Annotated in this window: 212 protein-coding genes, 1 tRNA gene and 1 riboswitch (1 of these 214 cut by a window edge); of the genes, 127 read left to right on the top strand and 86 right to left on the bottom strand. The window is 73.5% G+C overall.

The window, feature by feature from the left end:
• Window positions 1-183: 183 nt before the first annotated feature.
• From rpsF to rplI, 4 genes are all read left to right on the top strand, one after another.
• The gene (gene rpsF, locus ACZLKG_RS00640; RefSeq protein WP_463647549.1) at window positions 184-474 is read left to right on the top strand and encodes a 30S ribosomal protein S6; all 291 of its coding nucleotides are present in this window, start codon (window positions 184-186) and stop codon (window positions 472-474) included.
• Window positions 475-504: 30 nt separating this feature from the next.
• On the top strand, window positions 505-1080 hold the full coding sequence (locus tag ACZLKG_RS00645; protein ID WP_463647550.1) for a single-stranded DNA-binding protein: 576 nt from the start codon (window positions 505-507) through the stop codon (window positions 1078-1080).
• Window positions 1081-1202: 122 nt separating this feature from the next.
• Window positions 1203-1439, top strand: a complete 237-nt coding sequence (gene rpsR, locus ACZLKG_RS00650; protein ID WP_425707274.1) for a 30S ribosomal protein S18 — start codon at window positions 1203-1205, stop codon at window positions 1437-1439.
• Between the two features lie 14 nt (window positions 1440-1453).
• A complete protein-coding gene (gene rplI / locus ACZLKG_RS00655; RefSeq protein WP_425707275.1) occupies window positions 1454-1906 on the top strand; it encodes a 50S ribosomal protein L9 in 453 nt (150 codons plus the stop codon).
• A gap of 453 nt (window positions 1907-2359) precedes the next feature.
• On the opposite strand, the gene ACZLKG_RS00660 is transcribed toward rplI, so the two are convergent.
• Window positions 2360-3526 carry an MFS transporter gene (locus ACZLKG_RS00660; protein WP_463647551.1) on the bottom strand — a complete coding sequence of 389 codons (1167 nt, stop codon included), beginning with the start codon at window positions 3524-3526 and terminating at the stop codon, window positions 2360-2362.
• Window positions 3527-3676: 150 nt separating this feature from the next.
• Here ACZLKG_RS00660 and ACZLKG_RS00665 point away from each other — a divergent pair, with 150 nt between their 5' ends.
• The 26 genes from ACZLKG_RS00665 (at window position 3677) to ACZLKG_RS00790 (ending at window position 29475) form a co-directional block, all read left to right on the top strand.
• Window positions 3677-4681 carry an NAD(P)-dependent oxidoreductase gene (locus tag ACZLKG_RS00665; RefSeq protein ID WP_463647552.1) on the top strand — a complete coding sequence of 335 codons (1005 nt, stop codon included), beginning with the start codon at window positions 3677-3679 and terminating at the stop codon, window positions 4679-4681.
• 64 nt (window positions 4682-4745) lie between these two features.
• Window positions 4746-6224 carry an aldehyde dehydrogenase family protein gene (locus tag ACZLKG_RS00670; protein WP_463647553.1) on the top strand — a complete coding sequence of 493 codons (1479 nt, stop codon included), beginning with the start codon at window positions 4746-4748 and terminating at the stop codon, window positions 6222-6224.
• 141 nt (window positions 6225-6365) lie between these two features.
• Entirely contained in the window at window positions 6366-6818 is a 453-nt protein-coding gene (locus tag ACZLKG_RS00675; protein WP_463647554.1) for a universal stress protein, read from the top strand.
• Between the two features lie 119 nt (window positions 6819-6937).
• Complete coding sequence (locus ACZLKG_RS00680; protein WP_463647555.1) at window positions 6938-8173, top strand: MFS transporter; 1236 nt, start codon at window positions 6938-6940, stop codon at window positions 8171-8173.
• Window positions 8174-8354: 181 nt separating this feature from the next.
• Window positions 8355-8612, top strand: coding sequence for a hypothetical protein (locus ACZLKG_RS00685; protein WP_463647556.1), 258 nt, complete (start codon window positions 8355-8357; stop codon window positions 8610-8612).
• A complete protein-coding gene (locus ACZLKG_RS00690) occupies window positions 8609-9457 on the top strand; it encodes a DODA-type extradiol aromatic ring-opening family dioxygenase (protein WP_463647557.1) in 849 nt (282 codons plus the stop codon). Before ACZLKG_RS00685 ends, ACZLKG_RS00690 begins: the two co-directional genes overlap by 4 nt.
• Before the next feature lie 64 nt (window positions 9458-9521).
• Window positions 9522-10562, top strand: a complete 1041-nt coding sequence (locus ACZLKG_RS00695) for a dihydrodipicolinate synthase family protein (protein ID WP_463647558.1) — start codon at window positions 9522-9524, stop codon at window positions 10560-10562.
• Window positions 10563-10570: 8 nt separating this feature from the next.
• Window positions 10571-11902 (top strand): aromatic ring-hydroxylating oxygenase subunit alpha, encoded by a 1332-nt coding sequence (locus tag ACZLKG_RS00700; protein WP_463647559.1) that lies wholly within the window; start codon window positions 10571-10573, stop codon window positions 11900-11902.
• Window positions 11899-12432 carry an aromatic-ring-hydroxylating dioxygenase subunit beta gene (locus ACZLKG_RS00705; protein WP_463647560.1) on the top strand — a complete coding sequence of 178 codons (534 nt, stop codon included), beginning with the start codon at window positions 11899-11901 and terminating at the stop codon, window positions 12430-12432. Before ACZLKG_RS00700 ends, ACZLKG_RS00705 begins: the two co-directional genes overlap by 4 nt.
• 13 nt (window positions 12433-12445) lie before the next feature.
• Window positions 12446-12724: a dihydrodiol dehydrogenase gene (locus ACZLKG_RS00710; protein WP_463647561.1), complete on the top strand. Its 279-nt coding sequence runs from the start codon at window positions 12446-12448 to the stop codon at window positions 12722-12724.
• Complete coding sequence (locus ACZLKG_RS00715; RefSeq protein ID WP_463647562.1) at window positions 12721-13500, top strand: SDR family NAD(P)-dependent oxidoreductase; 780 nt, start codon at window positions 12721-12723, stop codon at window positions 13498-13500. Before ACZLKG_RS00710 ends, ACZLKG_RS00715 begins: the two co-directional genes overlap by 4 nt.
• Window positions 13500-15155, top strand: a complete 1656-nt coding sequence (locus ACZLKG_RS00720) for a thiamine pyrophosphate-binding protein (RefSeq protein WP_463647563.1) — start codon at window positions 13500-13502, stop codon at window positions 15153-15155. Before ACZLKG_RS00715 ends, ACZLKG_RS00720 begins: the two co-directional genes overlap by 1 nt.
• Before the next feature lie 36 nt (window positions 15156-15191).
• On the top strand, window positions 15192-16079 hold the full coding sequence (locus tag ACZLKG_RS00725; protein ID WP_463647564.1) for an amidohydrolase family protein: 888 nt from the start codon (window positions 15192-15194) through the stop codon (window positions 16077-16079).
• Window positions 16080-16209: 130 nt separating this feature from the next.
• The gene (gene dctP, locus ACZLKG_RS00730) at window positions 16210-17271 is read left to right on the top strand and encodes a TRAP transporter substrate-binding protein DctP (RefSeq protein ID WP_463647565.1); all 1062 of its coding nucleotides are present in this window, start codon (window positions 16210-16212) and stop codon (window positions 17269-17271) included.
• A 103-nt stretch (window positions 17272-17374) separates the two neighbouring features.
• Window positions 17375-18454, top strand: a complete 1080-nt coding sequence (locus ACZLKG_RS00735) for a TRAP transporter substrate-binding protein (RefSeq protein WP_463647566.1) — start codon at window positions 17375-17377, stop codon at window positions 18452-18454.
• A 3-nt stretch (window positions 18455-18457) separates the two neighbouring features.
• Entirely contained in the window at window positions 18458-18964 is a 507-nt protein-coding gene (locus tag ACZLKG_RS00740) for a TRAP transporter small permease (protein WP_463647567.1), read from the top strand.
• Window positions 18965-19016: 52 nt separating this feature from the next.
• Window positions 19017-20309 carry a TRAP transporter large permease gene (locus ACZLKG_RS00745; protein ID WP_463647568.1) on the top strand — a complete coding sequence of 431 codons (1293 nt, stop codon included), beginning with the start codon at window positions 19017-19019 and terminating at the stop codon, window positions 20307-20309.
• Window positions 20310-20427: 118 nt separating this feature from the next.
• Complete coding sequence (locus tag ACZLKG_RS00750; protein WP_463647569.1) at window positions 20428-21219, top strand: crotonase/enoyl-CoA hydratase family protein; 792 nt, start codon at window positions 20428-20430, stop codon at window positions 21217-21219.
• The gene (locus tag ACZLKG_RS00755) at window positions 21216-22133 is read left to right on the top strand and encodes a 3-hydroxyacyl-CoA dehydrogenase NAD-binding domain-containing protein (RefSeq protein WP_463647570.1); all 918 of its coding nucleotides are present in this window, start codon (window positions 21216-21218) and stop codon (window positions 22131-22133) included. Before ACZLKG_RS00750 ends, ACZLKG_RS00755 begins: the two co-directional genes overlap by 4 nt.
• An 18-nt stretch (window positions 22134-22151) precedes the next feature.
• Window positions 22152-23702, top strand: a complete 1551-nt coding sequence (menE, locus tag ACZLKG_RS00760) for an o-succinylbenzoate--CoA ligase (protein WP_463647571.1) — start codon at window positions 22152-22154, stop codon at window positions 23700-23702.
• A gap of 195 nt (window positions 23703-23897) precedes the next feature.
• Window positions 23898-24476 (top strand): amino acid synthesis family protein, encoded by a 579-nt coding sequence (locus ACZLKG_RS00765; protein ID WP_463647572.1) that lies wholly within the window; start codon window positions 23898-23900, stop codon window positions 24474-24476.
• Window positions 24473-25672 (top strand): amidohydrolase family protein, encoded by a 1200-nt coding sequence (locus ACZLKG_RS00770; RefSeq protein WP_463647573.1) that lies wholly within the window; start codon window positions 24473-24475, stop codon window positions 25670-25672. The genes ACZLKG_RS00765 and ACZLKG_RS00770 overlap by 4 nt, the downstream gene beginning before the upstream one ends.
• Before the next feature lie 25 nt (window positions 25673-25697).
• Window positions 25698-25901: a ferredoxin gene (locus tag ACZLKG_RS00775; protein WP_463647574.1), complete on the top strand. Its 204-nt coding sequence runs from the start codon at window positions 25698-25700 to the stop codon at window positions 25899-25901.
• 1 nt (window position 25902) lies between these two features.
• The gene (locus ACZLKG_RS00780; RefSeq protein ID WP_463647575.1) at window positions 25903-27096 is read left to right on the top strand and encodes an NAD(P)/FAD-dependent oxidoreductase; all 1194 of its coding nucleotides are present in this window, start codon (window positions 25903-25905) and stop codon (window positions 27094-27096) included.
• Between the two features lie 46 nt (window positions 27097-27142).
• Window positions 27143-28279, top strand: a complete 1137-nt coding sequence (locus ACZLKG_RS00785) for an alpha/beta hydrolase family protein (RefSeq protein WP_463647576.1) — start codon at window positions 27143-27145, stop codon at window positions 28277-28279.
• A 161-nt stretch (window positions 28280-28440) separates the two neighbouring features.
• On the top strand, window positions 28441-29475 hold the full coding sequence (locus ACZLKG_RS00790) for a LuxR C-terminal-related transcriptional regulator (protein ID WP_463647577.1): 1035 nt from the start codon (window positions 28441-28443) through the stop codon (window positions 29473-29475).
• A 39-nt stretch (window positions 29476-29514) separates the two neighbouring features.
• On the opposite strand, the gene ACZLKG_RS00795 is transcribed toward ACZLKG_RS00790, so the two are convergent.
• Both ACZLKG_RS00795 and ACZLKG_RS00800 read right to left on the bottom strand, forming a co-directional pair.
• Window positions 29515-30642 (bottom strand): MFS transporter, encoded by a 1128-nt coding sequence (locus ACZLKG_RS00795; RefSeq protein ID WP_463647578.1) that lies wholly within the window; start codon window positions 30640-30642, stop codon window positions 29515-29517.
• A 2-nt stretch (window positions 30643-30644) separates the two neighbouring features.
• Window positions 30645-32006 carry an MATE family efflux transporter gene (locus tag ACZLKG_RS00800; RefSeq protein ID WP_463647579.1) on the bottom strand — a complete coding sequence of 454 codons (1362 nt, stop codon included), beginning with the start codon at window positions 32004-32006 and terminating at the stop codon, window positions 30645-30647.
• 356 nt (window positions 32007-32362) lie between these two features.
• Between ACZLKG_RS00800 and dnaB the strand changes: the two genes are divergently transcribed.
• Window positions 32363-33751, top strand: a complete 1389-nt coding sequence (gene dnaB / locus ACZLKG_RS00805; protein ID WP_463648064.1) for a replicative DNA helicase — start codon at window positions 32363-32365, stop codon at window positions 33749-33751.
• Window positions 33752-33883: 132 nt separating this feature from the next.
• Window positions 33884-34831 carry a mechanosensitive ion channel family protein gene (locus ACZLKG_RS00810; RefSeq protein WP_463647580.1) on the top strand — a complete coding sequence of 316 codons (948 nt, stop codon included), beginning with the start codon at window positions 33884-33886 and terminating at the stop codon, window positions 34829-34831.
• A gap of 16 nt (window positions 34832-34847) precedes the next feature.
• On the opposite strand, the gene ACZLKG_RS00815 is transcribed toward ACZLKG_RS00810, so the two are convergent.
• Together ACZLKG_RS00815 and ACZLKG_RS00820 are read right to left on the bottom strand one after the other, a co-directional pair.
• On the bottom strand, window positions 34848-35726 hold the full coding sequence (locus tag ACZLKG_RS00815) for an ABC transporter permease (RefSeq protein WP_463647581.1): 879 nt from the start codon (window positions 35724-35726) through the stop codon (window positions 34848-34850).
• Entirely contained in the window at window positions 35723-36679 is a 957-nt protein-coding gene (locus tag ACZLKG_RS00820; protein ID WP_463647582.1) for an ATP-binding cassette domain-containing protein, read from the bottom strand. Before ACZLKG_RS00820 ends, ACZLKG_RS00815 begins: the two co-directional genes overlap by 4 nt.
• Before the next feature lie 91 nt (window positions 36680-36770).
• On the opposite strand from ACZLKG_RS00820, the gene ACZLKG_RS00825 reads away from it, so the two are divergent.
• From ACZLKG_RS00825 to ACZLKG_RS00850, 6 genes are all read left to right on the top strand, one after another.
• Window positions 36771-37514, top strand: coding sequence for a TetR/AcrR family transcriptional regulator (locus ACZLKG_RS00825; RefSeq protein WP_463647584.1), 744 nt, complete (start codon window positions 36771-36773; stop codon window positions 37512-37514).
• 96 nt (window positions 37515-37610) lie between these two features.
• Window positions 37611-38642 (top strand): GNAT family N-acetyltransferase, encoded by a 1032-nt coding sequence (locus ACZLKG_RS00830; RefSeq protein WP_463647585.1) that lies wholly within the window; start codon window positions 37611-37613, stop codon window positions 38640-38642.
• Between the two features lie 144 nt (window positions 38643-38786).
• Complete coding sequence (locus ACZLKG_RS00835; RefSeq protein ID WP_463647586.1) at window positions 38787-40310, top strand: FAD-linked oxidase C-terminal domain-containing protein; 1524 nt, start codon at window positions 38787-38789, stop codon at window positions 40308-40310.
• Entirely contained in the window at window positions 40310-41593 is a 1284-nt protein-coding gene (locus tag ACZLKG_RS00840) for an FAD-binding oxidoreductase (protein WP_463647587.1), read from the top strand. Before ACZLKG_RS00835 ends, ACZLKG_RS00840 begins: the two co-directional genes overlap by 1 nt.
• 26 nt (window positions 41594-41619) lie before the next feature.
• Window positions 41620-43053 (top strand): glycolate oxidase subunit GlcF, encoded by a 1434-nt coding sequence (gene glcF, locus ACZLKG_RS00845; RefSeq protein ID WP_463648065.1) that lies wholly within the window; start codon window positions 41620-41622, stop codon window positions 43051-43053.
• 181 nt (window positions 43054-43234) lie between these two features.
• Window positions 43235-45052: an L-lactate permease gene (locus ACZLKG_RS00850; protein ID WP_463647588.1), complete on the top strand. Its 1818-nt coding sequence runs from the start codon at window positions 43235-43237 to the stop codon at window positions 45050-45052.
• A 36-nt stretch (window positions 45053-45088) separates the two neighbouring features.
• Here ACZLKG_RS00850 and ACZLKG_RS00855 read toward each other — a convergent pair whose 3' ends face one another.
• The gene (locus ACZLKG_RS00855; RefSeq protein WP_463647589.1) at window positions 45089-45781 is read right to left on the bottom strand and encodes a hypothetical protein; all 693 of its coding nucleotides are present in this window, start codon (window positions 45779-45781) and stop codon (window positions 45089-45091) included.
• Window positions 45782-46205: 424 nt separating this feature from the next.
• Here ACZLKG_RS00855 and ACZLKG_RS00860 point away from each other — a divergent pair, with 424 nt between their 5' ends.
• The 4 genes from ACZLKG_RS00860 to ACZLKG_RS00875 are packed head-to-tail and all read left to right on the top strand — an operon-like array spanning window position 46206 to window position 50869.
• Window positions 46206-47684, top strand: coding sequence for a uracil-xanthine permease family protein (locus ACZLKG_RS00860; RefSeq protein ID WP_463647590.1), 1479 nt, complete (start codon window positions 46206-46208; stop codon window positions 47682-47684).
• A complete protein-coding gene (locus ACZLKG_RS00865) occupies window positions 47681-49087 on the top strand; it encodes an amidohydrolase family protein (protein WP_463647591.1) in 1407 nt (468 codons plus the stop codon). The genes ACZLKG_RS00860 and ACZLKG_RS00865 overlap by 4 nt, the downstream gene beginning before the upstream one ends.
• Window positions 49084-49788: a sulfite exporter TauE/SafE family protein gene (locus ACZLKG_RS00870; RefSeq protein ID WP_425707293.1), complete on the top strand. Its 705-nt coding sequence runs from the start codon at window positions 49084-49086 to the stop codon at window positions 49786-49788. The genes ACZLKG_RS00865 and ACZLKG_RS00870 overlap by 4 nt, the downstream gene beginning before the upstream one ends.
• A 43-nt stretch (window positions 49789-49831) precedes the next feature.
• Window positions 49832-50869, top strand: coding sequence for a LacI family DNA-binding transcriptional regulator (locus ACZLKG_RS00875; RefSeq protein ID WP_463647592.1), 1038 nt, complete (start codon window positions 49832-49834; stop codon window positions 50867-50869).
• Here ACZLKG_RS00875 and ACZLKG_RS00880 read toward each other — a convergent pair.
• The 3 genes from ACZLKG_RS00880 to ACZLKG_RS00890 form a co-directional block, all read right to left on the bottom strand.
• On the bottom strand, window positions 50866-52449 hold the full coding sequence (locus tag ACZLKG_RS00880) for a hypothetical protein (protein WP_463647593.1): 1584 nt from the start codon (window positions 52447-52449) through the stop codon (window positions 50866-50868). The genes ACZLKG_RS00875 and ACZLKG_RS00880 overlap by 4 nt on opposite strands.
• Window positions 52450-52634: 185 nt before the next feature.
• Window positions 52635-53486, bottom strand: coding sequence for an alpha/beta fold hydrolase (locus ACZLKG_RS00885; protein ID WP_425707296.1), 852 nt, complete (start codon window positions 53484-53486; stop codon window positions 52635-52637).
• The gene (locus tag ACZLKG_RS00890) at window positions 53483-54259 is read right to left on the bottom strand and encodes a DUF899 family protein (protein WP_425707297.1); all 777 of its coding nucleotides are present in this window, start codon (window positions 54257-54259) and stop codon (window positions 53483-53485) included. The genes ACZLKG_RS00885 and ACZLKG_RS00890 overlap by 4 nt, the downstream gene beginning before the upstream one ends.
• A 61-nt stretch (window positions 54260-54320) precedes the next feature.
• Here ACZLKG_RS00890 and ACZLKG_RS00895 point away from each other — a divergent pair, with 61 nt between their 5' ends.
• Complete coding sequence (locus ACZLKG_RS00895) at window positions 54321-54974, top strand: winged helix-turn-helix transcriptional regulator (protein ID WP_425707298.1); 654 nt, start codon at window positions 54321-54323, stop codon at window positions 54972-54974.
• A 156-nt stretch (window positions 54975-55130) separates the two neighbouring features.
• A complete protein-coding gene (locus ACZLKG_RS00900; RefSeq protein ID WP_425707299.1) occupies window positions 55131-56195 on the top strand; it encodes a hypothetical protein in 1065 nt (354 codons plus the stop codon).
• A gap of 45 nt (window positions 56196-56240) precedes the next feature.
• Here the strand turns inward: ACZLKG_RS00900 and ACZLKG_RS00905 are convergent, their stop codons facing one another.
• Window positions 56241-57104: a GNAT family N-acetyltransferase gene (locus ACZLKG_RS00905; protein WP_425707300.1), complete on the bottom strand. Its 864-nt coding sequence runs from the start codon at window positions 57102-57104 to the stop codon at window positions 56241-56243.
• Window positions 57105-57605: 501 nt separating this feature from the next.
• On the opposite strand from ACZLKG_RS00905, the gene ACZLKG_RS00910 reads away from it, so the two are divergent.
• Window positions 57606-57809 carry a ribbon-helix-helix protein, CopG family gene (locus tag ACZLKG_RS00910; protein WP_463647594.1) on the top strand — a complete coding sequence of 68 codons (204 nt, stop codon included), beginning with the start codon at window positions 57606-57608 and terminating at the stop codon, window positions 57807-57809.
• A complete protein-coding gene (locus tag ACZLKG_RS00915) occupies window positions 57806-58183 on the top strand; it encodes a type II toxin-antitoxin system death-on-curing family toxin (RefSeq protein WP_463647595.1) in 378 nt (125 codons plus the stop codon). Before ACZLKG_RS00910 ends, ACZLKG_RS00915 begins: the two co-directional genes overlap by 4 nt.
• A 408-nt stretch (window positions 58184-58591) precedes the next feature.
• Here the strand turns inward: ACZLKG_RS00915 and ACZLKG_RS00920 are convergent, their stop codons facing one another.
• Both ACZLKG_RS00920 and ACZLKG_RS00925 read right to left on the bottom strand, forming a co-directional pair.
• Entirely contained in the window at window positions 58592-59776 is a 1185-nt protein-coding gene (locus tag ACZLKG_RS00920) for a sigma-70 family RNA polymerase sigma factor (protein WP_463647596.1), read from the bottom strand.
• A gap of 10 nt (window positions 59777-59786) precedes the next feature.
• The gene (locus ACZLKG_RS00925; RefSeq protein WP_425707304.1) at window positions 59787-60380 is read right to left on the bottom strand and encodes a maleylpyruvate isomerase family mycothiol-dependent enzyme; all 594 of its coding nucleotides are present in this window, start codon (window positions 60378-60380) and stop codon (window positions 59787-59789) included.
• A gap of 190 nt (window positions 60381-60570) precedes the next feature.
• On the opposite strand from ACZLKG_RS00925, the gene ACZLKG_RS00930 reads away from it, so the two are divergent.
• Window positions 60571-61578, top strand: a complete 1008-nt coding sequence (locus tag ACZLKG_RS00930; protein ID WP_425707305.1) for an MsnO8 family LLM class oxidoreductase — start codon at window positions 60571-60573, stop codon at window positions 61576-61578.
• A 97-nt stretch (window positions 61579-61675) separates the two neighbouring features.
• Here ACZLKG_RS00930 and ACZLKG_RS00935 read toward each other — a convergent pair whose 3' ends face one another.
• The 3 genes from ACZLKG_RS00935 to ACZLKG_RS00945 are packed head-to-tail and all read right to left on the bottom strand — an operon-like array spanning window position 61676 to window position 64493.
• On the bottom strand, window positions 61676-62632 hold the full coding sequence (locus ACZLKG_RS00935) for an ABC transporter permease (RefSeq protein ID WP_425707306.1): 957 nt from the start codon (window positions 62630-62632) through the stop codon (window positions 61676-61678).
• Window positions 62629-63609 (bottom strand): ABC transporter ATP-binding protein, encoded by a 981-nt coding sequence (locus ACZLKG_RS00940; RefSeq protein ID WP_425707307.1) that lies wholly within the window; start codon window positions 63607-63609, stop codon window positions 62629-62631. Before ACZLKG_RS00940 ends, ACZLKG_RS00935 begins: the two co-directional genes overlap by 4 nt.
• Complete coding sequence (locus ACZLKG_RS00945) at window positions 63606-64493, bottom strand: alpha/beta hydrolase (protein ID WP_425707308.1); 888 nt, start codon at window positions 64491-64493, stop codon at window positions 63606-63608. Before ACZLKG_RS00945 ends, ACZLKG_RS00940 begins: the two co-directional genes overlap by 4 nt.
• Window positions 64494-64754: 261 nt before the next feature.
• Between ACZLKG_RS00945 and ACZLKG_RS00950 the strand changes: the two genes are divergently transcribed.
• From ACZLKG_RS00950 to ACZLKG_RS00960, 3 genes are all read left to right on the top strand, one after another.
• Window positions 64755-66296 (top strand): serine hydrolase, encoded by a 1542-nt coding sequence (locus ACZLKG_RS00950; protein ID WP_463647598.1) that lies wholly within the window; start codon window positions 64755-64757, stop codon window positions 66294-66296.
• 66 nt (window positions 66297-66362) lie between these two features.
• On the top strand, window positions 66363-66638 hold the full coding sequence (locus ACZLKG_RS00955; protein ID WP_463647599.1) for a type II toxin-antitoxin system VapB family antitoxin: 276 nt from the start codon (window positions 66363-66365) through the stop codon (window positions 66636-66638).
• A complete protein-coding gene (locus tag ACZLKG_RS00960; RefSeq protein WP_463647600.1) occupies window positions 66635-67021 on the top strand; it encodes a type II toxin-antitoxin system VapC family toxin in 387 nt (128 codons plus the stop codon). The genes ACZLKG_RS00955 and ACZLKG_RS00960 overlap by 4 nt, the downstream gene beginning before the upstream one ends.
• A 44-nt stretch (window positions 67022-67065) precedes the next feature.
• Here the strand turns inward: ACZLKG_RS00960 and ACZLKG_RS00965 are convergent, their stop codons facing one another.
• On the bottom strand, window positions 67066-68247 hold the full coding sequence (locus tag ACZLKG_RS00965; protein WP_463647601.1) for a serine hydrolase domain-containing protein: 1182 nt from the start codon (window positions 68245-68247) through the stop codon (window positions 67066-67068).
• 756 nt (window positions 68248-69003) lie between these two features.
• Here ACZLKG_RS00965 and ACZLKG_RS00970 point away from each other — a divergent pair.
• The 5 genes from ACZLKG_RS00970 to ACZLKG_RS00990 all read left to right on the top strand — a co-directional run bounded on the left by ACZLKG_RS00970 (window position 69004) and on the right by ACZLKG_RS00990 (window position 72118).
• On the top strand, window positions 69004-69849 hold the full coding sequence (locus tag ACZLKG_RS00970) for an FUSC family protein (RefSeq protein WP_463647602.1): 846 nt from the start codon (window positions 69004-69006) through the stop codon (window positions 69847-69849).
• Window positions 69850-69945: 96 nt separating this feature from the next.
• Window positions 69946-70290, top strand: coding sequence for an ArsR/SmtB family transcription factor (locus ACZLKG_RS00975; protein ID WP_463648066.1), 345 nt, complete (start codon window positions 69946-69948; stop codon window positions 70288-70290).
• Window position 70291: 1 nt separating this feature from the next.
• On the top strand, window positions 70292-70780 hold the full coding sequence (locus ACZLKG_RS00980; RefSeq protein ID WP_425707314.1) for an SRPBCC family protein: 489 nt from the start codon (window positions 70292-70294) through the stop codon (window positions 70778-70780).
• 109 nt (window positions 70781-70889) lie between these two features.
• Window positions 70890-71489: a hypothetical protein gene (locus tag ACZLKG_RS00985; RefSeq protein WP_425707315.1), complete on the top strand. Its 600-nt coding sequence runs from the start codon at window positions 70890-70892 to the stop codon at window positions 71487-71489.
• Window positions 71490-71533: 44 nt separating this feature from the next.
• A complete protein-coding gene (locus ACZLKG_RS00990; RefSeq protein WP_463647603.1) occupies window positions 71534-72118 on the top strand; it encodes a dihydrofolate reductase family protein in 585 nt (194 codons plus the stop codon).
• Window positions 72119-72183: 65 nt separating this feature from the next.
• On the opposite strand, the gene ACZLKG_RS00995 is transcribed toward ACZLKG_RS00990, so the two are convergent.
• Window positions 72184-72714 carry a MarR family winged helix-turn-helix transcriptional regulator gene (locus ACZLKG_RS00995; protein WP_463647604.1) on the bottom strand — a complete coding sequence of 177 codons (531 nt, stop codon included), beginning with the start codon at window positions 72712-72714 and terminating at the stop codon, window positions 72184-72186.
• Between the two features lie 225 nt (window positions 72715-72939).
• On the opposite strand from ACZLKG_RS00995, the gene ACZLKG_RS01000 reads away from it, so the two are divergent.
• From ACZLKG_RS01000 to ACZLKG_RS01010, 3 genes are all read left to right on the top strand, one after another.
• The gene (locus tag ACZLKG_RS01000) at window positions 72940-73278 is read left to right on the top strand and encodes a hypothetical protein (protein ID WP_425707318.1); all 339 of its coding nucleotides are present in this window, start codon (window positions 72940-72942) and stop codon (window positions 73276-73278) included.
• Window positions 73279-73394: 116 nt separating this feature from the next.
• On the top strand, window positions 73395-74090 hold the full coding sequence (locus ACZLKG_RS01005; RefSeq protein ID WP_463647605.1) for a DsbA family oxidoreductase: 696 nt from the start codon (window positions 73395-73397) through the stop codon (window positions 74088-74090).
• Window positions 74087-74266 carry a hypothetical protein gene (locus ACZLKG_RS01010; protein ID WP_425707320.1) on the top strand — a complete coding sequence of 60 codons (180 nt, stop codon included), beginning with the start codon at window positions 74087-74089 and terminating at the stop codon, window positions 74264-74266. The genes ACZLKG_RS01005 and ACZLKG_RS01010 overlap by 4 nt, the downstream gene beginning before the upstream one ends.
• Before the next feature lie 3 nt (window positions 74267-74269).
• Here the strand turns inward: ACZLKG_RS01010 and ACZLKG_RS01015 are convergent, their stop codons facing one another.
• From ACZLKG_RS01015 to ACZLKG_RS01025, 3 genes are read right to left on the bottom strand one after another with little or no spacing between them, the layout of a single operon-like run.
• Entirely contained in the window at window positions 74270-74998 is a 729-nt protein-coding gene (locus ACZLKG_RS01015; protein WP_425707321.1) for a hypothetical protein, read from the bottom strand.
• Between the two features lie 56 nt (window positions 74999-75054).
• Complete coding sequence (locus tag ACZLKG_RS01020) at window positions 75055-76128, bottom strand: hypothetical protein (protein ID WP_463647606.1); 1074 nt, start codon at window positions 76126-76128, stop codon at window positions 75055-75057.
• Complete coding sequence (locus tag ACZLKG_RS01025; protein ID WP_463647607.1) at window positions 76125-76748, bottom strand: CDP-alcohol phosphatidyltransferase family protein; 624 nt, start codon at window positions 76746-76748, stop codon at window positions 76125-76127. The genes ACZLKG_RS01020 and ACZLKG_RS01025 overlap by 4 nt, the downstream gene beginning before the upstream one ends.
• A gap of 74 nt (window positions 76749-76822) precedes the next feature.
• Between ACZLKG_RS01025 and ACZLKG_RS01030 the strand changes: the two genes are divergently transcribed.
• A complete protein-coding gene (locus tag ACZLKG_RS01030) occupies window positions 76823-77536 on the top strand; it encodes a GNAT family N-acetyltransferase (protein ID WP_463647608.1) in 714 nt (237 codons plus the stop codon).
• Between the two features lie 49 nt (window positions 77537-77585).
• Here ACZLKG_RS01030 and ACZLKG_RS01035 read toward each other — a convergent pair whose 3' ends face one another.
• Window positions 77586-79121, bottom strand: coding sequence for a DHA2 family efflux MFS transporter permease subunit (locus ACZLKG_RS01035; RefSeq protein WP_463647609.1), 1536 nt, complete (start codon window positions 79119-79121; stop codon window positions 77586-77588).
• 120 nt (window positions 79122-79241) lie between these two features.
• On the opposite strand from ACZLKG_RS01035, the gene ACZLKG_RS01040 reads away from it, so the two are divergent.
• The 4 genes from ACZLKG_RS01040 (at window position 79242) to ACZLKG_RS01055 (ending at window position 81617) form a co-directional block, all read left to right on the top strand.
• Window positions 79242-80291, top strand: a complete 1050-nt coding sequence (locus ACZLKG_RS01040; RefSeq protein ID WP_463647610.1) for a pirin family protein — start codon at window positions 79242-79244, stop codon at window positions 80289-80291.
• Window positions 80288-80833: a carboxymuconolactone decarboxylase family protein gene (locus tag ACZLKG_RS01045; protein ID WP_463647611.1), complete on the top strand. Its 546-nt coding sequence runs from the start codon at window positions 80288-80290 to the stop codon at window positions 80831-80833. Before ACZLKG_RS01040 ends, ACZLKG_RS01045 begins: the two co-directional genes overlap by 4 nt.
• Window positions 80830-81168, top strand: a complete 339-nt coding sequence (locus ACZLKG_RS01050) for a GNAT family N-acetyltransferase (protein WP_463647612.1) — start codon at window positions 80830-80832, stop codon at window positions 81166-81168. The genes ACZLKG_RS01045 and ACZLKG_RS01050 overlap by 4 nt, the downstream gene beginning before the upstream one ends.
• Before the next feature lie 89 nt (window positions 81169-81257).
• A complete protein-coding gene (locus ACZLKG_RS01055; RefSeq protein ID WP_463647613.1) occupies window positions 81258-81617 on the top strand; it encodes a GNAT family N-acetyltransferase in 360 nt (119 codons plus the stop codon).
• Between the two features lie 38 nt (window positions 81618-81655).
• On the opposite strand, the gene ACZLKG_RS01060 is transcribed toward ACZLKG_RS01055, so the two are convergent.
• The 4 genes from ACZLKG_RS01060 to ectA all read right to left on the bottom strand — a co-directional run bounded on the left by ACZLKG_RS01060 (window position 81656) and on the right by ectA (window position 85010).
• The gene (locus tag ACZLKG_RS01060; RefSeq protein WP_463647614.1) at window positions 81656-82450 is read right to left on the bottom strand and encodes a methyltransferase domain-containing protein; all 795 of its coding nucleotides are present in this window, start codon (window positions 82448-82450) and stop codon (window positions 81656-81658) included.
• 168 nt (window positions 82451-82618) lie between these two features.
• On the bottom strand, window positions 82619-83014 hold the full coding sequence (locus ACZLKG_RS01065) for an ectoine synthase (protein ID WP_463647615.1): 396 nt from the start codon (window positions 83012-83014) through the stop codon (window positions 82619-82621).
• 54 nt (window positions 83015-83068) lie between these two features.
• The gene (gene ectB, locus ACZLKG_RS01070) at window positions 83069-84325 is read right to left on the bottom strand and encodes a diaminobutyrate--2-oxoglutarate transaminase (RefSeq protein WP_463647616.1); all 1257 of its coding nucleotides are present in this window, start codon (window positions 84323-84325) and stop codon (window positions 83069-83071) included.
• 157 nt (window positions 84326-84482) lie between these two features.
• On the bottom strand, window positions 84483-85010 hold the full coding sequence (gene ectA / locus ACZLKG_RS01075) for a diaminobutyrate acetyltransferase (protein ID WP_463647617.1): 528 nt from the start codon (window positions 85008-85010) through the stop codon (window positions 84483-84485).
• Between the two features lie 126 nt (window positions 85011-85136).
• On the opposite strand from ectA, the gene ACZLKG_RS01080 reads away from it, so the two are divergent.
• Together ACZLKG_RS01080 and ACZLKG_RS01085 are read left to right on the top strand one after the other, a co-directional pair.
• Window positions 85137-85625 (top strand): DUF2975 domain-containing protein, encoded by a 489-nt coding sequence (locus ACZLKG_RS01080; protein ID WP_463647618.1) that lies wholly within the window; start codon window positions 85137-85139, stop codon window positions 85623-85625.
• Entirely contained in the window at window positions 85625-85840 is a 216-nt protein-coding gene (locus ACZLKG_RS01085) for a helix-turn-helix domain-containing protein (RefSeq protein ID WP_463647619.1), read from the top strand. The genes ACZLKG_RS01080 and ACZLKG_RS01085 overlap by 1 nt, the downstream gene beginning before the upstream one ends.
• Window positions 85841-85852: 12 nt before the next feature.
• On the opposite strand, the gene ACZLKG_RS01090 is transcribed toward ACZLKG_RS01085, so the two are convergent.
• The gene (locus ACZLKG_RS01090; protein WP_463647620.1) at window positions 85853-86860 is read right to left on the bottom strand and encodes an aldo/keto reductase family protein; all 1008 of its coding nucleotides are present in this window, start codon (window positions 86858-86860) and stop codon (window positions 85853-85855) included.
• Between the two features lie 59 nt (window positions 86861-86919).
• Between ACZLKG_RS01090 and ACZLKG_RS01095 the strand changes: the two genes are divergently transcribed.
• On the top strand, window positions 86920-87615 hold the full coding sequence (locus ACZLKG_RS01095; RefSeq protein WP_463647621.1) for an SRPBCC family protein: 696 nt from the start codon (window positions 86920-86922) through the stop codon (window positions 87613-87615).
• Between the two features lie 54 nt (window positions 87616-87669).
• Here ACZLKG_RS01095 and ACZLKG_RS01100 read toward each other — a convergent pair whose 3' ends face one another.
• The 6 genes from ACZLKG_RS01100 to ACZLKG_RS01125 form a co-directional block, all read right to left on the bottom strand.
• Window positions 87670-88188, bottom strand: coding sequence for a ferritin (locus ACZLKG_RS01100; protein ID WP_463647622.1), 519 nt, complete (start codon window positions 88186-88188; stop codon window positions 87670-87672).
• Window positions 88189-88249: 61 nt separating this feature from the next.
• Complete coding sequence (locus ACZLKG_RS01105; protein ID WP_463647623.1) at window positions 88250-88786, bottom strand: DUF6328 family protein; 537 nt, start codon at window positions 88784-88786, stop codon at window positions 88250-88252.
• Between the two features lie 61 nt (window positions 88787-88847).
• A complete protein-coding gene (locus ACZLKG_RS01110) occupies window positions 88848-89750 on the bottom strand; it encodes an HAD-IIA family hydrolase (RefSeq protein ID WP_463647624.1) in 903 nt (300 codons plus the stop codon).
• 103 nt (window positions 89751-89853) lie between these two features.
• The gene (locus tag ACZLKG_RS01115) at window positions 89854-90258 is read right to left on the bottom strand and encodes a thiol-disulfide oxidoreductase DCC family protein (protein ID WP_463647625.1); all 405 of its coding nucleotides are present in this window, start codon (window positions 90256-90258) and stop codon (window positions 89854-89856) included.
• A 123-nt stretch (window positions 90259-90381) separates the two neighbouring features.
• Window positions 90382-91170, bottom strand: a complete 789-nt coding sequence (locus ACZLKG_RS01120; protein WP_463647626.1) for a cyclase family protein — start codon at window positions 91168-91170, stop codon at window positions 90382-90384.
• A gap of 103 nt (window positions 91171-91273) precedes the next feature.
• Window positions 91274-91672 (bottom strand): RidA family protein, encoded by a 399-nt coding sequence (locus tag ACZLKG_RS01125; RefSeq protein WP_425707343.1) that lies wholly within the window; start codon window positions 91670-91672, stop codon window positions 91274-91276.
• Window positions 91673-91961: 289 nt separating this feature from the next.
• Between ACZLKG_RS01125 and ACZLKG_RS01130 the strand changes: the two genes are divergently transcribed.
• Window positions 91962-93620 carry a thiamine pyrophosphate-binding protein gene (locus ACZLKG_RS01130; protein ID WP_463648067.1) on the top strand — a complete coding sequence of 553 codons (1659 nt, stop codon included), beginning with the start codon at window positions 91962-91964 and terminating at the stop codon, window positions 93618-93620.
• 39 nt (window positions 93621-93659) lie between these two features.
• Entirely contained in the window at window positions 93660-94463 is an 804-nt protein-coding gene (locus ACZLKG_RS01135) for a sulfite exporter TauE/SafE family protein (RefSeq protein ID WP_425707345.1), read from the top strand.
• A gap of 170 nt (window positions 94464-94633) precedes the next feature.
• On the opposite strand, the gene ACZLKG_RS01140 is transcribed toward ACZLKG_RS01135, so the two are convergent.
• The 4 genes from ACZLKG_RS01140 to ACZLKG_RS01155 all read right to left on the bottom strand — a co-directional run bounded on the left by ACZLKG_RS01140 (window position 94634) and on the right by ACZLKG_RS01155 (window position 99798).
• Complete coding sequence (locus ACZLKG_RS01140) at window positions 94634-96466, bottom strand: BCCT family transporter (RefSeq protein WP_425707346.1); 1833 nt, start codon at window positions 96464-96466, stop codon at window positions 94634-94636.
• 231 nt (window positions 96467-96697) lie between these two features.
• On the bottom strand, window positions 96698-97543 hold the full coding sequence (locus ACZLKG_RS01145) for an IclR family transcriptional regulator domain-containing protein (protein WP_463647627.1): 846 nt from the start codon (window positions 97541-97543) through the stop codon (window positions 96698-96700).
• A 111-nt stretch (window positions 97544-97654) separates the two neighbouring features.
• Window positions 97655-98608, bottom strand: a complete 954-nt coding sequence (locus ACZLKG_RS01150; protein ID WP_463647628.1) for an ABC transporter substrate-binding protein — start codon at window positions 98606-98608, stop codon at window positions 97655-97657.
• The gene (locus ACZLKG_RS01155; protein ID WP_463647629.1) at window positions 98605-99798 is read right to left on the bottom strand and encodes an FAD-dependent monooxygenase; all 1194 of its coding nucleotides are present in this window, start codon (window positions 99796-99798) and stop codon (window positions 98605-98607) included. The genes ACZLKG_RS01150 and ACZLKG_RS01155 overlap by 4 nt, the downstream gene beginning before the upstream one ends.
• Window positions 99799-99916: 118 nt before the next feature.
• Between ACZLKG_RS01155 and ACZLKG_RS01160 the strand changes: the two genes are divergently transcribed.
• The 5 genes from ACZLKG_RS01160 to ACZLKG_RS01180 all read left to right on the top strand — a co-directional run bounded on the left by ACZLKG_RS01160 (window position 99917) and on the right by ACZLKG_RS01180 (window position 104460).
• Window positions 99917-100804 (top strand): IclR family transcriptional regulator, encoded by an 888-nt coding sequence (locus ACZLKG_RS01160; protein ID WP_463647630.1) that lies wholly within the window; start codon window positions 99917-99919, stop codon window positions 100802-100804.
• 108 nt (window positions 100805-100912) lie between these two features.
• Window positions 100913-102127 (top strand): 4-hydroxybenzoate 3-monooxygenase, encoded by a 1215-nt coding sequence (locus ACZLKG_RS01165; protein ID WP_463647631.1) that lies wholly within the window; start codon window positions 100913-100915, stop codon window positions 102125-102127.
• Between the two features lie 53 nt (window positions 102128-102180).
• Entirely contained in the window at window positions 102181-103011 is an 831-nt protein-coding gene (pcaH, locus tag ACZLKG_RS01170) for a protocatechuate 3,4-dioxygenase subunit beta (protein ID WP_425707352.1), read from the top strand.
• On the top strand, window positions 103001-103657 hold the full coding sequence (gene pcaG, locus ACZLKG_RS01175; protein WP_463647632.1) for a protocatechuate 3,4-dioxygenase subunit alpha: 657 nt from the start codon (window positions 103001-103003) through the stop codon (window positions 103655-103657). The genes pcaH and pcaG overlap by 11 nt, the downstream gene beginning before the upstream one ends.
• The gene (locus ACZLKG_RS01180) at window positions 103654-104460 is read left to right on the top strand and encodes an alpha/beta fold hydrolase (protein ID WP_463647633.1); all 807 of its coding nucleotides are present in this window, start codon (window positions 103654-103656) and stop codon (window positions 104458-104460) included. The genes pcaG and ACZLKG_RS01180 overlap by 4 nt, the downstream gene beginning before the upstream one ends.
• An 86-nt stretch (window positions 104461-104546) precedes the next feature.
• Here the strand turns inward: ACZLKG_RS01180 and ACZLKG_RS01185 are convergent, their stop codons facing one another.
• Window positions 104547-105761: an FAD-dependent monooxygenase gene (locus ACZLKG_RS01185; protein WP_463647634.1), complete on the bottom strand. Its 1215-nt coding sequence runs from the start codon at window positions 105759-105761 to the stop codon at window positions 104547-104549.
• A gap of 143 nt (window positions 105762-105904) precedes the next feature.
• Here ACZLKG_RS01185 and ACZLKG_RS01190 point away from each other — a divergent pair, with 143 nt between their 5' ends.
• Window positions 105905-106684, top strand: coding sequence for an IclR family transcriptional regulator (locus ACZLKG_RS01190; protein WP_463647635.1), 780 nt, complete (start codon window positions 105905-105907; stop codon window positions 106682-106684).
• A gap of 78 nt (window positions 106685-106762) precedes the next feature.
• Here ACZLKG_RS01190 and ACZLKG_RS01195 read toward each other — a convergent pair whose 3' ends face one another.
• From ACZLKG_RS01195 to ACZLKG_RS01205, 3 genes are read right to left on the bottom strand one after another with little or no spacing between them, the layout of a single operon-like run.
• Complete coding sequence (locus tag ACZLKG_RS01195; protein WP_463647636.1) at window positions 106763-107992, bottom strand: acetyl-CoA C-acyltransferase; 1230 nt, start codon at window positions 107990-107992, stop codon at window positions 106763-106765.
• Entirely contained in the window at window positions 107989-108645 is a 657-nt protein-coding gene (locus tag ACZLKG_RS01200) for a 3-oxoacid CoA-transferase subunit B (RefSeq protein WP_463647637.1), read from the bottom strand. The genes ACZLKG_RS01195 and ACZLKG_RS01200 overlap by 4 nt, the downstream gene beginning before the upstream one ends.
• 5 nt (window positions 108646-108650) lie before the next feature.
• Window positions 108651-109466 (bottom strand): CoA transferase subunit A, encoded by an 816-nt coding sequence (locus ACZLKG_RS01205; protein WP_463647638.1) that lies wholly within the window; start codon window positions 109464-109466, stop codon window positions 108651-108653.
• A gap of 288 nt (window positions 109467-109754) precedes the next feature.
• Between ACZLKG_RS01205 and ACZLKG_RS01210 the strand changes: the two genes are divergently transcribed.
• The 7 genes from ACZLKG_RS01210 (at window position 109755) to ACZLKG_RS01240 (ending at window position 120156) form a co-directional block, all read left to right on the top strand.
• Window positions 109755-110630 (top strand): fumarylacetoacetate hydrolase family protein, encoded by an 876-nt coding sequence (locus ACZLKG_RS01210; RefSeq protein ID WP_463647639.1) that lies wholly within the window; start codon window positions 109755-109757, stop codon window positions 110628-110630.
• A 102-nt stretch (window positions 110631-110732) separates the two neighbouring features.
• Window positions 110733-111563 carry a VOC family protein gene (locus tag ACZLKG_RS01215; protein WP_463647640.1) on the top strand — a complete coding sequence of 277 codons (831 nt, stop codon included), beginning with the start codon at window positions 110733-110735 and terminating at the stop codon, window positions 111561-111563.
• Between the two features lie 262 nt (window positions 111564-111825).
• Window positions 111826-113385, top strand: coding sequence for a DEAD/DEAH box helicase (locus ACZLKG_RS01220; RefSeq protein ID WP_463647641.1), 1560 nt, complete (start codon window positions 111826-111828; stop codon window positions 113383-113385).
• A gap of 347 nt (window positions 113386-113732) precedes the next feature.
• The gene (locus ACZLKG_RS01225) at window positions 113733-115154 is read left to right on the top strand and encodes a hypothetical protein (protein ID WP_463647642.1); all 1422 of its coding nucleotides are present in this window, start codon (window positions 113733-113735) and stop codon (window positions 115152-115154) included.
• Between the two features lie 197 nt (window positions 115155-115351).
• The gene (locus ACZLKG_RS01230; protein ID WP_463647643.1) at window positions 115352-118036 is read left to right on the top strand and encodes an alpha-amylase family glycosyl hydrolase; all 2685 of its coding nucleotides are present in this window, start codon (window positions 115352-115354) and stop codon (window positions 118034-118036) included.
• Window positions 118037-118144: 108 nt separating this feature from the next.
• Window positions 118145-118708 (top strand): L-2-amino-thiazoline-4-carboxylic acid hydrolase, encoded by a 564-nt coding sequence (locus ACZLKG_RS01235; protein ID WP_425707382.1) that lies wholly within the window; start codon window positions 118145-118147, stop codon window positions 118706-118708.
• Complete coding sequence (locus tag ACZLKG_RS01240; RefSeq protein WP_425707383.1) at window positions 118705-120156, top strand: Zn-dependent hydrolase; 1452 nt, start codon at window positions 118705-118707, stop codon at window positions 120154-120156. Before ACZLKG_RS01235 ends, ACZLKG_RS01240 begins: the two co-directional genes overlap by 4 nt.
• 124 nt (window positions 120157-120280) lie before the next feature.
• Here ACZLKG_RS01240 and ACZLKG_RS01245 read toward each other — a convergent pair whose 3' ends face one another.
• The gene (locus tag ACZLKG_RS01245) at window positions 120281-120673 is read right to left on the bottom strand and encodes an ectoine synthase (protein ID WP_463647644.1); all 393 of its coding nucleotides are present in this window, start codon (window positions 120671-120673) and stop codon (window positions 120281-120283) included.
• Between the two features lie 242 nt (window positions 120674-120915).
• Between ACZLKG_RS01245 and ACZLKG_RS01250 the strand changes: the two genes are divergently transcribed.
• The 3 genes from ACZLKG_RS01250 (at window position 120916) to ACZLKG_RS01260 (ending at window position 124375) form a co-directional block, all read left to right on the top strand.
• The gene (locus ACZLKG_RS01250) at window positions 120916-122331 is read left to right on the top strand and encodes an Nramp family divalent metal transporter (RefSeq protein WP_463647645.1); all 1416 of its coding nucleotides are present in this window, start codon (window positions 120916-120918) and stop codon (window positions 122329-122331) included.
• A gap of 31 nt (window positions 122332-122362) precedes the next feature.
• A complete protein-coding gene (locus ACZLKG_RS01255) occupies window positions 122363-122998 on the top strand; it encodes an HdeD family acid-resistance protein (RefSeq protein WP_463647646.1) in 636 nt (211 codons plus the stop codon).
• Window positions 122999-123148: 150 nt separating this feature from the next.
• Window positions 123149-124375: an MFS transporter gene (locus ACZLKG_RS01260; RefSeq protein ID WP_463647647.1), complete on the top strand. Its 1227-nt coding sequence runs from the start codon at window positions 123149-123151 to the stop codon at window positions 124373-124375.
• A gap of 40 nt (window positions 124376-124415) precedes the next feature.
• On the opposite strand, the gene ACZLKG_RS01265 is transcribed toward ACZLKG_RS01260, so the two are convergent.
• Entirely contained in the window at window positions 124416-127805 is a 3390-nt protein-coding gene (locus ACZLKG_RS01265; protein WP_463647648.1) for an SNF2-related protein, read from the bottom strand.
• A gap of 268 nt (window positions 127806-128073) precedes the next feature.
• Here ACZLKG_RS01265 and ACZLKG_RS01270 point away from each other — a divergent pair, with 268 nt between their 5' ends.
• Window positions 128074-128292 carry a hypothetical protein gene (locus ACZLKG_RS01270; protein WP_425707389.1) on the top strand — a complete coding sequence of 73 codons (219 nt, stop codon included), beginning with the start codon at window positions 128074-128076 and terminating at the stop codon, window positions 128290-128292.
• Between the two features lie 114 nt (window positions 128293-128406).
• Here the strand turns inward: ACZLKG_RS01270 and ACZLKG_RS01275 are convergent, their stop codons facing one another.
• The 3 genes from ACZLKG_RS01275 to ACZLKG_RS01285 all read right to left on the bottom strand — a co-directional run bounded on the left by ACZLKG_RS01275 (window position 128407) and on the right by ACZLKG_RS01285 (window position 131976).
• Window positions 128407-129210, bottom strand: coding sequence for a hydroxymethylpyrimidine/phosphomethylpyrimidine kinase (locus ACZLKG_RS01275; RefSeq protein ID WP_425707390.1), 804 nt, complete (start codon window positions 129208-129210; stop codon window positions 128407-128409).
• A gap of 230 nt (window positions 129211-129440) precedes the next feature.
• Window positions 129441-130289 carry an aldo/keto reductase gene (locus ACZLKG_RS01280; protein WP_463647649.1) on the bottom strand — a complete coding sequence of 283 codons (849 nt, stop codon included), beginning with the start codon at window positions 130287-130289 and terminating at the stop codon, window positions 129441-129443.
• A 94-nt stretch (window positions 130290-130383) separates the two neighbouring features.
• Window positions 130384-131976, bottom strand: coding sequence for an AI-2E family transporter (locus ACZLKG_RS01285; protein ID WP_463647650.1), 1593 nt, complete (start codon window positions 131974-131976; stop codon window positions 130384-130386).
• A 122-nt stretch (window positions 131977-132098) separates the two neighbouring features.
• Between ACZLKG_RS01285 and ACZLKG_RS01290 the strand changes: the two genes are divergently transcribed.
• Window positions 132099-133484, top strand: a complete 1386-nt coding sequence (locus tag ACZLKG_RS01290) for a UTP--glucose-1-phosphate uridylyltransferase (protein WP_425707393.1) — start codon at window positions 132099-132101, stop codon at window positions 133482-133484.
• A gap of 198 nt (window positions 133485-133682) precedes the next feature.
• Here ACZLKG_RS01290 and ACZLKG_RS01295 read toward each other — a convergent pair whose 3' ends face one another.
• A complete protein-coding gene (locus tag ACZLKG_RS01295) occupies window positions 133683-133952 on the bottom strand; it encodes a WhiB family transcriptional regulator (protein ID WP_425707394.1) in 270 nt (89 codons plus the stop codon).
• 190 nt (window positions 133953-134142) lie between these two features.
• On the opposite strand from ACZLKG_RS01295, the gene ACZLKG_RS01300 reads away from it, so the two are divergent.
• Complete coding sequence (locus ACZLKG_RS01300) at window positions 134143-134790, top strand: hypothetical protein (protein WP_463647651.1); 648 nt, start codon at window positions 134143-134145, stop codon at window positions 134788-134790.
• A 3-nt stretch (window positions 134791-134793) separates the two neighbouring features.
• On the opposite strand, the gene ACZLKG_RS01305 is transcribed toward ACZLKG_RS01300, so the two are convergent.
• Entirely contained in the window at window positions 134794-136287 is a 1494-nt protein-coding gene (locus tag ACZLKG_RS01305) for a gluconokinase (protein ID WP_463647652.1), read from the bottom strand.
• 186 nt (window positions 136288-136473) lie between these two features.
• Here ACZLKG_RS01305 and ACZLKG_RS01310 point away from each other — a divergent pair, with 186 nt between their 5' ends.
• Complete coding sequence (locus ACZLKG_RS01310; protein ID WP_463647653.1) at window positions 136474-137238, top strand: dihydrofolate reductase family protein; 765 nt, start codon at window positions 136474-136476, stop codon at window positions 137236-137238.
• A 21-nt stretch (window positions 137239-137259) separates the two neighbouring features.
• On the opposite strand, the gene ACZLKG_RS01315 is transcribed toward ACZLKG_RS01310, so the two are convergent.
• Together ACZLKG_RS01315 and ACZLKG_RS01320 are read right to left on the bottom strand one after the other, a co-directional pair.
• Window positions 137260-138093, bottom strand: a complete 834-nt coding sequence (locus ACZLKG_RS01315) for an SDR family NAD(P)-dependent oxidoreductase (protein WP_463647654.1) — start codon at window positions 138091-138093, stop codon at window positions 137260-137262.
• A 23-nt stretch (window positions 138094-138116) separates the two neighbouring features.
• A complete protein-coding gene (locus tag ACZLKG_RS01320) occupies window positions 138117-138731 on the bottom strand; it encodes a 1-acyl-sn-glycerol-3-phosphate acyltransferase (RefSeq protein ID WP_463647655.1) in 615 nt (204 codons plus the stop codon).
• 61 nt (window positions 138732-138792) lie between these two features.
• On the opposite strand from ACZLKG_RS01320, the gene ACZLKG_RS01325 reads away from it, so the two are divergent.
• Window positions 138793-139431: a CYTH domain-containing protein gene (locus ACZLKG_RS01325; RefSeq protein WP_425707400.1), complete on the top strand. Its 639-nt coding sequence runs from the start codon at window positions 138793-138795 to the stop codon at window positions 139429-139431.
• 43 nt (window positions 139432-139474) lie between these two features.
• Here the strand turns inward: ACZLKG_RS01325 and ACZLKG_RS01330 are convergent, their stop codons facing one another.
• The 3 genes from ACZLKG_RS01330 to ACZLKG_RS01340 all read right to left on the bottom strand — a co-directional run bounded on the left by ACZLKG_RS01330 (window position 139475) and on the right by ACZLKG_RS01340 (window position 143001).
• Window positions 139475-140536, bottom strand: a complete 1062-nt coding sequence (locus ACZLKG_RS01330; RefSeq protein WP_463647656.1) for a zinc-binding dehydrogenase — start codon at window positions 140534-140536, stop codon at window positions 139475-139477.
• 42 nt (window positions 140537-140578) lie between these two features.
• Window positions 140579-142276 (bottom strand): patatin-like phospholipase family protein, encoded by a 1698-nt coding sequence (locus ACZLKG_RS01335; RefSeq protein ID WP_463647657.1) that lies wholly within the window; start codon window positions 142274-142276, stop codon window positions 140579-140581.
• 140 nt (window positions 142277-142416) lie between these two features.
• Complete coding sequence (locus ACZLKG_RS01340) at window positions 142417-143001, bottom strand: TetR/AcrR family transcriptional regulator (RefSeq protein ID WP_463647658.1); 585 nt, start codon at window positions 142999-143001, stop codon at window positions 142417-142419.
• 144 nt (window positions 143002-143145) lie between these two features.
• On the opposite strand from ACZLKG_RS01340, the gene ACZLKG_RS01345 reads away from it, so the two are divergent.
• Window positions 143146-145806, top strand: coding sequence for an MMPL family transporter (locus ACZLKG_RS01345; RefSeq protein ID WP_463647659.1), 2661 nt, complete (start codon window positions 143146-143148; stop codon window positions 145804-145806).
• A 15-nt stretch (window positions 145807-145821) separates the two neighbouring features.
• On the opposite strand, the gene ACZLKG_RS01350 is transcribed toward ACZLKG_RS01345, so the two are convergent.
• The 11 genes from ACZLKG_RS01350 to ACZLKG_RS01400 all read right to left on the bottom strand — a co-directional run bounded on the left by ACZLKG_RS01350 (window position 145822) and on the right by ACZLKG_RS01400 (window position 162191).
• Window positions 145822-146718, bottom strand: a complete 897-nt coding sequence (locus tag ACZLKG_RS01350) for a DUF4037 domain-containing protein (RefSeq protein ID WP_425707405.1) — start codon at window positions 146716-146718, stop codon at window positions 145822-145824.
• Window positions 146715-147974, bottom strand: a complete 1260-nt coding sequence (gene ilvA / locus ACZLKG_RS01355) for a threonine ammonia-lyase IlvA (RefSeq protein ID WP_425707406.1) — start codon at window positions 147972-147974, stop codon at window positions 146715-146717. The genes ACZLKG_RS01350 and ilvA overlap by 4 nt, the downstream gene beginning before the upstream one ends.
• A gap of 139 nt (window positions 147975-148113) precedes the next feature.
• On the bottom strand, window positions 148114-148950 hold the full coding sequence (locus ACZLKG_RS01360) for a copper resistance CopC family protein (RefSeq protein WP_463647660.1): 837 nt from the start codon (window positions 148948-148950) through the stop codon (window positions 148114-148116).
• A 90-nt stretch (window positions 148951-149040) separates the two neighbouring features.
• Window positions 149041-150519, bottom strand: a complete 1479-nt coding sequence (locus ACZLKG_RS01365; protein ID WP_463647661.1) for a DUF2079 domain-containing protein — start codon at window positions 150517-150519, stop codon at window positions 149041-149043.
• A 152-nt stretch (window positions 150520-150671) separates the two neighbouring features.
• Window positions 150672-153596 (bottom strand): lysylphosphatidylglycerol synthase transmembrane domain-containing protein, encoded by a 2925-nt coding sequence (locus tag ACZLKG_RS01370; RefSeq protein WP_425707409.1) that lies wholly within the window; start codon window positions 153594-153596, stop codon window positions 150672-150674.
• 46 nt (window positions 153597-153642) lie between these two features.
• The gene (locus tag ACZLKG_RS01375) at window positions 153643-155085 is read right to left on the bottom strand and encodes an SPFH domain-containing protein (protein WP_463647662.1); all 1443 of its coding nucleotides are present in this window, start codon (window positions 155083-155085) and stop codon (window positions 153643-153645) included.
• The gene (locus ACZLKG_RS01380; protein ID WP_463647663.1) at window positions 155078-156976 is read right to left on the bottom strand and encodes an SPFH domain-containing protein; all 1899 of its coding nucleotides are present in this window, start codon (window positions 156974-156976) and stop codon (window positions 155078-155080) included. Before ACZLKG_RS01380 ends, ACZLKG_RS01375 begins: the two co-directional genes overlap by 8 nt.
• 255 nt (window positions 156977-157231) lie before the next feature.
• Window positions 157232-159766 carry a heavy metal translocating P-type ATPase gene (locus ACZLKG_RS01385; protein ID WP_463647664.1) on the bottom strand — a complete coding sequence of 845 codons (2535 nt, stop codon included), beginning with the start codon at window positions 159764-159766 and terminating at the stop codon, window positions 157232-157234.
• A 191-nt stretch (window positions 159767-159957) separates the two neighbouring features.
• A complete protein-coding gene (locus ACZLKG_RS01390) occupies window positions 159958-160182 on the bottom strand; it encodes a heavy-metal-associated domain-containing protein (RefSeq protein ID WP_425707413.1) in 225 nt (74 codons plus the stop codon).
• A 68-nt stretch (window positions 160183-160250) separates the two neighbouring features.
• Window positions 160251-160580, bottom strand: a complete 330-nt coding sequence (locus tag ACZLKG_RS01395; protein WP_463647665.1) for a metal-sensitive transcriptional regulator — start codon at window positions 160578-160580, stop codon at window positions 160251-160253.
• Between the two features lie 120 nt (window positions 160581-160700).
• Window positions 160701-162191 (bottom strand): hypothetical protein, encoded by a 1491-nt coding sequence (locus tag ACZLKG_RS01400; protein ID WP_463647666.1) that lies wholly within the window; start codon window positions 162189-162191, stop codon window positions 160701-160703.
• 185 nt (window positions 162192-162376) lie between these two features.
• Between ACZLKG_RS01400 and ACZLKG_RS01405 the strand changes: the two genes are divergently transcribed.
• The 3 genes from ACZLKG_RS01405 to ACZLKG_RS01415 all read left to right on the top strand — a co-directional run bounded on the left by ACZLKG_RS01405 (window position 162377) and on the right by ACZLKG_RS01415 (window position 164914).
• Window positions 162377-162832, top strand: coding sequence for an ArsR/SmtB family transcription factor (locus ACZLKG_RS01405; protein ID WP_425707416.1), 456 nt, complete (start codon window positions 162377-162379; stop codon window positions 162830-162832).
• Window positions 162792-163754: an SRPBCC domain-containing protein gene (locus ACZLKG_RS01410; RefSeq protein ID WP_463647667.1), complete on the top strand. Its 963-nt coding sequence runs from the start codon at window positions 162792-162794 to the stop codon at window positions 163752-163754. Before ACZLKG_RS01405 ends, ACZLKG_RS01410 begins: the two co-directional genes overlap by 41 nt.
• Before the next feature lie 143 nt (window positions 163755-163897).
• Window positions 163898-164914 carry a Ppx/GppA family phosphatase gene (locus tag ACZLKG_RS01415; protein ID WP_463647668.1) on the top strand — a complete coding sequence of 339 codons (1017 nt, stop codon included), beginning with the start codon at window positions 163898-163900 and terminating at the stop codon, window positions 164912-164914.
• 221 nt (window positions 164915-165135) lie between these two features.
• On the opposite strand, the gene ACZLKG_RS01420 is transcribed toward ACZLKG_RS01415, so the two are convergent.
• The 9 genes from ACZLKG_RS01420 to hemE form a co-directional block, all read right to left on the bottom strand.
• Window positions 165136-165768: a GNAT family N-acetyltransferase gene (locus ACZLKG_RS01420; RefSeq protein WP_463647669.1), complete on the bottom strand. Its 633-nt coding sequence runs from the start codon at window positions 165766-165768 to the stop codon at window positions 165136-165138.
• Entirely contained in the window at window positions 165765-166511 is a 747-nt protein-coding gene (locus ACZLKG_RS01425; RefSeq protein WP_463647670.1) for a DedA family protein, read from the bottom strand. Before ACZLKG_RS01425 ends, ACZLKG_RS01420 begins: the two co-directional genes overlap by 4 nt.
• A 214-nt stretch (window positions 166512-166725) precedes the next feature.
• A complete protein-coding gene (gene purB, locus ACZLKG_RS01430) occupies window positions 166726-168168 on the bottom strand; it encodes an adenylosuccinate lyase (protein WP_463647671.1) in 1443 nt (480 codons plus the stop codon).
• A 35-nt stretch (window positions 168169-168203) separates the two neighbouring features.
• Window positions 168204-169565: a glutamate-1-semialdehyde 2,1-aminomutase gene (gene hemL, locus ACZLKG_RS01435; protein ID WP_463647672.1), complete on the bottom strand. Its 1362-nt coding sequence runs from the start codon at window positions 169563-169565 to the stop codon at window positions 168204-168206.
• Window positions 169566-169675: 110 nt separating this feature from the next.
• Window positions 169676-170659, bottom strand: coding sequence for a porphobilinogen synthase (hemB, locus tag ACZLKG_RS01440; RefSeq protein WP_463647673.1), 984 nt, complete (start codon window positions 170657-170659; stop codon window positions 169676-169678).
• Window positions 170656-171522, bottom strand: coding sequence for a uroporphyrinogen-III synthase (locus ACZLKG_RS01445; protein ID WP_463647674.1), 867 nt, complete (start codon window positions 171520-171522; stop codon window positions 170656-170658). The genes hemB and ACZLKG_RS01445 overlap by 4 nt, the downstream gene beginning before the upstream one ends.
• A complete protein-coding gene (hemC, locus tag ACZLKG_RS01450; RefSeq protein ID WP_463647675.1) occupies window positions 171519-172469 on the bottom strand; it encodes a hydroxymethylbilane synthase in 951 nt (316 codons plus the stop codon). Before hemC ends, ACZLKG_RS01445 begins: the two co-directional genes overlap by 4 nt.
• A gap of 253 nt (window positions 172470-172722) precedes the next feature.
• Complete coding sequence (locus ACZLKG_RS01455) at window positions 172723-174246, bottom strand: protoporphyrinogen/coproporphyrinogen oxidase (RefSeq protein ID WP_463647676.1); 1524 nt, start codon at window positions 174244-174246, stop codon at window positions 172723-172725.
• Window positions 174243-175310, bottom strand: a complete 1068-nt coding sequence (hemE, locus tag ACZLKG_RS01460; RefSeq protein WP_463647677.1) for a uroporphyrinogen decarboxylase — start codon at window positions 175308-175310, stop codon at window positions 174243-174245. Before hemE ends, ACZLKG_RS01455 begins: the two co-directional genes overlap by 4 nt.
• Window positions 175311-175368: 58 nt before the next feature.
• On the opposite strand from hemE, the gene ACZLKG_RS01465 reads away from it, so the two are divergent.
• The 7 genes from ACZLKG_RS01465 to hisC all read left to right on the top strand — a co-directional run bounded on the left by ACZLKG_RS01465 (window position 175369) and on the right by hisC (window position 183774).
• Window positions 175369-176733 carry a glutamyl-tRNA reductase gene (locus tag ACZLKG_RS01465; RefSeq protein ID WP_425707428.1) on the top strand — a complete coding sequence of 455 codons (1365 nt, stop codon included), beginning with the start codon at window positions 175369-175371 and terminating at the stop codon, window positions 176731-176733.
• Window positions 176730-177965: a ferrochelatase gene (locus ACZLKG_RS01470; protein WP_463647678.1), complete on the top strand. Its 1236-nt coding sequence runs from the start codon at window positions 176730-176732 to the stop codon at window positions 177963-177965. The genes ACZLKG_RS01465 and ACZLKG_RS01470 overlap by 4 nt, the downstream gene beginning before the upstream one ends.
• Window positions 177966-178033: 68 nt before the next feature.
• Window positions 178034-178735, top strand: a complete 702-nt coding sequence (gene hemQ, locus ACZLKG_RS01475) for a hydrogen peroxide-dependent heme synthase (RefSeq protein ID WP_425707626.1) — start codon at window positions 178034-178036, stop codon at window positions 178733-178735.
• A 201-nt stretch (window positions 178736-178936) separates the two neighbouring features.
• Window positions 178937-179206 carry a hypothetical protein gene (locus ACZLKG_RS01480; protein WP_425707429.1) on the top strand — a complete coding sequence of 90 codons (270 nt, stop codon included), beginning with the start codon at window positions 178937-178939 and terminating at the stop codon, window positions 179204-179206.
• Window positions 179194-180846 carry a hypothetical protein gene (locus ACZLKG_RS01485; protein WP_463647679.1) on the top strand — a complete coding sequence of 551 codons (1653 nt, stop codon included), beginning with the start codon at window positions 179194-179196 and terminating at the stop codon, window positions 180844-180846. Before ACZLKG_RS01480 ends, ACZLKG_RS01485 begins: the two co-directional genes overlap by 13 nt.
• A 206-nt stretch (window positions 180847-181052) precedes the next feature.
• The gene (mftF, locus tag ACZLKG_RS01490) at window positions 181053-182546 is read left to right on the top strand and encodes a mycofactocin biosynthesis glycosyltransferase MftF (RefSeq protein WP_425707431.1); all 1494 of its coding nucleotides are present in this window, start codon (window positions 181053-181055) and stop codon (window positions 182544-182546) included.
• A gap of 133 nt (window positions 182547-182679) precedes the next feature.
• On the top strand, window positions 182680-183774 hold the full coding sequence (gene hisC, locus ACZLKG_RS01495) for a histidinol-phosphate transaminase (protein WP_425707432.1): 1095 nt from the start codon (window positions 182680-182682) through the stop codon (window positions 183772-183774).
• A 156-nt stretch (window positions 183775-183930) separates the two neighbouring features.
• Here hisC and ACZLKG_RS01500 read toward each other — a convergent pair whose 3' ends face one another.
• The gene (locus ACZLKG_RS01500) at window positions 183931-184326 is read right to left on the bottom strand and encodes a VOC family protein (RefSeq protein ID WP_463647680.1); all 396 of its coding nucleotides are present in this window, start codon (window positions 184324-184326) and stop codon (window positions 183931-183933) included.
• A gap of 442 nt (window positions 184327-184768) precedes the next feature.
• Between ACZLKG_RS01500 and pdhA the strand changes: the two genes are divergently transcribed.
• From pdhA to ACZLKG_RS01520, 4 genes are read left to right on the top strand one after another with little or no spacing between them, the layout of a single operon-like run.
• Window positions 184769-186109 carry a pyruvate dehydrogenase (acetyl-transferring) E1 component subunit alpha gene (gene pdhA, locus ACZLKG_RS01505; RefSeq protein ID WP_463647681.1) on the top strand — a complete coding sequence of 447 codons (1341 nt, stop codon included), beginning with the start codon at window positions 184769-184771 and terminating at the stop codon, window positions 186107-186109.
• Window positions 186109-187131 (top strand): alpha-ketoacid dehydrogenase subunit beta, encoded by a 1023-nt coding sequence (locus ACZLKG_RS01510; RefSeq protein ID WP_425707435.1) that lies wholly within the window; start codon window positions 186109-186111, stop codon window positions 187129-187131. Before pdhA ends, ACZLKG_RS01510 begins: the two co-directional genes overlap by 1 nt.
• A 22-nt stretch (window positions 187132-187153) precedes the next feature.
• Window positions 187154-188785 (top strand): dihydrolipoamide acetyltransferase family protein, encoded by a 1632-nt coding sequence (locus tag ACZLKG_RS01515; RefSeq protein ID WP_463647682.1) that lies wholly within the window; start codon window positions 187154-187156, stop codon window positions 188783-188785.
• A gap of 38 nt (window positions 188786-188823) precedes the next feature.
• On the top strand, window positions 188824-189150 hold the full coding sequence (locus ACZLKG_RS01520; RefSeq protein WP_463647683.1) for a hypothetical protein: 327 nt from the start codon (window positions 188824-188826) through the stop codon (window positions 189148-189150).
• A gap of 33 nt (window positions 189151-189183) precedes the next feature.
• Here ACZLKG_RS01520 and ACZLKG_RS01525 read toward each other — a convergent pair whose 3' ends face one another.
• The 3 genes from ACZLKG_RS01525 to ACZLKG_RS01535 all read right to left on the bottom strand — a co-directional run bounded on the left by ACZLKG_RS01525 (window position 189184) and on the right by ACZLKG_RS01535 (window position 193213).
• On the bottom strand, window positions 189184-189753 hold the full coding sequence (locus tag ACZLKG_RS01525; protein ID WP_425707438.1) for a protein-L-isoaspartate O-methyltransferase family protein: 570 nt from the start codon (window positions 189751-189753) through the stop codon (window positions 189184-189186).
• Between the two features lie 8 nt (window positions 189754-189761).
• Window positions 189762-191831, bottom strand: a complete 2070-nt coding sequence (locus ACZLKG_RS01530) for an alpha/beta fold hydrolase (protein ID WP_463647684.1) — start codon at window positions 191829-191831, stop codon at window positions 189762-189764.
• Window positions 191832-191962: 131 nt separating this feature from the next.
• Complete coding sequence (locus ACZLKG_RS01535; protein ID WP_463647685.1) at window positions 191963-193213, bottom strand: variant leucine-rich repeat-containing protein; 1251 nt, start codon at window positions 193211-193213, stop codon at window positions 191963-191965.
• Window positions 193214-193487: 274 nt separating this feature from the next.
• Between ACZLKG_RS01535 and ACZLKG_RS01540 the strand changes: the two genes are divergently transcribed.
• The gene (locus ACZLKG_RS01540) at window positions 193488-194780 is read left to right on the top strand and encodes an LmeA family phospholipid-binding protein (protein ID WP_463647686.1); all 1293 of its coding nucleotides are present in this window, start codon (window positions 193488-193490) and stop codon (window positions 194778-194780) included.
• Between the two features lie 9 nt (window positions 194781-194789).
• Here ACZLKG_RS01540 and ACZLKG_RS01545 read toward each other — a convergent pair whose 3' ends face one another.
• On the bottom strand, window positions 194790-196904 hold the full coding sequence (locus ACZLKG_RS01545; RefSeq protein ID WP_463647688.1) for a cytochrome c oxidase assembly protein: 2115 nt from the start codon (window positions 196902-196904) through the stop codon (window positions 194790-194792).
• Between the two features lie 192 nt (window positions 196905-197096).
• Here ACZLKG_RS01545 and ACZLKG_RS01550 point away from each other — a divergent pair, with 192 nt between their 5' ends.
• From ACZLKG_RS01550 to ACZLKG_RS01575, 6 genes are read left to right on the top strand one after another with little or no spacing between them, the layout of a single operon-like run.
• The gene (locus ACZLKG_RS01550) at window positions 197097-198128 is read left to right on the top strand and encodes an AAA family ATPase (protein ID WP_425707443.1); all 1032 of its coding nucleotides are present in this window, start codon (window positions 197097-197099) and stop codon (window positions 198126-198128) included.
• A gap of 8 nt (window positions 198129-198136) precedes the next feature.
• Window positions 198137-199027, top strand: coding sequence for a DUF58 domain-containing protein (locus ACZLKG_RS01555; RefSeq protein ID WP_425707444.1), 891 nt, complete (start codon window positions 198137-198139; stop codon window positions 199025-199027).
• The gene (locus ACZLKG_RS01560; protein ID WP_425707445.1) at window positions 199014-199487 is read left to right on the top strand and encodes a hypothetical protein; all 474 of its coding nucleotides are present in this window, start codon (window positions 199014-199016) and stop codon (window positions 199485-199487) included. The genes ACZLKG_RS01555 and ACZLKG_RS01560 overlap by 14 nt, the downstream gene beginning before the upstream one ends.
• Window positions 199481-200491: a vWA domain-containing protein gene (locus tag ACZLKG_RS01565; protein ID WP_463647689.1), complete on the top strand. Its 1011-nt coding sequence runs from the start codon at window positions 199481-199483 to the stop codon at window positions 200489-200491. Before ACZLKG_RS01560 ends, ACZLKG_RS01565 begins: the two co-directional genes overlap by 7 nt.
• Window positions 200488-201615, top strand: coding sequence for a vWA domain-containing protein (locus ACZLKG_RS01570; protein ID WP_463647690.1), 1128 nt, complete (start codon window positions 200488-200490; stop codon window positions 201613-201615). Before ACZLKG_RS01565 ends, ACZLKG_RS01570 begins: the two co-directional genes overlap by 4 nt.
• Window positions 201612-202604: a hypothetical protein gene (locus tag ACZLKG_RS01575; RefSeq protein ID WP_463647691.1), complete on the top strand. Its 993-nt coding sequence runs from the start codon at window positions 201612-201614 to the stop codon at window positions 202602-202604. Before ACZLKG_RS01570 ends, ACZLKG_RS01575 begins: the two co-directional genes overlap by 4 nt.
• Window positions 202605-202611: 7 nt before the next feature.
• Here the strand turns inward: ACZLKG_RS01575 and ACZLKG_RS01580 are convergent, their stop codons facing one another.
• Genes ACZLKG_RS01580 through ACZLKG_RS01590 form a run of 3 tightly spaced genes read right to left on the bottom strand, consistent with a single transcriptional unit; the run spans window position 202612 to window position 203881 of the window.
• Entirely contained in the window at window positions 202612-203025 is a 414-nt protein-coding gene (locus ACZLKG_RS01580) for a type II toxin-antitoxin system death-on-curing family toxin (protein ID WP_463647692.1), read from the bottom strand.
• Entirely contained in the window at window positions 203022-203213 is a 192-nt protein-coding gene (locus ACZLKG_RS01585) for a DNA-binding protein (protein WP_463647693.1), read from the bottom strand. The genes ACZLKG_RS01580 and ACZLKG_RS01585 overlap by 4 nt, the downstream gene beginning before the upstream one ends.
• Before the next feature lie 53 nt (window positions 203214-203266).
• A complete protein-coding gene (locus ACZLKG_RS01590) occupies window positions 203267-203881 on the bottom strand; it encodes a TetR/AcrR family transcriptional regulator (RefSeq protein WP_463647694.1) in 615 nt (204 codons plus the stop codon).
• Window positions 203882-203989: 108 nt separating this feature from the next.
• Between ACZLKG_RS01590 and ACZLKG_RS01595 the strand changes: the two genes are divergently transcribed.
• Window positions 203990-204436 carry a hypothetical protein gene (locus ACZLKG_RS01595; RefSeq protein WP_463647695.1) on the top strand — a complete coding sequence of 149 codons (447 nt, stop codon included), beginning with the start codon at window positions 203990-203992 and terminating at the stop codon, window positions 204434-204436.
• Here the strand turns inward: ACZLKG_RS01595 and ACZLKG_RS01600 are convergent.
• From ACZLKG_RS01600 to ACZLKG_RS01610, 3 genes are read right to left on the bottom strand one after another with little or no spacing between them, the layout of a single operon-like run.
• Entirely contained in the window at window positions 204402-204872 is a 471-nt protein-coding gene (locus tag ACZLKG_RS01600) for a (deoxy)nucleoside triphosphate pyrophosphohydrolase (RefSeq protein ID WP_425707452.1), read from the bottom strand. The genes ACZLKG_RS01595 and ACZLKG_RS01600 overlap by 35 nt on opposite strands.
• On the bottom strand, window positions 204869-205840 hold the full coding sequence (locus ACZLKG_RS01605) for a transglutaminase family protein (protein WP_463647696.1): 972 nt from the start codon (window positions 205838-205840) through the stop codon (window positions 204869-204871). Before ACZLKG_RS01605 ends, ACZLKG_RS01600 begins: the two co-directional genes overlap by 4 nt.
• A gap of 2 nt (window positions 205841-205842) precedes the next feature.
• Entirely contained in the window at window positions 205843-208386 is a 2544-nt protein-coding gene (locus ACZLKG_RS01610) for a circularly permuted type 2 ATP-grasp protein (RefSeq protein ID WP_463647697.1), read from the bottom strand.
• Window positions 208387-208567: 181 nt separating this feature from the next.
• On the opposite strand from ACZLKG_RS01610, the gene ACZLKG_RS01615 reads away from it, so the two are divergent.
• Window positions 208568-208638, top strand: a tRNA-Gly gene (locus ACZLKG_RS01615).
• Window positions 208639-208806: 168 nt separating this feature from the next.
• Here ACZLKG_RS01615 and ACZLKG_RS01620 read toward each other — a convergent pair.
• Window positions 208807-209721, bottom strand: coding sequence for an OmpL47-type beta-barrel domain-containing protein (locus tag ACZLKG_RS01620; RefSeq protein ID WP_425707455.1), 915 nt, complete (start codon window positions 209719-209721; stop codon window positions 208807-208809).
• Window positions 209722-209904: 183 nt separating this feature from the next.
• Here ACZLKG_RS01620 and ACZLKG_RS01625 point away from each other — a divergent pair, with 183 nt between their 5' ends.
• Complete coding sequence (locus ACZLKG_RS01625) at window positions 209905-210384, top strand: LapA family protein (protein WP_425707456.1); 480 nt, start codon at window positions 209905-209907, stop codon at window positions 210382-210384.
• 91 nt (window positions 210385-210475) lie between these two features.
• Here the strand turns inward: ACZLKG_RS01625 and ACZLKG_RS01630 are convergent, their stop codons facing one another.
• Window positions 210476-212125, bottom strand: a complete 1650-nt coding sequence (locus ACZLKG_RS01630; RefSeq protein ID WP_425707457.1) for a hypothetical protein — start codon at window positions 212123-212125, stop codon at window positions 210476-210478.
• A 208-nt stretch (window positions 212126-212333) separates the two neighbouring features.
• On the opposite strand from ACZLKG_RS01630, the gene ACZLKG_RS01635 reads away from it, so the two are divergent.
• The 5 genes from ACZLKG_RS01635 to ACZLKG_RS01655 all read left to right on the top strand — a co-directional run bounded on the left by ACZLKG_RS01635 (window position 212334) and on the right by ACZLKG_RS01655 (window position 216329).
• On the top strand, window positions 212334-212867 hold the full coding sequence (locus ACZLKG_RS01635) for a hypothetical protein (RefSeq protein WP_425707458.1): 534 nt from the start codon (window positions 212334-212336) through the stop codon (window positions 212865-212867).
• Between the two features lie 157 nt (window positions 212868-213024).
• The gene (locus ACZLKG_RS01640; RefSeq protein ID WP_425707459.1) at window positions 213025-213951 is read left to right on the top strand and encodes a YqeB family protein; all 927 of its coding nucleotides are present in this window, start codon (window positions 213025-213027) and stop codon (window positions 213949-213951) included.
• A 103-nt stretch (window positions 213952-214054) separates the two neighbouring features.
• Window positions 214055-214633, top strand: coding sequence for a dCTP deaminase (gene dcd, locus ACZLKG_RS01645; RefSeq protein ID WP_425707460.1), 579 nt, complete (start codon window positions 214055-214057; stop codon window positions 214631-214633).
• Window positions 214630-215871, top strand: a complete 1242-nt coding sequence (locus tag ACZLKG_RS01650) for a hypothetical protein (RefSeq protein WP_463647698.1) — start codon at window positions 214630-214632, stop codon at window positions 215869-215871. The genes dcd and ACZLKG_RS01650 overlap by 4 nt, the downstream gene beginning before the upstream one ends.
• A gap of 92 nt (window positions 215872-215963) precedes the next feature.
• A complete protein-coding gene (locus ACZLKG_RS01655; RefSeq protein ID WP_463647699.1) occupies window positions 215964-216329 on the top strand; it encodes a cupin domain-containing protein in 366 nt (121 codons plus the stop codon).
• Here the strand turns inward: ACZLKG_RS01655 and ACZLKG_RS01660 are convergent.
• Window positions 216326-217699, bottom strand: a complete 1374-nt coding sequence (locus ACZLKG_RS01660; protein WP_463647700.1) for an MFS transporter — start codon at window positions 217697-217699, stop codon at window positions 216326-216328. The genes ACZLKG_RS01655 and ACZLKG_RS01660 overlap by 4 nt on opposite strands.
• A gap of 267 nt (window positions 217700-217966) precedes the next feature.
• On the opposite strand from ACZLKG_RS01660, the gene ACZLKG_RS01665 reads away from it, so the two are divergent.
• The 8 genes from ACZLKG_RS01665 to ACZLKG_RS01700 form a co-directional block, all read left to right on the top strand.
• A complete protein-coding gene (locus tag ACZLKG_RS01665; protein WP_463647701.1) occupies window positions 217967-221041 on the top strand; it encodes a Na+/H+ antiporter subunit A in 3075 nt (1024 codons plus the stop codon).
• The gene (locus ACZLKG_RS01670) at window positions 221038-221661 is read left to right on the top strand and encodes a Na(+)/H(+) antiporter subunit C (RefSeq protein WP_463647702.1); all 624 of its coding nucleotides are present in this window, start codon (window positions 221038-221040) and stop codon (window positions 221659-221661) included. Before ACZLKG_RS01665 ends, ACZLKG_RS01670 begins: the two co-directional genes overlap by 4 nt.
• Window positions 221658-223259 (top strand): Na+/H+ antiporter subunit D, encoded by a 1602-nt coding sequence (locus ACZLKG_RS01675; RefSeq protein WP_463647703.1) that lies wholly within the window; start codon window positions 221658-221660, stop codon window positions 223257-223259. Before ACZLKG_RS01670 ends, ACZLKG_RS01675 begins: the two co-directional genes overlap by 4 nt.
• Window positions 223256-224050, top strand: a complete 795-nt coding sequence (locus ACZLKG_RS01680) for a Na+/H+ antiporter subunit E (RefSeq protein WP_463647704.1) — start codon at window positions 223256-223258, stop codon at window positions 224048-224050. The genes ACZLKG_RS01675 and ACZLKG_RS01680 overlap by 4 nt, the downstream gene beginning before the upstream one ends.
• Entirely contained in the window at window positions 224050-224472 is a 423-nt protein-coding gene (locus tag ACZLKG_RS01685; RefSeq protein WP_425707468.1) for an MrpF/PhaF family protein, read from the top strand. The genes ACZLKG_RS01680 and ACZLKG_RS01685 overlap by 1 nt, the downstream gene beginning before the upstream one ends.
• On the top strand, window positions 224469-224849 hold the full coding sequence (gene mnhG, locus ACZLKG_RS01690) for a monovalent cation/H(+) antiporter subunit G (RefSeq protein ID WP_425707469.1): 381 nt from the start codon (window positions 224469-224471) through the stop codon (window positions 224847-224849). Before ACZLKG_RS01685 ends, mnhG begins: the two co-directional genes overlap by 4 nt.
• A gap of 83 nt (window positions 224850-224932) precedes the next feature.
• Window positions 224933-225211 carry a DUF4235 domain-containing protein gene (locus tag ACZLKG_RS01695; RefSeq protein WP_463647705.1) on the top strand — a complete coding sequence of 93 codons (279 nt, stop codon included), beginning with the start codon at window positions 224933-224935 and terminating at the stop codon, window positions 225209-225211.
• A gap of 126 nt (window positions 225212-225337) precedes the next feature.
• Window positions 225338-225444: riboswitch (TPP riboswitch) on the top strand.
• Window positions 225445-225500: 56 nt separating this feature from the next.
• A protein-coding gene (locus tag ACZLKG_RS01700; protein WP_463647706.1) for a thiamine ABC transporter substrate-binding protein crosses the window boundary here: on the top strand, window positions 225501-226291 show its 5' portion. 412 nt of this gene lie beyond the right edge of the window; the window shows 791 of its 1203 coding nt (coding positions 1-791); the start codon lies at window positions 225501-225503; its stop codon lies beyond the right edge, outside the window.

A 226291-nucleotide genomic window follows, 5' to 3' on the forward strand; every position in this document is an offset into this window, starting at 1 on the left:
AGGTGACCGGGCGCCTACGGGCGCTGCTCCGCCGGGGTGACCGGCGGCACGGGACCGGGCGCTCCGTGCGACCCCGGGACCGGGTACCGTTGACGGTCGGCCCCGGAATCGTCCGGTGCCACGCATGACCCTCCTGTCACGGAGAGACCGTGACCGCCCAGTCCGAAGGAGGTGGGGATACCCATGCGGCAGTACGAACTGATGATCATCCTCGAGCCGGAGGTCGACGAGCGCACCGTCGCCCCGTCGCTCGACAAGCTGCTCTCGGTCGTGACGACCGGTGGCGGCACCGTGGACAAGATCGACATCTGGGGCAAGCGCAGGCTCGCCTACGAGATCGACAAGCGCGCCGAGGGCATCTACGCGGTCGTCGACATGACGACGACCCCTGAGGTGGCCCGCGAGCTCGACCGTCAGCTCGGCCTCAACGAGGCCGTCCTGCGCACGAAGCTTCTGCGCCCCGACGCCCACTGACCCGACCGACAGCCACCGTCAGGAGCTCTCATGGCAGGCGACACCATCATCACCGTGGTCGGCAACCTCACCGCCGACCCCGAGCTGCGGTTCACCCCGTCGGGGGCTGCGGTCGCGAACTTCACCGTCGCGTCGACCCCCCGCCAGTTCGACCGTCAGTCGAACGAGTGGAAGGACGGCGAGACGCTGTTCATGCGCTGCTCGGTCTGGCGTGACGCTGCGGAGAACGTGGCCGAGTCCCTGACCAAGGGCATGCGCGTCATGGTCCAGGGCCGTCTGGTCCAGCGTTCCTTCGAGACCCAGCAGGGCGAGAAGCGCACGGTCGTCGAGATGCAGGCCGACGAGGTCGCTCCCTCGCTGCGCTACGCGACCGCCAAGGTCACGCGCACCCAGCGCGGTGGCGGCGGCTTCGGCGGCAACCAGGGTGGCGGCTTCGGTGGCGGCAACCAGGGGGGTGGCGGCTACGGCGGCGGCAGCCAGGGTGGCGGCTACGGCGGCAACCAGGGCGGCCAGGGTGGTTTCAACGGCCCGGCCGGCGGCAGCCCCGACGACCCGTGGGCCACGCAGGGTGGCGGTACCGCCTTCCCGAACGACCCGCCGTTCTGAGCCTTCCCGTCGGCACGCTCGACGAACCTGCCGCCCTGCGCGGCGACAACGACATCCACGAAGGGCCCGGACGCGCGACGCACGCGCGCGAGGGCCGGTACTGAGAACCCAAGGAGAACCCCATGGCGAAGCCCGTACTTCGCAAGCCCAAGAAGAAGGTCGGTCCGGTCAAGGCCGTCAAGGTCGGCACGATCGACTACAAGGACACCGCCACGCTGCGGAAGTTCATCTCGGACCGCGGCAAGATCCGCTCGCGCCGGGTCACCGGCGTCTCCGTCCAGGAGCAGCGCCTCATCGCGAAGGCCGTGAAGAACGCCCGCGAGATGGCTCTGCTGCCCTACACCGGCGCCGGACGCTGAGGAAGGGGATCGAGATGGCAAAGCTGATCCTCACCCACGAGGTCACCGGTCTCGGTGCCGCGGGCGACGTCGTCGAGGTCAAGGACGGGTACGCCCGCAACTACCTGGTCCCGCGCGGTCTGGCTGACCGGTGGACCAAGGGTGGCCAGAAGCAGGTCGACCAGATGACGTCCGCCCGCCGCACGCGCGCGATCGCCACGGTCGAGGAGGCCCAGGCCACCCGCGACCGCCTCCAGTCGGTCCCGGTCACCGTGGCCGTCCGCGCCGGCGAGGCCGGCCGCCTGTTCGGCGCCGTGTCGACCGTCGACATCGCCGAGGCCGTCGCGGCCGACGGCGGGCCGCAGCTCGACCGCCGCAAGATCGAGATCCCGGCCCCGATCAAGTCGCTCGGCGAGCACCGCGTACAGGTCCGCCTGCACGAGGACGTTACGGCGAGCCTCGTCGTCAACGTGGTCCCGGAGGCCTGACTCCTCCATCCTCACGAAGGAGGGGATTTTTTCTCCGCGCGTGAGCGCGGCTGCGGTCGACGCGTGAGCGGATACGACCCCGCCACGGTTGCCCGACGCCCCTGGACGCCAGGTCCGGGGGCGTCGTGCTGCCCGGACGGTTCTGTACTGCCCGGACGGTTCTGTACTGCTTGGTGGGCGCGGGTCAACCCGTGGGTGCCTGCTGACCGGTGGGCGCGGGCGTTCCGGTGTCACCGAACCCACACCCTGATACCGGACCCACATGTTCTCGTTGAACCCACAGTGTGCTCGCCGAGCCTGCCCCCGGCGAGTGTGGGTTCGGCAGGGGTCGTGTGGGTTCGACCGGCGTGTGTGGGTTCGATAGGGCGGGTGTGGGTTCGAGCAGGGGGCGGTGCTGCCCGAACGCCGGCTCTCCGGCGGTGCTGCCGGCCCAGTGGTCGAACGCCCCTCGGTTCAGACGAGGGCGAGCCGGGTGGCCAGTGCGGCGGCCAGACCGAGCGCGACGTCGAACGCGACGTTCCAGGCCATGCTCACGCGTTCCGCCTGGCCGGGCGTGACGGCGCGGCGCATCATGACGGTCAGCGCCGCGGTCTGCACTGCGCCAGACGCCGCGCCGACGACCGTGGCGGCGACGACGAACCGGAGCGGGTCGGCGTCGACCACCGCCCACGTCAGGGCGAGCGCGACCACCACCGAGGCGACGAGCATCGTGCCGGCGCCGGACCATCGGTCCGCGAGCCACCCCGCGACCGGCCGGCCGAGGGCCACGGCGCCCTGGACGCTGAACGCGGCCACGAGTGCGACCGAGCCCGCGTCCGAGTCGGAGAGCGCGCCGGCAGAGGTGAGCATCAGCCCGTACGCGAGCACCGCAAGGAGGTGGACGAGGATCGTCGGTGCGGCGAAGGCGATCATCGAGCTCCCCGAGCTCCCCGAGCTCCCCGAGCTCCCCGAGGTCCGGGAGCCGTCGGTGCCCGGGGGCGCGGTCTGGGCGCTGCCGGACCGGGGGACCGTGGGGACGTGGTCCGTGGGGGCGTCGGTCAGGCCGGCGTGGCCGCGCTCGCCGACGCGTCGGGCCGCGGCGACGGGGATGAGCCCGAGGGCCGTGACCACGGCACCGCCGGCCGCGACCCCGGCGACCCCGACGCTGTTCGCCAGCGCGAGAGCTCCCGGGGCGGCGAGCGTCCCGCCGATCGCCGACGCCAGGCCGTAGATGCCCAGCGCACGTCCGGCCGTGCTCGCGTCGGCCAGCTCGCGCGTCCAGGCCGCGCTCGTGACGACGAATACCCCGAACCCGAGGCCCGTGAGTACGAGACCCGGCCAACCGTCGGCGAACGGGAGCACGGCGAAGCCCACCGCCATCGCCGCGAGCCCGCCCCCGACCGAACGCGAGCGCACCCGTAGCCACCGGCCGAAGATCGTGACGAGCGGCTGGACCGCGACGACGCAGACCATGAACACGGCGGTGCGGGTCCCCGCGGAGACGCTGCCGCCGGCGAGGGCGACCGGGGCCGACGTGTACAGGCCGTAGAAGGTGCCGAAGCCGCAGGCCGACGCGATCGCCACGAGGAGGACCGCGCGCAGGTCGGGGCGCTCGATCCTGATGCGGGGTGCGAGGGACATGCCGCCAGGGTGCCTCAGTCGTGCGGCGGGCGGCAGCGAGGGCCGCCCGGCGAGAGTCCGGGGCCGGCGGCGCGCATTCCGGCCTACCCTGCACTGCGTCCGGGTCCGCGCGCCTCGGACGTGCGCGACGAGAGACGCCAGGAGGATCCGATGCCCATGGAGACCCACGAGGATGACGGCGCAGGCTGGGTGCTGGTCGGCGGCCACCTCGCCGTGCGGTCGGCGGTGACCGGAGCGCTGGAGGCAGCCGGGCACGCCTGGCGCGCACTCCCGCCGGGGGAGGGGCACGGCGAGCTGTTGGGCGGAGCGGTCGGGGCGATCCTCCCGCCCGCCCGGACCCTCACGGCGGCCGACATCGACGCCGCCCCGCAGCTGCGGGCGGTGGTGAGCCCGGTGATCGGGACCGACCACCTGCCGCTGGCGCTGCTGGTCGACCGAGGCATCCCCGTCGCACACGGTGCCTTCCCGGAGAACGTCGTCGGGATGGCGGAGGCTGCCGTGGGTCTCGTCGTCGCACTCGTGCATCGCGTGAAGGAGAAGGAAGCCGCGCTGCTCGACGGCACACGTCCACGAAGCGTCGGCGGGCTCGTCCACGGACGCACCGTGGGGCTCATCGGTCTGGGCCGCATCGGCACCGCGATCGCGGAGCGCCTCTCGACCTGGGGCTGCCATCTCGTCTCGACCGCGTCGGCCGCGGCCCGGACGCCAGGCGTCGAGCCGGTGACGATGGACGAGCTGCTCGCCCGCTCCGACGTGGTCAGTCTCCAGGTGCCGCTGACGGACTCCACGCGCGGTCTCCTCGGGGCGCGTGAGCTCGCCGCGATGCGCGAGGGCGCGGCGCTGGTCTCCGTCGGGCGTGGCGGCGTGGTCGACGAGCTCGCTCTCGCCGCCGCGCTCGACTCGGGACGGCTCTCCGGGGCCGCGATCGACGTGTGGGAGAACGAGCCCCCTGCAGCCGACCACCCCCTGCTGCACCGCAGCGACGTCATCGCGACCATGCACAACGTCGGGCACAGCGAGGAGAGCTACCGGCGCATGGACGAGCTCGCGGCCGAGCACATGGTCGACATGCTGGCCGGGCGGTCCCCGGCCTACCCCGTCCCGGGCACGGAGGTACCCTTCCGGGTGATGGGCGCGGGGGAGCGACGCGGATAGCGTCGACCGGGCAGGGGACTCACGTCGCCGTCACGGCGACCCAGCCTGGGCGAGGGAGCCTCACGTGTCGACGACGACCGGACCGGAACTGACGATTCCCGCGCTGAGCGCGCAGTTCATCGACGGGCGGTGGAGCGAGGGCACCGCCGAGACGACGCTGACGAACACCGACCCCTTCGACGGCGCGAGGCTCGCGAGCTACCGTGCCGCGTCCCTCGCGGACGTTGACGCGGCCTACCGTGCCGCCGACGCCGCACGGCACGGCTGGCGGGACATGAACGCCTACGCTCGCCGGACGGTGTTCGAGGACGCGGTGTCGTACGTGCAGGAGCACCACGAGGAGATCGTGGAGATGATCCGCCGTGAGGTCGGCGGGACCGCACTCAAGGCGAACTTCGAGATCGGTCTGGTCATCGACATCCTCAAGGAGGCCGCGACGTTCCCGCTGCGGATGGAGGGGAAGATCCTCCCCTCCCCGATCCCGGACCGGGAGAACTACCTCTTCCGCGAGCCGCTCGGCGTGGTCGGCGTCATCAGCCCGTTCAACTTCCCGTTCTTCCTCTCGATGAAGCCGGTGGCCACGGCGCTTGGCGCAGGAAACGCGGTCGTGCTCAAGCCGCACGAGGACACCACCGTCACCGGGGGCACACTGCTTGCGCGGATCTTCGAGGCTGCGGGCCTGCCGCCCGGTGTGCTTAACGTGGTGCTCACGGACATCCCCACCATCGGTGACGGCTTCGTCGAGCACCCCGTGCCCCGCGCGATCGTCTTCACCGGATCCAACAGTGTCGGCGCACGCGTGGCCGAGGTCGCCGGACGCAACCTCAAGAAGGTGCTGCTTGAGCTCGGCGGGAACAACGCGTTCATCGTGCTCGATGACGCGGACCTCGAGCTCGCCGTCGATGCCGCTGTCTTCTCCCGGTTCACCCACCAGGGGCAGATCTGCATGTCCGCCAACCGCGTCCTCGTCCAGAAGGGCGTCCGGCAGGCCTTCGAGGAGCGGTACGTGGCCAAGGTGGAGTCACTGAGGGTGGGCGACCCGGCGTCGCCGGAGACGATCATCGGACCCGTCATCAACGAGCGCCAGGCGCACAACCTCGACGGGCTCGTGCGGCGGGCGGTCGACGGCGGGGCGCGACCCCTGGTCAAGGGCGAGGTCGACGGCAGGCTCGTCCACCCGACCGTCCTCACCGACGTTCCCCCGGACGCGGAGGTGGCGCGCGTCGAGATGTTCGGTCCCGTCGTCGTCCTTACGGAGTTCGAGACCGATGACGACGCCGTGGGTATCGCGAACGACTCCGACTTCGGGCTCTCCGGCGCCGTCCACACGGGCGACGTCGAGCGTGGCATGCGGATCGCCCGACGCGTCGAGACCGGGATGATCCACATCAACGACGCCTCGATCCATGACGAGCCGATCGTCGCTTTCGGCGGATCCAAGCAGTCCGGCTTCGGACGCCTGAACGGGCAGTGGAGCCTGGACGAGTTCACGGAGATGAAGTGGATCTCCGTCAACCGGGGACGCCGGCAGTTCCCGTACTGAGCGGGCGACCGCCCTTCCGCGCACCGGTGTCTGGTACCCGATCGGGGTCTTCGACGGCCCCGCCCGCGGCGATAATGTGCATGAACGAGCGAACGACGCCAGGGTCCGGTTCCCCGGCGTCCGAAGGCGAAGGAGCCCCTCATGGCAGTGGTCGTCGGATACACCCCGACCGAGGTCGGCCGCGCCGCGCTGCGGCGGGCCGCCAAGGAGGCTGAGCTCCGCGGGCTGCGCCTCGTAGTTGTCCATTCGGACGCGGCGGACAGCCACTTCGAGCAGGACGAGGAGGAGGCGCTCACCAAGGAGCGCGAGGTGATCACCTCGCACCTGGAGTCTATCGGGCTCGCCTACGAGACCCGCCGGTTCTCGACGACCCGCTCCGTGCGCGGGACGGACCCCGCGCTCGCGGAACGCGGCAACGACCCGGCTGAGGACGTCGTCTCGGTCGCGAACGAGGTCGGTGCGGAGCTCGTGGTCATCGGCATGCGCCGGCGCTCGCTGGTGGGCAAGCTGCTCATGGGCTCGAACGCGCAGAAGATCCTCATGTCCGCGCCCTGCGCGGTGCTCAGCGTCCACGCGGACGACCGTTCAGGGTGACGCCCCGGGCGCCACGCGACGAGGAGCCGCCGCCCGACCGGGCGGCGGGAACCGCGGACGCACGGGGGCGCCGGCCCGCACGCGGTGAGCTGATCGGCGCATTCGTCGGGATCCTGCTGGTGGCCGCCACACTCCGCGCGCTCGTCACTCCCGTCGGTCCGCTGCTCGGGGTACTGGGGTCCGAGACCGGTGCCGGATCGGCGGTCCTCGGCCTCCTCACGGCACTGCCCGTGCTCGCGTTCGCGGTGGTGTCACCTCTCGTCCACGGGATCTCCACCCGGCTCGGCGTCGAGCGCACGGTCGTCCTGGGTCTTGTCCTCATCGCCGGTGGGTCGATCCTGCGGACCGTCACCACGTCCCCGGTGCTGCTGCTGGTGGGCACGTCGGTCATGGCTGCGGGCGTCGCCGTCGGTAACGTCCTCGTCCCCGTGGTGACCAAGCAGTTCTTTCCTGCCCGGGCGCCGGACGTCACCGGTGCCTACATGGCTGTGCAGACGACCGTGGCGGCGCTCGCCGCGGGGCTCGTCGTCCCGCTGCACGACAGGACCGGATCGTGGCAGGTCGCGCTCGGGGTCTGGGTGCTGCCCGCCCTGGTCGCACTCGCCGTCTGGCTCCCGCGGGTCCGCGTCCCCGGGCGACGGGCAGACGCCCTCAGGACCATCCGGGCCGTGCCGGGCCCGGACGGTGGCGGCGGGCGCACGGCCCCGACGCGTGACGGGGGGCAAGGCCCGAGCGAGGATGCCGTTGCCATGGGCGGCACGGACATCCCAGGTGTCTCGCCGTGGCGCACGAACGTCGGATGGCTGGTCGCGATCTACTTCCTGCTCCAGTCGAGCGTCTTCTACCTGACGATCAACTGGCTACCCTCCATCTCGGCGGACCTCGGCTTCTCGGAGGCCGAGGCCGGCTGGCAGATCTTCTGGCTCATGATGATCAGCCTTGTCGCGACCTTCGCGACGCCGCGGCTCATGCGCGTGGGCGGCGACCAGCGGTTCATCGCCGTGCTCCTTCCCGCACTCGTCCCCCTCCCGCTCGTCGGCCTCGTCCTCCTCCCGGAGGCGGACCTGCTGTGGGTCGCGCTCCTGGGATCGTCCTCCGGCGGATCGATGGTGCTCTCCCTGAGTCTCATCAGCCTGCGCAGCCCGGACCCGACGAGCGCGAGCAGGCTCTCCTCGATGGCACAGGCGGTCGCGTACGGGGGAGTCGTGCTCGTCCTCCTCCTGGCCAGCGCAGTCCGTGACCTGGCCGGCCCAGGCGTCGACGTGCTGTGGCTGATGGGTGTGCTCGCGGCTGGACAGCTCGCAGTCGGGCTCGTCGTGGGCCGGGACCGTGGGCTGCCGACAGCGCTGCCCTGACCCACCCCGGAACTGCCCGGCGGGACCGGAATGGACCCGTTGGGGTAACTGTGGCGGGCACCTCCCTCTTCATAGGCTCGAGAGGACCGAGCCGGGCACCGGACCGATCCGGCCGACGGCCGCACCGGGACCGCGGGCAGCGGTCCGACGAGTTCGAGGGTGAACGAGGAAGGTGAGCTCCATGTACAGCATGCACAAGCTCTTGTGGGACATCCGCAACGTCCCTGCCGTCAACGAGCGCTTCCGAGCCGCCCCGGACGAGGTGCTCGACGAGTACGGCGTGACGGGCGAGGACCGGCGGGCCCTCAAGGAGCTCGACTTCAAGGCGCTCCACGAGCTCGGCTACAACCCCTACCTCATCTACTTCTGCGCGATCCAGCTCCAGGTGGACCGTGCCGACTACTACGCCCAGATCCGGGGCGAGAAGGAGCTGTCATGACGTCGAACCACGGCCGCATCGTCGGTGCGTTCACGGCCTCGCACTCGCCCGGGATCACCGGGTGGCCCGAGCGCCCGGACCAGGAGAAGAAGGAGAAGGTCTACGCCGCCTACGCGGAGGTGCGCCGGCGGATCGACGAGCTGAAGCCGGACGCGATCGTCGCCGTCTCCGTCGAGCATTTCACCAACTTCCACTTCGGCAACCTCCCCGCGTTCGCCATCGCCACGGCCGACTCCTACCTCGGTCCGGTGACCAAGGAGATGGGCGAGTTCCTCGACGTCGAGCAGCACGACTACCCGGGCAACGGCAAGCTCGGACGCCACATCTACGAGCACGCGCTCAAGGCGGACTTCGACCCCGCACTCGTCGAGGGGGGGCTCGCGTTCGATGAGAACTTCTGCGTCCCGCTCAAGCTCATCGACCCCGAGTCGAAGTACCCGCTGGTCCCGATCATCGTCAACGGCGTCAATCCCCCGTGGCCGACCGCCCGTCGCAGCTACCACTTCGGCGAGATGATCAAGGACGCGGTCGAGGCCCAGAGCGAGGTCGAGCGAGTCGTCGTCATCGGCACCGGCGGACTCTCCCACTGGGTCGGCCTGCCCGAGTCCGGCCAGGTCAACACCGAGTTCGACCAGGACTTCATCGAGCGCATCGAGAGCGGCGAGCCCGAGCGGCTCCGCTCCTACTCGCCCGAGGACATCGACGCCGCCGGCAACGGCGCGCACGAGATCCGCACGTGGATCGTCGCGGCGGGAGCCGTGGGTGGCGCCCCCTTCGACGTCCTCGTCTACGAACCGGTGCCCGAGTGGCTCACCGGGACGGCCGTGGCCGCGGCCCGGGTCTGACCCGGGCCCCCGACCTGACAGCACGCACCACCCCGCGCACCCCGCGCACGACCAAGGAGTACATGTGAGCAAGCTTCCCAAGGTGACCGGCGCCGACCTTCGCGGCGTCATGGCGTACCCCCCCACGCCCGCGCTGCCCGGTGCCTCAGCCGTGGACGCCGTCGACACCGTCGACGTCGACGAGACGCAGCGGATGATCCAGAACCTCATCCGGGACGGCGTCGACGCGATCGCCACCAACGGCACCCTCGGCGAGATGGCCACGCTGACGCTCGACGAGTGGAAGACGTTCGCGCAGGCCGTCGTCGAGACCGCCAAGGCCGAGAACGACAACGTCCCGATCTTCGTGGGTGCGACCACGCTGAGCACCCGGGAGACCGTCTCCCGCATGAAGTACCTCGCCGAGATCGGTGCCACCGGCACTCTCCTCGGGCGCCCGATGTGGGGCAACATGGTCGGCCCGGTGATGGAGAAGTTCTACCGCGACGTCACCGAGGCCGTCCCCGAGCTCGCGGTCGTCGTCTACGACAACACGGCGGCGTTCGGTGGGATCATCCCGCGCCCCGTCTACAAGACGCTCGTCGAGCTCCCCCAGGTCGTGGCGGTCAAGTACGCCGGCGGCGCCTCGGTCGGCTTCCGGTACCACAACGACATGGCGCACACCGGGACGAGCTTCCCGCTCATGCCGATCGAGACCGACTGGTTCCCGGCCTGGGAGATGTACGGCGAGGAGCTCGTCGGCATCGCCTGGTCCTCCACGACCGCCATGGGTCCCGGCCCGGTCCTCGCCCTGCGCGACGCCCTCCAGCAGGGCCGCACGGACGACGCGCGGTGGCTGACCGAGCGACTGCGCTGGGCGCACGAGCCGTTCATCGTCGGCCAGGACTTCTTCGAGTTCGCGAAGTACAACATCCAGCTCGAGAAGATCCGCGTCAACGGTGCGGGCTACATGAACGTCGGCGAGAGCCGCGTGCCCTACACGGACGACTTCGTCCCCGAGGAGCACGTCCGCACCACCCAGGAGCACGTCAAGCGCTACCTCCAGATCGGCAAGGAGATCGAGGAGCGCCTGGGCGTGCCGCTGACCAAGCAGCCCACCAAGTAGGTGACGAGATGACGACGGAATCGGTCGGCACGGACATCGAGGAGGTCCTCGAGCAGATCCGCGTCGGTGTGCCCGAGGGGCGCCTGCCCTCCTACGTGTACAACGACCAGCAGATCTTCGACCTGGAGCAGGACAGGGTCTTCGCCAAGTCCTGGTGCTTCCTGGCGCACGAGACCGAGATCCCGAAGAACGGTGACTACGTCACCCGGTACATCGGGAACAACAACATCATCGTGGCGCGGGACGAGAAGGGCGAGATCCACGCGAGCTTCAACATGTGCCGCCACCGCGGCAACATGATGTGCAAGTCGGAGATGGGCAACGCGTCCCACTTCCGCTGCTCGTACCACGGCTGGGTGTACAAGAACTCCGGCCAGCTCATCGGTGTGCCCTACATGAAGGAGGGGTACGAGGGCCGGCTCAAGCGCAAGGAGTGGGGGCTGCTGCCCGTTCGGATCGAGACGTACGCGGGCCTGGTCTTCGGGTGCCTCGACCCCGACGTCGAACCGCTTGAGGACTACCTCGGCGACTTCACCTTCTACCTCGACTTCTTCCTCAAGCAGGGGAGCGCGGGCAGCGAGGTGCACGGCCCGCCGGACCACTGGATCACCGAGACCGACTGGAAGATCGCGGCCGAGAACTTCGCGGGCGACGGCTACCACACACCGGTCGCCCACCAGTTCGGCTTCAACCTCGGGTACTTCCCGTCCTCGGGTGCGACCCACTCGCAGGGCTGGGCTGCCAGCATCCCCGGCAAGGGGCACGGGATCGGGCTCGGCCACTCGCCGAACTTCCCGCCGTTCGCGGGCTTCCCCGACGAGGTGGTGGCGAGCATGAAGAACGCCTGGACCGACGAGCAGGTCGAGGTCTTCTCGCAGGTGCGTACCGGGGTGGGGACGGTCTTCCCCAACCTGTCGTTCCTCATGCAGCCGTTCAGCCTGCTTCCCGGTGAGGCCGGCGTCAGGTTCACGACGATGCGGCTCTACCACCCCATCGGCCCGGGCAGGACCGAGATGTACTCGTGGTGTCTCGTGCCCAAGGACGCGCCCCAGGAGTACAAGGACGAGGCCTACCGGTGCTACACCCTGGCCTTCGCCCAGGCCGGCACGTTCGAGCAGGACGACCTCGAGAACTGGGCGCGCGTCACCCGGTCCGCGAAGTCCTCCATCCTGCGGCAGCGGAACGTGGAGTTCCCCTACATCATGGGGATGGAGTCGGACCCCGACCCGGACTTCGCGGGTCCCGGTCACGTCGTCACGCCCTACGTCAACGACACCAACTTCAGGAACCTGTGGAGCCGGTGGTCGGACTACCTCACCGGACGGGCGTGGTCGAAGTGAGCGCGGTCGACGGAGCTGACAGGACGCGGGTCGGGGCGGACACCGTCTTCGAGATCCAGGACTTCCTCAACCGCGAGGCCCTGGCGCTCGACGAGCGGCGCTTCCGGGACTGGCTGGAGTACCTCGCCGAGGACATCCGGTACGAGGTGCCGCTCCGGGTGACCCGTGAGGGTCTGGCGGAGTGGGAGGTCTCGCCGACGGCGCGGATCTTCGACGACGACAAGCAGACCCTCACCATCCGGGTCGAGCGCCTCGAGACGGACTTCGCGTGGGCCGAGCAGCCGCCGTCGCGGACCCGGCACTACATCACGGGCATCGTCGTCGACCCGGGGGAGGTCGACGGCGAGTACCTGGTGCGGTCGAACTGCCTCATCTACCGGAGCCGGGGCGACAGCCCGGACCCGAACCTGTACTCCGTCGCCCGCACGGACACCGTGCGGCGCAGCGGGGACACGTTCGAGATCTCCCGGCGCTGGGCGGTCATCGACCAGTCGGTCATCAACGCACACAACCTCTCGATCTTCATCTGAGGGGAGGAGAGACATGAGCGAGAACCAGGGCACGCCCGCCGCCGAGAACCCCGACACCGGGGAGATGCTCGAGTACCCGCGTGACGGCGGGAACGACGGGCCGATCATCATCGCCAACGAGTTCGCCGACGTGGTGGTGCGCAAGGTCGAGACCCGCAACGGGGTCCGGCTCGAGATCTGGTCGCCCAAGCGCGGGACCGCCGTCCGCTACGACGCGGTGGCGCTGGACTGCCTGAGCTACCAGGAGCCGGAGTTCATCACCTCGCTGCTGGCGCGGAACCCCGGCGCATGAGCGCCCCCGAGACCGGGCCCGCCGTCCTCGTGACGGGCGGCGGGTCCGGGATCGGGCGCGCGGTGACCGAACGGTTCGTCCGCGACGGCGCGCGTGTCACCGTCCTCGAGCGTTCCGCCGCCCACGCGGAGGAGCTGCGTGCGGCGTTCGGGGACGCACTCACCGTGGTCGAGGGCGACGCCGCCGACGCTCCGACCGTGGCGCGCGCGGTCGAGGCCGCGTGCGTGGACGGCGGGATCGACAACCTCACGTGCTGCGTGGGGGTGTTCGACCAGTACGCGTCGGTGCGTGATCTCGCGCCGGACAGCCTCGTCGCGGCGGCCGAGGAGATCTGGCGGCTCAACGTCCTCACGACGCTGCTCGCGGTCAACGCCGCCTACCCCGCGCTGCGGTCCCGGCGCGGGTCGATCACCCTCACGCTCTCCGAGTCGGCGTTCCACGCCGTCGGCGGCGGCGTGCTCTACGGCAGCTCGAAGTGGGCGCTGCGCGGGGTGGTCGCGCACCTGGCCGCCGACCTCGCCCCCGAGGTCCGGGTCAACGGAGTCGCCCCGGGAGGTACCGGAGGCACCCGGTTCGGGGGGCTGACGGCGCTCGACCAGCGCTCCACGGCGGACCAGGTCGAGGGCCGGGACGAACGCATCGCCGCGGGCACCCTGCTCGGGGTCACCCCGCGCCCGGAGGACCACGCGGGCGCATACGCCTACCTCGCCGACGCGCGCCTGTCCGGCGTCGTGACGGGGATCGTCATCAACACGGACGGTGGACGGAGACTGTGATGAGTGCTCGGCTGAGGACACTGGTGTCCGAGGTGGTGGGGCAGACGCTCGCCGACCTCGGCGTCGACCACGTGTTCGGCGTTGTCGGCAGCGGCAACTTCGAGGCGACCGACGCGCTCGTGCGCGCCGGTGCCACCTTCGTGGGTACGCGCCACGAGGCCGCGGCCACCGGTGCCGCGGACGCGTTCTGGCGCACGACGGGTCGGCTTGCCGCCTGCACCGTCCACCAGGGGCCGGGGCTGACGAACACCCTGACCGCGATCGCCGATGCCGCGAAGTCCCGATCGGCGCTGATCGTCATTGCCGGCGCCACGTCCGCCGGCGCCACGCGGTCGAACTTCTTCATCGACCAGGCCCGGCTCGTCGAGGCGGCCGGTGGCGTGGCCGAGCGCATCCACGGCGCCGACACGGTCGTCGAGGACGTCCGCAGGGCATGTCGTCGCGCCGTCGTCGAGCGGCTGCCCGTCGTCCTCGACATGCCGCTGGACGTCCAGCACGAGGAGGTCGAGGCACCGGCCGGTGCCGCCGGCGACCCGCTGCGCCCCCTCCCGCGTACAGCGCCCGCCGGCGAGACCGTCGCCCGCCTGGTCGAGGCGGTCCGCGCGGCACGCGCCCCGGTGGTCGTCGCCGGTCGGGGCGCCTGGCTCTCCGGGGCCTCCGACGTCGTCGCGGAGCTCGCCGAGCGCATCGACGCACCCCTTGCCACCACGGCCGTGGCCAAGGGCATGTTCGAGGGGCGCCCCCGTGACGTCGGCATCGCCGGCGGCTTCTCCGAGGAGCCGGCGGTCGCCGCCCTGGAGGGCGCCGATCTCGTCCTCGCCCTCGGGGCCTCGCTGACCACGTGGACCACGCGCGGCGACACGATCTTCCGGCAGGCGCCCACGGTCGTCCAGGTCGACGACGACCCGTCCGCCCTCTCCCTCAACCCCCACGTCGACCTCGAGGTCCTCGGCGACGTGCGGGAGACCGTCACGGCGCTGCTTCGCGAGCTCGGTCCCGGCGAAGCCGGGTCAGGCACGGGAACGACGGCCGCGCCCGCCACGCAGGACGGTGCGGGTGGGCCCGTCCCGCGCGTCGCGGAGGGGCGGTGCCACCCCGGACGACTCACCGCCGTACTCGACGAGGTCCTGCCGGACCGGCGCACGCTCGTCGTCGACGGCGGCCACTTCATCGGCTGGCCCGTGCGTGGGCTGCGCGTGCCCGATCCCGCGGGATTCGTCTTCTCCAGCGCCGGCTTCCAGTCGATCGGGCTCGGGATCGGTGCGGCGGTCGGCGCCGCCGTCGCCCGGCCCGACCGGCTCACCGTGCTCGCCGCCGGTGACGGCGGACTCCTCATGTCGCTGCCTGAGCTCGAGACGCTGTCCCGGCTCGACGTCCCGCTCGCGGTCATCGTCTACAACGATGCGGCGTACGGCGCGGAGGTCCACCACTTCCGCGGCCTCGGCAGCGGCATGGAGCTCGTGCAGTTCCCCGAGACGGACTTCTCCGCGGTCGCACGCGCTCTCGGCCTGAGGTCCGTCGTCGTGCGCGACGAGGCCGACCTCGCCCCCTTCACGCAGTGGTGCGCGGCGCCCGACGGCGTGTTCGTCGTCGACCTGCGCATCGACCCCGACGTGGTCGGGCCGTGGGCGGAGCAGGACTTCCTCGGGCACTGACCCGAGATGAAGCCCCCGACGAACCGAGGAGACGACGTGACCATCCGACCCGGCGTCCGCGCCATCGACGTGCACACGCACGTCATGCGATCCGTCGGTGCCGCCGAGACCCGACTCAACGCGGCGGAGCAGGCGATCGCCACCACCTTCCGCGCCGGCCGGTTCCTCGACCTCGTCGAGATGGCCCAGCACTACCGCGAACGCAACCTCGCCTTCGTCGCGTTCACCGTCGACGACCGCACGAGGTCCGGAGAGCCGCCCGGGGTCTCGACGGAGGAGATCGCCCGCGCGTGCGTCGAGCACGAGCTCACGGACGTGGCCATCCCCTTCACGTCCGTCGACCCGCACTGCGGGCAGGAGGCGGTCCGTGAGGTCGAGCGGCACGTGCGCGATCTCGGGTGCCGTGGCGTCAAGCTCCATCCGAGCCAGCAGGGCTTCTTCCCGCACGACCGGCAGTGGTACCCGCTGTACGAGAAGATCGCCGAGCTCGGTGTCCCCGCGCTCTTCCACTCGGGGCAGACGGCGGTGGGGCGCGGACAGACGGGCGGCGGTGGCATCCGCCTGAAGTACTCGAACCCGATGTTCCTCGACGACGTCGCCGTGGACCACCCCGATCTGCGCATCGTCGTCGCTCATCCCTCGTTCCCCTGGCAGGACGAGGCGATCGCCGTCGCACTGCACAAGCCCAACGTCTACATCGACCTCTCGGGCTGGGCGCCTAAGTACTTCCCCGCCCAGCTCGTCCGGTATGCGCGCACGCAGCTCCAGGACAAGGTGCTGTTCGGGACCGACTACCCGGCCATCACTCCGGACCGGTGGTTCGAGGAGTTCGCGGCCTACGAGTTCCCGGAGGAGGTCACCGAGAAGCTGCTGCGCGGGAACGCCGCACGGCTGCTCGGGATCGAGCTCCATGCACCCGACTGACAAGACCCCCACGGCCCCCTCGGGGCCCTAGAGGTTTGTACCCGTACGGGGCACAGCCCCGCGACGGGCCCGCCGCTAACTTCGAGGACACCGCACGAGGACGTGCGGGACGACCAGCCAAGGAGCAGCCATGAGCGTCCGACACCGCACTCTCGGCATCGCCACCTGTGTGAGCGCGGCCGCCTTCCTCGCCTCCTGTACCGGCAGCAGCGGGGCCGGCGACGACTCGGGAAGCGACGGCGGGGGAGCCGTCACCCTGCAGTACGCGTTCTACGGACCCGCCGGGTCGCACGCAGGCACACAGATGGAGGAGTGGGCGACCCTTGTCGAGGAGCGCACCGACGGCCGGGTGAGCGTCGAGACCTTCCCCGGCGGCACCCTCCTGGGTGCCGGCGACATCTTCGACGGCGTCGACCAGGGGGTCGTCGACGTCGGCCTGGACTCGCCCCACAACGACGAGTCGCGCTATCCCTTCAGCTCCGTGATGTCGCTGCCGCTGGGCATCGAGGACGCGCGGGTCGGCAGTGCCGTCTACCTCGATCTGCTCACCGAGTTCGAGCCCGCCGAGCTCGACGGATACCAGCTGGTCACGGCGTTCACCGCCGAGCCGTCCTTCATCCAGTCGTCCGCCGCGGTCGAGTCCTACACGGAGCTCGCCGGCGACGAGATGCGTGTGTCCGGCACGTTCGTCCCGACCGCCGAGGCGCTCGGGTTCACCGCGGTGGGCATGCCGATCCCGGACGTCGCGGAGGCACTGCAGACGAGCGTCGTCAGCGGCTACATCTCCTCCCGCGACGTGCTCCGCGACTTCGGCCTCGCCGAGATGATCTCCACCGTAATCGAGTATCCCTTCGGACTCGCCGGCACCTTCGTCGCCGTCATGGACGAGGACCAGTACGCCACCCTCTCGGCGGACGACCAGACCGTCGTCGAGGAGCTCACCACCGAGATGTCCGAGTTTGCCGCCGGCTACCAGGACGACGAGAGCGTCGCCGGTGCTGTCGCGTACTCGGAGGAGGAGTTCGACGTCGAATTCATCGAGCCGACGCCCGAGGACGCGGCGACCTTCGACCAGGTGTCCGAGCAGGTCCGCCAGGAGTGGGTCGAGAGCCAGTCGGGCGCCGACTTCGACGCCCAGGCGGTGCTCGATCGTGCGCTCGAGCTCGTCGACGAGCACGCCGGAGCGCAATGAGCCCTGCCCGATACCGAGCGGGCCGAACCGCAGCGGTCCGCAGCTGCAGCACACCGACGGCTACGCACCCCCACCTTGTCCCCACGTCCGACCGGAGCATCCCATGAAGCGACAGACACTCATCCCCACCGTCGGCCTGGCAGCCGCCACCACGCTCGTCCTTGCCGCATGCACCGGCAGCGGTGGTGACGGCGGGAACGGCGAGGCCGGCTCGGACGGCGCGGGCGGGGACGTCACGCTCTCCTACGCGTTCTTCGCCCCGGCCGCCTCGTTCCCCGCGATCCAGATGGAGGAGTGGGCCACCGAGATCAACGAGCGCACCGACGGGCAGGTCTCCGTCGAGACGTTCCCCGGCGGCACGCTGCTCAGCGCCGGCGACATCTACGACGGGGTGAGCCAGGGCGTCGTCGACATCGGCCTGGACTCGCCGGCGTACGACACGGAACGGTTCCCGTTCTCCTCGGTCATCAACCAGCCGATCGGGATCGAGAACGCCCAGGTCGCCAGCGCGACCTTCCTCGACCTGCTGCTCGAGTACGAGCCCGATGAGTTCTCGGAGTACGTCGTCATCACGGCCTTCACCACGGAGCCCGCATACATCCAGTCCGAGCAGGAGATCACCGCCGCGGAGGACTTCGCGGGAGTCAGCCTCCGCAGCTCGGGCGCCGCGGTCCCGACCCTCGAGGCGTTCGGGGCCAACCCCGTCGGCCTCTCGATGGCAGACGTCGCGGAGAACCTGCAGACCGGCGTCATCGACGGCTACATCTCCTCGCGCGAGGTGATGCGGGACTTCTCGCTCGCCGAGCTCGTCAACTACGTGACGGACTACCCGTTCGGCGTGTCCAACAGCTTCGTCGCGGTGATGGACCGTGACGCCTTCGAGGCGCTCCCGCAGGACGTGCAGAACACGATCCTCGAGCTGCGTGAGGAGATGAGCGACTTCGCCGCCGAGCTCCACGACGGCGAGAACGTCGCGGGCTCGCTCGAGTTCGCGCAGGAGGAGCACGGTGTCGAGATCGTCGACGTGCCCGAGGACGAGCGCGCCGAGTGGGACACGACCATGGAAAGCCTGGCCGACGACTGGGTCGCTGCCCACGAGGGTGCCGACTTCGACGCCCAGGAGGTCCTTGACCGCATGCGCGAGCTGGCCGACGAGCACGCCGCCGAGCTGGGGGAGGGCTGATCCGTGCAGGGATTCATCCTCGTCACCGAGCGCGTCAACAGGGTCCTCGCCTGGTTCGCGGGCGCCGGTCTCGTGGCGATGCTCGCGGTCCTCATGGGCAACTTCGCCCTGCGCCTGTTCGGTCGGCCGCTGGCGGGGACCTACGAGCTCGTCTCACTCGCGGCGATCGTCGTCGGCGCTCTCGCGCTGGGCGAGGCCCAGGTGTACAAGGCGCACGTCGCCATCGACATCGTCACCGTGCGACTGCCGAAGAAGGTCCAGCTCGTTGTCGGTGCGATCGTCACCGTCGCCTCCATCTTCCTCATCGTCCAGACGGTCCTCGCCCTCCAGATCTACGGGGCGAACATGTCGGCCTCGGGGTCCTCCACCGAGATGCTCAAGATCCCGGTCGGAACGATCGTGTGGGTCCTCATCATCGGGTTTGCCGGACTGGTGCTCGCCCTCGTCGGCGACCTCGGCCGCATCGTGCGCGCCTGGCGTGACCGCCGGCCCGAGCTCGACATCTGGTGACGGCCGGCCCGGCCCCCGCCCGCCCCGCCGCACCCGCCCAAGGAGCACACTCGTGAGTCCCACAGTCATCGCCGTCCTCGGCATCGTCATCCTGCTCGGGGTCCTCTTCCTCCGGCTGCCGGTCGCCTTCGCCATGCTCGGCGTCGGGTTCTTCGGCGCGATCTCCCTCAGCAACCAGGACGCTGCCCTGCAGCTGCTCGCCTCGGACCTGTACCGGCAGTTCTCGTCCTACACGATGGCGGTCGTCCCGCTGTTCATCCTCATGGGGCAGATCATCTTCCGCACGGGGATGAGCTCGAAGCTGTTCGACGCGGCCTACAAGTGGGTGGGCCACCTCCCGGGCGGTATCGCCGCGACGACGATCCTCGCGAGCATCGGCTTCTCGGCGGTGTCCGGTTCGAACTCCGCCGCGACCGCGACGATGGGCTCGGTCGCGCTGCCGGAGATGAAGAAGTACAACTACGACCCGCGCCTCGCCGGCGGATCGGTGGCCGTGGGCGGCACCCTCGGGATCCTCATCCCACCATCGACGGCGCTCATCATCATCGCCGTCCAGTCCGAGCAGTCGATCACCACGCTGTTCGGTGCCGCGCTGGTGCCGGGAATCATCACCGGGGTCGCGCTGCTCCTCACCGTCTTCATCATGTCGGCGATCAAGCCCGAGCTCGGACCCGCGGGACCGAGGTCGACCTGGGGCGAGCGCTTCCGGTCGCTGTCCGGCGCCATCGAGGTGGCGGTTCTCTTCACGGTCGCGATCGTCGGTATGTTCATCGGGCTGTTCACCCCGACCGAGGCCGCTGCGGTCGGCGCGTTCGGCGCGATCGTCATCAGCCTCATCACCCGAAGCATGTCCTTCAAGCTCTTCTGGCAGTGCGTCATCGAGACCCTGCGGATGTCGGCGATGGTCATCCTGCTCGTCGCCGCCGCCATCGTCTTCGGCCGCTTCCTCGCCCTGAGCCGGGTCCCGTTCGACCTCGCGGACTGGGTCGCGGGCCTCCCGATCTCCCCGATCCTCGTCGCGCTCATCGTCATCGCCATCTACCTCGTCGGCGGGGCGCTCATGGACGCGCTCGGCTTCCTCGTCATCAGCATCCCGCTGCTGTTCCCCGTGCTCACCGGACTGGGCTACGACCTCGTGTGGGTGACCATCGTCCTCACCCTGGTGACCACGATCGGTGCCATCACGCCGCCGGTGGGGGTCAACGCCTTCATCACCGCGGGCATCGACAAGTCCCTCGACGTCGTCACGGTCTTCCGCGGATGCCTGCCGTTCCTCATCCCCTTCGCGGTGATGATCACGCTCTTCTTCATCTTCCCCGGAATCGTCCTGTTCAGCGTCGGATAGACGCGGTTGTGACGACCGCCCGCCGGCGCTCGATCGAGCTCGCGGACGGCACCCGCCCGTGGGCCCCGCCGCCCTCGGGCGACCAGATCCCGTACCGAACCCGACGAGAGGACCGTCGATGGCCACCACCCTGAGGGAGTCCCGCGAGGGCCGTGTCCTCGTCCTGCGCATCGACCGGCCGAAGAAGCGCAACGCGCTCGACGACGCCACGGTGTCGGCGATCGCTGAGGCGCTCTCCCGGGCGGGGGACGACGTGGGGTGCGCGATGCTTGCCGCGGAGGGTCCGCACTTCAGTGCTGGTCTCGATCTCAACGAGCTACGGGAGGGCGACGCATTCGGTGCGCTTGCCTCCTCGCGTCGCTGGCACCGCTACATGGACGCCGTCCAGTACGGCCCGGTACCGGTGGTCAGCGCGCTCCACGGCGCGGTCATCGGCGGCGGGCTGGAGCTCGCGGCCGCCACGCACATCCGCGTCGCCGACACCAGCGCGTTCTTTGCTCTGCCGGAGGGGGCGCGGGGCGTGTACGTGGGAGGTGGGGGGACGGGCAGGCTCCCGCGTCTCATGGGAACCGCCCGGATGGCGGACCTCATGCTCACTGGACGGGTCCTCACCGCGGAGGAGGGCGAGCGCTTCGGTCTCGTCCAGTATCTCGTCGACGAGGGGACCGTCGAGCAGAAGGCGCTTGAGCTCGCCCGCACCATCGCCGGCAACGCACGCATGACGAACTTCGCGCTCACCCAGCTCCTGCCGCAGCTCGCTGACGCCAGCCAGAACGCCGCGCTCGCGGCCGAGTCCGTCATGGCGGCGCTCGCCCGCTCGGACACCGAGGCGGAGTCGCGCCTCTCGGAGTTCCTCGAGGGTCGCTCGGCGCGCGTACGGCCCGGGCCTACGCACGAGGACGAGCGATGAGCGGGACCGTTGCCGTCGTCGGTACCGGCGTCATCGGGGCGAGCTGGACCGCCCACCTCCTGGCACGCGGCTACGACGTACGCGCCACCGATGTCGCGCCCGGCGCGCACGACCAGCTCCGGGCCGCCGTGGATGCCCGCTGGGAGGCCGCCACCAGGCTCGCCCCGGACTCCGGCCGCGGATCGCTCGAGTTCGCCGCCGGACTGCCGGACGCGGTCGACGGCGTGGTGCACGTCCAGGAGAGCCTGCCCGAGGACCTTCCGCTCAAGCGCCGTGTCCTCGCCGAGATCGACGACCTCGTCCCGGACGGGATCATCGTCGCCTCCAGCTCGTCGGCGCTGCTTCCGAGCGAGCTTCAGCAGGACTGCCGACGGTATCCGGGCCGCGTGGTCGTCGCCCACCCGTTCGACCCGCCCCACGTCGTCCCGCTCGTCGAGGTCGTCGGTGGTGAGGCCACCACCCCGGAGGTCATCGCCCGCGCGTTGGCCTTCTACGCCGACGCAGGAAAACGGCCCGTGCACGTGCGCGGGGAGCTGCGGGGGCACGTCGCCAATCGTCTGCAGGCGGCACTGTGGCGAGAGGCCTACTCCCTCGTGGCGAGCGGAGTCGTCTCCGTCGCCGACGTCGATACCGCTGTGAGCGCAGGTCCCGGGCTGCGATGGGCGCAGTACGGACCTTTCGTCAACCTGCACCTCTCGGGTGGAGCGGGCGGCATGCCCAGGGTGCACGAGCACCTCGGCCCGACCATGGAGACCCTGTGGGCCGACCAGGTCACACCAAGCCTGGGCCGGGCACTCATGGACCAGGTCGAGCGCGAGACGGTCGCGCTCACCGAGGACGCCGGAGACGAGCAGGTTCGCCTGCGCCGGGAGGAGCTGCTGGTGCGGCTCCTGGCCCTCCAGTCCGAGATCTAGTCACGAAAGGACGCATCGATGCGTGACGCAGGAGTGGGCTCGTGGCCCGCCAGACAGATCCGCACCACCCCGGACAAGACCGCCATCGTGTTCGAGGGAACCGAGCTCAGCTACAGGGAGCTCTACGAGCGCAGCGTGCGTCTCGCACAAGGCTTGCGCGCCCGTGGCGTCGGTCGTGGCGACCGCGTCGCCTACCTCGGACCGAACCACCCCGCACTCGCGGAGACGTTCTTCGCCGTCACGATGCTCGGTGCCGTCATCGTCCCGCTCAACACGCGCCTGTCCGCGACCGAGCACACCTTCATCCTCGAGGACTCACGCGCGAAGCTCCTGATCCACGACGCCGAGCTCGACGAGGTGGTCGATGCGCTGGGCGAGGATCTCCACGTGGAGCGCACGATCGTCGTCGGTGAGGTGCACGGCACCGGACGCCATCGGTTCGAGGATGTCGTCGCGGGCTCGTCCGCGGGGCCCGTCGACGAGGACATCGGCCTCGACGACGTGGCGATGATCCAGTACACGTCCGGCACCACGGGCCGGCCCAAGGGCGTGATGATGACCCACGGGAACATCACGTGGAACTCGATCAACATGATGATCGACATCGATGTCCGCACCGACGAGGTCAGCCTGCTCGTCGCCCCGCTGTTCCACACGGCGGGCATGAACAACTGCTTCCTCACCACCGTCCTCAAGGGCGGGACCGTGGTGATGATGCGGTCGTGGGAACCCGAGCTGGCCGTCGACCTCATCGAGCGGCACCGGGTGACCATGTTCCTCGGTGTGCCGACCATCTTCCAGACCCTGGCACGGTCCCACCGTTGGTCGACCGCGGACTTCTCCTCGCTGCGCTCGCTGCCCTGCGGGTCAGCCCCCCTGCCCCGAGCCCTCATCGAGACCTACGCCGACCGCGGACTGGCCTTCCTCCAGGGCTACGGCATGACCGAGTCGTCGCCCAACGCGACCTTCCTCCGGGCCGACCGTGCCATCGACAAGCTCGGGTCGGCCGGCACCCCTTGCTTCTTCAGCGATCTGCGCATCGTCGACCCGACGGGACACGACGTACCCGCCGGGGAGCGAGGAGAGGTCCTCATCCAGGGCCCCAACGTCATGGCCGGCTACTGGGAGCTCGAGGACGTCACGGCCGAGACCGTCGACGACCAGGGGTGGCTGCGGACGGGGGACGTCGCCATCAGGGACGAGGACGGCTTCGTCTTCATCGTCGACCGGATCAAGGACATGATCATCTCGGGCGGGGAGAACATCTACCCGGCCGAGGTCGAGGAGGCGCTCTACCGGCACCCGGGCGTGGCGGACTGTGCCGTTGTCGGGGTCCCCGATGAACGCTGGGGCGAGGTCGGGCACGCCTACGTCGTGCCGGCTGCCGGCGCGGCGCTCGACGCCGATGCGCTGCGCTTCCACCTCCGTAGGGAGCTCGCTCCGTACAAGGTGCCCAAGACGTACGAGGTGCTCGACAAGCTTCCCCGCAACGCCTCCGGAAAACTCGTCAAGAAGGGACTGCGGGAGCAGGCCGCACAGACCGTCGGCACCGCCTCGCCGGGGGCCTGAACGAGGTGCCCGGCTGTCACCCGGAGCGAGCCGCAAACTACCCGGCTGGGTGATGTGACGCCCGCAACCGGCGACCTACTCTCGAATAGACGCAGGGGTCGTACCGCCGTCGCGACGGAGCGCCGACCAGATGCCACCGACGTCCCGACCGCACCACGGCCGGACGGGACCAGAACTCTCCCCTGGAGGACACTCGTGCTGAAGATCCGGAAGCTCTTCTCGCAGATCGACGCGACCTACGCCGCGGCGGGCCGCTCGGACGACGGGCAGCCGCTGCGCAAGGTCGTCGTCGCCGCCGTGGTCGACAACCCGTACGCCGGTCAGGGTTACGTCGCGGATCTGCAGCCGATCATCGACGCCTCGGCCGCGATCGGCACGCAGCTCGGCGAGGAGGCGGCCCGCCTGCTCGGCGAACCGGTGGAGAGCTACGGCAAGGCCGGGATCGCCGGCCTGGCCGGCGAGCAGGAGCACGTCAACGCGGCCCTCACCTCCGTGTTCGGCAACGCTTTCCGGGATGCGATCGGGGGAGGCAAGGCCTGGATCACCTCCGTGACCAAGGTCGGGCACGCCGGCGAGACCATCGACGTCCCCACCGCCTACAAGGACGACGTCTGGGTCCGCAGCCACTACGACGCCGTCGCGGTCCGCATCCCCGACGCACCGCGCGCGGACGAGCTCGTCATCATCGCGGCCGTCACCAACCGGGGCCGCGTCAACGCCCGGGTCGGCGGCATGTCGGTCGCCGAGGCGGTCGAGAAGGGCGCGCAGGCATGAGCACGCTCGCCGTCGTCGGAGCCGGCACGGTCTTCTCCGGCGACTTCGGCAGCCCGACGCTCGACGGGGTCGACACTCTCATCGCCACCGACGGCGAGATCACCGCGATCGGCCGCCGCGAGGATCTCGCGGCCGAGGTCTCCGCCGCGACGCAGGTGCTCGACGCCGACGGTATGACGCTGGCCCCGGGCCTCATCGACTCGCACTGCCACGTCGTCCTCGGCGACTACACCCCCCGCCAGAAGACGGTCGACTTCCTCGCCAGCTACGTCCACGGCGGCATCACCTCCGTGGTGTCCCCCGGGGAGATCCACGCACCGGGGCGTCCCCACGACGCGATCGGCGTCAAGGCGCTCGCCATCGCTGCCAAGTCGTGCTTCCGCGACTTCCACCCCGGCGGGATGACCGTCCACGCGGGCGCCGTCGTGCTCGAGCCCACCCTGCAGGAGCAGGACTTCGCGGACCTCGAGGAGGCCGGCGTCAACCTGGCGAAGTTCGGGTTCGGCCTGTACGAGGACCCCGCAGACGGCGTCGACCAGGTCCGCTGGGCGCGCGCGCACGGCATCCGCGTGATGTGCCACTCCGGCGGCGCCTCGATCCCCGGCAGCAAGCCGATCACCCCCGACCACCTCATGGCGCTCGCGCCGGACGTCTGCGGCCACATCAACGGCGGCCCGACCTCGCTGGACGCCGCCGGGGTCGACCGGATCATGGACGAGACCGAGATGGCCCTCCAGCTCGTCCAGGCCGGCAACCTGCGCTCCGCGGTCCGTATCCTCGAGCGCGCGGTCGAGACCGGCGTGCTCGCGCGCGTGGTCGTCGGCTCGGACACGCCCACGGGCACCGGCGTGATGCCGCTCGGCGTCATCAAGACCGTCGCCGAGCTGTCCTCGTGGACCGACGTCGACCCGGCCGTCGTCTGGGCGCTCGCCTCGGGCAACAACGCCCGCACGTGGGACCTGCCCGCAGGCCTGATCGAGGTGGGCCGCGCCGCCGACCTCGTCCTCATGGACGCTCCCTGGGGCTCCCAGGCCGACGACGCCCGCGGCGCCCTGCGCATCGGGGACATCCCCGGGATCTCCGCCGTGGTCACCCGCGGCGAGGTCCGCGCCCTCCGTTCCCGCAACACGCCGGCCGCAGCCCGCTCGGCCACCGCGACCCCCGCGATCGCGCACCTGGCGGCCGGCGGCCACTGAGCCCGCCACACGAAGGAGACACACCATGGCACTCAAGCTCAGGCTCGACCTCGACCTCTGCCAGGGGTACGCCAACTGCCTCATCGAGGGGCCCGGCTACTTCGACTTCGACGACGACACCGAGAAGGCGATCCTCCTGCAGGAGGACGTCCCCGAAGGTGAACGCTCCGTCGCGGAGAGCGCGGTGCGCGGCTGCCCGGCGCGTGCGATCAGCCTCGAGGACGTGTGACGTGAGACGGATCGTCGTCGTCGGCGGCTCCCTCGCTGCCGTCCATGCCAGCGAGTCGCTGCGGGAGGAGGGCTTCGAGGGAGAGATCACCATGGTCTCCGCCGAGGAGCACCTGCCCTACGACCGCCCGCCGCTGTCGAAGGAAGCACTGTCCGCGGGCATCGACGTGGAGAAGCTCTACCTGCGGAGCCCCGAGTGGTATGCGGAGAAGGCCGTCACCACGCGCCTCGGCACCGCGGCGTCCGGGCTCGATGTCACCGGACGGATCGTCCACCTCGCCGACGGCACCGAGCTTCCCTACGACGGCGTTGTGCTCGCGACCGGCTCCCGCGCTCGGCACCTGCCGGCCGTGGCCGGGGTCCCGGACGCGCACGTCGTCCGCGACCTCGACGACGCCCGGCTCCTACGGGAGCGGCTCGTCCCGGGTCAGCACCTCGTGCTCGTCGGAGCCGGATTCATCGGCCTGGAGATCGCGGCGACGGCCAAGCAGCTCGGCCTCGACGTCACGGTCGTCGAGGTCGGGAGGGCGCCGCTCGCCCGCGCCCTGGGCGACGAGGTCGGCCAGTGGTTCCGCGAGATGCATGCCCGCAACGGCGTCGAGGTCGTGTGCACCTGCTCCGTCGAACGGTTCGAGGCGACCAGCGGCGGGGTGCGCGCGGAGCTGAGCACGGGCGGCTCGCTCAACGCCGACGTCGTCGTGGCCGGCATCGGCGCCTCTCCCGCCGTCGAGTGGCTCGAGGACTCCGGTCTCGGGCTCGCCAACGGCGTGCTGTGCGCCTCCGACCTCTCGACCGGTGCGCCCGGCGTCGTCGCCGCCGGCGACATCGCCCGCTGGTACAACCCGGTCTACGACGAGGAGATCCGGGTCGAGCACTGGACCAACGCCGTCGAGCAGGGCCGGCATGCAGCGCAGACGCTGCTCGGTGCGGGCGAGGCCTTCAACGCGGTCCCCTACTTCTGGTCCGACCAGTTCGGCGCCAAGCTGCGGTTCGTCGGACGCAGCACCGCCGCCACCGACGTCGTCGTCGAGGAGGCCTCCGACTCCAGGCTCACCGCGCTCTACGGCCGCGACGGGCTCGTCCGAGGCGCCATCTGCGTCAACGCGCCGCGGCAGCTGGCCCGTTACCGCGGCGCCATCCGCGACCAGGTGCCGTGGGGCGACGTCGTCGGTGCCACCACCTCCGCCGTCCGCTGACCGACCTCCAGGCACACCACCGAACCGAGCTACACAAGGAGAAGAGATGACCGAGACCACGACCCAGGACAACTCCCTGTCCGTCATCGAGCTGTTCCCGCAGGACGAGGACTGGTCGCTCCAGACGATGCGCCTGCTCGCGCAGGTCGCCGTGGGCGGCTCCGACCTCTTCGAGTGCGCGCGCACCGCGGCCCGCATCGGCGACTCGACCGACACCGAGCTGTGGCAGCAGGAGTGGAGCCGCACCGCCAAGGAGACGGCCGCCGCGGGCGAGAAGGCCATCGCGGAAGGGCACATCACCACCGGACGCCGGGCCCTGTTCCGTTCGATGAGCTACTGGCGGCACAGCGAGTTCTTCCTGAACTCCGACGACCCGCGCCGCACCGAGGCCTACACCGAGGGGACGAAGAACTTCCAGCGTGCCGCCGAGCTCACCGACGGCCTCATCGAGCGCATCCAGGTGCCGTTCGAGGGCATCACCATGGACGGCTACATCGTCCGCCCGGACAACTCGGGGGCGAAGCGCCCGACGGTCCTCTTCCTCGGCGGTGCCGACTCGTGGGCCGAGGAGCTGTATTTCCTCGGGGGTACCGAGTTCCCCGCCCGCGGGATGAACGTCGTCATGGTGGACACCCCCGGCCGCGGCAGCTCGCTGCGCTTCAAGGAGCTCTACAGCCGCCCCGACTACGAGGTGCCGGTCGCCGCGATCCTCGACTTCCTCGCCGAGCGCGACGACGTCGACATGGACCGCCTCGGCCTCGCGGGCGTGAGCTTCGGCGGCTACTACGCGCCCCGCGCCGCCGCCTTCGAGCCGCGCATCAAGGCCGTCGCCGCCTGGTGCGGGACGTGGAGCATCCTCACCGACTTCTACGAGTACTACCCGGCGCTGCAGCAGCAGCTCCAGTGGCTCTCGGGCTCGAAGGACGACGCCGAGGCGCGGGAGAAGCTCGCGAAGTTCACGCTCGACGGCGTCGCGGAAAAGATCGACGTCCCGGTGTACGTCATGCACGGTACGCAGGACATCATCATGGACATCGAGGGCGCGAAGAAGTTCGTCGAGGCGCTCTCGGTCGACGACGTCACCTTCGACATCTACGACGGCGCCGGGTCGCTGCACTGCAACTACGACCACCTGGCGGTCGCGGCGTCGCGCCTCACCGACTGGATGGCCGACCGGATCTGAGAGGTGACGGCATGGAAGGTGGGACCGGGGCGCGGCCTCGGTCCCACCTGCCTCACACTGTGAGAGACCGCGATGCGGCGGGCGCGGGAACCTGGTGCACCGGTGCACCCCATCGCCGCACGACGAAGTGACCTACCAGGGGGCGTGACGAGGGAGTGGACGTGCTGGTGGCCATGAACGAGAACGAGCACCTGGCAAGCCGGTTCGAGTTCGTCCGGGAGATCCAGCGCGCCGCGAGCGTGCAGGAGATCAAGGACGCGTACTACGGGACGGTCGGGGGTGTGCTCTCGTCGGACGCCGTGGGTCTGTACCGGTTCTCGGTGGGCGGCTCGGCGGAGGACGCCTCCTCCAACCTCAGCCCGGCCTTCATGGCCGCCTACGAGTCGGAAGGGCGTTGCGACGACCCGGTGCTCGAGGCCGTCGTCGAGAACGCACTGCCGGCGGACTCCACGCACGTGGTGCACAGCGGACGCTGGATCGAGTCGGGGGCCCGGGCGGTGCTCCTGCGCGAGAACCTCGGCCACTCGCTCGAGGCCCCGATCATCGTGGCCGGCGAGGTGGCCGGGACCCTGAACTTCGCCCGTGGCGTCGACATCGAGGGTTTCAGCCTCGAGGACCTCACGGCAGCGCGGTTCGCGAGCGAGCACCTGAGCCTGGCGCTCGAGCGTGCGCAGCGCCTGGAGCTGGCGGGGGACCGGGCCGCCCTGCTCGGTGGTGCGCTCGACCACCTCTCGCAGATGGTGGTCGTGGCCGAGACGTCCGGTGAGAAGGTGTTCTCCAGCCGCAGGTTCGAGCAGCGGTACCCGTCCTCGGTCGTCGCGCTGGTGGACGAGGTCATCGCCGACTTCGCCGCGGACGGGCGCCACGCGCGGACGGTCAACGTGCGGGATCAGGAGTCGGGCGAGAAGGTCATCGTCAAGTGCTCCCTGGTTCCGAGCCACGACGCGATCGTCGGCGTGATATTCGAGTGCGCGGACGATGACGAGAGCCTGCCGTCCTGGGACGTGCTCTCCCCGCGCGAGCAGGAGATCGCTCGCTACGTCAGCCAGGGCCTGACGACGAAGGAGATCGCTGCGCGAGCGTTCGTCAGCCAGAACACGGTCAAGCAGCACATCAAGCGCATCTTCGCGAAGACGGACGTCCACAGCCGTGCGGAGCTCGTCCAGTTCATCTGGGCCTCCCAGGGCAAGGGCTGACGGGTCCGACGACGCGGCCCATGCCCCGGAGGGGAGGCCTCAGACCAGGGCCAGCCCGGTCGCCAGCACCGCGCCGACGCCGAGGCCGATGTCGAAGACCATGTTCCACGCGGTGCTCACGCGCTCCGTCTGGCCCCGCGTGCGGGTGCTGCGCATCATCGTGGTCAGGGCGGCCGTCTGGACGGCGCCTGAGGTCACGCCAACGCCCGCGGCGGCGACGACGAAGCCGGTCGGGGAACCGACGGTCCACAGCATCGCCACGGCGACCGCCAGTGCCCCTGTGCTGAGGGCAAGGGTCCCGGTCGGTGACCACGAGTCGCACAGCCATCCGACGGGAGGCCGCGCGAGGGCGAGCGAGCTCTGTACCACGAGTGCGGACAGCACCGCGGCGGAACCCGCCCCCGTGCCGTCGAGCGTGCCCGTCGAGCTGAGCACCGTCCCGTAGGCCACGACGGCTACCGCGTGCGCGGCGAGGCTCGCCAGCGCGGCGGTACCCCGGTACGGCTCTCCGGCAGACGATGAGCCAGGTGCCCCGGTTGCGGGCGCGGTCGGTCCACCGTCCAGCTCCGCCTTCGGCCGGCGTCGGGCGTACCGGGCCGCGACCACGACCGGGAGCAACGCGAGCAGGGCGACGATCGCTCCGCCGAGGGCGACGCACCCGGTCCCCGTGCCGGAGAGGAGGAGCGCGGACGGAGCGCCCAGCGCACCCCCGACGGCGGACAGCGTCCCGTACAGCGCCATCGCCCGACCCACGGCACGTGGCGGTACGACCTCCCGGGTCCAGGCCGTGCCCACCACCACGAAGACGCCGAAGCCCGCACCGACCAGCGCCAGGCCCAGCCAGCCTCCGGCGGCCGGCAGCAGGGCGCTGCCGAGGGCGAGAGAGACGAGCGCGGCACCGACGATCACCGGACGGTTGCGCAGGAACCGACCGCCGAGCATCACGAGCGGCTGCACGCCGACCACCATGAGCATGAGCAGCGTGACACGGGTGCGCGGGCCGCCGTCGACGTCCGCGTAGAGCACCGGTGCCACGGTGTAGACGCCGTAGAAGGCCGCGAAGGCGCCGACCGAGGCGAGGGCGACGAGAAGCGCGGCTCTCAGGTCGACCGGGACGGGTGGTCCCCCGGAGCTGCGGGTGCCCGCCACGTCGCGTCGTCCTGCCACGCTCAGCGCCCCTCCCCGAGGACCATCCACCTCGTGCCGCGCGAGCGCACGTAGGTCGTCACGGCGCGCGCCCCCATGAAGACGCCGGCGAACGCGACCCACAACCACACCAGGCCCCACGTGCCGTCGGGTCCGAGCTCGGCGACCGCCCACGCGGCGGGGAGGTAGACGACGAGCGTGATGACGCCGGACACGGCGAGGAACGGACCGTCGCCGGCGCCCATGAGGATGCCGTCGAGGACGTAGACCAGGCCGGCCAGCGCCATGAGGGCCCCGACGACGACGAGGCACCACACGGCGGCCGACCGCACCTCGGGGTCGGACGTGAAGATCCGGACCAGCAGCGGTGAGCCGGCGGCGACCCCTACGCCGAGGACCAGCCCGCCGAGGATGCCCCAGCGCAGGCACCGGTCGAGGAGCCGACGGACGGCCTCGGGGTCGCCCCTGCCGAGCCCCTGGCCGACGAGGGCCTGGGCGGCGATCGCGACGGCGTCGAGGGCGAACGCGCACAGCGACCAGATCGAGCTCGTCACCTGGTAGGCCGCGAGCCGGGCGGGGCCGAGCGCCGTGGCCACGGCGACCGTCACGAGGATCGCCGCGCGCAGCGAGAGGGTGCGCACGAACAGCGGCAGGCCCGCGCGGGCGGAGGCGAGGACCCCGAGGCCGGAGGGGGCGAGCGAGATCTCGTACCGGCGTGCCCCTAGGACGACGACGCCGGCGAGCACCGCACCCATGCCGATCTGGGCGATCGCCGTGCCGAGCCCGGACCCGAGGATCCCCAGGTCCAGGCCGTAGATGAGGATCGCGTTGAGCACGGCGTTGGCCGCGGCGCCACCGGCGGCGACGTACAGGGGAGTGCGGGTGTCGAGCAGTCCGCGCAGCGTCCCGGTCGCGGCGAGCACGACGAGCATCCCGGGCAGCCCGAAGGCGGACGCCCGCAGATAGGTCACCGCCTCGTCGGCGACCTCGCCGCTCCCGCCGAGTGCGCCTACGAGCCACGGCCCGGCGAGCAGGAGTGCCACGGCGAGCAGCAGCCCGAGGCCGACGGCGAGCCACATCCCGTCGACGCCCGCCCGGATGCCGCGCGCCCGCTGCCCGGCACCCACGAGCCGGGCGGTCGCGGCGGTCGTCGCGTACGCGAGGAAGACGCACACCCCGACGATCGTCGTCAGCACGGCCTGGGCGATCGCGAGTCCCGCGAGCGAGGACGTCCCCAGATGGCCGACCATCGCGGAGTCGATGATGAGCAGCAGCGGCTCGGCGACGAGCGCGCCGAGCGCGGGCACCGCGAGACGCAGGATCTGCCGGTCGACCTCACGGGGCGAGAGCTCCGGCCCGACGCCGGCACCCGGGTCCGTGACCATCTCTCCTCCTCAGGGGCTTGCCGGCCGGTACCCGGGTCACGGTAGGTCGGCTCCCGTGGGCGGGCGACCACGGCCCGAGGGGCGGGCCGCCGCGGTGATCGCCCGCGGGGGCGGGTCGGCGACGAGGACGGCCGGGCGGGAGTCCACACGACACGCCCGACTTCTTCCGTCCACACCCTGTGGGGTGTCCTCCGACGTCGTCGTAGGCCCGGCGCGCATTCGACCGACCCGCTACCCACACCTTTGTCCACATCTGTGCACACCCTCACGGTGTTGGTCCACAGGGCGTCCACGGGTGGCGGCGCCTTCGTGCACAGTGGGAGTTTGGCACCGGGGCGGGGCGGCCGTACCGTCGCCTGGCCCGACGTGCGTGCGGGCACCGAACAGGAGTGAGCGTGGCAGAGGATCCGGGCGTTTCGCGGGCCGACTTCGACCGGACCCCTCCGCAGGACGTGGCCGCCGAGCAGTCGGTGCTCGGCGGCATGCTGCTGAGCAAGGACGCGATCGCGGACGTCGTCGAGGAGGTCCGCGGCGTCGACTTCTACAAGCCCGCCCACGCCCTCGTGTACGAGGCGGTGATCGACCTGTTCGGCCGCGGGGAGCCGGCCGACCCGGTGACGGTCGCCGCCGAGCTCACCCGGCGCGGAGAGATGGCCCGCGTCGGTGGCGCGCCCTACCTGCACACCCTCGTCTCGTCGGTCCCGACGGCGGCGAACGCCGGCTACTACGCGCGCATCGTGCGCGAGCAGGCGGTCCTGCGCCGGCTCGTCCAGGCGGGTACCCGCATCGTGCAGCTCGGCTACGCGACCGACGGCGGCGACGTCGAGGAGATCGTCAACTCCGCCCAGGCCGAGGTGTACGCCGTCGCCGACCAGCGCAACGCGGAGGACTACCGGCCGCTGCGCGAGCTGGTGGACCCCACCCTCACCGAGCTGCAGCGCATCGAGTCCAAGACCGGCGACGACGGCGCCGTCCCGACCGGCTTCGCGGACCTCGACAGCCTGACGAACGGTCTGCACCCGGGGCAGATGGTGATCATCGCGGCGCGTCCCGCCATCGGTAAGTCCACGCTCGCGCTCGACATCTGCCGCACCGCGTCGATCCGCCACAACCATGCCTCGGTGATCTTCAGCCTCGAGATGGGGCGCACCGAGATCACCATGCGACTGCTGTCCGCCGAGGCCGGGGTCTCGCTCAAGCACATGCGTGAGGGCTCGATGCGGCAGGACGAGTGGGAGCGGGTCGCGGGGGCGGCGAGCCGGTCGTCGGGGGCGCCGCTGTTCGTCGACGACAGCCCCAACATGTCGCTCATGGAGATCCGGGCGAAGTGCCGGCGGCTCAAGCAGAACCACGACCTCAAGCTCATCGCCGTGGACTACCTCCAGCTGATGAGCTCGGGCAAGCGTGTGGAGTCGCGCCAGCAGGAGGTCTCGGAGTTCTCCCGTGCGCTCAAGCTGCTCGCGAAGGAGCTCGAGGTGCCGGTCATCGCCGTCGCGCAGCTCAACCGTGGTCCCGAGCAGCGCGGCGACAAGAAGCCGATGATGTCCGACCTGCGCGAGTCGGGCTCGCTCGAGCAGGACGCCGACGTCGTCATGCTGCTGCACCGCGAGGACGCCTACGAGAAGGAGCACCCGCGGGCCGGCGAGGCGGACATCATCATCGCCAAGCAGAGGAACGGACCCACCGGCACGGTGACCGTGGCGTTCCAGGGCCACTACTCGCGCTTCGTCGACATGGGGCGGTGAGGGCCGGATTTCTCACAGCGGCGCCCGGCGGCCGCGCATCGCGATCCAGATGGGGCGCTGAGACGATGGTTCTCGGCATCCGACGGGCTCGAGATGCGGGCCCCGTGACATGGAGAACGGAGGGGTCGACCCGTGACAGACGTACCCGCGCAGGCCGGCGTGATCGGCGAGTGGTTCGCCTCGCACACCGGGGAGCTGATCTCCAGCCTGATCAACGTCGTCATCATCGTCCTGGTGGCGCTCATCGCGCGCGCCGTCCTGGGCCGTGTGATCGTTCGACTCGTCGACAGGGTGGTCCAGTCGCGGCAACAGCTGGACCGGGCCGCGTCCAACGCCCGGCGCAAGGTCACCAAGGCGGGGCCGGACGAGATCGCTCGCGTTCGCCGTCAGGAGCAGCGGGCGCAGACGATCGGCTCGGTGCTGCGCAGCATCGCCTCGTTCGTCATCTTCGGCGTGGCGTTCATGATGATCCTGGGCGAGTTCGGGATCAATCTCGGTCCGATCCTGGCCAGTGCCGGCGTGATGGGTCTGGCGATCGGCTTCGGCGCGCAGAGCCTCGTGCAGGACTTCATCTCCGGTCTGTTCATGATGTCGGAGGACCAGATCGGCGTGGGCGACGTGGTCGACGTCGGCGACACGGTGGGCACGGTCGAGGACATGACGATGAGGATCACGAAGATCCGCGACCTCGACGGCAACCTCTGGTACGTGCGCAACGGCGAGATCCGGCGGGTCGCGAACATGAACCAGGACTGGGCCAACGCGGTGGTCGAGATTCCGCTGGACTACTCGGTCGACCTGGCCAGGGCGAAGCAGGTGATCGAGAGCGGCCTGGAGGAGTTCGCTCATCTGCCGGAGTTCGCGAGCGAGATTCTCGACAGGCCCGAGGTGAGCGGCGTGACCGGCATCGGGAACGGTGCCGTGACGATGCGCATGATCATCAAGACCCGGCCCGGCTCGCAGTGGGCCATCGGCCGTGCCGCCCGCGCGCACCTCAAGGGCAGGTTCGACGCGGAGGGGATCCAGGTCGCGGTGCCGATCTTCCCGCAGAGCGCGGTCGGAGCGACCAAGCAGGGCTGAGCACGTGCCCTGCCCGCTACCTGCTGAGGTTGCGGAACTCCCGCACCGCGAGCGGGACGAAGATCGCCATGATGACGATCGGCCACAGGATCGCGCCGCCGATCGCGTGTCCGTCGATCCAGTAGCTCGCCTCACCCGTGCCGGCGCCGGGGGTCGCGAACAGCTCGCGGATCGCGCTCGCAGTCGAGGACACCGGGTTCCACGCCGCGACCGCACCGAGCCAGCCCGGCATCATCTCCGGCGGGGTGAACACCGAGGAGATGAACCCCACCGGGAAGGCGACGGCGAACAGCGAACCGGCCACCTCGGTGTTCTTGATCCGCAGGCCCAGGTAGACGCCGACGAAGATGAGGGCCAGCCGCAGCCAGAGCAGCAGCGCGAACGCGAACAGGGCCTCACCCACGGTCCCGCCGGCCCGCCACCCGATGATCAGCGCGAGGACAGCGATGGTGGCGAGGTCGACGGCCGCCTGGATGAGGTCGGAGACCCCGCGTCCGGTCACCACCGCCGACGGGGACATCGGCATGGACCGGAAGCGGTCCATGAACCCCTTCTCCTTGTTGAGCGTGACGGCGAAGGCCGTGTTCATGAACCCGAAGGCCATGGTCATCGCGAACATCCCGGGCATGGCGTAGTCGATGTAGCCCTCGCCGGCGCCCTGCCCGGTGACGTCCATGGCCGAGCCGAAGACGTAGACGAACATCAGCACCATCACCACGGGCATGCCGAGCTGCCAGGCGAACGTGGACGGCTGGCGCACCAGGTGGGTGAGCTCCTGCACGACGATCGTCCAGCAGTCCTTGACCGCCCACCTCAGCCGGGAGAGGGGGTCGCTCGAGTGGACCGGTGCGGTGGGGAGGGACGGGCCGGTCGTGGCCCGGTCGATGGTGCTCATGAGGCGGCCTCCGTGGTGGTCTGGGCGGTCAGGTGCAGGAACGCCTCGTCGAGGGTGGGGCGGCGCAGCCCGATGTCGTCGATCTCCAGGCCGAGCCGGTCGATCTCGGCCGCCACCGCGGTCAGGGCGCGGACGCCCGCCGTGACGGGGGCGCTGACGCTGCCGTCGGTCACCGTCACCTCGGCGTCGGTGACCCGGCGGACGACCTCGGCGACGCGCGACATCGTGTCGGGGTCGGCCGCGGCGACCTCGAGCCGCTCGTCGCCCATGCGCCGCTTGAGCCCGGCCGGTGTGTCGTCGACGAAGTTCCGCCCCTGGTCGATCACGCTGATCCGGTCGCAGAGCTTGTCGGCCTCGTCGAGGTAGTGGGTCGTCAGCAGCACCGTGGTGCCCCGGGAGGCGAGGTCGCGCACCGCCTGCCATACCTCGCGCCGCCCGGCCGGGTCCAGGCCGGTCGTCGGCTCGTCGAGGAAGAGCACCTTCGGGGCGAGGATCATGCTCGCGGCCAGGTCCAGCCGTCGCCGCATGCCCCCCGAGAAGGTCTTGGGCGACCGCTTCGCGGCGTCCTGTAGCCCGAAGAGCTCCAGCAGCTCGTCCGCCCGACGACGCGCCTCCGCCTTCTCCAGCCGGAACAGCCTGCCGAAGATGGTGAGGTTCTGCCGGGCGCTGAGGATGTCGTCGACAGCGGTTTGCTGCCCGACCAGCCCGATGCTCGCGCGAACCTCGCGCGCACGGCTGCGCACGTCGTGCCCCGCCACCGACGCCTGACCGGCGTCGGCCCGGGTGAGCGTGGCGAGGATGCGGACCGTCGTCGTCTTGCCCGCACCGTTCGGGCCGAGCAGGCCGTGGACGGAGCCGCGCAGCACCGCGAGATCCACCCCGTCCAGGGCGACCTTCTGCCCGTAGCGCTTGCTGAGGCCCGCGGTGCGGACCGCGAATCCTGACTCGTTCATCGTCGCCCCCAGGCGTTCTGAGTACATTGCACGCAGGACGATAGCGTACGCTGTCCGCAGAACGCAACAGCTTTCGGTGCAAGGGGTGGAGATGTCCGAGGAGAACCCGCTCGCGCGCAGTCATCAGCTGCTCTGGGAGGGCCTGCCGCCGGCGACGAAGGGTCCGAGACCCACGCTGACCCTCGATCAGATCGTCACCGCGGGTATCGAGATCGCCGACTCGGAGGGCATCGACGCACTCTCCATGCGCAGGCTCGCCACGGCGCTCGGGATGGGCACGATGTCGCTCTACCGGTACGTGCCCAGCAAGGCCGAGCTGCTCAACCTCATGCTCGACCACGTCAGCGGTGCCCGACTCGGCCGCGTCGACCCGGACGGCGACTGGCGCGCCACGCTGACCGCGGTCGCACGACGCAGCAGGGAGATGTACCTCAGCCACCGATGGCTCCTGCAGGTCAACTGGTCGCGCCCGGTGCTCGGTCCCGGCAGCGTCTCCCAGATGGAGGAGACGGTCGCGGGTCTGACCGACCTGCCCTTCGGCGATCAGAAGAAGATGATGGTGGTCTCCCAGCTCGACGCCTACGTCGTCGGCTCGGTCCGCGAGGAGATCCTCTACGAGCGGGCCGCCGAGGAGAGCGGCATGACGGAGGACGAGTTCTGGAACAACCAGCTCCCGGTGCTGGTCGGTGCGATGGAGTCCGGGAGGTTCCCGGCCATGGCGGCGTTGGACGAGGACGTCTTCGATGCCGACTGGGCCGACTCCTTCGAGCTCGGCCTGCAGTTCCTGCTGGACGGGATCGACGCCGCGGTCACCCGCAGCCGGGCGGCTCGCTGACGTCGGCGGCTCGCGAGACGTCCGGCTGCGCACAGCGATGCCGGCCTCCTCGTCAAATCGCTGGCGCCCGCCCTCCGCCGCGGCGACGATCAGCAGGTGAGCACGAGCCCCTACCCCCTGAGCACCGACCGGCTGACCGTGCGCATGGTGAACGGCGGGGACGTCGACGTGCTCACGGCGTACCGCAACGACCCGGCCGTCAACGCCCTGCAGGACTGGGACCTGCCCTACCCCCGTGAGCGCGCCGAACGGCTCGCCGCCGCCCACGCGGACCGGGACGACGTCGTGCCGGGCACCGGCAACCAGCTGGCCGTCGAGGCCGACGGCCGGCTGGTCGGCGACCTGTACGTCGGCCTCGACGACCACTCGGGCGTCGCCGAGATCGGCTTCACGCTCGCGGCCGCGCACCAGGGCAAGGGGTACGCTCTCGAGGCCGCCTCCGCCGTCGTCGACGATCTCGTCGACCGCCTCGGCGTGCACCGTGTCGTCGCCGAGCTCTCGCCGGACAACCGGGCCTCTGCGCGACTCCTCGAGCGGCTCGGCATGACGTTCGAGCACCTCGCGGAGAAGTCCTACCGGTGGCGGGGGACGTGGGACGACAACCTCCGCTACTCGATGACCGCCGACGAACGCCGTGACTGGCGCGACCGCCCGCGCGGCGTGCCGAAGGAGGTCCGGCTCGTCGAGCTGGACCACGAGAACGCCTGGGCCTACCGGCGCCTGCGCTCGCACCGCTCGCAGGAGCTGTTCGTCGCGAGCGTCGACCAGTCCTACACGGACGCGCTGTTCCCCGAGCCCGAGGACGGTTACCCCGTCGTCCCCGTGCTGCGGGGTATCGAGGCCGACGGCGAGCCGGCCGGCTTCCTCATGTGGGCGGACGCCGTCAACGCCGGCACACCGGATCCGTACCTCTGGCGGTTCCTCGTCGACCGGCGGCACCAGGGGCGGAGCATCGGCCGACGTGCGCTGGAGCTGTGGACCGCGGACCTGCGCGCCGCCGGCCACTCGGCGGTCGAGACCAGCTGGGTCCAGGCCCCGGGCGGCCCCGAGCCGTTCTACCTGGGGATGGGCTTCGTGCTCACCGGCGCGTACGACGACGGCGAGGCCGTGGCCCGGCTGTCGCTGTAGGGGAGGCGCTGGTCGCTCGGGATCGTCGCGACGCCCTGGCAGAGGCTCTGTCGGTGCCCCGTCCACCTCCGACCGGTACGCTCGGTGTGGACATCCCCACAGCACGCTCGTCACGACGCCGACGTCACCGAGGAGGCTGCCGCCATGACGTCCACCGACACCGCCGTCGCCCCGGACGGCCCCACCGCGCCCGCCGACCGGAGCTCGACCAGCCCGCTCGGCCGCGTCACGGCCGAGCTCGCCCGCACGTTCGACGTCGATCGGATCATCACCGACCGGCAGCGTCTTCAGACCTACGAGTGCGATGGTCTGGCCCAGTACCGGACGGTGCCGGGTCTCGTCGTGCTCGCACGCGATGCGGACGACGTCGCGCGGGCCGTCCGCGTGTGCGCCGCCCACCGGGTCCCGTTCGTCGCACGCGGCTCGGGTACGGGTCTGTCGGGCGGTGCGCTCCCGCACGCGGAGGGCGTCCTCGTCGTCATGTCCCAGATGCGCAGCATCAAGGAGATCGATGCCGCGAACCAGCGCGCGGTGGTCGACCCGGGCGTCATCAACCTCGCCCTGTCCCGTGCGGCGACGCCCGACGGCTACTACTTCGCGCCGGACCCCTCGAGCCAGACGATCTGCTCGATCGGAGGCAACGTCGCCGAGAACTCGGGCGGCGCGCACTGCCTGAAGTACGGCTTCACCGTCAACCACGTCACCGGCGTCGACCTCGTCACCCCGGGCGGTGAGCGGGTCGAGATCGGCGGGAAGGCCCCCGACCCTCCGGGCTACGACCTGCTGGGCGCCCTCGTCGGCTCGGAGGGCACGCTCGGCATCGTCACCGAGGTGACGGTGCGCCTCACCCGGCTGCCGCAGGAGGTCCAGACCGTCCTCGCGGGGTTCCGGTCGGTCGACGACGCGGGGGCCGCGACCTCGGCGATCATCGCTGCCGGCGTGATCCCGGCGGCCATCGAGATGATGGACGCGCTCGCCATCGAGGCGGCGGAGGAGGCGGTCGCCTGCGGCTATCCCGACGGCGCGGGGGCGGTGCTGGTCATCGAGGTCGACGGCTCGTCGGCCGACGTCGCCGGAGAGCTGGCCGAGGTGCTGCACCACTGCGACGCGAACGGGTCGTTCGAGACGCGGCTGGCGGCGGACGACGCCGAGCGCGCCCTCATCTGGAAGGGCCGCAAGTCTGCGTTCGCTGCCGTCGGTCGGATCAGCCCGGACTACATCGTCCAGGACGGCGTCATCCCGAGGACCGCACTGCCCGACGTGCTGCGCCGGATCGCCGACCTGTCCGAGGAGAAGGGCGTGCGGGTGGCCAACGTGTTCCACGCGGGCGACGGCAACCTGCACCCGCTCGTCCTCTTCGACGACGCCGAGGAGGGTGCCGCCGAGCGCGCCGAGGAGGTGGCCGGCGGGATCCTCGACCTGTGCATCGATGGCGGCGGGTCGATCACCGGCGAGCACGGCGTCGGGTCCGACAAGGCGAAGCACATGCCGCGGATGTTCACCGCCGCCGACCTCGACACGATGCAGGCGGTGCGGTGCGCGTTCGACCCGGAGAACATCTCCAACCCCGGAAAGATCTTCCCGACCCCGCGCCTGTGCGGCGAGCGACCCGGCAGGCACCAGGGGGCGCACCCGCTCCAGGAGGCCGGACTGGCGGAGGTGTTCTGATGTCGTCGACGGGTGCGGACACGCGTGCAGCGGCCGCGCGCCCGCCCGGCCGCCCCGACCTCGCGGCCCTGGCCCGGAGCCTCGGCGGTGAGGGCGAGGTGCGCGAGGCGGACCCGGGGGATGTCGTCGACGGCGTCCCGGCGGTCGTCGTCGCCCGGCCGACGTCGATCGAGGGCGTCTCCCGTGTGGTGCGGGAGGCCAGCGGCCAGGGGCTCGTCACCGTCGCGCGCGGCGGCGCGACCGCGCTCGACCGGGCGGCACCCCCCGAGCGCGTCGACGTCCTCCTCGACACCACCGGGCTGGACCGGCTCGTCGAGCACGGGGCCGGCGACCTCGTCGTCGTCGCCGAGGCCGGACTGCCGCTGCGCGACCTCCACGCGCAGGTGGCCCGCGCCGGGCAGGAGCTCGTGTCCGAGGTCGGGCGGGAGCGGTTCGAGAACGGGTCCACGGTCGGCGGCGCTCTCGCGACGGGCGCGTCCGGCCCGCGGCGGGTGCTGCGCCACGCGCTGCGCGACCTCGTGCTCGGCACGACGGTGGTCCTGGCGGACGGGACCGTCGCGTCCTCGGGCGGCAAGGTCGTCAAGAACGTCGCCGGCTACGACCTGGGCAAGCTGATGACGGGCTCCTACGGCACCCTCGGGATCATCGTGCGGGCGGCGTTCCGCCTCCACCCCGTCCCGGACGACCGCGCGTTCGTCGTGCGCAGCGGCGCGCTCGACGAGATCGCCGACCTCGGCCGGGCGGTGCTGGGTTCCCAGGTCGCCCCCGCCGCGGTCGAGATCGACCGCCCGGCCGGTAGCGACGAGGCGACCCTCGCCGTGCTCCTCGAGGGCGGGCCCGCCGGCGTCGCCACGCGCGCCGCCGAGGTCGCCGACCTGGTCGGCGGTCATCTCGCCGACGAACCCGCGTGGTGGGACCGCGCGCCCGACGGCGCGGTGAGCGCGCGGGCCACCGCGACCCTGGTCGGTGTGCGCGAGGTGCTCCTGGCCGCCCGCGCGGCGGAGCAGTCGCACGGGACCGGCGTCGCCGTCCGGGGCTCGGCGGCGGGCGTGCTGGACGTCGGCATCGACGGTGCGGACGTCGCGGGAACCGTCGCCCGGCTGCGTGCCGCGGCTCCCGACCCGGGGGAGGGCACCGTCGTCGTCCTGCGTGCGCCGGCCCCGCTCCGCGAGGGCCTCGACGTGTGGGGACCGGTCGGCGGGATCGAGCTCATGCGCAGCATCAAGGAACGCCTGGACCCGGGCCGGAACCTTGCACCCGGACGCTTCGTGGGAGGGATCTGATGAGCACGGACATGCACCGGCTCGACATGACGGACTCGGCGGCCCGGTCGGGCCACGCGCAGACCGACGTCCTCGGGCTCGCGGCCTTCGACGACCACCACCCGCCCTCGCGCGAGCTCATCGACGACTGCGTGCACTGCGGTTTCTGCCTGCCGGCCTGCCCCACCTACGACCTGTGGGGCGAGGAGATGGACTCCCCGCGCGGCCGCATCTACCTCATGCAGCAGGGCCTCGAGGACCAGCCGATGAGCCCGGCCATGGTGCAGCACATGGATGCCTGCCTCGGGTGCATGGCCTGCGTGACCGCGTGCCCGTCGGGCGTCCAGTACGACAAGCTCATCGAGGCCACGCGCCAGCAGGTCGAGCGGCGCGGCAAGCAGCACCGGACCGTGGCGCAGCGCGCCCTGCGGCAGGGCATCTTCGCGCTGTTCCCGCGACCGGAGCGGCTGCGGTTCGTCCGCGGACCCCTCGCGCTGTACCAGCGGAGCGGGCTGAGCAGGCTCGTGCGCGGCTCGAAGGTCCTGGAGAGGATCTCTCCGACCCTCGCCACGATGGAGGCAGTCGCCCCGCCGATCGGGCGTCGGGTTCGCATCCCCGCCCACATGCCCGCCAAGGGCGAGCACCGGATGACGGTGGGCCTGCTGCTCGGCTGCGTCCAGCGAGAGTTCTACCCCGGCGTCAACGCCGCCACGGTGCGGGTGCTCAACATGGAGGGCTGCGACGTCGTCACGCCGCCGTCCCAGGGCTGCTGCGGTGCCCTGTCCGTGCACGCCGGCCGGGAGGACGAGGGCCTGACCTACGCGCGCCGACTCATCGACACCTTCAGCGAGGCCGGTGTCGAGCGGGTCGTCGTCAACTCCGCCGGCTGCGGCTCCACCATGAAGGAGTACGCCCACCTGCTCGCCGACGACCCCGACTACGCCGAGCGCGCCCGGGAGTTCTCGGAGAAGGTCCGGGACATCTCGGAGATCCTCGTCGAGCTCGGCCCCCTCGCGCCGCGGCACCCGCTGCCGGTGACGATCGCCTACCACGACGCGTGCCACCTCTCGCACGCGCAGAAGGTGCGGTCCCAGCCGCGCCGGCTGCTGCGCGACATCCCCGGCGTGACGATCAAGGAGATCGCCGACGGCGACCTGTGCTGCGGCTCCGCGGGGATCTACAACCTCGTCAACCCCGAGCCGGCGCGCGAGCTGGGGGAGAAGAAGGCGTCGAAGGTGGCAGCGACGGAGGCCGAGCTGCTCGTGACCTCCAACCCGGGCTGCCTGCTGCAGATCACCGACGCCCTCTCCCGCCAGGGCAAGCACATGTCGACGGCGCACATGATCCTCGTGCTCGACGCCTCCCTGCTCGGCAAGGACGCCAGCACCCTCGTCGACGCCACGCCCACGACACTGCGCACCCCCGCCACCGGACGGGCCGGCGGCTGCGCCTGCGGCAACCCGGGCGGCTGCGGCGGCTGACGCGAGGCGGCGCGCCGGTCCCTGACGGCCGGCCGGTCGGCATCGACGCGACGTCGTCGGTCGAAATGTCCGATCGACGAGGCGCGAGGCGTTAGGTTGTCCGCACGACCGGCAACTGGATACAGAGCTTCACCCCTCGACATCCCACGAATCGGCAACGCCGCCGAGCCCGGAGGTCCAGATGGACAACCTCGTCGTACTCGCCCTGTTCGCCATCCTTCCCATCCTCGTCATCGGAGTCCTGCTCGTCGGCCTGAGATGGCCGGCGAAGTACGCCATGCCGGTCGGGCTCGCCGTCATCGTCGTCATCGCCCTCGCGGTGTGGGAGATGTCGTGGACCACGATCGGCGCGTCCGTCGTCCAGGGCCTGCTCGTCGCCATCGGCCTGCTGTGGATCGTGTTCGGCGCGCTGCTGCTGCTCGAGACGATCACCAAGAGCGGCGCGCTGCAGTCGATACGCGCGGGCTTCACCACCATCAGCGCCGACCGGCGCGTCCAGGTCGTCATCATCGCCTGGCTGTTCGGGTCCTTCATCGAGGGTGCCGCCGGCTTCGGCACGCCGGCGGCGGTGGTCGCGCCGCTGCTGCTCGCGCTGGGATTCCCGGCGATGGCGGCGGTCATGGCGGGCCTGATCATCCAGTCCACGCCGGTCAGCTTCGGCGCGGTGGGTACCCCGATGCTCGTGGGGGTCGGCAACGGACTGTCGGGCACGGACGGGAGCTTCGTCCCGGCGGTCGGGGAGCGCGCGGACGAGCTCGGACTCAGCCGCTCGGAGTTCGTCGCCCACACGGCGACCCAGGTGGCCACGATCCACGCGGTCGTCGGTGTCCTGGTCCCGCTGTTCATGGTCTGCCTGCTGACCGGGTTCTTCGGGGAGAAGCGCAGCTTCCGGGCGGGGCTGGCGGTCGCGCCGTTCGCCCTCTATGCCGCGCTCGCCATGATCCTGCCGTACCTCGCCGTCGCCTTCCTGCTGGGCCCCGAGTTCCCGGCCATGATCGGTGGCTTCGTCGGGCTCGTCGTCGTGATGTTCACGTCGTCGAAGGGCTTCCTCATGCCCACGGACACGTGGGACTTCCCGCCGCGCGAGCGGTGGAGCGACCGGTGGGTCGGCTCGGTCGACCCCGAGGCCGGGGCCACCGTGCTGAAGAACAAGATGCCGATCGCCATGGCCTGGATGCCGTACGTCGTCGTGGCCGCGGTCCTGCTCGTCACCCGCAACGTGTCGGCGATCACCGACTTCCTCACCGGGCCGGCGGTCATCCAGGTCAACGACATCTTCGGCACCGGGATCTCCCAGAACATGGACCTGCTGTACTCGCCCGGGGCCGTGTTCCTGCTCGCGGTTCTCATCACCTACGTCCTGCACAGGATGAACGTCCACCAGATCGCGGCGTCGTGGAAGGTGGCGGGCGGGCAGATCGCCGGCGCCGCGGTCGCACTGCTCTGCGCGCTCCCGCTCGTGCGGATCTTCATCAACTCCGGCAGCGAGTTCAACGAGGCGGGGCTGGAGTCCATGCCGATCACCCTCGCCGAGGTGGCGGCCAACGCGACCGGCGAGGGCTGGCCGGTCCTGGCTCCGTTCATCGGCGCTCTCGGTGCCTTCGCCGCCGGCTCGAACACCGTGTCGAACATGATGTTCTCCCTGTTCCAGTTCTCGACGGGCGAGAACATCGGCGCGAGCGGTCCGGAGACGGTCGTCGCCGCCCAGGCCGTGGGCGGGGCCTCGGGCAACATGGTCGCCGTGCACAACGTCGTCGCGGCGGCGGCCACCGTGGGTCTGCTCGGCAGGGAGGGTGACCTGATCCGCAAGACGATCATCCCGATGACCTATTACTGTCTGGCCGCCGGATCGATCGCCTACATGTGGATCTTCGGGGTCGGCCTCAACGTGGGCACGATCGTGTGCGTGCTCGTCGTCGTCGCGCTCGCGATCGGCATCTGGCGGATCTCGACGATGCCCGACGTCCCGAACAAGCAGCTCCTGCCGGCCGGACGGTGACGGCCGCCGCTGCGGGCTCGACCGAGGCGGACCAGGTCAGGGGTTCCCGCCGCGCAGGACGTCGACGTGCACGTGGTCGAGGTGCCGCAGGATCTCGCCGCCCGGCTCGGGCGCGTCGTAGGGCTGCCACCGACCGCTCCGGCTGTGCGCGCTCCAGATCCGGTCGTCGAAGATCACGTACTGGATGTCGAGGGTGTCCTCGTGGGCGACGAGCCAGTGCGCCAGCAGCCAGCCACGACGTCGGTTCTCCTCGGTGACGGGCTGGAAGAAGATGTCGACCGCCCGCCCGTCGTTGTGCGTCGACTCGCCCGCGCGCTGCACGCCGCCGGGTGCGAACCCGCCGAGGACCTGATCGCCGAACACCACCGTCATCTGCTCGAGCACCGCCTGCGCCCGCGGGGTGAGGCCGGAGCCGGTGATCTGCTCCTCAGCCAGGTCGTCCGCGGCGGAACCGCGGCAGGACAGGCTCGGTCCGGCGTCCTCCGGCGGGCCGTCCGCCAGCACGCGCAGCACGGCGTCGTCGATGTCGGAGGTGTCGGGCGCCGTGACCGCCGAGTCGTCCCGGGTGTCGGCGGCGACCGCCGTCGTCGCCCGTCGCGCCTGGTCGCGCGTGAGCCCGACCGGACCGTCCGGGCCGGCCACCTCGCACTCGGGCTCGTTCCCCGGGACGGGCAGCCCCTCCTCGCGCACGAGCTCGACGACCCGAGGCCCGACGACGACGAGAGCCACCGCGAGGAGCACCACCACGGCCCAGGTGGCCCAGCGCCGGCGCCCGATTGCGCCTCGGCCGTTCCGTCGGGTCCGCGCCCCGGAGTGGTGGCGCCGCGCTGCTCGGCCTGACGGCGCATCGGTCACGCCCACGAGTCAAGCACGGGTCGGCAGCCTCGATCGATGATCGACCACCCCCCAGCGCGTCCCTGCGTGGCGACGTCGTGCCGCGCCCGGCGAGGTCGTGCCTCGCACGCACGACCTCGCCAGCCAGGGCACGACCTCGGTGGGTCGGGGCGGCACCCCGTCGGCCGGCCGACACTCGCGAGGCCCCCTGCCACCTGGCCTGTTGACGCCGCCGCGGCGAGCCAATACTCTTCCCAAATCGATTCAGGCCCGAATCGATTTGGGAATGTCCATCAGGTCCGGTCCGAAGGAGAACCGCATGACCACATCGACCGACGAACGTCGACCGCACCCCGTCGACGAGATCCCGCCCGTCCGCAAGATCGTCCCGTTCGGCCTGCAGCACGTGCTCGTGATGTCGGCCGCGCCCATCTCGTCCGTCTTCCTCGTGGGAGCGAGTCTCCAGCTCGAGCCGGACCTCATCGTCCAGCTGCTCAGCATCACGTTCGTCTTCTCGGGGATCGGGTCGATCATCCAGTCGATGGGGCGCTGGGGCATCGGCGTGCGGCTGCCGTTCATGATGCTTCCCGGCGGCGCGCCGGTGGTCATGTTCATCGCCATCGCCTCCGAGCACGGCCCGGCGACGGCGTCCGGAGCGGTGCTGCTCACCGCGGTCTTCTACTTCATCGTGCTACCGGTGTTCAGCCGCATCATCAAGTTCTTCCCGTCCCTGGTGATCGGCACGATGATCGTCGTCGTCGGCGTCAACCTCATCCGCATCAACGTGCTGCTCGTGACGGGACGTCCCGAGGAGGAGACCTTCGGCGATCCGGTCGGCGTCGCGCTCGGCATCATGACGATGGTCCTCATCGTCCTGCTCTTCCGGGTGCTGCGCGGCATGGTGCGCCAGCTTGCAGTGATGATCGGCCTGGTCGCGGCGACCGGCATCGCGGCGCTGCTCGGACGGGTGGACGTCCCCGACCTGTCGGGACCGGTCGCCACGGTGCCCGAGCTGTTCCCGTTCGGCACGCCGCAGTTCGACATCCTCGCCTCGATCCCGCTGCTGATCTTCTGCCTCGCCTCGATGGCGGAGGCCACCGGCCAGACCGCGATCAACGCGGAGATCGTCGGCAAGAAGATCGACATCACCAGGGCGGCGCCGCGCACCATCCGCGCCGACGCGCTCGTCTCGCTCTTCGCCGGCATGTTCGGCACCTCGCTCATGGTGACGAGCGGCGAGAACATCGGCATCGTGCGGGTGAGCAACGTCAAGAGCCGCTTCGTCACGGCGGCGGCGGGTGTCATCCTCATCGTCATCGGACTGATCACCCCGGTCGCCCGGATCATCTACGCGATCCCGGCCCCCGTGGTCGGCGGGACCGGCGTCGTCGTGTTCGCGATCCTCACCGTCATCGGCCTGCAGATGCTGGGCCGCTCCGACCTGGGCGACCAGCGGAACATGCTCGTCGTCGCCGCGGGCCTGAGCTTCGGCCTGCTCCCGATCGTGGTGCCCGGCGCCTACGACGGCCTCCAGTCCACCCTCGGGAGCATCCTCTCGAGCGGGGTCGCCATGGGCGCCCTGGTCGCGGTGCTCGTGAACATCCTGTTCAACCACATCGGACGCCGTTCCACGGACGCCGCTGCGCCCGCCGACGACTCGGAGGACGACGGCGGGACGACCGGGGCAGAGGCTGACGCCGACCGGTCGGTCGGGGCCACCGCCGACGCCCGGTCGCACGACGACGAAACCCTCGAGCGCCGGCGCCCGAGCGCCGAGAACCGTGAAGGAGAACGATGAGCGACCTCGCCGCTCTGCACGAGCGCCCCACGCTGCTGATCCCCGAGCTGACGCTGCTGCCCGAGGGGGTGCGCACCGACCGCGCGGTGCTCGTCGACGACGGTCGGGTGTCCGACGTCGGACCGGCCGACGAGATGCGGCTCCGCCACCCGGAGGCGGCGACGATCGAGCTGCCCCGGCGGCTGCTCATGCCCGGCTTCGTCGACGCGCACCACCACCTCACCCAGTCGTTCGGCAAGTCACTCGTGTTCGGCGAGCCGTCGGAGATCTTCCGCCGCGTCTGGGTCCCGATGGAGGCGCACCTGGACGAGGAGGCCATCGACGTCGCCACCCGGCTCGCCGCGTGGGAGTCGCTGCGCGGCGGGTTCACCACCGTCGCCGACGCCGGCACGCGGGCCACCGTCGACGGCGGGGTGGACACCCTCGCCGCCGCCACGACCGCGCTCGGGGTGCGGTGCGTCCTCGGCGTCATCTGCAACGACATGGTCGCCGGAGAACGCGTCGCCGAGGTCGACGACGTCCTGGCGTCCGCCGAGCGGCACCTCGACCGATGGTCGGGGGACGCGCTCGTGCACCCGTCGCTGGCGGTGTCGCTGCCGGAGGTCGCCTCGGACGAGATGCTCGGGGCCGTCACCTCGCTCGCCCGCCGCGCGGGCGTGACCTTCCAGACCCATCTCAACGAGCACCTCGCTGCCGTCGAGCGGTCGTTGGAGGCCACGGGGTTGCGCCCGCTGGAGCGGCTCGCCCAGCTCGACGCGCTCGGGCCCGAGCTCCTGGCCGCGCATGCCACCCTGCTCACACCACGGGAGATCACCCTGCTGCGCGACAGCGGCGGTGCGGTCTCCTACAACCCGGTGGCCAGCTCGTGGAAGGGCAACGCGGTGGCGCAGGCGCTGCTCATGCACGAGCTCGGCGTGCGGCTCGGCCTGGGCACCGACGGCACCCGCGGGGACGCGTTCCGGCTGCTGGACGCGGCCGAGACCGCCCAGCGCCTCACCTACGGCCTGGCGTCCGGCGACTCCTCGGTCGGCGGCGGCTGGCCGTGGCTGGAGCAGGGCCTGACCGGTGGGGCGGACGCCGTCGGACTCGGTGGCGAGGTCGGCACGATCGGCCCGGGGGCCCACGCGGACCTCCTGGTCCTCGACGTCGACGTCCCCGAGCTCGTGCCCTCCTGGGACCTGCCGTGGGAGCTCGTCCGGCTCGCCGGCAAGGACCAGATCGAGTCCGTGGTGGTCGGTGGCCGGCTCCGCCTGTCGGCGGGCCGTCCGGTGGACCTCGACGGCGACGCGCTGCTGGACCGGGCGCGCGAGATCGCGCACCGGGCCGTCGAGGACGCCCCCATCCACATGGTCCACCCGTTCTCCGCCGAGCACCGGGAACGCCTCCGCGGCGTGCACGCATGACCGAGGCGGCCTTCGCGCTGGTCGCTGTGACCGTCCTGGTCGCGGCGTTCGTCCAGGGCTCGACGGGGATGGGCTTCGCGCTCATCGCCGCGCCCGTGGTCACCCTGATCGACCCCCGGCTGCTGCCGGTGCTCCTGCTCGTGCTCATGCTGCCCCTCAACGGGTACGTCGCGTGGCGCGAGCGGGAGCACCTGGACTGGCGGGGGGTCCGCTGGATCAGCGTGGGCCGGTTCGCCGGCACCTTCGCCGGGCTCTGGATCCTGATCCTGGTGAACCTCGACCAGCTCGCGCTGCTCATCGGCTGGTCGACGATCATCGCGGCCGTCGCGGCGCTGCTCGCGCCCGCGTTCGACCCCAACCGGACGGGCCTCGTGGTCGTCGGGCTCATCACCGGCGTCACCGAGACCTCCACCGGCGTGGGTGGCCCGCCGCTCGCGCTGGCCTACCAGCACAAGAGCGGCCCGACCCTCCGGGCGACCGTGGCGGTCTGCTTCCTCGTGGGCGAGGTGATCTCGCTGGTGGTCCTCGGCGTGAGCGGGCAGATCGAGCTTCGCACCCTGGGCCTGAGCGCCGTGCTCGTGCCGTTCGTCGTCGTCGGTGCGTTCGTCAGCCGGTGGGTGCACCACCGCCTCGACGGCCCCCTCCTGCGGATGCTGGTGCTGGGATTCGCCATCATCTCGGGGATCGTCGTCCTCCTCTAGCCGCGTCACCAGCACGGTGACGGACGAGTACGCTGCCAGGACCGTGACTCCTCCTCCCGCCGCCAAGCGCCCGACGATCGCCGACGTCGCACGCGAGGCGGGGGTCTCCCGCACCACGGTGTCGCACGCCCTCAACGACCGGGGCCAGGTGCATGTCGGCACCCGCGACCACGTGAAGGAGGTCGCGGCCCGCCTCGGCTACCGACCCAGCGTCCGGGCCCAGCGTCTGCGGACCGGGCGTTCCCGCACCGTCGCCCTCCTCTCGGCGATGCCGGCCGCGGTCTCCGGCGGGCCCTCGCGTCTCGGATTCTTCACCGAGCTCGCGGTCGGGTGCGCCGAGAACGCGCTGACGCGGGGCTACAGCCTCGTCCTCGTCCCGCCGTCGGAGGATCCCGCCGCCCTGGCCGTGCTGGACATCGACGGGGCGATCCTCCTCGAGCCGCCGGGTCAGGACCCGCTCGCGGCCGAGCTCACGCAGCGAGGGGTCCCGTTCGTGACGATCGGGGAGGACCTCGGCGGCGCGCACGCGCGCCCCTCGGTCGACCTGCGCCACCGTGACGTCGCCGAGCTGCTGCTCACCCACCTGCGGGCACAGGGGGCACGGCGCATCGGCCTCGTCCTCGGCTCCAGCGGACGACAGTCGCAGGAGACCTTCCGGGCGGTGCACCGAGAGCTCGCCGAGGCAGACGGAGTGACCCCGGTGGTCGTGACGGCCGACGAGCGCCTCGGGGAGGACGCGGGATACGCGGCGACCCGGGGCCTCCTCGAGGCGCACCCCGAGCTGGACGCGCTGTGCGTCCCGATCGACGCGTTCGCCTCCGGGGCCGCCCGTGCCGCATCCGAGGCCGGGCGCCGGGTGGGGAAGGACCTCCTGGTGGCGACCCGTTACGACGGTGTCCGTGCGCGGGCGGCACGGCCCCAGCTCACGGCGGTCGACCTGCACCTCGCGGAGGTCTCCCGTGCGGCGGTGGACCTGCTGCTGCTCGAGCTCGGCGAGACGGCGCCGGGGCCCCCCGCGCAGGTGCCCGCCCCCGTGCTCGTCGCGCGCGCCTCGACGAGGTCCGGCGGCCCCGCGGGCTAGCCGAACAGGTGGCCGCGCACGCCCAGCAGCATCGTGTCCCCGGGCTCGGTCTCGCGCAGGTGCCGCGAGACCAGGTGCTCGGGGATCGCGATGCAGCCGGCCGTGGCCACCGGGTTGGCGTGCAGGAAGATCGCGTAGCCCATGCCTTCCCGGACGGCGCTGTCCGGCGGGCGGTTGTAGTTGACGACGGCGCCCTGGCGGTAGTCGCCGCCCCGGGTGTGGGCGAGCCGCCACATGTTCTCGTCCGGCATGGTGTTCGCGAGGCTCGGCGTCGCTGCGTCGTAGTACCGGTTGTAGTTGACGCCCGGCGTCCCGCCCCACCGCGAGTACGGCGTGAGGATCCTGTGGTCGAGCGCCGTGCCCGGGTCGTAGAGACCGAAGGACTCCGTCACCGAGTACGCGCCGGTCGGCGTGCGGTAGGTGTGCCAGGCGGCCGGCTGACCGGGGCGGGCGGTGCCGTTCGCGCCGATGCGTGCGGACGTCGACCAGCGCTCGCGGTAGGCCTCCGACCCGGGGACCCGCTCGCACACGGTGAAGGTCGCCCACGAGGTCGACCAGGTCTCCGCGACGGCCATCGACACGCGCCCGGTCAGTCCCGTGTCGTAGCGGGACTGACCCAGGGAGAGCGGGGCGCAGCGTCCCCAGGTGGACCGGTCGGCCGAGCGCGCCCCGACGGTGTCGGTGCCGTTCCCGTCCCAGTCACCGAGGAACGTCATGTCGTAGGCGGCCGCGTAGGTGAACGACCGGTCGGCGTGGACCTGGCCGTGGCTGTCGCTCACGTGCACGGTGCTGCCCCGTCGCACGTGGAAGGTGTCGGTGCCGTCGCCGTCGGTGTCGCCCACGAGGACGCTGTCGGTGGCCCGTCCGTACGGCCACTGGACGCTCGCGGGGCCGCTGGTCAGCGTGTTGCGGACGTGGATCTGGATCCCGCGGCGGATGGCGATCGTGTCGAGGCCGTCGGCGTCGTAGTCGCCCACGTGGACCTCGTCGCCCACCCTGCCGTAGTCGAACGACGACGTCGCGAACCCGGCCGAGTTCGAGTTGCGCACGAGGAACGTGTTGCCGCGACGCACGGCGGGGGTGTCGACCCCGTCGCCGTCCCAGTCCCCGAAGAAGACCTCGTCGCCGGCGCGACCGTAGACGAACCGGTGCGCGGTCACGGCGGACCCGCCGGACCCGGAGACGTGGAACTCGGCGCCGCGGCGCACGATCATCTCGTCGGTCCCGTTGCCGTCGGTGTCCGCGATGTACACCTCGTCGCCGGCGCGGCCGAAGATCACCTGCCGGGAGGTGGCGCCCGTGGGGGAGTCGGACAGGTGGAACGTCTGCGAGCCGCCGACCGACCCGATCGTGCCGCCCTGGTCGGGCGCGGGGCCCGCGTCGGCGCTCGCGGAGTCCGGCAGGACCACGGGCGGGGAGCCGTCGGTGGTGTCCTCCCCGTCCGGGACCGGGGCGGCTCCGGCGGGCGGGCCGAGGGCGGTGACGCCCAGGAACGCGGCGCCGAGCGTGGCGACCAGGCGCCGGACGCCCGGCCCCGACCTGGCGGGGAGCGGCAGGGACGGGCGGGCGACGTGGCGCACGGGCGCTCCGATCAGTGCAGGGACGACGTCGGCGTGGATCCACCGCGAATGTAGCGGTGATCGGCGCCCCTGGGGAGGGCCCGTGCGGCGCGTCCTCAGGCGCCGCCGCGTCCTCAGGCGCTGCCGCGTCCTCAGGCGCCGCCGCGTCCTCAGGCGCTGCCGCGTCCTCAGGCGCTGCCGCGTCCTCAGGCGCCGCCGGAGACGAACTCGTGGATCGCCGTCGCGAGTCGCGCGTCCTCGACGCCGTGCCACTCGCCGGGCAGGATCGCGGCCGTCACGGCGGGGACCTTCTCGTCGAGCTCCCGCACGCCGTCGAGCATGCCGGGGTCCGTGGCGTCCGAGGCGATGACCAGCGTGGGTGTCGTGACCGACGCGAACCGCTCCGCCGGGGTCCCCGGGAGGAACGTCAGCTCGTGCACGATCGTCCGGGTGTTCTCCAGGTCCTGCTCGCTCGGGGGCGGCATCTCGTCGAGGATCTCGGCCGGGACGCCGACGACCTCGACGTCGAACCAGCGCCGGGCCGCGGCCAGGTCCTCGTCGATGAGTCGTCGCGCGTGCTCCCGCGCGGCGAGCCCCGGGTCCTCGGGCATGAGCGGCGGCTCGAGCAGGGCGAGGCGGGCGACCGGGGCGCCGGCCTCGGCCGCCAGCAGGAGCAGGGTGGCGCCGGAGGAGAATCCGTAGGCGGTGACGGGCCGGCCCTCGGCGAGGCCGACGACCGCCGCGAGGTCCTCCAGCTCACGCTCGAACGTGTACGGCTCGGTGGTCCCGCTCTCGCCCGTGCCGCGGCGGTCGTACGTCCACACCGTGAAGTGCTCGGCGAGCGCGGCGGGAAGGCCGGGCTGCGGGGTGGCTGTCCGGGACGTGGCCACGCAGTGGACCATCACGAGGTCGGGCCCCGAGCCGGTGCGGCTCCAGGCGAGCTCGGTCCCGTCCGCCGAGGTGACGGTGCCGTGGTCGGTGGGTGCGGCGTCGGACGGGTGCGCGGTGGTCGGGCGGGTATCGCCGAGGCCGGTCTCGGTCGGGCCGGAGGTGGTCACGATGGCTCCTTCGTCAGGTCGTGCGGTGCGTGCGGTTCGCGGCGGGGCGGTTGGGTGCGGGCGGCGCGGTCCGTGGCAGGACCCGGCACGGGCGCGTCGGTGCGCAGCCACTGCGCGACGGGCCGGCCGTCGCGGCGCCACCACGTGCCGGCGGGGGTCTGGGGCCAGCCGTCCGGCGAGTCCTCCCACTTCTCCTGGCGACCGAGCAGCGTCCGGTCGAGCACGAGGTTGGCCATGTCGAGCAGCTCGGTGCCGCGCGCGATCGTCTGCCACGCGAGGTAGACGACCGCCCCGTCGCGGACGAACGTCCGCAGCTGCCCGCCGCCTGCCACGGCCGGGTCGTCCAGCGCGAGCTCGACCGAGTACCAGGGCATCGTCCACCCCATGAAGTCGCGGTACGCGGCGAGCTCTGGCCACGCGCCCTCGCTGAGGACCGCGAAGGTGACGTCGCGCTCGGCCAGGTAGGCGCGGGTCGCCTCGGAGACCTGGCTCATGGAGAAGGTGCAGCCCTCGCACTGCCGGTGGAGGGGCTCCCCGTGGTGCCACATGAACGAGTAGGTGACGAGCTGGCGGCGTCCCTCGAACGCCCGGGCGAGGGACCCCTCGCCCTCGGCACCGACGAGCCGGACCGGCCCGACCCGGGTGACGGGGAGCCGGCGCCGGGCCGCGGCGAGAGCGTCGCCGGCACGGGTGTGGGCCTTCTCGGCCACGAGGTGCTCGGCCTGGGCGCGTTCCCAGGCGGTGCGGTCGACAGCGCTGTCGGCGAGGTCCATGGCGATATGTTTAACAGAGCGAACACTATCGTGTCCATAGCGGACGTGGGACGATGGTGCCATGCCGATCAAGCGTTCCTACGCGGACCACGGGGATGCCTGCGCCACCGCCCACGCCACGGAGCTCCTCGGCGACCGGTGGACGTATCCGATCCTGCGGGAGCTCATGCTCGGACCGAAGCGGTTCGTCGAGCTCGCCGAGGGCCTGCACGGCGTCACCCCCGCGGTGCTGACCACGCGGCTGCGGACCATGCGGGAGGTGGGTCTCGTAGAGCGCGTCGAGCTCCCGGCGCCTGCACGCGCCACCGCCTACCGGGTGACCGACTGGGGCCGGGAGCTGCGTCCCGTCCTCGACGCTCTGGGCCGGTGGGCGATGAGGTCCCCGGTCCGGGACGACTCCGGCGGCCTCACGCCGGACGGGGCCGTGCAGTCGATGCTCACGATGGCGCCGGCTGCCGCCCCGACGCCGGGGGTGGAGATCGGGCTGCGCCTGCACGACGCCCGGAGCTCCACGGCCCGCCCCTACGACTACCGGCTCTCCTGGGGGCAGACGCTCGAGATCGTGCGTGAGCCCGTCCCGACCGCGCGCGCCCTGGTGGCCGGCGACTCCTCCACCTGGGTGGCCGTCCTCTACGACGGCGTCCCGCTCGAGAAGATGGACGTCTCCGGGAACCGGGCCGAGGTCCGGCGTCTGATCGACGCCTTCGCCGCCTGAGGGCACCGCGCGGGCGTTCCTGCGTGTCGGACGTGAGACGACCGGCGGATGCCCGGCACCGCAGCCCCGGTAGCCGGTAGCGTCCGCACGGCGCGGACGGGCGTCGACATCGTCCCCGCGAGCACCGGACCACACACGACGAGGGGACAAGACCGGATGGCACAGAACGTGATGTTCTCGGGAGGGATCCCGGCGGACGGGGCGGAGGGCGTGTTCACCCTCCTGGCCGACACGATCGGGGACCGCGCCCTGAGCTGGCCCGACGGCGAGACCACCCCGCAGCGGCGCGGCTGGATCGGTGCGGTCAACAACGAGGTGCTCGCCACCGCCCCGTGCTTCGAGGAGGTCGACGCCGACCTCGGGCAGCCCGGCGACCACGCGTACCAGGTCTTCCGGACGCTCCGGATCCGCCCGGGTGCGACCGTGGACCTGCGCGGGCACCTGCCCTACGCGCGCGACGCCATCGACTCCTACCGCACCTTCACGCGCCTCAAGGGCGAGGGACGGATCCCGGACGGCACGCGGTTCCAGGTGTCGGTCCCGGGCGCGCACGACGTCGTGTCGATCACCTTCCCCGACGTCGAGGAGTGGCCGGTCGTCGTCGCCGCCTGGCAGGAGGCGCTGCAGGAGGAGTACCGCCGCATCCTCGAGGTCGTCCCGGCCGAGGAGCTGTGCGTCCAGGTCGACTACTGCACCGAGATGATCCACATCGGCGGCACATGGGCGCAGCTGTTCGCCTGGGTGCCGGACGAGCCGGCCGAGAGCCTGTTCGAGACCTACACGTCTCAGGACTACATCCGGGGCCACCTGGCCGGGCTGCCCGACGACGTCCGGATCGGCATCCACGTCTGTTGCGGCACCTCGCCCAGCTTCCCGGTCCAGGACCTGGCGGACATCGGGCTCCCGGTGCGGCTGTCCAACGCCATCCAGCGCGCCTCGGGCGGCGTGATCGACTTCTTCCACCTGCCGGCGCTCGTCGACTCCGGCGATGCCTACTTCGCCCCGCTCGCGGATCTCGACGCCGGCGGGGCCACGATCTACCTCGGCCTCGAGTGCAACGACGGCATCGAGGCGATGGACCGGCGGATGGCCGCGGCGCGCACGTACCTGCCGGACTTCGGGGTGGCGCACTACTGCGGCTACTTCTGGAACCAGGCGATCATGCCCGAGCTGCTCGCGACCCTCGCCGAGGGTGCGGACCGGCAGGCCGCCACCCTCTGACGGGACGGCGGGGCCGCCCGGCCGGCACGGCCACGCTCCGCCGCCCTACCCCCGCACGAGGTCCGGCGCGGGCGGGTCGAGCGTGAGCCCGGCGGAGCGGTAGGCGCCGATCCCGGCCGCGTTGTGCCCTTCCGTCTTCACCAGGACGCTCGAGGCGCCCATCCCGCGGAGGTGCGCCGCGGCGGCGAGCGTGATCGCGCGCCCGTACCCACGGCCGCGGTGGTCCCGGTGCGCGCCGAGCGGCTCGATGAGCCCGGGCCGGCCGGGCCCCGCCGACCACACGCTCGCCGCGGCGACCGCGGTGCCGGCGTCGTCGCGGACCAGCAGGCAGGCGGCGTCGGCGTAGGGCGGGGACGCGGCGAGCGTGCGCCACTGGTCGATCGTGAACCGCGAGGAGTCGAACGCGGCGTGCTGGAGCCCGACGCGCTCCGTCGCGGTGGCCGCGTCGACCACCTCGACCCGGACCCCGGGGTCCTCGACCGGTTCCGTGAGGTCACGGCGCAGCGCAGCCCAGGTCTCGCCCGCGCGCCAGCCAGAGCCGAGCAGCGCGTCCGACAGGGCCGTCCCGGCCGGTACCTCGACGGCGGCCGCGCCGTCGGCGAGGAGGCCTCGGGCGGGGTCGGCGACGTCGTCGGCGACGGCCCGTGCCAGGGCCCCGTCCGACGCGAGAGCGGGGTCGATCCCCATCCGCACGAGCCCGGGACCGTCGAGGAAGCCGACGGCGACCAGCCGACCGTCGCGGTGCCACGTCCGCAGGGCGGTCGCGGCGGTCTCGGCGCCGAGGCGCCAGTGCCACGCGACGTCGCCGGGGTGCAGCTGGGTCGGCGCCCCGTCGAGCTGCCACGGTCGCAGGCTCCCGACGACGCCGGGCAGTTCTTCCACGGTCGGCGTGGACAGCGTGATCGTCATGTGGTGATCACAGTGCACGGCGAATGGGTGGGTCGACCGGAAATCGGCGGAGCCGCTGTCGTTGCCGGCGCGGGGCGTCGGCACGTTGATCGGTGATCGGTGATCGCAGCCGCGCCCCCGTGACAGCAGATGCCGTCGTCGCGCCATGGACGATCTGGCCGCGCTGGCGAGGTCCAGCGACGAGGCTGTCGCTCGAGCGCGGCGGGTACTCGTGGCAGGTGTCCGCCGGGCGGCCGCCCGGGGCATGTCGCAGCGCACTGTCGCGCGCGAGATCGGCCGGAGCCAGCCGGAGGTGTCGAGGCTGCTGCGGTTCCACTCCGGCAGCCCTCTCGGTCGCAGACTGCGTGCGGTCCGGGACGACGTGCGTCGGACGGTGGCGGCTGCCGGAGGAAGCAGTGTTCGCGTGTTCGGCTCGGTCGCCATGGGGTGATGACAGCGCAGGAGCCCGTGGCGGTCGATGGTTCGCCCTGGCGTGGTATCGCGGTTGATACCTTCGGAGCCATGGCCATGGCCTTGCGCCTCACCGATGCAGAGACCGACGCACTGCGCCGTCGTGCCGAGCTCGAGTCGCGTTCGATGCAGGACGTTGCACGGCAGGCCGTCCGTGAGTACGTGGACAACCACAGTCGGGCGGAGCTGCTGGACCGGGTGCTGGACCACGAGCTGCCGAGGTACCGGGAGGCGCTGGATCGGCTCGGTCGGTGATCTATCTGAGTCCGGCTGATCTCCTGCACGTCGCCGAGAGGGCGATCGGCGCGGTGCCGGTGGTCCGCGACCACGGGCTCCTGGCTTCCGCGTCAGCCGGGCCGCAGGCGACGGCCTTCGGAGCCGACGCCTATCAGGAGCTCGAGGACAAGGTTGCCGCGCTCCTGCACTCACTGGCCTGCAACCATGCGCTGGTCGATGGCAACGAGCGCCTCGCGCTGGGTGCGACGATCGCCTTCCTCGGGGTCAACGGGCGGCGACTCACCCTCACCAACGATGAGGCGTACCACCAGGTGATGACGGTCGCCGAGGGTGCGCAGGAGGACATCGCGGGACTCGCGGCACGGATCCGGTCCGGTTCCCGTCCGTGGTGATCGACGGCTCCGCCTGATCCACTGCCCATGCGTGTGCGCGGGATCGAAACGGCGCCGAGGGCGCGGTATGTCGCCGAGGGCGCGGGTTCTCGCCGAGTGGGAGGCCGCTGGGCGTCCGTTCGGTACGCTGACCGCGTCCTCGGCGCGCTGACCGTGCCCTCGGCGCGCTGACCGTGCCCTCGGCGCGCTGACCGTGCCCTCGGCGCGCTGACCGTGCCCTCGGCGCGCTGACCGTGCCCTCGGCGCGCTGACCGTGCCCTCGGCGCGCTGACCGCGTCCTCGGCGCGCTGACCGCGTCCTCGGCGCGCTGACCGTGCCCTCGGCGTCGGCCGGCCGACGCAGGAGCACCCGCAGGTGTCTGTCGCTGCCGTCGACGTCACGTCGGCAGCCCACCGACGCCGGCCGACCTCAGGACCGAGGCCCGAGCCGCTCCGGCAGGCCCAGCTCGGCGAACCGGTCCGCGGCGTCCAGCCAGGTGGTGGCGCGCCGGACCCGGCCCGCGTCCGTCTCCAGACCGAGGACGGCGAACGGCACCCAGCCGGCGCCCACGGGCCGGTACTGGCCGAACATCGTCGTGCCGTTCGCCGCGAACGGCACGAGCCGGTGCCCCTGACATCCTCCCGGCGTCGCGAACGCCTCGAGCACGTGCGCGCGCCCGTCGAGCCACCAGGAGAACGGGGGCATCGACGTACGCACGTCCTCGTGGAGGACCGCGCGCATGAGGTCGACGTCGTGCGCCTCGAACGCCGCCTGGTAGCGGGCGAGCAGCGCCTCGTCGACGGGAGCGGCGTCCGCTCCGACTCCCGACGGGAGACGTGCTGCGGCTCCCGGTGCGGCGCCCGCCCCAGTTCCCGGTGCGGCGCCCGCCCCGGCGCCCGCCCCAGTTCCCGGTGCGGCGCCCGCCCCGGCGCCCGGGCCGGCGTCGGCGCCCGCCTCGGCCCCGGCGCCCGGGCCGGCGTCGGCGCCCGCCTCGGCCCCGGCGCCCGGGCCGGCGTCGGCGCCCGCCCCGGCGTCGGCGCCCGCCCCGGCGTCGGCCCGGAGCGCCTGCCGTGCCCGCCGGAGCGTGGAGTGCGTGGCGCTCGCCGAGAGCCCGAGCGCCTCCCCGGTCTCCGCCGCGCTCATCCGGTACACGTCCCGCAGCAGGAGGACGGCACGCTGCTGGGCGGAGAGTCGCTGCAGGGCGAGCACGAACGCCACCCGGAGGCTTTCCCGGCCCACGGCGCGCTCGGCGGGGTCCACGCTGCGCGAGTCGGCGATCGGGGTCACCCAGCGCTCGGGCTCCGGCTCGGCGAGCGGCGTCTCCGGCGAGCTCGGCCCGGTGAGGTCCATCGGCAGCGCGCGCCGCTGGACGCGGCGGTGCAGGTCGATGCACACGCGCGACGCCGCGGCATAGGCCCAGCTGCGCAGCGAGCCCCGGGCCGGGTCGAAGCTGCCGGCGGACCGCCACAGCCGGACGAGGGTCTCCTGGACCGCGTCCTCCGCCTCGTGCGCGTCGCCCAGCATCCGGTAGCAGAGCCCCGTCAGCCCCTGGCGCAGTCCGTCCAGCTCCTCCGCGCTCACCGCGGGTGCGGGGTGCGCCTCGCTCGTCACCACGCCCATGACGCTACGGCGCGACCGCTCCGGGCAGTGGCCGCCTGGCCGTGAGCATGGCCAGGAGCTCGGTGGCCGGCGCCTCGACGATGCGGTCGCCCCCGCCGACGCTCACGTTTGCGTCCGTCGCGACGAGCCGGTAGTTCTTGAGCCCGACGCCGAAGAACCCCCAGTTCTCCGGCCCGCCGCCGGAGATCGCGCGGGCGACGGTCCCGGCCGGTGGGCCCGGCAGCCCGAGCGGCACGGTGATGTCGAGGCCGTGGATGACGTCGTGTGCGAGAGCGCCCTCGAAGCCGTCGCCGTCGGGGGACCACCGACTCTCGATGCCGGACCGGTAGAGGTCGAGCAGCTCGGCGTCGGTGCGGGCGGCCGCGTCCTCGCGGGCCCAGCGGTCGAGCATGGCGTTCATGTCCTCGATCGAGCTGATCTCGGCCGAGCCGTACTCCTCGTCGGCGTGGGTGAGGTGCGCGGTCATGTGGGCCACCACCTCCCGGACCGTCCAGTGCTCGCACAGGCTGCTCGCCCGCCACTGCTGCGCCGTCAGCTCGGCGAGGAGGTCGGCCAGCCGGGTGCGCTCGGTGACCAGGATGTCGAAGGTCGGTGTCATGGGAGCTCTCCTGTCGATGCGGGACGGCGGTCGCCGGCCCCACCGGTGGATACGCAGCGGCGTCCCGAGATTCGTCGCGGCCGCTCCGGGACCCGTCGCCGTCGTCGCTGCCGGCCCGACGGTCCGGCGGCCGGTCGCGCCGCCGCCGGTGCCCGTCGCGACCCCGGCCCGGGCTACTGTCAGGAGCACCATGGCCACGCCGACCGCCGATGCCCCCACCCGGCTTCAGGTCCCGATCTCGCTGCTCGACCGCTCCCGCACCCGGGAGGGCGAGCCGGCAGGCGCCGCCCTCGCCAGCACGGTCGAGCGCGCCGTCCGCGCGGAACGGCTCGGCCTGGGCCGCGTCTGGGTCGCCGAGCACCACGCGGTGCCGGGCATCGCGAGCGGCGCGCCGCCCCTGCTCATGGCCGCGATCGCCGCCCGCACCGAGCGCATCCGCGTCGCCTCCGCGGGCGTCATGCTGCCCAACCACGCGCCGCTCGTCGTCGCCGAGCAGGCCCGGATGCTCGAGGCCCTGCACCCGGGCCGGATCGACCTCGGTGTGGGCCGCTCGCTCGGCTTCACCGCGCCGGTGCGCGAGGCCCTCGGCGTCACGCGGTACCCGCCGGCCGAGTTCTCCGCCGACATCGAAGCCCTCGCCGCGTTCTTCGCCGACGACGGCCCGGTCACCGCGATGCCCCGCGGAGTCGCCCCGCCGCCCGTCTACGTGCTCGCCGGCCGGTCGGGCCTCGCGGTGGCGGCCGAGCGCGGGCTGCCCGTCGTCGTCGGGGGCCCGATCCTGTGGGGCGACCTCGCTGCCCTGGACGGCTACCGTCGCGACTTCCGCCCCTCGCCCGCGAACCCCGAGCCGCGGCTCCTCGTCAGCGTCGACGTGCTGATCGCCGAGACCGCCGACCGCGCCCGGGCGCTCGCGCTGCACGAGGCGTGGGCGATGGTCGAGTCCACCGCCCTTGGCGCGTTCCCACCCCTGCGGACGGCGCCGCACGCGCGGTTGACCGACAAGCAGGAGGCCGCCGTCCAGCAGCACCTCGACCTGGGGATCTCCGGGACCCGGGACGAGGTCGCCGCCCGGCTGGCGGACCTCGTGGCGCGCACGGGGGCGAGCGAGGTCGTGGCGTTCTCGTCCACCGCCGACCGCACGGCGCTCGCCGCCTCGGACGCTGCGCTCGCCGAGCTGTCCGGTCCGGCCGGCGGGTAGCGGCCCGGCGAACCCGGTGCGGGCACGCACCGGGGCGCGGCCCCGAACCCGGTGCGGGTCCGCGCTCCGATGCGTGCCCGCACTCCGGGACACCGCCCTACCGGCCCAGGCGGCGCAGCAGGACCAGGGCGAGCGGGACGCAGACGGCGATGATCGCCAGCGGCCACGCCACCGCCATGAGCTGGCCGTTCTCGGCCACCCACGACGACGCCGGCCCACCGCCCGCGCCGAACAGCTCGCGCGCGGCCACCACCGTGGACGACAGCGGGTTCCACGCCGCGACCCCCGCCAGCCAGCCCGGCATGAGGGTGGTCGGCACGATCGTCTCGGCCACCATCGCCAACGGGAACACGAGCGCAAAGTACTTCATCGCCGCCTCCGGCCCGCTGACGAGCAGCCCGAGCACGACCCCGATCCACGAGAACGCGAGCCGCAGCAGCAGGAGCAGGCCGAGCGCGCCGACCGCGGCCGCCGGCCCCGCGTGCCACTGCCAGCCGAGCAGGGCACCCATCCCGAGCAGGATCGTCAGCTCGACGACGGCGGTCGCCAGGTCCGCGAGCGCCCGCCCGGCGAGGATCGCGGTGGGCGACGTCGGCATCGACCGCATCCGGTCCACGACGCTGTCCCGCACGTCGGCGGCGACCGACACGGTGGTGGCCCCGATGCCGAAGGCCATCGTGAGGACGAGGACCCCGGGCAGGAGGAACTCCCGGTAATCCCCGCCCGGGGCGGACATCGCCGCGCCGAACGCGTCGCCGAGGACGAGCCCGAACATCGCCATCGCCATGACGGGCAGGAGCAGCGTGCTGAGCAGCTCGTCGGGGCGGCGGTGGAGCCGGCGCAGGTGACGGCCGGCGATCACCCACGTGTCCGAGGCCGCCTTTCCGAGCCGCACGAGCGCCGGCGACGCGGCACCGCCGAGGCCGCGGCGGGTCGGCGGGGCCGACGCGCTGACGGCGTCGGCGGTGAGCTGCCGCGCCGGCGCGGGGCCCCGGCGGGTGAGGGACGCCGTCGGGGACGGGAGGGCGGGCGAGGAGACGAGGTGCGCGGTCATGGGCGCGGTCCCTCCGTGGCGTCGGGCGCGGTCAGCTGGAGGAAGACGTCGTCGAGGTCGGGCCTGCGCAGCGCGAGGTCCTCCGCGGGCACGCCGACGTCGGCGAGAGCGCGTGCGGCGCGGGCCAGGGCGTCGGTCGTCCCCGTCAGGGGGACCGTGACCCGGCGGCTGCCGGGGTCGACGTCCGGCACGGCGCCGAGCGCCGCGGCGAGCGCGGCCACGACCGGCGCCAGGGGCGCCCCCGGCGGGACCATGACCTCGAGCCGGCTGCCGCCGGTCGACGCCTTGAGCTCCTCGGGCGAGCCCTCGACCGCGATCCGCCCCCCGCGCACGAGCGAGATCCGGTGGCAGAGGCGGTCGGCCTCCTCCAGGTACTGGGTGGTGAGCAGCACCGTGGTCCCGCCGGCGGCGAGCTCGCGCACGGCGTCCCAGACCTCGCTGCGGCTGCGTGGGTCGAGGCCGGTGGTCGGCTCGTCGAGGAACAGGACGAGCGGGCTGCGGATGAGGCTGACCGCGAGGTCGAGCCGCCGTCGCATGCCTCCCGAGTAGTGCCCGACGGGCCGGTCCGCGGCGCCCGCGAGGTCGAACCGGTCGAGCAGCTCGTCCGCGCGGGCGCGTGCCGCGCGGGGCCGCAGCCGGTGCAGGCGGGCGAACATCCGCAGGTTCTCGCGGCCGGTGAGGACCTGGTCGAGGGCGGCGTGCTGGCCGGCGACCCCGATGCGCTCCCGGACGGCCGCCGGGTCGCGCGCGACGTCGTGCCCCGCCACCCGGACCTGCCCCGAGTCGAAGCGCTGGAGCGTGGCGAGGATGCGCACCGTGGTGGTCTTGCCCGCGCCGTTCGGGCCGAGCAGCCCGTGCACGGTGCCCGGGGCGACGGCGAGGTCGAGCCCGTCGAGGACGGGCGGCCGACCCGGGTAGGACGTGCGCAGACCGACGGCGAGGACGGCGGGCGTCTCGGTGCCCCCGGCCGCGCTCATGCGGCCCTCACGAGGGTGAACGCCTCGGCGGAGGGGGTCGGGACGACGGCCCTCCCCATGTGGGCGGTGGAACCCGCCGGCGGCGCGGCGGGTGCCCCGACGACGGGCAGCGCGGCGGCCGGGACCCGGCCGTGGCCGCCGCTGTGCACGGTCACCTCGGCGAACCTGCCCAGGGCGATGCGCGCGGTGTTGAGCAGCGACTCGCTGCCCTCGTCGTAGTAGGCGAGGTGGCCGGTGATGTCGCCCGTGCCGATGCGCACGGCCCCGAACGCGGGGTGCAGCGGCGAGCGCCCCAGCCCGAGCGGGCCGAGCCGGACGCGCGGGAAGTGGCGGATCCAGTCCGTCGGCGCCTGCGCGGCCCAGATGCGAGCGCCCCGGGCGGCGTCCGCTCGGCGCAGCACACCCATGCCGGGGCTGCCGAGCGCCACGACGTCGTCGATCCTGGCGTCGGCCAGGGCGAGCCCGGTGACCGTGGTGCCGTAGGAGTGGCCGACCACGGTGAGGTGCGCCGAGCGCGGCAGGTAGTGGGTGAACCGGGCGAGGTCCCTCGCACCGTCTCGGGCGTACCGGATCGAGAAGGAGGCGCGCAGGTCCGGCGCGGTGCGGTAGCCGACCCACGCGACCACCGCGGTGCGGGCCGCGGGGTCGATGCCGGCCATGGTCGCGAGCATGAGCCGGGCCCGCGAGCGCAGGGCGAGCGGGCCCCGGGCGCGGAAGTAGTTGCCCTGGTGGTGGCCGTTGCCCGGGACCATCACCACGACGTGGTCGGCGGTGGCGAGGTCGCCGAACACCTCGACGACCCGCGGGCCGCCCGGAGGGTCGATCGCGAGGAGCTGGTGGCCGTCGACCGTGCGAGGTCCGTAGTGGAGCGGTGTCGTCGTCATGCCGGGAACGCTAGGAACGCGCTTCGGGGCTCCGCGTCACCCGCTGGAGCCATTCGTCCCCCCTACCGGGGTAGTGCCTGCCGCCCCCCGCACGCGACCCCCGGTAGGCCCCCGGAGGGCCCCGGGGCGATTCCCGGCGCACACGTGGACGTGCGCCGCGAGACCGCGGTCCGCCGCAGCACGACCGCGAGCACACCGACGGCCCCGTGCCCGGTGCGCCCCCGGGGTTCCGCGCGGCCGACCCTGACAGACTGAGCGGCGATGACCTCCGTGAGCCGCACCCGCCGGACCAGCCGCCCGCTCTCCGCCCGCCGCACCGCGCCCACCGCCGTGGCGGCGCTCGCCCTCGTCCTGGCCGGGTGCTCCGGCGCCGGGGACGACGAGACCGGCGGCGAGCAGACCGACTCCTCCTCTCAGAACGGCTCCGCCACGGACGGGCCCGAGTCCTCGTCCGGCGAGACCCCGTCCGGCGGCGAGACGGCCACGGACGGCGAGGCCCCCTCCGACGGCACCGCCGAGGCGGTCGATCCCGCGGACCACCTCACCGACCCCGAGCTCCTCGAGCAGGTCGAGTGGGCGCTCGCCAACCTCGAGGAGGACGCCGAGGGGCCGGAGGCCGCCGACGTCGAGGAGCGCTTCTCCGACGAGATGCTCGCCCAGATCCCCGCCGAGCAGTTCACCCAGGTCTTCGCCGAGCTGCGCTCCGGCGCCCCCTACACCGTCACCGCCGTCGCCGAGTCGCGCGAAGCCATGCCCACCGCCGAGCTGCGCCTGGACTCCGACGCGCAGCCGCTGATCATGACGGCGGTCATGGGCGACGACGGACGGCTCGGCGGGCTGTCCTTCGTGCCCGACACCGCCGGCGAGGCTCCCGATCTCGGTGCCTGGGAGGACCTCGACGAGAGCCTGACGGAGGTCGGCGGCGAGAGCCAGGTCGTGGTGGGCAGCGTCTCCGGCGGGGAGTGCACGATCGAGTACACGACCGAGGGCGTCGAGGACGGCGGAGTCCCGGCGCCCAGCGGGTCGGTGTTCAAGCTCGTCGTGCTCGCCGCGCTGGTCGACGCCGTCGAGGCCGGCGAGATCGCCTGGGAGGACGAGCTGACGATCACCGACGAGCTGCGCTCCCTGCCGTCCGGCATCCTCCAGGAGCGCGAGGCCGGGTCCACGGTCACCGTGACCGAGGCGGCCGAGCTGATGATCTCGATCAGCGACAACACGGCCACCGACCTCCTGCTCGACGCCGTCGGGCAGGACCGGGTCGCCGGCGCCGCCGAGGCCGCGGGCCTCGACACCGACCGCCTCCTGCCGCTGGCGAGCACGCGCGACTTCTTCCAGCTCGGCTGGCAGGTCGACGACTCCGTGCGCGCGGAGTTCGAGGCAGCCACGTCCCCCGAGGAGCGTCAGGTCGTCCTAGACGCCCTGCCGGCCGAGCTCGACATCGACCCCGCGGCCGTCACCGAGCCGCGCTGGCAGGAGGGGGTGGGCTGGAATCTCACCGGGGCAGAGATCTGTTCGGTGCACGCGCTGCTCCAGGAGCAGGCCGGGTCCGAGGCCGGCGGGCCGGTCCGCGACATCCTCTCCGAGAACCCCGGCGTGGGCGTGCCCGACGCCGCCACGTACCAGGGGTTCAAGGGGGGCTCGGCCCCGGGTGTGCTCGCCTTCTCCTTCTACCTCGAGGCGGACGGCGACGACGAGGGGGCCGGCCGGGTGCTCGTCGTCCAGACGCGCAGCGACCAGGCGATCGACCAGATGCGGGCCACGACGATCGTCGGCGCCGGCGTCGGGCTCCTCGCCGAGCAGTAGGGGCCGGCGGCCGGGCCCACGGCGCCAGGGTAGACGGGTAGATGGCGGGAGAGGTAGATTCTACCCATGGGGCTCAACATCAAGAACGAGCGGGTGCACGCGCTCGCACGCGAGGCGGCGCGCGTGACGGGCAAGACGCAGACGAGCGCGATCGAGGAGGCGCTCGAACGCCTGTTGACCGCGCACGGCGAGGACCCGGCCCGCGCTCGCGCGCAGGAGCGCATGCGTCGGGTCCGGTCGATCGTCGCCGAGTACGCCGAGCTCCCGGTGGCGCCGGCTCGGGAGGGACGCGTGACCGAGGTCGACGACCTGTACGACGAGGTCACGGGACCGCCGCGGTGATCGTCGACTCGTCGGCGCTCATCGCCGTCCTCCGCGGCGAGCCGGGCTGGGAGCAGGTCGCCCAGGTGGCTGTCGACGGCAGCTGCCGGATGTCGACAGCCACCTGGCTCGAGGCGTCCGTCGTGGCGGACCAGCGTGCTCCGGGGGGCGGGGAGCGACTCGACGACCTCGTCGACGCCCTCGGGATCGAGCTCGTCCCGCTCAGCGTGCGGGACGCCCAGGTGGCCCGGCTCGCCTACCGGCGGTTCGGACGAGGGTCGGGATCGCAGGCGATGCTCAACCTGGGTGACTGCTTCTCGTACGCGCTCGCGGCGACCTCCGGGGAGCCCTTGCTGTACGTCGGTGACGACTTCTCCGCGACGGACATCGCCTCCGCGATGTGACCGCGCCCGGGTCGGCGGGCCCGCGGATGACGTCGGGCGCGCGCTCAGCCCCAGGGCTCGGCGAGCACCGCGTCCCAGAAGTCGGCCATGTACGCGGGTCGGTCGGACGAGCCCATGCCCCGCCAGGTGAGCAGCACGGCGGTGACGTCCCGCTCCGGGTAGACCCACAGGCTCGTGCCGGTCCCGCCGTCCCAGCCGAACCCGCCCTGGTCGTCGATGCCGACGCCGAGGCCCCAGGCCCAGCCGGTCTCGAGGAACCCCTCGGCCCAGGGCCGCGTGGCGTCGGTCAGGGAGTCGGTCCGCATCGCGCGCACCGAGTCGGCGCCGAGCAGGCGCGCTCCCGCATCCGCACCGTCCTGCTTCTCGGGCGGCGCCAGGCCCTCGTCGAGGAGCATCTGGCCGAGCCGCAGGAGGTCCGCCGCAGTGGAGACCAGACCGGCGGCGCCCGAGCAGAAGACGGGCCGCCGGGTCAACGCCGGGGCCGCGGCGGGCGCGAGCTCGGAGGAGGTGCCGTCCTCGCCGACCCACGCGAACGCCGGCACGCGGTGCAGCGCCGCGGCCGGCACCGTGTACCCCGTCTCCGTCATGCCCAGGGGAGCGAGCAGCCGGTCGCGCAGGATGTCGTCGAACCCCCGGCCGGTGGCTGCCTCGACGATCACCGTCAGCGCGTCGAACGACGACTGGTACAGCCACCCCTGCCCGGGCTGGTGCGCCATCGGCAGCCCGGCGACCTGCTCGGACCACTCCTCGGGTGCGATCGCCGGACCGGTCCAGCCCGAGAGGATCCCGCCGTCCTGCGACGCAGCGGTCAGCGGCTCGTCCGCGGCGGCGTCGAGGTCGTAGCCGAGACCGAGCCCCATGAGCAGCAGGTCCCGCACCGTGAGCTCGCGCGCGGCCGGGACCGTGTCGTCGAGCCCCCCGTGGCGCTCGCGCAGCACGGCGCGGTCGCGCCACGCCGGCACCCACCGGGACAGCGGGTCCTCGAGGGAGAGGACCTCGTCCTCGGTCAGGGCGAGCACCAGCGCGGACGTCGCGGGCTTGGTCAGCGACGCCACGCGCACCAGGGCGTCCTCGGCGAGACCGCCGGCGGCCGCCACGGTCACGCGTCGGCCGTGCCGCGGCCCGGAGGCGATGCCCCACACGGCGCCGGGCGCGGGACCTTCCTCAGCGTGGGCGCGCATGACCTGCGCGACCGCGGCCGCCCGGACGTCGTGCCTCGTCGCCATGCCCGCGACACTAGCGGCGGCGGGCCCGACGCGTGGACCTACCATCGGGGGCGTGAGGGCCCCGTCGTCCGTCGATCTGCGCAGCCTGGTGACGATTGCGCCGAGCCCGCCGAGGCTCGCCGTCGCCCTGCGGGCGCCCGTGGCGATCGGTCTGCCGCTGGTGGTGGCGACCGCGTTCGACCAGACATCGGTGGGTTTCCTCGCGAGCCTCGGCGCGACCGGTGGCACCGACCCGTGGCTCATCCTCTCGGCGGCTGCGGTAGGAGCCGTGAGTGCCGTCGTCGTCGGCACCTCCGACATCTGGCTGCGCCGGCACGGCATCGAGGAGGCGGCCGTCGCCCACGCCGAGCGCACCGTCGCGCGCTTCGAGCAGGCCGCCCGGTCCGGTGACCCGGGGGACCTGGACCGGCTGCGTCCCGAGGCGTCGACCGCGCTGCACGCCGCCTGGACCGCCGTCACCGACGGCGGGTCCGCCGCAGGCTTCGAGTCGCGCCTCCAGCTGGTCCACGAGCGCTACGCCGCGACGTCGGCCCACGTGTCCGGGCGGCTGACCGGCGTCGACCCGCGACCGTGGGAGAACGCGGTGGACCGCGCCGACGAGCCCGCCCGGGACACCACGGAGCTCGCCGGCGCCGACCTCGGGCGGTCGGACGCCGAGCAGCGGCACATCGAGCGCACCCAGGTCCGCTACTCCTCGCTCGGTCGGCCGGGCGCCGGAACCTCCTGCGGCAGGCCGCCTGGTGGCCCTCGGAGAGCATGCTCGTGGCCCTGCGCGTGCTGCTCGCCACCGGCGTCGCAGGCACGATCGCCACCCTCATCGGCAACGACCACGTCTACTGGGCGGTGGTGTTCGCCGCCCTCGTCGTGCAGACGGGCGGCACGCGCTACGCCCAGGCCACCAAGGCGCTGCAGCGGGTGCTGGGCACCGCGCTCGGGCTCGGGGTCTTCGCCGTCGTGCTCGCTGCCGACCCGCGGTCGTGGTGGCTCGTGGCCACGGTCATCCTCCTGCAGGGCACGGTCGAGCTGCTCGTGACCCGGAACTACATGCTCGCGGTCGCCGTCATCACGCCGCTGGCGATGACCATCTCGGTGACGGTGACCGGCATGAGCACGGAGACGGTGGTCGGGGACCGCGCCCTTGACACGGTCATCGGCGTCGGCACGGCGGTTCTCGTGCTCGTCCTCAGCGGCCTGGGCGGGAAGGAGGTCGTCCTGCGCGCGCACGCCTGCCGCGTGGCGATCGCCCTCGACGCCGTGCTCGCCGACCTCGTCGCGGGCGAGGACGACACGCCCGACGTCGTCCGGCGCAGGCAGCACCTCTACGTCGAGCTCCTCGAGTCGGACACCGTCGCGCGGCGGGCGCTCGCCGACGCTCCGCGTCAGGTCGCGCCCTTCCGGGACATGGAGCGCGTCCTGTCCGACTTGGGCTACCTCGTCCTCGGTGCCGCGTGGCACCAGCACCTGTGGGGGCGCCGGGAGCGGTTCGTCCGCGCGCGCGAGCGCCTGGCGCTCACGCTCGGCCGACGGGTGACCGAGCGGCGGCCCGCGGCGGAGCTCACCGCGGAGCTGCGCGCCGTCGAGGCTGCCCTGACCGGCGCGTGAGCGGGCGCGCGGCCGGAGCGCGACCGGCGTACATCCGGCGAGGCGGAGCCGACCCCTTTGCAATATACAACCGAATGGTTGTACGTTGGTGGCGTGATCGAGGCGGGGGACGAGGACCGGGCGGACGCCCTGTTCCACGCCCTCGCCGACCGGACCCGGCGAGACATCCTGCGCCGGGTCCTGGCCGGGGAGCACTCGGTCTCGGTGCTCGCGGCGAGCTACGACATGAGCTTCGCCGCGGTGCAGAAGCACGTCCGCGTCCTCGAGACGGCCGGCCTGCTCACCAAGCGGCGCAGCGGTCGCGAGCAGCTGGCCTCGGGGGACGTCTCGGCGGTCCGTTCGGTGGCCTCCCTGCTCGGCGAGCTGGAGGGCGTCTGGAGGGGCCGCGTCGAACGGATCGACGCGCTGCTCGCGCGCGAGCTGACACCCGAGGAGGACTGACATGCCCGTCATCGACTTCACCACCGACGTTCCCGGCAGGACCATCACCATCACGGCGCGGTTCGACGCGCCCGTCGAGCGGATCTGGGCGCTGTACACGGATCCGCGCCAGCTCGAGCAGGTCTGGGGCCCGCCCGGCTACCCGGCCACGTTCGTCGAGCACGACGTCCGGGTGGGCGGACGCAGCAGCTACTACATGACCGGGCCCGACGGCGAGCGCTACGGCGGCTGGTGGCAGATCACCGCCGTGGACGAGCCGCACACCCTGGAGTTCGACGACGGGTTCGCCGACGCCGACCTCAACCCGACGACGACCATGCCCGTCTCGCACAACGTGTACCGGTTCGGGCCCGACGGCGAGGGGACGACACTCGTCGCGACCTCGACCTTCGAGTCGGAGGAGGGGATCCGCACGGTCGTCGAGATGGGGGTCGAGGAGGGCACGCGGGACGCGATGAACCAGATCGACGGGTTCCTCGCGGCCCACTGATCGACGCACGGCGACCGGGGCGGGGGCCGGCGCGGAGCGCCTCCGCCCGGTCCACCGCGACGCGCCGGGGCGATCTGTGCGCGCGGGCGTCGCGTGCCAGCATGAGGAGATGATCGTTCCGACCAGGTCGGCCGCCGCCGTCGGATGCCTGCTCGTCGCCCTCGGTGCCTCGGGCTGCTCGGGGGACCAGCGATCCGTCCCGTCGATGGTCGTGGCCTGGCCGCAGGAGCCGACCTCCACCAGCGAGCCCGCGACCGGCGCCGCGGCGTCCGGCACGGACGGTGACGCCGGGGACCCCGGCGCGGACGCGAGCGCACCGGTCGACCTCGAGGCGCTCGACGCCGCCCGCACGGACACCGTCGAGGACGCCGGCGCGCTCCGCGCCCTCCTCGACGCGGTCGGCCTGGACGACCTGGGCGAGTACAGCGTGTCCGTCGACCCCGGGGCCTCTCCGGTCGTGCTCGAGATCGGCTGGGACGAGCCCGCGCCGTCCGCCGCGCGGTGGCCGGACACGGTGGAGGAGCGCGGCGTGCTGCTGCTCGCGACGATCGCCGACCTCGACGAGATCCGCTTCCACCTGGAGGGCGGCACCGGTACGGACGGTCACGTCGACCGGGCCTCGGCCGACCGCCTGCTGGAGGAGCCGGTCGACGAGCTCGGCGCCACGACCGAGGGGCTGCGCGAGATCCTCGACCGCGTCGATCCCTGACCGGGTCCGCGACCGGTGTCGGCGGTCGGTGCCACCCTCACGGCATGACGCGCACGATCTACTACACGGCGACGACGCTGGACGGCTACCTCGCGGCCGAGGACGACTCGCTCGCGTGGCTGTTCGCGCAGCGGCAGGACCCGGCGGTGACGTCGGACTACGAGGACTTCGTCGGCGACGTCGGAGCGATCCTCATGGGACGCACCACCTACGAGTGGGTGCTGCGCGAGCTCGGCGACGGCGCGGCCTGGCCGTACGACCTCCCGACCGTCGTCGCCACGCACGCGGATCTCACGGCGCCGGCCGGGGCGGACGTGCGGTTCGCCCGCGGCGACGTGCGGCAGATCCACCGCGATCTCGTCAGCGCCGCGCGGGGGAAGGACGTCTGGGTCGTCGGCGGGGGCGACCTCGCCGGTCAGCTGGCCGACGCCGGTCTCCTCGACGAGCTGCGGCTCTCGGTCGCCGCCGCGACCCTCGGCGCCGGTCGGCCGCTGCTCCCGCGCCGGCTGGCGCTCGGCCTGCGCTCCGTCGTGCGGACCGGTGACTTCGTCTCGGTCGTGTACGACGTCCTCGGGCCGGGCGACCCGGTCTGGGTGGACGCCCCGACGCCGGACGGCCCGGTGCCGTAGCCGGTCGGCCCGGTGCCGTAGCCGGCGAGCGGCCGGCGCACCGGCGGAGTCTGCGGTCGGGCCGCTCAGCGGTCCCGGGCGTCCCCCGCACCGTCCTCGCGCTGCGACACGTCCCCCAGTCCGGCGAGGAGCTTCTCGAGCAGGCCGGCGAGCTCTGCCAGCTCCGTGTCGTCCAGGGCGCCGAGCAGCTCCCCCTCCGCCGCGGCGTGCAGGGGTGCCACGTGCTCGATCACCGACAGGCCGTCGTCGGTGAGGCTGACGAGGACGCTTCGCCGGTTGTTCGGGTCCGTGGTACGGGCGACGAGCCCCTTGTCCTCGAGGCGGCCGAGCCGGTTCGTCATGGCCGCCGCCGTCACCATCATGGAGGCGGTAAGGGCACCGGGCGTCAACGTGTACGGCGCTCCGGCGCGCCGCAGGGCCGCGAGCACGTCGTGCTCGCCCGGCTGGAGGTCGTGCTCGGCGAAGAACCCGCGCATCCCCTGCCCGATGAGGTCGGAGGCGCGCGAGACCCGGCCCGTCACGCTCATCGGGGCCCGCGGGAGCTCGGGGCGCTGCTCGCGCCACTGCTCGAGGTAGTCGCTCACTCGGTCACGCATCGACCAACAATAGTTCAATCTCGAAAAGTTTGACGAGCGAACCGCGTCCCGCTAGACTCTTTTACGTCGAAGCGTTCGGCGTCGAACGGTGTGGTCCTCTCGTTCACGTGCGGGCGGGGGAGACGGCGCCGTGCCTCACCGGTGCATCGACGGCCCTGACGACGCGGCCGCGCGTGAGGCGCGGCCAGGAGCGGCGCCCGTCCAGCGCCGAGAAGAGAGACCAGCATGACCGCCACCCCCCTCACCGGCGACACCCGTGCCGTCCGCAGCCGCGACGCCGGGCTCACCGGTCCCGCGACCCGCGCCGAGATGGACGCACGGATCGACCGCTACGCCATCGCCCCCGGACGCGTGACCGCCCTCGACATCGTCGCCCCCACGACGCCCGCGGACCCGGCCACCCGGCCCGATCGCCACAGCATCCCCCCGGGGCGCGTGGCCGTCCTCGACCTCGCCCGGCGTCGTGACACCGAGGCGGTGTCCGGCGCCGACCGTGCCGTCGCCGTCGGCGCGATCGTCACCGGGATCGCCGCCGCCGTCGGGATCGCCGTCGGGATCGGCTGACGCCCCCGCCTGCGCGCCGAGTCCCCGTACCCCCCGTACCCCCCGCGCCGCGTCCCGGGAATGTCCGGGCCGCGGCGCGCCTTGCACCTCGCAGGACCCCCACCCCGAGGAGCAACGTGACCACCGAGACCCCCATCGCCGTCGACGTCTGGTCGGACATCGCCTGCCCCTGGTGCTACATCGGCAAGCGCAAGTTCGAGGCAGGCCTCGCGACGTTCCGCGAGGAGCACCCCGACGCCCCCGCGGTCGAGGTCACGTACCACTCGTTCGAGCTCTCCCCGGACACGCCGGTCGACTTCGCGGGCTCGACCGTCGAGTTCCTCGCCGAGCGCAAGGGCATGCCGGCCGACCAGGTCGAGGAGATGCTCGACCGGGTCACCTGGATCGCCGCATCGGTCGGCCTCGACTACGACTTCGACGCCGTGCAGCACGTCAACACGCTGCGCGCGCACCAGGTCATCCACCACGCCAGGGCCCACGGCCGCCAGGCCGAGGCCAAGGAGCGCCTCCTGCGGGCCTACTTCGTCGAGGGGAAGAACCTCTCCGACGTCGACGTCCTCGCGGGGCTGGCCGCCGAGATCGGGCTCGACGCCGAGCAGGTCGCCACCGACCTGCGCGCGGACCGCTGGGCCGACGACGTCCAGCAGGACATCGCCCAGGCTCGCGCCTACGGGATCCAGGGAGTGCCGTTCTTCGTCCTGGACGAGCGGTACGGCATCTCCGGCGCACAGGAGTCCGCGGCGTTCGCTCAGGCCCTCGCCCAGGTCGCCGCCGAGCGCCGGCAGACCGGGACGGCCCGGGCCGGCGCATGAGCGCCCACGACATCCGCGCCGCCGACGCACCCGCCGTGGACGGGGTTGCCGCCGACGCACCGACGTCCGAGGTTCCGCCGACCGCCCGGCCGACCCTGCTGATGCCGCTCGCGGGACTCGACCTGCCCGGCGTCGATCTCGGCACGGGACCTGCCTGCGGCCCCGCGGGCTGCTGAGGCTCAGCGCCCTCCGCGCGCCCGGGCGAGCAGGTCCCGGACGGGCCCGGCGAGCTGCTCGTCCCCGCTGGTGACGAGGACCGCCATCCTGCCGGCGTCGAGCGGGATCCCGGGGTTGTCGGCGAGGCCGGCGCCCGGACCGGTGTACTCGGTGCCGGAGTACCGCCAGTCGCCGTCGGCCCCGATCGTGCGCCGTTCCGGCTCCAACCAGCCGACGTGCCCGAGCGCGGTCCTGCCCTCGTCGCCGAGACGGAGCGGCGCGATCGGCGGCGTCGCCTCGATCCGGTAGTCGGGCGTCATGTAGGCCACGGCGAACGAGCCGCGGTCGACGACGACCATGCGGAACCGCGCGTCGCCCGTCCCCAGGTCCGACGCGTCGATCTCGTTCAGCAGGCGCTCGGTCATGTGGGGCCTGGGCCGGCGCGTCGCCCCCTCGCGCCGCGGCGGCCGTACGCGCCGGCGCAGGTAGAGGTGCAGCCGCGCGGAGCGGTAGATCCCGACGGCCGCGACGAGCAGCACGAGGGCACCGAGCACGCCGCCGACCCAGAGCGCGACCGACGGCAGGTCGCCGGGGTCCACCGAGAAGGTGCGGCGCACGCCCATCGTGATGCCGACGACGAGCAGGATCGCGAGCAGCGCCGACACGACGGCCGCCGCGAGGAGCTGGCGCAGCGCCGCCGCCACCGGGTGGGGCAGCGCGCGGGCCGAGCCCCGGTTCGTCGATCTCGCCATGGCGGAAGTCTTCCAGGTCCCGGGGGGAGTCTCGGCCGGATCGCCCGCGGAACGCGCTACGGGAGGTGCCGCAGGTCGGGTTCGATCCGCTCACGCACCTCGAGCTGGACCCCACCGGGTGCCCCGCGGACGCCCCTGCGCTCGACCTCGCCGCGCTCGCGGTCGTGAATCTGCCCGTCGCGACGCACGGCGAGACCGATGACGACGGCCCCGACGAGGAGGAGCACCGCCGAGGGCAGCAGCACCCACCATCCGGACCGGTCCTGCGTGAGCGCGAACAGGAGGAACGCCCCGACGGCCCCGTAGATCCCCACCTGGAGCCGGCCGCCGATCCGGTACCGGCTCGCCGCGGCGGAGGCCGCCTCGACCACGGCGCGGTTCGGGGTGCGCAGCTGGGCCGCCGCGAGGGCGCGCCACCGCGAGCGCATCCCGAGCCAGGCCAGCACCGCGGTCACCACCACCGCGAGGCCGAGACAGCCGGCGAGCACCGCGGTCGCCGTCGTGCCCGGCCCGGTGAACATCATCCCCACGAGCAGGCCGACGGCGATGAGCCCGGTCAGGCCGGGGAGCCGGTCCAGCGGACCGAGGCGGGCGGAGCGGCGCCCGGGCCCGGCGCGTCGACGATCGGTACCCTCCGGGGCCGGGGCGTTCGACTGCCGTGCGGCTGCCTCGTGCGCGGCCACCTCCTCCTCGGCCGCGCGGGCCGCGTGCTCGCGGCGGCCGACGTCGAGCAGGAAGATCCCCACCGGCCCGGCGAGCGCGTCCGGCCCGTTGACGAGGACCTGCAGGTCCTCGCGCGAGAGGGACAGGCCCCGGCGTCGGAGGCGCTCCGTCCCGTGCGGATCGAGCCCGACCTTCGCGAGGGTGGCGTGCGCCGCCTCGGGCAGCTCGTCGAGGACGAGCGGCTCGGTGGTGGCGTGCTCGGTGCCGCGCCGCCAGGTGAGTCGCACGGCGTCGGGCCGGTCGCCCCCACCGCTGGGCACGAGGCGCATGCGCTCGGCGGAGGCCATCGCCAGCTCGCCGGCCCGTAGGTCGTCGACGCCGCCGGGAGCGCGGCCTTGAGCGCCGGGGGCTCGCCCCGGGTACCTCTCGTCCCCGGGGGCACCGCCGGGCGCGCCCGGGCCGGTCACGCCTGCCCTTCGCCGTCCGTCGGTCGGCGCACCGCGGGGCCGGTCCCCAGCCGGGCCGCCCGGATGTAGAGGGTCGCGGAGTAGATGTGCAGCGCGGCGCCGACCCAGACGAGCACGCGACCGACGTCGAGCACCTGCGGCCATACCGAGATGCCGAGGACGATGGCGCAGATGCCGAAGAAGAGCACCGCGGTGCGGGCCTTGCCCACGTGGGTGACGCGCATGCGGCCCTCCTGGGCGGCGCGGCCGGCAAGGAGGACCACGAGGAGGTCGACGAGCACGATGACGGCGACGGGCTCCCAGCGCAGGGCGTCCGCCAGGCCGAGGGCGACGACGACGAGCGCGATACCGATGCGGTCCGCCACGGGGTCGAGGATCTCGCCGGTGCGCGACTGCTGGTTCAGCGCCCGGGCGAGAAGGCCGTCCACCCAGTCCGTCACGGCCCACACCCCCACGAGGACCGGCGGCAGCCAGCTCCCCTCGGGGTCGTCGACGATCACCCAGCAGGCGGGGCCCAGCAGGAGGAAGCGCAGGAGCGTGACGACGTTGGGGATCGTCGCCCAGTCCGGCCGGCCCGACGCCTGACGAGCACGGCCGTCCGTCGTCGGATCGGTTGGCATGTCCCGAGCCTACGCGGGGCGCGCGCGGGGGTGAGAGGGGATTTCACGTTGACCGCGCCGCCTACCGTGACCGGATGAGCGACTCGCCACCCACCCTCGCCACCGATCGGCTCGTGCTGCGGGCGTGGGAGGCCGCGGACGCGGACGACGTGCTGGCCCTCTACTCGCGCCCGGAGACCGTCAGGTGGTCCGGCGGGCCGGGGACCGAGCTCGCCACGCGTGCCGACGCGCTCGAGCGCCTGGCGCGCTGGGAGGTGCGAGCCGCGGGCGGGGGACCGCGCGGGATCTGGCTCGTCACCGACCCGGCCGCCCCCACCGACCCGGCCACCCCCACCGACCCGGCAGGGCACTCCGACCCGGCCGCTCCCACCGACCCGGCAGGGCGCTCCGACCCGGCGGTGCGGGCCGGCGGCACCGACTCCTCGGGCGCGGGTGAGGAGTCACGCCCCGTGGTCGTCGGTGACGTCCTGCTCGTCGACCTGCCCGCCAGCTCGCCCGACGGGTCCCGGCCTCCCTCGGGGGATCTCGAGATCGGCTGGCACCTGCACCCGGACCGGTGGGGGCGCGGCTATGCGACCGAGGCCGCCCGGGCGGTGCTCGCCCACGCCTGGTCCCACGGGGTCGAGAGGGTGCTCGCGGTGACCCACCCCGACAACGTGGCCTCGCAGGCCGTGGCACGGCGGATCGGCATGCGGCACGCGGGCCGGACGACGGCCTACTACGACACGGAGTGCGAGCTGTTCGTCGTCGAGGCCCCGGCTGCACGGAGATCGGTCCCGTCGGTCTGACCCGGCGGCGCGCCCCGGCCCGCGCCACCTCGGCCTGACCGGGCCCGCGCTACCTCGCCCCGCGCTGTCTCGGCCCGGACGCCGCGCCGGTGCCCCGGCCGAGCAGGCCGCGCCCCGCGCTGTCCGGGCCGACGAGCAGGAAGGCGGCGACCATCCCGACCACGGACACGGCGGCGGGCAGCAGCATCGCCTCCCCCAGGGCGCGGGTGTACGCGTCGGCGGAGGCGCCGGTGAGGGTGCCGTCGGTCGTCCGGTCGAGCCCGCCCGGCAGGTGGACCGAGACCCGCCAGTCCATGGCCCAGGCGATCCCCGCGCTGCCGAGCACGGAGCCGACCTGACGCATCGTGTTGTAGACGCCGGAGCCCGCCCCCGCCCGCTGGAGCGGGAGCCGGCGCGTCGCCGACGTCGACATCGGCCCCCACACGTGGACCGACCCCAGTCCGTACAGGAACGACGGGACCACCAGGAGCCAGACCGGCGTCGTCGGACCCATGACGAACCAGAACGCCACGAGCGAGCAGGCGACGAGGACGAAGCCCGGACCGGCCAGCAACCGGTTCTGCACGAGGTTGATGCGCCGGCCCACCCACCGGGCGAGCAGGATCGACACCAGTGCCTGGGGGACGAGCAGCAGGGCGGACTCCGTCGGGGACCAGCCGCGCACCGTCTGCGCGTAGATGACGAGCGGGAACATCGCCGAGGACATCGAGAACCCGATGGCCGAGACCCCGATCGACGACGCCGTGAAGTTCCGGTCCCGGAACAGCCCCAGCGGGACGAGCGGTGCGGGGGCGCCCCATGCCTGCCACGCGACGAACGCGAGGAGGACCGCGACGCCGACACCGAGCAGCAGCGGGATCGACACCCACCCCCACACCTGCCCCCACCCGAAGCGCTCGCCCTCCTGGATGGCGAACACCGCGCAGAACGTCCCGAGCGCCGACAGGGCGACGCCGATCGGGTCGAACGTGCGGGCATGCGGTCGCAGCCGGGGCACGAGCCGAGCGGCGAGAATGAGCCCGACGAGCCCGACCGGCACGTTGATGAGGAAGATCCATCGCCAGCCGGCCGTGTCGAGCAGGACCCCGCCGAGCACCGGACCCACGAGCATGGCCACGCCCGCCGTCGCGCCCCACAGCGACATCGCGACGCCGCGGACCTCGGGCGCGAACGTGCGGGTGACGACGGTCATCGTCTGCGGCGTCATCAGGGCCGCGCCGAGCCCCTGCGCGACCCGCGCCGCCACGAGCATCTCGACCGTGCCGGACAGCGCGCACCACAGCGAGGCGCCGGTGAAGACCGCGAGCCCGGTCATGTAGACGTTCTTGGGCCCGACCAGGTCGCCGAGCCGCCCGGTGACCAGCAGCGGGACCGCGTAGGCGAGCAGGTAGGCGCTCGTCACCCACATGACGGTGGTGACGTCGGAGTCGAACGCCTCCACGAGCGCGGGCGTCGCCACGGACACGATCGTCGTGTCGACGAGGATCATGAAGAACCCGAGCACGAGGGCCCACAGGGCCTTCCAGGGCGGATCGTCGGGGAGGTCGGACACGGCGCCGTCGCGCGTCCCGGTCGGTCGGGTCACCGGCCGAGCGTAGGCCGGGTGCCGACCGGGACGGTTGCCGGGCCATCGCCCGGCGTCCACGATGGTCACCACGACAGACACCGCGGCGACCCGCCGTCGCGGCGGGACGGGAGGCGCGCCGTGAGCAACCTGGAGACCCGACCGGCGGAGATGGTGCTGTCCTGCCCGGACGAGGACGGGCCGGGCATCGAGGTCGTCACCTCGCGCGTGGTCCCGCTCGGCGGGCCGCGCGCGATGCCCGTCCGGCGGACGCTGCCCAGCCGGGAGCGCAGCTTCGTCGGCGCCTGGTGCTTCGCCGACCACTACGGCCCCGACGACGTGGCCGCCACCGGCGGCATGGACGTCGCCCCGCACCCGCACACCGGCCTGCAGACCGTGTCGTGGTTGTTCACCGGGGAGGTCGAGCACCGCGACTCAGCGGGCGTCCACGCCATGGTGCGGCCCGGCGAGCTCAACCTCATGTCCTCCGGCGTGGGGATCTGCCACTCCGAGGTGTCGACCCCGCAGACCACGGTCCTGCACGGCGTGCAGCTGTGGCTCGTCCTGCCGCGCGAGGCGCGGGGCGGGCCGCGCGGCTTCCAGCACCACGCCCCGGCGCCCGTGGAGCTGCCCGGCGGCGCGGGGACGGCGTCCGTGTTCATCGGCGAGCTGCTGGGCGAGACCTCGCCGGTCGGCACCGCCACCCCGCTGCTCGGCGCCGCGATCACGCTCGAGCCGGGCGGCGTCGTCGATCTCCCGGTCCGGCCGGACTTCGAGCACGGGGTCCTGCTGGACACCGGCACGGTCGAGGTCGACGACGTGGCGATCGACCGGGCCGAGCTGGCCTTCCGGGCGCCGTGCGGCGAGACGCTGCGGATCGCGAGCACGGGGGAGGGCCCGGCGCGCGTCATCCTCCTGGGCGGCGAGCCGTTCCGCGAGGAGATCGTCATGTGGTGGAACTTCATCGGGTCCGACCACGAGGAGGTCGTCGCGGCCCGCGACGCCTGGAACGCCGGCGGCGACCCCGCGGGCGCGTACGCCGGGAGCGAGCGCTTCGGCCGCGTCGAGGGGTACGTGGGCGAACGCGCCTGGCTGACGGCACCCGACCTCCCGCACGTCCGGCTCCGGCCGCGGCGGAACCCGAACGCCGTGACGGACGTCGTCGCGACGTACGAGGGCGAGGAGCGATGACCGTGCCCGAGATCCCGGCGGCCGTCGACATCACGCAGGCGCACCGTCCGGCGTACCGCGCCGCCAACGGGCTGGCGAAGGCCGCCCGGGAGGCGGCGGAGGCGGCCGGGATCGGCTCCGACGTCGTCGAGCTGGTCGACGTCCGGGTCTCGCAGATCAACGGGTGCGCGCGCTGCCTGAGCGTGCATGTCCCCAGGGCGAGGCGGGCAGGCGTGACCCAGCACCGCCTCGACCTGCTGACCACCTGGCGGGAGGCCTCGGTCTTCACGCGCGTCGAGCGGGCCGCGCTCGAGATCGCCGAGCTGACGACCGCCCTCCCGCACGGCGCGGCGCTCGCGGCGACCGGGGGCGCCGGCCGTCGCGGGGGACTCACCGAGGAGCAGGTCGCGGCGATCGTCTGGGTGGCGATCACGATCGGGGCGTTCAACCGGATCTCCGTCATGTCCGGCCACGACGCGCTGCCACCGCGTGACGAGGCGACCGCCGGACCGGCGAGGAACCGCGGGACCGACCGCAGGACCGACGAGAGGAGCGAGCGATGAGCGACGAGGTGCTGGTGGACGGGCAGGTGCCCACGATCCGCAACGACGCCGACAACCACAGGTACGTCATCGAGGTCGACGGCGACGTGCTGGGCCGGATCGACTACCGGGTGCGCGGCACGGACGTCGCGCTCACGCACACCGAGGTCGACCAGGCCCGGTCGGTCCCGGGTCTCGCGCGCAGGCTCGTCGACGAGGTGCTCGCCGACCTGCGATCCCGCGGCGCCGGCGTGCTGCCGTACTGCCCGTACGTGAAGAAGCTGATCGACGAGAACCGCGCCGAGTACATCGACCTCGTGCCCGAGGACCGGCGCGCGGAGTTCGACCTCGGGTAGCCGCGGGCGGACCGCCCCGGCGCCGGGGGGCCGTCGCGGTGGGGTGTGATGTCCGCTACGGTCGAGGTGGGCGAGGGAAGGGGTCAGCGATGACGAACCACGTGCTGGTGGCCGGCCAGGTGCCGACCGTGCGGGACGACCCGGACCACGGCAGGTACGTGGTCGAGGTCAGCCACGTGCGGATCGGCAGGATCGACTACCACCTCCACGGCCGCATGATGGCGATGGTCCGCACCGAGGTGCACCCGGACCGCGAGACCCCGGGCCTGACGGAGCTGCTCGTCGACGGGGCGCTGGACGACGTCCGTGCGCGGGACCTGCGCGTGCTCCCGTACTGCCCGGTCGTCCGCGGGATCATCGACGCCGAGCGGGAGCGCCGTCTCGACCTCGTCCCCCGGGCGATCCGGGGCGAGTTCTTCGACGTCGAGGACGAGGCACCCGTCGCCTGAGCGGCGGTGGTCCGGGCTGCCGGACGGGATCGGGGCGGTCACGACCCGGTGGGCCGGTGCGCGACGACGAAGGCCCGACGAAAAGGCATGACCACGCCGATGTCGGTGGGCGGGTAGGCCTCGCGCAGCCGTTCGCGGTACTCGCCCACGAACCGGTCGCGCAGCGGCTGAGGGAGCGCCTGCAGCGTGGGTCGCGCCCCGGTCCCGCTCGCCCAGGTCAGCACCGGGTCCTCGCCGGTGAGCACGTGCAGGTAGGTGGTCGACCACGCGTCGACGACGCAGCCCAGGTCCGTCAGTGCCCGCAGGTACTCGACCGGCTCGCGGGACGCGGGCCCGGCGACGCCGGCCGTGTGCTCCGCGTAGGGCACCCGTGCGGCCAGCTCGCGCCGGATCGTGTGCATCGCGGTGTCGAGGTTGGCGGGCACCTGGAACGCCAGGCACCCGCCTGGCCGGACGGCCGCGACCAGGCTCGGCAGCAGGTCGAGGTGGTCCGGGACCCACTGGAGGGTGGCGTTGGAGACGAGCACGTCGACCGGGTCGGCGGTCGCGAGCCAGTCGCGCAGGTCGGCCTGCTCGAAGCGCAGCGCGGGCCCCGCGTGGCGCGCGGCCGTGGCGAGCATGGCCGCGCTCGAGTCCACCCCCACCACCTGTGCGGACGGCCATCGACGCGTGAGCGCGTGCGTCAGCTCGCCGGGGCCGCACCCCAGGTCGACGACGGAGCGCACCTCGGCGTCCGGGCCGGCCGTGCGCACGCGCGCGAGGAGGTCGACGAACGGCCGGGACCGTTCGTCGGCGTAGACGTCGTAGAGCTCGGGGTCCCAGGTGTGCGTCATCGGTGCCTCCGGTCGGTGGGCCGTCAGCACACCACCACAACTATCTCGACGTCAAGATAAATCGCGCGGTGGGTGGGCGCGCGGCGTGCTGGCGCGGGGGCGGACACGCCGACGCCGGCCCCACCGTGCGGTGGGACCGGCGTCGGCGCTGCTACGGGTGCGGCTCGGTCAGCCGGCGTCCTCGACGATGAGCGGGTAGACCCCGTTCTCGTCGTGGACCTCGCGTCCGGTGACCGGCGGGTTGAACACGCACACGGTCTTCATCTCCGTGCGCGGGCGCACGATGTGCTTGTCGTGGTCGTTGAGCAGGTAGAGCGAGCCCGGTGCGAGCTGGTGGACCTCACCGGTGGCGATGTCCTCGATCTCGCCCTCGCCGGAGGTGATGAACACGGCCTCGATGTGGTTCGCGTACCAGAACTCGTTGACGGTCCCCGCGTACAGCGTGGTCTCGTGCACCGAGAAGCCGACCCCCTCCTTGGCGAGGATGATGCGCTTGCTGCGCCAGTTCGGCGTCTTGATGTCGGCGTCGGTGTCGGTGATCTGGTCGAGCGTGCGGACGAGCATGGGGACCTCCCGTGAGCAGATGTCAGATGGACGGTGGCGCGCCGGGCGCCGCGATCAGGCGGAGAGGACGGAGTCCACGGCCGACTCGATGATGTCGAGGCCGCGGGCGAGCTCGTCGTCGGTGGTCGTCAGGGCGGGCAGGAACTTGACGACCTCGCTCAGCGGGCCCGAGGTCTCGACGAGGAGTCCGCGCTCGAACGCCAGGGTGCACGCCTCGCCGGCCTTGTCGGCGTCGGCGAACTGCAGACCACGGGCGAGGCCGCGACCCTTGGCGGTCAGGCCGTGGGCCTCGTGCTTGGCGGCGATCTGGTTGAGGCGGCCCTCCATGTACAGGCCCTTCGCCGTCGTCGCCTTCTCGAGCGTGTCGTCGCTCCAGTACTCCTCGATGGCCTTGGTGGCGGTGGCGAAGGCCGGACCGATGCCACGGAAGGTGCCGTTGTGCTCGCCGGGCTCCCAGATGTCGAGCTCCGGGCGGATGAGCGTGAGCGCCATCGGCAGGCCGTAGCCGCTGATCGACTTCGACAGCGTGATGATGTCCGGGACGATCCCGGCCTCCTCGAAGCTGAAGAAGCCGCCGGTGCGGCCGCAGCCCATCTGGATGTCGTCGAGGATGAGCAGGATGCCGTGCTCCTTGCACAGGGCGGCGAGCTTGCGGAGCCACTCGGCGCGCGCGGCGTTCATGCCGCCCTCGCCCTGGACGCTCTCGACGATGACGGCGGCCGGCTCGTTGAGCCCGCTGCCGAGGTCCTGGAGCAGGCGCTCGAAGTAGAGGAAGTCCGGGTACTCGTCGTCGAAGTAGTCGTCGTACGGCATCGGGGTGGCGTGCACGAGCGGGATGCCCGCGCCGCCGCGCTTCATCGAGTTGCCCGTGACCGACAGGGCGCCGAGCGTCATGCCGTGGAACCCGTTGGTGAAGTTGACGACCGACTCGCGTCCGGTGACCTTGCGGGCGAGCTTGAGCGCCGCCTCGACGGCGTTCGCCCCGCCGGGGCCGGGGAAGACGAGCCGGTGGTCGAGGCCGCGCGGCTCGAGGATCTTCGAGTGGAACGTCTGCAGGAAGTCGTTGCGCACGTCGGTGAACATGTCCAGACCGTGGACGACCTTGTCCGCGGTGAGGTGGTCGATGAGCACCTGCTTGAGCGCGGGGTTGTTGTGCCCGTAGTTGAGCGCACCCGCGCCGGCGAAGAAGTCGAGGTACTCGCGGCCGGTGTCGTCGGTCATGGTGCTGCCGGTCGCCGTCGTGAACGTCGTCGGCCAGCTGCGGGAGTAGCTGCGGACCTCGGACTCGAGCTCTGTGGTGGGGGGCGTCATGGTCGTCATCATCGCTCCTGTGTCGGTGTCGAGTACATCTGGTGGGCGTGCAGGCGGTGGGGTCAGGGTCGTGGGTGGTCGTGGCTCCGCTCGGGGCGTGGGCTGCCGGTGGCCGTCGAGGCATGCCCGGCGGCCGCGAGCGGGGCGTGGGGGAGGGTCAGCTCTCGGCGGGGTGCAGCGGGGTGATCACGTGGAGGACCTCGGCGTCGTGCCCGTCGGGGAAGTCGCCGACCTCGAAGCCCGGCTCGGTGGTCAGGCTCGCGCCGTGCCGCTCGGCGAAGGAGGCGAACAGGCGCCGGGAGGCGGCGTTGTCCTCGGTGATGGTGGTCTCGAGGGTGGTGGTCCCGGGGTTCCCGGCGAGCAGGTCGTCGAGGAGCCTCGCGGCGACGCCCTGTCCTCGCAGGCGCTCGTCCACGGCGACCTGCCAGACGAACAGCCGGTCCGGCGCGTCCGGTCGGAGGTAGCCGGACACGAAGCCGGCCACGTCACCGCCGGTGACGGCCACGCGGCTGGTCGCCGCGAAGTCGCGCGCCCACAGCAGGTAGGCGTAGGAGGTGTTGAGCTCGAGGGCGCCGGAGTCGCGCGCCACACGCCACATGCCGGCGCCGTGCGCAAGGTCCGGGCGGAGAATCTCGACGGGCCCCGTCGAGGGTGGGATGTCGATCGTCGGTGTCGATGGCCTCATAAGGGACTTCCACGATATCGAGCCTGACAGCGTCATGCGGCCGGATGACGAGAGGTGCCCCACGTTCGATCGGATCCGCGCCCCAGAAATATTGCTTATCGATAGATCGCGATCGATACTCGGTGCATGCTGCGCACCCCGTGGATCGTCACCCTCCTCCGGATCGGCCTCGTCGCCGCCACCGTCTGGCTCACCGTCCTCCAGGTGTTCTCCCTGCCGGGCTCGTTCGCGCACGACGCGGGCCCGGAGGACGCGCACGTGCGGATCCCCGCACAGGTGGTCGCCGTCGTCGTCCTGGTGTGCATCCAGGTCGTCGTCGTGTGCATCTGGCGTCTGCTCACGCTCGTGCGACGGGACGAGATCTTCGGCGCCGCATCCCGGCGCTGGGTCGACGCCGTGGTCGTCGCGCTGGCGGTGGCGTGGGTGCTCGTCGCGCTGCTCGCGGTCTATCTGTGCGTGCTCATCTATCTCGGACCCGACCGTGATCCGGGGGCCCCGATGCTGCTGACCGGCGTCGTCGTGCTCTCCGCGCTCCCCGTGCTGCTCATGGTCGTCATGCGCGGCCTGCTCAGGCAGGCCTCGGACTACCGGGCCGAGCTCGCCGCGGTGATCTGATGGCGATCGTCGTGCGCCTCGACGTCGAGCTCGCACGCCGCAAGCTCGGCGTGGGCGAGTTCGCGGACCTCGTCGGGCTCACGCCCGCGAACGTCGCGGTGCTGAAGAACGGACGCGCGCGGGCGATCCGGTTCAGCACTCTGGAGGCCATCTGCCGGGTGCTCGAGTGCCAGCCGGGGGACATCCTCGAGCACGTGCCCGACGAGCCGGGCTGACGGGCGGCCCGCTCAGCTGGGTCGCCGAGCCGGCATCCGCTCCGCCGTGCGTCCCGGGTCACGCTCGACGACGTCGCCGAGCGCCTCGTCGATGCGTGCCATGAGCGCGGGCTCGAGCCGCACGCCGGACGCCTCGACGTTCTCGGTGACCTGCTCGGGCCGGGAGGCGCCGACGATCGCGGCGGCCACGTTCTCGTTCTGCAGGACCCAGGCCAGCGCCAGCTGGGACATCGTCAGACCGACCTCGTCGGCGATCGGGCGCAGCTCCTGCACGCGGCCGAGCAGCTCGGGCGTCATCCACCGCGAGATGGCGTTCCTCGTCGACGCGTGCGCCGCGCGGGAGCCCGCCGGCGCGTCGGCGTCGGGCAGGTACTTGCCCGACAGGACGCCCTGGGCCATCGGGCTCCACACGATCTGCGAGACGCCGAGCTCCGCAGACGTGGGAACGACCTCGCCCTCGATGACCCGCCAGAGCATCGAGTACTCGGGCTGCGAGGAGATGAGCTGGAAGCCGAGCTGGTGGGCCAGCGAGACGCCGTCGCGGATCTGCTCGGCCGTCCACTCGCTGACACCGATGTAGAGAGCCTTGCCCTGCCGCACGACGTCGGCGAACGCCTGCATCGTCTCCTCGAGCGGCGTCTCCACGTCGAAGCGGTGCGCCTGGTAGAGGTCGACGTGGTCGGTGCGCAGGCGCCGCAGCGAGGCGTCGATCGACTCCATGATGTGCTTGCGGGACAGCCCGGAGTCGTTGGGCCCCTTGGGGCCGGTGGCGTTGTAGACCTTGGTGAAGATCTCCAGCGACTCGCGCCGCTCCCCGGCCAGGGCGTCGCCCAGGACCGACTCCGCCGCGGTGTTCGCGTAGCTGTCGGAGGTGTCGAAGCTCGTGATGCCTGCGTCCAGCGCGGCGCGGACGCAGGCGGTGGCCACGTCGTTCTCGACCTGCGAGCCGTGGGTGAGCCAGTTGCCGTAGGTGATCTCGGAGATCTTCAGGCCGGATCGGCCGAGGTAGCGGTGCTCCATGGGTCGAGCGTATGCGGCTGCGCAAGCGCAGGACGCGCGTTCGTCGCTAGCGTGAGGTCATGTCCCACGACGCCGAGGGCGAGGGCCCCGCGAGCGGCCACGGTCAGCACGCGCACGACGACGAGCACGCCCACGCCGACGGTCACGGTCACGCGGGTCACGCGCACGGCGCCCCGCTCGCGCCCGACGACCCCCGGCTGCTCCGGGTCCAGCAGCGCCTGGACGAGGCGCGCGCCGCCGTGCGGCCCTCGGGCCTGCCGGCGCCGCGTGCCACGGGCACGGTCACCCCGGGTACGACGCCGGGCCGGGTCCACGTCGTCATCACCCGCCGGCTCCCGGTCCCGCAGTCCGTGGCCTGGTACAACCTGGCGACCAGCGCCGGCCTGGCCCGCTGGTTCGGACCCTTCGACGGCGACCCCCGTTCCGGCCGCGTCGACGTCACGATGCTCGCCGAGGAGGGCCACCCGACGATGCCGATCGACGTCGTCGAGTGCCGGGCGCCCGAGCGGCTCGTCGTGCGGTCGGTGGGCGAGGGGGCCTGGGACCTCGCCGTCGACCTGCAGCCCGACGTCGAGGCGTGCTTCGCCACGCTCACCCACCTGGACGTGGACCCGGCGATCGTCGGCGACGTCGGACCGGGCTGGGAGTTCTACATGGACCGGCTGCTCGCCGCGGAGAGCGGCGGGGACCCCACGGCCGTCGACTTCTCCGAGTACCACCCGGCGATGGCGGAGCACTTCACCGAGCAGCTCTGACGTCCGCGCCGAGTCCGATCGTCCCGGCAGGCCCGATGAGCCGGGCGTGCGCCGTCAGTCCGCGTTCTCCGTGCCGCCGCCCCGGCGACGGCTCAGCTCGTCGTCGAGACGCAGCAGTCCGGGCCCGTCGTCGCCGACGAGCTCGATCCGGGCGAGGATCTCGCCCACGGTCGACTCCTCCTCGATCTGCTCGTCCACGAACCAGTTGAGAAGCGGACGGGCATCGATGTCGCCCTCGGCGTCGGCGGCGCGGTACAGGTTGCGTATCGACTCGGAAACGATCTGCTCGTGCTCGAGCGCGGCCGCGAACGCCTCGGCGGGAGAGAGGCCCGTCTTTACCGCCGGCGCATCGACGGCCCCGATCGACGGGCTGTTACCTCGGTCGATCACGTGGTCGATGAACTTGTTGGCGTGGACGATCTCTTCGTCCGCCTGGTGCCTCAGCCAGAGTGCCATGCCCGGCAGGTCCTGGACGTCCATCTCGATCGCGAGCTGGCGGTAGGCCTGGGACGAGGCGAACTCGAGCGTGATCTGGTCGTTGAAGGCGGACAGCAGCGACTCGGAGATCATCATGGTGTCGAACCTATGACCGTGGGGCCGTCGGCTACAAGAGGGCGACCGTGCCGGTCGGGGCTCAGGTGCCTGCGCGCGCGGAGCGGCGCGGGTTCGGCCCTGCGAGCCGGTGCGTCATGACGACGAACGCCGCTGCGGCCACGAGCACGGTCGTTCCCACCGCGACCGCGGGGATCGTGCCCAGGACAAGATCGAAGATGAGCACGGCGGTCCCGGCGAGCATGAGCACCACGCCTGCGAGCACCACGCGCAGGATCGTGTGCCCCAGCGCCACGGTCTGCTCCTTCATCCGACGACGGAAGAGCGTGCGATGGAGCGCGACGGGCGCCAGCCCCAGCGCGGTGGTGGTCACGCCGAGGAGCACCAGGGACAGGTAGACGGCGCGCTGGAAGTCCGTGAGGTCGGCGATGCGGTCCTGGAACGCCGCTGCCAGGAGGAAGCCCGTCATGATCTGGGTGCCCATCTGGGACACGCGGATCTCCTGCAGGAGCTCGGCCCAGTTGCGGTCGAAGCGCTCCGGCGCCGTCTCGTGCCGACCCGGGTTGCTCGCGTCGCCTGCTTCGCCGTCGAGCGCGCCTCCGGTCGGGACCTCGCTCACGTGTCCTCCTGGGTCTCCGGCAGGGGCGGCCGGAGCGACCGTACGACCGGCGGCGCTCGCCTCAGTCGGCGGTCTGCTCGTCGGCGGTGCGGTTCCTGCGCAGGCGGTCGGTGAGCGAGGCCGGGCGCGGGGCCGACTCGGCCGCCATGCGGGCGTGCTCCTTGACCAGGGGGACCACGTCGGCGATCGAGTCGAGCACCCGGGTCGCCTGGTAGGGGAAGCGGTCGACCATGTGCGGCTTCGTCGAACCGGTGAGGACGAGGATCGTGCGCATGCCCGCCTCGAGGCCCGACTTCACGTCGGTGTCCATGCGGTCGCCGACCATCACCGAGGTCTCGGAGTGGGCGTCGAGCCGGTTGAGCGCGCTGCGCATCATCAGGGCGTTCGGCTTGCCGACGAAGTACGGCACCTGGCCGGTGGCGGCGGTGATGAGGGCGGCGACGGAGCCGGTGGCCGGCAGGGTGCCCGACGGCGAGGGGCCGGACACGTCCGGGTTCGTCGCGATGAAGCGGGCACCGCTCTCGATGAGTCGGATGCCGCGCGTGATGGCGGAGAAGGAGTAGGTGCGGGTCTCGCCGAGGACCACGTAGTCCGGGTCGCGCTCGGTGATCGTGTACCCGGCCTCGTGCAGGGCGGTGGTCAGGCCGGCCTCGCCGATGACGTAGGCGCTGCCGCCGGGGCGCTGGGTGCGCAGGAACTCGGCGGTGGCCAGGGCGGAGGTCCAGATGGACTCCTCCGGGATGTCGATGCCGGAGGCGAGGAGCCGGGCGCGCAGGTCGCGCGGCGTGTAGATCGAGTTGTTGGTGAGGACCGCGAAGGGCAGGTCGGCACTCTTCAGTGCGTCGATGAAGTCGACAGCGCCGGGCAGGGCGCTCTCCTCGTGAACGAGAACGCCGTCCATGTCGGTGAGCCAGCTGTCGACGGGCTTGAGCTCGTCGAACGAGGGCAGGTGGGGCGTGTTCATGGCTCCAGTGTCCCGGGTCCTGCCGTCCGGGGTAAGGACCCAGGGCACCATGGGGCCGTGAACCGGGTCACCGGGACGGCGGTCGGTAAATTCGCCGGGTCGATCACGTTTCGTACGTGCGTCGAGCGGGTGACCCGTGCGTCGCGGAGGGCAGCGCGCACGCGGCCGAGCCGCCCGGCAGCGCGAAGCGGTTTCGGGCGACGACGCCGTACGCGCGGGCGGCGAGCGGGCGAAGCGGACGTGCGTCGAGCAGGGCGCCCGCGACGCGCAGCCAGGCGGGACCGGTCCTCAGTGCGGCGGCGATCCCGCGAGCGCCGTAGCGCACCTCGCCGCCCGGCAGCACGAACGGGATCTCGCGGGTCGCCCGGTCGGCGTCCACGCCGAGCTCGGCGAGCCGTCCCGGGGTGATGGGTTCGATCGAGCAACCCATCTCGCGCCGGCCGAGCCAGCCGGCCGCCCGCGTGCAGGCCCCGCAGTCGGGGTCGTAGAGCAGGTGCCCGGCGGTCATGGCTCCACCGTAGTCCCGGGGGTGTCCGGGTCACCGGGCCGCCGACCCCTGGGCGCGGGCGGCCCAGGGGTCGGCCCAGGGTCCCCCGGCTCCACGAGCGGCTGCGGCTCCCCGGGGCGTCGGTCAGTGCTCGACGAGGGCGAGCGCCCGCGTCGGGGACCCGGAACCGCCCACGATCTTCAGCGGCGAGGTGAGGACGACGGCGCCGGTCACCGGGAGCCGGTCGAGGTTGCGGAGCTGGGAGAGCCCGTACTTCCCGTTGCCCAGGAAGAAGTGGTGGCACGGGAACAGCGGGTCGAAGGCCCCGGCCGCTCCCGCGTCCGTGCCGACGGTCTCGACCCCGAGCCCCTGGAGCTCGGTGTCCTCGGCCACCCACCGGGCCGCCTCGACGGACAGCCCCGGCGAGGTGGGGCCGTCGGCCGTGCGGTTGATCATCTCCTCCTGGGTGGTGCGCGAGGACCAGCCGGAGCGCACGAGCAGCCAGCCACCGCGGGGCAGGCCGCCGATCTGCTCGGCGAACGCCTCGACCCGCTCGCGCTCGACGATGTAGCCGGGCTCGTCCGCGACCTCGGCGGTGACGTCGAGGACGACCGCCGGGGCCACGAGCGCGCCGACGGGCACGGAGGCGATGTCCTGCCCGTCCCTGCCGCTCGCCCAGTGGTTCGGGGCGTCGAAGTGCGTGCCCGTGTGCTCGCCCGTGCGGAAGTTGTTCCAGTACCAGGCGGGCCCGCGGTCGTCGTACCGGCTGATCTCCTCGAGCTCGAAGCGCGCCGTCTGCCCGAACTGCTCGGGCAGCTCGAGGATCGGCGTCGTGTCGGCCAGCGGCGCGGTGAGGTCGACGATCTCCACCGCGCCGGAGGTCAGCGCCTCGGTGAGCGCGGTCAGGACGGAGGGACGGGACGGTGCAGTCATGTGTCGAGCTCCTTGACGGTCGGTCGGGCGGGTGGTGGGTCTGGGAGAGCTGCGGGTCCCCGGGCGACGGTGCCGTCGGGTGCCGTGGCCGCGACGACGGACGTCACGGCACGACAGCGGTGGCCTCGATCTCGATGAGCATGCCCGGGACGGCCAGCCCCGTCACCCCCACGATCGACTGGGCCGGATGCTCGGTGGAGCCCTGGACCTCCTCGACGGCCTCGGTGATCGTGGCGAACTCCGTGGGCCGGGTCGTGTAGACCGTTCGCCGGACGACGTGCTCGAAGCCGCCACCGACGGAGGCGAGGGCGATCTCGAGGTTGCGCATCGCGGCCACCGTCTGCTCGCGCAGGTCGTCGCCGCCGAGGATCGAGAAGTCGGGCGCCAGGGCGCCCTGACCGGCCACGTGGACGGTGCGGCCGGCGGGCGCGACGGTCACGTGGCTGAAGCCGGGGGTGGGATGGAGCTCGGTCGGACTGACGAGCTCGCGCTGCTCGGACATGGGACGCCTCCGGGGGGTGAGGTGAGTCCGCCCCGCAGACGCGGGCACGGCACTGTGCGGCACACGTCACCATAGAGGTGGACGGGGCCCGTGGCTCCCTCGTCTCAGCGGCCGGGTCCTCCGGCCGCAGCCCAGGACACCGAGCCACCTCGACGACGAGAGGCGGCACGCGATGGACGTTCCCGGTTCACCGGACGCACCGACCGTGACGGACCCGGCCGCAGCTGCGCGCCACGACCCCCCGCTGCCCGACGCGGGGCCCGACGGCAAGCTTCGGGCAGGCGCCACTGTGGCCGACCTCGTCGGCTGGGCACTCGCGCGGCTGGGCGCCGGGCACTGCTTCGGCGTCGTCGGGTCGGGCAACTTCCGGGTGACCAACGCGCTGCGCGCCCACGGGGTGCCGTTCACCGCCACCCGCCACGAGGGCGGCGCGGCGGTGATGGCCGACGCCTACGCCCGCATGTCCGGCACGGTCTCGCTCGTCTCCGTGCACCAGGGGTGCGGGCTGACCAACGCGGTGACCGGCATCGTCGAGGCGGCGAAGTCCCGCACACCGATGATCGTCCTGGCCGCCGAGACCGCGCCGGCCGCCGTGCGGTCGAACTTCGCCATGGACCAGCCCGCTCTCGCCCGCTCGGGCGGCGCCGTGGCCGAGCGCGTCCACTCCGCCGCGAGCGCGCTGACCGACGTCGTCCGCGCCTTCCGCACCGCCCGCAACCAGCGCCGCACCGTCGTGCTCAACCTTCCCCTCGACGTGCAGGCCGTGCCCGCCCCACCTCTCGACCCCGCGGCGCTCGACCTCGCCGCGCCGCAGGCCGTCCGCCCGAGCCAGGACGCCGTCGAGCGGCTGTCGGACCTCCTGGCGGCCGCCGAGCGGCCCGTGCTCGTCGCCGGACGCGGTGCGCGCGCCGCCGGCCCCGAGCTGCGGCGGCTCGCCGACCGGGCCGGTGCCCTCGTGGCGACGTCCGCCGTCGCGAAGGGCCTGTTCGAGGGCGACCCGTACGACCTGGGGATCTCCGGCGGCTTCTCCTCCCCGACGACGGCGGAGCTGATCGCCGGCGCCGACCTCGTGGTCGGCGTGGGCTGCACCCTCAACATGTGGACGATGCGGCACGGGCGGCTGATCTCCGAGGGGACCACGGTGGTCCAGGTCGACCTCGAGGACGAGGCTCTGGGCGCCAACCGTCCGGTCGACCTCGGCGTGCTCGGCGACAGCGCCGAGACGGCGACGGCCGTGACCGCCGAGCTCGAGCGCCGCGGGATCACCCGGACCGGCTACCGCACCGACGAGGTCCGCGCCCGGATCGCGTTCGGCTCGCGCTGGACCGACGTGCCCTTCGAGGACGCCTCGAGCGGCGACCGGATCGACCCGCGCACGCTGACCCGCGCCCTCGACGACCTGCTGCCGGCCGAGCGGGTCGTGGCGATCGACTCCGGGAACTTCATGGGCTACCCGAGCCAGTACCTCGCCGTGCCCGACGAGAACGGCTTCTGCTTCACCCAGGCCTTCCAGTCGATCGGCCTCGGCCTCGGCACCGCGATCGGCGCCGCGCTCGCCCGGCCCGATCGACTCCCGGTCCTCGGCACCGGGGACGGAGGGCTCCTCATGGCGGTCGCCGAGCTGGAGACCGCCGTGCGGCTGCGGATCCCGCTCGTCGTCGTGGTCTACGACGACGCCGCCTACGGCGCCGAGGTCCACCACTTCGGCGTCGGCGCGGACGGCCGGTCGACCGGGGCCGACCTGTCGACGGTGACCTTCCCCGACGTCGACGTCGCGGCGATCGCCCGCGGCTTCGGGGCCGAGGGCGTCGTCGTGCGGGGCGAGGCGGACCTCGAGGCGGTGCGCGAGTGGGTGGCCGGTGAGCGCGACCGGCCGATCGTGATCGACGCGAAGATCGTGTCCGACGGCGGGGCCTGGTGGCTGCAGGAGGCCTTCCGTGGGCACTGACGCGGCTACGGTGTCGGTCGACGACGACCCGGAGGATCGATGGAGCTGACCGAGCTGGCGCTGCTCGCCGTGGTGGCGGTGGCGGCCGGAGCCGTCAACGGCGCCGTGGGCTCGGGCTCCCTCATCACCCTGCCCGCCCTGCTCTCGCTCGGTTTCTCGCCGGCGTCGGCCCTCGTGACGAACACGATCGGGATCCTGTTCTCGGCGGTCGGCGGGACCCTGCGCTACCGGGAGGACCTCGCCGCCGAGGGCACGGCCCTACGGTCGCTCATGGTGATGTCGGGCCTGGGCGCGGCCGTCGGGGCCTCGGCCCTGCTCGTCTCCCCGCCCGGAGCGCTGCAGGTCGTCGTCCCGTTCCTCATCGTGCTGGCGATCCTGCTCGTGGTGCTGCAGCCGATGATCGTGCGCGCGCTGGCCCGACGGCGCGAGCGGCGCGCCGCCGTGGGCGAGACCCGGCCGGGGGCCGACCGCGGGCCGTACGGCTCACGGGGTCTGCAGGCCTCGATGTTCGGCGCGTCGATCTACGGGGGCTACTTCACGGCCGCCCAGGGCATCCTCTACATGGGGGTCCTCGGGTCGTTCACCGGGCGTCCGCTCGGCGAGGTCAACGGGCCGAAGAACCTGCTGAGCGCGATCGTCAACCTCGTCGCGGCGGTGTTCTACACGGTCGCGTTCTTCCTCGGGCACGCCGACGTCGTGTGGGTGGCGTCGGCGGCGATCGGGCTCGGCGCGGTCGTCGGCGGGTATCTCGGCGCGGACATCGCCAAGCGGCTGCCGTCCGTGGTGCTGCGCGGGGTCATCGTCGTCGTCGCCCTGTTCGCGCTCGTGCGCGAGCTCACCTGAGTCACATCGTCCGGGACCGGAGGAGGGGGCCGCACCCGGCACAGGCACGGCTCCCGGCGGCCGGGTGCGGCCCGCAGGGGGCGCCCGGCCTGCCCGCTCGTGCGCGGCACCGGCACGTCCCGCCCGAGGAGGCCGACCACCTCGGGCGGGACGTCCCGGGTCGCAGGGCGCTACGAGTCGTCGTCCTTGTTCCGTCGGGCGCGCTCCGCGCGGTTCTCCGAGCGGCTGAACAGCCCGCGGCTGCGGGAGAGCCGGTAGTCGATCCGGGTGTCGACGTACTGCTCGACCTCCGGGTACCGCTCGAGGGACGAGGCCGTCATCTCGCCGGCGACCTTCATCCGCTGGAGGAGCTCCTCCCGCTCGAGGATCATGGAGTCGATCCGCAGGGCGCGGATGTTCGCCCACGCCATGAGCAGCAGGACGACGCTGAACGGCAGGGCCGTGATCAGGGACCCGGCCTGTACCGCGTTCAGTCCGCCGGCGACCAGCAGCGCCGCTGCGATGACGCCCTCGAGGACGGCCCACAGCACCCTCGACCACACCGGCGGGTTCGGGTGCCCGCCGGACGAGAGCATGTCGACGACGAGAGAGCCGGAGTCGGACGACGTGATGAAGAAGATGGCGATGAGGATGATGCCGGCGATCGAGAAGATCTCCCCGAGCGGCAGGTCGCCCAGGACCTGGAAGAGTGCCGCCTCGACGTTGACGTCGCCGTCCTCCACGAGATCGCCCTCCCCGAAGAACTGTCGGAACAGCCCCGTGCCGCCGAGGACCGAGAACCAGAGGAAGCCGACGACTGTCGGGACGAGCAGCACACCGGCGATGAACTGACGGACGGTGCGGCCGCGGGAGATGCGGGCGATGAACACACCGACGAACGGCGACCACGCGATCCACCAGCCCCAGTAGAACAGCGTCCAGTCGCCGAACCACGTGGACGCGCCCTCCCCGCGGTAGTAGGCGCCGACGTCGAACGTCATGCCGACGACACCCGCGAGGTAGGCCCCCAGCGACTCGACGAAGTTCTGCAGGAGGAAGACGGTCGGACCGAGCAGCAGCAGGCTGATGAGGAGGATGCCGGCGAGCGAGAGGTTGACGTTGGACAGGATCTTGATGCCTGCGCCGAGCCCACTGACCACCGAGATCGTGGCCAGCAGCGTGATGCCGATGATGAGGCCGACCAGCAGGACGTTGTCGACCTCGTCGACGATACCGATCTCCGCCATGCCGGCGGAGATCTGGCCGACGCCGAGCCCGAGCGAGGTGGCGACGCCTGCGATGGTGCCCACGACCGCGAGGACGTCGATGACATCGCCGACCCAGCCCTTGACGCGCTCACCGAGGATCGGTTCGAGCGCCCAGCGGATCGAGACCGGCCGCCCGCGACGGTGGATCGCGTAGGCCAGGGCGAGTCCGATGACCGCGTATACCGACCACGGGTGCAGCCCCCAGTGCAGGAACGTCTGGGCCATCGCCAGGGCGGACATCTCCGCCTCGTTGCCGCCCCAGGACGGCTTCGGCTCCGTCGTGGCGAACGTCAACGGCTCACCGACGCCGTAGAAGACGAGCCCGATGCCCATGCCGGCGGCGAAGAGCATCGCGAACCAGGACAGGACACCGAACTCCGGTTCCTCGCCGTCGCGGCCGAGCGTGATGCGACCGTACTTCGAGAGTCCGATACCGATGGCGACGACCACGAACGCGCCGACGACGAACATGTAGTACCAGTCGAGGTTGGAGTTGATCCATCCCTGAGCGCCCAGGAACATGTCGTCCGTGAAGTCGGGGAAGGCGATCGCGACGACGCACACGGCCAGGATGATGCTCAGCGCGGGCCAGAACACCCGTGGGGCGATGAGGCCCTTGCCGAGACGCACGCCGTGAGCACGCAGCTTGTCGGCGATCTGCGCGTCGGAGTCGGAGTCCTCGATCTGGAAGTTGCGGGGGAGACGCATCGTCTCCGGGAGATCGGCGGGGAGACCGGGGACCTTGACCTGCGTCATGGGTCGGGAGCGCGACTCGCCGGTCGACGTCGCATCTTCGGGCCCGGTGGACGGTGGCGGAGCCGACCCGCCCTCCGAGGTGGTCGGCCCATGCTCGTTCGTGGTCACGTCTGCTCCGTTCGTTACCGGCGATGAGGATTCACCAGGTTGTCCACTTAATCCCGCTTGTGCAAGTACGACCCCAGCGAGGGGGCGCCCCGCGGGTGGTCGGATCGCTCGGCGGGTCAGGGTTCAGAGCGCCCGGCCCAGCCGCGCGGCCTCCTCCTGCAGCACGGGCAGGTGCCGGGTGCGAAGCTCCTCGACGGTCGCGCGCGAGGCGAACACGGCCACGCTCATGGCTGCGCGGGTGGCACCGGTGGAGTCGACGACCGGCACCGACATCGTTCGCATGCCGGCCTCGAGCTCTTCGTCCGTGATCGCGTAACCGTCACGTCGTGCCTCCGAGACTCGTTCCCGGACCTGTTCGGGCGTGCGGAGCGTGCGCGGCGTGGTGGGGTGCGGAGACCACCGGGAGAGCAGGTCGTCGGTGACGGAGTCCGGCTCCGCCGCGAGCAGGACCCGTCCCGAGGCCGAGGCGAGGACGGGGAGGCGGGCGCCGAGGCGCACTCCGGCCGAGACGATCCGGCGGACCTCTGCTCGCGCGACGAACACGACGTAGGTGTCGTCCCGCAGGGCGACGGACACCGACTCCTCCAGCTCGTCGCGCGCGCGATCGACGCACGGTGTGGCCAGCGACGCCAGGGGCGAGGTCTCGATGTAGGACGACCCGAGCCGGACGATCCGCGGGGTCGGCCGGTAGAACTTTCCGTCGAAGGAGACGTATCCGGACTCCTCGAGGGTGATGAGGCAGCGTCTGGCGCTCGCGGGGCTCAGCTGAGCCCCGCGAGCGGCCTCGGCCACCGTCAGTCGCGGCAGGTCCGGGCCGAAGAGCTCCAGGATCGCCAGCCCCTTCGCGAGCCCGCCCATCGTCTCCCGCCGCGGCGCCGCGGCCCGGCTTCCGGCGGCGGGAGCGTGCGGCGTCGGGAGGACCGGGGCGGACGGCGCGGTGCCGCCGTCGTCCGGACTCGTCTGGGGCATGCCTCATGGTCCCGTCGCTGGTCGTGAAGGGGCAACCGGGGCTCGGACCACCACCGACGGCGGGGTTGCGAAGCCGGCAGCGGGATAGTGCGGAACCGGCGGCGGTCGGTGTCAGGGCGTGTACATCAGCGCGTCGACATCGAGCTCCTCGTCCAGGAGTCCGTACTCGAGCATGAGGTCGCGCAGCACGTCGAAGTCGGTGAGGTCCGACGTTGGTGTCAGGGCCGGGGGAGACAGCTCGGAGGCCAGCTGGGGGTCGATCTCCGTGTACCCGGGTATGGCCTCGGCGATGACGCCGGGGTCGTCCTCCGCCTCGGCCATCGCCTGGTCCATGACGGCGATGAAGGAGTCGACGACATCGGCGTTCTCGGCGAGGTACTCCTCGGTCGTCAGCCAGCCGGCGACCGGCAGATTCTCGGTCGGCCCCTCGAACGCGGAGGCGACCTCGCGATGACCGGCCTGAACGCCGCGCGTGAGGAACGGTTCGACGAGCCAGGCGGCGTCGACGTGCCCCTGCTCGAGGGCGGCGCCCATGTCGGGCGGCGGCATCTCGACGAACTCCACGGTCGCAAGGTCCACGCCGTGCGACTCCAGCACGGCACGCGACGTGAGCTCCTGGATGTTGCCCAGGCTGTTGATGGCCACCGAGGCCCCGGACAGGTCTGCCGGATCCTCGATGGGGGAGTCCGCCGGTACGTAGATGCCCTGCGGGCCGGACCGGTTGTTCTCCCGGACGATCCGCAGCGGCAGACCCTCCTGGGCGCCCTGGAGCACCGAGACGAAGTTCGAGTAGGTGATGTGGACGTCGCCGGACATCATCGCTGCGATCTGAGCCGCTCCCGCCGACGACGAGACGAACTCGACGTCGAGGCCCGCCTCCTCGAAGAGCCCCGTGTCCAGCGCGTGATGGAAGGGGGCCAGGTCGGCGAGCGGCATCGTGCCGACGACGATCGATGGAGCGCTCTCCTCGTCGGTGCTCGCCTCCTCCTCCCCGGAGCCGCAGGCGGTGAGGACGAGGACGGCGGCGGTGCCGGCGACGGCGGCGCGCAGGCGGGTGGTGGTCATGTGGTGCTCCCCTGGGTGGATGGGTGGCTCGTGGCCACGAGATCTGCCACGACGTCGACGTCGTAGAGCCAGCGACGGAACTCCTTGGACTCCTCGAGCTCGGCATCGCGCCGGTCGAGGTCGGAGAACTGCGAGTCGTACCGGCGGCCGGAGCGCCGCGACCCGGCCTGGACGGACGACGTGCGGCCGAGGCGGATGTCCGAGTAGCGCTGCAGCGCGGCCGGCGCGGACTCCGCGTCCGCTCCAGCGAGCAGCTCGGCGAGGACCGCAGCGTCCTCGATCGCCTGGTTCGCTCCCTGCCCGACGTGCGGCAGCATCGGGTGCGCGGCGTCGCCGAGGAGGGTCACGTGCCCCGTGGTCCAGCGCGCGAGCGGCTCGCGGTCGTACATGCCCCACCGGTTCGTCGAGTCGATCTGGGCCAGGAGGCGCGTGGTGCGCTCGTCCCAGCCGGAGAACTCGGCGACCAGCTGGCGCGGATCGCCCGGCGCGGACCAGGACTCGCGCATCTCGTCGTCGGCGGGGACGAAACCCACCACGTTGATGAGGTCGCCGCCGCGCACGGGGAAGACGAGGAGGTGCCGCCCGCCGCCCATCCAGACCTCGAACGCGTCGGCCGGCCAGTCCGGTACGCGGCTCCGTGGGACCAGGCCGCGGTACGCCACCTGACCGGAGAACTGCGGCGCGGAGGGTGCGGTGACCGCCTCGCGCACCCGGGAATGGATGCCGTCGGCGCCGACGACGACGTCGGCTCGGTGCACCCGGCCGTCCGTGAGCCGGATCTCCGCGCCGTGCTCGAGCGTGACGACGTCGGCGACCGTGTGCCCCGTGCGGAGACTGTCCGAGGGGAGCGGGGCGAGCAACGCGTCGAGGAGGTCGGCGCGATGGACGCCCGCCACCGGGTAGGCGCCGTCGCTCGAGCCGACGACGACGGACGTGACGGGTGAACCGTCCTCGCGCCGGTACGTCGATCCGGGCCCGAACGGCACGACGACCTCTCGTACGGCAGGCCCGACACCGATCCGGTCGAGCTGGCGCAGCCCGTTCGGTGCCAGCTGGACGCCCGCCCCGATCTCCCCGATCGCCGGCGCCTGCTCGAGCACGTCGACCGCGATCCCTTTCGCGCGCAGAGCGTTGGCGGCAGCCAGGCCGCCGATCCCCGCGCCGACGACCGCCACGCTGAGGTCCGTCACGGCGCACCACTCCTCTCGATGATTCGCTATACGAATAAGATTCGCTTGTCGAACTACGCTATCGAGGTCGGCAGGCTCGGTCAATCGCTGCGAGCCCGGCGCGACCTACTCTCGAGCGATGGGTGCGCGCGGGGCGGGAGGAGCTGCGGGTGGGCGGCCTCCTGCCGGGGACACCACGCTGGACCGACTGATCCGCATCCTCGGCGCCTTCGACACCGACCGGACCACGCTGACCGTGGCCGCGCTCGCGAGGCGGGCCGCGATCCCGCTCCCGACCGCCTACCGCTGGGTCGAACGGCTGACGGCGGCCGGCCTGCTCGAACGGGGGACCGGCGGCGCCGTCGGCCCCGGCATGAAGCTGTGGGAGCTGGCCTCGCGGTCCGCCCCGAGCACCTCGCTGCGCAACGCGGCGATGCCGTTCATGGACGACGTCCAGGCGGTGCTGCGCCAGCACACGCAGATCGCCGTGCTCGACGAGTCCGGCGTCCTCGTGCTCGAACGGCTCTCCGCCCGCGGAGCGGTGCCCAACCAGGCCACGGTCGCCGGCCGGCTGCCGACGTCGACGACCTCACTGGGTCTCGTGCTGCTCGCGTACTCCCCGCCCGGCGTCACCGAGGAGTTCCTCGCCCGGCACGCCGCGGAGCTCGGGGCCCCGCAGGCGCCCGCGGACCTCGCCGCCGGACGGACGCCGGTCCGCGGCACCGCCCAGGGCGTGGTCAACCCCACCGAGATCGAGCTGCGGCGGCAGCTGGCGACGGTGCGCACCCAGGGATGGGCGGCCGTGGACGGCCAGGTCGACTCCGAGGCCACCGGGGTGGCGGTCCCGGTGCTCACGGCCCGGGGCCGGGTCCTGGCCGCCCTCGGCGTCGTCGTGCCGAGGTCCTCCGAGCTGCGCCCGGGGCTGGCGCCGATGCTCATGGCGGCGGCGCGGGGCATCAGCCGCGCGGTGGGGGAGCGGCAGGTGACACCGCAGGGCGCTCCACCTCCCCACGCACCTGCGCCGTGACGTTCTCACCCAGTGAGAATGGACGTTCTGGCGACCCGTCATCTCCTCCAGACTGACCGGCACCGGGCGGCGTCACGGCGGACGCGCCCTCGCGACGAAGGAGCTGGAGTGGCAGACCCCGCACCCGTGACCCGCACGAAGGTCGGCATCGTCGGCGGCGGGCCGGCCGGGCTCCTGCTCTCGCACCTGCTGGCGCAGCAGGGCATCGACAACGTGGTGCTCGAGTCCCGCGACCACGAGACCATCTCCCACACCCATCGCGCCGGCATCCTCGAGCAGCAGGCCGTGGAGATGCTCACCGGCTCCGGCGTCGACGGGCGAGTCCTCACCCACGGGGACGAGCACGCTGGGATCGACCTGCGCTTCAACGGCGAGTCGCACCCGCTGAACTTCCCGGACCTGGTGGGGGCCACCGTCACCCTCTACGCGCAGAACGAGGTGTTCGTCGACCTCGCCGCGGCCCGCGCCCGCGACGGCGGGGACGTCCGCTACCTCCGCGAGGTCGTCGGCCTGGACGGCGCGACGTCGGACACCCCGACGGTCCGGTACCGGGACACCTCCCCCGGTGCCGACCCGGACGCGATCCACGAGCTCAGGTGCGACGTCGTCGTCGGGGCGGACGGCTCGCGGTCCTTCTGCCGGCGTGCCCTCGGCGACGACGCGGAGCATCGCGACCACCGGGTCGAGTACCCGTTCGCCTGGTTCGGGATCCTCACCGCGGCGCCGAAGTCGTCGCCCGAGCTCATCTACGCCAACTCCCCGCACGGCTTCGCGCTCATCTCGCAGCGCTCGGAGACCGTGCAGCGCATGTACTTCCAGTGCGACCCCGACGAGCGGGTCGAGGACTGGTCCGACGACCGGATCTGGTCCGAGCTCCAGCGGCGCGTCGCCGGCCCGGACGGGTTCGAGCTGCGGACCGGCCCCATCTTCGACCGCACGGTGCTCGGCTTCCGCTCCTTCGTCCGCGAGCCTATGAGCCACGGCAACGTCTTCCTCGCCGGCGACGCCGCGCACACCGTCCCGCCGACCGGCGCCAAGGGACTCAACCTGGCCTTCGCCGACGTCAAGGTCCTCTTCGAGGCGCTCGACTCCTACTTCGGCACCGGCTCGCGCGACCTGCTCGACGCCTACAGCGACACCGCGCTGCGGCGGGTGTGGAAGGCGCAGAACTTCTCGTACTGGATGACGTCGATGCTGCACACCCACCCCGACGCGGACCCGTTCGAGACGAAGCGTGCGCTGGGCGAGCTGGACACCGTGACGTCCTCGCGCTACGGCCAGCAGTACCTCGCCGAGTCTTACACCGGCTGGCCGCACGCATGACCGGCACACGAGACACGACACGACCGGCACACGACACACGAAAGGAGGGTCCCGTGAGCACCCAGGCTCCCAGGCGGGCCGACGCCGCTGACGACGACGAGACGTTCGACAGCGCCCACGTCCTCGACCCCGCCGCGACGCAGGACTCCCAGGCGACCATCAGCGCGGAGATCAGCTCGATCCACGCCGGTGCCTCGGGCGAGACGCAGCCGCGCGTCGACTTCCCGCCGTACCGCAGCTCCCTGCTGCGCCACCCGACGAAGGCGATGCAGCACGCCGACCCGGAGACCATCGAGCTGTGGTCGCCGGCCTTCGGCCACCGCGACGTGCATGCCGTGGAGTCCGACCTGACGATCCAGGGCTCGGGGGAGCCGCTCGGCGAGCGCATCGTCGTGCGCGGCCGGATCCTCGACGGCGACGGCCGCCCCGTGCGCGGCCAGCTCGTCGAGATCTGGCAGGCGAACGCCTCGGGGCGCTACGTGCACAAGCGGGACCAGCACCCGGCGCCCCTGGACCCGAACTTCAACGGCATCGGCCGCACGATCACCGACGACTCCGGTACGTACTCGTTCACCACCATCAAGCCCGCCCCCTACCCGTGGAAGAACCACCACAACGCCTGGCGGCCGGCGCACATCCACTTCTCCCTGTTCGGGACCGACTTCACGCAGCGGATGATCACCCAGATGTACTTCCCGGGCGACCCGCTGTTCGCGCTGGACCCGATCTTCCAGTCGATCACCGACCAGGCCGCCCGCGACCGCCTGGTCGCCACGTACGACCACGACGTGTCCAGCCACGAGTGGAACACCGGGTACACGTTCGACATCGTGCTCACCGGCAGCAACCGGACCTGGATGGAGGAGGACCCCGATGCGCATTGACGCCGAGCAGCTGCGCGCGGCCCAGGAGGGGCGCGAGCGACTTGCGCCCACGCCGGGGCAGACGATCGGACCGTTCTTCGGCTACATCGACGCCTACGGGCCGGTCTACCTGCCCTTCCCCGACGGCCAGCACCTCGTCGCGCCGGGCAGCCCGCGTGCGGTGCGCCTGACGGGCACCGTCTACGACGGGAACGGCACCCCGGTCCCCGACGCACTGATCGAGATCTGGCAGGCCGACGAGGAGGGCCGCATCGTCCAGGAGACGGGGTCGCTCGTGCGTGACGGCTGGACCTTCACCGGCTGGGGGCGCGCGGCCGTGGACAACGTCGGCACCTTCACGTTCTCCACCGTGGAGCCGGGACCCGTCGAGCCGGGTGCGGCCGCCTTCATCCACATGGTGGTGTTCGCCCGCGGCCTGCCGAACAAGCTGCACACCCGGATCTACCTGCCCGAGGACACGGAGGCGCTGGCCGCGGACCCGCTGCTGTCCTCGGTGGAGGAGTCGCGCCGGCACACGCTCGTCGCCGACCGCCTGCCGGACGGATCGCTGCACTTCGACGTCCGGCTCCAGGGCCTGGGCGAGCACGCGGCCGACGAGACGGTGTTCCTCCAGTTCCCCGGCATCGAGTACCCGGCGGTCACGTGAGCGCCCCCACCGTCACGGCGACCCGGCTGACCCCGGGCACCGAGGCGCCGCCCGGTGCGGACGTGCTCGTCGTCGGCGCGGGCCTCGGCACCGGCGTGCAGGCCCTGTGGGCCGGGTGCGCCGCCGAGCTCGCCGACAGGTTCGTCGTCGTCGGCTGGGACATGCCCGGGCACGGCAGCTCCTCGGCACGGGACGAGCCGACGTCGGTCGCGGACCTGGCCGACGCCGTCGCCGCCCTCGTCGGGGACCTGCGGGTCTCCGGCGTCGCGACGGAGGGCGCGCGGATCGCGTACGCCGGGGTGTCCCTCGGCGGCGCCGTCGCCCTGCAGCTCGCCCTGGACCACCCGCGGCTGTTCGACGGTATCGCCGTGCTCTGCTCGGCGGCCCGGATCGGCGAGCCGGACGCCTGGCGCGAGCGGGCGGCGTTCGTCGCGGCGTCGGGCACGCCGTCCCAGGTGACCGGCTCCGCCGAGCGCTGGTTCGCCCCGGGCTTCATCGAGCGTCACCCCGACCGGGCCGCCGCACTGCTGCACACCCTCCAGGACGCCGACCGCCACGCCTACGCCCGGCTCTGCGAGGCGCTCGCGGAGTTCGACGTCCGCGACCGGCTCGGCGAGGTCGCCACCCCGCTGCTCACCGTCCACGGCGCCGACGACGCCGTGTGCCCGCCCCCGCGCGGGGAGGAGATCGTCGGTGCCGTGCAGGACGGTACGGCCGTCGTCCTCGAGGGCGTGGCGCACCAGGCGCCCGCCGAGGACCCGGTGGGCACGTCACGCGCGCTCGCCGCGCATCTGCTCCCGTGAGTCGCCGCCGAGCACCTGCCCGGTGAGCGTCCCTCCCTGCGGGCGGGCGACCGGGCGGGCGACCGGGCGGTGGCCCTCGGCAGCGGTCACGTGCGCCCTTCGGCAGCGAGGGCGACGGCCTCGGCGTCGTGGCCGTAGATCCATCCGTTGGCGACCAACGGGTCCCCGTCCGCGAGGCGGGCGTCGCGCTCGCGCTGGGCCGCGCCGTCGGGCAGGTGGTTGGCGTGCACGCGACCGTGGCTGATGCGCTGGATCTCGGCCGTGCGCGCACGCCGCAGCTCCTCGTAGCGCACGAGCGCGGCGTGCGGGTCGTCCGGGGTGGTCGACAGCGTGACGGCCAGCGTGGCGGCGTCCTCGACCGCCTGCGCCGCTCCCTGGGCGTAGAACGGGAACTGGGGGTGCGCGGCGTCGCCGAGCAGGGTGACGCCGCCGAAGGTCCAGCGGGGCAGCGGCGGTCGGTCGAGGAGCGCCCAGCGGCCGACCCGCCCGGAGGCCGCGACGAGGTCGGTGACCCGTCGGTCCCAGCCGGCGAACTCGGCGCGGAACTGCTCCACGGTCGTCTCGGCAGTCCACGAGTCGTCCCGGTCGTCGCCGGCCGGGCCGAACGCGACGACGTTGACCAGCCGTCCCGCGCTCACGGGGTAGTGGACGAGGTGATGGTCGGGACCGAGCCAGAGCGTGTGGACCGGCTCCCTCGCGCCGGGCGGGGCGTGCTCCGCGGGGACCAGGGCGCGGTAGGCGACGATCCCGGACGGCTCGGGATCCTCCGGGGCCGCGAGCTGCTGACGGAGCACGCTGTGCACGCCGTCGGCGGCGACCACCACGTCCGCCTCGTGGCTCGAGCCGTCGGCGAGGTCGATGCGGTAGTGGTCGCCGACCTCCGTCACCTCGATCGCCCGCACGCCGAGCGAGACCTGTTCGGCGGGGACCGCGCCGCGCACGGTCGCCAGCAGGTCGGCCCGGTGCGCCGTGTACGTCCGTTCCCCGTACAGCTCCTCGCACGCCGGGTCGAGCCGCTCGGTGGAGAGCACGCGGCCGTCCTCCCAGCGCTGGAACTGCCAGGCCGCGCGCAGCGGGACGGCCGAACGGGAGAAGTCCTCGTAGCGACCCAGGCGGCGCAGGAGCCGGACGATGTTCGGTGCGGCGACCACGCCCGCACCGACCTCCCTGAGCTCCGCCGCCTGCTCGAGCACGTGGGCGGTCAGGCCGTGACGCGCGAGGAACGCCGCGGTGGCGAGGCCACCGATCCCCCCGCCGACGACGGCGATCCGTGGCTGGGTGCGGGACGTGGGCGTCGTCATGGGTCCTCCGGGGTGCGGGCGTCGGCGCCTGGGCGGGCCGGTCGTGGTGTCCGCCGACCCGGATCGTGCGCGAGGGCGGGGCAGCTGAGGTACCCCGAGGTCCGATCAACGGATACGTTCGGCGTGGACGGGAGGAGAAGCCGATGCCACGGACGAACGAGCCCGGAGCCGGCGTGCTCGAGCGGGCCGTGCGGATCCTCGATGCGTTCGACGCGAACCACCTCACGCTCGGTCTCGGCGAGCTCGTCGCCCGTTCGGGGCTCGCCCACGCGACGACGAGCCGCATCGCGGCCGACCTCGTCCGCGCTCGGCTCCTTGCGCGCGGTCCGGACGGCCGCTACGCGATCGGCGCCCGGACCAGGGACCTGGCACTGCTCGTGCCCTCGTCGGCGAGCGTGCGCGCCATGGCGCTGCCCTACATGCACGACCTGCACGCGGCTCTGCGGGAGCACGTCCAGCTCGCCGTCCTCGGCACGCTCGAGGCGGTGATCGTCGACCGGATCTCGGCGCCGGAGGCGGTGGTCGTGGTCTCCGACGTCGGTGGGGACCTCCCGCTGCACGCGTCGGCGGCGGGGAAGGTCCTGCTCGCGCACGCCCCGAGCGTCCTGGTCGAGGAGGTGCTCGCCGGCCCGCTCGAGCGGCTGACTCCGCGGACCGTGACGGAGCCCGAGAGGCTGCGGGCCGAGCTGGCGCAGTGCCGCCGCACCGGGCTCGCGGTGGTGCGCGAGGAGGTCAACGAGCGCGCCTCGTCGGTCGCCGCGCGGGTGGTCGACGGCACCGGCCAGGTGGTGGCGGCCGTGTCGGTCGTCGTCCGGGCCGGCACCCCGGCCCTGCGCACGTCGGTCCCGGCCGTCGCGACGACGGCGCTCGCGATCTCGCGGCGGCTCGGCTGGGCAGGCGTCGTCCCCGGCCTGGACGGGTGACGCACGGACGACGCGGCGCGACGAGCGCGGCCCCGGCCCTCGCGGACCGGGGGACGCTGCGTCGTGCCCGGGGTGTGGTCAGGTCTCGATGAGGAGGGCGTCGCCTTGTCCGCCGCCTCCGCACAGCGCGACGGCGGCGCGGCCGGTTCCGGTGGCGCGGAGCTGGTGGATGGCGTGGGTGGCCAGGCGTGCGCCGGAGGCGCCGATGGGGTGTCCGAGGGCGATGGCGCCGCCGTGAGGGTTGAGTCGTTCGTCGCCGGGGTCGATGCCCAGGACGGCTGCGCTGGCGATGCTCACGGCGGCGAAAGCCTCGTTGATCTCGATGTGCGCGAGCTCGTCGACGTTCCACCCCTGCCGGTCGAGGGCGGCGGCGATGGCGTTGCCGGGCTGGTCGTGCAGAGACGTGTCGGGGCCGGCGACCTGGCCGGAGGCTCGGACGGTGGCGAGCACCTCCCATCCGTTCGCCTCGGCGGTAGCTCGGCGGGTCAGGACCAGGGCGGCGGCGCCGTCGCTGATCTGGGAGGCGTTGCCCGCGGTGACCGACCCGTCCTTGCGGAACGCGGGACGCAGCTTGGCCAGGGACTCGGGCGTGGTGTCGGCCCGCAGTCCGTCGTCGGCGTCGACGACCGTCTCGCTCTTGCGGCTCTTGACGGTCACCGGTGCGATCTCGGCAGAGAGCCGGCCGGACTCCTGTGCGGCGGCGGCCCGCTGGTGCGAGGCCGCGGCCACGGCGTCCTGCCGTTCGCGGGTGATGCCGGGGTGGTCGGCGGTGGTGTAGTTGTCGGTGTCCAGGCCCATCGCGTGGCCGGAGGTGGCGTCGGTCAGGCCGTCGTGCGCGAGATGGTCGACCGCGGTGCGGTCCCCGTACGCCCACCCCTTCCGGGTCCCGCCCAGCAGGTGGGGGGCCTGGGACATGGACTCCTGACCGCCGGCGACGACGACCTCGGCCTCGCCCAGGCGGATGAGGCGGGCACCGTCGATGATCGCCGCCAGTGAGGACAGGCAGACCTTGTTGATCGTCGACGCGTGCGCACCGGGGTGGACACCGGCCGCGAGCGCGGCCTGCCGGGCCGGGTTCTGACCCGCTCCGGCCTGCAGGACCTGCCCCATGAGGACCACGTCGACGGCCTCGCCGCACACGCCGGACCGCTCCAGCGCGGCGCCGATCGCGTGAGCACCGAGCTCGACCGCGGACAGGGTCGCGAGCTGACCGTTGAACCGGACGAACGGGGTGCGAGCGGCCCCGACGACGACCACGTCGTCGGCACCCACCGCGGTCGCGGGCCCCGTCGCGGCGTCGGCCGTCATGACCCGGCCCCGGCGAGCGTCTCGGCGACCGTGAGATTCGCGCCGGTGGCGGCGACGACCTCGTCCGGGGTGACGCCGGCGGCGACCTCGACCAGGACCAGACCGTCGTCGGTGACGTCGATGACGCCCAGGTCGGTGATCACCCGGTCCACCACGGCCGTGCCGGTCAGCGGCAGGTCGCAGGTGTCCAGAATCTTCGGCTCCCCGGCCTTGTTCGTGTGCTGCATGAGCACCACGACCCGCTTCGCGCCCTGGACCAGGTCCATCCCGCCGCCGGCGCCCTTGACCATCTTGCCCGGGATCATCCAGTTCGCCAGGTCACCGCCGGCAGAGACCTGCATGCCGCCCAGGATCGCGACGTCGATCTTCTCCCCGCGGATCATCGAGAACGACATCGCCGAGTCGAAGAACGCCGCACCCGGCAGCGTGGTCACCGTCTGCTTGCCGGCGTTGATCAGGTCCGGGTCCACCTGGTGCTCGTAGGGGAACGGGCCCACCCCTAGGATCCCGTTCTCGGACTGGAAGCTCAGCTCCACCCCACCCGGCAGGTAGTTCGGCACCAGCGTCGGCAGCCCGATCCCCAGGTTGACGTAGTCGCCGTCGCTCAGCTCGCTGGCCGCGCGCGCGGCCATCTGCTCCTTGGTCCACGCCATCTCGCTCAGGCCTCCTCGTTCTCGGTACGCACGGTGCGTTTCTCGATCGGCTTCGACGCCTCGGTCGCCGGGGCGTGCACTAGGCGGTGCACGAACACGCCCGGCAGGTCGACCTCGTCCGGGTCGATGTCGCCCGGCTCGACCAGCTCCTCGACCTCCACGATCGCGACCTTCGCCGACATCGCGGCCAACGGGTTGAAGTTCCGCGCCGACTTGTTGAACACCAGGTTCCCGTGCCGATCGCCCGCGATCGCGTGCACCAGAGCGAAGTCCGCCCGGATCGCCTCCTCCAGCACGTACGAACGCGGCTCGCCGTCCACGACGAACGTCCGCGTCTCCTTCGGGGCAGAGGCCTTCGCCACCGTCCCGTCCGGGTTGTAGACCTGCGGCAGACCACCCAGCGCGAACTGCGTCCCCACCCCCGTGGGCGTGTAGAACGCCGCGATCCCCGAACCGCCCGCACGCAGCCGCTCCGCGAGCGTGCCCTGCGGGTTGAGCTCGACCTCCAGCTCACCGGACAGGTACTGGCGCTCGAAGGACTTGTTCTCCCCCACGTAGCTCGCGATCATCTTCCGCAGCCGACCCGCACCCAGCAGCACGCCCAGGCCGAAGTCGTCCACACCGCAGTTGTTCGACGCCACCGTCAGGTCGTCCGCCCCCTGCTCCAGCAACGCATCGATCAACGCCACCGGGTTGCCCGACAGGCCGAAACCACCCACCGCCAGCAGCGCACCCGAGGGAATGTCCGTCACCGCCTCCGCGGCAGAACCCACCACCTTGTCCAGACCCCGGGCGGTCCCGGGAACAGACGTCACCGTCATGAAAAGACTCCTTCGTCATCGTCGTCGGCCGGGCGTTCCTCCCCGGACACCGAGACGAATCTCGACTGTCGGAAAAGGTGAACCGATCGTCAGGTTATCGGGTTCACGCGCTTCGGACGAGCCCCCGAGCGTTCAGATGTGGGCTCGTTCCGCCGAGCGGCCCGCCACCATGTGGGGGACCGCGTTCGAGACCGACTGAGTCGCGGTCCCCTCGACCTGGCACGATCAGGTACGCGCACGACCATCCCGCCGCGCCCACCGCGCGGCCGATCGCCCCGGAGGCGCCACATGCGATTCACCACCTTCACCACCACCGAGCTCGCCCCGACGTGGGGCGCGGTCGACGGTGACGACGTCGTCGTCCTCGGGCCCGGCGGTGCCGACGTCGCCATCTCCCTCGCCGACGCCATCACCGCGGGGAGCCTGCCGGCCGATGCCGCGGCCCTGCCCGGCGACGCCCCGCGCGTGGCGCTCGCCGACGTCACCTACCTGCCGGTGATCCCCGCCCCGGGGAAGATCATCTGCGTCGGCGTCAACTACGAGGCGCACGCCAAGGAGGCCGGCCGCGAGCGCCCGCCTGCCCCCACGCTGTTCATCCGCACGATCGAGTCCCAGATCGGTGCGGGCGCCGACGCGATCTACCCGCCCGAGAGCTCGACGTTCGACTACGAGGGCGAGCTGGCGGTCATCATCGGCACCCAGGCCTACCGGGTCGGCACCGAGAACGCCTACGACCACATTGCCGGGTACGCGCCGTACAACGACTTCACGGCCCGGGACTGGCAGCGCGCCACGCCGCAGTGGACGGCGGGGAAGAACTTCGTGGGCACCGGTGGGTTCGGTCCGGCCATGGTCACCCCCGACGAGGTGCCGGACCTGCTGGAGTCCACGCTGACGACCCGGGTCAACGGCGACGTCCGGCAGCAGGCGAAGATCGCCCAGCTGACGTTCGACATCCCCGAGCTCATCGCCCACATCTCGACGATCACCCCGCTCAACCCGGGCGACGTCATCGTCTCCGGCACGCCTGGCGGCGTCGGGTACTTCATGGAGCCGCAGGGGCTGCTCGAGGACGGAGACGTCGTCGAGGTCGACATCGAGGGCGTCGGCGTCCTCACCAACACCGTGCGACGGCGGGTCGCGGAGCTGCCGTCCTGGCTCTGAGGCGTCCGGGCCTCCCCGTGGGCCCCGGTGGCGGAGTCGTACGCTGGTTGGTGACCGAGACCGCTCGCGCCCACCTGTGGGTGCGCAGTCAGGAGGTACGTCTTGAGCACGTCACGTACGACCGGAACGACGCCGGACCAGAAGGAACGACCGGCCCCGGCGCGTCCGCGCAGCTACGGGCGCGGCGAGCCCGCCTGGATCGAGCTGTCGGTCCGGGACACGGAGCGCGCGGCCGGCTTCTACCGGCGGCTGTTCGGGTGGGAGCACAACCGCCCGGCCGGTGAGCGGATGTCCTTCGGCGTCCTCGAGGGCGAGCGGGTGGCGGGGTTCCGCCCCATGTCCGACGACGACCGCGGCTCGGCCCGGTGGTCGGTCTACCTCGCCACCCAGGACCTCGAGGGCACCGTGACGGCAGCCGAGTCGGCCGGTGCCACGGTGCTCGTGGCGCCGCGGTCGGCGTCGTCGTGGGGGCGCCTCGCCGTCGTGGCGGACCCCACCGACGGCGAGGTGGGCCTGTGGGAGGCGGAGATCCTCAAGGGCGTCCAGGCCGCGCCCGGGAACGGGACGCCGGTGTGGTTCGAGCTCGCGTCCGCGGACCACGACGCGGCGGTCGACTTCTACACCGACGTGCTCGACTGGGAGTGCCGCGAGCTCGAGCGGGACGAGGCCGGGGACGGCGACGGTACGTACACCGTGCTCGGCGACGCGCCCGACGGCGGTGCCGGCATCACCGGCCTGCCCGCCGGGTCCGAGGACCGCTCGCACTGGTCGGTGTACTTCGGCACCCCGGACACCGACGCCTCGGTCCGCCGGGTCGTGGAGATCGGGGGCACCGTGGTGTCGGAGCCGCGGGACACCCCGCACGGGCGGCTCGCCGCCGTCGCCGACGACCAGGGCGGCGTCTTCCACCTCATGGGCCCGGCCCCCGACTGACGGGCGCCCCCGCGCCGGACGGGCGCCCCCGCGCCGGACGTGCGCGACGCCGTCGGGCGACTCCGTGCACCGCCCGTCAGGGAGACCTCGGTCTCCCTGACGGTGCGTGAGGCCGCGTGTGGCGTACCCTGACCAGGCAGTCCGCACGTTCCTCGTCCCGGGCTGCCGGTGCCGCGGGAGAACCCGCCGCCAGCGCCCCCGCCGCGACCCGCGCGGGCCGAGCGCCCGGACGAGGTCGACGACGGACGGACACCACCCCGCCATGACGACTGCCTTCGCACGCCTCGGCGTGCCCCCGACGCTGCTCCCCGTGCTCGAGCGCGCCGGGATCACCACCCCCACCCCGATCCAGTCCGCCACGCTGGCCGACTCCTTCGCCGGCCGCGACGTGCTCGGCCGCGGCCGCACCGGCTCGGGCAAGACCTACGCGTTCTGCCTCCCGCTCGTCGGGCGGCTCGCGGCCGCGGAGCGCCCGCGGCGCACGTCCGGAGGCCGGCCCCGGGCGCTGATCCTCGCCCCGACCCGCGAGCTCGTCCTGCAGATCACCGAGACCCTCGACCCGCTGGCGCGCGCCGCGGGCCTGACGACGCGCACCGTGTTCGGCGGCGTCGGCCAGAACCCGCAGGTCACCGCGCTGCGCTCCGGCGTCGACATCCTCGTCGCGTGCCCGGGCCGCCTGCTCGACCTCATGGGTCAGGGCGAGGCGCGGCTCGACGGCATCGAGATCGTCGTCCTCGACGAGGCCGACCACATGGCCGACATGGGCTTCCTGCCGATGGTCCGCCGCATCCTCGACACCGTCCCGCGGGCGGCCCAGCACCAGCTGTTCTCCGCCACGCTCGACGCCGGGGTCGACGTCGTCGTGAAGAAGTACCTCGCCGACCCGGTCGTGCACGAGGCCGACTCCGCGACCGCGCCGCCGCCGACCTCCGCGCACCACGTGCTGCAGGTCCGCGACGACGAGCGGATCGACGTGGTCGCCGAGCTCGCCGGCAAGGCCGAGCGCGCCATCGTGTTCACCCGCACGAAGCACGGGGCCAAGCGGCTGACCAAGCAGCTCGGCTCGCGCGGCCACCAGGCGGTCGAGCTCCACGGCAACCTCGGGCAGGGCGCCCGGCAGCGCAACCTCGAGGCGTTCCACTCGGGCTCGGCGCCCACGCTGGTTGCGACCGACATCGCGGCGCGCGGCATCCACGTCGACGACGTCGCGCTCGTCGTGCACGCCGACCCGCCGACCGAGCACAAGGCCTACCTGCACCGGTCCGGGCGGACCGCGCGCGCCGGCGCCTCCGGCACGGTCGTCACGCTGTCGACCGACGCCCAGACGTCCGACGTGCGCACCCTCATGCGCGCCGCCGGCATCCGACCGACGCTGCACCGCGTCCGCCCCGGGGACGGCGTGCTCGCCGACATCGCCGACGGCACCGCGAAGGAGAACCCGGTCGCGGCGGAGCCCGCAGCCGGTGGGCGCGGCCCCGGCGGCGGACGCCCGCAGGGCAGGGGCCAGGGGCCCGGCCGGGTCCAGGGTGGCCAGGCCGGCGCGACGTCGGAGTCCGGATCGCGTCGTCGCCGCGGGGGGCGTGGCCGCGGTCGAGGCGGGTCCGGCCAGGCCGGCCAGGGTGGTCGACCGCAGGGCGCGCCGCGGTCGCGCCAGGCCCGCTCCGGCGGGGCCGACCAGGGCGGCCGCGCTCCCCAGGGCGGTCACGCGGGTCAGGGCGGTCACGCGGGTCAGGCCCGCCGGCCCGAGCAGGCCGGCCAGCACGAACGGTCCGCGCGTCGCGGACCGCGTCGCGCGACGCGACCTGCGGGCGGCCGCGGCTGAGCTGCCCGCCTCCCCGGGGTCGCTGAGCCGCCGGCACGGCGCTTCGGCGTCGTCGGCCGGACGAGAGCCGGTCCCGCACGGCCGGCGGGGCCAGGGCCGTTGTGCCGGGGGCCGGCCGGTGGTTTGATACCGCCACCATCATCTCCGTGCCGACGCTCCACCCCCGGGAGCGTCGTCCGGGCCTCGCGCCCCTCCGGGCCGTCGCCACGCCGCCCGCGGCGTGGCGCGCCGGCCCAGCCAGTGCCCCTGCATCCTCGCGTCGATGGTGACGCCACTCCTTCCTCCTCAGCTCGTCGTGCTGCCGGCGACGGCGCCGACGGGTCCCCCCGCCCGCAAGGAGATGCACCATGCGTATCCAAGACCAGCCGCGCCGCCGGGAGGTGACCGGGGTCGGAGTGCTCGCCACCCTGGCACTGTCCGTCGTCGCGGTCCCCGCCCTGTCGCTGCCCGCCGCGGCCGCCCCGGACGCCTCCGACCTCGTCATCGACGAGATCTACTCCGTCGGCGGCATATCGGGGGCCGACTGGGACTCGCAGTACCGCGAGAACTACGTCGAGATCTACAACCCGACGGCCGGCACGATCGACCTGTCCGGCTACGACCTCGCGTTCTACGCGTGGGTCGCCGGCGAGCCCTACGCCGTCGTCGACCTCGCGGGCGCCCTGCCGTCAGGCGGCACCCTGCTGGTCCTCGTGGCCGGTGACGCGGCAGCAGCCGGGGAGTCGCTCGTCGACCTGACCGACATGCACCGCCCGGACATCACCATCGCCCAGACCGACGGCGTCGTCGGCCTGTTCACCGACGGCGCGCCCGTCACGATCCCCGCCTCCCAGCTCGACCACGCGATCGTCGCCACCGGCGACCTCGACGGGCGCCTCGTCGACCTCGTCGGGTACGGCAGGGCCTGGGCGTACGAAGCCCTGCCCGTCAACCTCACGGTCGGGCTGGACGAGTCCATCCGGCGGACGGCGGCCGTCGACACGGACGACAACCGCGCGGACTTCCACTACGCGGCCCCGGACCCGACGCCGTCGACGACCGTGGAGAATCCGCCCCCTCCGCCCCCGCCGCCCCCGCCGCCCCCGCCGCCCGGGCCGGGCGTCACCTTCTACCTCACCGACGACTGGGGTCCGACCGCGGACCACGTGTTCACCTACGGCCGGAGCACCGACGAGGCCCTCGTGGGGGACTGGGACGGTGACGGCGCCGACACGCTCGCGGTGCGTCGCGGGAACGAGTACTTCTTCTCGTCCGCGCTCGGCGGTCCGGCGACCTCGGTCCAGAGCTACGGCCGCACGACCGACACCGTCCTCGTGGGGGACTGGGACGGCGACGGGATCGACACGCTCGCCGTGCGACGGGGCCAGTTCTACTACCTCGTCGACGACCTCACCTCGAGCGTCGCGGACCACGTGCTCACCTATGGGCGAGCCACCGACGAGGTGCTCGTGGGTGACTGGGACGGCGACGGTGCCGACACCTTCACCGTCCGGCGTGGACGCGACTTCTACATCTCCAACTCGTTGACCGCGACCGCGGCGGAGTCGGTCCTCCCGTACGGGCGGCCGGACGACCGGGTGGTGGCCGGCGACTGGGACGGCGACGGCGGTGACTCGTTCGCCATCCGTCGGGGTGCGGAGTACTTCGTGTCGAACTCGCTGAGGGCGACGGTCGCGGACCTGGCCGTGCACTACGGCCGGGCCGGCGACGAGGTGCTCGTCGGCGACTGGGACGGCGACGGGACCGACAGCCTCGGCGTCCGGCGCTGACCCGTCCGGCGCCGAGGCGCCCAGCGCCCGGACGAGATCAGGGGAAGTGCGCGAGGTCGGCGGAAACAACCCTCTACGTCGTGCAGCTTCCCCTGATCTCGTGGGGTGACACAGCGGGACGCTCTGCTCTCGTGCTTCGGCACCCGGCATGAGGGCGTTGCCGGGCACGCGACCACCGTTCCGGTCACAATGGACGCATGGCACGAACCGACGGGCTCTCCGACGGCGTGGGCAAGGCCCTCGTCGCAGTGGTGGCCGCTGCCGGCGCGGGCGTGGTCACGGTCGTCTCGGCCCGCAGGCTGCGTTCGCTGACCAACCTCCGGGCCAGGCGACCGCGAGGACCGCGCGTCCTCGACCCCGTCCCGGAGCGCGCCCAGATCGGTGCCGGCCCGAGCGCGGGCCCGGACGTCGAGCAGGAGGTACCCGTGGCCGGAACGACGACCGACGAGCAGCCGGGGTCGCCCGGCGACGACACCCCCGCCACGATCCAGCCCGTCGACGAGGACCGGTGGGCCACCGCCACCTACCCGCTCGGCGCCTACGCCGATGCCGGCAGCGACTCCGGCACCAGCACCCCGGGCAGCGACTCCGGTACCAGCACCCCGGGCACCAGCGCCACGACCTTCGCGGTCCACGCACCGGCGGCCACCCGCGTGCTGCTCGAGATCTACCCGTCGGCCACCGGCACCGACGCCTCCGTCGAGGTCGACACCCACCGCGGGCACGACGGCATCTGGCGCGCCCGCGTCGAGGGCGCCGGCCACGGCACCCTGTACGGCTATCGCGTCTGGGGGCCAGGCTTCGAGCCCCACGAGGACTGGTCCCGCGGCGGCTCGGCGGCAGGCTTCTCCGCGGACCACGACGAGGTCGGCAACCGCTTCAACCCGAACAAGGTCCTCCTGGACCCCTACGCCCGCGAGATCACGCACAACCTCTCCTCCTCGCTCATCGAGGCCGAGGGCGGGACCCCCGAGGACTTCGCCGGCGGCCCGGACACCCACGCGCAGCACGGCAGGCCCCGACGCGAGGTCGACACGGGACGGATCGCGCCGAAGGGGATCGTCGTCGTCGACGAGACGTCCTTCGGGACGCACCCGCACCTGCCGTCCGAGGGGACGAGCATCTACGAGGGGCACACGCACGCGATGACCGCGCACCCGTCGGTGACCACGCTCGGCGACGACCTCGCCGGGCGCCGTGGTTTCTCCGGCGTGCGCAACGTCGACGACGAGGCGCGCGGCACGTACAAGGGGGTCGGGCAGCTCGCGCCGTACCTCAAGGGTCTCGGCCTCACCACCCTCGAGCTCCTCCCGGTGCAGGCCACGGACACGACCGCCCGCCCGGGCGACGACGGCACGTCGAACTACTGGGGCTACATGACGCTGGCGTTCTTCGCGCCGAACCGCGACCTGGCCTGCGACACGAGCCCCGGCGGCCCCACCCGGGAGTTCAAGGAGATGGCCCGCGCCCTGCACGAGCAGGGGATCGAGCTGTACATCGACGTCGTCTACAACCACACGGGCGAGGGCGGCAGCTGGGGTGGCGACCCCGCCACGTCGGCCTTCGTCTCCCTCGGCGGGTTCGCGACGGCGGAGTACTACGTCCAGACAGACGACCACGTTCTCGTCGACGGCGCGACCGGCACCGGCAACCAGGTGAACTTCTCCTCGGAGGCCTCGCAGCGGCTCGTGCTCGACTCGCTGGCCTACTGGACGGACGTCATGGGCGTCGACGGGTTCCGGTTCGACCTGGCACCGGTGCTGGGGCGCGCGCCCGAGGACTCGGCCCGCGAGGACTGGGAGGGGCAGAAGGAGTTCTACCCCCTGCACCCGCTGCTCACCTCGATCCGCGACCTCGCGGCCGACCGCCGGATCGAGGTGATCGCCGAGGCGTGGGACCTGTGGGGCTACGAGGTCGGCAACTTCCCCGCCGGCTGGGGCGAGTGGAACGGCCGGTTCCGGGACGCGGTGCGCGACTTCCTGCGCGGCGAGGGCTCGACGATGGCGTTCGTCGAGCAGGTCAACGGCGACTGGCCGCACTTCCACGACCAGGGCGGCCCCGCGCGCTCGATCAACTTCGTCACGGCGCACGACGGCTTCACCATGCTCGACCTCGTCTCCTACAACGACAAGGTCAACGACGGCGAACCGCCGTTCGGTCCGTCCGACGGCGGTTCCGACGACAACAGGTCGTGGGACTCCGGCGGCGACCAGGCGCTGCGGCGGGCCCGGCTGCGCTCGTTCCTCACGGTGCTGTTCCTCGCGCGCGGCGTGCCGATGATCGTGGCCGGCGACGAGCTCGGACGCACCCAGAACGGCAACAACAACCCCTGGTCGCTCAACTCGGTGGGCATGTGGACGAACTACGGTTTCGCCACCTCCAACCGCCCGACGCAGCTGCCGGTCGACCCGACCGGCCAGGTCGAGGCCGCCTATCACGACAACGTGGGCGAGGCGGCGACGCCCGAGGGCACCAGCCCGTTCCTGCCGTTCGCGCAGGCGCTCGCCCACCTGCGTCGTGTGGAGCCCGCGCTCCGGCAGCGCGAGTGGGGCGGCGTCCACCTCGACGACGGCGACGTCAGCTACCTCTTCGGCTCCCCTGATGCGTCGCGCGGCACCCAGGCGGGCGACCGTGCGGTGCGTGTGCACATCGACGGTTCACCGGTCGGCGGCCACGACTACCTCATGTGCGTCAACATGACGACCGACGTGGTCGACTTCGCCCTCGGCCAGGAGCACGACGGCCTGCGCTGGCACCGGGTGGTCGATACCGCGCCGTGGGCGGAGGAGCAGGGCAACGTGTGGCCCACCGCGGTGGCGGAGGTCGTCGAGGGCGACTACGCCGTGCAGCCGTGGACGGTGGCGGTCCTCCAGCTCGCCTGACCGTCCCACCCCTGGCGAGTGAGCGGACTTCTGCCCCCGAAACGGCCAGTGAGCGCGCCCCACGATCGACGACTGTTGCGCGTGGGCCGGGTGGCGGACACTGGATCCATGACCACCCCGACGAGCGACGACGACCTCCCCATCCTCACGCGCCGGCGGATCGAGGCGGCGATCCTCGCTCCCGTGCACCGGATCCTCGTCCGCGAGCTGGGCGAGGAGCGGGCCAGGGAGATCCTCACCGAGGCGATCCGCGAGGACGCCCGCGCCCAGGGCGCCCGCCTCGCGCAGCGCGAGCCGGGCGGCTCGAACCTGCGGACGTTCATCGACCTCCAGGACCTGTGGAAGGCCGACGACGCCCTGCAGACGGAGACCCTGGAGGCCACCGAGGAGGTCTACTCCTACGACGTCCACCGCTGCCGGTACGCCGAGACTTACCACGAGATGGGTCTGGGGGACATCGGCGAGCTGCTGTCCTGCACGCGGGACTTCGAGTTCCCCTTCGGCTACGACCCGAGCATCACCCTGGAGCGGACGCAGACGATCATGTCCGGCGCCTCCCACTGCGACTTCCGCTACCGCAGGCCCGCCGGCGCCCCGAACGCCCACACCGGAGCCGCGCACCAGGACTCCGGCGAGGTCGCCCACGTGGCCGCCGAGGAGCGGGACCGGTGAACGCCCCCGACGGCGGGGCTCACCCGGGGAGAGCGGCGTCCCCCGACGGCGGCCCTCACCCGGGGAAGGCGGCGTCTCCCGACGGCGGTGCTCGCCCGGGCGACGACACGTCGCCCCACCGCGAGGTGATGATCGACGGCGAGCGCCTGTGGGCCGACCTCGAGCGCGTGAGCACGTTCGGGGCGACCCCCGCCGGCGGTCTCCACCGGCTCGCTGCAGGTCCCGACGACGCCGATGCCCGCGCCTGGCTCCGCGAGCGCGCGTCCGAGGCCGGAGCCGGCGCGCGCGTGGACCGGGTGGGCAACATGTTCCTCCGACGCCCCGGCGGTGGGAGCGACGTCGGCGCGACCACGGGACGCGACCCCACCGCGGGGACCGGGCCCGCAGCGGGACGTGACGTGGCGGACCCCCGAGCGATCCTCGTCGGTTCCCACCTGGACTCGCAGCCGTCCGCGGGGCGGTACGACGGGGTGTACGGCGTCGTCGCGGGTCTGGCCGTCCTCGACGCGCTCGAGCGGGCCGGCCACGTGACGCGGCACCCGGTCGAGCTCGTCGACTGGACGAACGAGGAGGGCGCCCGGTTCGCGCCGATGATGGGTGGCAGCTCGGTGTACGCGGGGCGTCTCGACGCGGGCGCGGCGCTGGCGTCCCGTTCACGCGACGGTCTGGACGTGCCCGGCGCGCCCGAGGGGCAGACGCTGGCGGAGGCGCTCGCCGTCACGGGCTGGGCGGGGTCCGACGTCGTGACCCCGGACGAGCACGCCGCCTACCTCGAGGCGCACATCGAGCAGGGCCCGCTCCTCGAGGCCGAGGGGCTCAGGGTCGCGACGGTCACCGGCGTGCAGGCGATGTGCTGGCTGGAGGTCGAGCTCACCGGCTCGCCGGCGCACGCCGGGACGTTCCCCATGGAGTCCCGCAGGGACGCGCTCGTGGCCGCGGCGCAGGTCGTCACCGACGTCCACCGGATCGGCCTCGCCCGTCCCGGGGTGGGGCGGGCGACGGTGGGGCGCCTCGTCGTCGGACCGGGGTCTCCGAACGTGGTGCCCGGCAGCGCGTCGCTGACAGTGGAGCTCCGCCACCCGGACCGGACCGAGCTGGAGGCGATGGTCGCCGAGGTGCGGGAGGCGGTCGACCGGGCCACCCGCGGCGGCGTCGTCGCCGAGGTCCGCGAGATCTCCCGGGCGGAGCCCGTCACGTTCGACCCGCTCGTCACCGGAGCGGTGGCGCGTGCGGCGGCAGAGCTCGGTCACCCGCCGCGCGAGCTGGTGTCCGGCGCGGGGCACGACGCGGTGCAGGTCGCCTCGCGGGTGCCGACCGGGATGCTGTTCATCCCGTGCGTCGGGGGCGTGTCGCACGCGGAGGAGGAGGCGATCACGCCGGAGTGGGCGCTTGTGGGCGCCGAGGTGCTGCTGCGCGTGGTCCTCGACCTCGACGCCCGCCTCCCCTGACGAGCGCGGGGATATTTCGGCACGAGTGAGGGGACGTGTCGACCGACATGCGGAGATCCGCCCGGGTCGGAGCGAAAGTCCCCTCACTCGTCGCGAAGGTTCCCCTCACTCGTCGGCCGTGGGGTCAGTCCGTCGTCGCGGCGTACGAGGAGAAGCCGCCGTCGACGAGCTCGTGCGCCTCGTCGCCGTTGATCGGCGGGTTGAAGATCGACACGAGGATGAGGTCCTCGTCCTCGCCGCCCTGGAGGTAGTGGGCGTCGTGCTCGTCGAGCACGTAGATGACGCCGGGCGTGATCTCGTACCGCGTCTGGCGGTCCTCGCTGACGACGTACCCCTTGCCGCCGATGCAGTAGCAGGCCTCGAGGTGGTTCCGGTACTGCAGCGCCGCCTCGGTGCCCTTGCGGACGACCGTGTGCGCCACGGCGAAGCCCATGCCGTCCTTCTTCGTCAGGACCCGCTGGCTCGTGCCCTGGCCCCACTCGACCTTGGGCACCTCGTCGATCGACCGGATGAACATGCAGACCTCCTCGTGTCGGTGGGCGCCCGCTCCTGCCGCACGGTCCACGGACAGTCCGGGGCGCCCCATCGATACTAGGTCCGTCCGGATCCGGCGGCAGCACCCGCCGTCCGAGGACCGGGACACGCCGCGGGGTGTCATGACAGTGTGGTGCCCGGGGCATAGGGTCTCGCGCATACCGACCGATCGTCGCCGACGGCCGCGGGCCGTACCCGGTGACGCAGTCTCGTGAGGAGCCCCCCATGTCCACCGACGACGGAACGCACGCAGGCGGAGCCCACGCCGCCGGTGCCGGCGGGCCCGGCGGGCCCGCCGGAAAGCCTGCGCCGAGTCCCCACGGCTCCGGATCCCACGCCGCCCGTCCGGAGGGCTCGGCCTCGGAGCCGCTGACCGCCGGCGAGGCCGCCACCCAGTCGCCCGGCGCTTCGGTGTCCGGCCGCCGTGCCGGTTCGAGGTTCGGTCCCGGCCTCATCATCGCGGCATCGTTCATCGGTCCCGGCACGATCACCACGTCGATCGTCACGGGCGCCGACTACGGGCACGCGCTGGCCTGGACGATCGTCTTCTCCATCGTCGCGACGATCATCCTCCAGGAGATGACGGCCCGGCTCGGCCTGGGCACCCGGCGCGGCCTCGGCGAGGCGATGCGCGAGGTCTTCCACTCCCCGGTGGCCCGCCTGCTCATGGCGGTCCTCGTCGTCGCCGCGATCGGCATCGGCGGGGCCTCCTACGCGGGCGGCGACACCTCGGGCACGGCCCTCGCCGTGACGAACGTCGTCGACGTCGACACGCGCATCGTCGTCGTCGTCCTCATCGCCCTGATCTTCGCCCTGCTGTGGACCGGGAGCTACAAGCTCATCGAGAAGGTGCTGATGGCGATGGTGGCGGTCCTCGTCGTCATCTTCGTCGTCACCGCGGTCATCGTGAGGCCGAACCTCGGCGACCTCCTCGGGGGCATGTTCGTCCCCTCGATCCCGCCGGGCGCGATCCTCACGGCGATCGCGCTCATCGGCACCACCGTGGTGCCCTACAACCTTTTCCTGCAGGCCCAGCTCGTCAAGGAGAACTGGGGCCAGGTCCCGGTCGACCGGGCGATGAAGGAGGCGCGGACCGACACGGCCGTCTCGATCGGCATCGGCGGCCTCATCACGCTCGCCGTCATGGTCACCGCCGTCGGGTCGATGTTCGTGCGCGGCATCGCCGCCGAGGAGGGCACGGACCTCGCCGAGGCGCTGACCCCGCTGCTCGGCGACGCCGCTCCGTGGGTGTTCGCGCTCGGCCTCTTCGCCGCCGGCTTCACCTCGGCGATCGCCGGCCCGCTCGGTGCCGCCTACGCGATCACCGGCGTGCTCGGGCTCTCGAGCGACCTTCGCTCGACACCGGCGCGCATCGTCTGGGTCGCGATCCTCGTCGTCGGCGGGGCCATCGCCCTCACCGGGTTCAACCCGATCCAGATCATCGTCATCGCCCAGGCCGCGAACGGGCTGCTGCTGCCGATCGTCGCGATCTTCCTCATGATCGTCATGAACAACCGCAAGCTCATGGGCAAGTACCGCAACGGCCCCGTGGCCAACGTGCTGGGCTGGCTCATCGTCGCCGTCGTCGTGTTCCTCGCCGGCTACCAGTTCGCCGACATCTTCGGCCTGCTGCCCCAGTGACCCCGGGCCCGGAAGGGTGTTGACTGGCGCCGTGGTGGACCGACGCGACCCCGTCCGGCAGATCTTCCGGACCTCGTGGCTCACCACGGCGGGCCGTGGGATCGCCGCGGTCGCCGTGGGCGTCGCCGTCATCCTGTGGCCGGGCACGATGATCGACGCCGTCATCCAGCTCTTCTCGATCTTCCTGCTCGTCGACGGGCTGCTCAACGTCCTGGGTGGCGTCGGGCTCGGGGTCGACGCCAGGAACCAGGAGCCGGACCGGCCCACGCAGAAGATCCTCACGATCGTGCTCGGCGTCGTCGAGATCGCCGCGGGCATCTTCGGGCTCGTCCGGCCTGGCAACGTCGCCACGCTGATGATCACCGTCATCGGCGTGTGGGCGATCGTCATGGGGCTGTGGGAGCTCATCACGGCCCTCCGCGCCCGCAGGTACGTCCACGGTGTGCGGCCCCTCGTCGTCGCCGGCACGTTCTTCGTGGTCGTGGGGGCGTTCGTGGTCTGGCGCCCCTGGGTCTCCCTCGACGTCGTCGCCTGGACCGTCGCGATCGCCGCGCTCCTCTGGGGGGTCATGCAGATCGTCGTCGCCCTCTCCGTGCGGCGCTGGATCAGGAACATCGACGACCGCCTCGAGGTGGACCGCGAGCCGCCCCGCATGCTCGGGGGCTGACGGGAACGAGCGCTCCGTCACAACCGGCATAACGGGACCTGGCGCGCTGTTGCACGGCGGGTGACCACCCCCGGTCACGCGGCCCCGACCGCAGGCGCGTCACGAGCGCGCCGCGGGTCCCGGCCGTCCCGACTCCCGGAGCACCAGTCGATGCCGAGCACCGCACGCCGCAACCTCGCCCTCTTCACGCTCGCCCTGGGGGGCTTCGGCATCGGGACGACCGAGTTCGTCACCATGGGCCTGCTCCCGCAGATCGCCGAGGAGCTCGTCCCCGGGTTCGGGTCCGACCCGACGGGCGGGATCGCGCAGGCCGGCTGGTTCGTCACGGCCTACGCGCTGGGCGTCGTGGTGGGCGCCCCGGTCACGGCGGTGATCACGGCACGCCTCTCGCAGCGCCGTCTCGTGCTCATCCTCGCGGCCGCGCTCGCCCTGGCGAACCTGGCCAGCGCCCTGATGCCGGACTTCGCCCTCACCGCGCTCGCCCGGTTCGTCGCGGGCCTCCCGCACGGCGCGTACTTCGGCGTGGCCTCGTTGCTCGCCGCGCGCCTCATGGGGCCGGGCCGCCAGGGTGCGGGCGTCGCCATCGCCCTGTCCGGCCTCACCGTGGCGAACGTCGTGGGCGTCCCGCTGGGGACCTGGCTGGGCCAGGAGGCCGGTTGGCGCTGGGCCTACGCGGCCGTCGCCGCCATCTTCGTGGTCACCCTCGTGCTCGCGCTGCGCACGATCCCGGCCGTCCCCGGCAATCCCGACCGCCACCCGATGAAGGAGCTATCCGCGTTCCGCAACCCGCGGCTGTGGCTCATGCTCGCCGTCGGCGCGATCGGCTTCGGAGGCTTCTTCGCCGTGTACTCCTACATCGCCGAGGTGGCGACGCGGACGGCGGGGCTGTCCGAGCCCGTCGTGCCGTGGGTGCTCGCCACGCTCGGCGTCGGCATGGTGATCGGGAACGTGCTCGGCGGCTGGGCCAGCGACCGGGACCTGGCCCGGACCGTGATCATCGGTTTCACGAGCATGTCGACGGCGATGGCGCTCTACGCCCTCCTCGGCGGCAGCGGGCTGCTGCTGTTCCCGCTCGTGTTCGCCATCGGCATCACCTCCTCCTCGCTCATCCCCTCGATCCAGGCGCGCATCATCGACATCGCCGGGGAGGCAGAGCTGCTCGGCGCCGCGCTCAACCACGCCGCCTTCAACGTCGGCAACTCCCTGGGCGCCTGGCTCGGCGGCCTCGTCATCGCCGGTGGCCTCGGCTACCTCGCGCCCGGCTGGGTCGGCGTCGCGCTCGCCCTCGCCGGTGGCGTCCTCGCGCTGGTGAGCATCCGCCTGGACCGGAGCGGCCCGGGGGCGACCGAGCCGGAGGCGCAGGCCGTCCGGGCCTGACGAGCGCCTGGGCGCACGGGCGCCCGTGCGCCCGACCCGCTCAGTGCTCGAGGAGGTCGCGTACGTCGTCGGGCGAGAGCGGGGCGGACAGGGCGCCCCCGTCGCCGACCACGCGCGAGACCAGGTCGCGCTTGCGGTCCTGCAGCGCGAGCACCTTCTCCTCGATCGTGCCCGCCGAGACGAGCCGGTAGACGTTGACCCGGCGGTCCTGGCCGATGCGGTGCGTCCGGTCCACGGCCTGGTTCTCCGCCGCCGGGTTCCACCAGGGGTCGAGCAGGTAGACGTAGTCGGCCTCGGTGAGCGTGAGACCGAACCCGCCGGCCTTGAGCGAAATGAGGAAGACAGGGGCCTCGCCGTCGCGGAACGCCTGGACGACCCCCTCGCGGTCGCGCGTGGAGCCGTCGAGGTAGAGGTGCTCGATGCCCGCGTCCGCCAGCCGGCCGCGGACCGCGGACAGGAACGACGTGAACTGGCTGAACACGAGCACCCGGTGCCCCTCGGCGAGGACGGCGCCCAGGTGGTCGAGCAGGGTGTCGATCTTCGTCGACCGCTCGCCGGCGGTGCCGTCGCGGTCGGCCAGCGCGGGGTCCAGGGCCGCGAGCCGGAGCGTCGTCAGCGAGGACAGCACGCTGACCCGGTTGCGCCCGATGTCGTCGAGCAGACCGAGGATCCGCTGGCGCTCGCGCTGGAGGTGGCGGTCGTAGCTGCGGCGGTGCGCGGCCGAGAGCTCGACGTAGACGACCTGCTCCTGCTTGGGCGGCAGGTCCCGCTCGACGAGCTCCTTGGTCCGCCGCAGCACGAACGGGCGCACCCGACGTCGGAGCTCCTCCAGCGGCCCGGGGTCGGTGCCGGCCTCGATGGGGCGGCGGAACGTCGTGGTGAAGACGTCGGCCCTGGGGAGGAGCCCGGGGGTGACGAGGGCGAGGATCGACCACAGGTCGGACACCGAGTTCTCCACCGGCGTGCCCGTCATCGCGAGCCGGCGCGGCGCGCGCAGGCGCGCGACCGCCCGGTGCGTGGCCGTGCGGGGGTTCTTGACGAACTGGGCCTCGTCGAGCACGAGCGCCGCCCACGGGATCGGGGCGAGCTCGTCTGCGTCGAGCCGGACGATCGCGTAGGAGGTGACGACGATGTCGGCGCGCGCGACCACGTCCCGCAGGTCCTCCTCGCGCCGGGCGCCGGTCGCGCGCAGCGCGACGACCGTGAGGTCGGGCGCGAACCGTTCCGCCTCGTGCACCCAGGTGCCGATGACCGAGGTGGGGCACACGACGAGGACGGGTCCGGCGTCGGCCGTGGTGTCACCCGCGTCGCTCGATGCGTCACCCGTGGCGGCCCCCGCCCCGTCCGCGGTCCTGCCGCGCCGTTCGCCGCCCCCTGCCCGCAGCCCGCCGACCTCGCCGCGCTCCTTCCCGCGCTGGACGGTCGCGAGGGTCTGCAGGGTCTTGCCGAGCCCCATGTCGTCCGCGAGGATCCCGCCGGCGCGCGCGTCCCACAGCAGCGAGAGCCACGAGTAGCCCTCCCGCTGGTAGGGCCGCAGGGTCGCGTCCAGGCCGGCGGGCGGCTCCGGGGTGGGACGGCCGGCGATGTCCGCGAGCGCGCGCAGCGAGTCGGTCCACGCTGCGACGTCCTCGTCGAGGAGGTCCAGGTGGGCGAGCTCCTCGAGCTGCTCGGAGCGGTACCGGGAGACCTGCACCGTGCCGGGCGGGGCGTCCGTGAGCGCGCGCGACTCGGTGACGAGACGGCGCAGCGCGGTGAGCTCGGGGGTGTCGAGCGGGAGGTAGGTGCCCGAGGGCAGGACGACGAGGTCGGCCCCGGTGGCGAGTGCCTGCAGGAGGTCGTCGACGGGGACCTCCTCGTCGCCGACGTGGACGCTGACCCGCAGGTCGAGCCAGTCCGTCGACGTGTCGAGGCCCTCGGCGGAGGCCACGCTGACGGTCGCCACCTCGGTGGCACGCCGGAAGTCGGCGGCGTCCCCGACGACCTCGACGGCGATGCCCGCCTCGCGCATCCGCGGCAGCACCCGGTCCACGAGCAGCGCGGTCTCGGCGGGACCCAGGTCGACGACGGCGACCTCCGGCGGGTGCAGCCCGGGCACCATGGCGATCTCTCGCGCCACCGCGGAGAGCAGGCCCGACTCCGTCGCGGCGTCGCGCGGCAGGTCGAGGTCGCCCCCGCACAGCGGGACGTCGACGTGCCGCTCCCCGCCCACGTACCGGAACCCCAGCTCGGCCCGGCTGCGGTGGGCCGGCCCCATCGTCACGGTGATCAGGACGCCGGGCACGAGGGCGTCGGGCACGTCGACCGAACCGTCCGACGAGCGCACGTCGATCCGCTGGCGCAGTCGGGGCAGGTAGCCGTGGGTGAACCGCACGCGGTCCGCCGCGGGGACGACGACCGACGCGATGGTGAGGTCCCGCAGGTGGGGGTCGACGGGATGGTCGAACGGGGCGAGCACGTAGCTGCCGTCGGGGTCGCGCACCGACACCCCGTGGGCCGGGTCGCCCTCGAGCGTGACGCGGCTCCCCGGGCGGTCGGCCGGCGCGAAGGGGCCGACGAGGGAGGTGTGCCCGCCGTTGAGGTCGAGCTCGACGTAGGGGGTGACGCGGATGCCGTCGCCGGCGGCCGTGAGGTCCACGCCGAGCGCGGCCCCGGGGGCGAGGCGCAGCTGCTCGACGCCGGAGCCCCCGACGAGATCGACGCCCGCCACGTACGCCTGGACCAGCGCGTGCCACCCGTTGCCGTCGAGCTCGTCGAGGTAGACCTCCTCGGCCCGCTGCCACTCGGGACGCGTCCCGTGAGCGGCGGCCTTGAGCAGGGACAGGGCGCGGACGTGGTCGGGCACGTAGTCCTGCGCCGTGTAGCCGGTGGTCACCGAGGCCCAGGACCGGCCGCCGGTGAGCCACCGCCCGGTGCGCCCGCGCACGACCGGACGGAGCCGGAGCCGCGGGACGGCACCCCGCGGCGAGCCGATCGCCAGGCGCTGCGTGCGCAGGCCGGACGAGCGCTGGACCTCGCTGACCTGCAGGCCCAGGGGAGCGAGGTCGGGGGAGGCGGCGTGACCGTCGGCGACGATGGGGTCGAAGATGGACTCCCACCCGCGGCCGTCGGGCGTGCGGCGGGCGCGCTCGCGGAGCTCGATGAGGACGGCGCCGACGTGCTTGCACGAGCTGCCCACGGGGCACGTGCACGACCCGTGCCACACGACGGTCCCCGGGGCGGGGTCCGCGCGCACCACGACCGTGTAGCGGTCCCCGCGGCTGCCGACGACGGGCGCGATGATGACGGTGCCCTCGGGGTTCGTCGTCGGGTCGCCGACGTGGCCGGCACCGGCCAGCCCGCGGGCCCGTTCGAGGGCGGCGGCACCCAGGGCCGCCTCGATCTCGCCGTCGGTCAGCTCCGAGACCCACTCGAGCACGACGTCCTGAGGCACCCCGACACTCTAGGTCGCGGGGCCGACACCCGGGTCACCGCGGCCTCTCCGGTACCGGTGCACGGGGCGACGCCATACTCGTGGTCTGCTCGTGAGCGCCATGGGGAACTCTCCCCATGGCGCCGGGGCGCGGCCCGTGGGACGGTCCGCGCGTGGCGCGGGTCACGTTGAGCTGCGACCAGGTCCGATCGGTGCGGGTCCTGGTCGCGGTACTGCCGGACACCGAGACGATTCCCTCCCCCTTCCGCACGAGACCAGGAGCGAGCTCATGACCACGGAACCCAGCAGCACGGCCGCCGAGCAGCCGCAGGACACCATTCGCCTCGTCTCCGTCGTGGCGGTCGTCCTCACGATGGCGTGGGGCATCGGCTGGATCTGGGTGGGCGGCACCGGTGCCGAGCAGCTCTACCTGTGGATCGGCGCGCCGATCATCGCCCTCATGTGGGTGCTCATCGGCTGGTGGTCGACCCGCAACAACCGCCGCTGACGCGCGCGGCCCGGGTCGCCCCGAGTCGTGACGGGCCGGTGACCTCGACCGTGACGGACCGGCCGTGACGGGCCGGCCGGGGGGCTCCGCGCGACCCGGCGCGGCACCCGAGGGTCAGCGGGTGTAGGCGCCCTGCCACACGGTGTCGAACGGGGTGGCGGCCGACACGCGTGCGCGGATGCCGGTGGTGACCATGTCCTTGGCGACCTGCACGGCGTCGTGGATCTCGGTCCCCCGCGCGAGCTCGGCCGTGATCGCCGCGGCGACCGTGCAGCCGGCGCCGGACACGCGGTGCTCGCCGATCTTCGGCGCGGAGAAGACGTGGACGTCGGTGCCGTCCCACAGCACGTCGACGGCCTCGTCCCCGGGCAGCTCCGCCCCGCCCTTGGCGTAGACGTACTGCGGGCCGTGCGCGCCGATGACCTTGGCCGCCTCGACGAGCTCGTCGACGGTGCCGATCGAGTCGGCGCCGGACAGGATCGTCGACTCGAACACGTTCGGGGTGATGACCGTGGCGAACGGGAGGATCTGCTCGCGCAGCGCGTTGTCGGTGTCGAGCGCCGCGCCCGGCTCCTGCCCCTTGCAGATGAGGACCGGGTCGAGCACGACGTTGTCCCACTCCTGCGCGCCGAGGCCGGCGGCGACGGTGTCGATCGTCGCGGGCGTGCCGAGCATGCCGATCTTCACCGTGCGCAGATCGTGCGCGGAGGTCGCGGCCTCCATCTGGTCGGCGATGACCTGGGGCTCGACCGGGACGAACCGGTGGCCCCAGCCGTTGTTCGGGTCGAAGCTGACGATGCAGGTCAGGGTCCCGACGCCGTAGACGCCGAGCTGCTGGAACGTCTTGAGGTCGACCTGGATGCCGGCGCCGCCGGTCGCCTCGGAGCCGGCGACGACGTACGCGAGGGGGACAGACACGTGGGGAAACCCTCCGGGGTGGTGAGTACCGGCACCGGTCGGTGCCGTGCTTGGCAGCCGAGAATACGCCGCACCGGGCCTTCCGTCATCGCCCACCGCGCGCGGACCACGATCCGGGACGCTGATGCCGCGGCAGGGACGGACGACGGCGGCAGAGGCGGACACGGACGACGGCGGGGGCGCGGTCGGGTGTGACCGCGCCCCCGCCGTCGTCGGGGTCCTGCCGGGCGTCAGGCCCGGATCTGGGACCGGTCGAAGGTGTGCGGGTCCTGACCCACGCGCCCCTCGCCGTCCATGCGGTCGAGCACGGCCATCTCGTCGGCGCTCAGCTCGAACCGGAACAGGTCGAGGTTCGCCTCGATGCGCGCCGGGTTGACGGACTTCGGGATGACGATGTGGCCGTGCTGGACGTGCCACCGGAGCACGACCTGGCCGGGGGTGACGCCGTGGGCGTCCGCGAGCTCGGCGACCTCCTCGGACTGCAGGTCGGCGCCCTGGCCGAGCGGCGAGTAGGCCTCGACGGCGATGCCGGCCGACCGGGTGGCCTCGAGCGTGGCGTGCTGCTGGTAGGTCGGGTGGACCTCGATCTGGTTGACGTCGGGCAGGACCCCGGTCTCCTCGGCGAGCCGCTCGAGGTGCTCGGGCAGGAAGTTGGACACGCCGATGGATCGGACGGCTCCGCTCGAGAGGATCTCCGCGAGGGCCCGCCAGGTCTCGACGTAGAGGTCCTTGCTCGGGACCGGCCAATGGATGAGGTAGAGGTCGATGACGTCGACGCCCAGGCGCTGGAGGCTGTCGTCGAAGGCGCGCAGCGCGGAGTCCCGCCCCTGCTCGCCGTTGCGCAGCTTGGTGGTGACGAAGATGTCGTCGCGTGCGAGCCCGGAGCCGCGCAGCGCCGCCCCGACGCCGGCCTCGTTGTTGTAGGCGGCGGCCGTGTCGATGTGCCGGTAGCCGTACCCGAGCGCGTGCTCGACGGCGGACTGGGTCTTCTCCGGCGGGATCTGGAACGTGCCGAACCCGACCTGCGGGATGGTCACGCCGGAGGCCAGTGTGACGTGGTGGTCGTCAGCAGGTGTCATGCGACAAGTGTGACGGGCCCGGCGCGTCGACGGCGACCGGGGACCACCTCTCGGGACGATCCCGGTGCCTCGCTACCGGGGATCGTCCGGTCCGCTACCGCGGATCGTCCGGTCCGGGCGCCGCAGTCCCGGCGTCGTCGGGTCGCGCCGGACCGGTGGTCCCCGTCCGTCGTGGCGGCGCCTGGCCGCCGGCCTGCGCGTCCGGGCGAGGCTGCTGCCCGGCCGGTCCGGGCGCCGCGGGCCGGTCGTCCGGGCCGCCCGACCGCGGTGCCTGGCGGACGGGCCGCGTGTCGGTCGGGGCGGGGGAGCGGCCGCCGCCGGCCGCGCGCTCGCCGCTGCCGCCCTCGCGCTCGCCGTCGGGGGCCCAGGCCGTCGCACCGTCGGAGGTCACGGCCCGGGTCGCTCCCGGGACGGCCGGCGTCGTCGGGGTGAGCGGGTGCCCGCCGGAGCCGGAGCCGGAGCCGGCACGGGCGCGCCGCAGCTCGCCGACGGTGATCTCGTCGGACTTGGACCGCACCCGGTCCCCGGCGCCACCGTTGGCCTCCTCGCGCCGGGCGTTGCGCCCGCGCCGCTCCGCCCGGAGCCTCTCGGAGGCGTCGAGCTCGGTCTGGGTGCCGGTGACCTTCTTGTCCCCGGACTGCAGGAACACGGCGAACACCTTGGTGCGCGGGTCGGAGTCGATGAGGACGGCCTTGGCGAACAGGGTGAGCGGGACGGCGAGGATCGAGCCGAGCGGGCCCACGATCGAGGTCCAGAAGACCAGCGAGAGGAACGTGACCGCGGAGTTGAGCCCGACGGCGTCGCCCGTCACCTTCGGCTGGATGAACGTCTGGAAGCCGTTGTTGATGACGGTGTAGATGACGATGATCCAGATCATCGTGCTCACCCCGCCGTCGAGGAGCCCGACGAGGGCCGGCGGGATCAGGCCGATGAAGAACCCGATGTTGGGGATGTAGTTGGTGACGAACGCGAACAGCGCGAACGTCCAGGCCAGCGGCACGTCCATGACGGTCAGCGCGATGCCGTCGCCGATCGCGACGATCGCGCCGAAAACCGTGGAGACGATCCAGTACTTGCGCACCTGCGAGGAGAAGCCGGTCAGGGCGTCGGTGAGGTAGGGGGCCGCCTCCCGCAGGGACTCGGTGCGACCGCGGACGTTGATCGTGTCGAACGCCATGAACGCCGTGACGACGACGAACAGCACCGCCTGCGAGGTGCCGGAGGTGAGCATGTTGGCGGCGCCGCTGACCACGCCGAGGATCTGGTTGAAGTCGATGCCGGAGAGGTACTGCTCGAAGTTCGAGACGTCCAGGCCGAGGCTCGTCAGCCAGGCGAAGGAGTCCTCGTACATCTGCTGGTACGTCTCGCGGTACTCCTGCCGAGCCAGCAGCTGGCCCGTCTCCGCCACCCCGTAGGCGATGCCACCGATGATCGAGAGCAGGATGAGGTAGATCGCCAGGAGCATGATCAGCGTCGCCAGCCACCCGGGCAGGTGGAGGTACTTGCGCAGCCACACGATCAGCGGGCGCGCGGTGACGATCATCGTCAGGCCGAAGAACGCCGGCGCGATGATCGAGCTGATCGTCTGGACACCGGCCATCGCGATGACCGTGACGGCGGCGACGCCGAGCATCACCAGCCCTACGGGGAAGGACCGGCGGTGGTCGCTCATGTCGCTGGTGCTCATCGATCCTCCACGGATGCACTCGCCCGTCGCCGCGGTGGTCGGCGGGCGAGGCACATCCTGCCAGGCCGGGGCGGCGGTCGTGCCGCCGGGCGGGGGGCAGGGTGCGGCGGTAGCGTGCGGGGATGACTGACTCCGGTCTCGACGCCGCGCTCCGGAAGATGGCCGACGCCGGCACCTCCGCCACCGCCCGTCGTGTCTTCGCCGCCCACTACGAGGATCTCGGGCGGGGGGCGTCGGGCACGGTGCCCGAGTCGACGCTCAGCCCGCTCGACGACGTCCCGCGCCTCGCGGACGTCGAGGTCGACGAGGAGGCGGCCGACGCCGCGCTGCGGGCCACCGCGCTCGTGCGGCTCAACGGGGGGCTCGGCACGTCGATGGGGATGACGGGGCCGAAGTCGCTGCTGCCGGTCCGGGACGGGCGCTCGTTCCTCGACCTCGTGATCGAGCAGGTCCGCAGCGCCCGAGCCTCCTCCGGCGCCACGCTCCCGCTCATCCTCATGCAGTCCTTCCGGACCCAGGAGCCGACGCGCGAGGCGCTCGCCGCCCATCCGGACGTCGCCGTCGAGGGGCTCCCGGCCGACTTCGTGCAGAACCGGGTGCCGCGCCTGCGGGAGGACGACCTCGCGCCCGTCGAGTGGCCGGAGGACCCGGACCTGGAGTGGGCGCCACCCGGCCACGGCGACCTCTACACCGTGCTGCACGACGTCGGGCTGCCACGCACGCTCCTCGACGCCGGGTACCGCTACCTGTCGGTGTCCAACATCGACAACCTCGGGGCGACGCCGGACGGCCGCCTCGCGGGCTGGTTCGCCGCGAGCGGCGCCCCGTTCGCCATGGAGGTGTGCCGCCGCACGCGGGCCGACCGCAAGGGCGGGCACCTGGCCGTCCGTACCGACGACGACCGGCTGGTCCTGCGCGAGATCGCCCAGACCGACGAGGAGGACCTGGCGGCCTTCCGCGACGTCGACCGGCACCGGTACTTCAACACGAACTCGCTGTGGTTCGACCTCGAGGCGCTCGACGCGGCGCTCACCGAGCGCGACGGCGTGCTCGCCCTGCCGCTCATCCGCAACGTCAAGTCCGTCGACCCGGCCGACAAGACCTCGACCCGGGTCGTCCAGGTCGAGACCGCGATGGGTGCCGCGATCGAGCTGTTCGACGGCGCCGTCGCCCTGGAGGTGGGCCGCGACCGCTTCCTGCCGGTGAAGACGACCGACGACCTGCTGCTGGTGCGCTCCGACGCCTACGACCTCGACGACGACGCACGGCTGGTCGCCCGCGCCGACCCGGCTCCCGACATCGACCTCGACCGCGACGTCTACGCGCTCGTCGCCGCGCTCGAGGAGCGGTTCCCGGCCGGCCCGCCGTCGCTGCGCGGCGCCCGGTCCTTCGCCGTCGAGGGGGACGTGACGTTCGGTGCGGACGTCGTCGTCACCGGCGACGTCGTGGTGCGCGCCGACGACGTCGACGGCCGCGTGGTCGACGGCACGCGGCTCGGCGAGGTGTAGCCGCCCCACGTCGGCAGGGGTCCCGGTCCTCAGGACGCACGAAAGGGCCGGTGGCGGTCTGTCGACCGCCACCGGCCCCGGTGATCTCACCACTCCCCCCGGGGTGATGGATCCCCTTCTTCGTGAGAGCCGTGGGTCCGTGTACCAAGCGTCCCTGTGGCTCTCATCCCCCGTCCCCTGCGGGGCGGCCCACCCGCCCTACGCAGCGACGATGCGACGCTCCTTCCGGATCGCCCGACGCTCCGACGGCGTCGTGCCGCCGAAGATGCCGAAGGGCTGATTCGTCCGGAGCGAGAACTCGAGGCACGTCTGCGCCACCGGGCAGCTCGCGCAGACGGCCTTGGCCCGGGCCACCTGTGCGTCCACGGCCTTGCCCTGACCCTCGGGGAAGAAGTCGTCGGTGGGCAGGTCGGTGCACGCGCCCTGAACGCGCCAGTTCGGGTCGGTGTCCTCCGGGAAACTGTTCATGTGTAGACCACACCGGGCGAACCTGGACGGACCCTGGGAATGGCCGCACAATCGTCTGCGAATCCTCGGCGGCGACGGTCCGCGGTCCGTCCACGCGCCTCCCACCACGCTCGCGGCGGCGCCGACCGCGCTAGGTTTCCGGTGGCCGGAGCACCCCGGCCCGTCGTACGCCCACCGTCGAGGAGAACCCATGTCGAACGCCAAGCTCGTCGCCAAGGTCGCGGAGGTGCTCGGGTACGCGCCCGAGGACGCCGTGCCCATGCTCCCCAGGGACGGTCAGAACTGGGTCGCGCAGAGCATGGACAAGGGGCCGAAGAAGTTCTCCGTGGGCTCGCTGGTCGCGGACGCGGTCATCAAGACCGAGGTCCGGCCCGGGGGGCACGTCCTGGGCATGCCGTTCCCGCCCGAGGGGCCGGTGGTGTGGGCGCTGACGCCGACGGCGGCGGTCTGCATCGTCGCGCGGGCCGGGTTCGGCAGGTGGATCCCGGAGCGGGTCTTCGCGTCGTTCGACTACTCCGCCCTCGACCGGATCTGGCACGAGCAGGCCGGCCGCTCGTTCTACGCCGTCCACGTGACGATGCGCGACGGCAACCACTGGGAGTTCACCGTCGCCAAGAAGGAGCTGCCGGCCTACCAGGCCATCGAGCAGCAGATCCTCGGCCGGATCCAGCGCGCCGGTGGCGGGCAGGCGCAGCCGCAGGGCGGCCCGCAGGGGGAGCCTGGTCAGTGGCAGCCCGGGCCGCCGCAGGGTCAGCCGGGCCAGTGGCAGCCGGGGGCGCCGCAGGGCCAGCCGGGCCAGTGGCAGCCGGGGGCGCCGCAGGGCCAGCCGGGCCTCTAGCGGTCAGAGCGGCGTGACCGCGGCGTAGGCGTCCTCGAGCTGGGCGAGGCGGCGGGCGTAGTGCGCGGTGCGGGCCGGGACTGGCTCGCACCGCTCGCCGAGCGGCCCCACGGCGCGGTCGACGTCGGGCGCGAGCTCCCGGAGCGCGAGGAGCGCCGTCCCGCGCATGGTCGTGCGCTTGTAGGTCACGGGGGTCACGGGAGCGCCGAGGACGTCGGCGAGGAGCTGGGCGAAGCCGGGCACCCCACCGATCACACCGCCGCTCACGCGAATCTCCGACGGCATGCCGGCCACCTCGCGCAGCTGCTTCGCGACGCGCGCGTAGCTCAGCGCGACGCCCTCGAGCAGCCCGCGCGCGAGGTCCGTCGGCGTGTGCGCCGCCGAGATGCCGAGCACGGTGCCGAGCGCGCCCGCCGACCAGCCGGTCGACCGCTCGCCCGACAGGAAGGGCAGGACCAGCGGGGTCGAGGACACCGGCTCGGGCCCGAGCACGTCGTCGAGGTCGTCGTCGACCCGGATGTTCTCGCGCAGCCAGGTCACGGCGCTACCCACGTCGCTGAGCGCACCGCCGAGCAGGGAGTGCCCGTCGTCGACCCGGTAGCCCCACAGGCCCGGGGGGAGCGTCGCGGGGATCGTCTCGACGAGCAGTCGCATCGCGCCGGTCGTGGAGGCCGAGAGGACGGCCGTCGAGCTGCCCGTGCCGCCGGCGCCGAGGCTGGAGCCGAGACCGTCAGGGATGCCGGGGAACCACTGCGCGTCGGCCAGCGCGGGCCAGGTCCGGGCGACCGACGACGCGGCCCCGGGCGTGGGGGTGATCGCCACGGCCGGGTCCTGGACGGGGGAGAGCTGGGCGCGCCGGATCCCCGACAGCCGCAGCAGCTGCGTGTCCCACTCGCCGGTGCGCCGGTTGAGCAGCCCCGTCCACGAGGCCGCCGGCGTGCTCGCGACGGCGACGCCGAGCAGCCGCAGGTGGACGTACTCGGGCAGCGACATCCACCGGTCGACGGCGGCGAACAGCTCCGGCTCGGTGTCCCGCAGCCAGCGCAGGCGCGGCGCGAGGTAGCTCGTGTGCAGGCGCGTGCCGGTGCGCTGCTGGAGCTCGGACTCGCCCAGCTTGGTGCGCAGCTCGGCGACCTGGGGCGCGCAGCGGGAGTCGGCGTACGTGTAGCACGGCGTGACGGCCTTGCCGGTGGCGTCGACACCGACGAGCGACGCGGCGAACGAGTCCAGACCGACGCCCGCGATCCCACCCTCGGGGACGGCGTCGGTGACCGCGCCCACGACCTCGGAGACCTCGGCGACCACCTGGTCGGCGTCGATCGTCGAGGTGCCGTCGACGTCGGTCGTGAAGGTGTGCGACACCTTCTGTCGTGCGTCGCGCAGCGGGCGGCCCGCCGCGTCGTACAGCCCTGCCCGGGTGGCCGTCGACCCGATGTCGACCGAGAGGACGAGCGGGCGGTCGGCGTCGGCCAGCGTGGTGCGGAAGGCGTCGGACATGGGTCTCCCTGACGTGGGTCTCCCGGGCGTGGGTCTCCCGGGCGCGGGGGCGATGCCGCCACCGTAGTCGCCCCCGGCGCGCGTCGTGCCGGTGCCCGTCCTCCGGTCGGTCCGTCTCCGGCCGGCCGGCAGCGGCCACGTCCGGCGGTCACGGCCGGTGGTGGTGGCGCGGCTAGCCTCGTCGGTATGGACGACGAGCCCCGCGAGACGGTCCCCGGCGCACTCTTCGAGCGGATGTGGCCCGAGCCCGCCACCGTGACGGCCGACGACCTCGCGGCGACCTACCTCGAGCCCGGCGTGCGGTCGAACATGGTGACGTCGATCGACGGCTCCCTGACGATGGCCGGCCGCGCCGGCGGGTTGTCGGACCCGGTCGACCAGGCCCACCTGCACCTGGCCCGCAGCGCCGCCGACGTCCTGCTCGTCGGGGCGGGCACCGTCCGCACCGAGGGGTACGGCCCGGTGCGCACCGACGAGGTCGGCGTCGCACGACGCCGGGCCGCCGGCCAGAGCGACCACCCCCGTCTCGCGGTCGTGTCGACGAGCCTCGACCTCGACCCGAGCTCCGCCATGCTCCGCGAGGCGCCCGAACGGCCCCTCGTCCTCACGGTCACCGGCGCCGAGCCGGAGGGCGTGGCGGCGCTCGAGGAGGCTGCCGAGGTCGTGCTGCTGCCGCCGGGCGAGGGAGGCGGCGTCCACGGCCGCGCCGTCGTCGACGCCCTGCGCGAGCGGGGGCACACGCGGATCCTCACCGAGGGCGGGCCCACCCTGCTGGGGGCCCTCGTCGCGGCGGACGCCCTGGACGAGATGCTCGTCAGCTACGCACCGGTCGTCGCCGGCGGCACGGGGCGGCGGATGGTGCTCGGCGCGCCCGAGGCCACGCGCGGCGCTGAGCTGGTCTCGCTGCTGCGGTCCGACTCGTTGCTCGTGGCCCGCTACCGGCTGCGGTAGCCGGGCCGGCCGGCGCCGGGCCTACGCGAGCGACCAGTCGACGTCGAGCATCTCGGCGGACAGCTCCCAGTGCCGGCAGACGATCGCGGGGTCCTTCGCCGCTCGGTTGAGGAGGCCGGGCCGGCGCCGGTCGTTGTAGTAGCGGCCCGAGCGCCAGGTGGTGCCCGGCGTGTCGTCGACGAAGTGCGCCAGCGTCGCGCCACCGCGCTCGGGCCGGGTGAGCAGCGGCCGGAGCGCACCGTGGTACATCCGGCGCATGTAGCCCACGGTCTCGGCGCCGAAGCTCGTCGCGACGACTCCGGGGTGGAAGGCGACCGACGAGATCCCTTGGCGGTGAAGTGCGGCGTGCAGCCCCCGCGTGAACAAGATGTTGGCGAGCTTCGCGTTGCCGTACGCGCGGTCGGCACGGAAGTCGGCCGCGCTCTCGAGGTCGTCGAGGTCGAGGCGGGCGTAGACGGCGTTCGCGACACTGGCGGTCGCCACCACGCTCGCGCTGCTCGCGACCAGCTTCGTCCGCAGCAGGTTCGTCAGCAGGTACGGGGCGAGGTGGTTGACCTGGAACGTCTTCTCGAACCCGTCGGCGGTCCGGACGGGCCCGTCGAAGAAGCCGCCCGCGTTGTTGGCGAGCACGTCGATCCGGTCGAGGCTGCGGTCGAGGTCCTCGGCCAGGGCGCGGACCTCGTCGAGGCTGGTGAAGTCGGCGACGTGGTGCTCGGCGCCGACGCGCTCGGCCACGGCACGGGTCTTCTCGGGGGAGCGGCCCACGACGACGAGCCGCACGGAGTCTCCGGCGAGCCGTTCCGCGGCGGCCGCGCCGATCCCGTCGCTGGCGCCGGTGAGGACGATGGTGCGCATGGGGACCCTCCGGGGCCGGCTGGTCAGTCGGACGGCGCGGTCGTCGCGTACGTCGCCGTCTCCTCGTCCGCGAGGGACGGCGGCGTGCCGAGCTCGGGGTGGACGCCCACCTTGTCGGCGTAGAAGGCGCGGATCACGTCCATGTCGGCACGGACGTCGCCGGTGAGGCGAAGCCTGGGGCCGAGCCCGGTGGTGCGGGTGACCGAGTCGAGGAAGCCGAGGATGACCGGCAGGTCGGCCGCGCGCGCGATCCGGTAGAAGCCGGACTTCCAGTGCTCCCGGCGTCCGCGCGTGCCCTCCGGGGTGATGACGAGGTGGAACGCCTCGCCGCGAGCGGAGCGGGCCACCAGATCCGCCACCAGGCCCTCCGGGTTGCCCCGGTCCACGGGGATCCCGCCGAGCGCACGGAAGAACGGGCCCGCCACGCCGTCGAAGTACTCCTTCTTCATCAGCACCTTCGGCGTGAGATCGCGCGACCACGCGATGCCGAGCATGAGGACGAAGTCCAGCTGGGCCGTGTGCGGCGCCCCGATGAAGATCGCCCGTGGCTCGGTGACGTCGGTGGCCACGAGGCGGTACCGCGCGGCGGCGAGCAGAGCCTTGCCGAGGGCGCGACGCAGGGGGCGGAGGGAGGGCACGTCCACACGCTATCCGCTGGGTCGTGGCCGCGCCCGGTGGTCGGGGCAGTAGGTTCGGGTCATGAGCGACACCGGCTACGGGGACTTCGAGTTCGAGCGCAAGTTCGTCTGCGCGGGCCTCCCGCAGATCGTGGCCGCCGAGGCGGACCCGGTGCTCATCGTCCAGGCCTACCTGCTCGCCGACGAGGGGTACGCGGTGCGGGTGCGCGTCCAGGGGCCGGGCGCCGGCTTGCACCCCGCCGACCTCGACGGGACCGAGGAGGTGCTCGACGAGCTGGCGCCGCGCGTGGAGTTCGCCGCGCTCACCGCCAAGGGACCGCACGTGGGCGGCACGCGCTACGAGGCGGAGCGCGAGCTGGACCCGGGCGTCGCCGTCGAGCTCGTCCGACGCGGGCGGCACCACGTGGTCAAGCTCCGGCACTCGGTCTGGCTCGGTGACGACGGCTGGGTGATCGACGAGTTCGCCGGCGCCAACGCGCCGCTGGTCGTCGCCGAGTGCGAGCGCGGCGGCCCCGTCGTCGACCTGGTGGTGCCCGACTTCTGCGTGACCGAGGTGACCGAGGACCCGAGGTTCGGCAACGAGCACCTGGCGGTCGAGCCGTACGGCACGTGGCGGGCGGCCTTCGAGCGCGAGCTCGCCGTCACCGGCCCCGCCTTCTCCCAGGAGTTCGGCCGGAACCGGCTGCCCAGCCAGGGGTGATCCGGGCCGGTCCCGCCCGGCCCCGACGCCCCCGTCCGTCCCGCTACGGCCGGACCATCACCTTGATCTCGCGGCGCTCGTCCATCGCGGCGTAGGCCTCGGCCACCCGGTCGAGCGGCTCGGTCGCGGTGAAGACGGCTCCGGGCTCGATGCGCCCGGCCCGCACGTCCGCCAGCAGCTCGGGGACGTAGGCGCGGGCGGGCGCGACGCCCCCGGCGAGTGCCACGTTGCGGCTGAACAGGGAGCGTGGCCGGATCCCGCGGGTGACGCCGTGGGGCACGCCGACGTACCCGACCGTGCCGCCCGGCCGTGCGCACGCGATGGCCTGGTCCATGGACTCGTCGGTCCCGACGGCCTCGAGCACGACGTCGGCGCCCGGCACGCCGAGCAGGTCGGTGAGCTCGTGGACGGCGTCGTCGCCGCGCGTGGTGAGGATGTCGGTCGCGCCGAACCGCCGCGCGAGCTCCTGGCGGTCGGGGTAGCGGGAGAACGCGACGACCCGGGACGCGCCGAGGTAGGCCGCCGCGAGGACGGCCGACAGCCCCACGGCGCCGTCGCCCACCACGGCGACCGTCGCACCCTCGCGCAGGCCGGCCGAGCGGGCGGCGTGCAGGCCCGTCGCCATGACGTCGGACAGCGTGAGGAGGTGGGCGAGGAGGTGATCGTCGACGTCGGCGGCGTCCAGGCCGGCGGCCACCAGGGTGCCGTCGGCGAGCGGGACGCGCACGGCCTCGGCCTGGAGGTGGCCGGTGGGCAGCCCGTCGCCGTCCTCGGCGCCCCAGAACCCGCCCCTCTCGCACGAGGTCTGGATGCCGTGGCGGCAGGCGAAGCACGCGCCGCACGAGTACGCGAAGGGCACGACGACGAGATCGCCGGCGCGCACGGTGCGCACCTCGGCGCCGACCTCGTCGACGATGCCGACCGCCTCGTGGCCGATGGTGCGCGGCGCCTTCACGGGGACGACACCCCGGTAGTGCCACAGGTCGGAGCCGCAGACGCACGCCGCGGCGATGCGGACCACCGCGTCCGTCGGGGCCAGCAGGGCGGGGTCGGGTCGCTCCTCGACCCGGACGTCGTGGGCGGCGGCAAGGACGGTGGCTCGCATGAGCCCAGCGTCCCACCGGAGGGCGCGGCCGCGCGAGCGCGGTCAGGCGCCCCCGAGCTCGGTGGAGTCGTCCATCCGCCACATCGGCGGGGCGTCGATGTGCTCGCCGTGCGTCTCCCACGTGCGCCACCACGTGTCCGCGTGCGCCGGGACGTGGCCGGCCGGCAGCACCTCGAGCAGGTCGCGGACCTCGTTCTTCACCTCGGTGAGCTCGTCGACGAGGGCGGTGCGGGGCTCGCTCGCCGGCCCGCGGTGGAGCAGGCGGCGCAGCTCGGCGCGCAGGTCGGTCCGCTGCGCGGGGTGACGCCCGCCCGGGTCCGGCGTGGCCGGTGCGGCCCCGGGAGCCGACGGGCGGGACGTCGCCGGTCCCGCGCCCGGCCGTGCCGGCGGTCCCGCCGCGGTGCCGGGGCGGGCCAGGCCGGCGAGCCCGGAGGCGCCGTCGGACTGCTGGACGCGTCCGGAACCGTCCGGGGCGAGCAGCAGCTCCTCGATCTCCCAGGCCCGGCGCCGCGCGCGGATGAGGGCGGAACCGGCGTCCTCGTCGCCCTCGGTGGCCGACAGGTGGGTCTGGGCGGCGCGGATCCACCCGTGGTCGGCCATGAGTGCGGTGAGGCCCCGGTCGACCGTCATGGTGTCGTGGACGTCGACGGTCGCGTGGACGACCTTCGCGCCGGACTTGCGGGCGAAGACGACCTCGTCGCGCAGCTGCTCGTCGGACATGATCGAGGTGCCCGTGCGCATCATCACCGAGACGATGTCGGTGCCCACCCGGGCCTCGCCGGCGTCGGCGCCGGGCGGGTGGCAGACGACGGCCCAGACGTCGGAGACGCCGAGCTTGTCGATGACGACGTCGGCCGGCAGGTTCTCGCGCACGCCGCCGTCGATGTAGTGCTCGCCGGCGATCGGGATGGGCTCGAAGACCGCGGGGATCGCGCACGAGGCCCACACGGCGAGGGTGAGGTCGGTGGCGGTGACCGGCTCGCCGTCGTCGCCGAGCACCGGGACGTCGCCCCGGTCGCGCAGCACGCCGTCCTGGTCGGCGAACCGCAGCTCGCCGGACTGCAGGCCGACCATCGCGATGCGCAGGACGACGCCGGAGGCCCGGACCCGCGCGGGGTCGAAGGTCTCGGCGTCGATGAGGGAGTCGACCACGGGTCCGGGCGTGTACATCGAGCCGGCCTGCGCGGCGCCGCGCAGGATCGAGGCGAGCTCGCCGCCGGCCCGGCCGAGCGCCGGCAGGTTGCCGATCATCTGCACGATCTGGGCGGCGGTCCAGCCGCCGGGCTCCTCGGCGGCGGTCGACCGGCCGGCGCGGGCCTCCGCCGCGGTCTCCGGCACCGTGCCCGCGGGCGTGGTGGTGCGCTGGCCGGTGCCCCGGTTGATGGGGTCGAGGAGCTGGAGGTAGCTGGGCCCACGCTCGCTGAGCGTCTTCCACCACGGCTGGGGCACGAACATCGCATCGGGGGAGTCCATCGCCCGCCACAGCGTGTCGAGGTGGTCGAGCCAGGCGCGCTGCTCGTCCCGCGTCGATCCCTGAGCGATGATCGCCGCCACGATCGCGCCGGCGGAGGCCCCCGCCATCACGCGGGGCGCGATGCCGACCTCGTCGTAGAGGTAGCGGAGCGCGCCGAGGTGGAAGTCGGCGCGGGAGCCGCCTCCCGAGAGGACGAGGCCGGTGGTGCGGTTGCGTCGGCGTCGCGCGCTCGGCACCCATCGTCCGGGCGTCAGGCGGGGACTCATGGCCCCCAGGATAGGTGTCGGACCGGGAGAGGCTCTGTCCGTGGCGGCCCCGGCCGCTCTGCGCTGTGCCGGGCCGAGGTCCGCTCGCTGCGCCGGGCAGTACTGCGCTCACTCGTCATCGAGGGCGGGCAGAATCGCGCTCACTCGCCGGGTGGCGGGCCGATGACGGCATCGACCATCCGGCCGGCCTCGCTGCGGTCCGGCGGGGTGCGGCTGAGGACGCGCAGGACGACCGACCCGACGAGCGCCTCGGCGATCTCGTCGAGCGGCGCGCCGGGGTAGAGGTTGGCGCCCGTGCCGGTCGCGGCTCGCAGGCGCCCGACCATCGACTCCTCACCGGTCAGGCTCTCGCGGACGCGCAGGCCGATGTCCGCGCTCTCGATGCTCGCGGAGACCAGCGAGCGCAGGATGCCCTCGCCCTCCGGCCGTCCGATCGTGCGGAAGACGACGAGGACCCAGTCCGTGAGGTCCCGGCGCAGGTCGCCGGTGTCCGGCGCGACCACGCTCTCGGGCAGGAGCATGCCCTCGACGAGACACTCGGCCACGAGGTCGGCCTTCGAGCGCCACCACCGGTAGATCGTCTGCTTGCCGACACCGGCCTCGACCGCGATCCCGGCGATCGTCATGGCGTCGTAGCCCTGCTCGCCGAACAGGCGCGCGGTGGCCTGGAGGATCGCGAGCCGGGCCGCCTCGGATCGCACGGGGCCGCTGCGCGTCGAGCTCATGTCGTCGTGGGTCCTTTCGTGCGTGTTCCGGTCGTCACCATAGGCGGCATCGCGTTGACGAGACGAAACGTCTCGTCTTAGCCTAGCCGACGATGCCCGCGTGCAGCGGGCGTTCTCATGTCGACACGGAGGAGCAGGGCGCGCATGGCCGGATGGCTGTACGGGGTAGGGACGTTCGCCGCACGGCACGCCAAGGCGGTGCTCGGCGCCTGGCTCGCGGTCCTCGTCCTCGCCGGAGGCGCGTTCGCGGCGTTCGCGGGCACCCTCTCGGGCTCCTTCGACATCCCCGACACCGCGTCGTCCGAGGTGATCGCCGAGCTCGAGGAGGAGCTGCCCGACCAGAGCGGCGCGACCGGGACGGTCGTCCTCCGCTCCGAGGACGGCTCCTTCACCGACGAGCAGATCGCGGCCGTCGCCGACCTCGGCGCCGACATCGAGGAGCAGGACGACGTCGCCGCCGTCGTCGACCCGTTCGTCACCCAGGGCGAGCTCGAGGGGCAGGCGGCCGAGCTCGAGACCGGCGCCACGGACCTCGAGACGGGACAGGCCGAGCTGGACGCCGGTGCGGCCGAGCTCGAGGAGGGGCAGGCGCTCCTGGACGAGGGCCGCGCCGCCCTGGACCAGGAGCAGGCGAGCCTCGACGAGGCGCGCGAGCAGGCCGAGGCGGCCGGCGCACCGACCGAGGAGATCGAGGCGGGCCAGGCCGAGATCGACGCCGGTCGCGCCGAGCTCGACGCCGAGCAGGAGCGGATCGACGAGGGCCGGGCCGAGCTCGAGTCCGGCCAGGCCGAGCTCGACGCCGGCCGCACCGAGCTCGAGCTGGGCACCGAGCTCCTCCAGCACGCCGAGGGCATCGGCGTCGTCTCGGACGACGCCTCCACCGCGCGCCTGACCGTGTCCTTCACCGAGCCGATGCTCGAGCTCGACGACGCCTCCCGCGAGGCGGTGGTCGACGTGGTCGAGGCCGCCGAGATCGAGGGCGTGGAGATCGTCCCGGCCTCCGACCTGTCGATGACCGTCCCCGAGGTCCTCGGCGTCGGCGAGGTGATCGGCGTCGTCATCGCCGCGATCGTGCTCGTCGTGGTGCTGGCCTCCGCGCTGGCCGCCGCCTTCCCCATCGTCACCGCGATCACCGGGGTCGGGATCGGCTCCCTCACCACCCTCGCCTTCTCCGGCGTCATCCAGATGTCGTCGGTGACGCCGGTCTTCGGCGTGATGCTCGGCCTCGCGGTCGGCATCGACTACGCGCTGTTCCTCATCAACCGGCACCGCACCCAGCTGCTCGAGGGCACCGAGGTGCGCCGGTCCATCGCGCTCGCGACCGGCACCGCCGGCACCGCGGTCGTCTTCGCCGGGTCGACGGTCGTGCTCGCGCTGCTCGCCCTCAACGTCGTCGGGATCCCGTTCCTCGGCGTCATGGGCACCGCCGGCGCGGTGAGCATCGTCGTCGCCGTGCTGCTCGCCGTCACCGCGACGCCGGCGCTCCTCTCGCTGGCCGGCACCCGCATGCTCGGCCGCAAGGGTCGCGAGCGCCGCGAGGCGGCGCTCGCGGCGGCGGCCGACACCGCGGCCGGCGCCTCCCCGGCCTCGACCACGCCCGGGCAGGAGCCCGCGCGCCCGATGCCGACGGGCTCCGCGATCGCGCGGGTGCTGGTCGGAGTCGTCGCGCTGCTCGTCGTCGCGATCCCGGCGCTCGACATGCGCCTCGGCCTGCCCACCGGCGAGAACGAGCCGCAGGAGTCCGACGCCTACCGCGCGCACCAGATCGTCTCCGAGGAGTTCGGCGAGGGGGCGAACGGGCCGCTGCTCGTCACCGCGGACCTGCCGGGCGACCTGGACGAGACCGAGCTGCTCCAGGCGCAGCTCGAGGTCGTGCGCGAGATCGCGGACCAGGAGGCGGTCGTCGCCGTCGCACCGATCGCGGTCTCCGAGGACGGCACGCTCGCCTCGTTCCAGGTCCTGCCGGAGGAGGACCCCAACGGCGAGTCGACGGCCGACCTCGTCCACGACCTGCGCTCCCTGCCGCCCGTGAACGGCGAGTACGAGCTCGGCGTCGCCGGGCAGTCCGCCATCAACATCGACATCTCCGAGGGCCTGTCCGACGCGCTGCCGGTCTACCTCGCCGTCGTCGTCGGGCTGTCGTTCCTCATCATGGTCACCGTCTTCCGGTCGATCCTCGTGCCGCTCGTGGCCACGGCCGGGTTCGTCCTGTCGCTGTTCGCCACCTACGGCGTGGCCACCGCGGTGTTCCAGTGGGGCTGGCTCGCCGAGCTCATCGGCGTCCACTCGACGGGGCCGATCCTCAGCTTCCTGCCGGTGATAGTGGTCGGCGTGCTGTTCGGCCTGGCGATGGACTACCAGCTCTTCCTCACCACGGGCATGCGGGAGGCGTACGTCCACGGCGCGTCCGCGCGGGTCGCCGTCGCCGAGGGGTTCCGCGCCGGGCGCCGCGTCGTCACGGCCGCCGCGCTCATCATGATCGCGGTCTTCGCCGGCTTCATCAGCTCGGACTCGGTGATGATCAAGTCCTTCGGCGTGGGGCTCGCGGTCGGCGTCCTGTTCGACGCGTTCGTCGTGCGCATGCTCATCGTCCCCGCGACCCTGCACCTGCTCGGCCGGTCGGCCTGGTGGCTGCCGAGGTGGCTCGACAAGGTCGTCCCGAACGTCGACGTCGAGGGTGCCGCGCTCGTCGAGCAGCAGCCCGCGCCGGCCGGTGGCGGGTCGACCGGCGGCAGGCACGCCGCGGGCGAGCCGGTGCACGAGGAGCAGCCGACGTCGTCGGGCTCCGGGCGGCACACCCGCTGACCGGCGGGCGCCGGGCTACGGCGTCAGCGCGTCCGGGATCTCCGCGCGCAGCCAGGCCCCGACCGCGTCGACGAGGGCGTCCACGGCGCCCGTGACGGAGCCGGGGTCGGCCGCGGCGGTGAGCACCGCGCCCGTCCGCTCGGCGAAGCCGGCCGGCAGCGACCCGCACAGCGCCGGCACGAGGGTGCCGAGCCGCTTCTCGCCGGGGTGGGTGCGGCGGTTGACCGCGAGCACCAGGTCGTGGACCATCGCGAGGAGCTCGGCGACGCGGTGGTTGAGGGCCACGAGGTCGCCCCGGGCCGCGGCGGTGGCGATCTGGGCCGGGAAGCTCGTGATCGTGCCGCGCAGCAACGGCCACCCGTGGGCGACGATCGCCGCGCGCAGCTCCTCGGGGTAGTCCGCCTGGGCCCGGCCCCGGAGGCGAGTGACGTGGCCGGCCGGGTCGGCCACCGGCAGCCAGTGCCGCACCGTGTGCCAGTGCGCCGTGGAGTAGCCGACGGACGGCTCGTGGCGCGTGAGGACGGCGTCGAGCCGGTCGGCGACCCAGGCCGTGTCCCAGTACATGACGTCGAGGTCCAGCCCGGAGGCGTGGGTCCACATGTCGGTGGTGTCCCAGTACCGCTGGTCGAGGTCGAGCCGTCGCGCGCCGCCCAGCGCGTCGACGACGGCGGCCCGGGTGGGCACGGGCGGGGGCGCGCCGTCGGACAGGACGTAGAGGTCGACGTCGGAACGGGCGTCCTCCTGGCCCGTGGCCAGCGAGCCGCCCGCGGCGACCCCGACCACCCCCGGCAGCGCCGCGTACGCCCGCGCGGCGGCGAGGACGAGCCGGGTGGTGGGGCCCAGGCCGTCGTCGGTCGGGCCGGCGTCTCCGGTGGCCCCGGCGCCGCCCGCGGTCCCGTCCGCCCCGGTCACAGCAACATCCCCAGCACGCCGCTGCCGAGCGTGAGGCGTTCGATGCGCATCGGCGAGCGCTCCATCCGGTCCTCCAGCCCGGCGCGGTCGGAGGCGCGGGCGAGGTCGATCCCGACGAGTGCCGGGCCGGTCTCCCGATTGTTCTTCTTCGTGTACTCGAAGTGGATGATGTCCTCGTCCCCGGACAGGGTGTCCTCGAGGAAGCTGCGCAGCGCGCCTGGCTCCTGGGGGAACGTGACGAGGAAGTAGTGGCGCAGACCCTCGTGGATCGCGGAGCGCTCGACGATCTCGGCGTACCTCGAGACGTCGTTGTTCCCGCCCGAGACGAGGCAGACGGCCGGCCCGCCGTCGCCGATCTCGACCACTCCGGAGGAGACCGCGGCCGTGGCGAGGGCGCCGGCGGGCTCGGCGATGATCCCGTCGGTCTGGTACATGGCGAGCATCTCGGTGCACACCGCGCCGGTGGGGACGGAGACCACCTCGTCGACGAGGTCCCGGACGATCTCGAAGGGGACGCGCCCCGCCCGTGCGACCGCGGCGCCGTCGACGAACGCGTCGACCTCGGGCAGCCGCACGGGACCGCCGGCCGCGAGGGCGGCCTGCATCGAGGCGGCGCCCTCGGGCTCGACGCCGACGATCCGCACCCCGGGTACCCGGTTCTTCAGGGCGAGGGCGACGCCGGCGAGCAGACCGCCACCCCCCACGGGCACGACGACGACACCCGGCTTCTCGCCGTGCTCCGCACTCTGCTCGGCGATCTCGACCCCCACGCTGCCCTGGCCGGCGATCGTCAGCGGGTGGTCGAACGGGTGCACGTAGGTCAGGCCCTGCTCGGCGGCGAGCTCGCGGGCACGCGTGTCGGCGTCCTCGAACGGGCCGTCGACGACGACGGTGGTCACCCAGGGTCCGCCGATCTCGTCGATGCGGGCGCGCTTCTGACGGGGCGTCGTCCCCGGCAGCACGACCGTGCCGTGGATGGACAGGCGGGAGCACGCCAGCGCGACACCCTGCGCGTGGTTGCCTGCCGAGGCGCAGACGACCCCCGCGCCGCGCTCCTCCTCGCCGAGGGCCGCCATCACCGTGTAGGCGCCGCGGACCTTGTAGGACCGCGTGAGCTGCAGGTCCTCGCGCTTGAGGAGCACCCGGTGGTCGGCCCGCTCGGACAGCCGGGGGTTCGACTCGAGCGGCGTGCGGCGGACGACGGGCCGCAGCAGGTGCGCGGCGCGGCTGACCGCGGTGGCGGTGGGAGTCTCCATCCCCCCATCGTGGCACCGCCGCACCCGCACCGCGGCCGGTGATCAGACCGTGCGACACGCCTCGGCGCGGGGCGAGGTGGGCCGGTCGCACGGGCCGGACCGCGCGTCGTGCGACGGGTCCCGCGTCCCTGAACCCGTCTCAGACGGTGGCGTCGCCGTCGTCCTCGCCGCGGCCCTTGCCGTCCGCGCCGTCGCCGCGGTTGCGGACCGCGACGAACCACACGGCGGCGCCCGCCGCGACGACCAGGGCGATGCCGCCGATGATCCATGCGTTGCGGCTGCCGGGCAGCCACGAGTCGTCGTCGGACCCGGTGTCGTCCTCCGACGCGGCGGCGTCGTCGGCCCCGTCGTCGGACGTGCCGTCCTCGTCGGACGCGTCCGTCCCGTCGCCGGCGCCCTCGGCGGTGTCCTCCGTCGTCGCGTCGTCCTCGGAGCCGGCGGCCCCGGCGTCGTCGGTCGCGGCGCCCTCGGCGGTGTCCTCCGTCGTCGCGTCGTCGTCGGTACCGGACGTCCCGGCGTCGTCGCTCTGCGTCTCGTCGTCGCCGGAGGTCGTCACCGTGAACGGGATCTCGCCCTCGATGCGGTGGCCGTCGGAGGAGATGACCGACCAGACGAGGGTCTGCTCGCCGTCCTCGATCTCGGGAAGCTCCCAGATGGCGTCGCGCCCGTCGTAGGTGGGCTCGTCGAGCTCGGTCTCCTCGCCGTCGGGGCCCTGCAGCACGGCGACGCCGCCGCTCGGCGTGAGCTCGGCGGAGTACGTGAGGACCGCTCCCGTCGGTGCCTCCTCGAGGGTGTCCCCGTCCGCGGGGTCGGACTCGACGAGCGTGTCGTGCGCCAGGGCCGGGGTCGCAGTGAGCGCGAGGCCGAGCGAGGCGAGCACGGCCACCGCCGTGGCGCGTGCGCGCACGGCGGGCCGCCGGGCGGATGCGTCCCGGCGTCCGGCGCGCGGTGCGGTCCTGGCGATCAGGCGTGACATCGGTGGGGTACCTCCTCGACGACCCGGGCCCGGTCCTCCGGGCGGAGCCACCCACCATAGGACGGGTGCGCGCGGGCGCGGCTGCGCCGTTCAGTCCCGCGGACCGACCAGCGCGGCGACGGCGTACCCGTCCTCGTCCTGGACCACCTCGAAGTCCCACCCGGGGAACTCGCGCTCGGCGACGACCTCGACGTCCTGGTCGCCGGGCTCGCGACGCCACGTGTCGAGCACGACGGCGTCGGGCACCGGGTTGCCGTCGTTGCCGATCCAGTGCACGCGCGTGGTCGGGACCAGCTGGGCGAGCAGGAAGATGTCGGCGGCGACGACCGGCTCGTCGCCGTCGCGGGGCCGGACGGCGCTCGCGGCCGCGACGGCGTCGTGCGCAGCCTCGATGCGCGGGCTCGGCCGGGGTGCGCCGTCGGCGAAGGTCGTCACCAGCGGCAGGGTGGGCCACACGGCGAGCGTGCTCGTGACCGAGACCCCGACGGCGACGGCCCGGGCGAGCCGGGGACGCGCGGGCGACCGCACGACGTCGACGAGCGCGGCCACCACCACCGGCATGAGGATCGCCGAGTAGTGCCACTCCCACCCCCAGTAGTAGGGGACGTTCCCGACGAACCGCCAGGCCAGCGTGGGCAGCAGGAGCCACATCAGCGGGGAGCGGACGCCCAGGAGCCCGGCGGTGAGCGCGAGCAGGGCGAGTGTGACGACCTTGACGGGCGCCCACAGGATCGTCACCGCGGTGGCGAACCAGTCGGCGTGCTCCTCGCCGATGCGGTCGACGTAGTCGTAGGAGCCGCCCGGGTTGAGCAGCGGCAGGATGACCACGACGGCGAGGAAGACCCACACCACGCCCCACACCGCCAGCGCGGCCCCGATCCGGCCCGCCCTCGTGGCGAGCGCCTCTCGCCACAGGGACCCGGTCGGGAGGGTCTCCGCGGGCGCCCGGCCACCTGCGGGCGCGTGGTTGCCGGCGGTGGCCCGGGCCGGTGTCCTGGTGCGTGCCGGCGCGGCGCGCCAGACCATGACCACCCCGAGCGCCGCGACGGTGAGCCCAAGGTCCTCCTTGACGAGGACGAGGGGCGCCGCCCACAGCGCGGCCGCCAGCGGGCGGTCGCGCAGGAACGCGGCGAGCGACAGGGCGAGCAGCGGCACGGCGAACGCGATCTCGTGGAACTGGGCGAGCACCGCGCCCTGCAGGCCCCACGAGAACGCGTAGCCGACGCCGAGGACCGTCCCGGCGGCCCGCCCGATCATCTGCCGGGCGACCGACGTGATCGGCACCGCGCTGAGCGCGAGCAGCACCGCCTGCGTGACGAGCAGCGTCCAGCCCGACGGGTGCAGCCGGTACAGCGGCCCGAGGGCGACGAGGATCGGATGGAAGTGGTCGCCGAGCAGGTTGAACCCGGGCCCCTTGATGTCGACGACCGGTGGCCCGCCCTCGCTGTACGCGCGGGCGAGCTGGGTGAAGATGCCCAGGTCCCACGACGGCGTCGCGACGTCCCGCCAGCCCGGCCAGGCGAGCGCGACGTACGCGATCCCGGCGACGGCCGCCACGAGCCACGGCACGAGCAGGTCGTCCCAGCGGCGCGGGCGACCCGTCCCTGTGCGCCGCCGCCTTGCGCGTCGAGGTCGTGCCTCGGATGGCGAGATCGTGCCTCGCACGCACGACCTCGACGCGTCGGGCACGACCTCGACGCGCGGCCGAGGGTCCGGCCTCGTCACACGAGGTTCTTCCGGCGCAGGTAGGTCAGCGCCGCCCAGCCGATCGGTACGCGGCCCCACATCGTCAGCAGCCGGTAGAGCAGCGCGACGGACAGCGCGGTGGCCGGCGAGACGCCCGCGACCGTCAGGCCGCCGGTGAGGGCCGCCTCGACCGGGCCGATACCGCCGGGCGAGGGGACGAGCGCGCCCACGGAGTTCGACACGAGGTAGGTCAGCGCGAGCGTCGTCAGCGGCAGGGACTCTCCGTACGCGGCGAGGCAGAGCCCGAAGGTCGCGACGTAGAACGCGGTGAGCAGCAGGTTGCCGGAGACGCCGACGATCAGTCGCTGCGGGCTCGAGACGAGCCACATGATGCGCGGCCCGATCTGCCTGAGGGTCGGCGCGGCCTTGGACCACACCCAGCGGCGCACGGGCCGCACGGCGAGCGCGACCGCCACGACGACGACCACGGCGGCCGCCACCCACATGACCGTCCCGCTGGGCAGGCTCAGCGAGCCGACGGACCCGGTGGTCAGGCCGACGATGACCAGCAGCAGGATCGTCGCGACGAACTGGAAGACCTGGACGAGGGCGACGGAGGCGACCGCGAGCGGGGTGGCCACCTTGTGCTTGGCCAGGAACCGCATGTTGACGGCGGCCGGGCCGATGCCGGCGGGTGCGACGAGCGCGACGATCGCCCCCGCGGCCTGGGCGAGCACGGTCTGCCCGAACGGCAGGCGCGCCGGGGAGAACGCCATGAGCGACATCGCGGCGCCGATGTAGGTGGCGAGCCCGAACACGTAGGCGATCGCCATGAGCGTCGGGTCCGCCGAGGTCAGGGTGGTCCAGACCTCCTGGAAGTTGAGCGAGGTGATGAGGACGTAGACGACGACGAGGAGCAGCGTCGTCATCACCACGCGCGAGACCGAGAACCGGGCGAGCGGGATCGGGGGGACGTCCGCCGTCGGGACGAGGGCGACGAGCGTGTCCCGCAGCGACCCGAGGAGCTGGGGGCTGCGTCGGACGGCCTGCCGGGTGGACACCGGCAGCGCCACCCGCTGGAGGACGGGTGCGATCGCCGCCATCTGCTCGCGGGTGAGCGCCCGACCGGCCGACGCGAGCGAGCGCTCCGCGCCGGCGACGACACCGAGCAGCGCGAGCGTCTGGGCGAGGTCCATCCGCCGCGAGAGCTCGGTGGCGGCGACCTCGCCGCTCTCCCAGCCGACGAGCCACACCGCTCCGGACCCGTCGACGAGGACGTTGGCGGTGGTGAGGTCGCGGTGCGTGAGACCGGCGGCGTGGGCACGACGGAGCTGGCGCCACACGTCGTCGAGCACGTCGTCCTGGAGGTCCTCCGCCGGCACCTCGTCGATCGGGACGAGGTCGTCGACGTGGTCCTCGACGACGAGCACGGAGGCGCGCGCCGTCGTCACCGAGGACATGGCCGGCGTGCGTACGCCCGCGGCCGTGGCGGCCAGCGACATGAGCGACGTGCGGGCCGCCGCGTCCTTCAGCGAGGTCACCGGGCGGCGGTCGATCCCGCGCAGGCGGATGGCCTCCCAGATCGAGGAGAGCAGGCCGACGACCTGCCGGTCGCCGTCGAGGAGCCTGAGGTCGCGGCGCTCGCCCGCCGCGTCCCACACGGCGTACAGGCGCCCGGGCGCGGCCTCGCCGGGGTCGTCGGGGTGCGCGGCCGAGCCCACGCGGGCCAGCAGGGCGGGGACGTCGGTCACCGGGTCGGGCCGGATCGTGTCGCTCCCGGCCGCGTCGACCGCGGCCATGAGCGACTCGGCGCTGGGCGGCTCGTCTGCGTCGAGCATGCTGCCCGTGGCCGCGGACGGGTCGTCGTCACCTCGCGACGCCGGGGGCAGGTCCACGCCGGTGCGGCGCGGGCCGGCAGGCTCGATGTATCCCAGCGGCGCCTCGGTGGTCACGGTGTAGGCCACCACGGCGGAGCGGTTGGGCCGGTCCATGCGCACCACCGAGACGGCGTCGATCCCGGCGCGCCGCAGCCCGCGCACGAGCGAGGTGCCGTCCGCGCGGTCGTGCACGACGCCGTCCACGTACCGCACCGCGTAGCCGGCGATCGCGCCGAGCAGGACCGCGATGATCGCGCCGGGCAGCGTCTGGGCGCCCTGGATGATCTCGAGGGCGAGGACCACCCACAGCAGGTTCCACGACCAGCGGGCCACCCGGTTGGCCGTCGCGGGCCCGACGGCCGTGAGCACGCCGGCGAGGCCCGCGATGAACGGGGACATGACGACCGTGGCCCGACCGACGCTGGTGATCGTCAGCGAGGTGAACAGCTCGGAGCCCGTCAGCGCGTCGAGCGCCTCCAGCGAGCCGAGGGCGAGGCCCACCCCGAGCGCGCCGGCGGCCAGGCCCTGCGACGCGGAGCGCCATCGTCGCTGCCAGGCCCGCTCGACGAGCACGGCGATCGGGACGACGAACGTGAGCAGGCTGCCCAGCGCTGTGACGGGGAGCTGGAACAGCTGGCGGAAGAATCCCGTGACGGCGTCCTGGACGTCCTCGGTGACGGCGAGGGTCGTGCCCCGCGCGTAGACGGCGAGCAGCAGCACGAGGGCCAGGCCCAGGACGGCGGTGAGGAGCCGGACGAGGTCGACCGGTCGGCGGACCCGCTTCTCGAGGGCGTCGACGAGGAGGACCTCGCGGCGAGGCGCGCGCGCCGCGGGGAGCGGCAGGGGCGTGCGCGGGTAGATCGTGCGGCCGCTGACCGGGTCGACCTGCGGACCGTCGTCCGCCTCCTCGGGCGTGACCGCGGTGATCGCGGTGCGGTCGCGTCCGCCGTCCGCGGGGCCGGGGAGCACGACCTCGGCGGGGTCGGGACCCGAGGTGCCGGCGGAGGTGCCGGTCCCGGCGGGGGTGGGACGGGCCGCCTCCTCGGGCACAGGGGTGCCCGGCTCGTCGGCCCGTCCGGTCATGCGGGGAGTCTAGGGCTCACCTGCCACGACGGTCCGGCCCGGCCGGTCACGACGACCGACCGCGACCGTTCTCACCCGTGGAGCGCACGTCGTCGATGTCCACCCCGACCCTGCGCTCGTCCGCCTGCCGCTCGTCCCCGGACCGGCCGGACAGCACGGACTGCGCGACGGCGGCCATGTCGTCCAGATCGCCCCGGTCGGGGGCGGTCCGGCCGGTGGCCCGGTCGGTGCGCGCGGCCCGCCGTCCGCCGTCGTCCATGCCCGGCAGGATCTGCGCGAGGAGCAGCGTCGAGAGCGCGGAGGTGTCCGTCGAGGCCCCGTCCGTGCGCACGATGACCGGCCGCGGCGCGTGCGAGGTGAGCTCGGAGCCGACCTCGAGGCGACGCCGGGCCAGCTCGTAGCCGAGGACGGCACGGTTGTCGCGGTAGGACGTGGCGAGCTGCTCCTGCGCGCGGGCCTCACCCTGCGCGGCCACGAGGTTCGTCCGGCCCTTGGTCTCGATCTCCCACTTGACCTTCTGCGCCTCGGTCTCCTGCTCCTCGAGCTTCTGGGCCACGTTCTTGCGGGCCTCGTTGAGGGAGGCGTTGACCTCGACGACCTTCGCGTCGCGGACCTTCTTCGACCGCTCGATGTCCATCAGCAGGGTGTCGATCCGCCGCTTGCGCGTCAGGTCCCACTCCTTCTCGTACGCCTGCAGCTCCTTGGAGACCCGCTCGCGGGTGGCGATGTGCTGCTGGTACTGCTCGGGCAGCCGGACGTCGGGGATGTTGCAGCCCATGATCTGCACGCCGTAGCGGGCGAGCTGACGGTTGAGCAGCGCCTGCATGTCGGCGACGTCGGAGCCGCGCAGGTCGTGCGCCCGCTCCGTGCGCACGAGCCGCGAGCGCTGCCGGATCGCGTCCTGGACCGCGTTGGACAGCACGAGGTCGAAGTTGCCGGCGCCGATCGTGCGGACGAACTGCACGGCGTCGTGGATGCGGAACTTGAGGAAGAACTCGATCGAGCGCAGCGGGACCGACTCGGCGGTCGGGCAGGCGAGCACCGGCGCCGTGTAGGGGATCTCGGTGCTGACGTCGACGACGTAGTCCACGCGGGTCCACGGGTGCCACAGGTAGTGGCGCCCGGGCTTGAGCGGTGCGGACGTGATGGCACCGAACCTCGAGCGGACACCGACGGTGCCCTCCTCGATCTCGATGATCGAGGTCCGCCACCACCACACGGCGGACAGCGCGACGACGAGGCCCCCGACGATCCACAGCCACATCGCGCGCGTGCCGTGGCCGTCGGCAGCGGTGAGCACGCCGCCGACGATCAGCCACAGGCCGATCCCGGCCAGGAACAGCCAGCGCAGGCCGCGCTGGTCCCGGGGGATGACGACGGGCACGAGCGACCCGCCGTCGCCGCCGCGCAGCAGCTGTGCGACGTCGCTCCACGAGGCCAGGGACTCCTTGATCGACGACATCGACCGGGCGACGGGTGCCTCAGACATCGCGGTTCTCCTCGGTGGTCGGGTGCGGCGGGAGGTGGGTCATGTCCGGCGGCGGGTCCGCCGGGGCGTCGGCCGGCTCGCCGGGTGCGGTCGGCTCGGTGGTCGGCTCGCCGGGTGCGGTCGGCGCCGGCTCGGCCGGTGCGGCGTGTGCGCCCCGGGCCGCGGGCGCGGCGGCGTCAGCGGGTGCGGCGGGCTCCGCGGGGGCCGAGGGTGCGGCGTGCGCGCCGGGCGTGGTTCCGGCGTCGTCGTCGATCTCCTGGGCCACGGAGCGGCGGATCTCCTCGAGTCGGTCGGCGCCGGGGAGCTCGTCCTCGTCCGACGGCGCCACGATCGCGACCTCGGTCTCCTCGGGCGGCTCGAGCAGCTCGGCGATGCGGTCCTGCCGCTCGGCGACCCGGGTCTCGATGGCCGCGGCGCGCTCGCGGATCTGGCTGAGCTCGGACTCGGAGAACAGCTCGAGGTCGGTCCCGCCGACCAGCTCGGAGGCGATGCGCAGGAAGTCGACGCCGCCGCCCTGCTCGCCGACCTGCACGATCTGGGGCAGCGACTCGGCGACCTGCTCGAGCCGGTCGAGGAGGTCCTGCTGGTAGCGGAACGAGAGGATCTCGGGGGCGTTGGCGGCCGAGAGCGCTCGGATGTCCAGCGCCTGGGCCTCGAGCAGGGCGGCGTTGGCGTGCGCCGTGGACTCCGACTCGACGAAGCGCTGGCGGGCCATGGCGTCGGCCCGGTTCGTCTCGCGCTCCAGGGCGGTGTCCATCTGCGCCTGGTACTTGGCGATGTCCGCCTGGATCGAGCTCAGCGTCTCGCGCAGCGAGGCGAGGTCCTTGTTGAGGTCACCCTCGTTCTGCTCCTTCTTCAGCTGGAGCTCGTACTCGTAGGTGTAGGCCTCCTTGGCCACGCGGATCATCTCGGGCGCGCCTAGGTCCGCGCGGTACTCGTCGCTGGAGGGCTCGGCATGGGTGATGTTCGCGTGCGTGAGCTCCACCGCGGGCCGGAACTGCTCGTTCAGCTGGTCGAGCAGGACCTGCGTGGACTCGCCGACGAGGTCGTAGATGTCCGCCGCCTCCTGCTCGTAGATGAGCGAGCGGGTGGTCTCGGAGATGGCGTTGTTCAGCTTGTCCTGGAAGCCCTGGACGGCGCCGAGGACGAAGATGAACTCGCGCGGGTCGTCGATGCGGAACTGGAGGAACAGGTCGACCGAGGCCTGGACGCCGGAGCGTGTGGGCGCCTCGTGGATGGGCGCGTTGAACGGGTACTCGCGCGTGGTGTTGACGATGTAGGAGACCCGGCGCCACGGGTTAAGCAGCGTGACGAGGCCGGGCCCGACGACGCGCTCGACCTTCCCGAACCTCGAGATCAGCGCCTGGCAGCCGTCCGGGACCATGACCATCCCGGCCCGCCACCACAGGAAGCCGGCGAGCACGAGCAGCAGCACCCAGTAGTGCACGCCGAACAGGGCGGTGGCCAGGCCGCCGGTGAGGCCGCCGTCGCCGGCGATCCGGGTGACGTCGACGACGTTGGTCGCCGAGAGGATCCAGTAGCCGACGGCGCCGACGATCGCGAGGATCACGACGGGGATCAGCGCACGGACGCGGCCGCCGCTCGGCATGACCATCGGCGTGATCACGTGGACCGGGCCGTCGGAGCCGTTCTCGTACTCGGAGCGGTTGAGCTTCTGGCCGGCGTCGCTCAGCGAGGAGCGCTGGGCGACGATGCGGGTGCCGACACCGCCCGTGCTCTTCGCCGTGCTGAACGCCGCCACGTCCACCCTGAACGCGTCCGAGCCGTCGCCGACCGACCCGCCGCGCAGGTCGTCGATCGTCTCGAGACCCTGCTGGGCCTTCTGGGCCAGGCCTCGGGCACGCCCGACCCAGCCGGTGTCCTGTGACATGGGGTACCTCTCGATGGGGGAGTGGCGGCCGAGACGTCGGCGACCGCGCGGCCAGTGTCCCAGGTGACGGGCGACACGGAGAAGTTCCCGGCGGGGAGTTGAGCCCTCCCCGGCCCCGAGCACGTCCGGTTCGTCGAGCGTGCGGTTCTCGGACCTCGAGCGTGCGGAGCGGCCCCCGGTCGTCGAGCGTGCGGAGCGGCCCCCGGTCGTCGAGCGTGCGGTTCTCGGACCTCGAGCGTGCGGGCGGCCTGTCCGTCAGCCCGCCGAGCGCAGGCGCAGCGAGTTGAGCACGACGATGACCGAGCTCGCCGCCATCGCGGCCGCGGCGATCCCTGGGTTGAGCAGGCCGGCGGCCGCGAGCGGGATCGCCGCCACGTTGTAGGCGAACGCCCAGAACAGGTTCTGCTTGATGACCCGCAGCGTGGCGCGCGAGATGCGCACGGAGGTGGGGACGGCGTCCAGCTCGGTGCGCACGAGCGTGAGGTCCGCGGCCTCGATGGCGATGTCGGTCCCGGTGCCCATCGCGAGCCCGAGGTCCGCCTGGGCGAGGGCGGCGGCGTCGTTCACGCCGTCGCCGACCATCGCGACGACGCGCCCGCCCGCCTGCAGCCGCTCGACGACCGTGACCTTGTCCGCGGGCAGTACCCCGGCGGTGACGTTCTCGGTGGCGATGCCGACCGTGGCGGCCGCCTGGCGTGCCGCCGCGTCGTTGTCCCCGGTCAGCAGGTGGGCCGTCAGGCCGAGCCCGCGCAGCTTGGCGACCGCCTCGGCGGCGTCGGGGCGCACGGTGTCCCGTACGGACAGCACGCCCCTGGCGGACCCGTCCCAGGCCACGACGACGGCGGTCGCCCCGGTCTCCTCGGCAGCCGCGTGGGCGGCGGCGTGCTCGCCGAGGTCGACGCCCTGCTCGGCGAGCCAGCTCGGCCGACCGACGAGCGCGGTGACGACGTCGGCGTCCGGCGCGGTGGCGCGGCCGGCGTCCGCCGGAGCCGCACTCTCGAGGTCCGGGAACCGCACGCTCGACGAATCAGCGGAGGTGCCCGGGGACGCGGGGGCGACGCGGGCGCTGACTCCGCGGCCCGCGTGGTTCTCGAAGTCCTCGACCGCGGGCAGCGCCGCCCCCTGCTCGGCGGCGGCCTCGGTGATCGCGCGCGCCACGGGGTGCTCGGAGCCGGCCTCGACGGCGGCGGCCACGGCGAGCGCGTCCGGCTCGCCGGAGACGTCGACCAGCGCCATGCGCCCGGCCGTCACGGTGCCCGTCTTGTCCAGCACCACGGTGTCGATGCGGCGCGTCGACTCGAGGATCTCCGGCCCCTTGATGAGCACGCCGAGGTTCGCGGCGCGCCCGGTCCCGACGAGCAGCGCGGTCGGGGTGGCCAGGCCGAGCGCGCACGGGCACGCGATGACGAGGACCGCCACGGCGGCGGTGAACGCCTGCTCGACGCTCCCGCCCGCGAGCAGCCAGCCCGCGAGGACGGCGATCGCGATGCCGATGACGACGGGGACGAACACCGCCGAGACGCGGTCGGCGAGCCGCTGGACGGGTGCCTTGCCGGTCTGCGCGCGCGTGACGAGCCGGCCGATCTGGGCGAGCGTCGTCTCCTCGCCGACCCGGGTGGCGCGCACGAGCAGCGAGCCGGAGGTGCTGATCGTCGCGCCGGTGACCGCGTCGCCGGGGCCGACCTCGACGGGGAGGGATTCCCCGGTCAGCAGCGCGGCGTCGACGGCGGAGGCCCCCTCGACGACGACGCCGTCGGTCGCGATCTTCTCGCCCGGGCGGACGACGAACAGCTCGTCCACGGCGAGCCGCTCAACCGGGACGCGCTCCTCGGTGCGCGTGCCGTCGTCGGCGATGTGCACGCGCGCCACGTCCTTCGCACCCAGCTCGAGCAGGGATCGCAGGGAGTCCCCGGCCCGGTGGCGGGAGCGGGCCTCGAGGTAGCGGCCGAGCAGGAGGAAGACGACGATGAGCACCGCAGTCTCGAAGTACAGGTGCGGGGGCGCGTGGCCGCCGTCGTGGCCGCCGGCGGCCGGCCACAGCGTCATCTCCATCCGCATGCCGATCTCGCCGGCGCCGCCCAGCGTGATCGCCCACAGCGACCAGAGGGTCGAGGCCACGACGCCGAGCGAGACGAGGGTGTCCATCGTCGACGCGCCGTGCCGGGCCGCGCGGACGGCGGCGGTGTGGAACGGCCAGGCGCACCACGTGGCGATCGGCAGGGCGAGCACCATCACGACCCACTGCCAGCCCGCGAACTGCAGCGGCGGGACCATCGACAGCACGCCGACGGGGACACCGAGCACGAGCGCGACGAGGAGCCGGCGGCGCAGGTCCGCGGCGCGGCGCTGGGTGGGCGTCGAGGTGTCGTAGGTGTCGGAGTCGTCGCCGAGCGGGGAGTGGTCGTGCCCGCCGTGACCCGCGGCGTCGTGCTCCGCGTGGCCGCTCGCGTCGTGGTGCGCGTGCTCACCCGAGTCCCGGACCGGCTCGGGCGCGCCGAGGCGGGTACGGGAGGTGACCTGCCCGTCGTACCCGGCGGCCCGCAGGGCGGCGACCAGGGTGTCGTCGTCGACGTCGGCGCTCAGCTCGACGTGCGCGGAGTCGGTGGCGAGGTTGACGGTCGCGGCGACGCCCTCTACCGCGTTGAGCTTCTTCTCCACGCGGCGCACGCAGCTGGCGCAGGTCATGCCCTCGACCTCGAGCTCGGCCTCGCCGAGCAGGTCGGTGGCGTCGATCAGGTCCGTGGGGGCGCGCCGGGAGTTCTTGTCGTCGGGTCGTGCGGAGGTGGTCATCGTGGGCCCTTCTTCCGGATCGGTGGGGCCGCGGGGGTGGGTGCGTCGCGTGGCGCGATCGGGTCGCGGGACGACGACGTCGCGCCGAGCGGTCGTACGGGTCGTGCAGGTTGTGCGGTGACGCTGCGTGCGCGGGGCGGGTCGTGCGGTGACGGTGCCCGGGGAGGCCGTGCGGCGTCGTCGGGGCCGCGTCAGGCGCGGATCGCGGCGACCTCGTAGCCGGCCTCGTCGATCGCCGCGCGGAGCGCCGACTCCTCGAGCGGGGCGTCGGAGGTCACGGTGACCGGCGAGGTGCCGCCGGCGTCGAGCGCGACGTCGACGTCGGTGACGCCGGCGATGGCGGAGAGCTCGGAGGTGACGGCCTGCGCGCAGTGGCCGCAGGTCATGCCGGTGACGTCGAGGACGGTGGTGGTCATGGGTGCTCCTTCGTGGTGGCTGAGGTGGTGCGTCGGGTGTTCGGGTAACGGTCCGGCTCCCGGTGCGGTCAGACGCGCAGGAGCCGGGCGACGGCGGTGGTGGCCTCGGCGACCTTGGCCTCGCCCTCCTCGGGGGAGGACTGGGCGGCCTGTACGACGCAGTGGCCGACATGGTCCTCGACCAGCGTGAGTCCGACGGTCTGCAGAGCCTTGGTCACCGCCGAGATCTGGGTGAGGACGTCGATGCAGTAGGTGTCCTCGTCGACCATGCGGGCGATGCCGCGGACCTGGCCCTCGATGCGGCGCAGGCGTCGGGCGATCGCGTCCTTGTCCTTGGCGTATCCGTGCGTCGTGGGGTGCTCGCCCGCGGGCGCGGAGGTGTCGTCGTGTGTGCTCACGCCACCAGTGTACCCCTTGGGGGTATCCGGCGATACCCCCAAGGGGTGACATCTCGCACCCGTGACAGGCGCGGGCGCCTGGTGGGGGGCGTCAGGGGCGGGCCCGGTGCGCGGCGCGGCTCAGTCGGACGCCAGGTGCTCGCGCCACCAGTCCGGGATGTTCTCCGGCGCGCGCGGGTGCCGCTGGAGCTCGACGGTGTAGTCCTTCTCGGCCGGCTTCTTGCGCCACGTCGGCTGGATGTCGTGGTCGGTGGCGAGCTTGACCGACCCGGCGGGCTCTACGCTGACGACCGCCGTGAGCCAGGCGCCCTTGCCGCCGTTGTCCGCCGAGTCCGCGCGCAGCTTCGCCACCGCCTGCGCGACCTCCTTGCCCAGGCCCTGGAGGGTGACCTCGGTGCCGTCCGCCGTCGTCGCACCGGCGCGGATCTCCCCGCGGGTGCCGAGCATGACGGCGACGAGCCGGGCGCGGGTCCAGTCGGCGGGCACGACGTCGACCATGCCGCGCACGATCGCCTGCAGCTCCTCGCGGTGCTTCACGGCCGGGTGGGACTCGTCGGCGCCCTCGGGCGTGCCGAGCGAGAGCGTGGCGCCCGAGCGGTTGGCCGTGTGCGGGGCGGGCGCGGTCGTGGTGCCGTCGGCGCGCGAGCGCTGGTACTCCTCGCCCTTGGCCAGCTGCTCCTCGGTGGCCCACTGCTTGGGCACGCGCTGGGCGTAGACGACGTCGCTCAGCTCCTCCCACAGGACCGTCTTCTCGTAGACGCCGGCGTCGATCTTGTCCATCTTGTGCCGCTCGTTGACGTTGGCGTCGCGGGCGATCGAGAAGATTCTGGCGCGGCGGGTGCCCTGGGGGTCCATCTGGTCGTCGACGACCCGCACGGGCACGCCGTTCCAGCGGGCGGTGCAGTGCATGGCGAACAGCTCGTCGATCTCGGAGCGGACGACCTGCTTGGCCCAGGTGCCGGCCTCGGTCATCGTGAAGCCCTGGCTCTCGGAGTCCTTGCTCGGGGAGACCAGGGTGATGAGCGAGGGGCGACCGTCGTCGTCGAGGCGGACGTCCGCCGCCCACGTGGCGCCGTCCGTCTTGGCCACGTAGCCCACGAGCTTCGAGGGCACCGCGGTGGCGAAGAGGTCGCCGGCCGCGTGGTTCTGCCAGCCGTACGCGGGGCCGTGGTAGGTCCCCAGGTGCTCGGGCTCGGCCTGGCCCGGCAGGAAGCGCCACAGGCGTGCGCCGACGGTGAGCCGGTCGTGCTCGATCCACGCGAGCGGCGCACGGACGTCGCCGACCTGGCTGAACCCGGACCCGTCGAAGGGCTCGCGGTCGAGGATGTTGCCCTTGACCCTGGCGCGCTCGGCCTCGGTGCGGCCGCCGGTCGCGGGGACCATCTGCCAGGTGGGGGACAGCGGGACGTGCAGGACGTCGATCGGCTGGTCCGGTGCGAACGGGGTGCCGGTGAAGCTCAGGCCGTGCAGCTTGTAGAGCTCCTCGGTGGTGCCGAGCGTGGCGACCTCGGCGGCGGGGACGACGTAGCCGCTCACCCGGTCCAGGCCCTTCTCGAGGTAGACCTTCGCCATCGCGGGGGTGACGGCCTTCTGCAGGACGAGCTGAGACATGGGGGCCTTCCGGGTCGGGATCCTGACGCCAACGGTACGTGAGTCGGCGAGGGCCGCTCGGGGCGTGGCGGCGGCGGGGCTCGCGGGGACGGTCGGGGAGGTGGGTGCTGATGCGTCGGTCACGTCCTGGGGGCCCAGCGCATCAGCTCTCGCATATATCACCACTAAGTGATAGGAATGTGCCCGTGGACACCTTCGCCCTCGTCGCCGACCCGGTCCGACGCCGGATCGTCGAGGCGCTCGCCGACGGCGAAAGGGCGGCCGGCGACGTCGGCGCGCTCGTCCAGGGCGAGTTCGGGATCAGCCAGCCGGCCGTGTCCAACCAGCTGCGTGTGCTGCGGGAGTCGGGGGCCGTCGAGGTCGAGGCCCGTGGGTCGCGTCGGATCTACCGGCTCCGCCCCGGCGCCCTCGACGAGGTGGACGCCTGGGTCGAGCGGTACGCGCGCCTGTGGCCCCAGCGCCTCGACGCGCTCGAGTCCGAGCTCGCGCGGGGGAGGCGGGCGGCGCGGGACGCGACCCCTGAGGGCTCCGTCGGCCGGACCGCCGCGCCCCGTCGATCACCCGTCCCCCGGACCGCACGCACCGCGAAGGAGACCGAGCATGGACGCCACGATCGTCAGGGCACTGACCGGACCGCGTGACCACCCCGTCCTCAGCATCGTCCGGGTCTACCGCGCGGAGGTGGCCGACCAGCGCGACGCCTGCACGGACACCGCCCGGCTCGCACGCTGGTTCGGCACGGTGACCGGCGACCCCGCCCGGGTCGGTGACACCTTCGGGGCCGCGCTCTCCGACGACCCGGACGACCGTGCGACCGGCCGCGTGCTGCGGTGCGCGGATGACGAGGTCGCCGTCGAGTGGTCGTGGCAGGGCGAGGCGACGAGCGTGATCTCCGCCCGCTTCCGACCGGTCGACGACAACCGCACCGAGCTCACGCTGCGGCACGAGCTGGCGGAGCCGGATCACGCCGTCGGGTACGGCGGCGGCTGGGAGCAGGTCCTCCAGTCGCTCGCCCGCGCGCTCGGCGCCGCGAGTCCGGACGCGCCGGGTGACGAGGACAGCGAGGGGGGCGCCGCCGAGGTCTGGCTGACGATCACGCGCGCCCCGCTCGAGCTCGAACGCACCCTCGACGCTGACGCTCAGCGGGTGTGGGCGGCGCTGGCCACCGAGGAAGGACTGCGGTCGTGGTGGTGGAAGCACTGGGACGACGTGACGATCGAGGCCGACGTGCGCCCCGGCGGCGCCTACCGGATTGAGGCGCCCGGCGCGGGCATCGTGCTCGACGGTCGGTACCTCGACGTCGTCCCCCCGGCCGGCGGCCGGGCCGGCCGGCTGTCGATGACGTGGCGCTGGAGCGACGCCGACGGGACCAGCGCGGACGAGGCCGTCGACATCCACGTGCACACCGGTGGCGGAGCGGCCGACGACGCGCCGGGCGCCGGCGCTGCGGGCGGGACGCGCGTCGTCGTGCGGCACTCGGGACCGTGGGCCGACGCCGCCCCGGCCGAGAGCTACCGCCAGGGCTGGGAGTTCACGCTCGGCGCGCTCGGCGACGCGCTCTGATCGACGCACCCCCCATGGACGCACTCTGATCGACGCACCCCCGTGGACGCACTCTGATCGACGCGGTCCGACCGGTCCCTCGGGAGCCCTGGGGCGCCGGCGCCGTGGTGTGTTGGGTCACGTCGGGACGCTACGGTGTGCGGATGCGCCTGGGAGTTCTCGACGTCGGGTCCAACACCGTGCACCTCGTGGTGCTCGACGCCGTGCGGGACGCCCGGCCGGACCCGGAGTCCTCCGACCGGTCGACCGTCCGTCTCATGCAGTACCTCACCGACGACGGCACGATCGACGACGACGGCGTCAAGGCACTGAAGAAGGCCGTGAAGCGGGCGCGGAAGGCCGCCGAGAAGTTCGGTTGCGAGGAGCTCGTCGGCATGGCGACCTCCGCCATCCGGGAGGCGCGGAACGGCCCGGAGGTCCTGGCCAAGCTCGAGAAGGCCGCCGGCGTCCCGCTGCGGGTGCTCAGCGGCGACCAGGAGGCCGAGCTGACGTTCCTGGCGGCCAGGCGCTGGCACGGCTGGGCGTCGGGCCGCCTCCTCGTGCTCGACATCGGCGGCGGCTCGCTGGAGGTCGCGCTCGGCATCGACGAGTCGCCCGAGTTCCGGGTGTCCCTCCCTCTGGGGGCCGGTCGGCTCACCCGGCACTTCCTCACCTCCGACCCGCCCGAGAAGAATCAGATGGCCACGCTCCAGCGGCGCGTGGACAAGCTCCTCGCGCCGGTCGCGAAGGAGCTGGCCGACCTCCCGAGCCCGGACCACGTGGTCGTCACGTCGAAGACCTTCCGCTCGCTGGCCCGCCTGGCCGGGCACTCGCAGGCCGTCATCGGGCCCGAGGAGCGGCGCCGGATGGCACTGCGAGATCTCCAGGACTGGGTGCCCCGGCTTGCGCGCATCCCCGCGGAGCAGCGCATGGAGCTGCCGGGTATCACGCCGGAGCGCACGCACCAGATCGTGGCGGGCGCCGTCGTCGCGGAGTCGACGATGCGGCACCTCGGCGTGGACCGGGTCGAGGTCTGCCCGTGGGCGCTGCGCGAGGGCGCGATCCTGCGCCGCATCGACCACATGTCCGGCCCGGACAACGGGGACAACCTCGCGCCCGTCGGTGCCGGGTCCTCGGCGGGCGGCCCGCCGGGGGGCGCGCTGCGCTCGTCGTTCGTCTGAGGTTCGTCTGAGCCCTGCGCGTTCGAGTCGGCTGCGTGGGGCGGCTGCTCGCCCGGAGGGCTCGTCGAGTGGCAGAGGGACCCGTCGAGGGCGCGGTGTGAGTGCCGAAGACGCGGTGGCCGCGCCGAGTGGTGGGTCGGCGGCTGTCCTCTCGGCGATAGACCGCGCCCTCGACGACACCTCGCGCCCTCGACGCGCGCTGGGCTGCCGTCGGCGACGGCTCAGTCCTCGCGAGCAGGCTCCTCGGCCCCGCGGGCCGGGCGGAGCAGGCCCCAGAACTCCGGCAGCCCGTCGGCCCTCTCGTGCGCCACGACCTCGAAGCCGAACCGCTCGTAGATCCCCACGTTCCGCTCGGCGTTCGTCTCGAGCCACACCGGCGCGCCCGTGCGGTCGGCGCGCGCCAGACCGTGCCGCAGCAGGGCCCCCGCGTGCCCCCGGCCCTGGTGCTGCGGGTCGACGGCGAGGAGCGCGAGGTACCAGGCGGCGGAGTCCGGGTCGTGCCGGCGGTGGGCGGCCTGGGCCTGCCGCTCGGCTGCAGCGAGTCGGCGCACGTCGCCCGGTCGCAGACGCAGCAGTGCCCCGAGGGCGCCGCCGCGCAGCTGGTCGAGCATCCGCGGCGGGTGGCCGGGCGCGTACCAGACAGCGATCGACCCGTCGCCGACGGTGTCGACGACGCCGTGGGTCATCCCCGCCCGCACGCTGGCGACCGCCCAGGCGGGCAGGCGCCGGTGCCTGCGCTCCCGGTCGGGCACCGCCCAGGTGAACAGCGGGTCGTCGTCGAAGGCGGTGGCGACCAGGGCGCCGAGCCTGGGGGCATCGTCCTCGCCCGCGGAGGACACGTCGGGGGCGGTCACAGCGCGGGGTCCGTGGTCGAGGTCGGGCCGCGCCCGTCGTCGGACGTGGAGCCCGCGCGACGCTTGCGCAGGTGCGCGACGACGAACCAGACGAGCAGGAGGAGCACCGCGGCGATGACGACGTACTGCAGCCAGCTCGTGTACTCCTCGACGACGTCCCAGTTCTCGCCCAGGTAGTAGCCGGCGAGGATGAGGACGGTGTTCCAGACGAGGGAGCCGATCGTCGTGAGCAGGCCGAACATGAGCAGCGACATCCGCGTGATGCCCGCGGGGATCGAGATGAGGGAACGGAAGATCGGCAGGCACCGCCCGAGCAGGACGGTCCAGTGGCCGTGCTTGTCGAACCAGTTCTCGGTCTTGGTCACGTCCTCGACGTCGACGAGCGGCAGCCAGTTCATGATCGCCCGGGTGCGCTCGCGGCCGAGCAGCGCGCCCACGCCGTAGAGCGCGTAGGCGCCCAACACCGAGCCGGCCGTGCACCAGATGATCACCTCGACGAGCCCGAACGTCTGCCCCTGGGAGGCCGTGAACCCGGCGAGCGGAAGGATGATCTCCGACGGGATCGGCGGGAACAGGTTCTCGATGGCGATGAGCAGCGCCGCCCCGAACCCGCCGAGGGACTCCATCATCGACACGGCCCAGCCGGCGATGCCGGTCAGCCCCTCGTCGGGGACGGAGGCTGCGATCGGGGCGGCGGGTGGATGGGCCGCGGCGGTCGCGTGGGCGAGGGCTGAGGTCGTCACCGCCCCAACCTATGGGGCCGCGGGCGCGCAGGTGCGGCAGCGTGCCCGTGAGATGCCCGACGACGCCAGGGAGATCCGCACTCCGGACCGTGCTGCGCTCGCGCCTGGCTCACGGCGCCACCTCGATCGTCGTCGATGCCTGAGACCGCGCGACCTTGCGATGCGCAGGCGCCCACCGCGATGCGGCGACTCACCGGCAGCGCACGCGACGCGGTCAGCCCTCGGCCTCGACGGTACGGGCCAGCTGTGCGGACAGCCCCGTGTAGGTCGCGGGGGTCAGGGCGATCAGCCGCTCCTCGACGTCGGCGGGGAGCCCGAGCGAACCGATGAACTCGCGCATTGCCGGCCCGTCGACCTTGCGGCCGCGCGTGAGTTCCTTGAGCCGCTCGTAGGGGTCCTCCATGCCCCTGGCGCCCGCGACCGAGGCGGCGCGCATCGCCTGCTGGACGGCCTCGCCGAGGACCTCCCAGGCGTCGTCGAGGTCGCGGGCCATCGCCTCGGCGTCGACGTCGAGGCCCGCGAGCCCCCGGCTCACGTTGTCGATCGCGAGCAGCGAGTGCCCGAACGCGGTGCCGATGTTGCGCTGCGTCGTCGAGTCGGTGAGGTCGCGCTGCAGGCGGGAGGTGACGAGCGTCGAGGCGAGGGTGTCGAGCAGGGCGCAGCTGATTTCGAGGTTCGCCTCGGCGTTCTCGAACCGGATCGGGTTGACCTTGTGCGGCATCGTCGAGGAGCCGGTCGAGCCCTGCGCCGAGAGCCGCTGGGTGAAGTAGCCGAGCGAGATGTACGTCCACACGTCGGTGGCGAGGTTGTGCAGGATCCGGTTGAACCGGGCCACGTCGGAGTAGAGCTCCGCCTGCCAGTCGTGTGCCTCGATCTGCGTGGTCAGCGGGTTGAACGACAGGCCGAGCCCGGTGACGAAGCGCTCCGCGACCGCCGGCCAGTCGGTCCCCGGGACGGCCACGCTGTGCGCGCCGTAGGTGCCGGTCGCGCCGTTGATCTTGCCGCGGTACTCGGTCGAGGCGACCCGGTCGAGCTGGCGGCGCAGGCGCGCGACCGTCACGGCGAGCTCCTTGCCGAGCGTGACGGGCGTGGCCGTCTGACCGTGCGTGCGGGCGAGCATCGGGACCTCGGCGTGGGCGTGGGCCATCGCGGCGAGCTGGTCGGTGACTGCCGTCGCGGCGGGGAGCCACACGTCGACGACGGCGGCGCGCACCGTCAGGGCGTAGGAGAGGTTGTTGACGTCCTCCGACGTGCAGAAGATGTGGACGATCTCGTGCGACCCGGGCAGCGACGTGTCCGGGCCGAGCACGTCCGCGGCGGCGTCCAGGCGGCGCTTGAGCAGGTACTCCACGGCCTTGACGTCGTGCCGGGTCTCGGCCTCGATGGCGGCGTGCTCGGCGATGTCGTCGGCGCCGAACCCGTCGACGACGCCGCGCAGGTAGGCGCGCTCCGCGTCGCTGAGGGTCGGCGCGCCGGGCAGAGACCCGGTGTCGCACAGGTGGATGAGCCACTCGACCTCGACCTGCAGCCGTGCCCGGTTGAGGGCGGCCTCGCTGAGGTGGTCGACGAGCGGGGCGACCGCGGACCGGTAGCGGCCGTCGAGCGCCCCGAGGGCGATGGGCGGGGTGATCGTCGAGAGGTCGGTGCGCGCAGTCACGGGGACGATTCTCCCCCAGGTCGCGGCGACCGCGGTCAGCCGGCCGGCGGCGCCGCTTCCGCCGCCGCGCGGGCCGCCGACGGCAGGGCGTCGACCACCCGGGCGAGAGCCTCGTCGTCGTGGGCCGCGGTGAGGAACCATGCCTCGAACGCGCTCGGCGGCAGCAGCACGCCGGCCGCCGCCATGGCGCGGAAGAACGCCGGGTACCGCCAGGTCTCGGAGGCCTTGGCCCCCGCGTAGTCGCGCACGCCGCCCGCCGCGGGCTCGCCGAGGAAGACCGAGAACAGGTTCCCCGCCCGGCTCACCGTGTGCGCCAGCCCGACGGCGTCGAGCGCCTCACCCGCGGCGCGCGCCACGGCGTCGGCGGCGGCGTCGACCGCGGAGTACACGGCGTCGTCGGCGAGGCTCAGCGTGGCGAGCCCGGCGGCGGTCGCGAGCGGGTTCCCGGACAGGGTCCCGGCCTGGTAGACGGGACCGCTCGGGGCGAGCTCGTCCATCACAGCCGCCCGACCGCCGAGGGCGGCGAGTGGCATCCCGCCGCCGAGCACCTTGCCGAACGTGAAGAGGTCGGGCGCCCAGCCCTCGGTCGCCCCCTCGAGGCCCCACCAGCCGCCCGGTCCGACGCGGAAGCCCGTGAGGACCTCGTCGAGGACGAGCAGTGCGCCGTGGCCGATGGTCAGTTCGCGCAGCGCCCGGTTGTACCCGGGCTCGGGCGCGACGACGCCCATGTTCGCGGCGGCGCCTTCGACGATCACGGCCGCCACCCGGTCGCCGTGGGCGCCCATGACGGCCTCCATCGCCGGCAGGTCGTTGTACGGCACGACGACGGTGACCGCGGCGATCTCCTCGGGCACCCCGGGCGTGCCGGGGATGCCGAGCGTGGCCACGCCGGAGCCCGCGTCCACCAGGAGCGAGTCGGAGTGCCCGTGGTAGTGGCCGGCGATCTTGACGACCAGGGGCCGGCCCGTCACGCCGCGTGCGAGTCGGACGGCGGTCATCGTCGCCTCGGTGCCGGAGCTGACGAACCGCACACGCTCGGCCGGTGCCACCCGGGCGGTGACGGCCTCGGCGAGCTCGGTCTCCGCGACGGTCGGCGCGCCGAAGTTGAGGCCGGACGCGGCCGCCTCTCGGACCGCGCCCACGACCTCCGGGTGGGCGTGCCCGAGCAGCGCGGGCCCCCACGACGCGACGAGGTCGACGTACTCGCGACCGTCGACGTCGGTGACGTACGCGCCGCGCGCGGAGGCGAGGAACCGGGGCGTCCCGCCTACGGACCCGTAGGCCCGGACGGGGGAGTCCACGCCGCCGGGGATCGCCGCCCGAGCGGCCTCGAACGCTGCCGCGCTCGCCGGGCCGGCGGACCAGCTGCCGGGTGACGCCGTTCCGGGAGATGCCATGGCTGTCGTGTCGCCGGAGGAAGCCGCCGTACCCGGCGCGGATGCGTCTCGTTCGTCGCTGCTCGACGATCCTGCTCCAGTCGATCCGTTCACCTGCGTCATCGCCTCTCTCACCTCTCCCGCAGCCAGCCGGCCGCCTCGGTCGCCCAGTACGTCGCCACGATCCCCGCCCCGGCCCGGCGCACCGACAGCAGGGTCTCGAGGATCGTCCGCCGCCGGTCGATCCAGCCGCGCTCCGCGGCGGCCTCGACCATCGCCATCTCGCCCGACACGTGGTAGGCCGCCACCGGCACGTCGACGGCCTCCGCGACGTCGCCGAGGACGTCGAGGTAGAGCGTGGCCGGCTTGACCATGACGACGTCGGCACCCTCCTCGACGTCGAGGAGCGTCTCGCGCAGCCCCTCCCGACGGTTGGCCGGATCCATCTGGTAGGTCCGCCGGTCGCCCGTGAGCTGCGAGTCGACGGCCTCGCGGAACGGCCCGTACATGGCCGACGCGTACTTCGCCGCATAGGCGAGCGTGCCGACGTCGGTGCGTCTGGCGTCGTCGAGGGCTTCACGCACCGCTCCGACCTGGCCGTCCATCATTCCCGACAGCCCGAGGAGCGACGCCCCGGCCTCGGCCTGCGCAAGCGCCATCTCCGCGTAGCGCACGAGGGTGGCGTCATTGTCCACGCTCCCGTCGGCGGCGAGCACGCCGCAGTGGCCGTGGTCGGTGAACTCGTCCAGGCACAGGTCTGAGACGACGACCATCGACTCCCCGACCTCCTCGCGCAGCAGGCGCAGCCCGACGTTCGCGATCCCGTCCGGGTCGGTCGCCCCCGTCCCGGTGGCGTCGTGGGTGGCCGGCACGCCGAAGAGCATGATCCCGCCGACGCCGGCCTCCGCCGCCTCGGCCGCCGCCCGGCGCAGGGAGTCGGGGGTGTGCTGGAGGACCCCGGGCATCGCCCCGATCGGCCGCGGCTCGCTGAGGCCCTCGCGCAGGAACACGGGCAGCACGAGGTCGGCCGGGTCCATGCGGGTCTCGGCGACGAGCCGCCGCAGCGCCGGCGAGGAGCGCAGCCGGCGGGGACGGACGGTGGGGAACTGGCTCATGGTGTCCTCCGTGGTGGTGCGGTACCGCCAAGCCCGACGCCGGAGCGCGGGTCCGCGGGGCGGGTGACGGTGGGTGCGTGGTCGGGTCGGGCGCGGTCGGTAGCAGCCGCCTCTTCGACCGCGGCGACGATCGCCTCCGGGGTCGGCGCCCCGGCGACGGACGAGACGTCCAGGCCCGCCTCGCGGATGGCCGTGGCCGTCGTCGGACCGATGGCGACCAGGGCGGTCGACGTCGGAGGGCGGCCCGCGGTCTCGAGCAGCGCGCGCAGGGTCGAGGGCGAGGTGAGGGCGACGACGTCCGGCCACGGGCGCGTGGCGGCCCGGGCCTCGTCGGGCTCCGCGGTGACGGTCGTGTAGGCGGGGACCGCGTCGACGCTCCAGCCGGCGCCGGCCAGCCGCCGGGCGGTGGCCGGGTCGGCCAGGGCGCTCGACGGCAGGAGGACGCGCCGCCGGCGAGGGTCCCCGGGGCGGTCGACGACGTCCACCAGCGACGCGGCCGTGCCCGCCGGTGCCTCCGCGTCGACGGTGATGCCGACGCCGGTGAGCGCGGCGGTGGTCGCGGGTCCGACGGAGCCGATCCGGGTGCCGTCCGCGCGGGCGGCCGCGACGGCGGCCGGCCAGGTGCGCGGACCGTCGTCGAGCCGCACGCCCGCGAGCCTGACGTCGGCGAGTCGGGACACCGTGCGCGCCGAGGTGACGAGCACCCAGGCGGCACCGGCCGGGTCGACGGCGCCCGGGTCGACGTCGAGCTCGACGGTGCGCGTGAGCGTCACCGGCACCACGTCGGCGCCGGCCTCCCGCAGGGCCCGGGCGATCTCGAGCGACCCTGCCGGGACGAGGACTCGCGCGCCGGCCAGGCTCACGCGTCGGCCATGAGGTCGGCGGCGCCGGAGACGAGCAGGTCGTCGGCGAGGTCGCGCCCGACGGTCGCGGCGAGCGTGGTGTCGGCCGGGTCGATGCTCGCGCTCACGTCTTGCCGTAGATGGAGGGCGCCGTCCGGTCGGGCGACGACGGCGGCGAGCTCGAGGTCCTCGCCGTCGAGGGTGGCCAGTGCGCCGACCGGGGCGGCGCAGCCGGCCTCGAGCCGGCCGAGCAGGGTCCGCTCGGCGACGACCGCGGCCGCGGACGGCGCGTGGTGGATCGCTCGCAGTGCGGCGGCGAGACCGGGCAGCTCGGAGTCGACGTCGTCGCGGGTCTCCACGGCGAGGGCGCCCTGGCCGGGGGCGGGCAGGAAGTCCGGCGGGCCGAGGACCTCGGTGACCCGGCCCTCGAGGCCGAGCCTGCGCAGCCCGGACAGGGCGAGGGCCACGGCGTCGAGGTCGTCCTCGGTCCGCGCGAGGCGAGTGGGCACGTTGCCGCGGATGTCGACGATCTCGAGGTCGGGCCGGGCGATGAGCAGCAGCGCGGCGCGGCGGGGGGAGCCGGTGCCGACGCGGGCGCCGGCGGGCAGGTCGGCGAGCGTGAGCCCGTCGCGCGCGCACAGGGCGTCGCGCGGGTCCTCGCGCGGGGGGACGGCGGCGATCGTCAGTCCCGGGTGCGGGGCCGTGGGCAGGTCCTTGAGGGAGTGCACGACGACGTCGACCTCGCCGTCGAGCAGGGCCGCGCGCAGGGCGCCCGCGAAGACGCCGGTGCCGCCGAGGGAGGCGAGCGAGGCGGTGGACACGTCGCCCTCGGTGCGCACGACGACCAGCTCGAGCTCGCCGGCGCCCGCGGCGGTCAGGGCGTCGGCGACGTGACGGGACTGCGTGCGCGCGAGGTCGGAGCCCCGCGTGCCCAGGCGCCAGGGCCGCGCGGCGGTGGCTGAGGTCATGCCGTCATTCTCGCACCGACCGCCGTCGAGAATGGTTCTAATATGCAAGTGCGGCGTAACGAAAATGCGAAAACTGGACATCTGTGAAATCGACCTGACGAACCGTCAGGACCATTCTTTGGATATGACGACGAGTCGTCATAAAGCATATTCAGTCGCACGTACTGCCTCATTCAGAACACGTGTATGTCACATGATGTACGCAACATCTGACAGGTGGGCCGGTGCGGGCACGGACCGTGCCCGGGTTATCTCACACGAGGCGCCGGGCCAGCCGACGGGCGTGGGCGACGACTGCGGGCAGCCCCGTCCCGGCGACCCACGCGCCCGCGAGGTGCAGGTCCCGCTCCGCCGCCGTCGCCGCCAGGTCCGTGACGGTCTCCCGCATGCCCGGGGTCTGCGGCGCGAGGGCACCGCCGTGGGAGACCGGCGCCGAGGCGAGCAGCTGGTCCTCTGTGAGCTCGACGCCGAGCAGGGCCGCGGCGTCGGCGAGGGCCTCGTCGACCCCCGGGAGGTGCGGCTCCTCGCCGGGGCGCCCGTACGAGAGCCGCACGGCGTGCCGGCCGCCCAGCGCCGCGGCCACCCAGGGCCACTTGGCGCTGGAGTGGGTGAGCGCCTTCGCGCGGACGGCGCGCCCGCCGGGCTCGGCCCCCTCGCCGACGATGACGCCCGATCCTCGCGGCGCCGTGTCCAGGGCCGGGGCGTCGAGGATCAGCGTGCGGTGCTCCACCGGCGCGCCGGGGACGAGCCGGACCTCCCGGGCCGTGGGGAATTCCGGCTCGACCATGCGCAGCGCCTCCGGGCCGGGAACCGCCAGCACCACCTCACGCGCGCGCAGCGTCCCGCCGGGCGCGACCTGGAGCTGCCAGGCTCCGCCGTCGCGGACGAGCCGCTCGACAGCCGCGCCCGTGCGGATCTCGGCGCCCGCGGCGACGGCCGCGCGGGCGAGCGTTGCGGGCAGCAGGTGCATGCCGCCGCGGACTGTGGCCACGGCCGGTCCTTCGCCGACGAGCGACGCGACCGCCGTGCTCAGCGACCCGGACTCGGCCAGGGCCGCGCGCAGGCCGGGCGCGACGACGTCGATCGCGAGCTCCTCCGGGTCGGACGCGTGCAGCGCGCCGGCGATCGGGCGGACGAGGCGCTCGAGGACGTCCTCGCCCATCGCGTCCCGCACGACGTCGGCGAGCGAGGCCGAGCCTGGCAGCGCGCCGGCTCGCCCCGCGGAGTTCGCCTCCGCCGCCCGGCGCGCCGCGCGCTCCCCGAGGATCTGGGCGACGAGCGGATGGGCGAGGTCCGAGGGGACGCCGAGCAGCGACCGCGGCGGCACGGGCCGCGCGGGGCCGGCCGCCGGCTGCACCCACGAGCCCGCGGCGGGCCGCTCGATCGTGAGACCCAGCTCCTCGGCCAGCTCGATCGCCGCCGGCCGCCGCGTGCCCATGGCCTCGGCCCCGCCGTCGAGGAGGACCGGACCGGTGCGGACTCCGCCGTCGGCACCGCCGTCGGCACTGCCGGACCCGCCGCCGAGCTCGAGCGAGAGCGGCGAGACGAGCCCGCCGACCCGGCCCGACGCCTCCAGCAGGACGACCGACCGGCCGGACCGGGTGACGTCGTGGGCGAGCGTGAGGCCGGCGATCCCCGCCCCGATCACGGCGAGGTCCCAGGTGGTGCGGTCGGGGGCGGGGACCTTCCGGCCGGGGTCGTGCGAGGTGGCTGCGCCGGCCGCGGGATCCGGCCCGGTGGAGGTCGCTGCGCCGGCCGCGGGGTCCGATCCGGTCACAGGGAGTGGACGAGCTCGACGATGCGCGTGAGCACCGCCGGGTCCGTGGTGGGCGGGACGCCGTGACCGAGGTTGACCACGTGCCCGGGCGCCGCCCGACCCGCCTCGACGACGGCGCGCACGTGCCGCTCGAGAACCTCCCACGGCGCGGTGAGCAGCGCAGGGTCGATGTTGCCCTGCAGCGGCACCTCTCCGCCCAGCCGCTCGTTCGCGACGTCGAGCCGGAGTCGGTGGTCCACCCCGACGACCTCGGCGTGCCTCGCCATGACGGTGAGCAGCTCGGACGTGCCGGTCCCGAACGAGACCCGCGGCACCCGGTCCGCCACGTGGTCCAGCGCGCGCGTCGAGTACGGGGCGGCGCGCGCGGTGTAGTCGTCGACGGACAGTGAGCCGGCCCAGGAGTCGAAGAGCTGGACGGCGCGGACGCCGGCGTCGACCTGCGCGGCGAGGAACGCGCCCGTGAGGTCGGCGGTCCAGGTGAGCAGCCGGTCCCAGGCGGCGGGGTCGGCGTGCATGAGTGCGCGGGCGGCCAGGTGGTCGCGCGAGGGGCGGCCCTCGACGAGGTAGGCGGCCAGGGTGAACGGGGCGCCGCCGAAGCCGATGAGCGGGGTGTCGCCGGGCCCGTCGCCGGTGCCGAGCTCGTCGGTCACCGCGCGGACGGCCGCCGCGATCGGGGCGTGGTCGCCGGGCTCGTGGGCGGTCAGGCGCGCGACGTCGGCCGGGGTGCGGACCGGGTCCGCGATGACGGGGCCGACCCCGGGGGCGATCTCGACGTCGATGCCCGCGAGCCTCAGCGGCACGACGATGTCGGAGAAGAGGATCGCGGCGTCGACGCCGTGCCGGCGCACCGGCTGGCAGGTGATCTCCGCGGCGAGCTCGGGCGTGAGGCAGGCGTCGAGCATCTCCGTGCCCGCGCGCACCTCCTTGTACTCCGGCAGCGAGCGACCGGCCTGCCGCATGAACCAGACCGGCAGGCGCTCCGGTCGCCGTCCGGAATAGGCCTCGAGCAGGGCGGGCGTGCCGGCGCTCACGGAGGCGGCCGTGGAGATGTCGGAATTCGTCACGCAGCCATTGTGCACGGGCGGGAGAAACTTCTTCGCGTCGAATTGCTAACCTGTCTCGGTGCCGCTCACCCTGCTTTCCGCCGACCACCACTCGGTGACGCTCGACGACCTCGAGCGGCTCAGCGTCGGAGTCGACTCCCTGCCCACCCTCCTGGCCGACCACCCGGCCGTCGACGGCGCCGTCGTGCTCGCCACCTGCAACCGGGTCGAGCTCTACCTCGAGGCCGCCGACCCGGACGCGGCGCTCGACGCCGCGCGCGCCGCCCTCGCCTCGACCAGCGGCGTGGACCCCCTCGAGATCGACGACCTCACCGGACGCACCGACGGCCACGACGCCGTCCGGCACCTCTTCGAGGTCGCCTCCGGCCTCGACGCGATGGTCGTCGGCGAGCGCGAGATCGTCGGTCAGGTCCGGCGCGCACTCGAGGACGCCCGCGCCGCCGGCGCGACCACCCCGGCCCTGGAGGACGCGCTGCAGCGCGCCTCGCGCGCCTCGCGCCGGATCGCCGTCGACACCGACCTCGCCGCCGCCGGCCGCTCCGTCGTGGCAGTCGCCCTCGACCTCGCAGGCACGGTCCGGGCGCGCCCGGCGTGCCCCCGCGACGACGAGGCCTGGACGCCCGAGTCCGGTGAGCTGCCCCGCAGCTCGTGGTCCGGCGCCCGCGCCCTCGTGGTGGGCACCGGCGCCTACGCCGGCGCCACCGTCGCCGCGCTGCGCCGCCGGGAGTGCACGACCATCGCCGTGTGGTCGGCCAGCGGCCGGGCCCGCGGCTTCGCCGACGCCGAGCACGTGCGTGCCGCGGGCGACCTGGCCGAGGAGCTCGCGCTCGCCGACGTCGTCGTCGCCTGCCGCGGCACGGGCACACCGGTCGTCGACGCCGACGCGATGTCGTCCGCCCTGGCGGCCCGGCGAGCGGCCGGGACCACGGAGCCGCTGGTCGTCGTCGACCTCGCGCTGCGCCACGACGTCTCGGCGGAGGCCGCCGCGCTGCCCGGCGTCGTCGTCGTCGACCTCGACACCGTCAAGGCGCACGCGCCGGCCGCGACCGAGGGGCAGGTCCGCCACGCCCAGGAGGTCCTCGCCGAGGAGGTGCGCGTCGTCGTCGAGACCCGCGCCGAGCGCGCGATGGACGACGTGGTGGTCGCCGTGCGTGACCGCGTCGGATCCGCGCTGGAGGACGAGCTCACCCGACTTCCCATGGCGGGCACCGTGCCCGCCGACCAGGCGGCGCAGGCCCTGAGGCGCCTCGCCGCGCGCCTCGCCCACCCACCGACGGTCGCGGCACGGGCGGCCGGGCGCGACGGCCGGGGCGAGGAGTTCGTCCGCGCCCTCGAGCTCGTCACCGGCATCGCCGTGGCCGACGAGACCGCGGGCGCCGGCGCCGGACAGGGCCGCCCACCCGCAAGGAGGACCGCCAAGTGACCGTGACGACCGGCCGACCGACGACCGGGGAGCAGGACCCTCCGCGGGGGCAGGACGCTCCGGGCGGTTCCGCACGGACCGCGCCCCCCGTGACGGCCGGCGCCCTGGCGCCCTACGACGCCGTGCTGCTCATGTCCTTCGGCGGCCCCGAGCGGCCCGAGGACGTCGTCCCGTTCCTGCGTCGCGTCACCGCCGGGCGCGGCATCCCCGACGAGCGGCTCGAGGAGGTCGGCGAGCACTACTACGCGTTCGGCGGCCGCAGTCCCATCAACGACCTCAACCGCGACCTCCTCGCCGCCCTGCGTACCGAGACCGCCGCGCGCGGGATCGACGTGCCGGTGGTCTGGGGCAACCGCAACTGGGACCCGGACGGCATCGACGTCCTGCGCGAGCTCTACGACGCCGGCGCCCGGCGGGTGGCCATGGTCGCCACCTCGGCGTACGGCTCGTACTCGAGCTGCCGCCAGTACCGCCAGGACGTCGGGCGCTACGTCCCGGCGCTCGTGGCCGAGGGGCGCCCCCTCGTGGTCGACAAGGTGCGGCCCTACTTCAACGACCCCGGCTTCGTCTCGGCCAACGCCGACGCGGTCGAGGAGTCGATGCGGGCCCTCGGCGGCGAGCCGCACCTGATGTTCGTCACGCACTCCATCCCCACGACGATGGAGGTGGCCTCGGGCCGGCGGACCGCGGCGACCTACGCCGAGCAGCACGAGGAGGTCGCCCGGCTCGTGTCGGCCGAGGTCGGGCGGCGCCTGGGCCGTGAGCTCGACTGGTCGCTGACCTACTGCTCCCGGTCCGGCGACCCGCGCACCCCGTGGCTCGAGCCCGACGTCAACGACGCGCTGCGCGACCTCGCCGCCACCGGCCGGGGCTCCGTGGTGCTCAGCCCGATCGGGTTCGTCTCGGACCACATGGAGGTCGTCTACGACCTCGACACGGAGGCCGCCGAGACCGCCGAGGAGCTCGGCCTGCGCCTCGCCCGCGCGGCGACGGCCGGAACGTATGCCCAGTTCGTGGCGGGACTTGCCGACCTTCTGCTCGACCGCGCCGCCGAGGCGCGGGGGGTGCCGGCCGGTGCCGAGGGCCGGCGCGCGGTCGTCGGCGACCTGCCGGCGTGGGACTCGGCCTGCGCGGTCGCCTGCTGCGCGGTGCGCGACGGGGTCGACGACGGGCGGCTCGCGCTGTGCGGGCAGCCCGACGACGTGGTGACGGCGATCGAGGAGAGCGCGTGAACGACGGGACGACGGGTGCGACGGACGCCGGAGGTGTGATCGGCGGCGGGGCCGGGTCCGCGAACGACCTGACCGAGCACGACGCCGAGGCGCTCAACGAGCGCATCCGCTACACGATGTGGTCGGTGTTCGCCACGACCCAGCCGCTGCCGACCGGCGCCGCTGAGCGGGACGCGCTCGCGGCCGACGCGGAGCGGGCGGTGCGCGCGACCGGCGTCGAGCTGCGTGGCTGGTACGACGTCGCGGGCCTGCGCGCCGACGCCGACCTCATGGTGTGGTGGCACGCCGAGACCATCGAGGAGGTCCAGGCCGCCTACCACGCGCTGCGCGCGAGCGACCTCGGGTCCGCGCTCGAGCCGGTGTGGTCGGTCGTCGGCCTGCACCGCGCGGCCGAGTTCAACCGCCGCCACGTCCCGGCGTTCCTCGCCGGAGAGCCGGCGGGCGACTACATCTGCGTCTACCCGTTCGTCCGGTCCTACGAGTGGTACGTCCTCCCCGCGGAGGAACGCTCCCGCATGCTGCGGGAGCACGGCATGGCCGCCCGCGACTACCCGGACGTGCGCGCCAACACCGTCTCCGCGTTCGCGCTCGGCGACTACGAGTGGATCCTCGCCTTCGAGGCCCCCGAGCTGCACCGCATCGTCGACGTCATGCGCGAGCTGCGCGCCGTCGACGCGCGACGGCACGTGCGCGAGGAGATCCCGTTCTACACGGGACCGCGCGTCGAGCTGGCCGACTGGGCCGCCAGGCAGCCGCTCGCGGCCGACTGATCCACGCCTGACCTGCCCCGCGCCTGACCTGACCCGCGCCTGATGGGCGCCGCCGTCCCCACGGGCCGACTGATCCACGTCTGACCGGCGCCGCCGTCCCCACAGCCCGCCTCCCGGTGCCGGTGCCCACAGGTGCCGCCGATCGCCGCTGCCCTCCGCCAGGGACGCACCTAGCGTGCCGGGCAGGAGAGAGGGGGCGTGATGCTCGACCAGATCGAGGCGGACCTGCAGCGGGTGCGCGCGCAGGTCACGGCGGTGGAGGGCGTGCGGGACAGACTGTCGTCCTGCGTTCCGATGCGCTGGACGGGTGAGGCGGGCGCGGCGGCCACGGAGTCGCGAGAGGTGCTCCGCGGGGACGTCGACTCCGCGATCGGTGAGCTGCGCGGGTTGGAGGGACGGCTCCTCGGCCTCACGCTGCGGATCGATATCCAGGGCGCGCCCGGCGTGGGGGCGGTGCGATGGGTGGGCTGATCCGACCCGTCGCCGGTGACCGGCCCGACCCCCCGGTGCCGCCCGATCCCGTCGCGCGGGAGCACGTCTCCTCCTCGGCCGACGGTATGGACGTCGACACTGCCGAGGTGCGCCGGATGGCGAGCGAGGTCGACGAGGTCGCGGCGGGGTTGAGGGCGGCCGCCGGGCCGCTCCGGCTCGTCGGCTCGAGCCCGCAGCACGGTGGCCGCCTCCTCGTCCCGGTCCCGAACGCCGCCCACGACCCCGCGCTCGCCGCCGAGTTCGCGGCGGCCAGGGCGTCCGCGCAGGCGGTGGCGGACACGCTCGGCGCCGTCGCCGGGCGCGCCGAGGATCTCGCGAACGGCCTGCGCGGGTGGGCGGCGCGGATCGAGCACGCGGACGGCACCGCCGGCGCCCTCTTCCACGTGCTCGGCGCCCTGTCCAACGCCACCGGCCTGCCGCGTCTGATCTCAGGGCGTGTGGTCGCCTCTCGCAACCCGGCCACCTGGGCCCTCCCGGGGTACGGGATCCTCACGAGCCCGGGCTGGGCGGCCCGGCCGGGCGGCGCGGGTATCGCCGCGGAGCTCGACGCCGACGTGGCCGCGGCCGGTGGGCTGGTCGATGCCGCGGTCGGTGCCGTGGGGCGGGGGCCCCTCCTCGCCGCCGTCGACCGGGACGCGGCGGACGGCGAGATGGCCGCGCTCGCGGCCCTGCCCCTGGCGCGCGGCCTGCTCGCCGGTGTACCGGGTGGGGCGCGCGCCGTGCTCGACCCCGAGCCCGTCCCGGGCCTCCTGGCGCCGGTCGCCGGCGTGGCCGGTCTGCGGTTCGGCGCGCCCCGGGACCTGTCCGCACCGGGCTCGCTGCTCTCGCGCCGACCGGCCTCCGACCGTGGTCCGGAGCCCCTCGCCGGGACCCGGCCCGGCTCCGTCGGCGACCTCATCGACCGGATCGACCCGCTCCACGCCGAGTCCGGTCGAGCCGACCGCCCGCACCTGGAGGTGCTGCGGACCGAGCACGCCGACGGGTCGACGTCGTTCGTCGTCGTCATCCCCGGCACCAGCGCGGACGCGACGGTGGCCGACCCCGACAACCTCATGGACAACGCCTCGAACATCGAGCTCGCCGCCACCGGCAGCTCCGCACTGCTCGAGGGCATCTCGGAGGCGCTCGAGGTCGCCGGGGCCCGGGACGGGGACGCCGTCGGGATGATCGGGCACAGCCAGGGCGGGCTGGGCGTGGCGCACTGGGCGGCGGGGGACGACGCCCGCCGGTACGACCTGCGGGCGAGCGTGGCGCTCAACGCGCCGATCGCGCACGCGGGCGCACCCGTGGCCGGTCACCACCTGAGCATCGACGTCGCTGACGACGCCGTGTCCGGCCTCGACGGCGCACCCGTCCCGCACGTCGCGCCGAACGCCGAGACCGGGAGCCGGAGCGCCTACACGGTCGACACCTCCACCCGCCCGCGCGACCTCGGCGACGTCTTCCCGTTCGAGGGGCACTACCCCGAGCACTCCGCCGGCGCATGGGACGGCGTCCTCGAGCACCGCGGGCACGAGTACGACGTCGCCCACGTCGACGACGAGTTCCGTCGCCTGCTCGGAGTGGGGGAGGAGGGGGCCGTGACGACGTCGGTGGTCGTCGAGCTCGAGCGGGACTGACGGGGCGGCCGAGCGGGCGGGTGGGGGCCGCCGGGCCGGACTGCGCCGCGCTGGGCCGACCCACGCCGGGCCATGACGGGCCGGCCTTCGCCCGGAGCGAACGCCTACCGGGCGGGCTCTCCGGTTCCCACCGGCTGGGAGAATGGGACGGGTGTCGTCGTCAGTGCGTCGGCACCGGACCCGCACCCGGTACGACAGGAGACGACGTGACGACGACCGACGCGACGACCACGCCCTGGGGGCCGCCGCCTTTCCCGGAGCCCCCGGAGCGCGGGGAGGTCGACGTCGTCGCCGGCCGGACCGTGGTCTGGGCGCCCGGGACCGTGCTGCGGGCCGGCCGGGTGGTCCTGGGAGGCTCGCCGTTCTCCGTCACCGTGGTCCCCGAGGAGTTCCGGGACTTCGCCACCCGGGTCTGCGACGCCGAGGAGCACGGCGCCGAGGCGGCGGACGACACCGAGCGCGCCGCCGCACGGTTCCTCCTCGACCTCGGCATCGTCCACCCCAAGCCGGTCGCCTACGGCGAGGTCACCGACGTCGAGGTCGTCATCCCGATGTACGGGGACCCGACCCTGCTGGACCCGCTGCTGGCCTCGCTCGCCGTCGAGGGGCACCCGGTGACCGTCGTCGACGACGCCACCCCCGACCCGGAGCACGCGTCCCGGATCGCGGCGATCGCCGACCACTACGGCGCACGACTCATCCGGCACGACGTCAACCAGGGGCCGGGCGGCGCCCGCAACACCGGCTTCGCTGCGACCAGTGCGCCGTTCATCGCGTTCATCGACTCCGACGCGCGCGCGAGCGACGACTGGATCGCCCGCCTGCGCCCCATGCTCGACGACGAGCAGCTCGGCGCGGTCGGTCCTCGCGTGCGCCCGCGGTTCGACGGGGACAGCGCCATCGAGCTCTACGAGGACACCCGCTCCGAGATCGACATGGGACCGGTCCCCAGCCGCGTCGTCCACGGCGTCATGGTCGGCTGGCTGCCCAGCGCCGCGGTCCTCGTGCGGCGCTCCGCCGTCACCGACCCGCCGTTCGAGCCGGGCCTGCGCATCGGCGAGGACGTCGACCTGTTCTGGCGAATGGACGAGGCGGGCTGGAACGTCCTGTACGCCCCGGACGTTCAGGTGTTCCACGAGGTGCGGACCACGTGGCGGGCCTTCATGGGCCGCCGCGCCGGGTACGGCAGCTCCGCCGCGCTTCTCGAGCAGCGGCACCCGCTCCGCCTCACCCCGGCCTCGCCGAGCCTGTCCGGCCTCGCCGTCATCGGGCTGGCCTCGACCGGGCACCGGTGGCTGGCCGCCGGCGTCGCCGGCTACGAGCTCGCCCGCCAGCGCGCGAGCCTGCCCGACGAGGTGCCGCTGAGCGTCGTCGCCGAGATGGCCGGCCGGCAGATCTGGTCCGACGGCTTCTGGACGGGACACCTGCTGCGCCGCGACTGGTGGCCGGTCGGCTGGGCCGTCCTCGCGTCGACGCCACGCTCCGGGCTTGCGCGCGGGGTGGCGGCAGCCATGATGTGGGAGCCGGTACGTGACCACATCCTCCGGCCCACGCGTCTCGGGCCGGTCAAGAGCCTGGCCATGCGGTTGCTCGACGACGCCTCCTACGGCACGGGCGTCATCACGAACGCGATCCGGGAGCGGGTCCCGAACGTCGTCACCCCGCGCCCGCGCATCCCCTGGTGGCCCCGCGGACGCTGATCCTCGCCCCGCGTCCCCCGCGTCCCCCGCGTCCCCCGCGTCCCCCGCGTCCCCCGCGCCGACCTCGCACGGTGGGAGGGCCGCTCCGTGACCCTGTGCCCCGCGCAGGGGTGGGGCGGGGCATGCTGGACCGATGGCCAGCACGTTCCCGCCCAGCCCCGCACACCCCGCCGATCTCCTGCGGGCCGACATCGCGTCGCTGCCCGCTTACGTCCCCGGCGAGCGCCCCGCGCAGGACCGGCCGGTCGCCAAGCTGTCGTCCAACGAGATGCCCTACCCGCCGCTGCCCGGCGTGGCCGAGGCCGTGCTCGCCGCCGTCCAGGACTCGGGGCGCTACCCCGACATGGCTGCCGTGGACCTCGTCGAGGCGCTGGCGACCCGGCACGGCGTGGCGCCCGAGCAGGTGGCGCTCGGCGGCGGCTCGACCGCGGTGCTCGAGACGATCCTGCGAGCGACCTCCGGGCCGGGGGACGAGGTCGTCGCTCCCTGGCGCAGCTTCGAGGCGTACCCGATCGCCGTACAGGTCACCGGCGCGTCCATGGTGCGCGTACCGGTCGATGCCGAAGGGCGCCACCGCCTCGACGCGATGGCCGAGGCGGTCACCGACCGCACCCGCGTGATCCTGCTCTGCTCACCGAACAACCCGACCGGCACCGCGCTCACGCGGGGGGAGGTCGAGCAGTTCCTCGCCGACGTCCCGCCGACGGTGCTCGTCCTCCTCGACGAGGCCTACATCGACTTCGTCACCGCGGACGACCCGACCGACGGTCCCTCGCTGCTGCCCGCGCACCCGAACCTCGTGGTCCTGCGGACGTTCTCCAAGGCCGCCTCCCTCGCCGGTCTGCGCGTGGGTTACGCCCTCGGTCATCCCGACGTCGTGGCCGGCATCCGCGCGGCCTCGACCCCGTTCGGAGTCTCCAGCCCCGCGCAGGCGGCGGCGCTCGCGGCCCTCGACGCCGATGCGGAGATCCGCCGGCGCGTCGCCGAGGTCGTCGCGGAGCGCGAGCGGCTCGTGGCGGGGCTGCGCGCGCTCGGGCTCGAGATCCCGGACACCCAGGCCAACTTCGTGTGGCTGCAGCTGGGCGACGGCGCGGCGCCGTTCGCGGACGCCGCCCGCGAGGTCGGCCTGCTCGTCCGGCCCTTCCCGGGCGACGGGGTGCGGATCAGCATCGGGACGAGCGAGGACACCGACGCCGTTCTCGCGCTCGTGGCCGAGCGCATGGGCTGAGCGCTCGCTGAGTGCATGGGCTGGGAGCGCGGAGCGCGGTGCCCTTCGTCGGACATGCGGTCGGAGCTCTGCGACGTCGGGCGCGCACTCGGTCCCGCCCGTGCGCGGCCGCGAGCCGGGGGCCGTTCGGGCCTGGCCCTCGTCGTCGAGGCGAGCTCAGCCCTCGTGGCCGATGAGCCACCGCACCCCGTAGCGGTCCACCAGGGTGCCGTCGTGGTCGCCCCACGGTCGCGCCTGCAGCGGGTCGATGACGCGGCCAGCTGCGGAGAGCGCGTCGAACCAGGCGGCGAGGGTGCCCGGTCCGGCCGTACCGAGCAGCGAGAGGAACATGCCGGTCATGGCCACGCCGTCCTCGTTCGCACCGGCATCCGCGCCGGCGATCTCGACGGGGCCGACCAGCATCGCGTGGGCGACCGCGTCCGGCGGCCCGTCGTGCCGCCCGGCTTCCCCGTAGTCGACGACCGTGAGCTCACCGCCGAACACCGCCCGGTAGTGCTCCATCGCCTCGCGGGCGGTTCCCGGGAACAGCAGGTACGGGACGAGTCCGCTCATGCCGCGATGGTAGGGGCGTAGTGCCGCGAGGTGGCAGGGCGGCCGGCCCTGTCGGTGAGTCAGTGAGGTAGGTATCGAGTCAGTGCCCCCGGTCGATTGACTCGGTACCTACCCAATTGCCTGGGTGACGGCTCAGGGTGTGGGGCAGGCCACCGCGCGGCGCGCTCGCGCTCGAACCTACACCTGTGTAGCCTACACAACCGTAGGTAGCTTGCCGGGCCCGCACGTGCTGATCCACGAGCGGTGCCCGACGGTTCGGACGAGGTGCGCCGATCGCGCGCGGAGTCTCGCCGGCCGGCCGCGCAGATCGCGTGGCCGGCCGGGCACGGGCCGGGGGCAGGAGCAGGATGGTGCCGCGCCGGGCGAACCGCCGGGCCGGCCGGCACGACGACGTCCGGGCCCGAACCAGCACCACAGCGTCGGACGACCGAAGGAGGACCACGTGTCCGTTCCCACGACGAACGCCCCGCACGCATCGGCCGGCCCGTCGGCCGTGGGCGGCGAGGCAGCCACAGCCCCGGACGGCAGCACGACGCCGAACGGCACCGCCCCGAACGGTCCCGACACCCAGAACAGCCCCGCGGCCCCGCACGGCGCCTCGCTCGACCCGGACGACGCCGTCGTCCAGCTCCTCACCCCGGCCGGCGAGCGCGTCGACCACCCCGTCTACGGCCCGCTCGTCGACGAGCTCACGCCCGACACGCTCCGCGCGATGTACCGCGACATGATCCTCACCCGCGCGTTCGACGCCGAGGCCACGCTGCTCCAGCGCCAGGGCGAGCTCGGCCTGTGGGCGTCCAGCCTCGGCCAGGAGGGCATCCAGATCGGCTCCGCCCACGCCCAGCGCCCCGCGGACATGGTCTTTCCCAGCTACCGGGAGCACGGCGTCGCCCACGTCCGTGGCCTGCCCCTGACCGACCTCCTGCCGGTCATGCGCGGGACCCGCCACGGCGGGTGGGACCCCCGCGCGCACAACTTCCAGGTCCAGACGTTCGTGATCGCCGCCCACACGCTGCACGCCGTCGGCTTCGCGATGGGCATCCAGCGCGACGGCGACGTCGGCACCGGGACCGACCGCGACCGGGCCGTCGTCGTGTACCACGGCGACGGCGCCACCTCGCAGGGCGACTTCAACGAGTCGCTGGTCTTCGCCGCCTCCGCCCAGGCGCCGGTCGTCCTGATCTGCCAGAACAACAGCTGGGCGATCTCGGTCCCCACCCGGGTCCAGTCGCGCGTGCCGATCGCCCGGCGTGGCCCCGGCGTCGGCATCCCCGCGGTCCGGGTCGACGGCAACGACGTCCTGGCCTCCTACGCGGCGACGACCGAGGCCCTGCGCCGGGCCCGGGCCGGCGAGGGCCCCACGCTCGTCGAGGCCGTCACCTACCGGATGGGTGCCCACACGACGTCGGACGACCCCACCCGCTACCGGGAGCGCGCGGAGGAGGAGGAGTGGCGGGCGAAGGACCCGATCGACCGGCTGCGCGCCCACCTGCTCGCCACCGGCCTCGCCGACGACGCCTTCCTCGCGGCGGTCACGGCCGACGCCGAGGCCCTCGCCCGCGAGACCCGCGCCGCCTGCCTCGCCGACCGTGCCGGCCGGCCCGAGGAGATGTTCGACCACGTCCACGCGCTCCCGCACGCACAGGTCGAGGCCGACCGCGCCGCGATGACGGCTTTCGAGGCCGGGTTCGCCGACGCGGACACCGCGGACACGGCCGGCACCACCGGCAACACCACCGCGGACACGACCGGCACCACCGCGTATGCGCAGGAGGCCCGCTGATGCACCCCGCCCCGCCGGCCACGGCGACCACGCTCCCGCTCGCGCGCGCCATCAACGCCGGGCTGCGCGCGGCACTGACGCACGACCCCACGGTCCTCGTCATGGGCGAGGACGTCGGCCCCCTCGGCGGCGTCTTCCGGGTGACCGACGGCCTGCAGGCCGAGTTCGGCGCGGACCGGGTCGTCGACACGCCGCTGGCGGAGTCCGGCATCGTCGGCACGGCGGTCGGCCTGGCGATGGCCGGCTACCGTCCCGTGGTCGAGATCCAGTTCGACGGCTTCATCTTCCCGTCCTACAACCAGATCACCACGCAGCTCGCCAAGCTCAGCTACCGCACGTCCGGCGCGCTGAGCATGCCGGTGGTCGTGCGTGTGCCCTACGGCGGCCACATCGGGGCGATCGAGCACCACAGCGAGTCGCCCGAGTCGCTGTTCGCCCACACGGCCGGCCTGCGGATCGTCAGTCCGGCGAACGCCGCCGACGGCTACGCCATGATCCAGCAGGCCATCGCCTCCCCGGACCCCGTGCTGTTCCTCGAGCCGAAGGCCCGCTACTGGGAGAAGGGTCCCGTCGAGCTCGACGCCCCCGTCGACCTCAGCCCCGGGGCGCTCACGAACGACCTGCACGCCGCCCGCGTGGTCCGGCCCGGCACGGACCTGACGATCGCCACCTACGGGCCCGGCGTGAAGGTCGCACTCCAGGCCGCGGAGGTCGCCGAGCAGGAGGGCTCGAGCCTGGAGGTCATCGACCTGCGCTCGATCTCCCCCCTCGACGTCGATGCCGTGGCCGCCTCCGTCCACCGCACCGGCCGGCTCGTGGTCGTCCACGAGGCGCCGACGTTCTTCGGGCCGGGCGCCGAGCTGGCCGCCGCCGTCCAGGAGCGCTGCTTCTACGAGCTCGAGGCGCCGGTCCTGCGCGTGGGTGGGTACCACACGCCGTACCCTGCCTCGACGCACGAGTCCGTCTACCTGCCCTCCCTCGACCGGATCCTCGACGCCGTCGAGCGTTCGCTCGCCGCCTGAGCCGTCACGACAAGGAGCCGAGATGAACGACCAGCGTCACCGGACCTTCCGCCTGCCCGACGTGGGGGAGGGGCTGACCGAGGCCGAGATCGTCAGCTGGTCGGTCGGCGTCGGCCAGCGCGTCGAGGTCAACCAGGCGCTGTGCGAGATCGAGACGGAGAAGTCGGTCGTCGAGCTGGCGAGCCCCTGGTCGGGTGCCGTGCGCGCGCTCCTCGTCGAGGAGGGGGCCACCGTCGAGGTCGGTGCGCCGATCGTCGAGCTGGACACCCGCCCCGACGAGCCCGACGACGACGCCGCCCCCGAGCCGGCGGCCACCGCCGCCGGCGACGCGAGCGCCGAGGCGGGCGACGGGTCCGGCGCCGTCCTCGTGGGGTACGGGACGCGTCCCGGTGCCGCGCGCCGTCGGCCGCGGGTCGCCACCCCGGCCTCCGGTCCCGCAGGGTCGGGAGCCACCGGGTCCTCCGGTCCTGCACTCTTCACCGCCACGCCGTCCGCCGCGCAGGTGCCCGCCACCCCGGCCTCCGGTCCCGTACCCGCCACCCAGGGGGCGGGCCCCTCGACGGGCGCCTCGAGTGCCACCGGCCCGACCCCGCTCGTCTCGCGTCCTTCGCCGGCCGGCACGCGCGTCGCCCCCGGGAGGCCCCGCCCCGCGCCCGGTACCGCGTCCTCGGCCGACCCGACGTCCGGCCCGGCTCGGCCGGCCGTCCCCGCGCGCGGCGGGTCGAGCACGCGGTTCGTGCCGACGTCGGGCGGACCGACCCGGGCCAAGCCACCGGTCCGCCGGCTCGCGAGGGATCTCGGGGTCGACATCGACTCGGTCCACGGCACCGGGCCCGGCGGGATCGTCACGCGCGAGGACGTCGTCGCGCTCCACGAGCGGTCCGACGTGCAGCAGCTGGCCACGTGGTCCGAGGACGAGCCGTGGCTCGAGGGCGGCTCGGTGTCCCCGGACGGCCGTCGCACGCGCGTGCCCGCCCGGTCGGTGCGCCGCCGGACGGCCGAGGCGATGGTCCAGTCCGCCTTCACCGCCCCGCACGTCACCGAGTTCCACACGATCGACGTCACGCGGACGATGGACCTCGTCGCGCGGCTGAAGAAGGACCGGGAGTTCGAGGGCCTGCACGTCACCCCGCTGCTCATCGCGATGCGGGCGCTGCTGCTGGCCGTCAACCGGCACCCGGAGATCAACGCCTCGTGGGACGACGACACGCAGGAGATCGTCTACAAGCACTACGTCAATCTCGGCATCGCGGCGGCGACACCCCGCGGCCTCGTGGTGCCCAACGTCAAGGACGCCCACCGGCTCAACCTCAAGGAGCTCGCCCAAGCCCTCGGCGAGCTCACGTCGTCGGCGCGCGCCGGCCGCACCCAGCCGGCACAGATGGCCGACGGCACCATCACCATCACCAACGTCGGCGCCTTCGGCATCGACACCGGCACGCCGATCCTCAACCCGGGGGAGGCCGCGATCCTCGCACTGGGCGCCGTGCGGCAGCAGCCGTGGGTGCACGAGGGCGAGATCGCGGTCCGGTGGGTGACGCAGCTGGCGCTGAGCTTCGACCACCGCCTCGTCGACGGCGCGCTCGGCTCGTTCGTCCTCAAGGACATCGCCACGATCCTCGAGGACCCGTCGATGGCGCTGGTCTGGGGCTGAGCCCCGGCGCTCGACGACGACGAAGGCAGGCGATACCCGTGGCACGGTCCGACGACGCCCTCCACCCCGACGTGCAGGTCGGCATGTACTCCTTCCGGACGCCGGAGCCGGTCCGCCTCGCCACGTTCTGGGGCGAGCTCATGGGGCTGCCGATGGCGGACGGGGCATCGGATCAGATCGCCATGCTCGACCTCGACCACGAGGTCGGACCGATCACGTGGCTGTTCGAGCCCGACCTCCGACACCAGACCCGCGACCTCGGACCGGCGAGCGTCGACCTGACACGTGCGAACCGAGTCGCCGCTGACCTCGAGGATGAGGCGACTGGCGGAGAGTGCTGGACGGTCGACGGTGACCGTCGCTGACGAGGTGGTCGTGCCGGGCTGAGCGCCCGCCCCTCAGCGCAGCGGGACGAACACGTAGCCGCCCGGCGCTGTCTCCTCGTCCCACCCGTCCTCGGTCCTGTTCACCCGGACGAGCCTCCCGCCCGCCGGCACCACCATGACCCCGCCGACCGCGAGCTGTCGGGCGAGCCGCTCGGGAACGGCGTCCGACATCGCCGAGACGAGGATCCGGTCGAACGGCGCGTCCTCGGGAGCACCGAGCACGCCCTGCTCCGCGACGCGGACCTCGACCCGCGCCGACTCCTGACTGTCCAGCGCTGCGCGACTGTGTTCGACGAGCTCGGGCACCAGCTCGACGGCGAGGACCCGGCCGGCCGGGCCGACCAGGTGGGCGAGGATCGCCGTCGTCCAGCCGGACCCGCTGCCGACGTCGAGGACCCGCGCCCCCACGGGCACGTCCAGCAGCTCGAGCATCGCGGCGACCGTGGTCGGCTGGGAGCACGTGGCGCCGTGCCCGATCGTCAGCGGGGCGTCGGTGGCCGCGTACGGCCGCGTGGCGGGCGGCAGGAACCGGGCGCGCTCCGCCCTCTCCATCGCCTCGGCCACGGCCGCCCGGTCACGCACGTCAGCACCTAGCCCAGCAGGTCCGGCGTCGCGGGTGGTTCCTCGCCGCGCACGTGCTCGCCCAGGAAGCCGAGCACCACCTGGTACCAGAGCTTCGCGTGCTGCGGGGTGAGGATCCAGTGGTTCTCGTCGGGGAAGTAGAGGAACCGGTGCGGGGTCCGGCCCGCGTCGTCCATGGCCAGGGCCGACTCCGAGACGAGGGAGCGCCACAGCGACAGGCCCTCGCCGATCGGTACCCGGTAGTCCTTGTCGCCGTGGATGACGAGCATCGGCGTGGAGATGTCCTTCGCTGAATGGTGCGGGGAGTGCGTGGCGCGCATCTCGGGCGTCATCTCGCGCTGCCAGAACCAGCCGACGTCCGTGGTGCCGGCGAACGTCTCGATGTTCCACAGGGAGGCGTGCGTGACGACCGCGTCGAACCGGTCGGTGTGCCCGGCGATCCAGTTGGCCATGTACCCGCCGAACGAGCCGCCCATCGCGGCGGTGCGGGTGTCGTCGATCTCCGGCAGGGACGCCGCGGCGTCGGTGACGGCGAGGACGTCAGTGTAGGGGTTGGCGCCCCAGGCGCCCCAGCCCCGCGCGATGAAGTCCCACCCGTAGCCGGTCGACAGTGCCGGGTCCGGCAGCACGACGGCGTACCCCTGGGCGACGGCGATCCACGGGTTCCACCGCCACGACCAGGTGTTCCACGAGGAGACGGGCCCGCCGTGCACCCACAGGAGCAGGGGGGCGGGTGCCTCGGGGGTGGCGCCGTCGGGCACGGCGAGCCAGCCGCGCAGGGGGTGGCCGTCGGGCGCGAACGCCTCGATCTCGGTGAGGGTGCCGGGCAGCTCCGGCGCGTCGACGGGAGAGGGGACCTCGGTGACCTCGGCGCCCCCCAGGGCCGGCTCGCGCAGCACCGACAGGTCGAGGCGCACCGGTGCGGCAGGGGCTCCGTAGCTCGCCCGCAGCGCGTACGCGACGGTGCCCTCGGGCGAGACCCGGACGTCGGAGAACGCCCCGTCGGCGGTGAGCCGGGTGACGTCGGCACCGTCGAAGGGGACGTGGAAGACGGGTGCGCGGCCCCGGTCGTCGGCCACCGCGAGCATCCCCGAGCCGTCCGGCAGCACGACAGCCTCGTTGATCCAGCGGTCCCAGCCCGCGGCGATCTCCGTCCGCTCCCCCGTGGCGAGGTCGACGAGGGCGAGGGTGACGATCGGCGGCCGCTCCGGCGTCGAGGGCCGCTCGACGGCGACGACGGCGCGCGCCCCGTCCCGGGTGAGCGCGACCGGCGAGAACTCCAGGTCCGCCGACGGCTCGGCGACCCACCGGCGCTCGCCCGAGGCGACGTCGATGGCGACCACGCCGGTGCGGAGCTCGCCGCGCGCCGCCGGGAGCGACCAGGCCGCGAGGAGCGTGGTGCCGTCGTCGCTGAGCAGGTACGCGCCGTCGAACAGGGCGACGCCGGCGTCCGGCGTGAGGTCGTGCAGCGTGCCGGGGCCCTCGGCGCCGTCCGCAGGCGGGTCGACGCGGTAGAGGTGGGCGCGGCCCGGGCCGAGGTCGTGGTCCCAGAACCGGACCGGGTAGGCGGTGTGGAGGATCGCGGCGACCTTCTTCTCGGTGCGCGCCGTGCGCCGCTCGGTGTCGTCCTCGAGGTCGGACGAGCCGGGCAACGGGGAGCCGGCCACGACCACGGTGTCCGCGGCCCGGGCGGTGAGGACGGCCTCGACGCCGCCGGGGTGGTCGGCGAGCACGCGGGCCTCGCCGCCGCCGGCGGGCAGCACCCAGGCGCGGGCGCGCTCGCCCTCCTCGTCCGCGGGGTCGGGCCGCGCGGCGGTGAACACGAGGTCGCCCGACGCGGTGACGGTGGGGGCGGACTCGCCGCTCCCGCCCCGGGTGAGGCGCCGGGCCGGCCGCTCGCCGGCCGGGTCGAGCTCCCACACCGAGCTCTGGTACCGGGTGGCCTTGTCGTCGAGCGCGGCGACGGACGTGACCAGGCGGGTCCCGTCGGGGCTCAGCGCGAGTCCGGAGACGCGCCCGAGCGCGACGTAGGCGTCGAGGTCGTGGAAGGGGGTACGGGTCGCGTCGTCGTCGGTCACCGGTGCATCGCACCACGGCGTGACGGCCCGTGTCTGCCCGATACCCGCCGTGTTCGCGACGCGCGGACGGCGTGGCGACGCCGGCGCCGCGGCGGGGGACGTCCTCCGTGCGGCCCGCCCGGCGGCACCGCTCAGTAGGTCTCGAGCACCGACGGGCCGAGGCGGAAGCCGCCGCCGGACTCGGTCGACCAGCACTCGACGTCGACCCCGGTCACCGTGCACGCCAGGTCACCGTTGTACGCGGACTGGCCGTCCGACAGGAGCGGGTCGGCGTTCGCGGATCGGTTGCAGTTGACGCCGGCCTCGCCGTCGGAGCTGATCTCGACGCTGATCCCGCCCGGCAGGCAGCCCTCGGGGGTGTCGAGCGAGTGGTCGACGATCGTGCACACGACGTCGCTCCCGCTGAGGTTGCACGCCATGTTCGCGCCCTGCACCCAGAACCCGGGCATCTGCTCGGCGTCCGCCGGGATCTCGGGGACCTCCAGCCAGCTCATGTCGGCCTCGATCGCCGTACGAAGCGCCGGGTTCGTCCCGGAGTCGCCGAGGATCATGTCGACGACCGCCTCGGCGTGCTCCTGGCCGCACTCGTCCTTCAGCGCGATGAGGGAGTCGACGACGCGGTCGCCGTGCGCGGGGTCGCCCCAGGTCCCGTCGGGCGCCGCGGCGGAGGCGAACGCCTGGACCACCTCGGTGTCGGGACCGGCGTCGGAGCAGTCCGAGCCCGACGGCAGTGCCTCGAGGGCGGCGAGCGCCTCCGCGATCTCGTCGGTCGCCGGGCTCTCCTCGTCGCCCTCGCTCGGCGCCTCTGTCGTGGCCGGCGGGAAGTCCGGGTCGGGCTCGCCGGCGGTGGTGGGCTGCTGGTCGTCGTCGCCGGGCAGGTTGAAGATCCACAGGGCGCCCAGCACGATGACGGCGAGCGCCGCGGCGACGGCAAGGATGCCCGCCCAGGGCACCGCGCGGCGCGGCTCGTCGATCTGGCGCGGCGGCGCGTCCGGCGTGCGGGTGGTGGTCGGGGAGCCGTCCGGCGGAGTGACCGGACGGGCGGGGGACGCCTCGACGGCGGGTGACTCGGTCGTCGGGCGCCTGGTGCTGCCCCCCGCGGCGCCGAAGCGCTCGGCGGTCGGACGGCGCACCGGCGCCGTGGCCGGCTCGTCCGGGTCGATGCCCGCCGTGCGCGCCCGCCGCTGGGCGATCGCCTCGTCGATCTCGCTGTCCCCGAGGTTGCCGAGCCACTCGAGCAGGCCCGGGTAGGTCGAGGGGTTGCCGGCGATCGCCGGGCGCAGCTCGGGGTGGTGCTCGGCGAGCTCCTGCAGGCGGGTGAGCGGGGTCGCCGGATCGGCCGCCTCGAGTGCGGGGTCGTTGCTGTCGTCGGTGCCGGTCACGGCCGTGTCCTCCATCGCGAGTCTGCCCGGGAGTGTACGCAGGGCGGCTGCCCGCCGCCGACCAGGTGTGGTGAGCGACGCACGGGTGCAGGAGCTCGTCGAGGCCGTCATCGAGGGGCCGATGGCGCTGGTCGAACGGGCCGGCACGGCGCGGCCGGCGCGTGGGCCCGTGACGGCACCGAACCGGACCGGCTGCGCGCCAGGGTCGTCGAGCCCGGTCTCGGGGGCAGGTCTGACCCCCGCCGACGGACGCCGCTCACCCTAGGGTTGTCGCGTGCTGCCCGGGACCTCCGACGACGACATGGACCGCTCGCCCGACCCCGTGGCGGATCCGACCGGGCCCCCGGGGACCGATGCCGCCGACGCGGCGCATCCCGAGTCCGATCCGGATGCGGCACATCCCGAGCCCGATCCCGACGTCCTGCCCGAGCCGGTGCCCGACGTCGTCGCCGAGGCCGGCACCGACCAGGGGTCGGAGCCCCCGACGGCGAGCACCGCACCCCGTGCGAGCGAGCCCGCGAGCGAGGTGCCCGAGCTCCCCGAGCACGGTGAGGTGGAGGCTTCCGGGTCGGCCACGTCCGCCCACGAGCGCGACACCGCCGAGCTCGACGGCGCGGGCGGTACCGCCGTGGTCCCGGTCGTCGAGGGTGGCGCCCCTCTCGCGTCGGACGCCGCGGCCGGGTCCGACGCCGCGCCCGGCGCCCAGGACGCCGGCGCGGTGGCCGATCCCTCCCCGCACGACGACCCCGACCACGCGCGTGCCGAGCACAGCGACCGCGACCCGGGCACCCCCGCGGCGCTCGCCGCCGTCCAGGGCGCGGCCCAGGCCGTGCGTGGCTGGTGGCGCCGGGCGGGCTCCGGCGTGGTCCAGCGCTGGGTGCTCTCGCTGGTGATCGCGTCGCTGGTGCTCGTCGTCGGACTGCTCGTCGCCGACCGCTGGGCCCTCATGCGGGCGCGCGCCGAGGCCGACGACGCGATCGTCTCCTTCACCCAGGAGGTCGAGAACCCGGACGTGCGGCTGGACGGCTTCCCCTTCCTCCCGCAGGTGGTCTCCGGCCGCATCGACCGCATCGATTTCACGGCCGACCGCATGGTCCTGCCGGACGTCGAGCTGATGGACGTCCGGGGCTGGATGACCGGCGTCGGGTTCCGGGCCCCGATCGAGGTGGCCCGCCTCGAGGCGAGCGGCACGGTCCCGCTCGAGCTGGTGCAGGAGCAGGTGGCGGAAGCGACGTTCGACGTTCCCGTCCTCGGCGAGCGCAGCTTCGAGGCGGACATCGAGGGCAACGAGCTCGTACTGACGACGAGCATCCTCGGCGGGGACATCCACGTCACCGCCGACGTCGCGCCCACCGACGACGGCCGCGGCATCCACCTCCACCTCGACCGGGGCACGCTCGGCGGCGTCAGCACCGAGCTGTCGTCGATCCCGCTGGTCGGCAGCCGGCTGCCGCTCGACCACTACGTGCCGCTCGAGGGCCTGCCCGAGGGGCTGGTCCTCACGAGCACGACCGTCGTCGGGGACGGGATCGCGGTGGGCGTCGAGGGCGACGACGTCCGGTTCTGACCCGCTGGGCTACCGGCCCCGGTCGCCCCGCGCCCGGGCGGCCAACATCTCGTTGTACGCGGCCAGCTCGGCATCGCCGTCGGCGTCGGCCCGGCGGTCGACGCGCCGGGCCTCCTTCTTCTCCGACCGCGCCCACTGCACCGCCACCCCGACGGCCAGCGCGAGCGTCGGGAACTCGCCGACGCCCCAGGTGATCGCGCCGCCGACCTCCTGGTCGGCCATCGCGTCCACGCCCCAGGGCAGGCCGAGCCAGCCGAAGTGGCCGGCGCCGAGCAGCGAGGTCGCCTGCATGACGGCGACTCCGAAGAACGCGTGGAAGCCCATCGTCGCGATGAGCAGGACGAGCCGCAGCGGGTACGGCGGTCGCGTCGGCCCGGGGTCGATGCCGATGAGGGCGTTGGCGAACATGTACCCGGCCAGGGAGAAGTGGACGACCATGAGGATGTGGCCCACGTGGCTGCCGAGCGCCAGGTCGAACAGCGGCGTGAAGTAGAAGACGACGAGGGAGCCCGCGAAGTTGGCCCCCGCGACGATCGGGTGCGCCCAGGCCTTCGCCCACGGCGACCCGACGAGCGCGAGCAGCCACTCCCGCGGCCCGCGCGACCCGTCCTGGCGGACCGGGAGCGCGCGGAGCGCGAGCGTGACGGGGGCGGCGAGCACCACGAACAGCGGGACGAGCATCGTCAGCGCCATGTGCATCGCCATGTGGACGCTGAACAGGACGTCCCCGTAGACGGCCGGCGCCCCGATCGTGAGGTAGGCGAAGACGGCCATCCCCAGGTACCAGCAGATCGTCCGGCTCACGGGCCAGCGGATGCCGCGGCGCCGCAGCCGGAGCGCCCACCGCCCGTACACGAGGAGCCCGGCGCCGACCATGAGGACGAAGAGGGGGTCGAGTCGCCACACCGTGAGGTAGGCGAGGGGGGTCGGGAACGGCGGGACCGGCGAGTTCGTCAGCACGTAGGTCGGCGTCGGGTCGGGCGGCGGCGCGATCGGCACCGGCGTCTCGCTGGACCCGAGCGCGACCGCCACCCCGACGACGGCGGACATGAGGACGACCTCGCCGAGCGCCAGGCGCGTGAACGCGCCGCGGGCACCGCGCGCGAGGGCGGGCAGGGTCGAGCGCCGGTGCCATCCGCCCGCGGCGAGCAGGAGGCCGGTGGCGATGATCTTCACCAGCAGCAGGCGACCCCAGCCCGTGGTGACGAGCTCGCCGAGGCCGTTGACGCGCAGGAGGGCGCTCGCCACCCCGGACAGGACGACGAGGATCGACGCCCAGGCCGCGATCGACGAGTAGCGCGGCGCCGCCCGCGAGAGGTCCGACGAGCCCAGGTGGCGGCCGGCGAGGAGCAGCCCGGCGAGGCCCCCCATCCACAGCACGACCCCGGCGAGGTGCAGCCACATGCCCGTCATCGCGACCTCGTGGTTCGCGGCCCCGTTGGCGTGGCCGGTGAAGCCGATCGGCGCGAGCGCCACGACGCCGAGCACGGCGGTCCACGCGGCGCCGGCCGGCCCGGAGGTCGAGACCGCGACCAGCCCCACGAGCAGCGCGAGCACCGATGCGCACACGAGCGTGACCCCGAGGTCGAGCTCGGTGACGAACTGCCGCAGCGAGGCGGTGTAGAGCTCACCGGTCAGCGGCTCGCCCACGACGGACGCATGCGTGAGCAGGAGGTGGGCGACCTGGGCGGGCCCCCACACGACGGCCGCCGCGGTCCCCGCGCGCACGACGGCGGTCCACGCCTTCGTCGGGGGCCTCGCCGCATGCCTGCGGTCGTTCCGGACGGGGGCCGGCGTCGACCCGGTGCGCTCGCCCGGGGCGGCCGCGGCGCGGGCGGCGCGCTCGCGTGCGCTGACCCTGACGGTGCGCGCCTTCGCGGGGCCGACGAGGACAACTGCGGCCACCGCGAAGCAGCCGACGGTCAGCGTCGCCGCGAGGTGCGTGACGACCGTGACCAGCGGGAGTCCCCAGCGGACGAGGGCGCCGGGGTCGGCGAGCAGCGCGGGCTCGGCCGCCCCGGAGGAGAGGAGCGCCAGGACCAGCGCCACGACGGCTGCGGCGCACACCAGGAGCCCGCCGGCGACGGCCCGTCGCGCGCCGGGGGTCACGGGCAGGCTGGGCACCCGGCCAGGGTACGTCGGCACCCTGCCCGGCCCGGGTTCGCCCGGAGGTGTGGACGGCGGAGGTGTGGACGAAGGGGTGCGCACGGCGGTGGGAAGCACTGCCCTGTGCGCACCACGTGCGGGCGGGTCCGCGTCGGTAGTCTGCTCGGGCCACCCCGCCGGAGTGGTACCGAGCATCGTGAGGGAGTACTCGTGCCTGAGTGGACCGCCCAGCCCGAGCAGCAGGCGAGGGCCCGCGTCAAGCGGATCAAGGACGACGAGGTCTGGCGCGCCACCGACCTCGTCCGCCAGGTCACCGAGGTCTTCAACACGCGGGTCGTCGGCCAGGACGACCTGCGCCGGGCCCTGCTCTCCACCCTCATGGCCGGCGGCCACATCCTCCTGGAGTCCGTGCCCGGCCTGGCGAAGACGACGGCCGCCCAGACGCTGGCGTCCGCCGTCTCGGGCTCGTTCCACCGCATCCAGTGCACGCCCGACCTCATGCCGAACGACATCGTCGGCACGCAGATCTACAACTACGCGACCGGCGAGTTCACGACCCAGCTCGGCCCCGTGCACGCGAACCTCGTCCTGCTCGACGAGATCAACCGCTCCTCGGCCAAGACGCAGTCGGCGATGCTCGAGGCGATGCAGGAGCGCCAGACCTCGATCGGCGGCGAGGTCTACCCGCTGCCCCGGCCCTTCATGGTGCTCGCCACCCAGAACCCCATCGAGGAGGAGGGCACGTACGTCCTCCCCGAGGCCCAGATGGACCGCTTCGTCCTCAAGGAGGTCCTCACCTACCCGACGCCGACCCAGGAGGTCGAGATCCTCTCCGGGATCGCGTCGGGCTCGCTCAACAGCCCGATCGACACGCAGCCGATCAGCCTCGAGGACGTCGAGCTGCTCCAGGACCTCACGTCGCGCGTCTACGTCGACATGTCGATCAAGCAGTACATCGTCGCCCTCATCAACACCACGCGTGGCGGCGGGCCCCGACCGCTGCCCGGGTTCTCCGACCACGTCCGGGTGGGCGCCTCCCCGCGCGGCGGGATCGCCCTGCTGCGCGTCGCGCAGGCGGTCGCCCTCCAGGAGGGGCGCACCTACGTCGTGCCCGACGACGTCAAGCTGCTGCGCCACGCGGTCCTGCGGCACCGGCTCGTGCGCACGTACGACGCGCTGGCCAAGAACGTCGCCCCCGAGGCGCTCGTCGACGCGGTCTTCGCCGCCGTCCCGACGCCGTAGGGGACCCGGTGGATCGGTCGAGCTCCAGGCTGGAGCAGATCCGGGCGCGGCTCGAGCTGCCGACGGTGCGCCGCGCGAGCGGTCTCCTCGACGGCCGGCACCGCTCGATCTTCTCCGGGCACGGCCAGGACTTCGACGACCAGGTCGAGTACCACCCCGGCGACGACGTCAAGGACATCGACTGGAAGTCCTCGGCGCGCGCGGGTCATCCCATCATCCGGCGCTTCGTGCGCGAGTCGAACCTGTCGACCGTCCTCGCCTTCGACACCGGCGTGTCCATGGCCGCCACCAGCGCCTCGGGCATCTCGAAGAAGGACGTCGCGATGTTCGCGGCGGACATCATCGCCTACGTCGCCCGTGCCCGCGGCGACCTCGTCGCGCTCGTCGCCGGGGACGCCGAGCGGATGGTCCAGCGGCCCGCGCGGCACGGCACCGCGCACCTGGAGTCCGTGCTGGGCATCGTCGACGACGCGCTCACGCTCGAGGCGCCGCACTCCGACGTCGGACGGGTGATGGACCGCGTCCTCACCGGCTTCCCCCAGCGCTGCCTGGTCGTCCTCATCACCGACGAGGCCCGGCCGGGCCCCGAGCACGAGGACTCGCTGCGCCGGCTGCGCACCCGCCACGAGGTCCTCGTCGTGCGCGTCGGCGACGCGATGCCCACCGCGCAGGGCATCGGTCCCACCGCCGACGTCGACGGCTGGGAGCGCCTGCCGGCGTTCGTCCGGGACGACCACGTGCTCGCCGCGCAGGTCGACCAGGCGGCGGCCAGCCGCGCCACCTCAGCCACCCGGCTGCTCGACCGCCGCGGCGTCCACCACGTCGTCGCCTCGTCCGAGGACGAGGTCGTCGGCGCACTGCTCGACCTGCTGGGGAGGTCTCGACGTGTCCGCCGTTGACCTCGGCACCGACCTCGCCGGGCTGCGGGACTACCCCTGGTGGGTCCTCGTCACCGGCGTCGTGCTCGTGCTGGCCGCCGCCGCGTGGATCGCGTTCGTCCTCGTGCTCACCTCCGCACGGCGCGAGCGCGCCCGGACGGCCGTGCCGCTGACGATGGCCGACTCCGAGCGCGCCCGCTTCCTCGCCGAGGTCGAGGAGCACTACGCCGCCTACGAGGCCGGGGCGCTCGACCTGCGGGCCCTGCACCTCAAGCTCGCCCGCACGATGCGCGCGTTCGTCTCCGAGCGCGTCGGTCGCGACGTGCGCTCGTGGACGGTGCGGGACATCTCGGGCCACGACCCCACCGCTCGCGCCGGTTCGCTGCTGCGCGTGTGGGAGGAGCCGAGCTTCGCCCACCGGTCCGACGCCGAGGCCCGGGCCGCACGTGACGGCGCCGTGGAGGTGATCGAGCGATGGTGACTCCTTGGCTGTGGCCGGTCGCGATCGTCGTCGTGCTCGCCGCGGCGGCCCTGGGCTGGTTCTTCGCGGTCCGCGGCACCCGACGACCCGAGGACGTCACGTGGGTGGCGAACTCGAGCTTCATCCGGTCCCTGCCGCGCTACCAGCAGCGCATGCGGACGATGCGGATCCTCCTGGGCGGTGCCGCCGCGGTGCTCGCGCTGACCAGCGTCGCCGGCGGGGCGCTCGCCGCCCGCCCGGTCGACCGGGACGTCCGGCACGAGGAGCTGACCAACCGGGACATCGTGCTCTGCCTCGACGTGTCCGGCTCCATGATCGAGTTCGACGCCGAGATCATGGCGGAGTTCCAGGAGCTCGTGGAGTCCTTCGACGGCGAGCGCATCGCCCTCAACATCTGGAACTCGACCACCCGGGTGGTCTTCCCCCTCACCGACGACTACGCCCTGGTCAACGAGGAGCTCGAGCACGGCGCGGAGGTCCTCGGCTCCTACCTCGACTGGAGCAGCACGGACTGGGAGGAGATCGACTCCTACATGCGCGGCACCACGTCGACGAGCTCGATGTCCTCCTCGCTCATCGGCGACGGCCTCGCGAACTGCGTCAACGGCTTCGACCTCGACGACGACGAGCGCTCCCGCTCGATCATCCTCGCCACCGACAACGAGATCGCGGGCGACCCGGTCTACGAGCTGGAGGAGGCCGCCGAGCTCGCGCAGGAGCGCGGCGTGACCGTGCACGGTCTTTACGCCTCGACCCTCGGCTCGGCCGGTGGCCCCATGCGGGACGAGTACGAGAGCGTGGTCACGGAGCACGGCGGCGTGTTCTACGAGCTCGGCGACCCCGGAGCCGTCCCGGCGATCGTCGAGCAGGTCCAGGACCAGCAGGAGGCCGAGCTCGACGCCGACCCGACGGTCGTCGTCACCGACCGCCCCGACCGGTGGCTCGGCTGGCTCGTCGCCGGTCTGACCGGGTTCCTCGTCCTCGTCTGGCGGGTGCGCTCATGACGCTGCGCTGGGCCTGGGACTGGTGGATCGTGGCACTGGTCGCGCTCGTCCTGCTCGCGATCTGCGTGCACGGGCTGCTGCGCGCCCGCTCCTCGGACGAGGGCACGCAGTGGTCCTGGGTGCGGCGCACGGGCATGGTGCTGTGCGTCGTCGTCGTGGGCATGGCGCCCGCGATCCCCGCCGAGGAGACCGAGGTCGGCACCAACGCCGACGTGTTCTTCGTCGTCGACCGCACCGGGTCGATGGCCGCCGAGGACTACGAGGACGCCCAGCCCCGCCTGGCCGGTGTGCGCGCCGACATGGCCGAGATCGTGGAGTCGATGCCGGGCGCCCGGTTCTCGATCGTCGCGTTCGACTCGCAGGCCACCCGCGAGCTTCCGCTGACCAGCGACGCGCGCGCCGTCGGGACCTGGGTCGACACCCTGCGGCAGGAGGTCACCTACTACTCCGGCGGCTCGTCCATCGACCGGCCCCGCCAGAGCCTGACCGAGGCCCTGGCCCGCGCCGAGGAGTCCAGCCCTGGCAACGTCCGCCTCGTCTTCGTCCTGTCCGACGGCGAGAACACCGCCGGCGACACCTCCCAGCAGCAGCTGCCGGGCGCGTGGTCCGACTCGGCGCCGTACATCGACGGCGGCGCGGTCCTCGGCTACGGCACCGCCGACGGCGGGCAGATGCGTAGCTATGACGGCACCGAGCGCACGGGGCCGGGCACCACCGCGCCCTACATCATCGACGACTCCACCGGAGAGCCCGCGATCTCGACGATCGACGAGGCGAACCTGCGGACGGTGGCCGAGGAGCTCGGCGTGGGGTACGAGCACCGCACCCAGCCCGGCGGCCTGGACCAGCTGGTCGCGGGCATCGACGTCGAGGCCATCGCCCGGGCCGACGGTCGCCAGAACGTCGACGTCTACCGGGACGTGTGGTGGCCGGCGATGTACGTCCTGGTCGCCCTGCTCGCCTGGGAGGCCTTCGAGCTCGCCCGGCGGATGCGCGCCACCTTCGACACGGAGGCGACCCGGCGCGCGGCGCTCGCCGCGCGTGCGGGCTCCGGCGGGCGGGGTGGTCCGGGTGCGGGCGGCGGAGCGGCCGGTGGTCCGCGAGCCTCAGGAGGTAGGTCATGACCCTGACGACAGGCGACGACGCGCGCCCCGACGAGGCCGGGCGCGGCCTTCCGGAGCGGCTGCGACGCAGGCGCCGCATGCTCGCGTGGTCCGCTCCGCTGCTGGGCATCGCGCTCACGGCGGGACCGTTCCTCATCGGGATCGCCCTCGCCGACGACTCCCACCGGTCGACCGCGGAGGAGAATCCTGCCGCGGCGATCGACGGATATGCCGCCCTGGCCGACGACACCCGGTTCGGACCGCGCCCGTGGATCGCCGTCTACAACACGGGTACCTCCGCGCTCATGGCGGAGCAGGCGGCGACCGCCGTCACCGAGCTGACCGAGGCTCTCGAGCTGGTCCCGGAGGGGACCGAGGGTGACGACGGTGAGGTCGACCCCGAGCTGCCCGAGTGCCTCGTGCGTCGCAACCTGTCCCTGTCCTACGAGACCCTGGCGGACGAGGCGCTCGCCGCCGAGGACCGGCCGATGGTCGAGCAGCACCTCACCGACGCCCTCGAGGCGCTGGGCCCGTGCACCACCGAGCCGATCGAGGACGAGCCGTCCGAGAGCCCGTCGGACAGCCCGTCCGACGACCCCTCGGAGAGCCCGTCGGAGAGCCCGTCCGAGAGCGAGTCGCAGGACGGCGGTGAGGACCCGTCGCAGGACGAGCCGCAGGAGGGCGACGAGGACTCGTCGCAGGACGGCGAGGATGGTGAGGACGAGTCGCAGGACGGCGAGAGCGGCAACCCCAACGACGAGATCCAGCGCCGGCAGGACGAGAGCCGCGAGCAGAACCGGGAGGCCCAGCGCCAGGAGGAGGAGGGCTCCGAGGGGGACGACGGCGAGGACCCCTCGGACGACGGTGAGGGGGGCGAGGACGGCGAGGAGGAGTCGAGCCTGTCGCCGCAGGAGCAGGAGCTGCAGGACCGCAACGCCGAGGCCGAGCAGGACCAGCGCCAGCAGGAGCAGCGTGGCGGCGGAGGGTACGGGGGCGGCCAGAACTGGTAGTCGGGCCTCAGTCCGCCGAGGTCTGCGGGGGCGGTACCGGGCTCGACCAGATGGCGAGTCGCTCGGCGATGTCCGGTAGTGCGAGCTCGCCCGCGATGATGTCGAGGAGGAGCTGTTCGCCGGACTCCGTGGACGGTGCGCGCAGCGCGACGTCGTTGAACCGCAGGAACAGCTTGGTCGCCGCCCACGCCATGCGCTTGTTGCCGTCCACGAGGGCGTGATTCCGGACCAGCGACTGCATCAGTGCCGCTGCCTGGGCCGACAGTGTCGGGTAGGCCGGTTCACCGAATGCGCTGGCCCGCGGTCGCATCAACGCGGAGTCGAGCAGGCCGGCGTCCGTGATCAGAAGGTCTGCACCTTCCTCGGCCATCATCGCGATGCCGAGCTCGGTGACGTCCTCCAGGGTGAGGAAGTAGGTCACTGTGCGAGACGGTGCAACAGCTCGCGGTCCTCGTCGAGGATGTGCCGGATGAACCGAGCGCGGTGCTCACCGTGGAGCATCTGCCGGATCCCGTCGACGGCTGCCTGCTGCATCGACGTGTTGTGCTCGGCGGCATAGGCGCGCAGGGCTTCTGTGTCCTCGTCCGTGAGCCGCAGGTTCATCGCCATGCACCAACGGTACCGCAAGCGGTACTACTGCCTCGAGCTCCTCGCGCGTCGATCTAGGCGAACGCCGGCGCGGCCGGTATCCGCACGCCGACGGCCCGCAGGACGAACTCCTGGGTGGCGGTGATGAAGTCCTCGCGCTCGGCCTCGTCCGTGGGCAGGCGGCGACCGGACAGGCAGGCGTGGACGAGCTGGACGGTGACGTCGAAGTCGCTCTCGCCGATGAGCTCCTCCGCGCGCGCCTGGGCGAGGATCTCCCGCAGGAGGAGCTCGACCCGACCGACGTGGGCGCGGAGGTTCTCGGCGGCGTCGCGCGAGATGATCTCCTTGAGCGCCGGCCCGGGGGCCGAGTGGTAGGAGCGGTCGAGCTGGAGCTGGTCGCGGACGTAGGTCCGCAGCTGCTCGACGGGGTCGTCGATCGCGGCCAGTCGCGCGGTGAGCGCCTCGGTGAAGTCGGCGGTCTCCTGCTCGATGAAGCCCAGCAGCAGCGCCTCCTTGTCCGCGAAGTGGTTGTAGACGGAGGTGCGGCCGACGCCGGCGTCCGCCGCGATCTCCGCGAGCGAGAGCGCGTCGAAGCCGCGCTCGCGCATGAGGCGGTCGAGCGAGGCGAACAGGGCGCGGCGCGTGAGGTCGCGGTGCTCCGCGAGCGAGCCGCCGATGATCCGAGGCATGGAGCGATGATGCCATGTTCTGACGCATACGGGGAATCTGTCTGATCGAACGACCCGGGCGGTGGGCCCGACGGGACCGGTAGGTTGATCCGCGGAGAGGGGGCCGCCTTGCGCGACGACGACGCACGACCCGGCACGCCGGCCACTGCCGGCGCGGCCGCGGTGCACGTCGGCGACGGTGCGCACGGGACGCCGTCCCTCGACGCCACCGGGGCACGCGCCGACGACGACGCCGACGCCGCCAGGTCGCGGCGCCGCCGGACGACCGTGATCGTCGCCGCGGTGTGCCTGGTGCTCGTCCTCGTCATGACGATCATCGCCGCCGTGCTCGTCGGACCGCGCCGCCCCGCGGAGTACGGGGACTGGCTGCCGCTGGACCGGCTGTGGGACGAGTGCGCGGCGGGCGACGGCCCGGCCTGCGACGAGCTGTTCGTCGAGTCGCCGATGCGCAGCGACTACGAGCGGTTCGGTAGCTCGTGCGGCGACCGGTTCCCCGGCGCCACCCTCTCGTGCGTCGACCTCATGACCAACCGTCCCGACGAGCGGCAGCAGTAGCAGGGGCGGCAGCAGGAGGGGTCCGGCCGAGCCGGGCGCGCATGGCGGCTGCGATCGGCACGTCGCCGTCGAGCCAGTCGAGGTCCTGCAGGCCCGCCGGGCCGACCCATGCCAGCTCGTCGTGGTCCTCGAGCGGCGCCGGTGTGCCGGCGGTCAGCCCGGCCCACCACACGCGCATGACCATCCCCTCGACGATCGGCCAGTCGCCCGACTCCGGCCCGGGCAGCAGCTCGCCGAGCTCGACGCTCACGCCCAGCTCCTCGGCGAGCTCGCGGTGCAGGGCCTCCGCGGGCTCCTCGCCGTGCTCGACCTTGCCGCCGGGCAGCTCCCAGCGGCCGGCGAGGTGCTCGGGCGCCGAGCGGCGGGCGCACAGCACGAGGGGGTGTCCGCCGTCGTCGTCGACGATCGCGGCGGCGACGACGAGGCGCGGGCTCACCACTGCTCACCCCGCTCGGCCCGGGCGACGAGATCGGTCAGCTCGGCCTGGTCGACCGGCCACAGGTCGACCCCGACGTCGAGGGTGGAAGAGCCCTCGTCCCGGTAGACGATGCCGGACAGCGGCGAGACGTCCCGGAAGTCGCGGCCCCACCCGAGGACGACGTAGCGCGAGTCGACGAACTGGTCGTTCGTGGGGTCGAGGTGGACCCACCCGCCGCCGGGGACCCACACGGCCACCCAGGCGTGGGTGGCGTCGACCCCGCGCAGTTTCTCCCGTCCGGGCGGCGGCCGCGTCTCGATGTACCCGGACACGTAGCGGGCCGACTGCCCGACCGCGCGCAGCGCGGCCACCATGAGGTGCGCATAGTCCTGGCACACGCCCCGGCGACGCTCGAGGATCTCCTCCAGCGTGGTGCGCACCGTGGTGGTGCCCGGCGCGTACTCCAGGTCGGTGAAGATGCGGTGGCACAGGTCCCAGGCCGCGGCGACGACCGGCCGGTCCGGGGCGAACGACTCCGCCGCGTAGGCGAGGACGGACTCGCCCGGGCTCGCGTGCTCGGACGGCAGGCTGTGGTCGACGATCGACATCACCGAGCTCGCCCCCTCGCCGTGCTCCGCCTGCCCGGTGGCCCGCATGACGGCGACCTGGGCCGCGGACTCCTCCCACGCCACGTGAGGCAGCCGCGCCGGGTCGCTGCGGCGGTCGATCGTCAGCAGCGACCGGGCGACGACCTCGAGCTCGGTGTGGTCGCTCGTGACGTGGAAGTACGTCACCCGGTTGCCGTGGACGTCGAGGTGCTCGGCGATCTCGCCGGGCTCCGGCGTGACGGTCAGGGACGTGGCGTGCACGTGCTGCCCGCCCACCTGCCGGGGCAGGATGAGCGCCCGCCCGTAGCTGCTCGTCACGGTCGTCTCGTACGTGTAGGTCGTCCGGTGCTCGAGCCGGTAGTACGACGTGGTCGGCACGGTCACTGCTCCCACCGCCCCTCGGTCCAGCGCGAGGCCGGCGTGCGCCGGAAGTGCACGGCGGTGATCTCGCCGGTCAGCTCACGCAGCCGCCACGAGATCGACGTGAGGATCTCCTCCAGGTGCGTGCGGGTGCCGTCGTCCCGCACCTCCTCCGCACGCTCGGTGCGCAGCTCGGCGAGCAGCTCGCGGACCTGGGCGAGCAGCTCGTCGCGCTGACCGGTCGTGCGGGCCAGGGCCGGCAGCTGCTCGAGGTGCTGCTGGAGGGCGGCGACCTGGAACGCGAGCGCGCGCGGGTTGGCCTCGTCGAGCAGGAGCAGCTCGAGCGCGGCGCCGAGCCCGCCGGCCGGGTAGCGGCGGCGGAACGTGATGACCGAGTCGTGGGCGGTGAGCACCGACTCCAGGACGAGCTCCTCGGCGCCCGCCGCCCGTCGTCGGCTGAACGGCTCGAGCGCCCGGACCACGCCCTGGGCGCGCTCGAGACGCCGACCCACGTCCAGCAGGCGCCAACCGATGTCCCGCACGAGGGACTCGGTGAAGATCCCGTGCAGGGCCATGAGCGACTCGAGCAGGCGCGAGAGCGTCGACTGCACGCCCGTGAGCTCGTCGGTGGCCCTGCGGCGCTCGCGCCCGATCACCCGCTCCAGGCTGGCGATCACCGTGAGGACCTCGGGCGGAAGGTTGTCGCGCACCCCGCGCGCGTCGCGCTGGATGCGCTGCACGCACCAGGCGACCGAGCCCGCGAGCGACCGGTCCGTGACGAGCGCCCCGAACGCGGGGTCGTCCGGAGTGAGTCCCAGCGCGCGCACGAGGACGTCGAGGGCGTCGTGGCCGGACCCGCCGGGGCCGGCCGGCTCGTCGTGGTTGGTTGTCTCGTCCTGCGCGTCCGCCTCGTCCGGCCCGATCGCGGTCCCCGGCTCGTCGTCCGGGCGGGAGCGGAAGTCGTCCCAGCGGTCGGTGGCGACCGCCAGCATCCGCACCGTCGCCTCGGCGCGCTCGGTGTACCGGCCGAGCCAGAACAGGTCCTCGGCCGCGCGCGGCGAGACCGCCGTGTCGGGGAACCGGCCCGGCAGGGCGTCCAGCCCGGCGGCCCCCGAGGCCGTCACCGGCTGCGGGCGGTGGGTGATGACCCAGACGTCCTTGGCGCGTCCGTCGAGCGAGCCGCCGAGCGGGGTGGACCGGTCGTCGGCGGCGGACGTCCCGACCGCGCCGGACATCACCTGGTAGTCCGCGCCGTCGACGACGGCGAACAGACGCAGCGACGTGGCGCGCGGGTTCAGCGTGCCGGCGTCGACGGTCGGCGTCGTCGAGGCGTCGACCGGCTCCTCGCCCACCCACCAGCCCGGCCGCTGCGAGATGCGCGCCGCGAGTGCCGCCCGCTCGGCGACGGTGAGCTCCCAGCCCCGCACCGCGCGCTCGGGCCCGGCCACGGGACGGACGACGAGCCGGTGGAGGTTGGCGATGACGTGGTTGCACATCGACCGGTCGCCGCACCAGTAGGTCACGGCCGTGGGGAGCTCGAGGTCCCCGAGGCCGAGGTACCGGGCCGCGCGCGGCAGGTGCGCCCGCACGGCGGGCGACTCGAGCACGCCGGAGCCGATCGGGTTGAGGACCGCGACCGAGCCCGACCGCAGGGCGTGCAGCAGGCCCGGTGTGCCCGCCCCGGCCGAGGACCGGATCTCGAGGGGGTCGACGTCGGCGGCCGGCACGTGGCGCAGCAGGACGTCGACCTGCTCCTCGCTGCCGAGCGAGCGCATCGTCAGCCGGCCGCCGTCGACCCGCAGGTCGGAGCCGTGCACGAGCTGGAGGCCGAGCATCCCTGCGAGGTAGGCCTGGTCGAAGTAGGTGGGGTGCTCGGGGCCGGGGGAGAGGACCGCGACGTGCGGCTCGTCGCCGGCGCCCGCGGGCGCGGCCTCCTGCAGGGACCGGAGCAGCGTCTGGAAGTACGGGCCGACGCGGCGGACGCGGGAGCGCCGGTACACGCCGGAGAGCACCTCGGACACGACGCGGCGGTCCGCCATCGCGTACCCGGCGCCGGCCGGTGTGCCCGTGCGGTCCATGAGGACGGTCCACGTGCGGTCGGCGTTGCGTGCCACGTCGACGGCCAGGTGGAACAGGCGGTGCTCCCCGTGCAGGGGGAGACCCAGCGCGTGGCGGGAGTACCGGGGGTGGGCGAGCACGACCTCGGGCGGGATCGCGCCGGACGTGAGCAGGCGGCGCTCGCCGTAGATGTCGTCCAGGACGAGGTCGAGCAGGTGGGCACGTTGGGCGAGGCCGGACTCCAGGGGCTGCCAGCCGTCGTCGTCGACGAGGACGGGCACGGGGTCGAGGTTCCAGCCGTCCGTGCTGTCCGGCTCCCCGTAGGTGACCGACTGGTCCTGGAGGAGGTCGACGACCTCGTCGGCGACGGCCGTCAGTGTGGCGGGGTCGGCGCCGAAGGGGCGGGTGAGGATCTTCGTCCACGCCCGGCGGTGGTCGGGGTGGGAACCGAGCATCTCGTCGTGGGCGGTGGCTCGGGCACGGTAGTCGTCGACGAGGTCGCTCACGGTCCTCCCGTCGCTCGTCTCCCGCCCGGACCAGGGCGCCCCCGAGGTTACCCGGCCCACCCCGAGGGTCTGCTCACAGTCCGGCGGGCGTGACGTACCCAGGGGTGAGGGTCACAGTCCGGCGCACGTGACGCACCCAGGGGCGCGGGACGGGTACAGTGGTCGGGCGCTCAGGCGCGACGCGGGTGTAGTTCAATGGTAGAACTTCAGCTTCCCAAGCTGACAGCGCGGGTTCGATTCCCGTCACCCGCTCGGATGTGATGTCCCAGGACGTCGTGAACGGCTGGATCCCCGGTGTCGGGGGTTCAGCCGTTCGTCGTCGGTGGCCGTGGCTGGAGCCCGTGGGTGCGGGCGGCCCGGCACCGACGCGCCCCGGTCGACGGGGCCTGGTGCCTGCCGCGGGACGCCCCGCGCGCAGGGCTACCCGGCGTCGACGACCTCGACGGTGATCTCCGCGGGCTCACCGCGCTCGCCCGCGCTGTCGACGCCCGCGTAGGACACGGTGTGCGAGCCGGGCTCGTCGAGGACGATCGCGTCCGCATAGGGCTGCCACTCGCCACCGTCGAGGGAGTACTCGATCGAGTCGACGTCGTCCTGGTCGGCCTCGAGCACGACGCTTGCCGGCGCGTCGAACGCCGAGAGGGGCGCACAGGCGATGGGAAGTCCGGGCGCCTCGAAGTCGTGGATCATCATCGACAGGGGCTGGACGCGCGGGAGCCAGTCCGCGCCCCCCTCTCCGGTCGCGAATCCCGTCGGGCTGGGTTCGAGCGACCCCTCCGGGTCGCCCGTGGAGGACAACCAGATCTCGTTGGGCGGAGACATGGGACCGGTGGGGTCGTCGCCGTAGTGCCCGCCGAAGTCCGCGCACGATCCGTCGTGCAGATGGGCCGGATGCGCCTCGCCGGAGAGCAACCCGTTCGCCTCCGTGGTGATCTCCGTGCCGGACTCGGTCATCACCATGGTGGCCGTGCCCTCGACGACGAGCGTGTTGGTCGGGCTGCCGAGTCCCTCCGCGAGCTCGACGTACTCGCCCGTCGAGGTGCCGAGGATGCGTGCGACCACCGGCCCCTCGTCCACCGGTTCCGCGTCGGGGTCGGCGTCGTCACCGTGCCCCTCGTGCGCGCCGTGCGCGTCGGCCGACCCATGGTCGTGCGAGCCGTGGTCCTCGTGCTCGTCGTCGGCGAGGCCGTCAGCCTGGTCGTCGGAACCGACCTGCGCCCCGTCGGACTCGGCAGCGGGTTCCGGGCCGTCGGGCTCGGAGCCGTCGTCCGAGCACGCCGAGATCACCAGGCCGGAGCCCAGCAGGACGGTGGCGAGTCGGGTCCGTGTGCGCATCGTTGCCCCCAGGCCGTGGTGGCGGCCGTCGTTGCCGCCCGAAGGAGCGTAGTGGAACGCGAGGTGCGGGGGTCGCCACGCTGTACGAGGTCGCGCCGCGTGGACGCGTCTCGCCGCGCACCGACGGGCATGCGTGTCTACGCTGTGGCTCCGAACATCCTCGTCATTACGGAAGGCGTCAGAATGAACCGCGCACCCGACCCCTCCGCCGGCGAGCCCACGGCCGCCGGGTGGCCCGTCGACGACGGTCGGTCGGCGGAGAGCCACGGCGAGTACGTGCCCGGCGACCGGGAGCACCCGCCCGGGACGACGGCGCGGCCGCCCGCGACCACCTCGACCGGTCCGCGACCCGGGGCGGGTTCCTCCCAGGTCCAGATGCCCGCGCGCCAGCGCCCCGGTATCGCCGTCAGCACGTGGGTCGCGCTCATCCTCGGCGCGGTGATCCTCGTGCTCGTGCTGGTCTTCATCCTGCAGAACAACGTCCCGGCGGACTTCAGCTTCCTGGGCTGGAGCTTCGAGCTGCCGCTCGGCATCGCGATGCTGTTCGCGACCATCGCCGGTCTGCTCGTGATGGCGTTGTTCGGCTCGGTGCTGCTCGTCCGGGACGCGCGCCGGGTGCGCAGGCTGGAGAAGGAGCTCGCGGCGCTCCGGCAGGGTCGCTGACCGGCACAGCCTCACCGGCCGCCGCCTGACCAGGGACCAGGTCGCCGTCGCGGGCCGTCGTGGTTCCGGCCCTCGATGAGCCCGCCCCGGCCTATCCCGCCCGGGTGGGTCCGGCCACGGCCGCGTCTGCGCCGGCCCCGGCCCGTGCCGCACGGATCGCGGAGATGTTGATCAGCAGCGTGAGCGTGAACGCGATCGTCGCCGAGGTGAGCATCGCCAGCACCATGCCGAGGGCGTCGGTGGCGACGAACGGCACCGCCACGGCGGGAAGGTACGCAGTGGCCTCGACCCCGAACAGCCCCACCATGCCGCCGCCGACCGTGGCGGCGAGCAGGGCGGTGCCGAGGACGCGCCGGTCGCCGAACATGAACGGGTAGGACGCCTCGACGAAGGTGCCGAAGAAGAAGTTGACCGCGCCGCCCGAGCCGGCCAGGGCCCGTTCGCCGGAGGTCCTGGGGCGGACGACGTTCGCCAGCGTGATGCCGAGGGAGACCATCACCAGCGCCACCATGTCGACGGCGCCGAAGAAGCTGTGCCCCTTCTGTCCCATCTCCAGCAGCACCAGCGGCAGGATCACCGAGTGGTACACGCCGGCGATGATGGCCGGCCACATCACGGCCCCGGCCAGCGCGCCGGCCAGCAGCGGGTTGACGTCGACGGCCCACTCGATCGACAGCTGCACCCACTCGCCGAGGAGCCGGGTGAGCGGCGCGAGCGCGAAGTACACGAGCAGACCGGGCAGCAGGCCGGCGACGGCGCCGGTGGTGATGTTGGCGGTGGTCGCCGGGAACCGTCGGGCCAGCGTCCACCGCAGCAGGAACGACGCCGCGAGGCCGGCGAGGATCCCGCCGACCAGCCCGCCGAGGATGCCGCCGGGCGCCGAGAGGATCCCGGCGATCGCCCCGGTCACGAGACCGACCTCGTCCAGGCCGCTGACCCGGCGCGCGGCAACCGCGGCGACCACGATCGGCAGCGCCGCGATGAGCATGTCGAAGACCGGGGTGAGCGCGTCCGCGCCCGGGATCCTCGAGACGGCGAGGACGAGCGCCAGCGCGATGAACGCGGGGATGGAGCCGACCATGATCCCGCGCAGGCTGATGCGCCGCCACGCCGGCCCCGAGGCGCCGGCGCTCGAGCCGGCCACGCCGGCGGACCCGCCCAGCGCGGGTCGGTACGGCACCTTCCAGTGCCGGGCGAGGCCGGACACGTAGGACACCGCACGGGTCGAGCTCGTGGTGCCGGTGGTCCCCGACACGGAGACCAGGTCGAGACCGAGGCGCTGGGCCGTCGCGATCGAGGTGCCGCCCGTCCCGGCGGCGGGGATGCCGGCCGCCACCGCCGCCTCGACCGTGCGCCGGTTGGTGTCGGTCGGGTCGGCGCTCATGAGCACGAGGCCGTCCACGTGCCCGCCGCTCACGAGCGCGGCCGACCGCTCGTCCATGGCGCGGGCCTCCACGTTGACCTCCTCGAGCGTGCCCGCGCGCAGCACGGTGGGCTCGCCGTCGACCATGCTCCACAGCTCGGCCGCGGTGGACGGCGAGATCCCGTCCATCGACGTCGCCGCGGCCACGAGCTGGACCGGACCGACGGCGAGGCCGGCGGCGTCGAGCTGGCGGGCGACGTCGCGCAGCAGCCGGGCGGGGTCGTCGCCACCGTGGCTCCTCAGGTTCCCCCCGCTGCTGCCCAGGACGGCGACGGTGCGGCTCCGCGGACGTGGGGTCTCCTGCGGTGCGTCGGGCATGGCGGTGGGCCTCTCGGGGCGTGCGGACGGGTCACGGCACAGTAGAGGTGCGGCGCCGACGGCGCGCGCCCGTCCGGTCCCCGGGCCCCTCCCCGGGCCCCTCCCCGGGCCCCTCCCCGGGCGGAGGTCGGGCTCGCGCGCCCTGCCGCCGGGGCGCGTGGCCGGTCGGGGCCGGTCCCCGCCCGGGCACCCGTGCCAGGCTGGGTGCATGACGACCCGCGCCCAGCTCCGCAAGGCGGCACTCGCGCTCCCGCAGGTCGAGGAGCGCGGCACGCGCGCCGACGCCGCGTTCCTGGTCGACGACGAACGGTTCGCCGCGGTCGACGGCCCCTGGGCCGTGCTGCACCTGGACCAGGCGGACGCCGACGAGGTGCTCCGCTCGTACCCCACGGCCGAACCGCTCGACGAGGAAGGCGCCCCAGCGGGCGTACGGGTCCGGGTCGCCGACATCGACGGCATGGCGCTCAACCACTGGGTGCGTCGCGCCTGGACCTCCCGCGCCCCGGCGCGCGTGAGCGCGGACGCCGAGAGCGCCGCGACGGCGGAGCCCGGTGAGGTCGGCGACCTCCCGCGCAGCATCGGGCGGCCCGCCACGCGCGCCCTCGCCGCCGCCGGGATCACCACGCTGGCGCAGATCGCCGAGACGACGGACGACGACCTGCTCGACCTCCACGGCGTGGGACCCCGGGCGGTGACCCTCCTGCGGGAGGCCGTCGCCGAGGTGCCTGGACAGCACGGCTAGTCGGGGCTCCCGAGCCCCGACCCGAGCCCCGCCCCGCGCCCGTACCTACGCGTGCGCCCGTGGGTGGAGGCCCGTCATCCTCCGGGCGGATCGCGGGCGGGCACTTCTACCCGCAAGAGGGACGCCCTCCGGCGCCCTGCCGCGCCATGCTCCTGCTATGACCTCGACGCCGCCCGCCGCCACGCGGCACCCGCGCGCGCCGTCGAACCGGAGGGGGCGCGTCATGACCATCGACGAGCGGACCCGGAGCAGGCGCCGTGCGCCCCGGCTCCCGCAGCTGCAGCCTCGTCCGGCGAAGGTCGCCCAGGAGCCGACCGAGCCCGAGCGAGCCCACGTGACCACCATCGACCCCACGACCGGGCCGGCCGACGAGTCCGCCCGCCGCCCGCCCGCCGCGACGCGCGTGCGGGCCCGCACCGGTCGCCGCCTCTCCCTCGCCGTCGGGCTCCCCCTGGGTGGCGCCGTCGTCGGTGCGCTCCTGGCCCTCGTCGTCGAGCTCGTCGCGCACCTGACGGCGTTCGGCGGCGTGCTCGGCTACGGCGACCGCCTCGGCGAGCCCGTGGCCCTGCTCGTGGGGGTCGGGCTCGGCGTCGTGCTCGGCGCCGTCGTCGCGGCCGCCGCCCTGCGCGAGACGATGCGCGCGGAGGTCTCCGACCGCTCGCTGTCGATCACCTGGGACGACGCCCGCGTCTGCGTGCCGCGCGCGCTCGTCGGGACGATCGTCCTCGGCGAGGACCTCGTGGTCCTCGGCCGCGGCGGGGTCGAGCTCGCCCGGCTCCCGCTCCGGCTGTCGGAGGAGCCGCTGCGCCGGGCGCTGGTGGAGCACGGCTACCCCGAGCCGCAGGACGACGACCCCCACGAGGACGACTTCCGCACCTGGACCGAGGGCGACGCGCTCGACGACGCGACGGCCCGCCTGCTCGCCGCCCGGGCCGCCGCCGTCCAGGACGGTCAGCACGGCGACGCCGAGCTTCTCCGCCGCCAGCTCGCCCGCCGGGGCGTCATGGTCCGCGACCGGGGCTCGCGCCCCGCGCAGCAGCAGTGGCGTCGCGTCGTGGGCCGCGGGACCGCCGCCGCGGCCTAGCGGTCCGGGTCGGCGTCCGACGTCCGGCATCCGGCCCGCCGGCCCGTGCGCGGGCCCTCGGTCGGGGACGGACGCCGCCGCCCCGCGATGGCACAATCGATCCGTGCTGCTCTCCGACCGCGACATCCGCGCGCAGATCGACGCAGGGCGCGTGGGCCTCGAGCCGTTCGACCCGGCCGCCGTGCAGCCCGCGAGCATCGACGTCCGGCTCGACCGACGGTTCCGCCTCTTCGACAACCACCGCTACGACGTCATCGACCCGTCCGCCGACCAGCCCGACCTCACGCGGCTCGTCGAGGTCGGCCCCGACGAGCCCCTCGTGCTGCACCCCGGCGAGTTCGTCCTCGGCGCGACCTTCGAGCAGGTCACCCTCCCCGACGACGTCGCCGCCCGTCTCGAGGGGAAGTCCTCGCTCGGGCGGCTCGGCCTGCTCACCCACTCCACGGCGGGGTTCATCGACCCCGGCTTCACCGGGCACGTGACGCTCGAGCTGTCCAACACGGCGACGATGCCGATCCGGCTCTGGCCGGGCATGAAGATCGGCCAGCTGTGCTTCTTCCGCCTCACGTCCGCCGCCGAGCGGCCGTACGGGCAGGGCGCGGACGGATCGCGCTACCAGGGTCAGCGCGGGCCGACGGCGTCCCGGTCCCACCTGCGGTTCAACCGCGTCGACGTGTCATGACCACCCGCCGGGCCCGCCGCGAGGCGGAACGCGAGCTCGAGCGTGCGCGCGAGGCGGACGGGACCCCGGCGCCAGGCGGTCCCGGAGACGTCACCGCGCCGCCGCGTCGCCGGCGCCGCGACCGTCGGGCCGAGGGGCCGGCGGAGACCTCGGACGCCGCGGGGGGCGCGGTGGACGCCTCCGGACAGGTGCCCGGCGGGCCGACGTCGACCGCCCCCTCCGGGCCGCGCACCCGTCGGCTCGACCGCTCCGTCGCGACGAACCACCATCTGCTCGTGCTCGAGCGGCACACCAGTGCGAGCGCGCTCGCGGGCGTGCTCGTCGAGCGGCTCCCCGACCTGCGCACCCGCCGGGACGACGAGATCATCCTCGGCCCGGGCGCGGTACTCACGGGCCCGTGGGAGGTGACCCCGGAGCTGGCCGCCGACCTCGACCTGCCCGGGGCCTGCGCGTTCGTGCTGCGCGTGCGGCCCGACCGCGGCGAGCCCGCCCCGCCCGAGCTCAGGGGCCTCGCGCCGCTCGAGGACGCGTTCCCCGACGGCACCCCGCAGGGCGACGAGCTGCGCGCTCTGGAGAACGTCCAGGCGCTCGCGCGGCGCCTCGGCGGTGCGGTCCGCGTCACCGGCACCGGCGCCGTCGTGGTCCCCGACCCGGCCTCGGTGGTCGACCGTCTCGTGCGCAGCGAGGTCGAGCTCGGCGCCACCGAGCTGGCGGTCCTCCTCGACCGGTTCCTCGACGACGTCGTCATCCTCTCCGACGACATCTGGGGCGGCGGCTCCTCGTCCGTCGGCGGACGGATGGTGGGCGACGGGCCGGAGTGGGCGCGGGACATGGTGACGATCGAGGTGACGACGGTGGCTCCCGTCGTCGAGCTCCCGGCGATCCGCCCTCGGGCGACCACAGGAGGCGACGGCGCCCTCCCGGTGCCGCCGCTCGAGCCGCCGGTCCTGGGCCAGGGCGGGGCGGGCCGTGGATCGCTCGCCGAGCACTCCGACGACGCCACCCCCGACGCCGTGCCCGGCTCCCGGCCGGTCCTCACCTACGAGGTGCGGTTCCGCCCCGGGCGCCCGTACGAGGTCCTCGGCACCCACCCGACGCGCGCCGGACGGCGCTCGAGGCGCGAGGGCCGCCGCGTCGTGGACGGTGTCGCGGCGGACCTCGTCCGGCTCATCGGTGGCCACGTGGTCGACGACGACGGTTTCGTCCGCTCGACCGACGGCGCCGAGTCCGGCGACTGAGACGCGGCCGCGGGGGGTCGGTCGCCACGGCTCGGCCCCTCCTATCCTACGGACCGATATCCGTTGCACACCGGTGGAGGAAGAGGATCCCCATGAGCACGTACAGCCCACTCCTGCAGAAGGCCACGCTCGCCGACGTCTCCCCCGACGTGCACGGCCGGATCTCGAAGCGCACGGCCGAGCTCGACGGCGTCTCCGTCACCGAGGTGACGTTCGATGTCGGCGCGAGGTGGTCCGAGGACCTGAAGCCCGACGCGGGCACCGAGCTGTGCGAGCTCCCGCACGTCGCCTACGTGACGGCAGGCGTGCTCCGGGTCCTCGACGCCGACGGGACCGAGGTGGACTACGCGGCGGGCGACGTCATGCTGCTTCCGCCCGGGCACGACGCCTGGACCGTGGGGGACACGGCCGTGACCTTCGTCGAGTTCTCGCGCGGGAACGACTACTACGCGGCCTAGGCCCGCCGCAGCCTGGCGGCCTGCACGAGCACGATCGCGAGGAACGGGAGCGTCGCCAGGCACAGCGTGTGGAAGCCGGCGAGCGCCACGACCGGGCCGGACAGGATGGCCCCGACCGCGGCGACGGCGTTCATCGCCATGTCGCCGGCTCCCTGGACGACGGGTCGCTGACCGGCGGAGACCGCCCCGGTGAGCATCGCCGCAGCGGGCACGGTCACCACCGACCAGCCCACGCCGACGAGGAACAGCGCGACGCCGACCACCGGCCGGGAGGGCCCGGCCACCGCGCCGATCACCGCGCCGACCCCGAGCACGAGCTGGCCCGCGACGATGACCGGCACCGGGCCGAGCCGGTCCGACGCTCGGCCGACGAGCGGGGCGAGCCCGAACATCCCGAGCACGTGCACCGAGATGACGAGCCCGACGACGCCGACGTCCGCCCCGTGGTGGTCGAGGTGGATGGGGGTCATCGTCATGATCGCGACCATGACGAGGTGCGCGAGGACCTGGGCCGTCAGCGCGAACCGGGCCCGCGGGACGGTGGCGACGAGACGTAGCGCGGCCCGCACCGTCGTCCGGCGCGCGGGCGGGGCAGGCTCCGCGGGCAGCTCGGCGGTCGTCCCCTCCGGGGAGGTGGGGGGAGCAGCCTGCGTCCGCGTCCCTTCCGGGGAAGCCGCCTCCGGCAGCGTCCCACCCGGGAAGGCCGGGCGAGCAGGCGCCGCCCGCGTGCTCCGGTCGACCCGGGCGGCGCGCAGCCGGATCGAGAGCAGGAGAGGGTCGGGCCGGAGCAGGGCGAGGAGCGCGACCCCGGCGAGCGCGACGAGCGCGCCGCCGATGACGAACGCACCTGTGTACTCCGGCAGTCCCCAGCGCTCCTCGAGCACCTCGCCGGGCAGGCCGAGGTTCGGCCCCAGCACGGAGCCGAGCGTCCCCACCCACACGACGAGCGCGATCGAGCGCCCGCGGTGGTCGGCGTCGGCGAGGTCGGCGGCGGCGAAGCGCACCTGGAAGTTCGCGGCGGTGCCGCACCCCACGAGCATCATCCCGAGCACCAGCAGCGCCGTGCTCGAGGCGACGGCGGCGACCACGAGCAGGCCGGCGCCGATCGCGGCGGCGCCGTAGGCGGAGGCGAGCGCGCCCCGGCGTCCCCACCGCAGCGCGAGCGTGCCCAGGGGGACGGCGGCGAGGGCGGCGCCGATCGTCGTCGCGGACCGGGCGACGCCCGCCCACGTCTCGGAGTGGACGACGGCGCTCGCGAGGAGGATGCCGATGCTCGGAGCGGCGCCCGCGCCGAGGTTGCCGAGCACCTGGGCCAGGGAGAGCGTGGCGAGCGTCCGGCGTCGGGTCCGGTCGAGGTCGCCGCGCTGCACCCGGTCAACCTAGCCGCCGTCGCCCCGCACCCGCGTCCCCGGCCCCGATTCCTGCGTCGCCCCGCATCCCCGTCCCGGGCCGATGCCGGCCCCGGCGAGAGCATTACCACCCGGACGGCGGGCGTGCGGACCGCCTCGCCCGCTTACACTGGCACCAACCCCCGTCGGCCGGTAGCTCCGGCCAGTGCCGTCGCCCGCGTCCTGGTGCGGTCGTGCGCCCGACAGGCCGGGGAGGACGACGGACCGCGACCGGATGGGAGACAGCCCGTGATCGAGCTGCTGACTCTCCACGCCGTCGTGGCCGTCGCAGCTCCACCTCTCGTCTCGCGGTTCGGTCGTCGCATCTTCCTGCTCCTCGCGCTCGCCCCGGCGTCGGCCGCCGTGTGGGCCCTGTGGCACACCCGCGAGGTGTTCGACGGAGACGCCCCCACGCAGTTCGTCAGCTGGGTCCCCGGGTTCGACCTGCACCTCGACTTCCGGCTGGACGCCCTCGCCTGGCTCATGACGATCGTCGTGGGCGGTGTCGGGGCCCTGGTGCTCGCGTTCTGCGCGGCCTACTTCTCGAAGACCGCCGCGGGGCTGCCCCGGTTCGCCGGCGTGTTCGTCGCCTTCGCCGGCGCCATGCTGGGCCTCGTCACGACCGACAGCACGCTGCTGCTGTACGTGTTCTGGGAGCTGACGACGGTCTTCTCGTTCCTGCTCATCGGCCACTCGTTCGACCGCCAGTCCGCCCGACGCTCGGCCGTGCAGGCCATCCTCGTCACGACGCTCGGCGGCCTCGCGATGCTCGCCGGCTTCATCGCCCTCGGTGAGATGGACGGCGGCTCGTACCGCCTGTCCGGGCTGGTCGAGTCCGGCGCCGCGGGCCGCCTGGCCGAGGGCCCGCTCCTCACCTCGGCGATCGTCCTCGTGCTCGTGGGCGCCCTGAGCAAGTCGGCGCTCGTGCCGTTCCACTTCTGGCTGCCCGCCGCGATGGCCGCCCCGACGCCGGTCTCCGCGTACCTGCACGCCGCGGCGATGGTCAAGGCCGGCGTCTACCTCGTCGCCCGCCTCGCACCGGGACTCGCCTGGGAGACGTCCTGGCAGATCATGGTCCTCGGCTTCGGGCTCGGCACCCTGCTGATCGGCGGGTACCGGGCGTTGCGCCAGCACGACCTCAAGCTCGTGCTCGCCTTCGGCACGGTCTCCCAGCTCGGCTTCCTCATCGCCCTCGTCGGCCACGGGCAGCGCGCCGTCGCGCTCGCGGGCCTCACCCTCCTGCTCGCCCACGCCCTGTTCAAGTCCTGCCTGTTCCTCTCGGTGGGCATCATCGACTGGACGGTCGGCTCCCGCGACCTGCGCACGCTCTCCGGGCTGGGCAGGCGGATGCCGGTCCTTGCCGTCGTCATGGCGATCGCCACGGCGTCGATGGCGGGGCTGCCGCCCACGCTCGGGTACCTGGGCAAGGAGGCCGCCCTCGAGGCACTCGTGCACGGGTCCGGGTGGGTCGACGTCGTCACCCTGGTCGGCGTCGTCGTCGGTTCGGTCCTCACGCTCGCCTACGGGTTGCGCCTGTGGTGGGGGGCGTTCGGGACCAAGAAGGGTGTCGAGCGCACCGAGGTCCCGCACCGGTCGATGCTCATCATGGCGCCGCCGATCGTCCTGGCCGCGGCCTCGTTGGTCGCCGGCCTCGTCCCCGCACGGCTCGAGCGGCTCCTCGCCCCGCACGCGGACCTGCACCCGGGCGAGCCCGGGCATCTGGTCCTGTGGGCCGGTGTCACTCCCGCGTTCCTGCTCACGGTCGCCGTGGTCGTGGCCGGCATCGCGCTCTTCACGCTGCGCCGCCAGGTCGAGCGCGCGCAGGACCTCCTGCCCAACCATGCCGGCGCCGAGGGCGTCTACCGGCGCTCGCTCGTCGCGCTCGACCACTTCGCGGCGGACGTCACCGCGCTGACCCAGCGGGGATCGCTGCCCGCCTACCTCTCGACGATCTTCGTCGTTGTCGCCGCCGGCGCGCTCTCCGCGCTCGTGCTCGTCCCCGGCGGCGCCCCGGCCGACGTCCGCGTCGCGGACTCCGCGCTCCAGGCGGCGGTCGCCCTGCTCGTGTGCGTGTCCGCGGTGCTCGCCGCGCGTGCGCGACGCCGGCTCAAGGCCGTCCTCCTGCTCGGCGTCGCCGGGTACGGGGTCGCCCTGCTGTTCGTGCTCCACGGGGCACCGGACCTCGCGCTCACGCAGACCGTGGTCGAGACCGTCACTCTCGTCGTGCTCATCCTCGTGCTCCGCCGCCTGCCCGCGTACTTCTCCAACCGGCCGCTCGCCGCGTCGAGGTGGACGCGCCTGGCCATCGGCACCGCGGTGGGCGCCACCGTCGCCGTCGGTGCGCTGTTCATGACCGGGGGCCGGATCCACCCGCCCGTCACCGTCGACTTCCCCACGGAGGTCTACGAGTACGGCTACGGCCGCAACATCGTCAACGTCACGCTCGTGGACGCCCGTGCCTGGGACACGTACGGCGAGGTCTCGGTGATCGTCGCGGCCGCCACCGGCATCGCCTCGCTGCTGTTCGTGCGCGGCCGGTTCGGGCGGGTCGAGCGCCGCATCGAGCCGAAGAAGGGTTCGCCGGGCGTGTGGGCGGAGTTCCCGGACCCGGCCGCAGCCGTCCGCAAGGACCGCCAGCGCAAGCGCCTCGCGTCGAACGCGTCGCTGCGCGACCCCCAGCGGGGTCAGCGCTGGCTCGCCGCGAGCGCGACGCTCGCCCCGGTGCGCCGCTCGGTGATGTTCGAGATCGGTGCGCGGCTGATCTTCCACACGCTCATCATCTACTCGCTGTTCCTCCTCTTCTCCGGGCACAACGCGCCGGGCGGCGGGTTCGCCGGCGGCATCGCGGCAGGCATCGCGCTCATCGTCCGCTACCTCGCGGGCGGGCGGTTCGAGCTCGCCGAGGCGGTGCCGCTCCACCCGGGCCACCTGCTCGGTGCCGGCCTGGTGACCATGACCCTCGCGGCCACCGCCCCCATGCTGTTCGGCGGCACGGTCCTGCAGAGCGCGGTCTTCGACTTCACCCTGTGGCCGTTCGGCGACGTCCACCTCGTCACGACCCTGATCTTCGACGTGGGCGTCTACCTCGTCGTCATCGGGCTCGTGCTCGACATCCTGCGCTCGCTCGGCGCCGAGGTCGACCGGCACGGCGAGCTCGAGGGCGAGCAGGCCCCGGACCTGTCCCACGACGACCCGGCCCGCGCGTCGGACGACCGCGTGGTCGGCGTCGACCGTCGGGACGACGTGGCCGACCACCTGCAGGGCGCCGCAGCCCCGACGCGGCGCACCGGACCCGACGGAGCGCCGGGACGGGGGAGCCCGTGATCGACGTCAGCCCCTCCCTCGCCCTCCTCCTCGTGGTCGCCGTCCTCGTCGGCGCCGGCGTCTACCTCGTGCTCGAGCGGTCCCTCACGCGCGTCGTCATCGGCGCGGGCCTCATCACGCACGGCATCAACGTGCTCATCCTCGTGGCCGGCGGCCGGGCCGGCGAGCCGCCACTCATCGGGTCGAGCGAGCCCGAGGACATGTCCGACCCGCTGCCGCAGGCGATGATCCTCACCGCGATCGTCATCAGTCTCGGCATCACCGCGTTCCTCCTGGCGCTGGCCTACCGCTCGTGGCAGCTCAACGGCCACGACGAGGTGCAGGACGACCTGGAGGACCGCCGTATCGCCCGACGCGCCGCCCGCGACGAGCTCGATGCCCGCTCGACCGACGACTCCGGCTCGACCCTCGAGCAGGAGGCCGCCACCACGTTCGACGAGACCGACACCGGTGACGACCGACGGTCGAGCAAGGCCCCGCCGCCGCCGGGACACCGGTCCACGCGCGTGGGCACCCGGGGCGTCCCGCACTCGGCCACCGCGACCGAGCAGGTCGGCCACCCGGACGAGGACCGCCGCAACCGCACGGCGGACCACGACGACGAGGGGGGGCGCTCATGAGCTGGCTGCTCGCCGTCCCCGTCCTGCTCCCGCTCCTCGGCGCGGGCACCTCGCTCGTGCTCGCCAGGTTCCGCCGCGCGCAGGGCATCATCTCGGTGGTCGTGCTCGCCGCGGTCCTCGCCGTCGCCATCGTGCTGCTCGTGGCCGTGGACTCCGGCCCGATCGTGCTCAACATCGGCGGCTGGTCGGCCCCGGTCGGGATCGTCCTGGTGGCCGACCGGCTGTCGGCCCTGCTCCTCGTGGTCTCCGTGGCGGTCACGCTCGCCGTGCTCGTGTACTCGTTCGCCCAGAACGTCGCGGACGGCGACGAGGGCGCCCCGGTGACGATCTACCACCCGACGTTCCTCGTCCTGTCGGCGGGCGTGTCGAACGCCTTCCTCGCGGGCGACCTGTTCAACCTGTACGTCGGGTTCGAGATGCTGCTCGTCGCGAGCTTCGTCCTCATCACGCTGGGCGGCACGCGCGACCGGATCCGCTCGGGCACCGTCTACATCATCGTCTCCTTCATCTCGTCGTTCATCTTCCTCGCCGGGATCGCCTACGTGTACGCGGCGGCGGGCACCGTCAACATGGCCCAGCTCGCGCAGCGGCTGCCGGAGATCGATCCCAGCGTGACGGTCGTCCTCGAGGCCGTCCTCCTCATCGCGTTCGGCATCAAGGCGGCGCTGTTCCCGCTGTCCGCGTGGCTGCCCGACTCCTACCCGACGGCGCCCGCGCCGGTGACCGCCGTCTTCGCGGGCCTGCTCACCAAGGTCGGCGTCTACGCGATCATCCGCTCCCAGGTCACCCTGTTCGGCGACAGCCGGATGAGCACCGTCCTCCTGGTCGTCGCGGCCGCGGCCATGATCGTCGGCATCCTCGGCGCCGTGGCGCAGGCCGACCTCAAACGACTGCTCTCGTTCACCCTCATCAGCCACGTCGGCTACATGATCTGGGGCATCGGCACCGCGACGACCGACGGGCTCTCGGCGGCCATCTTCTACGTCGCCCACCACATCACCGTGCAGACCGGGCTGTTCCTCGTGGCGGGACTCATCGAGCGTCGCGGCGGCACGACGTCGCTCGTGCGGCTCGGGTCCCTCGCCCGGCTCGCCCCGCTCCTGGCCGTGCTGTACCTCGTGCCCGCGCTCAACCTCGCCGGGATCCCACCGTTCAGCGGGTTCCTCGGGAAGGTCGGGCTCATGCAGGCCGCTGCGACCGAGGGGTCGTGGATGTCGTGGACGCTCGTCGGAGCCGGCCTGGTCACCTCGCTGCTCACCCTCTACGCCGTCGTCAAGGCCTGGAACATGGCGTTCTGGCAGGAGGCGCCGGAGGAGCTCGAGGGCCAGTCCACGCCCGCGACGATGACGCTGTCGGCCGGCGCGGTCATCGCCATGTCGCTCGGCATGACCGTGGCCGCCGGCCCGATCGTCGACTACGCGGACACCGCGGCCCGCGACCTCATGCTGCGCACGCCCTACATCACCGCCGTGCTGCCCGGCGGCGAGCGGGGCGACGGCATCTCCGACGAGATCGCCGAGCGGGGCGAGCGCTCGGAGGAGATGCCGGTCGAGACGCCCAGCGAGGACCAGCCCGTCGGAGAGGAGGGTGTGCCGTGACCGACGACCTCGGACACTCCCGCGCCGGAGCGGTGACGCCCGCGGACCCGCGCACCGCCGGGCGCGCGGCCCGGGAGGGCCGGCCCGGCACGCGCGCACGCTGGGGCCGCCGCCGTCGCGGCGCCCGCGGTGCGCCGCCCCGCCTCGCCCCGACGTCGTGGAAGCTCGTCGTCTGGCTGACCGTCGTCTGGGTGCTGCTCTGGGGCGACCTGTCCGTCGGCAACGTCGTGGCCGGCCTCGCGCTGGGTCTCTTCGTCACGATCCTCATGCCCATGCCGCGCGCGACGGGCCGGACCACCGTGCGCCCGCTCGCCGTCGTCGTGCTCGTGGCGGTGTTCGTGTGGGAGGTGCTGCGTGCCTCCTGGCAGATCGTCGTGCTCACGGTGCGGGGCCGGCCCCCGCGCGGCGCCGTCATCCGCGTCCAGCTGCGCTCCCACTCCGACCTCATCCTCACCGGCACCGGCGGGATGTGCTCGCTGGTGCCCGGCTCGCTCGTCGTCGAGGCCATGCGCCTGTCCGGGATGCTCTACATGCACATCCTCGACGTCGACATCGCGGGCGGTCTCGAGCGTGCGCACTCCGACGTCCTCGACCAGGAGGAACGTCTCCTGCGGGCCTTCGCCACCGACGACCAGCTCGTCGACGCCGGCTTCCGCCCGGGCTGGTCCCGGCGCGCCGGGCGGCTGCCGTCGCCGTCCGTCGAGGGCCCGGCGGCCGAGGCCCCGCCGGAGGACGGCCAGTCGGCGGCCGGCCAGGTCGGTCCGTCCCCGACGACGGGGGGCGGTGCGTGATGGAGATCGTCGTCTACGCCTGCCTCGCCGTGGTGGTGCTCGCCGTCTTCACCGCGCTCGTGCGCCTGGAGCGCGGGCCGTCCACGCTCGACCGCGCGGTCTCCACGGACGTCGTCACCGCGTCCGTCGTCGCGCTCGTGGGGCTGCTCATCGCGTGGACCGGGAGCGCCGCGTACGTGCCGATGCTCGTGGTCATCACGCTCGTCGGGTTCCTCACCACGGTGACGATCGCGCGGTTCACCGCGGTCGAGAAGTCCGACGAGGCCCGCATCCTCACCAAGGAGGAGCTCGCCCAGGTCATCGCGCGCGAGCGCGAGCTCGACGACGACGACGCGCCCGTCCACGGTCCCGACTCGCCGCGCGTGACGGGCGAGGACACCTCGGGCCCGGAGGACGACGGCACCGGGGAGGGACGGTCATGAGCTGGTCCGACGTCGTGACGGTGCTCGCCGCGATCCTGCTGGTCGCGGGCTCGCTGCTGGTGCTCGTCGCCGCGGTCGCGCTCGTGCGCTTCCCCGACCTGTTCAGCCGGATGCACGCCGCGGCCAAGCCGCAGGTGCTGGGTCTCGCCCTGCTCATGGCGGGGGTCGCTCTCGAGGTGCGCGACCCGCGGATCGGGTGGACGCTTGTCCTCGTCGTCGCGTTCCAGCTCCTCACGGCGCCCATCAGCGCCCACATGGCCGGGCGCGGCGGCTACCGCACCGGTCGGGTGGACAGGTCCGCGCTCGTGGTCGACGAGCTGGCCGAGGACATCGAGGCCTCGGGCGGGGACGCGAACCACAAGCACACTGGGGCATGATCGTCCCGACGGACTGCGCGGGAAGGCCGGGCAGCCCGGGAGACCACGACCAGGGCGTCACGCCCTGACCACGGAGGGCACAGATGGACATCGGTTGGAAGATCGTGAGCACGGGCGCCGGCGTGGTCGCCGGCATCGCGGCGAACAAGATCCTCTCGAAGGGCTGGGTCGCGGTCACGGGCCACGAGCCGCCGGAGGTCGTCGACGGCGACGACTCGGTCTCCCTGGTCGAGATCGTGGTGTTCACGGCCGTCTCGGGGGCCGTCGTCGGCCTGGTCCGCCAGCTGGCCATGCGCCAGGCCGCCAAGTGGTACAAGCCCGCCGAGCTGCAGAAGGTCTCGGACGACGTCTTCGACGACTGACGACCCTTCGCGCGCATGGCGCCGGGGCGCGACCGGCGGCCGTCCGACGTCGCCCGGCCCCGCCGCAGGCCCGCACCACGCACGTGGTGCGGGCCGCGTCGTGTCCGGGCGGCGCGGTAGCATGCCGGTGAACGACAGGGGAGCGCCGACCACGGCGCTGAGAGTGCGGTACGCCGCAGACCCTCGAACCTGATCCGGTTAGCACCGGCGGAGGTAGTCGGGACATCTCTCCGTCGTCGCGGTACCCGCCGCGGCGACGAACCCTGCGCACCCACGCAGGAGGTACGACATGCGCAGCACCATCACCGGCCCGGGCACCGGCTTCCGCCGCCCGGGCGCCGGCACGGACCACCCGGGCCCCCACCGCCGGGGCGCGCGGGCTCTCGGGCTCGGCACGGCCCTCGCCCTCACCCTCGCCGGCTGCTCGCTGGGCGGCGGGGACGAGGACACGGACGACTCCGAGGGCGCGGGCGACGCGGAGACGGCGGAGCAGGCGTCCGAGGGCGCGTCCGGCGGGTCCGGCGAGGCGCCGGCAGGCGCGGGCGGCGAGGTCGCTCTCGTCACGCACGACTCGTTCAACCTCCCCGACGAGCTGATCGAGCAGTTCGAGGCGGAGAGCGGGTACACGCTCGTCGTCACGGCGCCCGGGGACGCGGGCAGCGTCGTCAACGAGCTCCTCCTCACCGCGGGCAGCCCGTCCGCCGACGTCGTGTACGGCATCGACAACGCCTACGCGAGCCGTGCGATCGACGGGGGCGTGCTCGAGCCCTACACCTCGCCGGACCTGCCCGCCTCCGCGGAGGACCTGCTCGTCGACGGAGGGGACCAGCTCACTCCCGTCGACTTCGGCGACGTGTGCCTCAACGTCGACACCGCGTGGTTCGAGCGGGAGGGGCTCACGCCGCCGCAGACGCTCGCGGACCTGACCGAGCCCGACTACGCGGACCTCACGGTCGTCACCGACCCGAACGTCTCCTCGCCGGGTCTCTCGCTCCTCGTGGCCACCGTCGCGGAGAGCGGCGAGGAGGGGTTCGCCGACTACTGGCAGAGCCTTCTCGACAACGGCCTGCGGGTCGTCGA

The sequence above is a fragment of the Georgenia sp. Z2081 genome, from assembly GCF_055326445.1.

Excerpts from the sequence above, each read along its gene's own strand:
- ACZLKG_RS00900 (WP_425707299.1), top strand. The coding sequence starts at position 55,131 with ATGGCACAGAACGTGATGTTCTCGGGAGGGATCCCGGCGGACGGGGCG.
- ACZLKG_RS01145 (WP_463647627.1), bottom strand. The coding sequence starts at position 97,543 with ATGCCCCAGACGAGTCCGGACGACGGCGGCACCGCGCCGTCCGCCCCG.
- ectB (WP_463647616.1), bottom strand. The coding sequence starts at position 84,325 with ATGACGCCCCCCACCACAGAGCTCGAGTCCGAGGTCCGCAGCTACTCC.
- ACZLKG_RS01310 (WP_463647653.1), top strand. The coding sequence starts at position 136,474 with ATGGACGACGAGCCCCGCGAGACGGTCCCCGGCGCACTCTTCGAGCGG.
- dctP (WP_463647565.1), top strand. The coding sequence starts at position 16,210 with ATGAGCGTCCGACACCGCACTCTCGGCATCGCCACCTGTGTGAGCGCG.
- ACZLKG_RS01090 (WP_463647620.1), bottom strand. The coding sequence starts at position 86,860 with ATGGAGCACCGCTACCTCGGCCGATCCGGCCTGAAGATCTCCGAGATC.
- ACZLKG_RS00990 (WP_463647603.1), top strand. The coding sequence starts at position 71,534 with ATGACGCGCACGATCTACTACACGGCGACGACGCTGGACGGCTACCTC.
- ACZLKG_RS01290 (WP_425707393.1), top strand. The coding sequence starts at position 132,099 with ATGACTGACTCCGGTCTCGACGCCGCGCTCCGGAAGATGGCCGACGCC.
- ACZLKG_RS01295 (WP_425707394.1), bottom strand. The coding sequence starts at position 133,952 with ATGAACAGTTTCCCGGAGGACACCGACCCGAACTGGCGCGTTCAGGGC.
- ACZLKG_RS01675 (WP_463647703.1), top strand. The coding sequence starts at position 221,658 with ATGAGCTGGCTGCTCGCCGTCCCCGTCCTGCTCCCGCTCCTCGGCGCG.
- ACZLKG_RS00995 (WP_463647604.1), bottom strand. The coding sequence starts at position 72,714 with ATGCGTGACCGAGTGAGCGACTACCTCGAGCAGTGGCGCGAGCAGCGC.
- hemB (WP_463647673.1), bottom strand. The coding sequence starts at position 170,659 with ATGAGCCAGTTCCCCACCGTCCGTCCCCGCCGGCTGCGCTCCTCGCCG.
- ACZLKG_RS01315 (WP_463647654.1), bottom strand. The coding sequence starts at position 138,093 with ATGCGCACCATCGTCCTCACCGGCGCCAGCGACGGGATCGGCGCGGCC.
- ACZLKG_RS00860 (WP_463647590.1), top strand. The coding sequence starts at position 46,206 with ATGACCACATCGACCGACGAACGTCGACCGCACCCCGTCGACGAGATC.
- ACZLKG_RS01625 (WP_425707456.1), top strand. The coding sequence starts at position 209,905 with ATGAACCGCGCACCCGACCCCTCCGCCGGCGAGCCCACGGCCGCCGGG.
- ACZLKG_RS00775 (WP_463647574.1), top strand. The coding sequence starts at position 25,698 with ATGGCACTCAAGCTCAGGCTCGACCTCGACCTCTGCCAGGGGTACGCC.
- ACZLKG_RS01635 (WP_425707458.1), top strand. The coding sequence starts at position 212,334 with ATGACGACCCGCGCCCAGCTCCGCAAGGCGGCACTCGCGCTCCCGCAG.
- ACZLKG_RS01120 (WP_463647626.1), bottom strand. The coding sequence starts at position 91,170 with ATGACTGCACCGTCCCGTCCCTCCGTCCTGACCGCGCTCACCGAGGCG.
- ACZLKG_RS01260 (WP_463647647.1), top strand. The coding sequence starts at position 123,149 with ATGCCGAGCACCGCACGCCGCAACCTCGCCCTCTTCACGCTCGCCCTG.
- ACZLKG_RS01325 (WP_425707400.1), top strand. The coding sequence starts at position 138,793 with ATGAGCGACACCGGCTACGGGGACTTCGAGTTCGAGCGCAAGTTCGTC.
- ACZLKG_RS01400 (WP_463647666.1), bottom strand. The coding sequence starts at position 162,191 with ATGTCTCAGCTCGTCCTGCAGAAGGCCGTCACCCCCGCGATGGCGAAG.
- ACZLKG_RS00890 (WP_425707297.1), bottom strand. The coding sequence starts at position 54,259 with ATGGACCTCGCCGACAGCGCTGTCGACCGCACCGCCTGGGAACGCGCC.
- ACZLKG_RS00710 (WP_463647561.1), top strand. The coding sequence starts at position 12,446 with ATGAGCGAGAACCAGGGCACGCCCGCCGCCGAGAACCCCGACACCGGG.
- ACZLKG_RS00815 (WP_463647581.1), bottom strand. The coding sequence starts at position 35,726 with ATGAGCACCATCGACCGGGCCACGACCGGCCCGTCCCTCCCCACCGCA.
- ACZLKG_RS01575 (WP_463647691.1), top strand. The coding sequence starts at position 201,612 with ATGACCCTGACGACAGGCGACGACGCGCGCCCCGACGAGGCCGGGCGC.
- ACZLKG_RS00865 (WP_463647591.1), top strand. The coding sequence starts at position 47,681 with ATGAGCGACCTCGCCGCTCTGCACGAGCGCCCCACGCTGCTGATCCCC.
- ACZLKG_RS01510 (WP_425707435.1), top strand. The coding sequence starts at position 186,109 with ATGCACCCCGCCCCGCCGGCCACGGCGACCACGCTCCCGCTCGCGCGC.
- ACZLKG_RS01500 (WP_463647680.1), bottom strand. The coding sequence starts at position 184,326 with ATGAGCGGACTCGTCCCGTACCTGCTGTTCCCGGGAACCGCCCGCGAG.
- hisC (WP_425707432.1), top strand. The coding sequence starts at position 182,680 with ATGGCCAGCACGTTCCCGCCCAGCCCCGCACACCCCGCCGATCTCCTG.
- ACZLKG_RS01280 (WP_463647649.1), bottom strand. The coding sequence starts at position 130,289 with ATGACACCTGCTGACGACCACCACGTCACACTGGCCTCCGGCGTGACC.
- rpsR (WP_425707274.1), top strand. The coding sequence starts at position 1,203 with ATGGCGAAGCCCGTACTTCGCAAGCCCAAGAAGAAGGTCGGTCCGGTC.
- ACZLKG_RS01695 (WP_463647705.1), top strand. The coding sequence starts at position 224,933 with ATGGACATCGGTTGGAAGATCGTGAGCACGGGCGCCGGCGTGGTCGCC.
- ACZLKG_RS01010 (WP_425707320.1), top strand. The coding sequence starts at position 74,087 with ATGAGCGCCCACGACATCCGCGCCGCCGACGCACCCGCCGTGGACGGG.
- ACZLKG_RS00940 (WP_425707307.1), bottom strand. The coding sequence starts at position 63,609 with ATGAGCGCGGCCGGGGGCACCGAGACGCCCGCCGTCCTCGCCGTCGGT.
- ACZLKG_RS00770 (WP_463647573.1), top strand. The coding sequence starts at position 24,473 with ATGAGCACGCTCGCCGTCGTCGGAGCCGGCACGGTCTTCTCCGGCGAC.
- pcaG (WP_463647632.1), top strand. The coding sequence starts at position 103,001 with ATGCGCATTGACGCCGAGCAGCTGCGCGCGGCCCAGGAGGGGCGCGAG.
- ACZLKG_RS00870 (WP_425707293.1), top strand. The coding sequence starts at position 49,084 with ATGACCGAGGCGGCCTTCGCGCTGGTCGCTGTGACCGTCCTGGTCGCG.
- ACZLKG_RS01000 (WP_425707318.1), top strand. The coding sequence starts at position 72,940 with ATGACCGCCACCCCCCTCACCGGCGACACCCGTGCCGTCCGCAGCCGC.
- ACZLKG_RS01480 (WP_425707429.1), top strand. The coding sequence starts at position 178,937 with ATGCTCGACCAGATCGAGGCGGACCTGCAGCGGGTGCGCGCGCAGGTC.
- ACZLKG_RS00905 (WP_425707300.1), bottom strand. The coding sequence starts at position 57,104 with ATGACGATCACGCTGTCCACGCCGACCGTGGAAGAACTGCCCGGCGTC.
- ACZLKG_RS01195 (WP_463647636.1), bottom strand. The coding sequence starts at position 107,992 with ATGACGGCCGACGCCGCGACGGGGCCCGCGACCGCGGTGGGTGCCGAC.
- ACZLKG_RS01385 (WP_463647664.1), bottom strand. The coding sequence starts at position 159,766 with ATGACCACCTCCGCACGACCCGACGACAAGAACTCCCGGCGCGCCCCC.
- ACZLKG_RS01095 (WP_463647621.1), top strand. The coding sequence starts at position 86,920 with ATGTCCCACGACGCCGAGGGCGAGGGCCCCGCGAGCGGCCACGGTCAG.
- ACZLKG_RS01345 (WP_463647659.1), top strand. The coding sequence starts at position 143,146 with ATGGCCGGATGGCTGTACGGGGTAGGGACGTTCGCCGCACGGCACGCC.
- ACZLKG_RS01485 (WP_463647679.1), top strand. The coding sequence starts at position 179,194 with ATGGGTGGGCTGATCCGACCCGTCGCCGGTGACCGGCCCGACCCCCCG.
- ACZLKG_RS01415 (WP_463647668.1), top strand. The coding sequence starts at position 163,898 with ATGCGCCTGGGAGTTCTCGACGTCGGGTCCAACACCGTGCACCTCGTG.
- ACZLKG_RS01285 (WP_463647650.1), bottom strand. The coding sequence starts at position 131,976 with ATGAGCACCAGCGACATGAGCGACCACCGCCGGTCCTTCCCCGTAGGG.
- ACZLKG_RS01570 (WP_463647690.1), top strand. The coding sequence starts at position 200,488 with ATGACGCTGCGCTGGGCCTGGGACTGGTGGATCGTGGCACTGGTCGCG.
- rplI (WP_425707275.1), top strand. The coding sequence starts at position 1,454 with ATGGCAAAGCTGATCCTCACCCACGAGGTCACCGGTCTCGGTGCCGCG.
- menE (WP_463647571.1), top strand. The coding sequence starts at position 22,152 with ATGCGTGACGCAGGAGTGGGCTCGTGGCCCGCCAGACAGATCCGCACC.
- ACZLKG_RS01055 (WP_463647613.1), top strand. The coding sequence starts at position 81,258 with ATGACGAACCACGTGCTGGTGGCCGGCCAGGTGCCGACCGTGCGGGAC.
- ACZLKG_RS01300 (WP_463647651.1), top strand. The coding sequence starts at position 134,143 with ATGTCGAACGCCAAGCTCGTCGCCAAGGTCGCGGAGGTGCTCGGGTAC.
- hemC (WP_463647675.1), bottom strand. The coding sequence starts at position 172,469 with ATGACCTCAGCCACCGCCGCGCGGCCCTGGCGCCTGGGCACGCGGGGC.
- ACZLKG_RS00955 (WP_463647599.1), top strand. The coding sequence starts at position 66,363 with ATGGGGCTCAACATCAAGAACGAGCGGGTGCACGCGCTCGCACGCGAG.
- ACZLKG_RS01015 (WP_425707321.1), bottom strand. The coding sequence starts at position 74,998 with ATGGCGAGATCGACGAACCGGGGCTCGGCCCGCGCGCTGCCCCACCCG.
- ACZLKG_RS01565 (WP_463647689.1), top strand. The coding sequence starts at position 199,481 with ATGGTGACTCCTTGGCTGTGGCCGGTCGCGATCGTCGTCGTGCTCGCC.
- ACZLKG_RS00985 (WP_425707315.1), top strand. The coding sequence starts at position 70,890 with ATGATCGTTCCGACCAGGTCGGCCGCCGCCGTCGGATGCCTGCTCGTC.
- ACZLKG_RS00850 (WP_463647588.1), top strand. The coding sequence starts at position 43,235 with ATGGACAACCTCGTCGTACTCGCCCTGTTCGCCATCCTTCCCATCCTC.
- ACZLKG_RS01585 (WP_463647693.1), bottom strand. The coding sequence starts at position 203,213 with ATGGCGATGAACCTGCGGCTCACGGACGAGGACACAGAAGCCCTGCGC.
- ACZLKG_RS01115 (WP_463647625.1), bottom strand. The coding sequence starts at position 90,258 with ATGACCGCCGGGCACCTGCTCTACGACCCCGACTGCGGGGCCTGCACG.
- ACZLKG_RS01220 (WP_463647641.1), top strand. The coding sequence starts at position 111,826 with ATGACGACTGCCTTCGCACGCCTCGGCGTGCCCCCGACGCTGCTCCCC.
- ACZLKG_RS01335 (WP_463647657.1), bottom strand. The coding sequence starts at position 142,276 with ATGAGTCCCCGCCTGACGCCCGGACGATGGGTGCCGAGCGCGCGACGC.
- ACZLKG_RS01380 (WP_463647663.1), bottom strand. The coding sequence starts at position 156,976 with ATGTCACAGGACACCGGCTGGGTCGGGCGTGCCCGAGGCCTGGCCCAG.
- ACZLKG_RS00825 (WP_463647584.1), top strand. The coding sequence starts at position 36,771 with ATGTCCGAGGAGAACCCGCTCGCGCGCAGTCATCAGCTGCTCTGGGAG.
- ACZLKG_RS01375 (WP_463647662.1), bottom strand. The coding sequence starts at position 155,085 with ATGTCTGAGGCACCCGTCGCCCGGTCGATGTCGTCGATCAAGGAGTCC.
- ACZLKG_RS01110 (WP_463647624.1), bottom strand. The coding sequence starts at position 89,750 with ATGAACACGCCCCACCTGCCCTCGTTCGACGAGCTCAAGCCCGTCGAC.
- ACZLKG_RS00840 (WP_463647587.1), top strand. The coding sequence starts at position 40,310 with ATGTCGTCGACGGGTGCGGACACGCGTGCAGCGGCCGCGCGCCCGCCC.
- ACZLKG_RS01230 (WP_463647643.1), top strand. The coding sequence starts at position 115,352 with ATGGCACGAACCGACGGGCTCTCCGACGGCGTGGGCAAGGCCCTCGTC.
- ACZLKG_RS00800 (WP_463647579.1), bottom strand. The coding sequence starts at position 32,006 with ATGGTCACGGACCCGGGTGCCGGCGTCGGGCCGGAGCTCTCGCCCCGT.
- ACZLKG_RS01205 (WP_463647638.1), bottom strand. The coding sequence starts at position 109,466 with ATGACGGTGACGTCTGTTCCCGGGACCGCCCGGGGTCTGGACAAGGTG.
- ACZLKG_RS00925 (WP_425707304.1), bottom strand. The coding sequence starts at position 60,380 with ATGACACCGACCTTCGACATCCTGGTCACCGAGCGCACCCGGCTGGCC.
- ACZLKG_RS01235 (WP_425707382.1), top strand. The coding sequence starts at position 118,145 with ATGACCACCCCGACGAGCGACGACGACCTCCCCATCCTCACGCGCCGG.
- ACZLKG_RS01060 (WP_463647614.1), bottom strand. The coding sequence starts at position 82,450 with ATGACGCACACCTGGGACCCCGAGCTCTACGACGTCTACGCCGACGAA.
- ACZLKG_RS00945 (WP_425707308.1), bottom strand. The coding sequence starts at position 64,493 with ATGACGACGACACCGCTCCACTACGGACCTCGCACGGTCGACGGCCAC.
- ACZLKG_RS01650 (WP_463647698.1), top strand. The coding sequence starts at position 214,630 with ATGACCACCCGCCGGGCCCGCCGCGAGGCGGAACGCGAGCTCGAGCGT.
- ACZLKG_RS00665 (WP_463647552.1), top strand. The coding sequence starts at position 3,677 with ATGCCCATGGAGACCCACGAGGATGACGGCGCAGGCTGGGTGCTGGTC.
- ACZLKG_RS01305 (WP_463647652.1), bottom strand. The coding sequence starts at position 136,287 with ATGTCCGACGCCTTCCGCACCACGCTGGCCGACGCCGACCGCCCGCTC.
- ACZLKG_RS00970 (WP_463647602.1), top strand. The coding sequence starts at position 69,004 with ATGCTCGTGGCCCTGCGCGTGCTGCTCGCCACCGGCGTCGCAGGCACG.
- ACZLKG_RS01630 (WP_425707457.1), bottom strand. The coding sequence starts at position 212,125 with ATGCCCGACGCACCGCAGGAGACCCCACGTCCGCGGAGCCGCACCGTC.
- ACZLKG_RS00895 (WP_425707298.1), top strand. The coding sequence starts at position 54,321 with ATGCCGATCAAGCGTTCCTACGCGGACCACGGGGATGCCTGCGCCACC.
- ACZLKG_RS01125 (WP_425707343.1), bottom strand. The coding sequence starts at position 91,672 with ATGTCCGAGCAGCGCGAGCTCGTCAGTCCGACCGAGCTCCATCCCACC.
- ACZLKG_RS01360 (WP_463647660.1), bottom strand. The coding sequence starts at position 148,950 with ATGTCACGCCTGATCGCCAGGACCGCACCGCGCGCCGGACGCCGGGAC.
- ACZLKG_RS00980 (WP_425707314.1), top strand. The coding sequence starts at position 70,292 with ATGCCCGTCATCGACTTCACCACCGACGTTCCCGGCAGGACCATCACC.
- ACZLKG_RS00935 (WP_425707306.1), bottom strand. The coding sequence starts at position 62,632 with ATGACCGCGCACCTCGTCTCCTCGCCCGCCCTCCCGTCCCCGACGGCG.
- ACZLKG_RS01185 (WP_463647634.1), bottom strand. The coding sequence starts at position 105,761 with ATGACGACGCCCACGTCCCGCACCCAGCCACGGATCGCCGTCGTCGGC.
- ACZLKG_RS01370 (WP_425707409.1), bottom strand. The coding sequence starts at position 153,596 with ATGACCGGACGGGCCGACGAGCCGGGCACCCCTGTGCCCGAGGAGGCG.
- ACZLKG_RS01270 (WP_425707389.1), top strand. The coding sequence starts at position 128,074 with ATGACCACGGAACCCAGCAGCACGGCCGCCGAGCAGCCGCAGGACACC.
- rpsF (WP_463647549.1), top strand. The coding sequence starts at position 184 with ATGCGGCAGTACGAACTGATGATCATCCTCGAGCCGGAGGTCGACGAG.
- ACZLKG_RS01620 (WP_425707455.1), bottom strand. The coding sequence starts at position 209,721 with ATGCGCACACGGACCCGACTCGCCACCGTCCTGCTGGGCTCCGGCCTG.
- ACZLKG_RS00735 (WP_463647566.1), top strand. The coding sequence starts at position 17,375 with ATGAAGCGACAGACACTCATCCCCACCGTCGGCCTGGCAGCCGCCACC.
- ACZLKG_RS01515 (WP_463647682.1), top strand. The coding sequence starts at position 187,154 with ATGAACGACCAGCGTCACCGGACCTTCCGCCTGCCCGACGTGGGGGAG.
- ACZLKG_RS00820 (WP_463647582.1), bottom strand. The coding sequence starts at position 36,679 with ATGAACGAGTCAGGATTCGCGGTCCGCACCGCGGGCCTCAGCAAGCGC.
- ACZLKG_RS01390 (WP_425707413.1), bottom strand. The coding sequence starts at position 160,182 with ATGACCACCACCGTCCTCGACGTCACCGGCATGACCTGCGGCCACTGC.
- ACZLKG_RS00715 (WP_463647562.1), top strand. The coding sequence starts at position 12,721 with ATGAGCGCCCCCGAGACCGGGCCCGCCGTCCTCGTGACGGGCGGCGGG.
- ACZLKG_RS01085 (WP_463647619.1), top strand. The coding sequence starts at position 85,625 with ATGGCGATCGTCGTGCGCCTCGACGTCGAGCTCGCACGCCGCAAGCTC.
- ACZLKG_RS01160 (WP_463647630.1), top strand. The coding sequence starts at position 99,917 with ATGGGTGCGCGCGGGGCGGGAGGAGCTGCGGGTGGGCGGCCTCCTGCC.
- ACZLKG_RS01655 (WP_463647699.1), top strand. The coding sequence starts at position 215,964 with ATGAGCACGTACAGCCCACTCCTGCAGAAGGCCACGCTCGCCGACGTC.
- ACZLKG_RS00700 (WP_463647559.1), top strand. The coding sequence starts at position 10,571 with ATGACGACGGAATCGGTCGGCACGGACATCGAGGAGGTCCTCGAGCAG.
- ACZLKG_RS00785 (WP_463647576.1), top strand. The coding sequence starts at position 27,143 with ATGACCGAGACCACGACCCAGGACAACTCCCTGTCCGTCATCGAGCTG.
- ACZLKG_RS00750 (WP_463647569.1), top strand. The coding sequence starts at position 20,428 with ATGGCCACCACCCTGAGGGAGTCCCGCGAGGGCCGTGTCCTCGTCCTG.
- ACZLKG_RS01410 (WP_463647667.1), top strand. The coding sequence starts at position 162,792 with ATGGACGCCACGATCGTCAGGGCACTGACCGGACCGCGTGACCACCCC.
- mnhG (WP_425707469.1), top strand. The coding sequence starts at position 224,469 with ATGAGCTGGTCCGACGTCGTGACGGTGCTCGCCGCGATCCTGCTGGTC.
- ACZLKG_RS01330 (WP_463647656.1), bottom strand. The coding sequence starts at position 140,536 with ATGCGAGCCACCGTCCTTGCCGCCGCCCACGACGTCCGGGTCGAGGAG.
- ACZLKG_RS01250 (WP_463647645.1), top strand. The coding sequence starts at position 120,916 with ATGTCCACCGACGACGGAACGCACGCAGGCGGAGCCCACGCCGCCGGT.
- ACZLKG_RS01640 (WP_425707459.1), top strand. The coding sequence starts at position 213,025 with ATGACCTCGACGCCGCCCGCCGCCACGCGGCACCCGCGCGCGCCGTCG.
- ACZLKG_RS01030 (WP_463647608.1), top strand. The coding sequence starts at position 76,823 with ATGAGCGACTCGCCACCCACCCTCGCCACCGATCGGCTCGTGCTGCGG.
- ACZLKG_RS00720 (WP_463647563.1), top strand. The coding sequence starts at position 13,500 with ATGAGTGCTCGGCTGAGGACACTGGTGTCCGAGGTGGTGGGGCAGACG.
- ACZLKG_RS00930 (WP_425707305.1), top strand. The coding sequence starts at position 60,571 with ATGGCCACGCCGACCGCCGATGCCCCCACCCGGCTTCAGGTCCCGATC.
- ACZLKG_RS00755 (WP_463647570.1), top strand. The coding sequence starts at position 21,216 with ATGAGCGGGACCGTTGCCGTCGTCGGTACCGGCGTCATCGGGGCGAGC.
- ACZLKG_RS01340 (WP_463647658.1), bottom strand. The coding sequence starts at position 143,001 with ATGAGCTCGACGCGCAGCGGCCCCGTGCGATCCGAGGCGGCCCGGCTC.
- ACZLKG_RS01225 (WP_463647642.1), top strand. The coding sequence starts at position 113,733 with ATGCGTATCCAAGACCAGCCGCGCCGCCGGGAGGTGACCGGGGTCGGA.
- ACZLKG_RS01685 (WP_425707468.1), top strand. The coding sequence starts at position 224,050 with ATGGAGATCGTCGTCTACGCCTGCCTCGCCGTGGTGGTGCTCGCCGTC.
- glcF (WP_463648065.1), top strand. The coding sequence starts at position 41,620 with ATGACGGACTCGGCGGCCCGGTCGGGCCACGCGCAGACCGACGTCCTC.
- ACZLKG_RS01210 (WP_463647639.1), top strand. The coding sequence starts at position 109,755 with ATGCGATTCACCACCTTCACCACCACCGAGCTCGCCCCGACGTGGGGC.
- ACZLKG_RS01065 (WP_463647615.1), bottom strand. The coding sequence starts at position 83,014 with ATGCTCGTCCGCACGCTCGACCAGATCACCGACACCGACGCCGACATC.
- ACZLKG_RS01045 (WP_463647611.1), top strand. The coding sequence starts at position 80,288 with ATGACCGTGCCCGAGATCCCGGCGGCCGTCGACATCACGCAGGCGCAC.
- ACZLKG_RS01200 (WP_463647637.1), bottom strand. The coding sequence starts at position 108,645 with ATGGCGTGGACCAAGGAGCAGATGGCCGCGCGCGCGGCCAGCGAGCTG.
- ACZLKG_RS00660 (WP_463647551.1), bottom strand. The coding sequence starts at position 3,526 with ATGTCCCTCGCACCCCGCATCAGGATCGAGCGCCCCGACCTGCGCGCG.
- ACZLKG_RS01140 (WP_425707346.1), bottom strand. The coding sequence starts at position 96,466 with ATGACGCAGGTCAAGGTCCCCGGTCTCCCCGCCGATCTCCCGGAGACG.
- ACZLKG_RS00965 (WP_463647601.1), bottom strand. The coding sequence starts at position 68,247 with ATGGCGACGAGGCACGACGTCCGGGCGGCCGCGGTCGCGCAGGTCATG.
- ACZLKG_RS01150 (WP_463647628.1), bottom strand. The coding sequence starts at position 98,608 with ATGACCACCACCCGCCTGCGCGCCGCCGTCGCCGGCACCGCCGCCGTC.
- ACZLKG_RS01050 (WP_463647612.1), top strand. The coding sequence starts at position 80,830 with ATGAGCGACGAGGTGCTGGTGGACGGGCAGGTGCCCACGATCCGCAAC.
- ACZLKG_RS00675 (WP_463647554.1), top strand. The coding sequence starts at position 6,366 with ATGGCAGTGGTCGTCGGATACACCCCGACCGAGGTCGGCCGCGCCGCG.
- ectA (WP_463647617.1), bottom strand. The coding sequence starts at position 85,010 with ATGAGGCCATCGACACCGACGATCGACATCCCACCCTCGACGGGGCCC.
- ACZLKG_RS01100 (WP_463647622.1), bottom strand. The coding sequence starts at position 88,188 with ATGATGATCTCCGAGTCGCTGCTGTCCGCCTTCAACGACCAGATCACG.
- ACZLKG_RS01590 (WP_463647694.1), bottom strand. The coding sequence starts at position 203,881 with ATGCCTCGGATCATCGGCGGCTCGCTCGCGGAGCACCGCGACCTCACG.
- ilvA (WP_425707406.1), bottom strand. The coding sequence starts at position 147,974 with ATGGAGACTCCCACCGCCACCGCGGTCAGCCGCGCCGCGCACCTGCTG.
- ACZLKG_RS00685 (WP_463647556.1), top strand. The coding sequence starts at position 8,355 with ATGTACAGCATGCACAAGCTCTTGTGGGACATCCGCAACGTCCCTGCC.
- ACZLKG_RS00950 (WP_463647598.1), top strand. The coding sequence starts at position 64,755 with ATGACCTCCGTGAGCCGCACCCGCCGGACCAGCCGCCCGCTCTCCGCC.
- ACZLKG_RS00910 (WP_463647594.1), top strand. The coding sequence starts at position 57,606 with ATGGCCATGGCCTTGCGCCTCACCGATGCAGAGACCGACGCACTGCGC.
- ACZLKG_RS00645 (WP_463647550.1), top strand. The coding sequence starts at position 505 with ATGGCAGGCGACACCATCATCACCGTGGTCGGCAACCTCACCGCCGAC.
- ACZLKG_RS00690 (WP_463647557.1), top strand. The coding sequence starts at position 8,609 with ATGACGTCGAACCACGGCCGCATCGTCGGTGCGTTCACGGCCTCGCAC.
- ACZLKG_RS01190 (WP_463647635.1), top strand. The coding sequence starts at position 105,905 with ATGCCACGGACGAACGAGCCCGGAGCCGGCGTGCTCGAGCGGGCCGTG.
- ACZLKG_RS01025 (WP_463647607.1), bottom strand. The coding sequence starts at position 76,748 with ATGCCAACCGATCCGACGACGGACGGCCGTGCTCGTCAGGCGTCGGGC.
- ACZLKG_RS01135 (WP_425707345.1), top strand. The coding sequence starts at position 93,660 with ATGGAGCTGACCGAGCTGGCGCTGCTCGCCGTGGTGGCGGTGGCGGCC.
- hemL (WP_463647672.1), bottom strand. The coding sequence starts at position 169,565 with ATGGCATCTCCCGGAACGGCGTCACCCGGCAGCTGGTCCGCCGGCCCG.
- ACZLKG_RS01245 (WP_463647644.1), bottom strand. The coding sequence starts at position 120,673 with ATGTTCATCCGGTCGATCGACGAGGTGCCCAAGGTCGAGTGGGGCCAG.
- ACZLKG_RS01080 (WP_463647618.1), top strand. The coding sequence starts at position 85,137 with ATGCTGCGCACCCCGTGGATCGTCACCCTCCTCCGGATCGGCCTCGTC.
- ACZLKG_RS00835 (WP_463647586.1), top strand. The coding sequence starts at position 38,787 with ATGACGTCCACCGACACCGCCGTCGCCCCGGACGGCCCCACCGCGCCC.